This is a genomic window from Fulvivirga sp. M361, assembly GCF_007097395.1.
GTDB lineage: Bacteria > Bacteroidota > Bacteroidia > Cytophagales > Cyclobacteriaceae > Fulvivirga.
The window spans coordinates 115344-280812 of record NZ_VKDC01000002.1 but is presented as its reverse complement, the minus strand read 5'-3'; the positions used below and the strand labels follow the sequence as shown (position 1 = coordinate 280812).

150 protein-coding genes, 1 tRNA gene and 1 other RNA gene (1 of these 152 running past the window's edge) are annotated in these 165469 nt (G+C 39.9%); 81 read left to right on the top strand and 71 right to left on the bottom strand.

Annotated elements, in window-relative coordinates; all coding sequences use genetic code 11:
- The coding region (locus FNH22_RS02560; protein WP_221420202.1) for a transposase at positions 1-592 on the top strand (592 nt) is incomplete at its 5' end.
- Positions 593-887: 295 nt separating this feature from the next.
- Here FNH22_RS02560 and trxA read toward each other — a convergent pair.
- The 4 genes from trxA to FNH22_RS02540 form a co-directional block, all read right to left on the bottom strand.
- Positions 888-1211, bottom strand: a complete 324-nt coding sequence (gene trxA, locus FNH22_RS02555) for a thioredoxin (RefSeq protein WP_143396740.1) — start codon at positions 1209-1211, stop codon at positions 888-890.
- A gap of 130 nt (positions 1212-1341) precedes the next feature.
- Positions 1342-2001, bottom strand: a complete 660-nt coding sequence (locus tag FNH22_RS02550; protein WP_143396739.1) for a porin family protein — start codon at positions 1999-2001, stop codon at positions 1342-1344.
- A 25-nt stretch (positions 2002-2026) separates the two neighbouring features.
- Positions 2027-3520, bottom strand: a complete 1494-nt coding sequence (locus tag FNH22_RS02545) for a caspase family protein (RefSeq protein ID WP_143396738.1) — start codon at positions 3518-3520, stop codon at positions 2027-2029.
- 182 nt (positions 3521-3702) lie between these two features.
- Positions 3703-4071 (bottom strand): hypothetical protein, encoded by a 369-nt coding sequence (locus tag FNH22_RS02540; protein ID WP_143396737.1) that lies wholly within the window; start codon positions 4069-4071, stop codon positions 3703-3705.
- A 105-nt stretch (positions 4072-4176) separates the two neighbouring features.
- Here FNH22_RS02540 and FNH22_RS02535 point away from each other — a divergent pair, with 105 nt between their 5' ends.
- A complete protein-coding gene (locus FNH22_RS02535) occupies positions 4177-6969 on the top strand; it encodes a glycosyl hydrolase (protein WP_143396736.1) in 2793 nt (930 codons plus the stop codon).
- Positions 6970-6999: 30 nt separating this feature from the next.
- Here the strand turns inward: FNH22_RS02535 and FNH22_RS02530 are convergent, their stop codons facing one another.
- Positions 7000-7584 carry an ACP phosphodiesterase gene (locus tag FNH22_RS02530; protein WP_143396735.1) on the bottom strand — a complete coding sequence of 195 codons (585 nt, stop codon included), beginning with the start codon at positions 7582-7584 and terminating at the stop codon, positions 7000-7002.
- A 218-nt stretch (positions 7585-7802) separates the two neighbouring features.
- On the opposite strand from FNH22_RS02530, the gene FNH22_RS02525 reads away from it, so the two are divergent.
- From FNH22_RS02525 to FNH22_RS02515, 3 genes are all read left to right on the top strand, one after another.
- The gene (locus FNH22_RS02525; protein WP_143396734.1) at positions 7803-8210 is read left to right on the top strand and encodes a TerB family tellurite resistance protein; all 408 of its coding nucleotides are present in this window, start codon (positions 7803-7805) and stop codon (positions 8208-8210) included.
- A 1-nt stretch (position 8211) separates the two neighbouring features.
- Entirely contained in the window at positions 8212-8913 is a 702-nt protein-coding gene (locus FNH22_RS02520) for a bifunctional 2-polyprenyl-6-hydroxyphenol methylase/3-demethylubiquinol 3-O-methyltransferase UbiG (protein WP_221420201.1), read from the top strand.
- Positions 8914-9029: 116 nt separating this feature from the next.
- Positions 9030-10304, top strand: a complete 1275-nt coding sequence (locus tag FNH22_RS02515; RefSeq protein WP_143396732.1) for an amidohydrolase family protein — start codon at positions 9030-9032, stop codon at positions 10302-10304.
- Between the two features lie 152 nt (positions 10305-10456).
- On the opposite strand, the gene FNH22_RS02510 is transcribed toward FNH22_RS02515, so the two are convergent.
- Positions 10457-10990: a DUF4924 family protein gene (locus FNH22_RS02510; RefSeq protein WP_143396731.1), complete on the bottom strand. Its 534-nt coding sequence runs from the start codon at positions 10988-10990 to the stop codon at positions 10457-10459.
- A 219-nt stretch (positions 10991-11209) separates the two neighbouring features.
- Between FNH22_RS02510 and lepA the strand changes: the two genes are divergently transcribed.
- The 7 genes from lepA to FNH22_RS02475 all read left to right on the top strand — a co-directional run bounded on the left by lepA (position 11210) and on the right by FNH22_RS02475 (position 22974).
- The gene (gene lepA / locus FNH22_RS02505; protein ID WP_143396730.1) at positions 11210-12997 is read left to right on the top strand and encodes a translation elongation factor 4; all 1788 of its coding nucleotides are present in this window, start codon (positions 11210-11212) and stop codon (positions 12995-12997) included.
- 100 nt (positions 12998-13097) lie between these two features.
- On the top strand, positions 13098-13964 hold the full coding sequence (locus FNH22_RS02500; RefSeq protein ID WP_143396729.1) for a bifunctional 5,10-methylenetetrahydrofolate dehydrogenase/5,10-methenyltetrahydrofolate cyclohydrolase: 867 nt from the start codon (positions 13098-13100) through the stop codon (positions 13962-13964).
- 122 nt (positions 13965-14086) lie between these two features.
- The gene (locus FNH22_RS02495; RefSeq protein ID WP_143396728.1) at positions 14087-16000 is read left to right on the top strand and encodes an OmpA family protein; all 1914 of its coding nucleotides are present in this window, start codon (positions 14087-14089) and stop codon (positions 15998-16000) included.
- 158 nt (positions 16001-16158) lie between these two features.
- Positions 16159-19278 carry a SusC/RagA family TonB-linked outer membrane protein gene (locus FNH22_RS02490; protein ID WP_143396727.1) on the top strand — a complete coding sequence of 1040 codons (3120 nt, stop codon included), beginning with the start codon at positions 16159-16161 and terminating at the stop codon, positions 19276-19278.
- 10 nt (positions 19279-19288) lie between these two features.
- Complete coding sequence (locus tag FNH22_RS02485) at positions 19289-20800, top strand: SusD/RagB family nutrient-binding outer membrane lipoprotein (RefSeq protein WP_143396726.1); 1512 nt, start codon at positions 19289-19291, stop codon at positions 20798-20800.
- Positions 20801-20813: 13 nt separating this feature from the next.
- Positions 20814-22064: a hypothetical protein gene (locus FNH22_RS02480; RefSeq protein ID WP_143396725.1), complete on the top strand. Its 1251-nt coding sequence runs from the start codon at positions 20814-20816 to the stop codon at positions 22062-22064.
- Positions 22065-22266: 202 nt separating this feature from the next.
- On the top strand, positions 22267-22974 hold the full coding sequence (locus FNH22_RS02475; protein WP_143396724.1) for a hypothetical protein: 708 nt from the start codon (positions 22267-22269) through the stop codon (positions 22972-22974).
- A gap of 23 nt (positions 22975-22997) precedes the next feature.
- Here FNH22_RS02475 and FNH22_RS02470 read toward each other — a convergent pair whose 3' ends face one another.
- The 4 genes from FNH22_RS02470 to rfaD form a co-directional block, all read right to left on the bottom strand.
- Positions 22998-24683 (bottom strand): hypothetical protein, encoded by a 1686-nt coding sequence (locus FNH22_RS02470; protein ID WP_143396723.1) that lies wholly within the window; start codon positions 24681-24683, stop codon positions 22998-23000.
- A complete protein-coding gene (locus tag FNH22_RS02465) occupies positions 24683-25714 on the bottom strand; it encodes a DUF4249 family protein (protein ID WP_143396722.1) in 1032 nt (343 codons plus the stop codon). The genes FNH22_RS02470 and FNH22_RS02465 overlap by 1 nt, the downstream gene beginning before the upstream one ends.
- Before the next feature lies 1 nt (position 25715).
- On the bottom strand, positions 25716-28334 hold the full coding sequence (locus tag FNH22_RS02460) for a TonB-dependent siderophore receptor (RefSeq protein WP_143396721.1): 2619 nt from the start codon (positions 28332-28334) through the stop codon (positions 25716-25718).
- Positions 28335-28517: 183 nt separating this feature from the next.
- Positions 28518-29474 carry an ADP-glyceromanno-heptose 6-epimerase gene (gene rfaD, locus FNH22_RS02455; RefSeq protein WP_143396720.1) on the bottom strand — a complete coding sequence of 319 codons (957 nt, stop codon included), beginning with the start codon at positions 29472-29474 and terminating at the stop codon, positions 28518-28520.
- A gap of 106 nt (positions 29475-29580) precedes the next feature.
- Between rfaD and FNH22_RS02450 the strand changes: the two genes are divergently transcribed.
- Positions 29581-29997 carry a 6-carboxytetrahydropterin synthase gene (locus FNH22_RS02450; protein ID WP_143396719.1) on the top strand — a complete coding sequence of 139 codons (417 nt, stop codon included), beginning with the start codon at positions 29581-29583 and terminating at the stop codon, positions 29995-29997.
- A gap of 144 nt (positions 29998-30141) precedes the next feature.
- Entirely contained in the window at positions 30142-31236 is a 1095-nt protein-coding gene (lpxB, locus tag FNH22_RS02445) for a lipid-A-disaccharide synthase (protein WP_143396718.1), read from the top strand.
- A 15-nt stretch (positions 31237-31251) separates the two neighbouring features.
- Here lpxB and FNH22_RS02440 read toward each other — a convergent pair whose 3' ends face one another.
- Positions 31252-33321, bottom strand: a complete 2070-nt coding sequence (locus FNH22_RS02440) for a helix-hairpin-helix domain-containing protein (RefSeq protein ID WP_143396717.1) — start codon at positions 33319-33321, stop codon at positions 31252-31254.
- Positions 33318-34055, bottom strand: coding sequence for a hypothetical protein (locus FNH22_RS02435; protein WP_143396716.1), 738 nt, complete (start codon positions 34053-34055; stop codon positions 33318-33320). Before FNH22_RS02435 ends, FNH22_RS02440 begins: the two co-directional genes overlap by 4 nt.
- 150 nt (positions 34056-34205) lie before the next feature.
- Here FNH22_RS02435 and FNH22_RS02430 point away from each other — a divergent pair, with 150 nt between their 5' ends.
- Complete coding sequence (locus tag FNH22_RS02430; protein ID WP_143396715.1) at positions 34206-34823, top strand: toxin-antitoxin system YwqK family antitoxin; 618 nt, start codon at positions 34206-34208, stop codon at positions 34821-34823.
- Positions 34824-34849: 26 nt separating this feature from the next.
- On the opposite strand, the gene FNH22_RS02425 is transcribed toward FNH22_RS02430, so the two are convergent.
- The 6 genes from FNH22_RS02425 to FNH22_RS02400 form a co-directional block, all read right to left on the bottom strand.
- A complete protein-coding gene (locus FNH22_RS02425; RefSeq protein WP_143396714.1) occupies positions 34850-36283 on the bottom strand; it encodes a BamA/TamA family outer membrane protein in 1434 nt (477 codons plus the stop codon).
- A gap of 152 nt (positions 36284-36435) precedes the next feature.
- Entirely contained in the window at positions 36436-37560 is a 1125-nt protein-coding gene (locus FNH22_RS02420; protein WP_255517964.1) for a prolipoprotein diacylglyceryl transferase, read from the bottom strand.
- A gap of 71 nt (positions 37561-37631) precedes the next feature.
- Positions 37632-39512 (bottom strand): NAD(+) synthase, encoded by a 1881-nt coding sequence (gene nadE / locus FNH22_RS02415; RefSeq protein WP_143396712.1) that lies wholly within the window; start codon positions 39510-39512, stop codon positions 37632-37634.
- 24 nt (positions 39513-39536) lie between these two features.
- Positions 39537-40280 carry a ribonuclease III gene (gene rnc, locus FNH22_RS02410; RefSeq protein WP_143396711.1) on the bottom strand — a complete coding sequence of 248 codons (744 nt, stop codon included), beginning with the start codon at positions 40278-40280 and terminating at the stop codon, positions 39537-39539.
- A 4-nt stretch (positions 40281-40284) separates the two neighbouring features.
- On the bottom strand, positions 40285-41538 hold the full coding sequence (gene fabF / locus FNH22_RS02405) for a beta-ketoacyl-ACP synthase II (RefSeq protein ID WP_143396710.1): 1254 nt from the start codon (positions 41536-41538) through the stop codon (positions 40285-40287).
- Between the two features lie 40 nt (positions 41539-41578).
- Positions 41579-41815, bottom strand: coding sequence for an acyl carrier protein (locus tag FNH22_RS02400; protein WP_143396709.1), 237 nt, complete (start codon positions 41813-41815; stop codon positions 41579-41581).
- Positions 41816-41961: 146 nt separating this feature from the next.
- Between FNH22_RS02400 and FNH22_RS02395 the strand changes: the two genes are divergently transcribed.
- Both FNH22_RS02395 and pyk read left to right on the top strand, forming a co-directional pair.
- Positions 41962-42387: an IPExxxVDY family protein gene (locus tag FNH22_RS02395; protein WP_143396708.1), complete on the top strand. Its 426-nt coding sequence runs from the start codon at positions 41962-41964 to the stop codon at positions 42385-42387.
- Positions 42388-42390: 3 nt separating this feature from the next.
- Positions 42391-43821: a pyruvate kinase gene (gene pyk / locus FNH22_RS02390; RefSeq protein WP_143396707.1), complete on the top strand. Its 1431-nt coding sequence runs from the start codon at positions 42391-42393 to the stop codon at positions 43819-43821.
- Between the two features lie 28 nt (positions 43822-43849).
- On the opposite strand, the gene FNH22_RS02385 is transcribed toward pyk, so the two are convergent.
- Genes FNH22_RS02385 through FNH22_RS02365 form a run of 5 tightly spaced genes read right to left on the bottom strand, consistent with a single transcriptional unit; the run spans position 43850 to position 49161 of the window.
- The gene (locus tag FNH22_RS02385; RefSeq protein WP_143396706.1) at positions 43850-45397 is read right to left on the bottom strand and encodes an NFACT RNA binding domain-containing protein; all 1548 of its coding nucleotides are present in this window, start codon (positions 45395-45397) and stop codon (positions 43850-43852) included.
- 2 nt (positions 45398-45399) lie between these two features.
- Entirely contained in the window at positions 45400-46161 is a 762-nt protein-coding gene (locus tag FNH22_RS02380) for an MBL fold metallo-hydrolase (RefSeq protein WP_143396705.1), read from the bottom strand.
- Entirely contained in the window at positions 46158-46433 is a 276-nt protein-coding gene (locus FNH22_RS02375) for a hypothetical protein (RefSeq protein ID WP_143396704.1), read from the bottom strand. Before FNH22_RS02375 ends, FNH22_RS02380 begins: the two co-directional genes overlap by 4 nt.
- 3 nt (positions 46434-46436) lie before the next feature.
- Positions 46437-46805, bottom strand: coding sequence for a response regulator (locus FNH22_RS02370; protein WP_143396703.1), 369 nt, complete (start codon positions 46803-46805; stop codon positions 46437-46439).
- A complete protein-coding gene (locus FNH22_RS02365) occupies positions 46798-49161 on the bottom strand; it encodes a response regulator (RefSeq protein ID WP_143396702.1) in 2364 nt (787 codons plus the stop codon). Before FNH22_RS02365 ends, FNH22_RS02370 begins: the two co-directional genes overlap by 8 nt.
- An 87-nt stretch (positions 49162-49248) precedes the next feature.
- On the opposite strand from FNH22_RS02365, the gene miaA reads away from it, so the two are divergent.
- Positions 49249-50151, top strand: coding sequence for a tRNA (adenosine(37)-N6)-dimethylallyltransferase MiaA (gene miaA / locus FNH22_RS02360; protein WP_143396701.1), 903 nt, complete (start codon positions 49249-49251; stop codon positions 50149-50151).
- A gap of 67 nt (positions 50152-50218) precedes the next feature.
- Positions 50219-50773 (top strand): DUF255 domain-containing protein, encoded by a 555-nt coding sequence (locus tag FNH22_RS02355; RefSeq protein ID WP_143396700.1) that lies wholly within the window; start codon positions 50219-50221, stop codon positions 50771-50773.
- Positions 50774-50785: 12 nt separating this feature from the next.
- Here the strand turns inward: FNH22_RS02355 and FNH22_RS02350 are convergent, their stop codons facing one another.
- Together FNH22_RS02350 and FNH22_RS02345 are read right to left on the bottom strand one after the other, a co-directional pair.
- The gene (locus tag FNH22_RS02350) at positions 50786-51088 is read right to left on the bottom strand and encodes a hypothetical protein (RefSeq protein WP_143396699.1); all 303 of its coding nucleotides are present in this window, start codon (positions 51086-51088) and stop codon (positions 50786-50788) included.
- Positions 51081-51755, bottom strand: coding sequence for an RNA polymerase sigma factor (locus tag FNH22_RS02345; RefSeq protein WP_143396698.1), 675 nt, complete (start codon positions 51753-51755; stop codon positions 51081-51083). The genes FNH22_RS02350 and FNH22_RS02345 overlap by 8 nt, the downstream gene beginning before the upstream one ends.
- 277 nt (positions 51756-52032) lie before the next feature.
- On the opposite strand from FNH22_RS02345, the gene FNH22_RS02340 reads away from it, so the two are divergent.
- On the top strand, positions 52033-52461 hold the full coding sequence (locus tag FNH22_RS02340) for a peptidylprolyl isomerase (RefSeq protein WP_143396697.1): 429 nt from the start codon (positions 52033-52035) through the stop codon (positions 52459-52461).
- Positions 52462-52569: 108 nt separating this feature from the next.
- Here the strand turns inward: FNH22_RS02340 and FNH22_RS32565 are convergent, their stop codons facing one another.
- A complete protein-coding gene (locus FNH22_RS32565) occupies positions 52570-52698 on the bottom strand; it encodes a hypothetical protein (RefSeq protein ID WP_255517963.1) in 129 nt (42 codons plus the stop codon).
- Positions 52699-52878: 180 nt separating this feature from the next.
- Between FNH22_RS32565 and FNH22_RS02335 the strand changes: the two genes are divergently transcribed.
- Entirely contained in the window at positions 52879-53325 is a 447-nt protein-coding gene (locus FNH22_RS02335; protein WP_143396696.1) for a PaaI family thioesterase, read from the top strand.
- A 23-nt stretch (positions 53326-53348) separates the two neighbouring features.
- Here FNH22_RS02335 and FNH22_RS02330 read toward each other — a convergent pair whose 3' ends face one another.
- A complete protein-coding gene (locus FNH22_RS02330) occupies positions 53349-54497 on the bottom strand; it encodes a tetratricopeptide repeat protein (RefSeq protein ID WP_143396695.1) in 1149 nt (382 codons plus the stop codon).
- 145 nt (positions 54498-54642) lie between these two features.
- Between FNH22_RS02330 and FNH22_RS02325 the strand changes: the two genes are divergently transcribed.
- From FNH22_RS02325 to FNH22_RS02305, 5 genes are all read left to right on the top strand, one after another.
- Positions 54643-55128 (top strand): nuclear transport factor 2 family protein, encoded by a 486-nt coding sequence (locus FNH22_RS02325; protein WP_255517962.1) that lies wholly within the window; start codon positions 54643-54645, stop codon positions 55126-55128.
- The gene (locus FNH22_RS02320) at positions 55125-55640 is read left to right on the top strand and encodes a histidine phosphatase family protein (protein WP_143396694.1); all 516 of its coding nucleotides are present in this window, start codon (positions 55125-55127) and stop codon (positions 55638-55640) included. Before FNH22_RS02325 ends, FNH22_RS02320 begins: the two co-directional genes overlap by 4 nt.
- Before the next feature lie 88 nt (positions 55641-55728).
- Positions 55729-56748 carry a ligase-associated DNA damage response exonuclease gene (locus FNH22_RS02315; RefSeq protein ID WP_143396693.1) on the top strand — a complete coding sequence of 340 codons (1020 nt, stop codon included), beginning with the start codon at positions 55729-55731 and terminating at the stop codon, positions 56746-56748.
- On the top strand, positions 56745-58334 hold the full coding sequence (locus FNH22_RS02310) for an ATP-dependent DNA ligase (RefSeq protein ID WP_143396692.1): 1590 nt from the start codon (positions 56745-56747) through the stop codon (positions 58332-58334). The genes FNH22_RS02315 and FNH22_RS02310 overlap by 4 nt, the downstream gene beginning before the upstream one ends.
- A gap of 124 nt (positions 58335-58458) precedes the next feature.
- Positions 58459-59454 (top strand): aldo/keto reductase, encoded by a 996-nt coding sequence (locus tag FNH22_RS02305; protein WP_143396691.1) that lies wholly within the window; start codon positions 58459-58461, stop codon positions 59452-59454.
- A gap of 44 nt (positions 59455-59498) precedes the next feature.
- Here the strand turns inward: FNH22_RS02305 and FNH22_RS02300 are convergent, their stop codons facing one another.
- Positions 59499-60185, bottom strand: a complete 687-nt coding sequence (locus FNH22_RS02300; RefSeq protein WP_143396690.1) for an NUDIX domain-containing protein — start codon at positions 60183-60185, stop codon at positions 59499-59501.
- 489 nt (positions 60186-60674) lie between these two features.
- Here FNH22_RS02300 and FNH22_RS02295 point away from each other — a divergent pair, with 489 nt between their 5' ends.
- The gene (locus tag FNH22_RS02295; protein WP_221420200.1) at positions 60675-63056 is read left to right on the top strand and encodes a glycoside hydrolase family 3 N-terminal domain-containing protein; all 2382 of its coding nucleotides are present in this window, start codon (positions 60675-60677) and stop codon (positions 63054-63056) included.
- A gap of 280 nt (positions 63057-63336) precedes the next feature.
- Here the strand turns inward: FNH22_RS02295 and FNH22_RS02290 are convergent, their stop codons facing one another.
- Complete coding sequence (locus tag FNH22_RS02290) at positions 63337-63780, bottom strand: hypothetical protein (RefSeq protein ID WP_143396689.1); 444 nt, start codon at positions 63778-63780, stop codon at positions 63337-63339.
- Between the two features lie 74 nt (positions 63781-63854).
- On the opposite strand from FNH22_RS02290, the gene FNH22_RS02285 reads away from it, so the two are divergent.
- The 4 genes from FNH22_RS02285 to FNH22_RS02270 all read left to right on the top strand — a co-directional run bounded on the left by FNH22_RS02285 (position 63855) and on the right by FNH22_RS02270 (position 69621).
- Positions 63855-66344, top strand: coding sequence for a ligase-associated DNA damage response DEXH box helicase (locus FNH22_RS02285; protein ID WP_255517961.1), 2490 nt, complete (start codon positions 63855-63857; stop codon positions 66342-66344).
- A 537-nt stretch (positions 66345-66881) separates the two neighbouring features.
- Positions 66882-68057: a carboxypeptidase-like regulatory domain-containing protein gene (locus tag FNH22_RS02280; protein ID WP_143396688.1), complete on the top strand. Its 1176-nt coding sequence runs from the start codon at positions 66882-66884 to the stop codon at positions 68055-68057.
- 123 nt (positions 68058-68180) lie between these two features.
- The gene (locus tag FNH22_RS02275) at positions 68181-68942 is read left to right on the top strand and encodes a cyclase family protein (RefSeq protein ID WP_143396687.1); all 762 of its coding nucleotides are present in this window, start codon (positions 68181-68183) and stop codon (positions 68940-68942) included.
- Positions 68943-68994: 52 nt separating this feature from the next.
- Positions 68995-69621: a hypothetical protein gene (locus tag FNH22_RS02270; RefSeq protein WP_185154049.1), complete on the top strand. Its 627-nt coding sequence runs from the start codon at positions 68995-68997 to the stop codon at positions 69619-69621.
- 638 nt (positions 69622-70259) lie between these two features.
- Here the strand turns inward: FNH22_RS02270 and FNH22_RS02265 are convergent.
- Entirely contained in the window at positions 70260-71306 is a 1047-nt protein-coding gene (locus FNH22_RS02265) for a 3-deoxy-D-arabino-heptulosonate 7-phosphate synthase (protein WP_143396685.1), read from the bottom strand.
- A 114-nt stretch (positions 71307-71420) separates the two neighbouring features.
- On the opposite strand from FNH22_RS02265, the gene pdeM reads away from it, so the two are divergent.
- From pdeM to FNH22_RS02225, 8 genes are all read left to right on the top strand, one after another.
- Positions 71421-72059: a ligase-associated DNA damage response endonuclease PdeM gene (pdeM, locus tag FNH22_RS02260; protein WP_185154048.1), complete on the top strand. Its 639-nt coding sequence runs from the start codon at positions 71421-71423 to the stop codon at positions 72057-72059.
- A 70-nt stretch (positions 72060-72129) separates the two neighbouring features.
- Positions 72130-72648, top strand: a complete 519-nt coding sequence (locus FNH22_RS02255; protein ID WP_143396683.1) for an RNA polymerase sigma factor — start codon at positions 72130-72132, stop codon at positions 72646-72648.
- Positions 72635-73147: a hypothetical protein gene (locus FNH22_RS02250; protein ID WP_143396682.1), complete on the top strand. Its 513-nt coding sequence runs from the start codon at positions 72635-72637 to the stop codon at positions 73145-73147. Before FNH22_RS02255 ends, FNH22_RS02250 begins: the two co-directional genes overlap by 14 nt.
- 21 nt (positions 73148-73168) lie before the next feature.
- Complete coding sequence (locus FNH22_RS02245; RefSeq protein ID WP_143396681.1) at positions 73169-73684, top strand: DUF4252 domain-containing protein; 516 nt, start codon at positions 73169-73171, stop codon at positions 73682-73684.
- Between the two features lie 45 nt (positions 73685-73729).
- A complete protein-coding gene (locus tag FNH22_RS02240; protein ID WP_143396680.1) occupies positions 73730-74242 on the top strand; it encodes a DUF4252 domain-containing protein in 513 nt (170 codons plus the stop codon).
- Positions 74243-74294: 52 nt separating this feature from the next.
- Positions 74295-74771 (top strand): DUF4252 domain-containing protein, encoded by a 477-nt coding sequence (locus FNH22_RS02235; protein ID WP_143396679.1) that lies wholly within the window; start codon positions 74295-74297, stop codon positions 74769-74771.
- Between the two features lie 141 nt (positions 74772-74912).
- Positions 74913-75812 carry an ABC transporter ATP-binding protein gene (locus FNH22_RS02230; protein ID WP_143396678.1) on the top strand — a complete coding sequence of 300 codons (900 nt, stop codon included), beginning with the start codon at positions 74913-74915 and terminating at the stop codon, positions 75810-75812.
- Positions 75805-76605 carry a hypothetical protein gene (locus FNH22_RS02225; RefSeq protein ID WP_143396677.1) on the top strand — a complete coding sequence of 267 codons (801 nt, stop codon included), beginning with the start codon at positions 75805-75807 and terminating at the stop codon, positions 76603-76605. Before FNH22_RS02230 ends, FNH22_RS02225 begins: the two co-directional genes overlap by 8 nt.
- Before the next feature lie 139 nt (positions 76606-76744).
- On the opposite strand, the gene FNH22_RS02220 is transcribed toward FNH22_RS02225, so the two are convergent.
- The 10 genes from FNH22_RS02220 to FNH22_RS02175 form a co-directional block, all read right to left on the bottom strand.
- A complete protein-coding gene (locus FNH22_RS02220) occupies positions 76745-77323 on the bottom strand; it encodes a YceI family protein (RefSeq protein ID WP_143396676.1) in 579 nt (192 codons plus the stop codon).
- 107 nt (positions 77324-77430) lie between these two features.
- On the bottom strand, positions 77431-78717 hold the full coding sequence (argH, locus tag FNH22_RS02215) for an argininosuccinate lyase (RefSeq protein WP_143396675.1): 1287 nt from the start codon (positions 78715-78717) through the stop codon (positions 77431-77433).
- A 61-nt stretch (positions 78718-78778) separates the two neighbouring features.
- The gene (locus FNH22_RS02210) at positions 78779-79840 is read right to left on the bottom strand and encodes a M20 family metallo-hydrolase (protein ID WP_143396674.1); all 1062 of its coding nucleotides are present in this window, start codon (positions 79838-79840) and stop codon (positions 78779-78781) included.
- A 2-nt stretch (positions 79841-79842) separates the two neighbouring features.
- The gene (gene argB / locus FNH22_RS02205; RefSeq protein ID WP_143396673.1) at positions 79843-80616 is read right to left on the bottom strand and encodes an acetylglutamate kinase; all 774 of its coding nucleotides are present in this window, start codon (positions 80614-80616) and stop codon (positions 79843-79845) included.
- The gene (locus FNH22_RS02200) at positions 80609-81547 is read right to left on the bottom strand and encodes an N-acetylornithine carbamoyltransferase (protein ID WP_143396672.1); all 939 of its coding nucleotides are present in this window, start codon (positions 81545-81547) and stop codon (positions 80609-80611) included. The genes argB and FNH22_RS02200 overlap by 8 nt, the downstream gene beginning before the upstream one ends.
- A 10-nt stretch (positions 81548-81557) precedes the next feature.
- Entirely contained in the window at positions 81558-82727 is a 1170-nt protein-coding gene (locus tag FNH22_RS02195; protein WP_143396671.1) for an aspartate aminotransferase family protein, read from the bottom strand.
- Between the two features lie 103 nt (positions 82728-82830).
- Positions 82831-83637: a pyrroline-5-carboxylate reductase gene (gene proC / locus FNH22_RS02190; protein ID WP_143396670.1), complete on the bottom strand. Its 807-nt coding sequence runs from the start codon at positions 83635-83637 to the stop codon at positions 82831-82833.
- A 4-nt stretch (positions 83638-83641) separates the two neighbouring features.
- Positions 83642-84616, bottom strand: a complete 975-nt coding sequence (gene argC, locus FNH22_RS02185; RefSeq protein WP_143396669.1) for an N-acetyl-gamma-glutamyl-phosphate reductase — start codon at positions 84614-84616, stop codon at positions 83642-83644.
- Positions 84613-85821 (bottom strand): argininosuccinate synthase, encoded by a 1209-nt coding sequence (locus FNH22_RS02180; RefSeq protein WP_143396668.1) that lies wholly within the window; start codon positions 85819-85821, stop codon positions 84613-84615. Before FNH22_RS02180 ends, argC begins: the two co-directional genes overlap by 4 nt.
- A gap of 1 nt (position 85822) precedes the next feature.
- A complete protein-coding gene (locus FNH22_RS02175) occupies positions 85823-86476 on the bottom strand; it encodes a GNAT family N-acetyltransferase (RefSeq protein ID WP_143396667.1) in 654 nt (217 codons plus the stop codon).
- 443 nt (positions 86477-86919) lie between these two features.
- Here FNH22_RS02175 and FNH22_RS02170 point away from each other — a divergent pair, with 443 nt between their 5' ends.
- Positions 86920-87402: a tetratricopeptide repeat protein gene (locus FNH22_RS02170; protein ID WP_143396666.1), complete on the top strand. Its 483-nt coding sequence runs from the start codon at positions 86920-86922 to the stop codon at positions 87400-87402.
- Positions 87403-87434: 32 nt separating this feature from the next.
- Here the strand turns inward: FNH22_RS02170 and FNH22_RS02165 are convergent, their stop codons facing one another.
- Both FNH22_RS02165 and FNH22_RS02160 read right to left on the bottom strand, forming a co-directional pair.
- Positions 87435-88523: an alkane 1-monooxygenase gene (locus FNH22_RS02165; protein WP_143396665.1), complete on the bottom strand. Its 1089-nt coding sequence runs from the start codon at positions 88521-88523 to the stop codon at positions 87435-87437.
- A gap of 139 nt (positions 88524-88662) precedes the next feature.
- A complete protein-coding gene (locus FNH22_RS02160; protein WP_185154047.1) occupies positions 88663-89229 on the bottom strand; it encodes a TetR/AcrR family transcriptional regulator in 567 nt (188 codons plus the stop codon).
- An 87-nt stretch (positions 89230-89316) separates the two neighbouring features.
- Here FNH22_RS02160 and FNH22_RS02155 point away from each other — a divergent pair, with 87 nt between their 5' ends.
- Entirely contained in the window at positions 89317-89817 is a 501-nt protein-coding gene (locus tag FNH22_RS02155) for a hypothetical protein (RefSeq protein WP_143396663.1), read from the top strand.
- Positions 89818-89896: 79 nt separating this feature from the next.
- On the opposite strand, the gene FNH22_RS02150 is transcribed toward FNH22_RS02155, so the two are convergent.
- Both FNH22_RS02150 and FNH22_RS31925 read right to left on the bottom strand, forming a co-directional pair.
- Entirely contained in the window at positions 89897-90760 is an 864-nt protein-coding gene (locus FNH22_RS02150) for a DUF4097 family beta strand repeat-containing protein (RefSeq protein ID WP_143396662.1), read from the bottom strand.
- Positions 90761-90777: 17 nt separating this feature from the next.
- Positions 90778-90960, bottom strand: coding sequence for a hypothetical protein (locus tag FNH22_RS31925; protein WP_185154046.1), 183 nt, complete (start codon positions 90958-90960; stop codon positions 90778-90780).
- Between the two features lie 173 nt (positions 90961-91133).
- On the opposite strand from FNH22_RS31925, the gene FNH22_RS02145 reads away from it, so the two are divergent.
- Together FNH22_RS02145 and FNH22_RS02140 are read left to right on the top strand one after the other, a co-directional pair.
- Complete coding sequence (locus FNH22_RS02145) at positions 91134-91808, top strand: TIGR04283 family arsenosugar biosynthesis glycosyltransferase (RefSeq protein WP_143396661.1); 675 nt, start codon at positions 91134-91136, stop codon at positions 91806-91808.
- A 93-nt stretch (positions 91809-91901) separates the two neighbouring features.
- Complete coding sequence (locus FNH22_RS02140) at positions 91902-93191, top strand: glycosyltransferase family 4 protein (RefSeq protein ID WP_143396660.1); 1290 nt, start codon at positions 91902-91904, stop codon at positions 93189-93191.
- Here FNH22_RS02140 and FNH22_RS02135 read toward each other — a convergent pair.
- A complete protein-coding gene (locus FNH22_RS02135; protein WP_143396659.1) occupies positions 93188-94675 on the bottom strand; it encodes a lipopolysaccharide biosynthesis protein in 1488 nt (495 codons plus the stop codon). The two genes, FNH22_RS02140 and FNH22_RS02135, sit on opposite strands and share 4 nt — an antisense overlap.
- Positions 94676-94811: 136 nt before the next feature.
- On the opposite strand from FNH22_RS02135, the gene FNH22_RS02130 reads away from it, so the two are divergent.
- Positions 94812-95750: a glycosyltransferase family 2 protein gene (locus tag FNH22_RS02130; protein WP_143396658.1), complete on the top strand. Its 939-nt coding sequence runs from the start codon at positions 94812-94814 to the stop codon at positions 95748-95750.
- Positions 95751-95757: 7 nt separating this feature from the next.
- Here the strand turns inward: FNH22_RS02130 and FNH22_RS02125 are convergent, their stop codons facing one another.
- The 3 genes from FNH22_RS02125 to ruvC all read right to left on the bottom strand — a co-directional run bounded on the left by FNH22_RS02125 (position 95758) and on the right by ruvC (position 98462).
- Positions 95758-96495, bottom strand: coding sequence for a class I SAM-dependent methyltransferase (locus FNH22_RS02125; RefSeq protein WP_143396657.1), 738 nt, complete (start codon positions 96493-96495; stop codon positions 95758-95760).
- Between the two features lie 20 nt (positions 96496-96515).
- Positions 96516-97730 (bottom strand): glycosyltransferase family 4 protein, encoded by a 1215-nt coding sequence (locus FNH22_RS02120; RefSeq protein ID WP_143396656.1) that lies wholly within the window; start codon positions 97728-97730, stop codon positions 96516-96518.
- A gap of 165 nt (positions 97731-97895) precedes the next feature.
- Complete coding sequence (ruvC, locus tag FNH22_RS02115; RefSeq protein WP_255517960.1) at positions 97896-98462, bottom strand: crossover junction endodeoxyribonuclease RuvC; 567 nt, start codon at positions 98460-98462, stop codon at positions 97896-97898.
- Positions 98463-98480: 18 nt separating this feature from the next.
- Between ruvC and FNH22_RS02110 the strand changes: the two genes are divergently transcribed.
- The 13 genes from FNH22_RS02110 (at position 98481) to FNH22_RS02050 (ending at position 109278) form a co-directional block, all read left to right on the top strand.
- Positions 98481-99419, top strand: a complete 939-nt coding sequence (locus FNH22_RS02110) for a lysylphosphatidylglycerol synthase domain-containing protein (RefSeq protein ID WP_143396654.1) — start codon at positions 98481-98483, stop codon at positions 99417-99419.
- Complete coding sequence (locus FNH22_RS02105) at positions 99416-100531, top strand: glycosyltransferase (RefSeq protein WP_143396653.1); 1116 nt, start codon at positions 99416-99418, stop codon at positions 100529-100531. Before FNH22_RS02110 ends, FNH22_RS02105 begins: the two co-directional genes overlap by 4 nt.
- Positions 100532-100592: 61 nt before the next feature.
- Positions 100593-101807 (top strand): PP2C family protein-serine/threonine phosphatase, encoded by a 1215-nt coding sequence (locus tag FNH22_RS02100; protein WP_143396652.1) that lies wholly within the window; start codon positions 100593-100595, stop codon positions 101805-101807.
- Position 101808: 1 nt separating this feature from the next.
- Complete coding sequence (locus FNH22_RS02095) at positions 101809-102432, top strand: polysaccharide deacetylase family protein (RefSeq protein WP_143396651.1); 624 nt, start codon at positions 101809-101811, stop codon at positions 102430-102432.
- Positions 102429-103511 carry a glycosyltransferase gene (locus tag FNH22_RS02090; protein WP_143396650.1) on the top strand — a complete coding sequence of 361 codons (1083 nt, stop codon included), beginning with the start codon at positions 102429-102431 and terminating at the stop codon, positions 103509-103511. The genes FNH22_RS02095 and FNH22_RS02090 overlap by 4 nt, the downstream gene beginning before the upstream one ends.
- Before the next feature lie 47 nt (positions 103512-103558).
- Entirely contained in the window at positions 103559-104341 is a 783-nt protein-coding gene (locus FNH22_RS02085) for a TatD family hydrolase (RefSeq protein WP_143396649.1), read from the top strand.
- Positions 104331-105401 carry an asparaginase gene (locus FNH22_RS02080; protein WP_143396648.1) on the top strand — a complete coding sequence of 357 codons (1071 nt, stop codon included), beginning with the start codon at positions 104331-104333 and terminating at the stop codon, positions 105399-105401. The genes FNH22_RS02085 and FNH22_RS02080 overlap by 11 nt, the downstream gene beginning before the upstream one ends.
- 83 nt (positions 105402-105484) lie before the next feature.
- A tRNA-Ser gene (locus FNH22_RS02075) sits at positions 105485-105572 on the top strand.
- 96 nt (positions 105573-105668) lie between these two features.
- Positions 105669-106496 (top strand): MotA/TolQ/ExbB proton channel family protein, encoded by an 828-nt coding sequence (locus tag FNH22_RS02070; protein ID WP_143396647.1) that lies wholly within the window; start codon positions 105669-105671, stop codon positions 106494-106496.
- Positions 106497-106514: 18 nt separating this feature from the next.
- Positions 106515-106841 carry a hypothetical protein gene (locus FNH22_RS02065; protein ID WP_143396646.1) on the top strand — a complete coding sequence of 109 codons (327 nt, stop codon included), beginning with the start codon at positions 106515-106517 and terminating at the stop codon, positions 106839-106841.
- Positions 106841-107428: a biopolymer transporter ExbD gene (locus FNH22_RS02060; RefSeq protein WP_143396645.1), complete on the top strand. Its 588-nt coding sequence runs from the start codon at positions 106841-106843 to the stop codon at positions 107426-107428. Before FNH22_RS02065 ends, FNH22_RS02060 begins: the two co-directional genes overlap by 1 nt.
- Position 107429: 1 nt before the next feature.
- The gene (locus tag FNH22_RS02055; RefSeq protein WP_143396644.1) at positions 107430-107891 is read left to right on the top strand and encodes a biopolymer transporter ExbD; all 462 of its coding nucleotides are present in this window, start codon (positions 107430-107432) and stop codon (positions 107889-107891) included.
- 73 nt (positions 107892-107964) lie between these two features.
- On the top strand, positions 107965-109278 hold the full coding sequence (locus tag FNH22_RS02050) for an MFS transporter (RefSeq protein WP_143396643.1): 1314 nt from the start codon (positions 107965-107967) through the stop codon (positions 109276-109278).
- Here the strand turns inward: FNH22_RS02050 and FNH22_RS02045 are convergent.
- Entirely contained in the window at positions 109275-111068 is a 1794-nt protein-coding gene (locus FNH22_RS02045) for an SLC13 family permease (RefSeq protein WP_143396642.1), read from the bottom strand. The genes FNH22_RS02050 and FNH22_RS02045 overlap by 4 nt on opposite strands.
- 102 nt (positions 111069-111170) lie before the next feature.
- On the opposite strand from FNH22_RS02045, the gene FNH22_RS02040 reads away from it, so the two are divergent.
- Complete coding sequence (locus FNH22_RS02040; RefSeq protein ID WP_221420199.1) at positions 111171-111611, top strand: type I restriction enzyme HsdR N-terminal domain-containing protein; 441 nt, start codon at positions 111171-111173, stop codon at positions 111609-111611.
- A 59-nt stretch (positions 111612-111670) separates the two neighbouring features.
- Here the strand turns inward: FNH22_RS02040 and ald are convergent, their stop codons facing one another.
- On the bottom strand, positions 111671-112783 hold the full coding sequence (gene ald, locus FNH22_RS02035; protein WP_143396641.1) for an alanine dehydrogenase: 1113 nt from the start codon (positions 112781-112783) through the stop codon (positions 111671-111673).
- Between the two features lie 304 nt (positions 112784-113087).
- On the opposite strand from ald, the gene FNH22_RS02030 reads away from it, so the two are divergent.
- Positions 113088-115499, top strand: a complete 2412-nt coding sequence (locus FNH22_RS02030; RefSeq protein ID WP_370513159.1) for a thiamine pyrophosphate-dependent enzyme — start codon at positions 113088-113090, stop codon at positions 115497-115499.
- Here the strand turns inward: FNH22_RS02030 and FNH22_RS02025 are convergent.
- Positions 115496-116287, bottom strand: a complete 792-nt coding sequence (locus FNH22_RS02025; RefSeq protein ID WP_143396640.1) for a hypothetical protein — start codon at positions 116285-116287, stop codon at positions 115496-115498. The two genes, FNH22_RS02030 and FNH22_RS02025, sit on opposite strands and share 4 nt — an antisense overlap.
- A 29-nt stretch (positions 116288-116316) precedes the next feature.
- Here FNH22_RS02025 and FNH22_RS02020 point away from each other — a divergent pair, with 29 nt between their 5' ends.
- Positions 116317-117306, top strand: a complete 990-nt coding sequence (locus tag FNH22_RS02020; RefSeq protein WP_185154044.1) for an acyl transferase — start codon at positions 116317-116319, stop codon at positions 117304-117306.
- 218 nt (positions 117307-117524) lie between these two features.
- On the opposite strand, the gene FNH22_RS02015 is transcribed toward FNH22_RS02020, so the two are convergent.
- The 5 genes from FNH22_RS02015 to FNH22_RS01995 form a co-directional block, all read right to left on the bottom strand.
- Entirely contained in the window at positions 117525-118685 is a 1161-nt protein-coding gene (locus FNH22_RS02015; protein WP_143396639.1) for a sigma-54 dependent transcriptional regulator, read from the bottom strand.
- A 68-nt stretch (positions 118686-118753) separates the two neighbouring features.
- Positions 118754-119159, bottom strand: an RNA gene (gene rnpB / locus FNH22_RS02010) — RNase P RNA component class A.
- Between the two features lie 81 nt (positions 119160-119240).
- Positions 119241-119642: a YbjN domain-containing protein gene (locus tag FNH22_RS02005; RefSeq protein WP_143396638.1), complete on the bottom strand. Its 402-nt coding sequence runs from the start codon at positions 119640-119642 to the stop codon at positions 119241-119243.
- Positions 119643-119692: 50 nt separating this feature from the next.
- On the bottom strand, positions 119693-120499 hold the full coding sequence (locus tag FNH22_RS02000; protein ID WP_185154043.1) for a DUF2279 domain-containing protein: 807 nt from the start codon (positions 120497-120499) through the stop codon (positions 119693-119695).
- Between the two features lie 49 nt (positions 120500-120548).
- Positions 120549-125108, bottom strand: coding sequence for a translocation/assembly module TamB domain-containing protein (locus FNH22_RS01995; protein WP_143396636.1), 4560 nt, complete (start codon positions 125106-125108; stop codon positions 120549-120551).
- A gap of 11 nt (positions 125109-125119) precedes the next feature.
- Here FNH22_RS01995 and tsaD point away from each other — a divergent pair, with 11 nt between their 5' ends.
- The 4 genes from tsaD to FNH22_RS01975 all read left to right on the top strand — a co-directional run bounded on the left by tsaD (position 125120) and on the right by FNH22_RS01975 (position 128186).
- On the top strand, positions 125120-126124 hold the full coding sequence (tsaD, locus tag FNH22_RS01990; RefSeq protein ID WP_143396635.1) for a tRNA (adenosine(37)-N6)-threonylcarbamoyltransferase complex transferase subunit TsaD: 1005 nt from the start codon (positions 125120-125122) through the stop codon (positions 126122-126124).
- Positions 126125-126342: 218 nt separating this feature from the next.
- A complete protein-coding gene (gene smpB / locus FNH22_RS01985; protein WP_143396634.1) occupies positions 126343-126810 on the top strand; it encodes an SsrA-binding protein SmpB in 468 nt (155 codons plus the stop codon).
- A gap of 39 nt (positions 126811-126849) precedes the next feature.
- Complete coding sequence (locus FNH22_RS01980; RefSeq protein ID WP_143396633.1) at positions 126850-127635, top strand: C40 family peptidase; 786 nt, start codon at positions 126850-126852, stop codon at positions 127633-127635.
- A gap of 44 nt (positions 127636-127679) precedes the next feature.
- Entirely contained in the window at positions 127680-128186 is a 507-nt protein-coding gene (locus tag FNH22_RS01975; RefSeq protein ID WP_143396632.1) for an HNH endonuclease, read from the top strand.
- Between the two features lie 75 nt (positions 128187-128261).
- Here the strand turns inward: FNH22_RS01975 and FNH22_RS01970 are convergent, their stop codons facing one another.
- Entirely contained in the window at positions 128262-129614 is a 1353-nt protein-coding gene (locus FNH22_RS01970) for a PAS domain-containing sensor histidine kinase (RefSeq protein WP_143396631.1), read from the bottom strand.
- On the bottom strand, positions 129604-130995 hold the full coding sequence (locus FNH22_RS01965; protein WP_143396630.1) for a sigma-54 dependent transcriptional regulator: 1392 nt from the start codon (positions 130993-130995) through the stop codon (positions 129604-129606). Before FNH22_RS01965 ends, FNH22_RS01970 begins: the two co-directional genes overlap by 11 nt.
- Positions 130996-131285: 290 nt before the next feature.
- Between FNH22_RS01965 and FNH22_RS01960 the strand changes: the two genes are divergently transcribed.
- The 5 genes from FNH22_RS01960 to FNH22_RS01940 all read left to right on the top strand — a co-directional run bounded on the left by FNH22_RS01960 (position 131286) and on the right by FNH22_RS01940 (position 139254).
- Complete coding sequence (locus FNH22_RS01960) at positions 131286-132536, top strand: efflux RND transporter periplasmic adaptor subunit (RefSeq protein WP_143396629.1); 1251 nt, start codon at positions 131286-131288, stop codon at positions 132534-132536.
- Between the two features lie 51 nt (positions 132537-132587).
- A complete protein-coding gene (locus FNH22_RS01955; RefSeq protein ID WP_143396628.1) occupies positions 132588-133277 on the top strand; it encodes an ABC transporter ATP-binding protein in 690 nt (229 codons plus the stop codon).
- 161 nt (positions 133278-133438) lie between these two features.
- A complete protein-coding gene (locus tag FNH22_RS01950) occupies positions 133439-135814 on the top strand; it encodes an ABC transporter permease (protein ID WP_143396627.1) in 2376 nt (791 codons plus the stop codon).
- 59 nt (positions 135815-135873) lie between these two features.
- Positions 135874-138279, top strand: a complete 2406-nt coding sequence (locus tag FNH22_RS01945; RefSeq protein WP_143396626.1) for an ABC transporter permease — start codon at positions 135874-135876, stop codon at positions 138277-138279.
- 75 nt (positions 138280-138354) lie between these two features.
- A complete protein-coding gene (locus FNH22_RS01940) occupies positions 138355-139254 on the top strand; it encodes a DMT family transporter (RefSeq protein ID WP_143396625.1) in 900 nt (299 codons plus the stop codon).
- Positions 139255-139263: 9 nt separating this feature from the next.
- Here FNH22_RS01940 and FNH22_RS01935 read toward each other — a convergent pair whose 3' ends face one another.
- From FNH22_RS01935 to FNH22_RS01915, 5 genes are all read right to left on the bottom strand, one after another.
- The gene (locus tag FNH22_RS01935; RefSeq protein WP_143396624.1) at positions 139264-142203 is read right to left on the bottom strand and encodes a leucine--tRNA ligase; all 2940 of its coding nucleotides are present in this window, start codon (positions 142201-142203) and stop codon (positions 139264-139266) included.
- A gap of 191 nt (positions 142204-142394) precedes the next feature.
- Positions 142395-143165, bottom strand: coding sequence for a hypothetical protein (locus FNH22_RS01930; protein WP_143396623.1), 771 nt, complete (start codon positions 143163-143165; stop codon positions 142395-142397).
- 45 nt (positions 143166-143210) lie between these two features.
- Positions 143211-143366, bottom strand: a complete 156-nt coding sequence (locus FNH22_RS01925; protein ID WP_143396622.1) for an Arc family DNA binding domain-containing protein — start codon at positions 143364-143366, stop codon at positions 143211-143213.
- The gene (locus tag FNH22_RS01920; protein WP_143396621.1) at positions 143359-143901 is read right to left on the bottom strand and encodes a hypothetical protein; all 543 of its coding nucleotides are present in this window, start codon (positions 143899-143901) and stop codon (positions 143359-143361) included. Before FNH22_RS01920 ends, FNH22_RS01925 begins: the two co-directional genes overlap by 8 nt.
- A 2-nt stretch (positions 143902-143903) precedes the next feature.
- Positions 143904-144758 (bottom strand): SPFH domain-containing protein, encoded by an 855-nt coding sequence (locus FNH22_RS01915; RefSeq protein ID WP_143396620.1) that lies wholly within the window; start codon positions 144756-144758, stop codon positions 143904-143906.
- 142 nt (positions 144759-144900) lie between these two features.
- On the opposite strand from FNH22_RS01915, the gene FNH22_RS01910 reads away from it, so the two are divergent.
- Entirely contained in the window at positions 144901-145776 is an 876-nt protein-coding gene (locus FNH22_RS01910) for a bestrophin family protein (protein WP_143396619.1), read from the top strand.
- A 203-nt stretch (positions 145777-145979) separates the two neighbouring features.
- Positions 145980-148199, top strand: a complete 2220-nt coding sequence (locus FNH22_RS01905) for an amino acid permease (protein ID WP_143396618.1) — start codon at positions 145980-145982, stop codon at positions 148197-148199.
- A 24-nt stretch (positions 148200-148223) separates the two neighbouring features.
- Here the strand turns inward: FNH22_RS01905 and FNH22_RS01900 are convergent, their stop codons facing one another.
- Positions 148224-148961, bottom strand: a complete 738-nt coding sequence (locus tag FNH22_RS01900; RefSeq protein WP_143396617.1) for a TerC family protein — start codon at positions 148959-148961, stop codon at positions 148224-148226.
- A gap of 68 nt (positions 148962-149029) precedes the next feature.
- A complete protein-coding gene (locus FNH22_RS01895) occupies positions 149030-149764 on the bottom strand; it encodes a class I SAM-dependent methyltransferase (protein WP_143396616.1) in 735 nt (244 codons plus the stop codon).
- Positions 149765-149942: 178 nt separating this feature from the next.
- Here FNH22_RS01895 and FNH22_RS01890 point away from each other — a divergent pair, with 178 nt between their 5' ends.
- From FNH22_RS01890 to FNH22_RS01855, 8 genes are all read left to right on the top strand, one after another.
- Positions 149943-150479 carry a hypothetical protein gene (locus tag FNH22_RS01890; RefSeq protein ID WP_143396615.1) on the top strand — a complete coding sequence of 179 codons (537 nt, stop codon included), beginning with the start codon at positions 149943-149945 and terminating at the stop codon, positions 150477-150479.
- A 35-nt stretch (positions 150480-150514) separates the two neighbouring features.
- Positions 150515-153823, top strand: coding sequence for a SusC/RagA family TonB-linked outer membrane protein (locus FNH22_RS01885; RefSeq protein ID WP_143396614.1), 3309 nt, complete (start codon positions 150515-150517; stop codon positions 153821-153823).
- A gap of 14 nt (positions 153824-153837) precedes the next feature.
- On the top strand, positions 153838-155325 hold the full coding sequence (locus tag FNH22_RS01880; RefSeq protein ID WP_185154042.1) for a RagB/SusD family nutrient uptake outer membrane protein: 1488 nt from the start codon (positions 153838-153840) through the stop codon (positions 155323-155325).
- Positions 155326-155336: 11 nt separating this feature from the next.
- Positions 155337-156206: a substrate import-associated zinc metallohydrolase lipoprotein gene (locus FNH22_RS01875; RefSeq protein ID WP_185154041.1), complete on the top strand. Its 870-nt coding sequence runs from the start codon at positions 155337-155339 to the stop codon at positions 156204-156206.
- Positions 156207-156213: 7 nt separating this feature from the next.
- Entirely contained in the window at positions 156214-157608 is a 1395-nt protein-coding gene (locus FNH22_RS01870) for a DUF4302 domain-containing protein (protein WP_143396611.1), read from the top strand.
- A gap of 128 nt (positions 157609-157736) precedes the next feature.
- Entirely contained in the window at positions 157737-157991 is a 255-nt protein-coding gene (locus tag FNH22_RS01865) for a hypothetical protein (protein ID WP_143396610.1), read from the top strand.
- A 177-nt stretch (positions 157992-158168) separates the two neighbouring features.
- On the top strand, positions 158169-158543 hold the full coding sequence (locus FNH22_RS01860; protein WP_143396609.1) for a response regulator: 375 nt from the start codon (positions 158169-158171) through the stop codon (positions 158541-158543).
- A gap of 142 nt (positions 158544-158685) precedes the next feature.
- The gene (locus tag FNH22_RS01855) at positions 158686-159549 is read left to right on the top strand and encodes a universal stress protein (RefSeq protein WP_143396608.1); all 864 of its coding nucleotides are present in this window, start codon (positions 158686-158688) and stop codon (positions 159547-159549) included.
- Between the two features lie 25 nt (positions 159550-159574).
- Here FNH22_RS01855 and FNH22_RS01850 read toward each other — a convergent pair whose 3' ends face one another.
- On the bottom strand, positions 159575-160249 hold the full coding sequence (locus tag FNH22_RS01850; protein WP_143396607.1) for a porin family protein: 675 nt from the start codon (positions 160247-160249) through the stop codon (positions 159575-159577).
- Between the two features lie 7 nt (positions 160250-160256).
- The gene (locus FNH22_RS01845; protein ID WP_143396606.1) at positions 160257-160712 is read right to left on the bottom strand and encodes an SgcJ/EcaC family oxidoreductase; all 456 of its coding nucleotides are present in this window, start codon (positions 160710-160712) and stop codon (positions 160257-160259) included.
- 126 nt (positions 160713-160838) lie between these two features.
- On the opposite strand from FNH22_RS01845, the gene FNH22_RS01840 reads away from it, so the two are divergent.
- The gene (locus FNH22_RS01840) at positions 160839-161243 is read left to right on the top strand and encodes a TerB family tellurite resistance protein (RefSeq protein WP_185154040.1); all 405 of its coding nucleotides are present in this window, start codon (positions 160839-160841) and stop codon (positions 161241-161243) included.
- Here FNH22_RS01840 and FNH22_RS01835 read toward each other — a convergent pair.
- The 3 genes from FNH22_RS01835 to apaG all read right to left on the bottom strand — a co-directional run bounded on the left by FNH22_RS01835 (position 161234) and on the right by apaG (position 163591).
- On the bottom strand, positions 161234-162313 hold the full coding sequence (locus FNH22_RS01835; RefSeq protein WP_143396604.1) for a hypothetical protein: 1080 nt from the start codon (positions 162311-162313) through the stop codon (positions 161234-161236). The two genes, FNH22_RS01840 and FNH22_RS01835, sit on opposite strands and share 10 nt — an antisense overlap.
- Positions 162314-162425: 112 nt before the next feature.
- Positions 162426-163205 carry an O-methyltransferase gene (locus tag FNH22_RS01830; RefSeq protein WP_143396603.1) on the bottom strand — a complete coding sequence of 260 codons (780 nt, stop codon included), beginning with the start codon at positions 163203-163205 and terminating at the stop codon, positions 162426-162428.
- The gene (gene apaG / locus FNH22_RS01825; protein WP_143396602.1) at positions 163205-163591 is read right to left on the bottom strand and encodes a Co2+/Mg2+ efflux protein ApaG; all 387 of its coding nucleotides are present in this window, start codon (positions 163589-163591) and stop codon (positions 163205-163207) included. Before apaG ends, FNH22_RS01830 begins: the two co-directional genes overlap by 1 nt.
- Before the next feature lie 79 nt (positions 163592-163670).
- On the opposite strand from apaG, the gene FNH22_RS01820 reads away from it, so the two are divergent.
- Positions 163671-164333, top strand: a complete 663-nt coding sequence (locus tag FNH22_RS01820) for a uracil-DNA glycosylase (RefSeq protein WP_143396601.1) — start codon at positions 163671-163673, stop codon at positions 164331-164333.
- A 57-nt stretch (positions 164334-164390) separates the two neighbouring features.
- Here the strand turns inward: FNH22_RS01820 and lepB are convergent, their stop codons facing one another.
- Positions 164391-165469: the 3' portion of a signal peptidase I gene (gene lepB, locus FNH22_RS01815; RefSeq protein WP_143396600.1), read on the bottom strand. Its footprint extends 76 nt past the window's final position; 1079 of the gene's 1155 nt are visible here — the last part of the coding sequence; its start codon lies beyond the right edge, outside the window — the gene reads right to left on this strand; its stop codon occupies positions 164391-164393.

Here is a 165469-nt window from a genome sequence, read left to right as displayed (position 1 = left end):
CCCTAATGTAAAAAGTGCTGTCTGGGGACTTGATAACTGGATAAGTTTGAGCCCAGGGATTGAACTCAACTCCATGATATTTTCCCACGAAAATGGAAAACCAAGAAGATACATTGTCGTCAAAAAGCAGGTGGATATCCGCCCTGACTCAACAGGTAAACAGCTCTTTGAAGAGCTACCCGGTTATCGCTATAGTTGTTATGTGACTAATCTGGACTTGCCCCTTGATCAGATATGGAATATCTATAACACGCGGGCGGATTGTGAGAACAGGATTAAAGAATTGAAAGATGATTTTGGGCTAGATAGTTTTTGCCTGCAGGATTTTTGGGCTACTGAAGCCTCATTCCGATTTATTATGGTAGCCTATAACCTGATGAGTTTATTCAGACATTTTGCCCTTAATCATCATAATAGGGCCACCCTTAGAACTTTAAAATCCTATTGCTTTGCATTAGGAGCTTGGACAGTAAGCCATGCCAATAAAACGGTATTGAAAATCTCTCTAACTGCTAAAAAAAGACCATGGATGAAGGGAATATTTTCTCAAATCAATAACCTAAGCCCTCCTTTCAATTATTCCAATGCATAATCCGGGTTAAATAGATTAATTTTTCCCGATGAACCGGTTGTATATTATAGCCTTGGCCGCTTGAATGCCACGTTGGGCTTGAATGCTTTGGCTTTGGAAAACTTTGAAAAAGCATACGAACTGGACCCTGAAAGTGAGGTTATAGCTAAAAGGCTGAGTGAAATAAAAAGCAGATAACAGAAAACTTCCAATGGTTTCTACAATTACATTGTCAGATCCAAAGGATCATGTGCCAGAAAGCTTTAAATTAAAAAAGGTCCCGGAAGGACCTTTTCATTATTTCAAATCTATGATGTTATGCAAGTTGTGCATCAAGTTTTTGGGATAGCACTCCCTTAGGAACTGCTCCTACCTGCTTATCAACGATCTCACCACCCTTAAATACAAGTAAAGTAGGTATGCTACGGATACCGAATTTAGCTGAAATATTAGGGTTCTCATCCACGTTCACTTTGCCGATAACGGCTTTTCCATCATAATCTCCTGCTAACTCTTCAACTACCGGCCCGATCATTTTACATGGTCCACACCATTCAGCCCAAAAGTCTACAAGCACGGGCTTTTCGCTATTTACGAGTTCTTCGAAGTTAGCGTCTGTAATTTCAATTACTTTATTCATTACTTTACGGTTTTATTATTTCTTTAACTATCCTTACTAAGTTAGAATACAAATATAGACGAATTTGGTTCGTTTTAAGGTTACTAAAAGCCATAATAAATGTCAATCGTCCCATAGATGACAGTTATTGCTATTTAGCAAAGACGGGAAGTGCCGTGCTTATTTGGAACAGACTGAGGGTTCCCTCCAGACCGTCATTTGTCTCTGTGTACTCATCTGTATAAATGCTTGATAAGCTGGCAGAATAGCGCAGGTTAAAGCTCAGCCCTGACGGTAACTCATATCCGGCACCTATAGCAAACTTCAGATCTACTCCTTTAACAGATTCATCAAAATCAACGGAAATAGATTCCCTTGCATCTTCACCTTTTCGTGTGGTAGTAAAGCGTGCTGCTAATAGGAAGTTAAATGTTGGCCCTGCCTCTAAGGTCAACCCGGAGGAATGATTATACTTAAAGAGTACAGGCAGTGATAAAAAGCTATATTTATCTTTTAATTCAAGGTCTAAATCTTCTGTATTATCGATGATCTGGCCAATGGTTTCTCCAGTCAATTTTCCACCTTCTCCGGAATACATTAATTCAGCACGCAAATTCATGCTTTCCTGGAAGGTGTATTCAAAAAAACCACCCAAATGAAAGCTGGCCAATGGAGTTATATCAAGGTCCGGATCAGGATCAAAAGATACAGTGGATATATTAAACCCGCCTTTAACTCCGAATTTTATTTGTGAGAAAGCTAAAGAGCTTATACACAGTAGTATTACAAGTAATGGTAAAGTTTTTTTCATGGTTTTAGTTTATAATAGGTGTATCTCAGTTAGGCTGCTGGTAGAAGTAGAAGTCTTTCACAAGTGAAGAGGTTTCCCAGGGGATCTGTTGATTGTTGGATTTTTTCATAACACTTACTCTCACTTGCTTAAACAGGTCTTCCAGTTTCAGGTCGGGTTTGTAGATATAGTTGAGTATTTCCTGCGTATAGAGTCCGTTTTTACCTGTTCCGTCGGAAGCTGTTCTGCCCGGGGCTGTGGCAAAGGCTACAATGGTACCGGGAGGAGCGTCTGTGCCGGTCAGGCCAGCTGAACTATCACTTTCTTTCACCCTTAATCCTTCGAAAGGCGTACTTCTGCAAGCATCCAGGATCACTATGTTCGTTTCTACGTCCATCAGTTCCATCTTGGATAAGATACTCCCGGTGTCCACACAGGAAGAAGTGATGTCATTCTCATTGGAGAGATTTGCATCTACAGGTACCAGGTAGTTTCTGCCGGAATGTTGTACACCATGGCCAGCATAAAATACAACCCCTGTTTTATACTTGTCAAGCTTCAAAAGATAATTTCCAATCACCCGTTTCATCTCATCGGATTCAAGATTATCGTACTTCATCACTTCGAAACCCAGTTTTCTCATGGCCAGACGCATGTCATAAGCATCATTTTTTGGATTAGATAAGTTATCGGTATGTAAATAATTGCTATTACCGATAATCAATGCCAGACCACGATACTTTAATTCTTCAGGCTCTTCATAGTAAACTGTCCGTGTGAAAAAGGACATACCGAATTCATCAGATAACTTCACTTTGATTTTATTTGCGCCCGGCTTTAATGTAAGAGTGGATATGTAAGTGTATGAACACTTTCTATCGTGAGTAATTATATCCTCCAGTTCTTCATAAGACGTGCTGTTTACATCTACTTTAAGAGACATTTTTTTAGCGTCAGATGTCAGACACAGTTGCAATGAGAACGTATTTACATCCGTTTTGAAATTGGCTTTAGCAGGACTTATCCATCCCAAACTGGGTTTATTACCCTCTATTTCTTCAATTTTTTCTAAGCCGATGCTGAAGACATCTTCATTAACCACCGCTGACATTTCAGGGTTCTCGTCAATAAGTTTGACCTTTTTCCGGTGGAACAATGCCGGGTTTTCAAACTGTTGCTTTCCTTCTGACTCTGGTAATTGCACAAAAGATAGTTTAGAGCCAAACCCGTCACCATAGCCGGCTTTTATATAATATTTTTGTCCCTTTAAGACACCAAAACTTACTTTTTTCGAAGTAAATACAGAAGCTTTAAGCTTGAGTTCGATCGCTCCTTCATTAAATACACGATAAATGAGTTTAGAGCCATTTGAGAGATGTCCGAATGTTTTGTCGTTAGCCTGGGCCTGGAAGATAACTGCCCCGCCCTGGAACTGCTTAGGTCTGAAAATATGAATTTCAGCGTATTCTGTCTCTGTACCGGAGTCTGTCCAGCCGGTAAATAAGAAAAAGCAAAGCGCCAAAAATGTCTTCGATGTCATTACTCCTCAATAAACTATGAAAGTACATATAAAAGACTTAATGGCAAAGAGTTAGAGTGTTATGCTAATATGAATTCATCCCTTAGTGACCTTATGTACAGTACACACGACCTGGTACATATTTTATATGATTTGCAAAGGAGGTGCAATAATATTTAGCATTTAGAGTTTTATGAAAATAGTCAGTCCTCAGGGTAAGGAATGTATACAAAATTTGTAAAGTCATCATCAACCACAAAGAGGCAACAGAATTCATCCGGATCCTTGTAACTGCTTTTAAAATCTTCTTCCATATCTTCGCCCACAATCTCTCGCTGTACAAATTCATCCAGGAAAGAAGCATGGTAATTCCAATGGGTGGCCAGTTCCATTTTACCTACCAGTAACTGACCTATCGGTAAGTCGATTTTAGAAACAGCAAAGATTGGAAAATCAGAAAACCCTCTTTTTCTTATTTGATAAGAAGCTTCTTTCAACGTATCAGCTACTACAACGAAATCTTCAGAAATAGAGCCTAAATATTTTCCGTTTAACTCCGGGTCATTGTTCATAGAAAGATCACATTTACCATCTGTACAAAACTAACAACTTTTGAAGATCAAGTACTTTGAGACGCACACGAATATTCATTAGCTTCGTTTAAACCTAATAAAAAAATGAACGTGATAAGACTTACCCTTACCTTCCTTACCGTATGTTCCTTAACGTTGGCTCAAACGCCTGGTGAGACACTTGAGAAAGGCTATACGAGTCGCTCAGTACTTAAGGAAAACTCCTTGCTAAAAAACTACCCGGTAAGGAATATAGGCCCTGTAGTACAGGGAGGAAGAGTGGCAGATATAGATGTAAATCCAGGTGATGTCAATGAATACCTTGTGGCCTTTGCCTCGGGTGGTATTTTCAAAACTACCAATAACGGGATCACGTTCGACCCCATTTTTGATGAAATAGGGGCATTGGGGATAGGAGATATTGCTGTGGCTCCGACAGATTATAACGTTATCTATGTGGGTACCGGTGAAAAAAATAGCAGTCGGTCCAGCTATGCCGGTACAGGTGTCTATAAATCTGTAGATGGCGGTGGTACATGGGAGCATCTCGGCCTGAAAGACAGCCAGCATATATCCAGGATTATTGTGCATCCTGAAAATCCGGAAGTAGTATGGGTAGCTTCTTTAGGGAGCTTGTACAGTCACAATGAGATGCGTGGAGTGTTCAAAAGTACAGATGGTGGGAAAACCTGGAGCAAAACACTTTATGTGAATGATAGCACGGGTATTGTTGACCTTGTTATCAACCCTGAAAACCCTAAGCAGTTATGGGCGGCTTCCTGGGAAAGAACACGTAAAGGATGGAATTTTAAAGGTAATGGTATGGGCTCTGCCATTTACAGGTCAGATGATGGGGGTGCTTCCTGGTATAAGACGGTCGACGGATTTCCTTCAGGGGAACAGGTAGGCAGGATCGGGCTGGCCGTGACGCCGTCATCGCCAAATGTGGTTTATGCTTTTTTAGACAATCAGGCAGAAAAAGAGGTGCCGGTAAAAGAAGAAGAGAAAGCCACGCTCAAAGCCGTTGATTTTACTGATATGACAATGACCGATCTTTTAGCGCTGGATAATGAAACCCTGAATACATTTTTGAAAGAAAACGGATATCCAAAAAAGTATACAGCAGAAATTGTCAAAGCAGACATAAAAAAAGGTAAATACAAGCCAGCTGATATCGCTAATTATCGAGGTGACGCCAATGCAAACCTGGTGAATACCTCTGTAATAGGAGCCGAGCTTTATCGCTCAGATGATGGCGGCATTACCTGGAAGAAAATGAATAGTTATGACCTGGATGGTGTGTATTTTACCTACGGATATTACTTTGGAGAAGTACGTGTGGCACCGGATAACCCCAACCAGATCTACGTTTTTGGGGTGCCATTACTCAAATCAAATGATGGTGGAGTTACCTATGACCGAATCGATTCGTTGGGTAATGTGCATGCAGATCATCAGGCCTTATGGATAAACCCAAAAAACGCACAGCATCTCAGGTTAGGAAATGATGGCGGACTATATGAAAGCTATGACGGGGGAGCCTATTGGCATCATATCAATAATATGTCAGTGGGTCAGTTCTATACAGTGAACATAGATTTTGAATCGCCTTATAATGTATATGGAGGCCTGCAGGATAACGGTTCTTTAGTAGGTTCCTCACAATCCGTTCCCAACCGTACGATCCACTGGCAGCGGATATTTGGTGGAGATGGTATGTTTGTAGCGCCTGACCCCCGAGATGCCAATCTGGTGTACACCGGATTTCAGTTTGGAAATTACTATAGAAAAGATCTTAGGAAAAATGATGCAGTAAGAATAACGCCAATGCATGACATAGGTGAGTCCAAATTACGCTTTAACTGGCGTACTCCTATGAAATTGAGTGAGCATAATCCTGATATTGTTTATATGGGTGCTCAGAAAATGTTCCGGAGTTTTGATCAGGGAAATTCGTGGAAACCGATAAGTCCTGACCTTACCAAAAACCTTCCGCAAGGAAATGTACCTTATTCTACTATTAGCGCATTTTCAGAGTCTCCGCTGAAATTTGAAATAATATACGCAGGTACTGACGATGGTAACGTACAAGTAACGACCAGCGGCGGAAGTAGTTGGCAACTGGTCAACAAAGGATTACCGGAAGGTAAATGGGTGAGTAGTATTCAGGCTTCTCCGCATGATCCAGCCCACGTTTTTGTAAGTCTCAATGGCTACCGAGAAGATGATTTTAATACGTATATTTTTATGAGCCAGGATTATGGAGCTACCTGGCAATCCTTAAAAGGAAACCTGCCTGAGGTTGTGGTCAATGACCTGGTGCAAGATCCGGTGAATCCGGATCTGCTCTACCTGGGTACCGACCATGGTACATATGTTAGCCTGGATAAAGGAAGCAAGTGGCATGTTCTCAGTGCCATTCCCAATGTGGCTTCTTACGATCTTATAGTTCATCCAAGAGAGAACGAGCTGGTAATTGCTACTCATGGCCGAAGCATGTATGTTACCGATGTAAAACCTTTACAACATCTGGCAGGTGGATCCATAGCTTTGAAAGCCTTTGCTCCAACAGACATTACCCATTCAAAAAAGTGGGGAGAAAAAAAGTATCCATACTTACCGGCATCAGTACCTGCAGTAGAAGTACAGTACTTTGTAAGTCAGCCAGGTGATATTAATGTGACGGTGACGGATGGGAACGGAAATGAGGTAAAAGCGTGGACCGAAAATGCTATAATCGGGTTCAATAAGACCGTATGGGATGTTAAAGTGAAGCAGCAGCCTAAAAAGAAGAAAAAGGGTATTCCTGTGACGTATGAGTATGCTTCTGAAGGTAAGTATACCTTGCAACTGTCACAAAACAATACTACTGATCGTGTAGAATTTGAGGTGAAGTAGAAGAGGTATGGGTTTATCACGTTGATCTATCTAATGATCAGACAGCCAGTTTGTGGCAAAGTCTTTTACTTCAGGAAGGAAGGTTTTAAACTCTTCCTCGTATAAGAGATAATCCCTTGCCAGGTCTTCAACAGCCTCTTCCATATTAGATTTAAAGCGGGTCCTTCTTGACATGCCCATAAGTGCTTGATGTATTCCCTCAATAGTGGCATATTGCAATAACCAATTGTCCCGTTTCATGTACTTCAGCACCAGCTTCATTTTTTCAGGGAGTATATTATCATGATATTCCAGGGTATCGTATACATGATGCGTAAAGTGTTCCAGCTCTTCTGTATGATAATTACTCCAGTGGATAGCAAGAAAATGATCATAAAAAATATCTACGATTACTCCGGAATAATGCCTGTAAGTTACACTTAGCCGGCGTTTACTTTGGCGAACAACCGGATGCTGATCTGTATATGAATCAATAGAACGATGTAGTTTCACACCTCGGGCAATGCCCTTATCAAAATTCTCGTAGCTTCGTCCTTTAACGAAATCACCGATAAAGTTACCGACTAACAGCTTTGTATTATCACCGGACAAATATGCATGTGCTAAAAAATTCATCCCTGGTTAAATCCGGTGGTTTTCATGGATATGTAATATTTAGTCTGATCTATCGGTATGTTATGCAGTATAGGTTTTTAGGCGTAGAAGATCAAATGCAGAAAAAAAAATAGCTTGGAATATTACGTTTTTCCAAGATAGAAACCTGACCATTAGGCAATAATGAAATTGACATTTTTAAAAAATCCTATCTTTAATCCTTCTTTAAAAAAATAACAATGGCAGATAACCCACACTTAAATATTCTGGTCCAACTGGCTAAAATTGATGGCGAAACAGATGGCTCTGAATTGGAGTTGATACGCGAAATAGGTGCATCACAAAATGTTTCTGACAAGGATATAGAAAAGATCATAGACAATACAGAAGCTGCAGATACCATTCCTTCCCTTGAACATCTTTCAAGAGAACAGAAAGTGGACTTAATGGCGAACCTTGTTCATGTTATGAAAATAGATGGCCGAATAGATAAGGAAGAAATGAAGTTTTCTCTACGTGTATTGAAAAAATTAGGCTACGATGAAGATGCCCTGTTTGAGCTGGTCTCTACCACTTACGTAGACTCTAAAGAGGGCATAGATATCTCAACGATAAGATTTAGGGCGGCTAACTTTCTCAGCGCTTAAGTTGAAAGACTTCGATGTTTATGGACATGCTCTGATGGATTACTTCATCGGTAATCCGGACACTTTTCTCACACTTCACAATTCTTATGGTGCACCTGAGCAAATGCCGGTGAGCGTTTTTTTTAGAGAGGAAGAGGATTTGACCCCTTTGGAGAAGAGAGCGTTAAATTGTTGCAAGGGTAAGGTGTTAGATATTGGCGCTGGAGTTGGACCCATTACCAGAATACTTCAGCGAACCCATTACGCGGTAGCATTAGAGCTTTCTGAAGATGCCTGCCGGATTGCTAGTTTCCTCGGTGTTAAAAATATTGTTCATGGGGATATCAGGACATATGATGAGGATCGTTTTGATACTTTGCTTATGCTAATGAATGGGATAGGCCTGGCCGGAAAAGTGTCGGAATTGGAAGGTTTTTTTAACCTGTTAAAAAAGCGCCTTAATCCGGGAGGAAGAATTGTCTTGGATTCCAGTGACTTAAGTTACTTATATGCTGAACTTAAATCAAACAGCTCCTTGGGAGAGATCAGTTACCAATATGAGTACCAGGGTCGTAAAAGTCCATGGTTTAATTGGCTTTATGTAGATCAGCTCACACTCCAAAAATATGCTTCCAGAGCAGGTTTTGAAACCAAAATCATTTACGAAGATGAAAATGATCAATACCTGGCAATACTTGAGGCCATAGAACCTGCCAGCATCTAAACCAGCAAATAATAGAGATCGAAGTGATTAAAATAACCCGTCCATTCCGGTAATCACATTTCTGTACCTATTTTATTACTCAATTTGTAATTTCAGGCATACCTAAACATAATCGTATGAAAAATTACTTTTTACTATTTTTTGTGCTTTGCACATTCACACTACATGCCCAGCGGAGTTTGATCCATTGCGGTTCTTTAATAGATGGGGTAAGCAATAGAGCCAAAAGCAACGTCACTGTAATTGTAGAACAAGATAAGATCGTTTCCATCGATAATGGGTTTACCCAACCAAAAGGGGATGATGTGGTGATAGACCTGAAAGGCCATACAGTGCTTCCCGGCTTAATGGATATGCACATTCACATAGAAGGTGAATCCAATCCAAAAGCCTATCTGGACAGGTTCACTAAAAATAAAGCGGATGTTGCCTATGATGCAGCTGTTTATGCTGAAAAAACATTAATGGCAGGTTTTACAACTGTTCGTGATCTTGGAGGAAGTGGTGTGAATATTTCAATACGTAAAGCCATCAAAGCTGGTAAAGTCAAGGGACCAAGGGTATTTACCGCTGGTAAATCTATTGCCACTACCGGAGGGCATGCTGACCCCACCAATGGTTACCGTGAAGACCTTATGGGAGATCCCGGGCCAAAGGAGGGAGTAATTAATGGTCCGTATGAAGCTCGCAAAGCGGTACGTCAACGTTACAAAGATGGTTCAGATGTAATCAAGATCACCGCTACAGGTGGGGTGCTTAGCGTTGCAAAAGATGGATCAGGGCCTCAATTTACCATGGATGAACTTAAAGCGATTGTAGAAACAGCCAACCAATACGGAATGACGACAGCTGCACATGCACATGGGGCTGAAGGAATGAAAAGAGCAGTAGAGGCAGGTATTACTTCCATAGAGCACGGTACGCTTATGACCCCTGAAATTATTGAATTAATGAAGAAGAAAGGTACGTATTACGTTCCTACCATAACGGCCGGCAAATCGGTAGAGGCTAACGCCAAAATTGAAGGGTACTACCCTGCTGTAATCGTTCCTAAAGCTTTGGCCATAGGACCTCAAATTCAACAGACTTTTGCCGCCGCCTATAAAGCAGGGGTGAAAATAGCGTTTGGAACTGATGCAGGGGTGTTTGATCATGGAGAGAATGCCCGTGAGTTCCAGTATATGGTAGAGGTAGGTATGAAGCCTATGGAGGCGATCATGTCAGCTACTATAAACAGTGCAACAATGTTGGGTATTGAAAAGACACTCGGCTCGATAGAGACTGGAAAACTGGCTGACATTGTAGCCGTACCTGGTGACCCACTAAAAGATATGACACTTATGCAAAAGATCTCTTTTGTGATGAAAGAGGGGAAAATTTATAAGAAATAATAGATATTGACTACCTGTATTTTTCACTTTACCAGAGAATTATACGGGTAGTTTTAGAGGTGTCTTCGTGTCATGATACCTTAGCGGTTCGATCCTTTCAGGCTTTAGGAACACCTCCTGATTTCACCCATAGAGTCTGGTGATACATGCAATTAATTTGGTTTCATAAAACTATGTTGTTTGTGCTTGTAACTCAGATAGGAGAGTACGTCACCGAAATGATTGGCTTTATTTAATAAATCCTTATCTACAGGCTTACCATTCAGACGCAGTAACAGCAACCCATAAATGCCATTAAGACATACCTGGATGTCAGAAAGAATACCACCTTCTGATTTATGTTCCATGATCAGTTTTTGTGATTTGTTCCAAACCTTCATAAAACCTTCATCGCCTTCATCCACTAATTTATTTTTCAGGTGTTCCAGTTCGTCTACATATACCTGTACTTCCTCGAGATGACCATATCTCTCAATTTTTTGTGCCTGCATTTTAAGTAAAAGATCGGTATACCATAGCATGACGTCTTTCTTTTCCCGGTCAGATACAGGAAGGTGCTTCACAACATGTTCTGTAATGAGGTTCATATCAAAATTATAAGCACGTATCAGATCTTCCGCCTGATACATATATATAATATATTCGGAAATATTTTCCTGCTTCTTCTTTTCCGCTTTATGGGTCATACCATTCTGATTTTACCGATTACTATTGTTCGGGATGTGGGCCTTCTAAGACGCTGCGGGCTTATTTCAGGATAAACCGGTGTCCCTTCCATGACCAAAGGTATTACGAAACATTATAAGGTTAAAGTCAAATTGTAAATGAGGTTACGCTAGTACTGATTTATTATCTACTTTTGCACTTTGGAATTCAAAAAAGGGATTTCTTAAGCAGAACATTAGATGGAGAAAATAAGGAATTTTTGCATTATCGCCCATATTGATCACGGAAAGAGTACGTTGGCGGATCGATTACTTCAATCGACGGGTACTGTTATGGAACGTGACATGCAGGAGCAGTTGCTGGACGATATGGATATTGAGCGTGAACGGGGGATCACAATTAAAAGTCATGCCATTCAGATGAATTATTCATTAGAAGGTACTGAGTATGTTCTCAACCTGATAGACACTCCGGGACACGTTGATTTTTCTTATGAAGTTTCTCGCTCTATAGCGGCCTGTGAAGGTGCATTATTGATCGTAGACGCTGCACAGGGTATTGAGGCACAGACTATCTCGAATTTATACCTGGCGCTGGAACATGACCTGGAAATCATACCCGTACTTAACAAGATTGACCTTCCAAGCGCCATGCCCGAAGTAGTATCTGATCAGGTCGTGGAATTGATCGGATGCGATCCTGAAGATATCATCAAGGCCAGCGCTAAAGAAGGCATAGGAATCGACGATATATTAAGAGCTATCGTTCATAGAGTGCCGGCGCCTAAGGGTGACCCGTCAGAGCCTTTGCAAGCCATGATCTTTGATTCGGTTTTTAATTCTTTTAGAGGTATAGAAGTTTATTTCAGAGTTTTTAACGGGGAAATAAAGAAGGGTGACAAAGTTAAATTTGTCAATACGGGGAAAACCTATGATGCGGATGAAATTGGTGTGCTGAAGCTAAAGCAGCAGCCTGAGCAGAAAATCAGCGCAGGCAATGTTGGTTATCTTATCTCCGGTATCAAAGTAGCAAAGGAAGTAAAAGTGGGAGATACCATCACCCATATGGATCATCCCTGTGCAGACGCAGTACAAGGTTTTGAAAATGTTAAACCAATGGTTTTTGCAGGTATTTATCCTGTGGATACTAGTGAATTTGAAGAACTACGCGCCTCTATTGAAAAACTACAACTTAATGATGCGTCTCTGGTATGGGAACCGGAAACTTCAGCGGCCCTCGGTTTTGGTTTCCGCTGCGGCTTTTTGGGAATGTTGCATATGGAAATCGTACAGGAGAGGTTAGAGCGCGAGTTTGATATGACAGTGATTACCACCGTACCGTCCGTTCAGTTCCATGCCGTAAAAACCGATGGTGACATTATGTATATCAATGCACCTTCTGAAATGCCTGAACCCAACACCATATCACATATTGAAGAGCCGTTCATAAGAGCCCAGATCATTACCAAAGCCGAATACATTGGTAATATTATCAGCCTTTGTATGGATAAGCGCGGTATCATCAAGAACCAGGTCTATTTGACATCAGATCGGGTAGAGTTATCTTTTGAATTACCACTTTCTGAAATTGTTTTTGACTTTTTTGATAAACTGAAAACTTTGTCTCGTGGTTATGCTTCTCTTGATTATGAACTGATAGGATTTAGGAAATCCACCATGGTTAAACTTGATATCGTGCTGAATGGAGAACGTGTAGATGCGTTAAGCGCTATTGTACATCGTGATAAGGCTTATGAATGGGGTAAAAGACTGTGTGAAAAACTGAAAGAACTGTTACCTCGCCAAATGTTTGAAATAGCCGTACAAGCGTCTATAGGGACTAAAATTATTGCAAGGGAAACGGTAAGAGCCATGCGCAAGAATGTATTGGCAAAATGTTACGGCGGAGATATTACCCGAAAAAGAAAGCTTCTGGAAAAACAGAAAAAAGGAAAGAAGAGAATGCGTCAGGTCGGCAATGTGGAAATACCCCAGGAAGCCTTTATGGCTGTACTAAAACTAGATTAATGGCTGAATGGTCAACCTGAGAATTACGAAAGACTAACAACTCCGTACTCAAGACTAGAGACTAACGACTCCATACTAAAGACTAACCACTACAAAAAAAATGACTACTATACTTGACGGTAAAAAAATAGCTAACGAGATACAATCGGAAATTGCTAAAGAGGTAGAAGAGATCAAGCAAGATGGAAAAAAGATACCTCATCTTGCGGCGATATTGGTGGGAGATAACGGAGCCAGCCAAACCTATGTTAATAACAAGATAAAGGCCTGTAAAAAAGTGGGCTTTGAATATACATTACTGCAATATCCTGAGTCTATCAGGGAAGAAAAACTACTGGCCAATGTAGATAGAATTAATGAAGATGAAGATATAGACGGCCTTATTGTGCAGTTACCATTGCCCGATCATATTTCCGGTGTAAAAGTTACAGAGCATATCTCTTCGGCTAAAGACGTGGATGGGTTTACCAATGTTAACTATGGACGTATCACTTCTAAAAAGCCAGGTCTTATGCCAGCTACTCCTTTCGGTATTCAGGAGTTACTGAATCGATATGAAATTGACATTAAAGGAAAGCATTGTGTAATAGTGGGTAACAGTCGTAATGTGGGGGCCCCTATGAGCACTATAATGTCATATCACGAAAATGCTACGGTCACCGTTTGTCATATTCATACCCAGGACCTGGCGTTATTCACACGGCAGGCTGACATACTTATTGTAGCGACAGGTCAGCCAGGCCTTATTACTGCGGATATGGTAAAGGAAGGCGTGGTAGTAGTAGATGTTGGGATCACTCGTATTCCGGCTGATAATCCGAGAGGTTATATGTTGAAAGGAGATGTTGAGTTTGAAACAGTGAAATTCAAGGCATCTTATATAACACCAGTGCCAGGTGGTGTAGGCCCTATGACCATAGCTTCTTTACTTCTCAATACCTTAAAAGCGACCAGGGCACGTCATTAGTTAAAATGGTGTCGTTGGGAAATATCCTTTTCCATTACTAAGTTTAATGGATAACCATTATTATCTGAAAGCTCATACCAGGACGGTCATATCTAGTGGTATGACGAGTAGGGAATGACACCATGAGATTATTAATCGTTATTCTATTTTGTCTGGGCTCATTACATGTTTCAGCGCAGCGGACGCTGAGCACAAAATCAAAAAAAGCAGCTGAACTATACTATCAGGCTGATAATTTTCGCGTTAGGGGGCAGTATGTTGCAGCGCTCGACCTTTTGCAGCAAGCCGTTAAAAAAGATAAAGATTTTTACGAGGCTTATTTTAGAATAGCCGTTATCAAAAAAGCCAAAGGTGATCTGGAAGAGGCTGAACGCCTGTTAAAAAAAGTTATAGAACTTAATTCCGGCAATAATGCTGCGAGCTTCTTTGAGCTGGGTGAATTATATCTACAGAAAAATGACTTTAAAGAGTCTTTACTTTTTATAGACAAGTTTTTGGCGTCGGGCTCACGTAACCGACAACGTCTGGACGAAGCCAATCGCATAAAAAGCAACGCCGAATACGGAATTGAAAACAGTGATATAGCTGCGCAATACAATCCGAGGCCTTTGAGTGACACAGTAAATAGTTTCCCAATGCAGTATTTTCCTGTGGTGTCTGTAGATCAAAAGTCATTGATCTTTACCCGTCGTTTGGGAACAACTCTAGAACATGATGAAGATCTGGTCATATCAACGCGCACGGAAAATGGGGCCTGGGGTCAACCTTTATCCATTTCCGATAATATTAATTCCGGATTCAATGAAGGGACCTGTACTATTTCCGGTGACGGTCGAACTTTGATATTTACCTCTTGCAATGGTCGTAACGGTTATGGAAGCTGCGATTTATACATCAGCTATAAAACCGGAGATAGATGGTCAGAACCTAAGAACCTTGGTGCGAATATCAACGCACAGTCTTGGGAATCACAACCTTCTCTGTCAGCGGATGGCAGAACATTGTATTATATTTCAAATCGCCGGGGCGGGGTAGGCCGAAGAGATATATGGATGAGTACGTTGGATGAAAACGATGTTTGGAGTAAGCCAACCAATTTAGGGCCAAAAGTGAATACGATCTATGACGAAGTATCCCCTTTTATACATCCTAATAATAGTACACTCTATTTTGCGTCTAATGGGCGTGAGGGTTTTGGTGGTTTTGACATTTACTACAGTGAAAGAGAAGGTGAGCATTGGGGAGATCCGGCCAATTTGGGTTACCCCATTAATACAGGGGAAGACCAGGTCTCACTTTTCATTACCTCGGACGGGGAAAAAGGGTATTATTCTCATGAGGATAACAACGACCCAGGCCGAAAAGGTAGACTGTACGAATTTGATGTGCCTGCTCAGGCTAAAGTGAAATATAGTACGTCATATGTTTTCGGTAGGGTTTTTATTGAAGGAACGGATACACCATTAAAAGCGAGCGTGGAACTGTTTGATCTGAGTAAGAATGAGCGGGTTTCACTGGTTTCTTCAGACTCATTGAATGGGAAATACCTTATTGTACTCAAGGAAGGTGCACAGTATGCCCTTTATGTAAATAAAAAGGGCTATTTATTTAAAAGTCTGACATTCAACTATGAAAATACTGACCTCGATCCGGTGGAAAGGGATATTTTTCTGTCACCCATAGAAGAAGGAGCCAGTGCTGTGTTGGAAAATATCTTTTTTGACATTGCCAAATCAGAACTTAGGAAAGAATCACAAACCGAGTTAGATAAAGTAGTACGTTTTCTGAAAGCAAATCCTGACGCTAAAATAGAGATATCCGGACACACAGATAATACCGGAGAAAAGGGCTATAACTATAATCTATCATTGAAAAGGGCTAAATCTGTATATGACTATTTGTTAAGAGAAGGAGTTTTAGTTCAAAGAGTCCAATACAAAGGCTACGGGTCTGATCGCCCGTTAAAATCTAACGATACCGCAACAAATCGTCAATTCAATCGGCGTATCGAGTTTGAGATCATCTCGGACAATTAATCCCCCAAATTGGGTTAATTAACCTCCGAATTATTTCATTCGACGATTTTTTTTACCACTATATGGGGTAATTTTATTGCCTGATTTATAACGTATTCCAATTTTCTCATTAAGTTTGAGAACTTAGTAAACCTAATTTTTAACCTAAACAAAACAGTATGAAGAAGTATTTACTACTTAATTTCATGTTGTTGCTCACAGTCGTGTCTGGCGATTTGTGGGCTCAACAACGTACCATATCTGGTAAGATCACCTCTATTGAGGATGGTTCTACTCTACCAGGAGTGAATGTGGTGCTTAAAGGGACTACTGCAGGTACAGTTTCCGATATTGACGGTAATTACAGCTTGTCGGTTCCTACTGGTGAAGGGACACTTGTTTTTTCCTTTATCGGACTTCAAACCGAACAAGTAGAAATCGGGGAAAGATCAGTGATCGACGTTCAGATGAGCGCTGATGTTAAGCAGCTTTCTGAAGTAGTTGTTACCGCAGCTAACATTGAAAGACAAGCCAAATCACTTGGATATTCCGTTACGTCAATAGATTCCGAAGAATTACTCAAAGCCAGGGAATCGAATGTTGTTAACTCTTTACAAGGTAAGATAGCAGGTGTGAATATTGTAAGTTCAGGGGGATCTATCGGAGGATCTTCAAGAGTCCTGATAAGGGGTGCAGCGGCATTGAGCTCAGATATTCAACCCTTATTTGTGGTAGATGGTATACCCATTAACAATACCAATGAACAGTCTATTCCGGGTGATGGTGGTGATCAGAGATTTGCCAATGATTTTGATTATGGTAATACTGCTCAGGATATAAATCCGGATGATGTAGAAACAGTAACGGTGTTGAAGGGTGCTACAGCTGCTGCTTTATACGGTCAACGTGCCAGAAATGGTGCCATTCTAATAACCACTAAGAAAGGTAAAAACACAAAAGGAAAAACAAGTGTTACCGTTAATTCCAGTATCAGATTTGATAATGTTTTAAGGGCACCTGATTTACAGAGTGAATATGGACCAGGTACTCAGGGAGAAGTTCGTGAAAATACAAGGTTTTCTTTCGGCCCAAGGATATCAGGTCAGGAGTTGCCAGAAGGAAATTGGCTAGGTCTTCCCGGGCCTTTAACGGCTTATGAGGATAATTTTACTGATTTCTTTGAGACAGGTCAGACATTGATCAACAGTGTTGCTGTATCTAACGGAAATGAAAAGACAAATTTCAGATTGGGATACACCAGCTTATTGCAGAAAGGTATTGTGCCCGAAACGGAATTGACCCGAAATAGTATCTCTTTGAATGCCGGTACTGTTCTGGACAATAAAATATCAGCTAGCATAGGTGTACAATATACTAAAACGGACAACGACGGTCGTCCAAGAGTTGGTTTTAATGATGCTATTGGTGATGCTATTTATAATTTGCCAATTACCTATAACATCAATGACATGAAGGAATTCAAAGATGAGTTTGGGGTCCAAAGATCATTGAACGATCAGGTAAATAATCCTTATTGGACATTGAATGAAAGTGTATTCGAATTGGATAGAGATAGATTGATCAGTAATGTTACCGTACAATACGATCCGCTGTCATTTCTCAACATAACAGGTAGGATAGGCTATGATTTCAGTTCAGAGACAAGATTTTCACCCACCGCGAAAGGAACCGTTAATGCAGAAGATGGGGCCTTTTTTATTGACGAATTGAATCAAAAGCAGTTTAACTCTGATCTGATCGTTACATTCAGCCAAAGCCTGGCAGAAAGTTTGGGCGTGAAAGTTATTGCAGGATGGAATGTGAATCAAAGAGATCTTTTTCAATTCACGCAAAGGAGTGTACAGCTGGCGGCTGCCGGCGTATTCAGGCCTGCTAATGCACAGCAAAATATAACTGATATATTTGAAAGTACCCGAAGATTGATGGGAGCTTTTTTTGATGTTGGGTTTGAATATAATGATTATCTTTTCTTAAACGTTACAGGTAGAAATGACTGGTCATCTACTTTGCCACGTGATGAACGTTCTTTCTTTTATCCTTCTGTAAGTTCAAGTTTTGTGTTCTCCGAGGCATTCAATTTGCCATCGGAAATTATTTCTTTCGGTAAGTTAAGAGCAAGCTGGGCACAGGTAGGTAGTGACGAGGAGCCTTACCGACTCGATTTCCTTTACGAGCCTAAGACTTCAGTATTTTTTGTACTGTCAGGAACTGCCGGATTAGCATTCCCTTTTGGAGGTCAGCTAGGTTTCGAGCAACCTACTACTATACCTCCACAAAACCTGAAACCTGAGATACAGACCAGTTTTGAGTTTGGTGCTGAGTTACAGTTTTTGGATGGTCGTATCGGGTTAGATGTTGGGTATTTTGATATTAAGACAGAAGATCAGATCATATCCCTTAGCCAATCTCCTTCGTCTGGTTTTAATGCAAGAAGAATCAACATTGGTGCTACTAAGAACACAGGATGGGAGGTGTTATTAACGGCCACTCCATTGTCATTGGATAACTTCCAGTGGGATGTAAGCGCTAATTACACCAGGATCAGACAAGAAGTAATTTCATTGGCACCAGGTGTGGAAGAATTTAACTTAACCGGTGGTATTAATGGGCTACAAGTGAAAGGACGACCAGGAGAAGCTTTCGGACTATTCGGTACCGGATTTGCCAGAGATTCAACAACAGGACAATTCTTATTGGATGCTCAAGGTCTGAGAATACAAGAAGAGAATGTTCGTTTAGGAGATATTTATCCGGATTTCACTTTAGGTATATCAAACACTTTTACTTATAAGGGAGTTAGCTTAAGCTTCTTATTAGATTACAGAAACGGTGGCGTACTATATTCGGAAACGGTGGCTGATCTAAGACTTCTTGGTTTGGCGGAAGAAACTTTAAACCGTGATCAATTAATTGTTGATAAAGGGCTAATAGAAGGAGAAGGGGGTGCCCTTGTACCCAATACTATAGGTGTCGATCCGGAAGAATGGTGGGCCAACCAGGATAACATAGAAGAAGCAAATACCTTTGAGAATACATGGTTGAAACTAAGAGAGGCAAGAATATCTTACAGACTTCCCAGGTCGATTGTAGAAAAGACCCCATTCGGAGGTATAAATGTAGCAGCTGAAGGTAGAAACTTATGGTTGATTTATTCAAAAGTACCTCACATAGACCCTGAACAAAATGTATTTGGGGCTACCGATGCCGGAGCGGGTATTGAAGCTGGTGGTTTACCATCTACAAGAAGCTATGGTTTTAACATTTCATTGACTTTTTAAATACATAGTGATGAAAAACATATATTATTATTTTATAGCCTTGACAAGCACGATTGTTTTTTCCGCTTGCGAGGACAATTTTCTTGATGTTAATGATAGCCCTAATGCAGGGGTAGTGGCTGATGCCAACGTTCTGTTTACAGGAGCTATTGTTGAACAGATAAATAACAGAACGCAATACTTACAGCAATATGGTAACTATTATACCCAACATTACTACAGTGGTAATGATAGTGGTTTCCTTACTGACTGGGAGAGATATCGACAGGGCGGAGTGCTTCTGAGCATTTGGTCTGGTAACTTTTGGAATAGTTATACCAATATTACCTCACTTAAATTAGCTGAAGACGAAGCTTTGGCGACAGGCTTTTTAAATACTGCAGCTCAGGCTAAAATTCTTCAGGCAGAGATTTACTTAGAATTAAGTTTATTGCATGAGAGGATTCCATTTACTGAATCCAATACGATTGGTATAAACAATCCTAATTTTGATGATCAGGAGGATGTATTCAATGGTGTTATTGACATACTGGACTCGGCGGCAAGCATCATAGATGTTACTACCGGAGGACAGGTGCAGGGAGGTGACTTGTTGTATTCAGGCAATATGACAGCATGGCTAAAGTTTGCTAATTCTCTTAAATTCAAGGTTCTGATGTTGAAGGCTAATGCTGATCCGGGAGCAGCAGCTGAAATAGCAAGTTTCATGGCCACCGACCCCAGGATGTTCGAGAATAATGGGGATGATGCCAAGGTTGATTTTCTGAGAGAAGTAGGTAACCAAAATCCGGGATGGAGACTTTTTGACGCCTTTGGCGCCTGGAATTTCCAGGATGAAACCGGCGATGAGACAGAGAAAGATGGTAAGGGTTTTGCGATGTATTTAAGCCCTATTTCTAAAAGTATCTTTGAAAACTATACATCTATAGATCCTAGATTGAACTTATTGTTCAGGCAACAACGAGATACACTGGAATACCTCACAATTGACTTGAATGAAAATTCTGATGATGATGTAGCCTATATTGATGAGAACATTTACCAGGAGATCTATCCGGATTATTTCATGACCTATAGTGATGTGCAGCTTCTAAAAGCGGAGGCTATTATTAAAAATTACATACCGGGAACACCAGAAGAAGCTCAAACAGCTTACGAAAATGGTGCTAAGGCCAGTATTGAGCGATACAATGCTCTAGGTAGAATTCGTAACGCTGATCAAGCTGCCATAGATGCTTATATGGCTGCTCTGCCTATGCTGTCTGCCCCAACGACTACGACGAATGCAACAACAGCGCTGGAACATATTTATTTACAGCAATATGCAGATAGTTATTTGCGTGGGTTACATGCGTGGACGAACTGGAGACGTACCGATTATCCTGTTTTGGAGGCCCACGAGGAGGGCTCAGTAGGAGGAATCATAAAAAGATGGCCTTACGATACGGATGAACCTGCAATTAACGTGAATTTCCCACCAAGTGTTCCGGGATTAGGAGAAGCTATGTGGTTTGAAAACTAAGATCAAAGAAATTATGAAATATTTATATTTAGTTTTAATAGTTGCTCTTATTGCTACCTCTTGTGATGAAGAAGATGAGCGACTTGATTTTCTGGATGATTCCGCCAACAGAATTGACCAGTATTATGCATGGGAAGAGGCTGACGCCGCTGAGGTTACGGAAGGTGGATCCACCACTATCACACTTGAAAATATCTGGACGTTATCTACTGAGGATGTTCAGGTTGAAATAGGTATTAGTGGTACGGCTGCCGGAGATGTTGGTAATGGTATTACCATTACTAACAAGTCAGTTGTTGAAGGATTCACTTTTAATGATATCACTATTTCCGGTAATACTATATCTGTGGTTATCAACAATAATGATACCCTTCCATCTATCGATTTGGAATTAGAGATTGCCGTGGCTAATAATGCTACTACGGATACTGATCAAAATTTGATATTCACAATAAATAGTGTTACCAGAGGAGGACAGGCGCTTGGAGTAGGAGATAATGATGGAGAGCTGATCACTAAAACCGTGAATATCGTTGATAATCCTTTGGAGGTAAGCTTATCGCCTGGGAATGTGTCAAGCATGGAAAATTCTAAAGATTCTACGACTGTAAGCCTTTCATTAAACTACGCTACTTCAGAAGATGTTACCTTAACCCTGGGTACATTTGGGAATTTAGTTGAGACGACTGATTTTGTATTTGAGGACTTCAATACTACAATGGTAATTTCGGCGGGAAGAACAGATACGACTTTCAAAATCATCAACAGGGACGATCTGATGGTTAAGGCTGGTACAGACTCTTTAGGTGTGTTCATATCTAATGCTACAATAGGAGGCTCTTTAAGTCTCACTAAAAGTGGGATGGATAGTCTTGTATATTTTCAGACAGATGATATTAAGACAATGAAATTGTCGGGGACCGAAAGTGATACTTTGCAACTCGGTGCCATTTCAGATGCGGGAGTAAAGATTTTCAGAGTCAATTTGGATAATGTTTCTACTGAGATGGTTGAAATAGATTATGATATTAACCCTACTAACGGTGTTGAAGGAGATGATTATACCGATTTGTCTGGTGGTACACTTGTATTTAATCCGGGGCAAACCGTGGCGGAAATAGCCGTTCAGGTGTTGGCGGATGCATTCGAAAATGTGAATGATGTTACGCTTGAAATTGCTTTGGATCATACATCGTTAAATACCGGCGATGGTGAAGTCAAAGTAGAAGCGGGACAAAAAACATACATCAAAGTCAATAACTGATATAATTTCAGGTAGCAGTTTAAAAAACCTGGCATATTACTTTGTGCCGGGTTTTTTTCTTTATAAGCTAAAACCTTGCTATGGCTAAATGAAAAGGGTTTGGGTATAGCGGAATCCTTTTTCCAAGTGTCAATTCTCATTGTAATTGTGATAACCCTGCTTTGTATATTAAATTTTTGAAATAGGATAACTCATTAACCTCATGTTGAGATCTTTAATAACCGTAATGTTATCAATGCTGGTGGCAGCGCTGTCTGCCCAGGATTGTAAAGTGCAAATGCCAGAATTACAAGGGGAATACTCAGGAAATTGTAAAAAGGGTTTAGCGCATGGTCAGGGTAAGGTAAAAGGTGACAAGGTCACTTATGAAGGAAATTTTAAAAAGGGGTACCCTCAAGGCAAAGGAGTAATACAATATCTTGAGGATGACCGTGTTTTTAAAGGTCAGTTTAAGGAGGGGAGAATATATGGTTTTGGACAGGTATTTCAATCGGATAGCCTTGTAAAGGAGGGGTATTGGAAAGGTGATCTAATGAATTATAGATATCTGGGAATAGAAGAAGCCGATTTGAAGGGGTATAAGATTTTGCAAGAAGATAATCTTGGCCAGGCTAAGTTGAAGATATCACGATCTGATAATAATTCTGAACTGATAACCATACGACTCAATGACTTGAAAAACAGATCTATTGCAGATATAAGTGTTGAAGAACGAAATAACGGGCAAATTGCAAAGTCTACCTTCACCAATAGCCGGTCTTTTGTAGAGATTAATGCAATAGAATTCCCATTTATTATTACTATCAGGTACACCGTGTCATCAGGACAAAGCAATAATTTTACAGTACCCGTGATATTAAGATTGGAAATTTTCGAATCTGGTGATTGGTTGATCAATATTACCCATTAGGCCGGTATTTGTATAAATGTACTTTATTGTTGTTGAGGAAGTGCGATCTGCTCTTCATGAAAAACAAAGTTGCCTTTATTATCATATCCACGGATAGACATTATCGGCTGAAAATAATAGTCAGGTATCTTAATATTGAGTGTAAGTTCAGTCTTTTCCCAACCAGTACTGACATGTGGGTTCCAATAGATAACAGGTTGTAGAAAACTGATTTGATCATTTGTATTATCAGGCAGCCATTTCGAAGAAAACCCATTTAAATAGACTTTCTTAATATTTCCGAGAGAACTTTCGTCTACGCCACTTTTAGTAAAGAAGGATAGTACCCCATATCGTGCGGCATTGCCGATATTGGCAAGTGTTCTTACCTTATTAAGTATCTCTACTTTATACAATGATTTTGGGTTTAACGCCAGCACTGAACTCGTATGAACGGGGATGCCATCCAACAGTATCAAAGGAACCCCTTCAAAATTCTTTTTAAGTTCAATGGAGAACATTTGCAGTTGGCCTGATTTTGTAATGCTCACCTTTGGAATTAACTTATCAATGACATCTATCATGTTATCTTGAAGTATGTAATCATCAAAAAAAAGTTCTTTGTCGAATTGACCATATAGCTTATTTTTTTCGTGGGCCCTCTTCACCGTTGTAAGTGATTTATGTTCATCTGGTATAGCATTCTTACTACGAAAATGTGTTGCGAGCCTTCTTCTTTGAATGGAGGATGAAAACTGGTCTTTTATTTCCTGTAGTTTTAATTCAACTTTAGGCACGGGAAAAGGTAGGTTTCCTATGTCTAATACCAATTGGTATTGCATTGTATCACTCATTTGTGAGTGATATGTAAAATAGCCCTTGTGTACACCTTCGAAGTTTAGACCGCTTAACGTGAATTTTCCATTGATATCGGTTTTAGAATAAAATATACCCGAGGATATTTCAGGAACGGTAAGGATCACATCGCAATAACTACAGGTTGTTTGATTTCTACTTTTTACATGTCCTTCAATTTTAAACGTATTGGCAGAAGATTTATCAGCGCTCTCCTTTTCTGAAATAGGGTAGGGTTTTGAATAACTGCTATTATAATGGGTGTAGGAGCCATTGAAATTAAGATCCTCAATACACTGAGCCTGGTCCTTTAATCCGATGGATAGATCAAGTTTATCGATTCCAGGATTTGTACATTTTAATTTAAGGCTTACCATGCGCTCAGATGATACTTGTTCTTCTGATAAAGTCAAACTTAAATTTCCAGATATTCTTTTGCTGAACGGTGATTCAACAGCTATTTCAAGTAAACTGTCCTTATGGATCAGATCAATTTCACTTGAAAAAACGGGTAAGTCCATGGCACCGATGAGCCTGTTGCCTTTGTGAGTATATGCTATTATTTTGTAGACATTTTCATCTGAATTTTTAGGTATTCGTAATGTGAAAGGTGTTAGATGCTGTTTAGTCTTGAGCATAACCTCAGTCAAAGCTGTACCATCTGTTTTATAAATGCCCAGAACAATCACCGAATTTAATGAGTGACACCCGTTAGTATATAGTGTGCCGTTTATTGTTTCATTTGACAATGCATAATTCCTGTCTAAATGTATATAAGCGCATTGTTCATATGCAAGTGAGTGAGTAGCATTGATCAAAACTATTGCAGAGATTAAAAAACCCTTTATTACAGTATCGTAAAGTTTTATGCTCATTATTCAAATTGTGGTGGTATTTCCAGGGTGGAGTTAGGCCAGGCCTCTGTACAGGTAAATTGAACTTCTGGTATAGCAGTGTTAAACCCTGCGCTTACACCTCTATTGAAGAATATGGATCCTTTACTAACCCCGGAAGCGCTAAAGTGGCCCTTTACAGGTATGTTGGTCTCTAAATCAACTATATTTAAGTCAGCCAGGTCACTAATCTGAGGGTCAAAAATACTACCTTTTATGCCTTGTTGATCCACAAGAGATTGCCAGAAGTTGAACCCGGCTTTATTCAGTGAGTAAACAGTAACTTCCATAAAGTAGAAGCTATTAAAATCATAAATTTGGTTACCTACTTCGATCGTGGTAGTGTTGTTAACGGTATTTCTACTGCTCCCAATCCGTATGTTTTGATCGATTGGTTTTCTGAAAGACCAACAAAACTCAACACAAAACTCTCCTGTCAAACATTGGAATGGAGGCGGGTTCTGAATATCTCCGGCAACTTGCGCTATGCCAAGGGTGCTGGTTCTAAAGAAAAATGGCTCATCTTGTTGATCAGATGAAACTGTTGCGAAAAATCGATGGTTCCCTTGCACTTGTTCAGTCCCCTCGATAAGTGTGGGTTCAAATTCCACTAGTACAGAATCTACGATAAGAGGTTTTTGTAATTTTTCAGCAGTAGACTCAAAGATTCTGTCATCAGCAAGAACGATTCGTAAAGTATATTCCATTCCAACAGTACCGGCAAATAGTTCTTGTTCAGGTTTGTAAACGCCCTCTTGTTTTTCGCAAAATGGTGTGATTATGCCATTATTATCGGTCACGGTAATGACGGCTCCTGAGCTAAGGGAGTTGTTAGTTGAATTACTCCCAAGACTAGCTGTCGTGGAGACTCTTACAAAGCTACTTCCCGGTTCATTGGTGATTAATCCTTCGATGACAGGCTGAGGCTTTATTTCATTGTCTTCAATTGGAAAATTATCAATACAACCAAAAGAAAGTAGTAAAAGTATGAATAGTAACTTTCTGAATGTCATTTCATTTATTGAGGGTTAAGTTAAATGTAAGGGAAGGAAAAGGAGCGCCTAAAACTGAAAGTTGTTTAGCTTGTCCATCGTTATTGTCTACAAAAACGGAAAAAACATTTTTCCTTCCATACAAATTGTAGACAGAAAATGTCCAGCTGGTATCAAATCTTCTATTTTTCTTATGTGATCCTTCTAATGTGATGGACATATCAAGCCGATGAAAATCAGGTACCCTGAAATTATTTCTTGATATATCGGAAAACACCCTGACCCCATTTACTATTAATGTACTCTGAGGCAGTGTGACAGGCCTTCCTGAACTGTAAGTAAAAGAGGTTGAGAAACGCCATAACCTTCCTAATTTCCAATTACCTACAATATTGAGATTGTGCGGCTTGTCAAAATTAGCAGGAAGGCGTTCTCCGTTATTCAATTGATCATCGGCTACGTTGCTCCTAAATCGTGATCGGGCCCTGGACCATGTATAACCGATTCGTCCGGTGAATTTTCCACGGGTTTTACGGATGAGTGCTTCAAGGCCATAAGCAGTTGCTTCACCCTGTAACGTTTGAAAGGGGAGTTCTTCATTTAGCAAAATACGTGCTCCATTTTTGAAATCAACGGTGTTTTCTATTTCCTTGTAAAAGGCTTCAAAAGACGTTTCATAGTCATTGGATTTTGAGTTTTTGAAATATCCCAATGAGATTTGATCAGACACACCAGATTCCAGGTTAGGAGAAGAGGGTCGCCAGAGATCGGTAGGCAGGGAAGCTACCGTATTAGACATTAAATGTATGTATTGAGCTGTTCTGCTATAAGATGCCTTAATAGAGGAACTGCTGTTGAGCCTATAACTTATAGCCAGTCGGGGTTCAGGGTTAGTATTTAGTAATTTTACTTCCCCGCTTTGCAATAACGTACTGTCTGTTATTGATTCACGAGATCTCGTTTCATTAGCGGCAAATTCATAAAACTTATCCTCACCAATGTTAAAGAAGGAAGACAATCTAAGGCCTAATTGTACTCCAAAGCGCTCTGATATATTAAATTCATCATTGATGAAAATGGAAAGGTCTATTGCCTTTTGATCTGGTAGTTCTTGAAAAATTGTTTCAGAATTCTGACTACGAGGTTCTATTTTTCCGGTCCTGAAATTGTAATGATTAATTTCAATACCCGCTTTATAGTTATGCTTGTTAAGCAAATAATTAAAGGTGCCTTTAAAGGCTATTTGATCAATGCCATTGGAAAATTCAGATTCCTGATTGAATGTTGCATCATCAATGTCGGCATCATACTTTGTGTAAGAAGTGATAAAATTAAGTTTTAAGTCCTCGTTAACAGGCTTCTCATAGCTAATACTTCCTAATAGGTTAGAGTAACTTAAAAGAGTGTCCTGAGTGATGTTAAATTCGTCAAAACTATAGTATCCGTTGAGTGTGATGATCGAGCCATCTTTAAACTCGTGATCATACTTCAGGTTAGCGTCAAAGTAATTCGCACTACTGTTTTTAATACTACTTTCGTCAGGAAATGATGATAAAACATAAGTGGGATAAGCTGCCCTGGCAGCCAGTATCAACCCGGCCTTTTTGTTTTTTATAGGCATGTCTAGAAAAACCCTACTGGAAACAGGGCCAATGCCTGCATTAAAGCCTAACTTCTCTTTGTTAGGTACTTTTTGGTTTACTTCTAATACCGATGAAATCCGTCCCCCTTTATCAGCAGGTATTAATCCTTTGTAAAGCGTAAAATCCTTAATGAGATCGGGGTTGAAGATGGAGAAAAAACCTAATAAGTGTGAACTGTTATATAATGGAGCTCCATCCATAAGGATTAGATTTTGATCTATTGACCCTCCGCGCACATTAAAACCAGATGCCCCTTCGCCAACTGTACTTACTCCGGGAAGAGTGATGACGGCCCTGGAGATATCTAATTCTCCTAGGAAAGTTGGAATACTCTTTAATGTATTTAGATCAAATTCAAAAGATCCCGGTCTCAGGCTAATCAGGTTAACTTCCGGGCTTTTACTGGTAATTACAACTTCTTCCAGTTCAACTGTTTTTTCAAATAGCTCAATTTCCAGATTCACATCGTCATATAAGGATAATTCAAAGTTATTTTCGTAGGTGCCTAAGCCTATTACTTTTATATTGTAAATGCCCTCGTCCAACTGACATTCAAAGTATCCCGAAGAATTGGTGTTTAAGATTACATTAGCCGGATCAATGAATATCGTGCCTGCATTAATTTTATCTCCCTTTATTGCATCCTTTAACTGACCGGAAAAACGGTATTGGACAGGCTTACGATCGGTTGAGGCTGCTTTTTCTTTTACAGACTCATTTGACATTAACACTATCACATATGAATTGTAAAAAAAATAGTCGATCTTGAAATCTGTCTGCAGTGAATGTAACAACTCATTTACACTGAAGCTAAGTGCCTTATCAGGAAGCTTGATGTTTTCTGCTGTAAGGCTATCTGCCAGAAGTTTTATGGAATATTTACTTTGAACATGTTTTTTTAAAATCTCATAATTGACGCCATCATCATTCTGAGCGTATGAGACGAATGGAACAGATAAGATTAAAATGAAGAAGGTTAAAGAAATACGTTTGACCACAAAATCCAGTTAAGCTACTAAAATTAACTACTGAAGGTTAATTGAAGTAATTAATAACGTGAAAATTAAGTCTTTTTTTTAACGTATTTTACGGTATTGATTATGTGGTAAATAGTATTTATTTTCCACAGGACTTCTTTAATCCCTTTTAAAGAAAAAGCTTAATAATCCGTTTCCATCTTGCTAAAATTTAATGAGGTGGTCTGTTACATATTCCTCCACTCCATCTTCCAAAGAATAAAACTTATCAGTGTATCCCACTGACCGTAACTTATCCATGTTAGCCTCGGTAAAATATTGGTACTTATCACGGATATCTTCCGGTGTATCTATAAATGAGATGTTTTCCTTCTTATCCATGGCTTTGAATACTGCCCGGGTAAGGTCCAAGAAAGTCCGGGCCTTTCCACTTCCTAAATTGTAGATGCCGGAGTTTTTTCTGTGATGCATCAACCAGTAACATACGTTTACCACATCTTTCACATATACAAAGTCCCGCATTTGTTCACCGTCTTTATATTCCGGATTGTGTGAACGAAACAGCTTCATGCCATCCGAATTTTTTATCTGGTTATAAGCATGCCAGATCACTGATGCCATACGTCCTTTATGATACTCATTAGGCCCGTAAACGTTGAAAAATTTGAGTCCGGCCCAGTAAAATGGTTTTTCTTCCTGCTCCAATGCCCATACATCAAAATCTTGTTTTGACTGACCATAAGGGTTCAATGGCTTCAGTTGAGAAATAGTGGCTTCATTGTCGTCATACCCATATTCTCCCAGTCCGTACGTTGCCGCAGAAGAGGCATATACTAATGGTATCTGATAGCTACAACACCTTTTCCAGATCTGCTTTGTGTACGTTGTATTCATGCGGTTGAGCAGGCCTACATCAAAAAGGCTGGTATCTGTTTTGGCACCTATATGAAAGATAAATTCAACTTCTTCGTAGTTATTGTCCAGCCATTCCATGAAACCGTCCCGGTCTATTTTATGGAGCAGGTTTAATCCTTCAAGGTTTTTATTCTTAAGAGGATTATCAAAATTATCAACGGCGACGATGTAGTTGAAATTTTGATCGTTTAGTTTCTTGATTAATTGACTGCCAATAAAACCTACAGCACCTGTTACTACGATCATATGATATGCGTTTTGGGCAAAGTAACTTAATGATTTCAGGAATAGGAAACATAGGTTCTGAAATCTTTCTTATTGACTATCTTTGCGGCAAATACGGTCAGAATATATGGTTTTCGTAAGCAGACACGAACATTTTAACGCAGCCCATAAGCTTTATAACCCCAAATGGTCACCCGAAAAAAACGAAGAAGTTTTTGGGCCATGTGCCAATGCCAACTGGCATGGACATAACTTTGAGTTGATTGTAACCGTAAAAGGCGAACCTGATCCGGATACGGGTTTTGTAGTGGATTTAAAGAAATTGAGTCGACTGATCCGTAGAGAAATTACAGAAAAGCTTGATCATAAGAACCTTAACCTGGATGTGCCATTCATGAAGGATAAAATGGCCAGTACGGAGAACCTGGTCATAGAGATATGGAAAATACTGGTGACTACACTTAGTACAATATCTGATAGAGCACAATTACACTGTGTCAAATTGTATGAAACACCAAGAAATTTTGTGGAATACTACGGATGATGTCAGATACGACATACGACCTGGAAAGATCTGGTCACAATTAGCAAGTTTGAATAACTAAAACTTTCAGCTATCCATTTTATTCTATTTATAGGCCTTAACTTGAGTTTTATACATTCTCAATTAAAATTAATTAATAGCTAGATGAGATATTATCTGATAGCCGGAGAGCGGTCCGGTGATTTACACGGAGGAAACTTGGTAAGATCGCTAAAAAAGAAAGATCCGGAGGCAGAATTTCGTGGGTTTGGTGGAGATGCGATGGAATCTGAAGGTATGCACCTGTCCGTGCACTATAGAGATCTTGCGTTTATGGGATTTTGGGAAGTATTCAAAAACCTTGGAACAATATCCGGTTACCTCAAAAGATGTAGGGCTGACATCGTCCAGTTTCAGCCTGACGTTGTCATCCTGATTGATTATGCCGGGTTTAATTTAAAAATTGCCGGGTTTTGTAAAAAACAAAATATAAGAGTGTTCTATTATATATCTCCCAAAGTATGGGCCTGGAATACCAAACGTGCGCTTAAGCTTAAGAGACTTGTGGATAGGATGTTTGTTATTCTTCCCTTTGAGAAGGAATTCTATAAAAACTATGGATGGGAAGTAGATTACGTCGGTAATCCGGTGCTGGATGCCCTCAAAAATCATGTATCTCAAAGAGCTGATTTTGACGAGCAAAAAACAGTGGCGCTATTACCGGGGAGCAGGAAACAGGAATTGGAATATGCTGTTCCTTTATTTGTAGGGCTGGCGGATCGTTTTCCAGGTTACGAATTTGTCGTGGCAGCTGTTGATAATATTGAAAAAAGCTTGTATGCTTCGTTAGATGAGAAGCAAAATGTAACCCTCTTATATGGAGAAACTTACGATCTTTTGGCCAGGGCTAAAGCGGCTGTAGTTACTTCAGGCACAGCGGCACTTGAAACAGCCTTGTGGAAAACACCGCAAGTGGTAACTTACCGCACTAGTAAGGTCACTTATTGGATTGCTAAAAGCCTCATCAAAGTAGATTACATTTCATTGGTAAACCTGATTGCCGGTAAAATGGTAGTAAAGGAGCTTATTCAGGAAGATTTTAACCTTGAAAAGCTGTCAGAAGAGCTGATGTTATTGATGGATGACGAGGGTTACAGAGCTCGTATGCTAAGGGAATATGATGATATTTATAATCTTTTAGACCAGGGTTCTGCCAGTGAAAATGCTGCTGATAAAATGGTCAATTACCTCAATTTGTAAAGAACCTCTTGAATATCAAAAACGCAGCCTGGTTTGTAACCTGATCACCGTTCTTTTACTTCCATTAATTTCTTCCAGTCCTGAACCTATCGTTTTAGCATTTCTAAAATGTGTACGGCTATATTTTAACCAAAAGTCAACATTCCGGCTCAGCTTGTATTGTAACATAAAGTAATTGCGTATGCCTTTGCCGTTAAGAGCTGGAATGGAAAAAAGATACAGCACATCTCGCTCAAAGGCATATTGACGGTTATCAAAATCATCAGTTTCAAACAATGCCATTCGCCCACTGATACGCCAGTTTTTAACGTTAGCATTTACGTCTTGTATCAGTACAAATCCTTGTGTTGACGGATTTGACAAAGTGAAGGAACTCCATTGTATTCTGGATTTGAATGAAAAATGGTTAGATACTTTATGTTCCAGGTTGACCAGGTAATTGTCCTTTACACCTTGAACAGTTACAGGGATGTTCCCTGTAAGGTCTTCATTAGTAGCATTACGCGCTTTTGACTGTCTTCTGTATTGAAAATAGAACCGCGTGTGTTTTCTAATGCTGTAATTGAGTCGCAACAGGTATTCATGGCCCTGTGAAGGAGCGAGGGCAGAGGACCTGATCCAATCAAAGGTAAAGGAATCAAAATAAGCAGATAGACTTATATGCTCGTCATGAGTGTATTTAATCCCCCAGTACCATCCACGTTCGTTGTTATTTCTGTTCAGCTCTCCAAAACCGTTTCCATAAAAAGAATGGAAGGCTTTACTGTAATTTCTAAATAGGAGTGCACTCTCCACCTTCTTACTTAATGGAGCAAGGAGGCCGGTTACTATGCCATGACCACCAGATGCAGAACGGGCTATTTCTCCAAAGAAAGTGTAGTTGTCCACGGCATAATTGAAAAACGTGCCATAGACCATGTTATCCTTTCCTGCGAATTCATTTTGGCTAATTAGTGTAGTGTTTCTGATCATAGGAATGGAATATCTGGTGAACAAGTAATTAGCCCCAAGCATCAACCTGTTCTTTTGGTATGTGACACTAACTCCTGCGTTTTGTTCCATTAGTTGGTCCTTGGCACTTATCTCAGAAGTCGTTCTATGGAAACCGGACGTACGAATTGTGCTTACAAATTCAGCAGAGACTTCATCGGTTTGGATCACAGCATCCTGGTTTATCCGGGAATAGAGCGTGGTCATGGTTACATTATTAGAGACCTTGGCTGTGATGGCGGCACCTCTGAAAAAATGAGATTCTTGTAGTGCAGTATATGGACGAATACCTGAATTTACCCGTCTTGTGGTGGTAATGGTTTCTGCCCCCTTGCCGATGTTAAATCCGGAGCCAAAAATAAGCCCTTGTCCGGATTGCAATTGAAAATCACCCAGAATGACATTTTTCAACTTGCCACGGTTTTTTAATTGCAAATGAAAACTGTAAAAATCATTGCCATATCGTTTTGTTTTAGGGTCCAGGATCAGTTGCTCCCCGGCATCTTTTTCTGTGGTAAGGCCCAGGCTGAAATCATTGGTGTGACTCACTCTAAAGCGTGCATACCATTGATCAGGGGAACCTTTGTATCTGGTCGTAGAACTGCTATCGATGGGTGAAAAACCTCGTTTTTCTTCCAGTGTTCGTTCATATCGTAATAAGAGATAGTTATTTTCTTCTTTTAATACCCTTTGCAGGAAAGGGTGAGCACCCTTTGTAAGCCCTGATGATACTATATGTGTGAAATGAAGCAGGCGCTTAGCGGTCGAAACATTAAATGAAGGTATGGCTTGTAGTTCGTAAATAGATAATAATGGGCCATACCTGGTACGGTAGTCTTCGAATTCAAGGATTTGCTTTTCTGATAAAATATAGAGAGACCGAAGCTCTTCAAGGGTAGCAGTATTGAGGTCAAGAGGGTTTGCATAGCTTGATAAAAGTGCTTCATACATCTCTGTGTAATTGATGTCCTCATCTTGTATTGCAAATATCTCTCCGATAACTTGCTCAATATCCATAGTTTCATGCTCATGACGTTGACCATATGCGGATTGTATACTTGCCAATAACCAAATGAAAACAAATAGCCTTTTCATTTGGCAATATGATAAGATAAAGATGCCTGATGTGCTGAACCCAATACCTGGTGCAATGTAACAGCATAATCGATATTGATCCTCCAGGTTTTAAAACCCATGCCAAAATGATTGGTAAAAGGGGCTGTTTGTATACCGGTACGAGCGGAAAATTTAGGAAGAAAAGTATATTCAAGTCCTGACTTGAATCTAGTGTCAAAATCAATATCTTTTTCAGCTTCCAGGCTTAAAATAAGTTTTTCTGATGGCTGATAGGCAATACCGGCGTTGAATAAAGTTGGTATACGCTCATCCTGAAAGTCGGACAGGCGGGCCTGGTTGATGTTCCTTATAAATGCCCCAAAAGTCAGTTCTTCAGACAGCTCGGCCAAACCTCCAAAATCGATAGCGACTGCCCCGCGACTGTCCAACCCCTTGATCTGATACTGTCGATAGTTTATTCTTACCCCAAGACTGGCAATACCAAATGTGTTACCATATCCTGTCGATAAGCTTTGTTCATTATAAAGGTCATCGCCAAATTTAAATACACTGATAGAGCCTGTTCCAAAACCTATAGAGGACAATACACCAGCGCCAAAGTTATTTAACCCGACCCCTGAGAAATGTCTTTCAATAGAAAATAGTGAGGTAGTTCCTTTTTGTAATCCAATAGCGCCCGGGTTGTTAAATACTGACCATGCATCATCTAAAGTGGTGAATGCATTCCCCAAACCTGAAGCACGGGCACCCAAGGCTACTGCACCATTTTGAGCACGGGCATTAGTAAAAGCTAACGTGATTACTAAAAGCGAGAGTGATGTTAAATATTTCGTTTTAGAGTAAATTTGATTAACAGCGAATATATGTATGAACTTTAATTAATAATATAAAAAATCATACAAATGATAAAGTATTATTATATTCATCTCATTATCAATTTATTACCAATAATAGCAATATCTCAACATAGGCAGTACTATCCCAATGGTTCATTAAAGGCAGTAGGCGAACTTTTGATGGGTAAGAAGGAAGGAGAATGGCATTTTTTTTATCCTGACGGTCAATTGAGCAGTACGGAACAGTATCATAATGATCAACTTAACGGACGAGCCCACTATTTTGATAGTAACGGGAATAAGATCGCTCATGAATATTGGAAAGATGGAATACTTTCAGATAGTTCGTATTACTACCATGCCAATGGTCAGGTTGAAAAAGAAGGGAAATTTGCTGAGGGTCTATATAGTGGAGTGTGGGAGTTTTATCATGAAAATGGACAGCTCAAAAGACAAGTGCTCTATGTCAATGGGTTACCCGAGGGGCCCTGGACCTACTACAATGATAATGGGGTGGTCATTCAGCAAGGCCAGTATTCAAAAGGTAAAGAAAGTGGAGAATGGAAATTTTTTACGGATGATGGGAAGTTGGAGTATATAGGAAACTATAAAGACGGAGAAAGGGTAGGGACCTGGTATTCTGTTAACAAAAAGGGCAAGAAAAAAATAGTCAAACTGGATTAGTCAACTCTGTTTCCAGGGACATTTTATCAAAACTCTTTTTTAAGATGAAAAAATAACCCTGCTTCCCTCTCCCGATTTACGGAATACTCGAAACGAAATACAGAGTCATAATAGGTTACGAAGTCAATACCCAGCCCTGTGCCAAATAAAAAGCGATTTGCCAGCCGTTCACTCTGCTCGTAATCAGGGTAGTTTTCGGCATAACCGGCGTCAAAATAAGACTTGATATAAACATCTAAAGGAAATTCCCTGAATTGTTCAATAGGAATTATACCAATACGTTTTTTAAAAGATAATATCTTTTTCTTAAACGTAGTACGATTCAAATAATAATTGCGCCCCTCAATCAGAAAAAGTTCGTAACCTCTTATGAAGTCCTTCCTGAAACCGAGTGCTGAGATATTAGCATAAGGCTGGTTCTCCGGTGTACTTATGAAAACAGAAGAATAGTTGGCAAAATAGAAATTCTTTCCCACGTCATAGAACCTGGATAGTGAAACATTAAATTCAGTTTGATCAATATCATTGAAAAAACCTAAACCTAATTTAGAAGCCTGAAAATCAAAACGATACCCTTTTAAGGGATAAGGAGAAAAATCTCTTCTATCAATGATCATAGAATACTTTATTCGGAAATACGTTTGATCGACTCTGCCGTTACCGTAATATTCAGGATTTAGCGCGGCAATCGTATCACTAATGCTATTGTGATTATAAGCCACTTCTACATTGTGGGTAGTATAAAATGATTTGCGAAAACGGTACCCAATCCCAAAGTTACGCCGTATTCTTAGTAATTCTTCCGCATCGAAAAACGTTTGTAGATGGTCTAATGTGTTGATGCCTATGTTTTTGTTTTCCGAGTAATCGAAAGCAAATGAAAGGCCATGTTTTTGAGATTTGTCAATTTGAGGGATACGATAAGCCAGTCTGAAATTTTGAGTGAAACCAAATTGTGCTACAAGTCGCAAGGATTCGTTTCGTCCTCTAAAATTATTTTTGGTGAGTTTTACTCCAAAGTTTGTCCTGCCAAGGTTACCATCCCTGTTTTGCCACCAATCGTTAAAGTTTCTGTCCACCAGATCGAATATGGGCGCTGGAAATGTATACCACCTTTCTTTTACCCTAACCACAATATCTACCTTATTTGGGGACAGGTCTAGTGTGGAAATTTCTACTGAATTAAATAGCCTGAGATTTTGAATTTTGTACTTCTCTTTTTCAAGGATTTCCCGTAAATCCTGGTAGTCATAAAATGAGCCTATTTGAACATCCATTTCACGGAGAATGATCCTATTTTTAGTCACTTTATTTCCGATAATAAAGATGTTATCAATCTCCACGTAGCGTGTGGCCGAAGTATCAGAGTTTATGAGTAAATAACTCGTGTTAAGGGATTTATCCACTGAGTCTGGTGGGGAAGTCTGGGCCAATAAAAAGGAAAATAATAGAGCGAACATCTTCTTACCTACACCATACGATATGTTTTCCTTTGATAAGCGGAACGTTAATGTTAAGCATAAAAAATAGCTAATTCAATAGGTTGTAAGTTCTATTGTGTAAAGCCACTAACAACGGCCCGCGGTAAACTAACAGATAAACTTCGACAGAGTTATTTTTTGAGCCTGAGTGCTCTTACCAGGATAAACAGGCCACCCAGAATCAAAGGAATACTCAATAATTGACCCATGTTAAAAGCCATAGTGTCTTCAAAGGATACCTGGTTTTCCTTAAACAATTCATGCACAAAGCGTAAACCAAATAACAGGATAAGGAAGATACCCAGGAGTAAGCCATCCGGAGTTTTTATTCTCATTTTATTCCAGATCAGGAATAGGAGAATGAAGATCATCAATGATGTGGAGGCTTCATAGAGTTGTGTAGGGTGACGTGAAATGCCATAAGCACTTACTGCAGCATTAAAAGAGCCATCCGTATTCTTATTAAGTGTGTATTCCAGCTTATGGTCGGTGATTAATATATGATTATTCAGGTAAGGGTAATCAAATAGAATATTGGTAAACCTTCCTTCAAGATATTTTTTCAATGATCCTTCGGTAAGGATCTCAGGCTGATTTTTAAAGGCAATCTCTAAAGTCAGTGGTACATACCCTTCCTTATTTTCTATTTCTTTTTGGGCATGCTCAGCACTGATCTTTTCTATGGGACTTGAATCTTTTAAAAAAGTATCATGTAGGTTTTTAGAAAATACTACACCATAACCTGACCCGGTGGGGACACCGTAAATCTCAGAGTTCATGAAGTTACCCATCCTTATCAAACAACCAGTCAGCGCTACTACAATAACGATACGGTCCACTACCTGGAGCCAATTCTGATTAGGTCTGCTGACTTTTTTAAACTGGAATTTCCAGCTGATATCATATTTAGTGTAGAGCCATAGCGCCAGGAGTATGCCAAATGCTGCCCCGTGACTGGCCAGCCCTCCTTCCCATATTTTTAAAATATCAATGGGGTTAGCTAAGTATTTATCAGGCTCGTAGAAGAATACATGCCCTAAGCGGGCTCCTAGAATGGTGGCAATCACCATAAAAATAGTCAGTGTTTCCACATCTTTTTCAGGCTTGCTTTCATTCCGATAGATGTAGAACATGATCTGCTGACTGATGAGGAACCCCAGTGCAAACAATAAACCGTACCATCTGACAGGTCTCCCACTGATAAAAGGCAGCCATTCGGGGAAAACAAAAATTTCCGGGTCTGCACCCCAGATCATGAAGCTTAGAAAAAACATCGCACAAACTTAAATAAATTACTCATACACTGGACAGTAATTGTTGTCAAATACTACCTTTTTTTGAGAAGTTCTAACTCCTCACTGAAGGCGCTGGACAGAATAGGGAACCTACACCAGGTACGTGGGTCTACATTAAAGTCATCCAGGTGAAAAGCCGGCGCAATCCGTTCTCTTTTCCATTGGTTTTGGGCCCACAATCTAAAAAACTTGGTGATATGGTTTTTAAGCAGTTCCTTAGACTCTAACCCCCTTTGATATAAAATGTCAAAAACCTCAAGAGGTGATTTGTGGTCCCGGATGGCGAGTTTTTCAATTTCTACGATTACAGCATAAGGCATCAGATCATCTTCATCGGTTTGTGTGGAAGTCAGAGGGCGTAACTCAGCGCTGGGCTTTAGGTTATTCACATTATTTAGAGAAGAATATCCAAGACTTTCCTCAGCCCATTTTAACCACTGGATTATAAAACTTTTGTCTACTGCGGCTATTGGTGCAATACTTCCACTAGTATCACCATCCATAGTAGTATATCCCAAATCACCTTCACTTCGGTTAGAAGTAGTTAATAACAAAGCCCCTTTTATATTAGCCAGCATCCAAATAATGGGTGAACGACTCCTGGCTTGAATATTTTGTAAGGCAAGATCATCACTCAGCCAGTCCAGTTTACGTTCTAGAACGTTTTCTATTTTGTTTGAATAGGATTGTACCTCATCGTCTATTTTCCAGGAATAGAAAGTGGCGCCAATATCGTCAGCCAGGCATGCTGCAGAATTAAAGGTGGCTTCTGACGAGTTTTTAGTACCCTGATAAGCACATGTGAGCAACTGAGCAACGATTGCCTTGATAACGGCCATATTCTGCCCATGCCCTTTAAATTTACCCACTGCCTTAACACCTAACCTGTCTATGAATTTGTCAACCCCTAATTCGTTCACCCCACGCTTGACCATTTCAGAGACCAAAATAGCTATACTGGAAGAGTCAGCCCCCCCACTCAGTGAAAGTACAAAGCCGTTGGTTTTACTCTTTCTTAAGTAATCAAACAGGGCGAGTGCACCGGCCTGGGTGAATTCATGATTTTTATCTCTAACAAATGATGCAGGGGCGGGGTATTCTTCCGCTACATTAGAAAAGTCAATGTCTGTGTGGACCAGGTCGACTCCCTGGAAAGATAACCATTCATTGCGTTGGATCAGTTTTCCATACCTGGCTATAAGCACTTCACCATCATATATCATTCTCCCCGCCTCATTGCCAAGCAGGTTTGCGTAGAGGTAGGTACAGTTAAAGTTTTCAGAACTCTTAATGATCAATTCCTCTCTGTCTTCGGTTTTTCCAAACGCAAAATGACTGGCGCTGGGATTGATGATGAGCTCCACGCCTTTTTCGTAAAGCCGGCAGGCAGGGCGATCCTGTCGCCATGCATCTTCACATATCTCAAAACCTATCTTTATGCCCTTGTGCTTAAACAAGATATCTCCGATAGGATATTCAATCCCATTCAATTTTATATTACTCGCCTTATCTACCGGCCAGGGGGTAAACCATCGTGGTTCATAATGCACACCATCATTTGCCAAGTTCTGCTTGGCATAAATCCCGACGATCTGTTTACCTGATACCAATGCAGAACAGTTGAAAGACTGCCCGTCATGTTTTAGAGGGAGTCCGATAACCACAGTTATGGTATCGCACCATTGAGCTACCTCTAATAAAAGCTGTTCCGATTTTTGGTAGACCCAATCACTAAGAAAAATATCTTCACATCCATATCCGGTAATACATAATTCAGGAAGACACAGAATATCTACGTGGTTTTCCACCGCGGTCTCGATGGCCTGATGAATATTATGGAGGTTGTTTTGCCAGTCTAGTGGTGTTTGGTTTAGTGCAGCCCCTGCAATTCTAAGTTTTCCGGCAGCGTCCATATTTTAAAATGAAGATTAACATCGTTAAGATAAATTCAATAGCTGGAAGGTTTTCTGAGCGGCGTCTTGTTCCGCCTTTTTTTTATTAAAGCCGTATCCGGTTCCCTTAGGTTCGTCATCAATGTACACAAGTGCTGTAAATTCCTTATAGTGCTTTTGATTTTTTACTTCTATAATGTCAAACTTTATGTCTTTGTTTTCCTTTTGTGCCCATTCAATGATCCGGCTTTTATAGTTTGTAATGGAATGGACGATCTCATCGAGGTCAAAATAGGGGATTAGTAGTTTATTCCATATGAAGCGTTTGCAGAATTTATAGCCTTTATCCAGGTATACGGCACCTACTATGGCTTCAAGTGTATCGCCATAAAGAGATTTATGGGAAAGCTTGCCTTTACTGGCCTGGTCATACTCGATAACACTTTCCAGCCCAAGTCTTTTACCCAGATTATTCAATGATTCACGATTCACTAACCGTGACCGTATTTCAGTCAGAAAACCTTCATCCTTATAAGGGAATTTTTTGAATAAATAGTCAGCCACTACGGCACCCAGTATGGCATCTCCCAGGTATTCCAGTCGTTCGTTGGATTCTTTTATCCCATTACTATTTTTGACAGCGATGGAAGCGTGTCTTATAGCCAGTCTGTACAGTGATAGATTAGTAGGGGTAGCACCGACCACGGTTTGGATGGCAGTAATTAACCTTTTGTCTTTTTCAGGACTTGCGTGGAATAGGTTTAGGAGGCGCTTTGCCGCACTATACACCAGGTTATTCGTCTAGTTTCCTAAATATAATCGACGTATTATGACCACCAAAACCAAACGTATTACTCAATGCAACTTTCAAATCCTTTTCCTGGGATTTATTGAATGTTAAATTCAATTTGTTGTCTAACTGATCGTCATCTGTAAAGTGATTGATAGTAGGGGGTACAGTGTTATGCTCAAGTGCTAATATAGAGGCTACTGCTTCGATAGCTCCGGCCGCACCAAGTAAGTGCCCGGTCATAGATTTTGTAGAACTAATATTGAGATTATAAGCATGCTCCCCGAATACTCTTTTTATGGCCAGTGTCTCACTCATATCGCCTAGTGGTGTAGACGTACCATGTACATTAATGTAATTAACTTGATCAGGAGATATGTTAGCATCATTAAGTGCATTGAGCATCACGTTAGTAGCGCCTAAGCCTTCCGGGTGAGGTGCAGTAATATGGTGTGCATCGGCTGACATACCGCCACCAATGAGTTCGGCGTAGATTTTTGCTCCTCTTGCTTTGGCATGTTCGTATTCTTCCAGAATCAAAGCTGCGGCGCCTTCTCCCAATACGAATCCGTCCCGATCTTTATCAAAAGGTCTGGACGCTGTTTCTGGCGAATCATTACGTTCCGAAAGCGCTTTCATCGAATTAAAACCACCTATACCGGCCTCTGTGACGGCCGCTTCACTACCACCGGCTATGGCAACGTCCATATGGCCGAGACGGATATAATTCAGTGCGTCTATAATCGCATTGGTAGCAGAAGCACAGGCAGAAACTGTAACGAAGTTGGGTCCTCTGAAACCATATTTAATAGAAATATGACCTGCAGAAATATCTGCGATCATCTTCGGAATGAAGAAAGGGCTAAACCTTGGAGTATTATCATTTTGAGAATAGCTCCTTACTTCATCCTGGAAAGTCTTTAATCCTCCTATTCCCGAACCCCATATGACTCCGGCTTTGTCAAGGTTAATGGTGTCCAACTTTAAATTGGAGTCATCCATGGCCTCTTGTGATACTACCAAGGCGTACTGCGAAAAAGGATCCATTTTTCTGGCCTCTTTGCGATCGAAGTGATCTTCAGCGCTAAAGTTTTTAACTTCACAGGCAAATTGAGTCCTGAATTTCTCCGGATCAAAACGTGTGATACGTGCAGCACCACTAACTCCATGTTTAAGCCCCTGCCAGTATTCGACAGAAGTATTGCCAATGGGTGTTAGTGCGCCTAAACCAGTAACTACTACTCTTTTAAGAGTCATAAAAGAATTTTGGAATGTGGGGGGTGTGAATATTATTAAATTACTTTACGTTTTCTTCAAGATAAGAGATTGCCTGTCCTACGGTAGCAATGTTTTCAGCTTGATCGTCGGGAATAGAAATGTTGAATTCTTTTTCGAATTCCATTATTAATTCAACAGTATCTAATGAGTCAGCCCCCAAATCGTTAGTGAAGCTTGCTTCAGGGGTAACCTCAGATTCCTCAACACCCAGCTTATCGATAATAATAGATTTAACTTTTTGCGCTATTTCAGACATGTTTAATATGATTTAGTTAAAATATCTGCAAAGAAATACATTCTAAGCCTTAATGCCAAACAATTTATACAAAGTTATCGACTGTATTATTTACCCTATTTCTAGTGAAAAATAATGGAAATTAGCCACTACTTTTGCAAAATACCATGGCGCAAAAAAGAACAAAACTAGTCGTAGACTTTGATTATGATTTCATATTATTTGGTATCAGTTCATCTGTTAAATTTTATAAACTAGCCTGGGCCATTAACAATCAACTGGATCTTCATCTGGTACGTGACGCAGATCATATTATTGAGGATAAAACTGCCTGCGAGCAGCCTTTTGGTATGTATACCTTCAGACGCGAATCAGAGGGATATAAGTTATATAAAAACAGAAGCTTGAGTGGGGAAAATGTTTACTTGCTACCGGAATTTATTCATTTTGACTACTTGCTTAAAACAGAAGTTTCTTTGCAATCGTTTTCAGCACAAGAAATGATAAAAGAATTAAAGGAAATTAAATGGATTGAATATATTGCCGACCTTCAAGTGAACACCTTGAAGTCACGAGACAATTTTTTAAGTTAGAGTATGAGTCAAAAGATACATTTTAATAAGACCAAGATCATAGCCACCGTAGGGCCGGCTTCCAATAATAAAGAGACACTGAGAGAACTAATGTTAACCGGTGTTGACATCTTCAGATTGAATTTTTCACATGGTACGCATGAGGATCATTCAAAGGTTATTCAATTCGTAAGAGAGCTGAATGAGGAACTGGCTACCCATGTTAGCCTTTTACAAGATCTGCAAGGACCTAAGATCAGACTTGGTGAGGTGGAAAAAGGTGCCAGGATAAAGAAAGGTGATAAATTCATTATTTCAATCAAAGACATGATAGGGAATAGTGAGATGGCCAGTACCGTGTATACTAATTTGCCTAAAGATGTATCCCCGGGTGATATGATCCTGATCGATGATGGTAAGATCGAGCTAAAAGTAAAGAGCATAGAGGGAGATCAGGTGGTTACTGAGGTCATTTATGGTGGAAAACTTAAGTCCAGGAAAGGAATTAACCTGCCTTTCACTAAAGTTTCTGCGCCCTGCCTTACTGAGAAGGATCTGAAAGACCTTGAATTTGGTCTTAAGAACGATTTGGATTGGATAGCGCTATCGTTTGTACGTGAAGCAGCTGATATTAGAGAGCTTAGGTCTATTATAGAAAAAGAAAATAAATCTACGCGAATAGTTGCCAAGATAGAAAAACCCGAAGCCATTAAAAATATAGATGAGATCATTAGTGCTACTGATGCAGTAATGGTGGCCCGAGGTGATTTAGGGGTTGAGATCTTTATGGAGGAGGTGCCTATGGCACAAAAAATGATTGTAAATAAGTGCAATAGAGCAGCAAAACCAGTGATCATAGCTACCCAAATGATGGAAAGCATGATAGAAAATCCAAGACCTACGCGTGCAGAAACCAATGATGTCGCGAATGCCGTGATGGACGGTGCCGATACGTTGATGCTGTCAGCAGAAACTGCTGCAGGTATGTACCCAATAGAAGTGGTGAAAAGTATGGTCAACACAGTGAGTTGTGTGGAGCGGCAGGCTGATGTTTACTTTAAACATGACCTTCCTGACCAGGAAGATCCCCTTTTCTTAAATAGTACGCTCATATTAAATTCCTGCCGTTTGGCAAAAGCTTCAAAAGCTACGGCTATTGTTGGTATGACCCAATCGGGATATACTGCATTTAAACTGGCTGCTCATAGGCCGAAAGCGAATATATTCATTTTCACAAGCAATAAGCCATTATTGAATATTATCAACCTGGTATGGGGGGTAAGAGGCTTCTATTATGATAAAGAAGTTTCTACGGATGATACGTTTGCCGATATTGAAGAAATATTAAAGAGTAAAGAACATATTGGTAAAGGGGATGTATTTATTACTACTGCCAGCATGCCGATAGATGAAAGAGGCAGAACAAATACCATCAAACTAAATGTGGTAAACTAAGCATTCAGTAAATGCTATAGTTCAAATGCTAACTATGATCTGGCCTGGGGGGTACAAGCATTACCTTTTCTCTGTCTACCACGACAGCTCCGGGCGGGTCACCTTTTCTCTTTCTAATATACTTTCTGGGAGTGTAGATCACAGGGCATAGTGTATCGTTTTTTCTTTTAGAATAATAAGCGGCAAGTTCTGCCGCATGCTCTATCACGAAATCCGGAATAATTTTCCCTTGCTGATTTTTGATCAGTACATGTGACCCGCTTACATCCTTGGCATGTAGCCATAGATCTTCCTTATGAGCGTGGCCCTTGATCATTTCATCATTGTTTCGTGCATTTTTTCCAATACGGATCTCATAGCCACCGAAATGATGTACACGGTAGGGTTTAGTCTTTTCTTGCTTAAGCTTAGTCTCTCTCTTTGGAGTCAAAGCCCTTAACTCTTTTAAACTTTCCGTATTTTCAATGGCCTGTTTCCGGCCAAGGAGTTTACTAAGAAATAGTTTCTTTTGAGTTATATTCTGAGTTAGTATGCTTATTTCCCGGGACTGATTTTTTGATTTTCTATAGTAGATTTCTGCGTTTTTCTGGGCTGATAGATCACGTTTTAGTTTTATGGTGACAGGGGTATTGTCCTTGTAAAAATTAGGAAGAGTCACGGTTTTTATGGAAGGCTTAATGTTATGTAAGTGAGCCATTAAAATGTCACCTAATTGTGAGTAGTTAGTTTCGTGATTAATTTGATCAAGCTTTACTGATGTATTTTTAATATACCCTTTTACCTTTTTGATATCTTGTGTTAGCCGGGTTAACACCGAACGTTTTTCTGTGTTAAATGCGTCTGTCGTAATTCTGCTAAGGAAAAAAGTGTTGAGTGCTGCCAGAGGGCTTTGAAACTCTTCCAATACGTCTCCTGTTTTTAAAAGGCTAAGGTGACGTTGTTCATTCCATTTTACCATAAAAATTTTTTTGTTGTCAAGTAACTGCAACAACTTCTTAACAGCTTCCCATTGCTCATCAATATCAAGTGTATTAAAGCCCATTCCTTCTAAATGGGCGATAGGTATAGGCCCGAAAGTAGGAAACAGCGCCTTCAGGTTTCTATCAGAGGATAAAAAGGCTGCCTTTGACTGGTCTATCGTACGATTAAGCTGACCAGGCTGTATTTTGAAATCATTTTCAAGGCTATTCTTAAAAACTTCTATCACCTCATTGTTTGAGAATAGAATGATATTTGAACGATTCCCATGCATCTTAAAAATTAAGCAAGCCTCATTTTGAAAATGAATTGAAAAACATCGTTCATTTAAGTAGATTTTGACTTCACAGACTGTTTCATTGATGGCAGGTGTAAATAGGTCTACGCTGTTTTTTCGTGCACGACGGAATTCTTCAGGGAATGAAAGGCAGCAGAAAGAGGGATTGAGATAAGCCTTGATCAGAAACGTCGGATCTTGTCCGAACGCAAGGATCAACTCATTTTTATTTTGAGAAAAGCATGCAGTTAAAGTGGTCCCGATGAGTTTTTCACCAAGTGCAGGAACCAGGTATTTTAAAAAATGATAATTATTATGCACGCTTAAATGCTGATCTTAAGGCCGTCATGAGCCAGGGCAACATTATCAGGTAATTCTGCTTCTATTGTTTTATGCTTACCCATCTTATGACTTATGTGTGTAAAATAAGTACGTTCTGCGTCCATTTCACGAGCTAACTCGAGTGCTTCCTCTAAGTTGTAATGCGAGATATGATTGTCCCGTTGCAATGCATTTATAACAAGTACTTTGCTGCCCTTGATTTTGTTTTTTTCTTCTTCACTGATGTAGTTGGCGTCTGTAATGTATGTAAAATCTTCTACACGATAACCAAATACAGGTAATTTATAGTGTAGCACTTCTATGGGCATAAATGTTATTCCATTAACTTCAAAAGAACCGCCATCAATTTCATGTGTTTGAATTTGTGGAACCCCAGGGTATTTGATCTCTTCAAAAGCATAACTGAACTCTCTCTTGAGTTGGTTCAAGACCTTTTTTCGTGCATATATAGGCATATCCCTTTTTTGTCGGAAATTAAATGCTCGCACATCATCTAATCCGGCAGTATGGTCTTTATGTTCATGGGTAAAAATGACTGCATCCAGGTGCTTAACCTTTTCCCGGAGAACTTGCTGTCTAAAGTCTGGCCCCGTATCTATAACAAAACTCTTTTGATCGACTTCCAGATGCACGGAAGTGCGTAACCTTTTATCTCTGAAATCTAAGGAATTACATACTACACAGTCGCAGGCTATTACAGGCACTCCTTGTGATGTGCCGGTGCCTAAAAATGTGACTTTCAAAGCTCTAACTCTGTTTGGGCCAGTTCAAAATAGAGCTTTCGATTTTTTTCACTTAACTGCTCACTGTCCAGGTCTACTGATTTTATGATGTCCAGTAAACAATTAATTTTGCCATCTACGGCGAAAAATTTATTGACTATAATGATTTTGGTATCTCGCAGGACACACCACCCTGATTGAAAATTGCCACGTTCGTATCTAAGCATATAATCAGATTCTGCAATCAGATCTTCCAGTTTATTCAGAAAATGCTTTGAATACTTAATTAACATGGATCAGACATATTTTTTTACAGCATTAACGAGCGCATCGTAATCAAGCGGCTTGATTAAATACTCGTTTATACCTGCATCTTCGAAGTCTTCTTTGCGGTAGTTTTTGTAATTACCTGATATCGCTATGATGGGTACTTCCGCTTTTTTCTTGTCATTGAGATCACGTATCTCCTTGGCAAGTTCCATTCCATTTGCACCAGGTAGTATGATATCGAGTATGATTACGTCATAATCATTTACTCTAACTTCTTCTAAGACAGTCTTTCCCGACTTTATACCCTTAATATAAAAGCCTTGTCCTTGAAATATTTTTTTAGATAGCGTTTGTATTACGGGGCTGTCATCTGCAAGTAGGATCCTCTTAGCCATTAATTGAGATTTTAGTTTTACCAGCGTTTATTTCTTTCTTGAAGTCCTCAAATAACATTTGGAGGTTTTCAATTTCACCTTCAAAAATATGATATTTTTTTGTTTTTACGCCATTTTCTAAGATCTCGGCGCTGGCTGAGATCTTTTCCAGGCCCAGCGTGCCTGCATTACCTTTTAGTGTGTGAAAGATAACAGCTATTTCTTTAAGCTTTTTAAGCTTGAAAAATTGTTTTGATGATTTCAACTGATCGGTAAACTCTTGTTCAAACTCCTTTAGTGCCTCATCTACCATTTCCTGGCCACCATACTTGGCCAGTGTAGCGAGTGTAGAATAATTGACCGTAAGGAGGTCGTTTCCACGGTTATCTTTGTCATCATGGCTTTCCAAAATAATGCCCTCAGTCCATCTTTTTACTTTTTTTAATAACTTGGACGGATTGATGGGTTTAGACAAATAGTCATCCATGCCAGCCTCCAGGAACTCATTGCTGTCTTCCTTTGTGGAGTAGGCAGTCATGGCTATGATGGGAGTTTTTTTGTTTTTGCTGGTTTGTCGAATTTTAAGCGTAGTAGCTACACCATCCATATCAGGCATTTGAATATCCATAACGATCAGGTCAAAAACCGTTTTCTTACATTTTTTTAAGGCTTCAAAACCACTGCCGGCGGTATTTGTTACCCCTCCCGACTTTTTCAATAGTTCAGCGGCTAATTGGAGATTGATAGCATTATCATCAACAATGAGAATGCGTGGTGAATTAGTAAGTAAAACCAGGTCTTGATTTTTTTCTTTAGAGCCTTTTTTGCGATGTCGACTGGCTGATGTATTAAAGGTGAACCAAAAACTACTCCCCTTCCCCAGCTGAGATTCTACCCCAATGTCACCTTTGAAAAGACGGGTCAGGCGTTTTGACAAATATAGGCCGAGACCAGTGCCTTTGTAAGATTTACTGTTTGAACTGTCCAGTTGGGTGAAGCTTTTGAACAGCCGCCTCCTGTCTTTCGAAGAAATACCTATACCAGTATCCGACACTATTCCTTTGAATAAATACTTTTTGTCATCAATGTTTTCTTCTAATTGAAGAATGACATTGATCTCCCCGCCTTTTAATGTGAATTTGATCGCGTTTGAGATGAGATTGGAAAAAATCTGGAGTAATTTGGTTTCATCTGAAAAGATTATTTCGGGTACTCCCGGTTTTATATCAAAACTTATTTTAAGGCCATTTTTTTCCGCCTGACCAAAATAGAGAAGTGATATTTTCTCCATAAAGTCATGAACGTTAAAATTAGCATGTTTAGGTACCATTTTACCTGCTTCTATTTTGGAAATATCCAGCAAATCATTTAATACCTCCATCAAAATATCGGCAGAGCCTTTCAAAGCTTTTAAGTGCTGTTGTTGCTTTGGTTTGAGCTCACTTTTGTTAAGCAGGTGCAGCATACCCATAATGCCATTAAGGGGTGTGCGTATTTCATGACTCATATTGGCAAGAAAACGCTCCTTTACCTTGAGCGACCGTTCGGCTACTTCTTTAGAATATTGAAGCTGTTCATGAGCCCTCTTCAGGTTTGTTATATCCCTGGCTACCCCTTCAATGTACGATGGCTTTTGATTCTCAAACACAATTCTAAGGTTGCAGATACAAGGGATCTTCTTTCCTGACTCATGTACAAGATCAAACTCTATGTTCCTTATGCTTTTCTTTTGTATTAATTGTTTTAATAAAGATTTGGTCTTACGTGAGTAGATATAATAATCCCGGCTATCTTTTCCGATAATAGATTCTTCGGTGAAACCTGTGATTTCCTTCACACTGGGACTTAACATCATTATTTTTCCTTTGAAATCGCATCGAAAATAAAGGTCCTGGAAAGACTCGAAAATGGTTCTGAATTTCTCCTCATTTTTAACGATATCGATGCGTGTCTGCATTTTTTCAGTGATATCATAAGCCAGTCCCGATACCGCTATGATTTCACCCGTTTCGTTGTAAGTTGGGTTCAGGAATACGGATTTCCATATTTCTCCGGGCTCATAGTCAAGACGTATTTCAAAGTTAAGAGACTCACCTTTCATAGCGACTTCATACTTTTCTTGCCAAAATGAATTGACCAAGACGCTTTTCAGTTTATCTCCCTCTTGAAAAGAGATCTGTGCCATTTCATCCGCGCTCAGGAGTTCATTAAAGTAGTTTTGATTGAAATTAATAAGTTTGAAATTGCTGTTTATGGCCCATATACTCAAATTGCCACCCTCTAGCATGGCATTCGTAAATGTATTCTTACTTCTTTCTGCCAGAAGCTCCTTCTTGAGTTGCTCAATTTGTTCGATATAATATGATTCGGAAATCATTACTTGTGAAAATAACAAATATTAAACAACCGACATTCTTCGTCATGAGGTTGTTTAACTTACTAAATACTTCCTAATTTTGGTCTGATGAAGAAATATTTGCTGACAGTTGTTGGCCCCACTGCAGTAGGTAAGACCAAGCTGGCCATAGCGTTAGCCCACCATTTTCGCTCTGAGATAATATCTGCTGATTCCAGGCAGTTGTATAAGGAAATGGAAATAGGAACAGCTAAACCTACAGCTGAAGAATTAGCCTGTGTTAAGCATTATTTCATTAATTCGCATTCTATTTTTACCAATGTATCTGCCGGAAAGTATGAAAAAGAAGTGCTGGCACTTACTGAACGTCTATTTTTAAACAATAATTACCTGATAATGGCCGGAGGGTCAGGGCTGTATGTTGATGCCGTGGCCAAAGGGTTTGCTGAGATACCACATATTGAACCTGCCGTCCGGGAAAGATTAAATGAAAGTTTAGAAGAAGAGGGACTGGAAAAATTGGTAGAACAGCTCATGAACACCGACCCTGTTTATGCAGTAGAGGTAGATAAAAACAACCCACAAAGAGTTATCAGGGCTTTAGAAGTATTTATAGGTACAGGTGTGCCTTATTCTCAATGGCGAAAGCCACCCGTCAGTGACCGGAAGTTTGAAGTGATAAAAGTAGGTCTTGAATTGCCCAGAGATCAGTTATACGAAAGGATCAATGATCGAATGGACAATATGATCGAGGAGGGCCTTTTTGAAGAGGCAAAATCGTTATATCGATACCGTCATATTAATGCATTACAGACAGTGGGTTATAAAGAGATATTTGATTACATGTCCGGACGTTATGACAAAGAGGAGTGTATCCGGTTACTCAAACGTAACTCACGACGCTATGCTAAACGTCAACTGACCTGGTTTAAAAAAGACACCAATACCCGATGGTTTTCTCCGGAGAATATACCTGGCATTCTTGATTATGTCAAACAAATGACCAACTGATTCATTTCTGGCATTAATATTGAAATTATCATATCTTAGATAGTTTATTGGCGTATATACACTAATTATGAACAGAAGAAAGTTAATTGTTACGGGGCTGTCAGGTGTACTCATAGCAGTAGTAGTGTTAAGCTCGGCTTTTGATATCAGGGAAGAGGAAGGATCGGCCGTGAATTGGTTGACTTTTGAAGAGGCCCTCGAAAAATCGAAAACACAAAAGAAAAAAATATTTATTGACGTGTATACGGACTGGTGTGGGTGGTGTAAGGTGATGGATAAGAATACGTTCGGCCATCCCGAAATAGCCCAATACCTCAATGAAAATTTTTATCCTGTCAAGTTGGATGGAGAGCAAAAAGAAGACATAGTTTTTAGAGATCGGACATTCAAATTTGTGCCCTCAGGTCGTAAAGGATATCATGAACTGGCAGCAGCATTGCTGAACAATAAATTAAGCTATCCGACTGTCGTATTCTTAGATGAAGACTTTAATATGATCCAACCTTTGCCCGGATATCAAAAACCGGATCAATTCGAGAAAATCGTAAAGTTCATCGGAGGTAATTACTTTAAAAACACGTCCTGGAAAGATTGGGAACAAGGATTTCAATCCGAACTTTGATTAACTTATCTCTTAACCCAATAAATCCGTCAACTCCAGATCTATTGCTGATCGGTCCATTTCCTCTATTTGGTCTTCTTGTTTAGAATTTCCCTGTTTTTTGGTAATATCTTCCACAAATAATAACAAGAGTAACAGTATGACAATGATTACAATGTAAACGAGTTTTCTTCTGTCATTGTAGAGCATCTCCCTTATGCCCCTTGTACTATAGTACTTCTGAAACTTTGCCATCAGGCCATCAAAGTCACGATAACGATGAACAGTCTCCAATGGCGGGATTGGAGCATTTATTTTTACTTTGATCTTAGTCATGGTATCGGATTTCCTTTGAGATAGACTTGAGTTTTTTAATCACCCGATATGTTTTGATTTTAGCATTCACTTCAGATAAACCCGTTAGGTAACCGATTTCTTTAAAAGACCGATCTTCAAAAAAACGCAGTTCTATAAGTTGTATTTCATTTTCATTAAGCTGTTCAATAAGAACGGGTATTAATACATAAGGGTCCAGCTCGGGCTTTTCATATTCTATTTCCGAGATCAAAACATTAATATGATCGTCCGTAATACTCACGGTACGTGCCATTTTAGTTTGTTCTCTAAAAAACATATTCATCTCATTAATGGCTATTCGATACAACCAAGCTGAAAAGGGTACCCCCTGGTACTTATACCTTTTAATGTTTTTCAGGCTTTTCAGGAATACCTTGGAAGTGAGGTCTGCGGTTAAGTCCAGGTGATCCACCCGCTTATTGATAAACAAGAACAATGTGTCATGATACTTTCGGTACAGCGGAGCAAAGTATTCCGGGTGCTGCTGGGCCTTTTTGACAATTTCATATTCTTCAAGTATCTCTTTTTCCTTTTTATGATAGGTAACGGAAGCTACACTAAACAGATAAAATACATTGAAAGACGAATAGAAGACAGACCAATACCGATTGATCGTAGAGGATATAGAGGCATCAACCCCGGGCATGTACAGCATATGCTTTAATTTACAATCATTTTTGTTACAACGAAACATCCGGTCGGATTGTCTTCGGGCAACCGACCGGATGTTAACCGCCTTTTCACAATGTCTCTGCTAACCGCCATTAACAGATCCGTCATTGTTATTGGAAATGAAGTACACACATAATGCAGGTATGGTAGTTAAGGTACACGTTAACGGTAAATTTTTTCTTGAAACGCTAATGACTACCTTTGCGCTCCTTGAAAATCAAGGTTATTAAATTGAATTAAAATAATATACGATGTCTCAGGCGAAAAAAGGAGATAAAGTTAAAGTACACTACACAGGTAAATTACACGATGGGACCGTTTTTGATTCCTCCGTGAGTAGAGAACCGCTGGAATTTGAGATTGGAGCGGGAATGATGATAGCGGGATTCGATGCAGCAGTGAATGGTATGTTGATAGGAGATAAAAAAGTGGTGGATATCCCCGCAAAAGAGGCGTATGGTGAGAAAAGCGAGGATATGATTGTTACCGTACCAAAGTCACAACTTCCAGCTGACCTTGAGCCGGAGGTAGGGCAACAATTGGGAATGCAACAGCCTGATGGACAATCAATTCCGGTCATAGTTGCCAAGGTAGCCGAAAGCGAGATAGAATTAGATGCGAATCACCCTTTGTCCGGTAAGGATCTGATCTTTGAAATAGAACTGTTAGAAATTGCTTGATTACGCAAATCAATAATTTTTGCTATTTCAACTCATTAGCAATATAAGTATTAAAATAAATAAAGGCTGTTGGTTAACCAACAGCCTTTATTTATTTTAAAAAGAAACTCAGTCTTCGGCTGTATCTTCTTTTTTTGTTTTTTGAAAGTCAAGCAAACCTACCGCAGCGCCAAAACCAATCAGGCATGCTACAATGGTTATGAAAAGACTGGCTCCATCGCCGATATATTGCTCCATGTTATTTTTATCTAGGTTTTACTGATCTACACATTCAAAACTATAGCATAAAACTGAATTCTTAAACACTATTTTTATTTTTAAGCGTTAAGACCTTCGGGAAATGGTTTAGTAGGGATCCGTTTTGATGCTGGTATTGGGGGCAAAAAATAGAACTAATTTCAATAGAACTGTACGGTCATGGATATAACTTATGAAGAACATTACCAGAAGCTGGAATGGATGTATGTACATGCAGCTCCCATTAATAAAATCTACCAACCTACGATTAATATTGCTAAAGGATCATGTGAAATAAAAATGGCGTGTAACCGGGAATTATTTCATTCAGCGGGTGCACTTCATGGCTCGGTGTATTTTAAGATGCTTGATGACGCTGCTTTTTTTGCTGCCAGTTCTCTGGAAACAGGTGTATTCCTACTTACCAGCACATTTAATATCCATTTTTTAAGACCCGTGTTATATGGAGAGTTGCTGGCAAAAGCCAGTGTAATATCTTATACAAAGCAACAAATAGTGGCAGAAGCCATTTTGATCAATTTAGAAACTAACAAAGAAGTAGCCAGAGGTACCGGTAATTTTTTAAAAAGTCCAATGCCTTTAGATGAAAGTGTTGGTTATAAATGAGCTGGACAATGAGGCATTGCATCTTAAGCTATTTTAGCCCTTTTCAACTTAAAAAGGATAAACCCGATGGCAACAAGAATGATCGTGCCCATGATGCCAAGTAAAATCACAATCCTGTTATTTTCAAGTTTAAGATCTGTAATTTCTTTAGTGCGTTTTAGTATCTCCAGTTCTTTTTCTTTCTGCTGAAACTCAAAAGCCATTTCCAGCCTTGCCAGCTTACGACTGCTTTCCTCATTGTAGACATAATCCTTTACTTTGTCATACAGAAGCCTTGCCTCATAAGCTTCCTTGTATTTTTTCTTGTTGAAGGCTATGGTGGACAGACCAAGGTATATTTGCTTTAATATTGGGTTTTCCTTTAGGTCTGTCGCAATTTGTATGGCTTGATTGAAATGACTCTCGGCCCTGTCGTAGTCATTCAGTTCAAGGTAAGCTGACCCAATGTTAGCCATGGCATAAGCACGACCTCTAAAGTCATTACTTGCTTCTGCAATCTCCTTAGACTTTTCATAGTAGTTAAGTGCTTGCGGGTAATCGCCCTCATGAAAATAAATGTTACCAAGGTTGTTAATGGGGTCGAAGTTCAGTAAGTCACCCGTTTCTTCCGCAAGTGCTATGGATTTATTATAATACTCCATGGCTTTCTTTTTTTCTCCCATATCGCTGTAAGCATTACCAATATTGTTCAAGGCCCCAATGATCTGCTTACGTCGGCCTAATTTTTCAAAGGTCTCATAGGATTCAATAAAGTAGATGAGTGCCTTATCATAAGTTTCTTTAAGCGAGTATACTGTTCCTATATTGTTCATAGTAGAAGCCAATAGCATTCGGTCTTCAAGCTCAGCGCTAATACGTATAGACTCGATATAGTAATCCAGCGCCTTATCGTATACACCTTGATTTTTATAGACTATGCCTATATTATTGAGTGCGGCGGCCCTGCCTTTTGGGTAGTTTATTACCGATGCGAGATCCAGCGCGTCTTTCGAATAGGACAAGGCCTTCGTTGGACTTTCCTGGACATAACCAATATAAATTTTATTCAGAATATCCACCCGGTCCTTACCCTTGGCGGACGACAACCTGTTTTCCAGGCTATCAATATTTTGAAAAGTAAAACCATTAAAGGTTATCAGACAAAGAAAAAGCCATAGATATTTAATAAACATAGAATTAGGTAATTTGGCTCAAAGTTACTATTATATTCGTTAGAGTTAAATTCCCAAAACTTAAGATTTTTCAGGGTAAGGCTAATGCCGCTTGTATAAATTGTATTCAAGAGAAGGAAGTATCCCCATAAATTACAAGAAAACAATGATGCGTACGATTGTATTTGCCATTTTTCAGCTGCTTGCTACAGCGGTGTGTGCTCAAAAACCACCTCAGGAAGAGGTGAAAGCCGTAGTACTGTCCTTGTTTGAAGGGATGCGTTTAGGTGACAGCGCTATGGTTCACAGCACATTTATGGAGACAGCCCAAATGTATACGATCCTTCGTAATAAAGAAGGACAGCCCATTTTACGTAAGGGTTCATTGCAAAAATTCCTAAATGCTGTAGGAAGCACTCATGATCAGGTATGGAATGAGCCTATATGGGATATAGAGGTTAAAATCGACCAGGACTTTGCTCAACTTTGGGCGTCATATGCGTTTTACGCAGGGAATACTTTCAGTCACTGTGGTGTAGATGCATTTCACCTTTTCAGAACAGAGGAAGGTTGGAAGATCTTCCAGATTACAGATACAAGGAAAAAAGAAGGCTGTAAGATACCCGGGGAAATAAAAGATAAATTCCAATGAAATTGAGATATCTGCTGTTCGTTTGCAGTCTGTTTGTTTTTGTATCCTTAACTTGTGTTCATGGACAAACTACTGTTATACTTTTAAGACATGCTGAAAAAGACCTGGAAAGTGGCAGTGATCCGGGTTTATCAGAGAAAGGACGGCAGCGAGCTAAAGAGCTGGTAAGGGTTTTAGAGAATGTGAAAATCGATGCTATCTATTCCACACCCTTCAATAGAACAAAAGAAACTGTAGCCCCACTGGCTGAAAACCAGGAACTGGATATAGAAGAATATAATCCATTCAAACTGGAAGAGATAACAGCGATGTTAATGAAGTCTGAAAATAAGACCTTTGTATTTTCAGGTCATTCCAATACCACTCCGATATTTGTTAACCTCTTACTGGGATCACAGGAATATAAACAGTTGAATGAGGCTGACTACGACAACCTCTACATTGTCACGATCAATAAAAAAGGAAAGTCTAAAGTGTTGGAGTTGGCTTATGGTGAAGTATCTGCCTTTTAAGTAAGAGATAAAGATTTTCCTGAATAGCTTTATAAGTTAACGTATAGTAGACTAACATTTATAAGAGATCAGCGTTCTGTAAAAAGATATGCTTCTTGAGTTCACCGATCGTGGGATATACTGCCCACAAGCAGCTATTTTTATTGATCCATGGAAACCCGTTGATAAGGCTTTGATCACGCATGGTCATGCGGACCATAGTAGATGGGGGCATAAGCATTATTTATGTACTGCTGCTGCTGCACCCGTTATCAAATATCGGCTTGGAAAGGTAAACCTTCAAACTACAGGTTTTGGCGAGATACATACGATCAATGGAGTCAAAATTTCCTTTCATCCGGCGGGACATATTGTTGGCTCCGCCCAAATTCGATTAGAGTATAAAGGAGAGGTTTGGGTAGTCTCTGGAGACTACAAACTGGAAGAAGACGGCCTTACGGAAACTTTTGAATCTATCAAATGTCATACATTCATTACTGAATCTACTTTTGGGTTGCCTATCTATGAGTGGAGGCCACAGATTGAGGTTTTTCAGGAGATCAATAACTGGTGGAGACAGAATCAGGCATTACGAAAGACTACCATTCTTACCGGTTATGCGTTAGGAAAAGCACAGCGGATTATTCAAAATCTGGATGATAGCATTGGGAAAATATATACGCACGGGGCCATAGAAAATGTAAATGAAATACTTAGACAGCAGAACATTCTGCTGAAAGATACTATTAGGGTTACAGCTGAAATCCCTAAAGAGGAGTACATTGGAAATATTGTGATTGCTACTCCCTCGGCAGTAGGCTCGTCCTGGATAAAAAAATTCAGTCCCTACTCTATAGGTTCAGCTTCCGGATGGATGAACCTTAGAGGAGCCAGAAGGCGACGCTCGGTAGATCGTGGTTTTGTACTGTCAGATCATGCAGATTGGAAAGGGCTAAATACAGCTATAGATCTGTGTGAAGCAGAACAAGTTTATGTTACACATGGATATACATCTATTTTTAGTAAATGGCTTAATGAAAGAGGAGTTAGTGCGGGTATTGTAGAAACACAGTTTGAAGGAGAATTGGCGGAGATAGGTGAGAGTACCGAGAAAGAGGAAGAAGTATGAAACGGTTTGCGGCACTTTTTACACAACTTGATCAAACCACCAAAACACTGGTAAAAGTAGAGTCTTTGGCATCCTATTTTAGTGAAGTAGATGATCAGGACAAATTATGGACCATCGCTATTCTATCTCATAGGCGGCCAAAAAGACCTGTCAATAGCACTATGATCAAACAATGGGCCGCGGAACTTAGTGGAGTGCCCTTCTGGCTTTTTGAAGAATCTTATCATGTAGTAGGTGATTTAGCTGAAACTATTGCATTGATCTTACCTGAGCCTTCTTCACAGTCTGAAGAAGGTCTTTCTTATTGGATCTGGTTTATAAAATCAATGACTCAAGATGGAGAAGAAGAGAAGAAAGCAAAGATGAAACAAGCCTGGTCTTGTTTATCGGCGGTAGAGCGATTTGTATTTAACAAGCTACTCACGGGTGGTTTCCGAATGGGGGTGTCGCAAAAATTAATGACGCGTGCATTGGCCAAAAGTACGGGTCTTGACGAAAATGTATTAGCGCATAGGTTGATGGGCAATTGGACCCCGGATACCACCACCTTTGCTGACCTCATTCTTTCAGAAGACCCTAAAGAAGACGATTCCAGGCCATATCCTTTTTACCTGGCCTATGCCCTGGAGGATGCCCCGGGTTCGCTGGGAAATCATTCAGATTGGTTGGCAGAACGAAAATGGGATGGTATTAGGGGACAGATAATCATTAGAAATGATGAACTATACGTCTGGTCGAGAGGAGAAGAACTAGTTACTGATAAATATCCTGAATACCATGAATTCAAAAGTATTCTGCCGCATGGAACAGTAATAGATGGAGAGATATTACCCTTTAAAGAAGGCAAACCGTTGCCATTTGCTCAGTTACAAACACGTATTGGGCGTAAAAATCTCACAAAAGGCATTTTAGAAAAATCTCCGGTTATTTTTAAAGCGTATGATCTGCTGGAATGGGAAGCTAAAGACACACGCGAATGGCCACTGAAAAAGAGAAGAGAACGCTTGGCATCCATCGTAAAGGAGTTTTCAAGTGAGTCACTAAAAATATCTGATGAAGTAGTATTTTCTTCGTGGCACGAGTTAGGCATAGAACAGGAAAGATCAAGAGAGTATTATAGTGAGGGCATTATGCTAAAACGTCTGGACTCAACGTATAGAAGTGGCAGAAAAAAAGGCGATTGGTGGAAATGGAAAGTAGAGCCACTGACCATTGATGCTGTAATGATCTATGCTATGAGAGGGCATGGACGCCGGGCAAATTTATATACAGACTACACGTTTGCCGTCTGGGATGGTGATCAGCTAGTACCTTTTACTAAAGCTTATTCTGGGCTGACGGATGCTGAAATCCATGAAGTAGACCGGTATGTAAAGAAAAATACCATTGAAAGATTTGGGCCTGTACGCAGTGTGACCCCGGAACTTGTATTTGAAATAGCCTTTGAAGGGATCAATAAATCTACCCGGCACAAGTCAGGTGTAGCGTTGCGTTTTCCCCGAATAAAAAGATGGCGAAAAGATAAGCCAAAAGAAGAAGCCAATACTATTGCCGATCTGTTATCTCTATTGGATATTTACGGCTAGAAAAACATAAGCAATTAACCACTACAAATTACCAAAGACTTAAGACTCAGGACTGAGGACTCACAACTTAAGACAAAGAACTGAAGACTCAAGACTAATAACTAAAAAACTAACCACTAAAACAATGGAATACCAACGATTAGGAAAATCAGGCTTACAGGTAAGCAGGCTCTCATTTGGCTCATGGCTTACATTCGGCAAGCAAGTGGGGGATACCACTGCTGAAGATTTAATGAAAACCGCCTATGATGGAGGGGTCAACTTTTTTGATAACGCGGAAGCTTATGCCGGTGGTAAATCAGAAGAAGTGATGGGAGAGGTACTCAAAAAAATGGGATGGCAGAGAGATAGCTACATCGTAAGCAGCAAGGTGTTTTTCGGTGCTGACGGAGGAAGCGGTAGCCTGATGCCTACACAAAAGGGACTGAACCGTAAGCACGTTGTAGAAGCATGTGATCAGGCTTTAAAACGCCTTCAAATGGATTACCTGGACCTTTATTTTTGCCACAGACCAGACAAAAATACTCCCATTGAAGAAACGGTATGGACAATGCATAACCTTATTCAGCAAGGGAAAATACTCTATTGGGGTACCAGTGAGTGGAGTGCACAGGAAATTATGGAAGCACATAGGATAGCGGAAAGGTATAACTTAATAGGGCCTACTATGGAGCAGCCACAATATAATATGTTGGTAAGAGAAAAAGTGGAAGTGGAATACGATCAGATCTACAAAACGGTAGGCCTGGGTACTACTATATGGTCACCTTTAGCTTCAGGAGTGCTTACTGGAAAGTATAACGACGGGTTTCCGGAAGATACACGATTAGGAATAGAGGGAATGGAATGGCTAAAAGACAGGACCTTAGCCGAACAGAATTTAAGCCGGGTGCGTAAGGTTTCCGAGTTTGCCAGGGAACTGGAAGTAAGCATGCCATTATTGGCCATAGCCTGGTGCTTGAAGAATGACAACGTAAGCACTGTAATTTTAGGCGCTTCTAAAACTTCACAGCTAGAGGAAAATCTGAAAGCCTTTGACATTCTGGATAAACTGACCGATGAGAGTATGACTAAGATCGATGAGATTTTAGAAAATAAACCAGTCTTTCCTCCATTCTAGTAACTAAAATAGTTAATGAGCTTTTCATAGATAGTTATGAAAAGTCAGAGATCAAACATGAACCCTTTTCCTTTGAGTTCATTGTAGATTTTTTTATCGAATTTATACAAGTTGGCGGCGCGGTGTGCGACGCCTTCTTGTTTTTCCGGCAATTTGATCAACAGGTTCATCTTCAATAGTTTTTTTCGAAAGTTCCTCACATCGAATTCAATTCCCAGAACAGCTTCATACAGCCGCTGGATTAACGTTAAGGTAAATTTCTCCGGAAGAAGCTCAAAGCCTATGGGCTCATACCTTACCTTTTTTCTAAGTATGTTAAGTGCGTATAAGTAGATCTCATTGTGGTCAAAGCTTAATACCGGTATTTGAGCAATATCAAACCATTGGGCAGCTTTTGCACCTACTCCGGGCACAATGTTGTAGTTGCCAGGATTGATCAAGGCATAAAAGCCTATAGTGATCACACGCTTTTGAGGATAACGGTTTACAGCGCCGAAGGCATTGATCTGTTGCATGTAAATGTTATTTACTCCTGTTACTTCTTTTAGTATTCGTGAAGCCGAACGATCCAGGTCTTCATCAATTTTGATGAAACCACCGGGTAATGCCCACTGATCCATTTCTGGTTCAATTGCCCGTTGATAGAGCAATATTTTTAGTTGATGATCTTCAAACCCGAAGATTACGCAATCAATTGAAAGCTCTTGTAGCTTGTTGCTTTCCTCTGCCATGAACTCAATTTTTAAGCGGTCGATTCAAGGACGCAAATTATATCATAAACATGCAAATCCACTCACAGAATTAATTTTCTGTCAGGTTACTTACCTAATCAGCAGTTAAATTATAAATTAGTTATTGTATATAATACAGTAAGAAGGGTTTTTATTATGAACAGGCCTTATAATCCGATGATGATAGAAGAAGCCTTACGGACCTTTTGAAGGAAATGTCAGTGGAAGCAGAGAATGTCCCTGGATACTTATTTAGGAAATACCCATGGAGATTACCAATTAATCTGGATCAAATTTATAATTTTCTGCAATATTTTGTTCTGTATGCAGACTTGCTTTAATCGGTTTTGATATGGTGTTGATGGTAAGTTGTTTAAATAATCAATAAGCGTTATAAACTCTCTTCAGGCCAAAGTAAATTTAAATATGGGAACAAATTTAATTAAAATACTTATTGTAAATTTTACAATAAGTTATAAATTAGTAATTATGAAAATCAACAACATAAAAAAACTATTCTTCCAACGCGGCTTTTGTCTCCTTGTGGGCTTGATAGCCTTGGGCTGTACTTCAGAAAATTTGAATTCAGGCATGCCCGTTTATAAGGACAAGTCTGCTGAAGTTTCTGCAAGAGTAGACAACCTGCTTTCTTTAATGACTATTGAAGAAAAAGTAGCGCAAATGGAATGTGCCTGGAATACCAAAACGCTTTTGCTTGATGAGAATTTTGATTTTGATGCTACAGCTACCAAGGAAAATTTTCCGCATGGCCTCGGTCAGGTAGGACGACCAAGTGATGTTAACGGTGGGTTAATGCCATGGGAAACGGCCAGGCTTACGAACAGCGTTCAGAAGTATTTTATAGAAGAAACCCGTTTGGGTATTCCTGTTGTTTTTCATGAAGAGTGTTTACATGGTCAGGCTGGTAAAGAAGCTACTAGTTTTTCCCAGCCTATAGGATTGGCTGCTACGTTTGATACGGACCTGGTGGAACGTTTATACACGATGGTGGCACTTGAAACCCGATCTTTAGGTGCGCATCAGGCGCTTACCCCGGTGGTAGATGTAGCAAGAGAACCACGTTGGGGAAGGGTAGAAGAAACGTATGGAGAAGATCCTCACCTGGCTGCTCAGATTGGTATTGCCGCTGTTAAGGGGTTTCAAGGTGATGGCAGCTTTAAAGATAAAACACGGTTAGTCGCCACTTTAAAGCACCTGGCCGGACACGGACAACCGGAATCAGGAATGAACATTAGCCCTGCCAACTATTCAGAGCGTGTTATCAGAGAAATATTTCTACATCCTTTTAAAGAAATTATCAAGAACACCGGTGCCCTCAGTTTGATGGCGTCGTACAATGAAATTGACGGGGTACCAAGCCATGCCAACCAATGGTTGCTCAGAGATGTGTTAAGAGAAGAATGGGGTTTTCAAGGCTATGTAGTATCAGATTACTATGCGCTGAGAGAGCTCAATGACCGTGAAGGCTTATTTGGACACGGAGTGGCAAAAGATACGGACGCAGCTGCCAAGCTGGCTGTAGCGGCAGGTATAAATATTGAGTTGCCAGAACGTGATGTATATCATGAAAGCCTTTTAAAACTCATCAAAGCAGGTGAGATTGAAGAAAGTGCCATAGATAAGTTAGTCGGACCCATGTTAGCCGTGAAATTCAAATTAGGGTTGTTCGATGATCCTTATGTAGATCCTGAAGAGGCCAGAATAACAGTTGGCAATGAAGCACACCGTGTATTAGCCCTGGAAGCCGCCCGTAAGACGATTACATTACTTCAAAACAAAGATAATACTGCTCCCGTCAATAAAAGTGACATCGGTACTATAGCAGTGATCGGACCAAATGCTAAAAGAACCTTGTTAGGAGGATACAGCGGTGAGCCCAAATACAATGTCAACGTGTTGGAAGGCATCCGGCAAAAGGTAGGAGAAAGTGTGGAGGTGCTTTATGCAGAAGGCTGCAAGATCACTACTACTTCAGGCTGGACTAAGGACACAGTAGAGCTTGAGAATCCTGAAGTGGACAGGCAACGTATTCGTGAAGCCGTAAAAGTTGCGCGACAGGCGGATGTAGTAATACTGGCTATTGGAGGGAACGAGCAAACTTCCAGGGAGGCCTGGTCCGCAACACATATGGGGGATCGTACGGACTTGCAAATGGTAGGCCTCCAAGATGAATTGATCGATGCATTAGCTGCAACGGGCAAGCCTATAGTCGCATTTGTATTCAATGGCAGACCTCTGGCATTTACTAACCTGATCAGTAAAGTGCCAACAGTTTTTGAATGCTGGTACCTTGGCCAGGAAACAGGTGGAGCGGTAGCAGATGTCTTATTTGGGGATTATAACCCAGGTGGAAAATTGCCCATATCTATCCCCAGATCAGTAGGTCATATCCCTGCTTACTATAATTACAAACCATCTGCGCGAAGAGGATACCTCTTTGATCATGCGAGCGCCTTGTATCCGTTTGGCTTTGGTTTAAGTTATACTACCTTTAAAATAGCTGACCCTGTTCTTTCTTCGTTAACTATCGCTATGAATGGGCAGGCTAAAGTGAGTGTAGCCGTTACAAATACCGGTGATCTGGCAGGAGATGAGGTGGTACAACTGTACATCCGTGATCAGTTCAGTTCTGTCACTCGACCGGTAAAAGAGTTAAAAGGATTTAAACGAATTCATTTAGCGCCTGGAGAAACTCAAACGATAGAATTTGATGTATCATTTGATCAATTGGCCTTCTATGATATTAATATGAACTATGTAGTAGAACCAGGATCGTTTGATCTGCTGGTGGGTAATTCATCAAAGAATGAAGACCTGAAAAAAGTAGTGTTGACCGTCGAGGAACCATAGAAATAATCTAAAACTTAAGTGCCTGTTGAACCTTACCCTTACAGATACACCGATACCTATTTCTATTTAAGAGAGCATTTGGTTGCAGCAGGACTGCTTAAGTCTATAGATTAATTTTAAGGGGCTGGCGATCTTTAGAATTACTCTTTTATAACAGCCTTTGGATTCTTATTTGGCTGACTATCAGTCTAAGGATCAAGAGCATTGGCTTTTCGTCCTAATGTCAGTTTTGAAAATGCAAAATTCTGAGAAACTTTTATTCAAGCATTTCCACACACTACTATCTCTTAAAAATAAACCGGGTAATAAATAGTCCCTTCCCATCAGTTCCTCCGGCATCGCTTTCTACTCCACTGGTAACAAAAGCCAGTTCCCATCCGGCCTCAGTCATCTCAGTGAGTTTGGAAGCGATCATAGCGTCATTAGAGGCGATATTTCGAAAATTGATACCTGTTGCGCTGAAGAAATTCAGCATTTTGGTTTCTTCAAGATTGTTGATTTTTAAGTCTTTTCTGCTTACCTGACCCTGGTTTGTATCTGTGCCCGTCTCACGTTGTGTAGTGAACCTCTCTAAATTGACATCTTCTTTGTTACTGATCATACGAGACCGGCCAATACCCATTGGTACGATCGACTCTACCGTAGTAACCACTGCATATTCCTGTGCCTGAGCAGTAAAAAAAATAGACAAACCTAAAAGTGAAGTTAAGATGAATTTTTTCATAGTATGATTTTTAAGTGTTTCAATTATTCTTTGACCCATTAACAAATACCTTACCAATGTTTTAATCTGTTTCCATGAATCTCTATTTTAGGATAATGGATAATGAGCTGTTGCAGAAAGGGTTTAAATGGTTTGAAAGCAGAGGCTGGGCACCCTTTGAATTTCAGCAATTAGCCTGGAAAAGTTATTTGGAAGGAAAGCACGGATTGGTCAATGCACCTACGGGCAGTGGTAAAACCTATTCTCTGGTGGTGCCTATTTTACTAGAACATCTGAGAATTTCCGGAGGAAAGCCCTCCGGAGTGACTGGAAAACGACCATCTAATGGCATACAGGCCATTTGGATCACGCCCATTCGTGCACTCGCAAAAGAAATCTCTAACTCGGCTGAAAAAGCTGTCGACGGCCTTGGGATACCCTGGCGCATAGGTGTAAGGACAGGAGATACCTCGCCTAAGGATCGTGAGAAAATGAAACGCACTCCTCCGGAATTTCTTGTGACTACCCCCGAAAGTTTACATCTCATGCTTGCCCGGAAAGGGTATGCCAGGTTTTTCAAAGACCTGAAAGTAGTAGTCTGTGATGAATGGCACGAATTGATTGGTTCAAAACGAGGGGTTCAAATGGAACTGGCATTATCCCGTTTAAAAACCACCAGTCCGGACCTCAAAGTGTGGGGAATATCCGCTACTATTGGCAATATGCAGGATGCATTGGATGCTCTGCTGGGTAATTCTAAAGTAGGTGGGCAGTATGAAATAGTGACTTCTGACATAAAAAAAGACATTGAAGTAGAATCTGTACTTCCCGATACAGTTGAAAAATTGCCATGGGCAGGGCATTTGGGTATTAATCTGATTGATAAAGTCATTCCAATTATCAAAAAGAGTAAGAGTACCCTGATCTTTACCAATACCCGGTCTTTTGCCGAAATATGGTACCAGAAACTGTTAGATAGGGCACCGGAACTGGCCGGTATTATGGCGATGCATCATGGGTCCATAAGCCGTGAGTTACGTGACTGGGTAGAAAATGGTCTTCACCACGAGCACCTCAAGGCGGTGGTTTGTACCTCCAGTTTAGACCTTGGAGTAGATTTCAGGCCGGTTGAAACCATTATCCAGGTAGGCAGTCCCAAAGGAGTGGCCCGTTTCATGCAGCGAGCAGGTAGGAGTGGGCATCAACCCGGCGCCTTAAGCAAGATCTATTTTGTTCCTACTCATTCACTGGAGCTAGTTGAAGCCTCCGCCTTACGTGAAGCAATAGCCGCTGGTATTGTGGAAGACCGTATTCCTTATATCCGTTCATTTGATGTACTTATCCAGTACCTTATCACGCTGGCTGTGTCCGATGGGTTTAAACCTGATGATATCTTTTCGGAAGTCACAGGTACTTTTGCGTATAGTTCGGTTTCAATTGAAGAATGGCAATGGCTCATGCAATTCATTACTACGGGAGGAACAGCACTTTCTGCTTACGATGAATACCAAAAAGTAGAAATAGAAGATGGTGTATACAAAGTCACCAATCGACGTATTGCGTTACGGCATCGTCTGTCCATTGGAACCATAGTGAGTGATGCGGCGCTGAAAGTGAAGTATGTGAGTGGCAAATACCTGGGTACTATTGAAGAATACTTTATCTCCAGGCTTAACCCAGGCGATGTTTTCTGGTTTGCCGGACGTAACCTGGAGCTGATCCGTATCAAAGACATGGAAGTGCAGGTACGTAACAGTAAGAAAAGGGCAAAAGCCGTGCCTTCCTGGCAGGGTGGAAGGATGCCCCTTTCCTCACAAATGTCTGTAGTACTGCGAAAAAAACTGCATGAAATTACCCTGGATGAAGAGGAGAAAGACATAGAATTGGCTTTTCTCCAACCACTGATCGACTTGCAGAAAGAACGCTCTTACCTGCCAAATAAACACGAATTCCTGATCGAATATTTCAGTAGCAAAGAAGGGTACCATGTGGTGATGTACCCTTTTGAAGGGCGACAGGTGCACGAAGGTATGGGGGCATTGCTGGCATTGAGAATTGCCCGAATAAAGCCGATTACCTTCAGTATAGCTATGAATGACTACGGTTTTGAATTGCTTTCTGATCAGGAAATACCCATCTACGAGGCTATAGAAACAGACGTGTTGAGCAGTGAAGATCTATGGCAAGACATCCAGGCCGGTATTAATTCGGTAGAAATGGCGCGTAGGCGTTTCAGAGATATTGCTTCTATTTCCGGCCTGGTATTTAAGGGATACCCGGGACATCAAATAAAAGACCGTCATATACAGTCGTCCTCCCAGTTGTTTTTCAACGTTTTCAACGATTATGATAACAACAATCTACTACTAACCCAGGCATACGAAGAGGTAATGGACTTCCAGTTGGAAGAAGCCCGTATGCGTAAAGCCCTGGAGCGTATTAACCAGCAAAAGATCATCATCACAGCACCGGACAAGCCTACTCCGTTCGCCTTTCCGATTATGGTGGACCGCCTTTCCCGGGATAAATTGACTTCTGAGAAATTGGAGGATAGGGTGAAAAGAATGCAGCTACAGTTTGAATAGCCAATTTCACCTTTTTCAATTACTTACTTTTGATCTAGATAGAAATTACATTGACAGACAACTATTGAGGTGATATGAAAAACCTGTAACCCTGACATGAAGTCGGTTTATAAGTTGAATTTGCTGTAACGTTAAAAAATGAAATGGATACGATACTCAAGTTAAAGTCAGATGCTTTGTTTGAGTAGGAAGTTTACTGCTCTTGCCTGTCATACGTAGGCAAAACACAGTTAGAGCCCTTTTATCTTAGGTTTATGCAGCCATTCATATTCATAGGTCCGGGATATAGGTCAATGATTCTATACTGGTTCTCCTGGTCTGATATGTAAGCATAAAAAGAGAACGTTAGCCTCTGTAATGAATTTTAAGCCAGTGTCTGAGGTACTTTGAAAGTCCTGCTGGCAGGCAAGCCACACAGAAGGGTAACAGTAACTCAACAAACCAGGGGATGGTAAGATGGATACTTCAATAAATACAGTATCTTTTCCTTAAAACTTCTATATTTAGTTTTGATAATGACGTGTAAAACACGTCTTGTTGAACAAGAGATACACCGTGCTGAGATACCCTCTATTTCTTAAATGTACATGGTTGGTGATCTGTTTGATCACAATGTTTGCAGGAAATGCTCAGGATGCCCATACAACTATTTCCGGACGAATAGTAGATGCCGAAACTAAGGACCCCCTCCCTCTGTCTTCTATTTATATAAAAGGAAGGTGGATAGGAACTACTTCTAACAAAGATGGTTCATTTGTATTTCACATTCCGTCTGACTTGACGGCCTATCCGGTAGTGATCTCGATGATAGGATATAAGAGTATTGAGAGGCTTCCCAATAAATTTAAGAAGGGAGCAATTGTTCGTCTGGCGCCAAGTACCTTGCAGCTGAGTGAAGTAGTGGTAACTTCAGACAAACCTTATATTATTGAGGGATTTATCAGGGACCTTCAAAGTGAAGATGGGACGCATGTAGAAATGTTGGAGTATGCCACAAGGTTCTACTACCAGAACTTTCGGGTAGCGCCACAAGTGGAATTGAGGGAAGTGAGAAGGAGTTTTATTGCTAAAAAACATCCCTGGAATGATTTGTGGGAAAGAAAAAACTCTTTTTGGGATTTGTTGGAAGAAGATTTTATCAGACATGACATAGGCGCCATTTTGGGGAAGAAAAAATGGAAATATGAAATAAAAGACGTGCTATCTTTTAATGATCGTGTGGTATATAAAATTGCTGCCAGAGATGCACCTTTTCAAAGGGCGGTATTGTACATTGACGCAGAAACGTTTGCTTTCGTCCGTATCGAGCTGACAAGGCAAATGAGCCATGGTGAATATTATAAACGTGGATTAAAGAACGGGCAACAGGAGATTGACTATAGTATAATTTATGAATACCAGAAGTACAATGGAAGGATGTATTTAAAATATCAAAAAGAAGAGGATACTTATATTGTGTTTGAAGATTCAGCATCAGACAGTGTACTCTTTACTAAAGATCCCAGAAAAGAGCTTTTTATCAATAAGCTGATCATTGAAAATGTGGATGATTATCCTTTTACCAAAAACCTGCTAATTAACCGTAGCATAGAATCTCAGGCCAAGCCATATAATGCTGAATTCTGGAAGTATTATAATGTACCTGTTGAAACTGCGGAAGAAAGTGAAATTGCTGAAAAGCTTAGAAAGGCGCAGTTAAATATTCAACGTTAAGTATTGCTATAAACTTATTCACTCAAAGGAGGATCTAATATGCTCATACTTATTGACTGCCTTAAATAACGGCTGTTAGAGACCTACCCGGGAGTACATTTATAACTAAAATAAAAAAGCAAAATGAAGGTAGTAGATCTGTCCAAGCCAATTCAATATAATAAAACAGATCCATGGTTTATGCGGGTAAAAATTAAGCATAAACCACATAGAAAAGCCAGGTGGTTGATACGTGTTTTAGGCTTGCCTTTCAGGTTGTTTCCAAAAGATTTTATTGGGTGGGCGGATGATACAATTGAAAAGATGGGTGTTCATGCTACCACACATATTGATGCACCCTGGCATTATTCTCCAACCACCAATGGGCAGAAATCCAAAACCATAGATGAAATACCTTTAGAGTGGTGCTTTGGAGAAGGGTTAGTCATCGATATGAAACATAAGGCTGACTTTGACCCTATCACTGTCAGTGATATAAAAGGTTTTTTAGAGCATAATGGACTGGTTATTAAAGCCGGGATGATCGTAATGATCAGAACAGGTCGTGATAAGTTTAATGGTACAAAGGACTTTCATAAAATAGGAACAGGTATGAGCGCTGAAGCCACAGAATGGCTCATTGACCAGGGAATAAAAGTAATGGGCATCGATTCATGGGGATGGGACTTGCCGTTGCCTTACATGCTAAAAAAGGCAAAAGAAACGGAAGATCCGGAATTATTCTGGGAAGCACATTTGGTGGGAAAAAGGAAAGAGTATTGCCACATGGAGCAATTGGTAAATCTGGATGAACTTCCTTTTAATGGTTTTAAAGTTGCGGTATTTCCACTCAAGATTGTTGGAGCTTCGGCGGCGCCTGCCAGAGTAGTAGCCTTATTTGACTAGATAAATACAATTTTCCACTAAAAAAAACACCTTAAAACAAACGACCATGAGTATGAATATTATGCTAACCACATTTCTGATAATATTGGCTTCGATAGTCGCATCTTGCGGGCAAGGAGGGCAAAGCGCGCAAATTGACGAGGGTCAAGTGGAAGGAGCCGTTTATAGCAGTGAGGAAATAGGCTGGACAATGGAGATTCCAAAGGGATGGGATGTAATTGCTAAAGATAAACTCGAAGCAATTACTGAAAGAGGTATGGACGCTGTAGAGGAAGCCATGGATGAAGAGTTTGACTACAGTGGCCTGAAATATTTAATAAGCTTTCAAAAAAATCAATTCAACATTTTCCAGTCCACATCCGAACCATTTAAGCTGGAATATGAAGGAGAATGGGAAGACAACAATGCGGCACTAAAAGAGATCATTTATGCGACATTTGTGGATCAGGGCATTTCGGCTGATTCAACCTCCACTACAGTTGAAATCATTGACGGACTGGAGTTTCAGACATATTCTTTCACTATATACGGTCCAAATGGTGACGTGATCTTGAATCAAATAATGTATAGCAGATTCATTAACGGTTTCGATTTTGGCGTTAACCTCAATTATAACAATGAAAAGGACAAGGAAGAAATGATGGCAGTGTGGAAGAATTCGAAATTTAAGAAGCAATAAGAATAAACCAGCCACTATCACTTTTGAGTACTTAAACAGCTTGTTCTCATCAAAACATCTATAAGATACCATGTTGTTAGGGTATTACCAGGGGATGAACTTTGAAATAGACGTTAGCAGAAACATCATTGAGCAATTTGCAGATTAACTGAAAGAAGATATCACTTCAAGTGCAGTGACTTTTGACTCTGGATTTGGTACGGGTACTATTTCCGCTACCCGCTTTCCGGATGGAACATATCTATTCCAGTATAATTTAAGAAATACTATAGTGAATAACTCCTTTGACCTCAAAGATAGTCAGTGGTTATAACTTAACGTGAACCTTTCGCCGATGACAGTGGAAAAGGTGGTAAATGGACAGGGGTAGTTCATATTAAAATTATTTACCCTCTGGTATGTAGCTGTGTACCCCAAATACAAAAGTTCAGACTGCAAGTCCGGTGGAACAGAGTTTTCAGTTTCCGGAAAGAAAGCCAGAATGCTGCTGGAATATAAGAATGCCATCAATTTTAAAGAAGCGTGGAAGAATTGAAGAAAAAGGGTAATTCAAAACCGTTTTGAATAATGGCCACTGAAATAAAATCTTTTTACTTCATTAAAACCTTTCGAATAAGATGTTTAAGGTAATTTATGTCCTAACCCATTACCTTCTCTCCCCTGGCAATATTCCAGATAGTAGTAGCATCCTTTATTAATTGGGTCAATACCTCAGGAGTAACGGCCTGCTTAGGGTCATCGCCAATGCCATACTTAGGATCAATATGACTTTCAATGATCAGTCCGTCAGCGCCATAGGCAATGGCTGCCAGTGCTGCTCCGGGTACGTATTTAGCCCTGCCTACCGAGTGAGACGGATCTACTACCACCGGCGCCCAGGTTTTTTCTTTTAACAACGGTGTAATGCTTTCATCCGGGTTATTCCTATATCCTTCCATTTGAGGTATGGTACCTCTTGGGCATAGCATCACATTAGGATTACCACCGGCTACAATATATTCCGAAGCAGCAATGAGTTCGTTTACCGGGCCCATAGCGCGCGTCCTTTTTAGCAATACAGCCATGTTTGAATTGGCTGTTTTTTCGCCTATCTTTTTTAGCAATGAGTAGTTCAATGCATTACGCGTACCAATTTGTAAGACATCTACCTCCGCTTCCAGAGCAATGTCAAGCTGATATTCATCCATTACCTCCGTGTCAATAGGCAATCCGGTTTGCTCACGAGCTTCTACCAGTACTTTTATCGAACTATCATCTCCCTGAAACGCATAAGGCATAGTACGTGGCTTCCATACACCACCACGTAAGGCTTTGGCTCCCGCTTCTTTCATAGCATGCGCTGTCTCAATAAAGTAGTTGGGATTATCAGGGTCAATAGTACACTGGCCCCCAATAATAAAAGGTGATTCACCTACTATATGCCCGCCAATAACAATCTTGTGGTTTGCCAACTCGGAATGGATGTCCATTAATTTATAAGGCGAGTCAATGGCGTCAAAACGATCGATATAATCCAGTCCGAGAATTCGGTTGATCATAATTGGTTCTCTTTCCTCTCCCAGGAGCGCATAGATCGTTCTATGATGACCTTCTATGGTCTGTATTTTACAGCTATATTCATTGGCAATATCCGTTACCTCTTTTAGCTGTTCTTTCGTTAATTTTGATTCCTTTGGAATGATCATAATCCGTGCCTTAAAAAATGAAGGCGTAAAGCTATAGCTTACAAGTGAGATTCAAACAAAAAACTTTATTTTTTGATGATAAAGGCTGTTTTGCCTAACTAATGTTCGGTCATATTGGAAGTAAAAATTAAGCACCATAATTTCAAATTACTGGAAGAGAAATGCCTGCTATGGCTTGACCGGGAAGCGCTTCTTATTGCTGACCTTCACCTTGGCAAGGTCAATCACTTTCGAAAGTCCGGTATACCGGTACCCAATAAGCCCAATGATGAGAATATTGAGAGACTAATCATGCTACTGCAAACGGTCCGGCCTAAACGGGTCCTTTTTATGGGTGACCTTTTTCATAGTCATTATAATACGGAGTGGGAGATTTTCGGTGAGGTGCTCAAATATTTCCCGGAAACTCAATTTGAATTGATAGTGGGTAATCATGATATACTAAGTAATTATCAATATACTAAAAATAAACTCGTACTTCATGATAAGCCTCTGATAGAAAATGGTCTGATCTTATCTCACGAACCTTTGGACACCCTGGCTGATGATCAATATAATATTGCGGGTCATATTCATCCGGGAGTACGGCTTAAAGGGAAGGGACGGCAACATCTCACATTACCATGTTTTTATTTTGGCAAGCAGCAGGCATTACTCCCCGCCTTTGGTCAGTTTACCGGTATTGCCAAAATCAAACCGCAAAAGGGAGATAAGGTAATAGTTATTGTAGATGGCAGGCTGATGGAAGTCTGAGTATCGAGTTTTTGAGTTTTTTTAAAGCCTGTTGTAACATCTTTAATAAAGGGTCGTCTACCAGTTGAATATGAGTTTGAAAGCCTTTAAAACCCAGGTACTACCCGTTAAGGACAAGCTGTATCGCTTTGCTCTGAGAATGGTACGGAGTGAGGTGGAAGCCGAAGATATTGTGCAGGAGGTACTGATCAGGGTTTGGAATAAAAAGGAAGACATGGCTCGACTTGAAAATGTAGAAGCCTGGTGTATGCGAATTACAAAAAACCTTAGCCTGGATAGATTAAAATCTTCTTATGTGAAACGTACAGATCAGCTGGCTGACGGTTTTGATGCCAGCATAGAAAATGAGGTGACGCCTTATCGGTCGACAGAAATGAAAGATACAATGAAGCGTGTGGATAAACTTATCGCCTCTTTACCTGAGAAACAGCGACAAGTGATACAGCTGCGGGATATGGAAGGATATAGTTATAAGGAAATATGTGACATCATGGAGATAGACATGAATCAGGTGAAGGTGAATCTTTTCAGAGCGCGGAAAACCATTAAAGAGAATCTCGTAACGATCAATGCTTATGGACTTGGATAGAATAGAACGATTGTTAGAAAAATACTGGGAATGTGAGACTTCGTTGGAAGAGGAAAAAGAACTTAGGGTCTTTTTCAATCGACCGGATATTCCCGTGAAATGGAAGAAGATATCACCATTGTTTGAATATTATGAAGAGGAACTTCAATCCAATACGCTGGGCAGTGCATTTGACGAAAGAGTATTGACCAGGTTAGCCCCAATGCCTGCCGAGCAAAAAGGCAAAGTCAGAAAACTCTTTTATGACCTGGCTCGTGTGGCTGCCGTAGGCCTGATAGTAATAACAGCTACCTATTTTATTCGTGAGCAGTATATGGAGCATAAAGATGATCCTTACATGGTGGATACTTTTGAAGATCCCAGGGAGGCTTTTGAAGAGACAAAGAAAGCACTTCGGATGATCTCGAAGAATTTCAATAAAGGACGCAAAGAAGCGAAGAAGATCGGAGTGTTCAACAATGCTCGTGAGAAGATAAAAAATGGTGATAACAAATTGTAAGACATTATAAACAGGATAAAGATGAAAAAGATATTGATAACAACGATGGTATTGATGGTAGCCTTTGCTTCGAAGGGGCAAGACGCTGTCAGCCGATTTTTTGATAAATACGCGAATGACGAAAGTTTTACTAACGTCAACATTACCTCGCGCATGTTCGGGCTTTTTACAGACCTGGAACTAGAGGACAAAGAAGATCAGGAGGTCCTTGATGCCATAGGTAAGTTGAAAGGGCTTAAAATTTTAGCTAAAGAAGACATAAATAACGGTAAGCAACTCTATAAAGAGGCCTTTGGCCTGGTTCCCTCACGTGAATATGATGAATTGATGTCTGTAAGAGACAAAGACAAGGACATGAAGTTTCTCATTAAAGAGAAGAATGGAAAAGTAGACGAATTATTAATGATCATGGGTGGAGACCATGAGTTCTTTATCCTTACCATATTTGGTGAAATTGACTTAAAACAGGTGGCTAAAATCTCTCGTGCGATGGATATTGATGGATTAGAACAACTGGAGAAACTGGATGGTAATTAGTATTTGGAAAGTAAAAAATTTAACAACACTCAAAATAGATATAAGATGAAAAAGTTAATGATGACAATGACAGTACTTGCAGTAGCGGCTGGTCTTACTTTTGGTCAAAGTAAGACGGTGGCGGACTTTCAACGGAAGTATCAGAATGATCGTGATGCTACAATGGTGCACCTTAATGGAGGGTTATTTAAACTCCTTGCCAGTATAGCTACCTTTGACTTAGGCGATGAAGATGAAGATGCTGAAGTAGTAGCCCGAATTAGCAATGGTATCAAATCCATGGACATCCTTTCCATCCCCTTATTTGAGTCAGGTCTTATGCCCGAGGGATTTGAAGAATTACGTCAAAATCTTCTAAAAGAGAAATATGAAGAATTAATGGAGGTGCGCGATGGAAGAAATAATGTTTCTTTTTTATCTCAGGGTACGGACAGCGAGGTCAAGAATATGGTGGTACTGGTAAGAGAAGATGACAAGGCAGTAGTAATGAATGTCAATGGAACACTGGATATGAGAGACCTGGCCTATCTTGCCAGGCACAGCCAAAAGTTTAATTAAGGAGTATTGTAATGGGAGTAGCAGGGTGTTAGCCTATGCTGCTTCATTTTTTATGAAAAAGATAGTTATAGTTTTTTCACTGGTTTTGCCATCACTTGTACATGCTCAGAGTGAAACCACGAAACGATTTCAGGAAAAGCATGATGGAGCGTTTACATTGTTTTTTTACAATAATACACTCAAAATGCTGAATATGGAGGAGAACGCCGAATTTGAAGCCTTGATCAAGGACATAGATAAAATGAAGTTCATCCGGGTAGATAAAAAAGAACGGAATATGGATAAGGCTGCTTTTAATAGCCTTGTAGAGCAATATCATGACGAGGAATTTGAAGATCTGATGACGATGCGACAGGAAGGGATGGATATTCATGTATACATAAAGGAAAGCAGTGGTGTTACTAAGGGATTAGTATTTATTATGGATGATGATGAAAGCCTTTCCATTCTTGATGTTAAAGGCGCTGTGCCACTAAACAAGGTAGCTAACTTACTGTCTGCGCTTAAACCTACCCTTGGAGATCACTAATGTCCTGATCAGACCACTCATTATGCTACTCACCCTTTTACCGGGAAAAGGATGCCTATGATCATGTGTTTTCGTTCAACATAGTGATTTTATGATCACCTTTTTTTAAATTAAACCGCATGTTGTACTAAACATCCTAATTTGGAAACCGTATTAAGTATTCAAAATCTCACCAAACGCTATGGCCGCCTGACCGCGGTGAATAATCTCACACTGAACGTTGAAAAAGGCAGTGTTTTTGGCATTTTAGGCCCAAATGGCAGTGGTAAAACTACTACACTGGGTATTCTCCTGGACGTTATTAACAAGACCAGTGGAGATTTTACCTGGTTTGGCGCACCACCCACTAAGGCGGTACGTAAGCGGATAGGTGCTATTTTGGAGACACCTATTTTTTACCCGTACCTTTCTGCAGCCAAGAACCTGGAAATTGTCGCTGAGATCAAAGACGCCCCTAAGGCTAATATAGACCCGGTACTGGAAAAAGTAGAGCTTCTGGATCGTAGGAATGATAAATTTCGTACGTATTCTTTGGGGATGAAACAGCGCTTATCCATAGCTTCGGCCTTGATATGTGATCCGGAAGTAATGATATTAGATGAGCCCACCAACGGTTTAGATCCTCAAGGTATTGCCGAAATACGTACACTTATCCAGCAAATTGCCTCAGAGGGGAAGACCATCATTTTGGCTAGTCACTTACTGGATGAAGTGCAAAAAGTATGTTCGCACTTTTGTGTTTTGAAAAAAGGAACCCTATTGCATTCCGGCTCGGTCGATGAGATAGGAAAAGGACCTGTGACAGTGGAGGTAGATGCAGTCGGAGAACAGATAGAATCAGTCTTAAAAAGCTGGGATAAAGCTATAGATGTGAAACTGGAAGACGGCTATTACCAGGTGAAGCTGACAGACGGGTGTACAGCACAAGATCTTAATGTCCACCTTTTTGATCAGGGACTTATCGCTACACATTTACTAACACAAAAGAAAAGCCTTGAAAAGCAGTTCCTTGAACTATTAGCTGAATCTGAAAATGCTTAAACTATTACGTATTGACTTGCTCAAACTCGCCAACTACAAAGCGTTTTGGGTATTAAACGGACTTTATGCACTGCTAATTGTTGGTATCCCGGCGGGTGTCATAGAATTTCTTAAATGGTTAAAATCAGCAGGGGCGGAATTTGATGGGTTTGACCCCATGAAAATCCCAATACTTCATTTTCCTGATATATGGCAGAATATCACGTATGTCTACACATTCCTCAAAGTATTTCTTGCCATTATCATAGTTATATCCATTTCCAATGAATTCACTTATAAAACCGTTCGTCAGAATATCATTGATGGTATGAGCCGCCTGGATTTCCTTAAATCCAAGCTACTGACCATATTGATGGTTTCGATGGGCTCTGCAGTATTGGTGTTTTTGACAGGACTGATCACGGGAGCTCTCTATACTCCGGATATGGCTTTTGCAGACATGTTCTCTGAAATTGAGTTCGTATTTGCCTATTTTCTGGATCTGTTCGCCTTTTTGACATTTTCCTTTTTATTGACAGTAATATTAAAACGCTCAGCACTCACAGTATTTATACTACTTATTTATCGCCCGGTGGAATGGATCATTATCATTAACCTCCCCACGGCTATTGAAGGAATTGGACAGTATTTTCCGCTTCAAGCCATGAGTAACATGATAGAAGTACCTTTTCCAAAGTATATTTTCCAGGAGATTAATGACGATGTAAACACTACAATGGTAGGAGTCGTAATAGCCTGGATTTGCTTATTTGTTTATGCTATTTATGCGAAATTGAAATCAAGTGATCTGTGATGGGGTACAAGGTGTTGAATTTTTATCAACCTCTGCGGGCATATTTGGCTCATTCAGAAGTATTAAACCCTTTTCAATTCAATTAAAACGGCCCTCACTTTAAAGGCCGTTTTACTATTTCCCAGAATCTGAATTTTTACTATTTCTTAGCCACAATCTTTACCTGCATACGGAATTCATTGGAAAGAATAGCATTTTCTACCTTCCATCCATACATTACTTTAAAATCAGTACGGTCTACTTTTATATCAGCCACTGCTACTACTTTGTCTGAGGAAGACTCTTGTATCGTAGTTTGAAATTCTACCTCTTTAGTGATCCCACGAATGGTCAGATCGCCTGTTGATTTCCCTGATGCATCACTTTTGTTAATTACCAACTTAGCCTCCGGAAATTTTTTCACGGCAAAGAAATCATTGGATTTTAAATGACTAACCAACTTGGTATTCTCTTTTTCCTTTTCTACATCTTTATTACTGATACTATTCATATCAATAATGAATTGGCCCGAGGTGATGATGCCATCAGTTACGTTTAACGTGCCAGACTTTAATTGAACATAACCCCAGTGTTCGTAAGATTTAGCCAGGTGATAACCTGTCCATTTCAATTCGCTTTCAGTATGATTCACAGTAAACGTATCTTTTGAGGCTTCAAAAGCTGAAAAGACCATAAATAGCACAGCGACGAAGCCGAATATTACAAGTTGTTTTGTCATAATGCGAGTGGTTTTAAATTAATGTTGTAACATCTAATGACGCAATTTAAAAAATAACGTTGCATTCAAAGGTAATATGTCGTTATATGGACACACTTCTAATTATATCAATTCTTCAAAGCAGCTTCCATTTTAGTGTTGATCTGTTCATTTCCTAAGTTGCCCACGCTACCTGTATGTGTGTGATGGATAGACCTGGAAGGCATGTAGCTTCCTTCTTCTATTTGTCTGCCTACTTCTTTATATGCATCTCTGAAGGAAAGTCCCTGTTGTACTAAAGCATTCACCACTTCTACGGAAAAGATGTAATCGTATTTAGGGTCATTGATTATTTCTTCTTTGATGATGATGTGCTCTATCATGTATTCTGTCATAAACAGGCAGGACTTAAGTGTTTCAATAGCCGGGAGTAGGCTTTCCTTTAGTAGCTGAAAATCACGATGGTATCCGCTCGGTAAATTATTTGTGACCGAGATCAATTCTGTCGGAAGGGCTTGTATTTTATTGCATTTGGCCCTTATTAACTCCATGACGTCAGGGTTTTTTTTATGCGGCATAATGCTCGACCCTGTGGTAAGCTGGTCAGGGAAAGTTACAAACCCAAAATTTTGACTCATGTATAAGCATACATCCATTGCCAGCCTGGACAATGTACCAGCTATCCCTGTCATGGCAAAGCTCACTGATTTTTCAAGCTTACCTCTGCTCATTTGTGCAGCCACGGCATTATACTTCATTTCACTAAATTGTAGCAATTCGGTAGTCTGTTCGCGGTCAATAGGAAATGAACTACCATAACCTGCTGCTGAGCCTAAAGGATTTTGATCTGCCACCTGATAGGCAGCGTTCAAAAAGTACACATCATCCACCAATGATTCCGCATAAGCTCCAAACCACATTCCAAAAGAGGAGGGCATGGCAGCTTGTAAATGAGTATAACCTGGAATGAGTACATCATTATATTGCTCACTGGCCTGGATCAATCGGTCAAAAAGGGCCTTAACCAGTGTTTTGATTTCCTTGATTTCTTCTTTAATGAACAGATGTAAATCCACAAGCACCTGATCATTACGAGAGCGTGCAGTATGGATTTTTTTTCCGGTATCCCCGAGTTTTTCTGTTAACACATATTCCACTTTAGAGTGGACGTCTTCAAAAGATTCTTCAATGGTGAATTTGCCATTTTCTATTTCCTTGAGAATGATGTTTAATTCTCTTTCTATTTCAGGTAGCTCATTTTTGTCCATTAAACCTACCGAAGTAAGCATCTGAGCGTGAGCCAGCGAGCCCAATACATCAAATTTTGCCAGCTGTAGGTCCAGCACTCGATCATTACCAACGGTGAATTGTTCTACTATCTTTTCTGTACTTATTCCTTTATCCCAGAGTTTCATATTGTTTTTTTAGGTAATCTTGAGTCATTAGTCTTAAGACTTACGACTCAAGACTAATGACTCAAAATCCACTTTCCTTATTTAGGGCTTCTATTATTTCAATGTATAGCTTGATTCCTTCCCGAACTTCATTAAGGTAAATATATTCATCTGCGGTGTGTGACCTGGCAGAGTCACCCGGGCCTATTTTGACGCTGGGGAAGGGCATCAGCGCCTGGTCTGACAGGGTGGGGGAACCAAATTTTTCAAGGTTAAGTTTTTTAGCCACGTTGTGAATGGGATGGTCAGTGGCTATTCCGGAAGGTTGTAACCGGATAGAGCGAGGTTTTACATCACATGCCACATGGTCTTCAATGATCTCTATGGTCTCTTCCAGGCTGTAGGCTTCAGTTACCCGAACATCCACTACAAAGCTGCATTGATCAGGTACTACGTTATGCTGGCTTCCTGCGGCTACCTGTGTGACACTCATGTGCATTTCACCCAGCGTTCCGGAGACCTTGTCAAACTCATAAGTTTCAAACCACTTTATATCCTCAATCGCTTTGTAAATAGCGTTCTCACCTTCGTTCCTGGCGGCGTGTCCTGCTTTTCCCTGTGCGACACAATCAAGTACTAACAACCCTTTTTCAGCTACGGCAAGTTTCATTTGCGTTGGTTCACCTACTAATGCAAAATCGATTTTACCCATATCAGGAATAATACTTTCTATTCCGTTTTTTCCTGAGATCTCTTCCTCGGCAGTTCCAGCAAAAATCAGGTTCAACCCCAGGTCTTTACGTTCTGTAAAGTGTAGAAAAGTAGCGAGCAGTGATACCAAAGCACCTCCGGCATCATTACTCCCTAACCCAAATAGATGGTCATCTACCACTTCTGGTTGAAAGGGGTCTTTCGTATATCCTTGATTTGGTTTTACTGTGTCATGATGGGAGTTAAGAAGTATGGTAGGCTTTGTGGCATCAAAATATTTGTTGAAGGCCCATACATTATTTCCGGAACGCTTTACTTTAGCGTGGTGTGCTTCAAGAAATTCGGCCAGCAAGTCGGCTGTTTTTTCTTCTTCTCTGGAAAAAGAAGGGATTTCGATCAATTGTTTTAACAGGTCAATAGCTTCTTCCTCCATACTTACATGACTAAAGTAGTTCCCACATCCGAATTCAAGTTGCTTGCTTCTTTGATACTCACCTGGATTCCCTTTTGCACCACGCTAAATGCATTGTCTAGTTTCGGGATCATGCCATCCAGGATAATACCGTCATCCTTTAACTGTTGGTAGTGTAGGTAGTTCAGCTCTCTGATGAGTGAGTTGTCATCTTCCATGTCCAGTAATACTCCTTTTTTTTCAAAGCAATAGATAAGTGAAACGTTGTATCTCGTAACTAAGCTGGCAGAAATACCAGCGGCCAATGTGTCTGCATTGGTATTTAGCATACTGCCTTTCCCGTCATGTGTCAGGGCACAGAAGACAGGGGTTATGTTGTTTTTTAAAAGATTCTCAATAAAAGGAGCGTTGATGTCTTCTACAGAAAAATCACCTACATATCCGTAGTCAATCGTTTTATTTATGCGTTTTTGTGCGGGTATTACATTACCATCAGCACCTGTCAGTCCCAGGCTATTAAGGCCTAATGCCTGTAATTTTGCTACAATCGTTTTGTTGGCCAGTCCACCATATACCATGGTAACAACTTCCAGTGTTTGGGCATCCGTTATTCTCCTTCCATCAATAAGTTTTGGTGTAATACCTAAGCGTTTGGAGACCTCTGATGCTTTTTTCCCTCCTCCATGGACCAATAACTTTTTGCCTTCCAACTGAATAAATTCTTTCAATACACTATCCAGCTTTTCTGCATCGTCGATTACCTGACCACCAATTTTTACTACTGTTAGCTTATCCATGATGTTCCAAGATGTTTTTTAATACTGCCTGAGCAGCGCATTCCCTGTTTTTAGCTTGTTGATAAACAATAGATTGATCAATCACTCCATCTGTGGCCACTACATTTCGCCTTATGGGTAGACAGTGCATGAATTTACCTTGATTTGTTAGTGCCATTTTTTCTTCTGTAATAGTCCAATCTTCTTTTACAGGCAATTGTTTCCCATATTGCTGATAACCGGACCAATTCTTAGCATAGATGAAATCGGCCTTTTCGAAGGCCCTTTGTTGGTGGTAGGTTATCTCGATTCCTTCCATAAATGACTCAGCCAGTTCATACCCTTCAGGGCATGTCATTACTATTTCAGCGTCTGTTTTCTTGATCCATTGTAAGAAAGAGTTAGCTACTGCCTGTGGAAGGATTTTTGGATGTGGCGCCCAAGAAAGTACCACTTTAGGCTTTTTGATGTGATGTTCTTCAATAGTTACCATGTCGGCCAGCGATTGCAGCGGATGCAACGTTGCTGATTCCAGGCTGATCACAGGTACTTCCGAATGTTCAACAAATTGTCTGAGTACTTTTTCAGAGTAATCTTCTTCCCGGTTATAAAGCCCGGGAAATGTCCTTACTCCCAATACGTGGACATAACTACTGATCACTTTTACCGCATCTTTGATATGCTCCTGACCTTCTCCGTCCATTATAGTGCCATCTTCGAACTCAATTTTCCAGCCGTCTTGCGAGACATTCATCACAATGACATTCATGCCCAGGCTGTAAGCTGCCTTTTGGGTGCTGAGACGTGTTCTGAGACTAGGGTTAAAAAAAACAAGGCCTAATGTTTTGTGATGACCTATTTTACTTTGATTTGGGTCAGCCTTGAGTTGGAGAGCTTCTTCTACCAGCAACGGAATGCTTTCCACGTCATCGGCGGATGTGAATTTTTGCATGGGCAACGAATTAATGCTGAACCGGCTCCGGTTCTTTTGGTTTGTTAATATCTTGAATAACTTCTTTTAAACATTGAATAAAATAATCTGCTTCGTCCTTTGTAAGTGTCAAAGGTGGGAGCAACCTTAATACGCTAGGGTTGGCAGCAACACCAGTCAGTATATGGTGTTCAAATATCAGTTTTTTCCTGAGTTCTGCAATAGGTTGGTCAAACTCCAGGCCAATCATCAGCCCTTTGCCACGGACTTCCTTAATGGCTTCTATTTTTTGCAAAGCCTCCATGAAGTAGTTCCCTAACTCAGCTGTATTTTTGATCAGACCTTCTTTTTCTATAATCTCCAGTACGGCCAACCCTGCTGCTGCTGCAAGATGGTTGCCACCAAAGGTAGTACCTGACATGCCCCACCAGCCTTCTATGCCGGGTTGTATCAGTACACCACCAATTGGAAACCCATTACCCATTCCTTTTGCCATGGTGATCAGGTCTGGCTTGACTCCTTCTGCGTGTTGATGTGCAAAGAATTTCCCGGACCGGCCATATCCGGACTGAACCTCATCGGCAACTAATAGCGTGTTGTATTTCTCAGTGAGTTTTTTCAGCTCCAGAAGAAATGCCGGATCTGGTACATAAATACCTGCCAAACCTTGTATGCCTTCTATTATTACGGCACAGGTATCACCTTTTTTTAAGGATGATTCAACACCGGCTAAATCCCCAAATTCAAAGTATTCTACTTCATGGACGGCATCTGCAGGTGCCTGGTATTTTGGGCTATCAGTTACTGCTACAGCACGCGAAGTACGGCCGTGAAATCCCCTTTTGAAGGAAATGAACTTACTTTTCCCGGTGTGAAAGGATGCAATTTTAAGCGCGTTTTCCGTGGCTTCAGCTCCTGAATTGCAGAAAAAAAGCTGGTAATTATCGTAGCCGGAAAGTTCACCCAACTTAGCGGCTAGCGCCTGCTGTACTTTGTTAATGACAGAGTTAGAATAAAACCCGATCTGATCAAGCTGGTTTTTGATCCGCTCAACATAATGTGGATGCGTATGCCCTACCGAAATGACAGCGTGGCCACCATACAAGTCCAGGTATTTGTTATGATCGCTGTCGTAAACCCAACAGCCTTGCCCCTTGACTAACTCAATGTCCATTAGGGGATATACGTTGAAGAATTTCATTTTTTTATGTTTAGTTGTTAGTAATGAGTCTTGAGTCGTAAGTCGTAAGTCACTAGTCTTAAGACTCAAGACTTCTTAAGACTCAAGACTTAAAAACTACCATTCACGATTTCATGGCATTTATTCGTTCAAAGGAGGTTACCAGTCCTTTGATGAGGGCTGAGCTAAGTCCGTGATGTTCCATTTCATTTAATCCCGATATAGTGCAGCCCTGGGGAGTGGTTACACGATCTATTTCTTTTTCCGGGTGATTGCCGTTTCCAGCCAGCAAACTGGCTGCGCCCAGACAGGTTTGTACAGCTATTTGTTGGGCATCTTCCGCGTCAAAACCAAGTTGTACTCCGCCTTGTGTTGTCGCACGGATGAAGCGCATCCAGAAGGCTATACCACTTGCACATACCACTGTAGCAGACTGCATGAGTTCTTCATGAATCTCCATGGTCTTACCTACACAATTGAAAATAGAAGTGACCAGATCAAGTTTGGCTTGACCACGAATATTGGTGGCTATACAGGTCATAGATTCCAGTACCGCGATGGCCGTATTGGGCATCGCCCTTACAATAGCACATTCTGTACCTACCTGCACTTGTATTTGTTCAATGGTCACAGCTGTTATTACAGATACCAATGTGTGACGTGATGGATCAATGACTTCTTTTATTTGTTCCAGCAATTCGGGCAGTTGCTTAGGTTGTACGGCCAGTATTATGATGTCAGAAGATTTTGTTGCTTCTACATTATCAGTAGTGATACTTAACCTGGAGTGAGTGATGCCTTCTAAGGACTCCAGGTTTCTTTTAGTTAGAATTACCCGGTTGGATTCTAGTAATCCTCCTTTTTCCAGCCCTTTGTAAATGGCCAGTCCAAGGTTCCCTGCACCAATAATGGCTATGGTTTGATTTTTCATATTTTTAAAAGATCGATGCTTTAAGTTTCAGGCCTAAGTCTTCTTCCAGTCCAAACAGTAGGTTCATATTTTGGATGGCTTGTCCGGATGCTCCTTTCAGCAGGTTATCAATCATGCTGGTGACTAGTGCATAAGGGCCGTGCTTCTCTATATGCAATAAGCATTTGTTTGTATTTACCACCTGCTTTAAATGAATGGGCTGAGTCGAGACATATGTAAAAACGGACTTTTCATAATACTCTTCATAGAGGCTTTTTAACTCGTCAACATTTAATGATATTTTGGTGTAGGCTGTTGCCATTATCCCACGGGTAAAATTGCCACGAACCGGAATGAAATTAATGGATTCATCGAACCAGGGTTGGAGACTCTTGATGCTTTCGGTGATTTCTCCCAAATGTTGATGGTTAAACGCTTTATACACAGAAACGTTATTATTTCTCCAGCTGAAATGCGAAGTAGGACTTAATGACTGACCTGCACCGGTAGATCCCGTGATGGCATTCACATGAACTTCGTGCTCTATTCTTTCAGCGTGTGCCAAAGGAAGTAATGCTAACTGAATGGTGGTAGCAAAACAACCTGGGTTAGCAATATACCGGGCCTTTTTAATTTCTTCTTTCTGTAATTCAGGCAATCCGTAGATGAAGGTTTTGTCCTCAAATACGGCGGCTTTTTTAAGCCTGAAATCATTACTAAGATCAATGATCTTTCCTTTTGCTATAGGGTTTTTTGCCAGGTACTCCTGACTTTTTCCATGCCCCAGGCACAGGAAGGTAACATCAACTTCTGTGTCGTTATTTTTGACAAATGACAGCTGTGTGTTCCCTACCAGATCCTGATGTACTACATGCACAGGCTGACCTGCATGGCTTTGACTTACGATGGCCGTTAACTCTACCTGGGGATGGTGTATGAGCAACCGGATTAACTCTCCGGCCGTATAGCCGGCCCCACCTATAATTGCTGTTCTTATCATCCTTCTTTTAAGATTGAGTTATCATTGATAGCATGATGTATTTTCGTCTGGTTAGCCAGTATTTTTGTAAATCCTTTGACATCATCACCCGTCCAGGCATTATTCATTTCGCCATAGTCACCGAATTTGGAATTCATCAGATCAAATTCCGATGTTACCCCAACTACTTCGAAGCGATAAGGTGCCAACAGGACTTCAACAGTTCCTGTTACATTGGTTTGTGTATCCTCCAGGAATTTCTCTATGTTACGCATCACAGGGTCCAGGTATTGACCTTCGTGCATTAGCATGCCGTACCATTCTGCTAACTGATCTTTCCAGTACTGTTGCCATTTTGTAAGCACATGCTTTTCCAGGGTATGGTGTGCTTTGATTATCACTAGCGGAGCGGATGCTTCAAAGCCTACCCGTCCTTTGATGCCAATAATGGTGTCACCTACATGTATGTCACGGCCTATGGCATATTGATTAGCCATTTCTTCCAGCCGTTGTATGGCCTTTACAGATGCGTATTGTACTCCGTTAATACCCTTTAACTCACCGTTTTCAAAGTATAACTGTATGGATTCCCTACCTTCTTTCTCCAGCGGGCTGGGATAGGCTTCTTCCGGCAGTGTTTTATGTGAGGTGAGTGTTTCCACTCCACCAACACTTGTACCCCAAAGTCCTTTATTAATAGAATACTTAGCTTTTTGCCAGTCCATATCTACACCGTTTTGCTTAAGGTATTCTATTTCTGCTTCACGTGATAGCTGTTGGTCACGTATCGGTGTGATTATCTCTATTTCCGGCGTTAAAATATTAAACACCAAATCAAACCTTACCTGATCATTTCCAGCTCCGGTACTTCCATGCGCTATGTAATCCGCCTGTATTTCCTTTGCGTAATTGGCTATGGCTATGGCTTGAAACACACGTTCAGCGCTTACGGACAGGGGATAAGTGTTGTTTTTTAGAATATTCCCATATACCAGAAAACGTACTGCCTGTTGATAGAAATCTTCTGTTACATCAATGGTCTTATGTCTTTCAATACCCAGTGCTTTGGCCCGTTCTTCCGTATACTGAATTTCGGTCTCATCAAAACCCCCGGTATTTACAAGGGCAGAGTAAACTTCCAGCCCCATTTCTAAACTGAGATATTTTACACAATAGGAAGTATCCAGGCCTCCTGAGAAGGCTAGTACCACTTTTTTCTTGCTCATATTAGAATACTTTTACTTTAAATCCTGATTTCATTTTTCTTTTAGCTTTTAGACTATGTAGCGTTATAAAGCGCTTGAAACGTTCCCAGTTTCGTTCTTTATCTTTGGTTTTACCATTCGTTTTTGTCTTGTCATGTTCATAAAGCATACCTGTACACAGGCAGTGACTTCTGTCCGTACGGGTGAGAATATCAAAGTTCTTACAACTTTGACATCCTGACCAGAAATTTTCGTCAGTGGTCAACTCAGAAAAGGTAACGGGTTTATACCCCAGATCAGAATTAATCTTCATTACAGCCAGACTGGTGGTAATACCAAATATCTTGGCGTCAGGAAATTTTTGTCTGGAAAGGTTAAACACGGCCTTCTTTATTCGCTTGCCCAACCCTGTTCCTCTAAAATCCGGATGTACTATGAGGCCCGAATTGGCTACATATTTATGATGGCTCCATGTTTCGATGTAACAAAACCCAACAGGTACGTTGTTTTTAAGCGCAATAATTGACTTTCCTTCCATCATTTTAGCGCTAATGTATAATGGAGATCTTTTGGCTATCCCAGTCCCCCTTTGAAGGGCTGCCTGCTCCATGAGCTGGCATATATCTTCAGCGAATTGTATGTCTTCCTCGCCTGCAGTTTTAATTTCGACTTCCATTTTCGAAATAGTTAATGTGTGGTAGCTCGTTGAGCTGTAGTATATTTTAGTAAGATGTATTATGATGAGATATGCAGTGGGCGTACCACTGCTGAAATGCTATAACCCCTTTGGGGGCCTGATAGTCCTAACCCTACCACACGGCATCGGAAGAACACCTGAGATTGGTGCTACCGCTGTTAAAAGATATGTGTTAGAACTACCCATTAAGAATACAAAGGAGATTATTTAATTTTTCAAATGCAAGTGTTCGCCAAATTTTTGTGTGATAAGGCCATGTTTAACCGAATGGAAATTTGTAGTTGATACGGATCTGATTTTTTGTATAAACCCCTGTATCTCCAATTCTTAAAATACGTTCAATTTATTTGTAACCATGATATGCTTGAGCAATTAAGTAATAATCATTGGTAGGTTTTGGTAAACGATCGTAATTTTAGTCTATGAGATATATATTGATTTTGCTTGTGATGTTAGGATATACCGGCTATACTCAAAGTGCTAAGGAGCTGGTTGATATTGGTTATAAAAACTATGAACTGGGGGACTATAAAGAAGCTATCACTTATTTTGATAAAGCGATAGAGGTGGATTCAACAGACCCTGAAACATATTACTTATTGGGGGTTTGTAAATCTCAATCGGGTCTGAATAAGGAAGCGATAGCGGACTATGACAAAGCTTTATTATTAGATCCGAAATATGCTGAGGTGCATTATGAAAAAGGCTATGCGTTATTTTTGCTAGGGGAGATGGAGGCGGCAATTACATCATTTGATACTGCTGTTGAGCTTAAGTCAGACTATGCTGAAGCATTTTTCAACCGAGGAAGCATCAAGTGCATTTTGGGTGATAAGGAGGGGGCCAGGGAAGACTGGAACCAGGCCAAGTCACTTGGGGCAGAAATTCCAAATCAAGATTGTTGATAGACCTAAACAGATGTCCTTCAATAGTAAGATTACGTTGAAGTGAGATTGTTTTGTGTCCATATTTCTAATCGTTTATCCATGACGTTAAACCATAGAGGAGGCACCAGGCACAGTATGATCATAGCTGAATAGCCAGTAGGTAGCTGGGGGCTTTCGTCATAATGCTGCAGTACCTGATATCTTTTTATGGCATTGGCGTGATGATCGGAATGGCGTTGTAACTGAAATAAAAAGAAGTTACTTACTACCTGGCTGGCGTTCCACGAATGTATGGGTTTTACTTTTTCGTAGCCTCCGGGTTGTATTTCCTTTCTTAAAATACCATAATGTTCTATGTAATTTACTTGTTCCAACAATGTAAAGGCTAACAAGCTTTGTACAAAGAAGAATGTAGGTACCTGCCATACAAACTGGCCCATATAGAGACTTGCACCTAAGGTAAGAGTGGAGCAAAAAATAACCGGAAGAACAGTAAAGATTATCATTTCGTTTTTCATGCTGATCACAGGGAGTTTCTTCCTTCTGAGACGTTGGTTTTCTAGTTTCCAGGCATGCAGGTAACCGTAAAAGACGGACCGTACCCAGAAGGCATAAAAGGTTTCACCTCTTTTAGCGGTAGCTGGATCCTCAGGGGTAGCCACGTGTACATGATGGCCCCGGTTATGTTCAATGTAAAAATGCATGTAGCATACCATCATGAGCAATGTTTTACTGTAAAGCCTCTCTAACCGTGATTTCTTATGGCCTAACTCATGTGCTACGGTAATTCCCACGCCACCTGTTACCAGGGCAAAGGATACCGTAAATCCCAACCATTCCCACCAATAATGTAATACTCCGATAGTTACAACATACACTCCCCAAAGCACAAATGCCAATTGAAAATAAACCCAGCAATATAAAACAAAGCTGTAGAAGAAGTCTTGAGATACTAACCTTACCTTATCGTTAGGAATATTCTCAATGTCTTTGCCAAATACAATATCCAATAAGGGGATTACGAAAAATGTGAGTGATACAGTTAAGTAGTTCCAGGCACTGCCAAGATAATATCCTGCAATAACTGCTATCGGAATTAAAAACGCTGTAAAGAAACCAATCTTCTTACCCCAATTCATCCTTCGCTTTTGAATGAATTTACGGTTTTCTAACCAGATTTCTGCATTGATGATCCAGGATTTAATCACCTGTATACTTTATAAATTGCTGGTACTTATTCGTGTAGTAGTGGATTGTGGAGGCTCTGAATCTGAGAAATCACTTTGATCTCAGACCATCAATAAGCATATCAGCTAATTGATCTCCTAGTTCGGAGGGGTTTATGATTCCTGAAGGGTCGTACCAGTGAGGCATCCAGTTTAACGAAGAGAACAAGGTCATTACAGCCAGCTTAGTATCCATTTTTCTGAATTCACCAGACATTATACCGCCGTCAATGATCTTTTTAAAACGGTTGATATAGTTGATTCTGAGCAAAAGAAAGTCTCTCAGGTGCGGTTGGCTTAAATGACGATGCTCATTCATGAAAACTGCTGATGCCGTTAGGTCTTTGGCCATTACTTTTATATGGCCACGTATACCCAAACGGAGTTTATGAGAAAAGCTTATGTCTGCATCCTCTACTTCATTAATGGATTGGCGAAATAAAGCGGCCATACCAAAACACAAATGCTGTAAGATCTCTTCTTTTGATTTTATATGAGAATAGAGCGAAGCAGCTTCTATCCCCAGTGCATTAGCCAGGTCTCTCATGGAGGTGGCTGAATACCCGTGTTCACGAAAAAGCTCCGCAGCTTTTCTGATCACTTGTTCTTTTCGGCTCATGGGTTCCACGGTCGGCATGGTGCAAAAATAGCGATAATTGTTTTTGAAAGAAGTAAATAGTTAGTTTTGGGAAGTTCAAAAGATTCTATGAAGTTCAGTAGTCCCGAGATATTTCATCAACGCATTAGTCTTTTTTTTCATTTAATGATAGCATTACCGCTGATTATTTTTGTCTACCTTTTTCTGGAAATGAAGCATAATGATCTTTCACCGGTAATAACTACGAGTGTATTGGAGCATGCGGTAAATGTAGGATTTACCTTAATATCCGGTTTCATTACGGTGTTTGCCTATGTCACTTACTCTCGAACATTACTTAGCACCCGAATGTTGGAAGGATTAAGCAATAAACTGGAACGATACTTCGGTTTATTTTTAAAGCTCTATACAATGGTTGGATTTGCCTCAGCATTGGTAGTGTTGGGATTGTTCCTTACCACCTCACCTATATTTATCGTGGATTATGTGCTCTTACTTTTCATACTATCCCTGCATAGACCCACACCCAAAAAGTATGTCAATGATTTACGATTAGAGGGCAAAGAAAGGAAAATCATTCTTTCTAAAGGGGAATTTACTTCTAACTAAAAGTGATGACACGATTACTTTGGCGCCGGTCACAACGTAGGTTTAAGATAGATCAGGATATCAATTAATGAGGTATTGCTTAAATCTCCGAAGCTTCACTCAATCTTACCCGACCATCATCTGCTCTTATTTTTACCTTAGCAGATCCGTCACCTAATTTCAGGCGGGTTTCATCTTCTTCTTCTACCAATACCTCAAATCCTCTTGTGAAAGATACTCTGGCATCGTCGTGACGGATATCAAAATCACCGGCTCCAGCAGTAATGTTTAGAGTTATAGTAGCATCATTTGCATCAAAAAAGTATTCTCCGTGTTTAGCCAGTGCAGTTTCGATTTCCATTGTACCATCGTCTATGCGTGCGTCAATTTCATCAAAATCACCTCTATCAATGTATACATTACCATCATCTGTTTTCACCACAAGTTTTCCTGACCCTCTATCCATCTTGACATCACCATCATCAAAAGAAAAATAAAAATCTTTTCCATCACAACCGCTGAGTTCGGCGTCACCATCGTCTACTCTCATAACAATATCACCGTCTACGTTTCGGATCATGTAATCGTCATCATCTCCCTTCAGATCAAGTCCAATACTGGAGGGTACTTCTATATCTATTGTATATATTTCACTGATATAGCCCATTACAGATATATTCGCACGGCTTCTTTCCTGGATGATAAGATCGTCGTTCCTGGAGAATACTTCTACACTAAAATCCTCTGAGCCGAATGTTAATCTTTTGGCTGTTACTTTGTGATGAATATTGACATGTACGTCTTTTCGGTTCGATCCAATGATCGTAATGTCAGCATCATCACTGGACATTTCAATTTTGCCTTCAAGAGCTATTTTGTATGTTTTATCGAGGTTAAATTCCTTGTTTTGAGCAAATGAGATTAAAGCTACAAACACAAATTGGAAGAGTAGTGTTACTTTCATGACGGGATCAGTTATGGTTAGAGTATTACGTTTTTCAGCTTTGTGATGGAAAAGTTCTTTAAAGGTGTCGTAGTAATACCAGTTTTATCGGTACTGCTCTCTACGGAAGAGGCCATTACCCTGGAACTAATGATGATAATGATCGCCACTATAAATCCCAGTGCTAGTATTACGTTTTTACGGTTAAAGAATCTTACCATTATTAATGATCCCTAATCAATTTCAGTACCATAATGCAAAATGTTGAAAAAAGGTACATTTTTGATGTTAATTGATCGAATGTGTACGCTATTATTGTCCGTTACTGAACATATAAGTCACATTCATATATAAGACCCTATAAAGACCCGGGAGGTTGCCGTAAGTTTAAAAAATGATGAGAAAAATTTCTGTCATTATACCGGCGCTCAACGAAGAAAAGATACTTGACTCATTGTTGAAGCAATTGTGTTCGTCATCTGCTTATATTGAGGTCATAGTTGTAGATGGCGGTAGTAAGGATGGCACAAGGGATATAGTCAAGAATTACCCGAAAGTAAATTTGATAACCAGCGATAAGGGACGTGCAATACAAATGAATAAAGGGGCTAAATTTGCTACTGGTGAAATATTGTGGTTTCTTCATGCTGACAGTATTGTGATAACGCAAGCAGGTCAGTTGATAGATGAAGAGCTGGAAAACCATACGGTGGCAGGTAGCTTTTATCTGAAATTCAATAAAAATAACTTTTGGTTAAACCTGTATTCATGGATGAGCAGGGCCAATTGCACCATTTTTACCTATGGCGATCAGGGTATTTTTTTGCATAAACATGTTTTTGATGCTTTAGGTGGCTTTAAAGACATACCCATTATGGAAGACCTTGATTTGGTGAGAAGATTAAAACGAATAGGATATTTTAGTAAACTGCCCTATCCTGTAGTAACTTCAGCTCGTCGGTTTGAACGAAATGGTATGGTATATCAGGAAATAAAAAATCTTTTTTTGGTAATGGGTTATTACCTGGGGCTTTCTCCAAATTTTCTTGCCAGATTTTATAAATACTAGGACACATTGGTATATAAATGATTTTCAAAGGACCTACTGTAATAATATGCTATTTCTATGGTAATGACTGGTATGATCAACACATAAAGAAAAGTGCGTAAGGTATTAATCATAACTTATTATTGGCCTCCAAGTGGTGGCAGTGGGGTACAGCGATGGCTGAAATTTACTAAACATCTGCCCGATTTTGGGTGGTCACCTATTATTTTCACCCCTGAGAATCCCTCATTTGAAGTAAAGGACCAAAGCTTGCTAAAGGATATTTCAACTGAGGTGGAGGTGATTAAGTTACCCATTTGGGAGCCTCTCCACCTGGTAAGTAAAATAAAGGGAAAGGGTAAACAACAAAGTGATCTGGTGAAAAAGGATGGCAAGAGTTTAATGGATAAGCTAATGCTTTGGACACGTGGTAACCTTTTTATTCCTGATCCCCGAAAATACTGGGTCCGACCAGCTGTAGAGATGCTTAAAGATATCATTGTATCCAACAGTGTCGATGTAATCATCACAACAGGGCCACCTCATAGTATGCACCTGATAGGTTTAAGGCTGAAACGGGAACTTGGCGTTAAATGGCTGGCCGATTTTCGTGATCCCTGGACACGATGGGACCTGTTAGACACTTTCTACCTAACCAGATGGGCCCTTAAGCGACATCGGAACCTGGAAAGAAAAGTACTGAAAAACGCAGATAGCCTGATCACAGTAAGTAATCATTATGGTAAAGATTTTGAGCAACTCAGCGAGCGGGATGTAGCAGTAATTACCAATGGCTATGAAAAAGAGGACTTTGAGAGCTATAAGGACATTAAACCTGAAAAGGACTTTGTAATACGGCATGTCGGTCTTGTTGATGAACTTAGAGACCCTTCTCCATTTCTGGAAGCCTTTCATGAGTTACTCCTTGAAAGTGAAGAATGGCGTGATGTGAGAATAGAGTTCATTGGAAATGTGAATCAGGCATTCAAGACCATGGTGGCTGATAACCCACATCTTCGGCAGCAGGTTTCATTTAAACCTTATGTGCCACATAAAGAAGTTTTGATGCTTTACAAAAAATCATCTGTATTGCTCTTGGTTTTAGCACATTCCCAAAATGCTCAGGGTAATATTCCTGGTAAACTGTTTGAATACCTGGCGGCTGAGCGCCCCATTTTAGGCATTGGTGATCCTATGGGAGATTCGGCCAGTATTATTGCAGGTTCTAATGCCGGTAAAGTATGTGACCCAACAGATAAGGAGAGCATGAAGGAAGCATTGACCCTGCTTTTTCAACGCAGTGGTGTAGGGTTCGATCTGTCTGACATTGAACGTTACTCAAGGCGAAAGCTTACCGAACAACTGGCGACTAAACTAAATGATTTGATAGAGCCCGAGTGTTAATGTTTAAATGTTTTTTTGGTTACCCAACCGATTGTCATCAGTACAAGTGAGTTAAAGTCAGAGGAGACTTTCATGTAATATACCAATCCCGTGAATAATGTTATAATACAACTGCTCTTAACACCCACATCCACAAATACATTCCCTGTACTGGGAATATAAAAAGGGATAAAATAGCATATTGGATAAATAGTTAGTGCTTTAAAGTAATTGGCATTAAAGGGAGTGAGTTTAAGTTTTTGTCTGATAATAAAGTATTTTCCAATATTAAATGCTACAATGGAAATGGCAGTTGCCAGTGCAGCCCCTTCAACACCTAATAAGGGAATAAAGTACATATTGGTAGCAACAGTAGTTATTAATAACATTAGGGATAACATCGTATCGTATTTAAAATACTTGCTGTTGAGGATAACAGCACTGTTTACGCCAAATGCACTATCCAGTATTTTTGTTAAACCCAAAAGTATGAATACATAAAAACTGTCCTGGTAATTAGGTGGCAAAAACTGCATGAGTGAGTTATAATTGACTGCAATAAGTATAAATATGAGTGCACCGAATAGCAGTTGATTTAAGGCAGTCTTTTTATAAATGTCATTCAATACATTAAAATCTCGTTTTTTAAAGGCTTCTGCTACTAAAACCATTGTAGTTCTGGCGATGGATTGAGAAGGAACCAGGATTACAGAACTCATATTGAAAGCGATGGAATAGATAGCTACAGCTTGTAATCCTACATATTTGCCAACCATTAAAATATCCAGTCGGTTGATCAGGAAAAATGATATGCCACTTAATACCGTGAACAGTCCAAAAGAACTCATTTTTTTTAGTTCTCTAAGTTTTTCTTTTGAGAAGCTTAATGTGATGTTAAACACACCAAGGTAGTTGATGTATAAAAATGCTGCTATTGCCACAAAAGCCTGGCATAGCACATATAAGTTTATAAAGGTAGTTGTATCCACCAGGTCATAATGATATAATAAAATGACACTGAGCCAGAGTACACGTAATAAAATGAAATTCAGGAACGCTGATACTGAGTTTTTAAAAATTACTCTTAAGTAAGCATCAAAGAGATTATAAAATACAAGTGATAGTAAAAAGGGAATCAACAGGTAAAAATAGTCTGTGAACATAGCAGACTTCTCTTCATATGCTTCAATCAATGTATCTTGGAATACCATTACCAGTAAGGTGGCAATTATTAACCCTGTTACAGAAATTATCAAACCGATGGATAATGTTGTATTCTTGGCATCATCTTTCAGGTACGGATGAAAACGCATTATGATATTTCCTGATCCTAATTGAGCTACCTGTGCTATAACAGCGGATGCTGAGGCGAGTATTCGTGTAAGGCCAAACTCTTCCTCAGTAAGTACATTGGGGAATATCAGGATAATATTGACATAGCCCAAAACTATCCCGGTATATAATATGATAGAATATTTCAGGCTACTTTTCGCTACTATTCCCACAGATGTGATTGACTAGAAAAATACTTAGCAGAAGGTGTGAACTTCGCTTTTGATTGTACTATTTTGATCTTTCGTTTAAAGATAGATTAATTTTCATTTACACCAATCCAGATTGGATGGTCAGTATAGATTGCGCGTGAACGACTTAGACACTTCTGCCTTGAAAGTATTTAGTATTGTGGTGGTATATAACGGCATGAAGTGGCTGAATAAATGTCTGGAGAGTCTTGAAAAGAGTGATTACCCAACTTCAATTATCGTAGTGGACAACGCGTCATCTGATGGCTCTCAGGACTTTATCCGAAATAATTTTCCCAACGTTACGTTGATAACTTCACCGGATAACCTGGGTTTTGGTAGAGCAAACAATTTGGGTATTGATCGTGCATTAAAGGCTGGGGCTGATTATTATTTTCTGCTTAACCAGGATGCCTTTATCTCGCCTGATGTAATCTATAAGTTGATTGACGTACACTTACGACATGATTCTTTTGGCATTTTAAGTCCAATGCACTTCGCTGGTGATGAAATTCAACTGGATTATGGTTTTGACGCCTTGCTGAAGAAATTCCTTTCTAAAGACTACCAAAAAATAAGGAGAGACTGTGAATGTAAGTTGTACAGTATTGAATTTGTTAATGCCGCCTGCTGGCTTTTATCAGTACATTGTATCCATAAAAACGGAGGTTTTAACCCGATTTTTAGTCATTACGGAGAAGATAATGAATATACGTCAAGAGCCCATTTCAAAAAGCTAGGTGTGGGGATTGTCTCAAATACCCGGATAATTCACGACAGACCACAAGCCAAATACTTAGGATCATTCAAAAAAATGACAGATTACGAGAAAATCGCTTTTATGAAGATGGCGACGGATTTAAGAGACTCCTCATTGGTCATTACTATTAAAACAGTATGGCGCCTTATTAGAGAGCTTGCCTATAATCTACTGCATTTCAAGCTCATTCGATCACTAGCTGTTTTATCAGGATATATACAATTTGCTGGAAAAATACCAAGCATTATGAAACATAGGAAGCTGGCCGGTAAATCGGGTTCCTTTCTTAAAGCCTAGGTTGTTTTCAGGTATTGGTCTGGTTGTTGCCTTTGAAACTTTCAATTAATTTATGCACGTAGGTGGGCTCTTTTAAACCGATCATATCAACATCATCTATCATATCATCATAGTCAATATTATCTATGGAATTAAATAGTGTCTCGTCAATATCAAATTTTTTAGGCAGATCCTGTTTTCTTCTGACAATACCCAATCCGAAATCTGTATTGATAACATAGGCTTCCAATTCATCAGGGTGAGATTTTCTTAAATAAACTATGGTTTTCCACACATCACCACACCATTGTCCGGTCCAACCCTCTACATCCATTGCCTGTGCGGCGTCCATAGAAGCTGCAGGTGTGGCGACCGCTTTATTTTGCGGGAAGCAGTCATGTAATATTATAATTCCTGAGTTATTGACGTAATTTAATGTATTCAATGTGTCTTTTAGTGAAGCTTCAAAAGTATGTAAACCGTCAATAAGCGCTATATCCAGTTTAGGAATCTCTGCCAGTAAAGCTTTTCTTTTTTCAAAGAAGTCATCACTGGTTTCTTCAAAGTATTTACTAAATAGGTTGTAGGGATTCCTTATTAACCACTTAATTTTGTTTTTAAACGGAATAATAAACTTTGGATCTACGGCGATCTTAATTTTACATCGGACAGGCAAGAAAGACTTGCCTGACTGTGAACCAATTTCAAGGTAAGACGTGAGTTTTCCCTTCCTTATCAGCTCACGTATGAGTTCAATTCTATTCATTTCTTCTATTATCAAATAGTCTAATTCAGGCTCTGGTATAAACTCACCAGTTGCCTGGAGGTGCGTTCCCAGTTCAAGTCACCTTTTACAGTCGCATTGAATCCATTTTGCCCTAATTCTTCGCGAAGATTCTTATTCCTGTACAAAGTTTCAAGTTTGTCAGCAAGATCGTTCTTATCTCCGGCATGGAATATTAAGCCACTGTTGGCCAATTCCACTACACGTTTAATGGAAGAACTTGAGCTAACCACCAATGGTTTACCTGCCATCATTCCCTGGAATAGTTTGTGCGGGATAGTATTATCAGTATGGCCATTACTATGATGAGGAATAACATTCACTGAAGCCATTTTCATGAAAGAGAAGAAGCTGGAGAAAGGTTGATAACCGAGTAGGAAAGCCCTCTTTTCTAAACCATATTTTTTGATTAGATCATGAAGGTGCTCCATGACATTATGGCTTCCTGAGCCAGCTATATATAAATAGATATCATCATGACTTTTGAGTTTGCCCATGGCTTCAACCAATGTATCCACTCCTCTGTGTGGCCCCACACCCCCTGTGTAAGTAATAATAAAACTATTTCTATGTTCGCCATATATGCCTTTGTCCAATACTTGTTCAATAAATGAATATTCTTCTGAATTGGTGATGACGGAAATCTTGCCTGCATCAATATTATGTGATGCAATGATCCGGTCCTTCATTTCATCCACGACGCATATGAGCTGATCACAGTGCTGAACAGCATATTTTTCAAATCTAAACCAGCGATCGTAATTTAAAAACCATTTGTTTTTAAGACGTGCAATTGGATTTTTTTTCCACTTATGCCACACTCTTAAAGCTTCGGGATAGTTTTCATGGAGATCAAGGATCACTTTAATGTCATGCTTTGCTTTTAACTTTATGGCTGTACCTGCTAGTGGGAGGTCATGAACATGTACCAGCCTGATGTCATGTTGCTGAAGTATTTCAGAAGCTGCTACTTTGAATTTAGGGTGGTTGAAACTCATGGCATTGACCACATCCCAAAAGGCATGAAAGTAGTCATTCGTTCCTACATTTATTCGATGTATTTGTATGCCGTTTTTTTGCTCAAATTTGAGTTCATTAGTTCTGCAAAAGCACAGGAGGTGAACTTCAAAACCACTTTGTATTAAAGATTTTGCTTCTTTACTCACCCTGATATCGTCAGGGTAGTAACTTTCCAGAAGCATCAATATTTTATTCATTGGAACAGTACACTAAATGTATGAATTGGTGAATGAGGTTGTTGCGGAGGCATATGATCGTAGTCTCTTCAAACGACTGCAAAGTAAAGGTATTTTGGCTTCTAAGAGTAATAATTTTTAGCTGGCAATTAAATAATATGAATATCAAGAAGTGTCTTTTCTGATTCACCCGATCCTCTTAGGATTCTCACTTACAAAAGCCTTCCAGCTTTTTACTGAAGCTTTGGCAGTACCTTTCTGAAAGTGGTGGCAGACGGCAACAGCCAGAGCATCCGTAGCATCCAGAAGCTTAGGGGTCTCTTTAAACTTCAGCAAAGTCATAAGCATGGCGGCCACCTGTTCTTTGGAAGCATTTCCATTACTGGTCACCGATTGCTTTACTTTCTTTGGAGCATACTCGGTAATAGGGACTTCTCTTGATAACGCGGCTGCCATTGCTACGCCCTGTGCCCGTCCCAGTTTTAGCATAGATTGTACGTTCTTTCCATAAAAAGGAGCTTCCAGGGCAACTTCGTCCGGATGATAGTCATCAATAAGGCTGGTGATACGTTCGAAAATCTTTTTAAGCTTCAGTTCATGACCTGTATATTTACTTAAGTGTATCACACCAAATTGAAGTAATCTTAATTGCTGACCAATTACACAAATTAACCCATAGCCCATGACACTGGTGCCGGGGTCCAGCCCTAAAATAATCTGCTCTCTTTGCTTATTTTTATCTATTTTGCTCACTTTTTGCAAGATACGTAAATGAGAGTCAAATCGGGAAGCCTGGACATCGCAATCAAAGCTGTTATTCTCATCAGCGTACTGGTGTTTATATACTTTAAACTTGGAGACCATCAACAGTCTTTGTACGATCTGGGGACTTTGCTAAAAGAGGTCCTAAACCGGGAGTATAAACTTTTATTAGTAGTAATTGTGATGATGCCCGTTAACTGGGCTTTCGAGGCTGTGAAGTGGAAGATGCTCGCCAGAAGCATTAGTCATCTTTCATTCTTTCAGGCATATAAAGGAGTGCTTACGGGTTTAGGCCTGGGTTTTATTACACCTCATGGCCTGGGGGATTACCTGGGACGTATCGGCCAATTAGAAGAAAAAAACAGAACACATTTGATAGGAGCAGTCCTTGTCAGTCGATTAAGTCAGATGGTCGTTACCGGTGTAGCAGGATTGTGGGGAGTATATGTATTATTTGGAATAAGAATGATACTGATAGTTTCAGGGGTTGGCATCGTTGCGGTGGTCGCCTTATTTTGCATTCGCAAGCTTGGGCCATTCGTAAGCCTCCGTTTATTTAAGATAGAAAAATTGAAACCCTACCTTGATGTGATGATAAAATACAACAGGTTAGACCTCTTAAAAGCGTTGGGGTATTCATTACTCAGGTATACAGTTTTTTCATTGCAGTTTCTTTTCATGCTGGAAATGTTCTTACCAAAGGTTTCATTGTCGTTAAAATTTGCAGGTATTAGTTGGATCTTCCTTTCCAAATCCGTTTTACCCACTTTTAATTTCCTGAGTGACCTGGGAGTCAGAGAGGCTTCGGCTATCTTTTTTTTTGAAAAGTACAAGGTGGCCGTTGAGCCTGTCATAGCGGCTAGTTTAATGTTGTGGCTCACTAATATACTGTTGCCGACACTGCTGAGCTCACCTTATATTTTTAACCTTAAGTTAAGTATTAAATGATCTGGGTGTTGGCAGGTGTACTGATTGTTTACCTGATATGGATGCTGAGAGTATTATGGGCCTGGTATAGCCTTATGCGTAGTGTTAAAAATGATATAGATACAGATCCTGCCGTCAATCATTTTTATTCAATAGTTATACCATTTCGCAATGAAGAACATAATTTGCGGGCGTTATTAGCATCAATTGAAGCAAATGATTTTCCAAAAGAATGTTATGAGGTTATACTTGTGGATGATCATTCAGAGGATGCATCAAATGCTGTAATTGAGTTATATCTTAAAAGCAGCGATGCAAACCTCAGAATTTTTTCGACTGATGATAAAAAAGGAAAAAAAAATGCGCTGAACCGGGGAATAGCCGAAGCTAATGGGAAAGTGATCATCACCACAGATGCAGATTGCGAGGTAGCACAGCACTGGTTGTCATCTATTGCTTATTATTTTGAACATCGTCAGGCGTCTGTTGTCAGTGGTGCCGTGACTTTTCATGGAGAATCATCTGTTTTTCAGCGCATGCAAGTACAGGAATTTGCAACTTTAGTAGGCGTAGGAGCTGCCAGTATATACCTTGGAAAACCTGGGATGTGCAACGGCGCTAATCTGGCATTCACAAAAAGTGCATTTCACGAAGTGGGAGGCTATTCTGACAATGATCACCTGGCCAGTGGTGATGATGAATTCCTTCTACATAAAATTGCTAAGCAACACCCGGATGGGATCTATTTCAATACGCAGGGTCAGTCATTCGTTTCTACAAGAGCTTTGTCATCATTAAAGGCATTTATTCAGCAAAGAAGGCGATGGGCGAGTAAGTGGCGATACTATGATGATCTGAGAAATTCTCTTCTTGCTGCCTTTATTGGTGTAGTGAATATAGCTGTGATCTTATCTTTATTACTTATCTCTTTTCAAGGATATGGGTTGATCCCCATTCTTTTATTAAAAGCATTTATGGAGTGGATTTTCATTGCCAGAGTTTTGAGGTTTACAAATAAAAAGAGCACGTTTATTTCTTTTGTACTCTTATATATTTTATATCCTTTTTACGTCGTTTACTTCGCGGTAGTATCTAATTTTGGTGGATATTCCTGGAAGGGCAGGAGGTATTAGTGATTTATTGATTCTTTGATTATCTTGACGCTCGCGATTTTAGCCGCCAAGCCTAAGTGACATGGAGACGCTTTCTTTACAAAATAAATACCATCTCAAAGAGCTGGAGCTCAATGCATTGCTGGAAATTACACAGTCAATCAATAATAATTTACCGGAGCGTTCTCTCTATAAAATCTACAATTTTACCTTAAGGGCCAACCTTAATATAAAAAAGTTGGCCCTATATGTATTGGATGAAGACTGGGGTTGTAAGGTCAACTATGGTACTCAAATGGATTGTTTTGCAGTGCCATTAGATATGGAATTTGCCCGACTAAAGGAAGTAACACCCATCGTAGAGCGGGACGATGTCTTTGGAGAATTTGACTACGTTATTCCCGTATCACACAAGTCGGAAATCCTTGCCCTTGTTTTTGTAGGTGATATCGAAGCAGAGAGCGAAGAGATTAAGAAGAGTAGTACGAGGTTTATCCAGGCCCTGAGTAATATTATTATAGTAGCCATTGAAAATAAAAAACTTGCCCGGCAGCAGTTGGCACAAGAGGCCCTTAGGAAAGAGTTGGAAATTGCCAGTGATGTACAGCAATTTCTTTTCCCGGATAAGTTGCCCTACGGTCAACATTTAAAAGTAGAAGCCAGTTACTTGCCGCATGATAGGGTAGGAGGAGACTACTATGACTATATTCCGATCAATAAGAAGCAGTTTTTGATCTGTATTGCAGATGTTTCTGGTAAAGGAATACCAGCAGCTTTGATGATGTCTAACTTCCAGGCTTCACTGAGAACTTTGGTAAGACAAACGCCTAATCTGAAAGAGATTATTGAAGAGCTAAACTATCATGTACTTGAGAATGCCAAAGGAGAAAAGTTCATTACCTTCTTTGCAGCCATATACGATCATGAACTGAAAACGCTTGTTTATGTTAACTCTGGCCATAATCCACCCCTGCTACTTAGTGATGGAAAGGTAACATTACTGGAAGAAGGGTCCACTGTTTTAGGAGCTTTGCATCCTTTGCCATTTATCAATGAGGGGTTTATCACTGACCTGAGCGAGTTTCTGTTGTTCAGCTATACGGACGGAGTAACAGAAACTGAAAATGAAGTGGATGAAGAGTTCGGTACAGAACGTTTAATTACTTACTTTGAGTCAAATGGTAAAGCAGATCTAAAAACAATCCATCAGGATATCATTATTCAATTAGACAATTTTAAAGGACGTAAGGGGTATAGAGATGACATTACTATGTTGTCTTGTAAAGTAGAGTTATAATATGCCACTTCATAAAACTCCACGTTTCCTTCGTGCCCTATATCCTGGGCTCACCTGGCATAAAAGAACGGATAAAAAAGAAGTGTTCCTGACCTTCGATGATGGTCCTATCCCTGAATTAACCCCATTTGTTTTAGATACACTGAATAAATATGATGTAAAGGCTACTTTTTTTTGCGTTGGTGATAACTTAAGAAAACATGGAGATATTGCGCAACGAGCAGTGGAAGAAGGGCACATTCTGGCAAATCATACGTACAATCACTTAAACGGATGGAAGACCAATAATCTACATTATGCGAGCAACATTGAAGAATGTGCGACTTATCTCAAACCTTTCAGTTCAAATAAAATGCTTTTCAGGCCCCCTTATGGTATGATCAAACGAAGTCAGATCAAAGAGATTTGTCAAAATTATGAGATAGTGATGTGGGATGTCCTTACCTGGGACTTTAGTTCAAAAATGACCCCTGAGATCTGCCTGAAAAATTCCCTAAAAGCTACTTCTGATGGATCTATAATATTGTTTCATGATAATGTCAAGGCTGAGAAAAACCTGAATTATACACTGCCAAGGTACATTGATGAACTACTTTCACAGGGCTTTTTATTTAATACTCTATGACCCTTTATTGGATAGTGTTAAGTATCGTTGGCTTGGTAACGGTAGCTGATCTTATATTACTTTTAGCCCTGTTCTTCAATTTTAAAAACTATCCGGTTAAGTCATCCGAATATCCTTCGGTATCTGTTTTGGTAGCAGCCAGAAATGAGGAAAAGAATATTGAGCGTTGTGTTCGATCTCTTATAGAACTTGATTACCCCAGTGACCAATTGGAGATTTTAATAGGAGATGATCAATCTACTGATATGACATGGGAAATCCTTCGCAAACTTTGTGAAGAAGAGGACCATGTAAATATTTACCAGGTCAATAGACAGCTGGGAATTGCACAAGGTAAACCTAATGTACTGGCTCACCTTGCTAAAAAGGCGAAAGGTGATATTTATTTTATTACGGATGCTGACTGTGCTGTTCATAAAAACTGGATACAAGCCTTATTAGGTGCTCGGAAAGAAAATGTAGGGATAGTTATCGGTACAACTTCTGTCGAATCGTCCTGGCAAAATATGCATTGGCTGTTAGCACTTGGTATGGTAAAAAGTGTAACCGATTTAGGTATGCCCCTTACAGCAATGGGTAATAATATGTATGTTACAAAGGAAGCTTATGACGCGGTAGGTGGCTATGAGTCTATCCCTTTTTCCGTCACGGAGGATTATGAATTATTCAGGCAGGTAGCGGCCAGAGGATTTGTGCTACATCATGTGGTCACCCCCGCAGCCCTGGCAATTTCCAGACCAGCTCGCACGTTGCGTCAATTATTACATCAAAGAAAAAGATGGATGAAAGGGGCAGTACAGTTACCGATATCAACATTATTACTACTGTTTGTGCAGGCTCTTTATTATCCTGCTCTTCTGATATTATTTTTTATTAACTGGAGGTATGCTTTACCTGTTTTTATTTTGAAGTCACTATTGCAGTCATTATTCTTATTAATAATGGTGAGGAAACTATCTTCCACTCTTAATTGGCTCCATCTTATATTCTTTGATATCTATTTAGGGCTGATTTCGTCACTGTCTTCTATATTTTATATTCTTCCTGTTAAAATCCAATGGAAAGGAAGGAAATATTAATTTTGCCGGAATTGTGACTTTTTGTAAATGCAACTATTATTGACTTGATGAATGCGCTAGTAGACACCCACGCTCATATTTACCTTGATGCTTTTAGTAAAGATATCCACGAGGTAATGGAGCGAGCGGAGGAAGCTCGGATAGAGAAGATATACATGCCCAATATTGATCATTCTACAATTGATAATATGATGGAGTTGGAGACCAGGTATGATCAGTGTATTGCTATGATGGGGCTTCATCCTTGTTCGGTGGATAAGAAATTTGAAAAGGAGCTCTACCTCGTGGAAGAATGGCTTACGAAAAGAAAATTTGTAGCGATTGGTGAAATAGGGACAGATCTGCATTGGGACAAAACCTTTTGGGCACAACAGCAGGAAGCATTTTCTATTCAGCTTAACTGGGCTAAAGAATACAATATACCTGTTGTTATTCACTGTAGAGAATCTATTGAAGAAACCATTGAACTTGTAGCCCGACACGCTGATGACACACTTACAGGTATCTTTCATTGTTACACGGGTGATGTGATACAAGCCAATAAGATCATTGAATTAGGCTTTTACCTGGGTATTGGCGGAGTAAGCACCTTCAAGAATGGCGGGTTAGACAAAGTGCTGCCTGAAATAGACCTGGAGCATATTGTGCTTGAAACGGACAGCCCTTACCTGGCGCCTGTTCCCCATAGAGGTAAAAGAAATGAGCCTTCGTATGTGTCATTTGTGGCTGAAAGGGTCGCTACCATAAAACAATGCTCTTTAGAAGAAGTAGCTAATAAAACTACCGGTAATGCTTTTCAACTATTTAAAGTAGATGCGCATGCGATATAATAGAATTAATATCATTACTTCAGCGCCAAAACCCCCTGAGGCATCGATATTGATCATTTATACGGGAGGTACATTGGGCATGATACATGATGCTCAGGGGGCACTTAAGCCCTTTGATTTTTCTTCAATTTTAGACCATGTGCCTTCACTGCGACAACTGGAACTCAACCTGACGGTAATCTCTTTTGAAGTCCCTATTGACAGTTCAGATATTTCTCCGACGGAGTGGGTCCAGATTGGAAAGCTAATCTATTCGGAGTATGATAATTTCGATGGATTTGTGGTTTTACATGGCACGGATACCATGGCTTACTCGGCTTCGGCTTTAAGTTTTATGCTGGAGAATTTATCTAAACCTGTCATATTTACCGGTGCCCAGCTTCCCATTTCTTCTTTTAGGTCCGATGCGAGGGAAAACGTTATAACGGCAATTGAAATTGCAGCGGCCAAAGAGAATGGAGCTGCCATTGTACCTGAAGTGTGTATCTTTTTTGACTATAAACTATTCCGTGGTAACCGATCTAAAAAAGTGGAAAGCTTATACTTTGACGCATTCGAGTCAGAGAATTATGCAGCTTTAGCCGAGTCTGGTGTGGTAATCAACTATAATCGGTCAGCCATTTTGAAAAGTAATAAAAAGCACGATCTCATATTACATGATCGTTTTGACAATAATGTAGCTATACTGAAACTGTACCCGGGTATGACCAAGTCATATGTTACCTCTGTTTTGGGCTGTGACGGATTAAGGGGAGTTGTGTTAGAAACGTTTGGTGCAGGGAATGCTCCTACCGCAAACTGGTTGATTGAGTTGATTGAAGAGGCTATAAAAAAAGGGATAACTGTGGTAAATATATCCCAATGCCCGGGGGGGACGGTGATGCAGGGAAGATATGAAACGAGCAAACGACTAAAAGAAATTGGAGTGGTAGGCGGTATGGACATGACGCTTGAAGCCGCTATTACCAAGCTGATGATTATACTGGGAGATGAAAAAGATATGACAGAAATCAGTTTGAAAATAAATGCCTCAAAATGTGGGGAATTAAGCCTTAATTAGGCCTATTTAAATCTATTGTATGCTTGCATAAAGTGTTTTTTATTGATTTATTTGTGATTCTCGTGAGCGGAAGGCTTGCATTTGGAGAGGTGACCGAGTGGTTGAAGGTGCTCGCCTGGAAAGTGAGTGTGCCCCAAAAGGGTACCGGGGGTTCGAATCCCTCCCTCTCCGCAGAAATTTAGAACTTTATAATTAACTTTAAACAATAATCACTTAATCGTCTAACAACTTCCTCTTGCATAGAGGAAGTAACTTAAAACTTGAATTATGAAAAAACTATTTGCATTATTGGCCCTTGCTGGAATTTTAACGCTTGGCTACAATACTCAAGCCCAAGAGGAGTCGGCAGATACAACCGGAACTGAAGTTGATTCAACTGCCACAGAAGAAGCAGCTGTTGAAGAGACGCCGATTGAAGAGCCTGCACAAGAAGAGTCAATTGTTGATGAAGAAGTTCAAGAGTCTTTTCACCAAATAATCAAAGATAAATTCATTGAAGGAGATTGGCAGTTTATGACGCCTGTACTTCTTTGTTTAATTATTGGTCTGGCTATTTCTATTGAAAGAATCATTACATTGAATCTTGCAACTACAAATACAGACAAATTATTAGCTACGGTAGAAGATGCATTGGCTAATGGAGGTGTTGAAGCTGCAAAAGAAGTAACCAGAGGTACCCGAGGGCCTGTAGCATCGATTTTTACACAAGGATTAATGCGTATGTCAGAGGGTATTGAGATGGTTGAAAAATCTATTATCGCCTACGGATCAGTAGAAATGGGAAGACTGGAAAGAGGACTGGTTTGGGTATCATTATTTATAGCACTTGCCCCAATGCTTGGTTTCATGGGTACTGTAATTGGTATGATCGGTGCATTTGATGCTATCGAGGCAGCAGGTGATATTTCGCCTCAAATTGTGGCGAACGGTATTAAAGTAGCCCTACTTACCACAGTGGCAGGTCTTATTGTTGGTATTATTCTGCAAGTATTCTACAATTACCTGGTATCAAAAATTGATTCACTTGTAAATCAAATGGAAGATGCATCTATTACTTTAGTTGACCTTTTGGTAAAGCACAAATTGTCTAAATAAACACCTAAGCCTTATCATATGGAAAATTTTGTAGACATTGGACTTTGGGTAGCTTATATTCTTGTTTTTATAGCTATCGTGTCCGCAGTTGTTTTGCCTATAGTTAATTCACTTGGTGATCCAAAGTCATTGGTTAAGCCGTTATTAGCTATTGTAGGTATTGGTGTTTTGTTCCTGATCTCATGGTCAATGGCTGGAGATGCAGTTAATGCAAGAGCTGTAGTGGCTGGCGTTAGCGGTAGTGTAAGCAAAGCAGTGGGAGGTGCATTAATTACAATGTATATACTGTTTATAGCAGCACTTGTAGGTATTGTGTTCACAGAAATTAATAAAGCATTTAAATAATGGCTCGAAATAAAGGAAGGAGTAACCCAGAGATAAATTCAAGTTCGATGGCAGATATTGCCTTCCTGCTCTTGATTTTCTTTTTGGTGACTACCACAATAGCAAATGACAGAGGTTTAAGTCTTCAGTTGCCACCAAACCCTGAAGATATCGAAAATATAGATATCAAGATACCAGAGCGAAATCTGTTCAAGATACAGGTTAACTCAGCGGATAAGCTTTTGGTAGAAGGTGACCCGTTGGAAAATGTATCGGAAATAAGGGGTATGATCAAAGAGTTCGTTATGAATAACGGACGAGATCCGGAATCTTCGGATACACCGAAGGAAGCAATTGTTTCTTTGAAAACTGATCGAGGCACTTCACAAGAGAAATTCATTGAAGTACTAGATCAGATTCAGGGTGCTTATTATGATATGTATGCGGAAAGAATAGGAGTTACGAATAAAAGATGGCGTGATATAGCATCCGACCTCACCGACCCTGACAATAAAAGACTTTATGATGAAGGGCGTGGGTTGAAAGATGGCTCATTAGAGTTTCCTATGAACCTTTCCATTGCAGAACCCACTAAAATAGGAGGTTGATATGTCAAAATTTAAGAAAAAAGCGAATACAAAACAGGATATACCTACCTCGGCGCTTCCTGATATTATCTTTATGCTACTGTTTTTCTTTATGGTGACGACAGTATTACGTGAGGTAACCATTAATGTAAAACAGAGAATTCCGGATGCAACCCAGTTGAGGAAGCTTCAAAGAAAATCGCTGGTAAGCTACCTGTACATAGGTGAGCCTAAAAAGACCGACCAGTGGGGAAGTGAGCCACGTGTTCAGGCTAATGATGTTTTCATTGAGCCTAAAGATGTTATTCTATGGGTGACGGCAGAAAAAGATAAATTAAATGAAGTAGAAAGAGATCAGATCACAATCGCAATGAAAGTAGATAGAGAAGCGAAACGTGGTTTGGTAGCAGATTGTGAACTCGAATTGAGGAAAGCAAATGCTCGTAAGCTCCTTTACACCACTATACAGGAGTTAGACGAATAACCTGTAGTTTAAAACGTTATAATTTAAAGTTAAAGGGTATCTGGTCATCAGGTCCCTTTTTTTGTTTTATACAATGGAACTCAATAATAAAAAAATCATCAATGCCTGGTGCATGTTTGACTGGGCGAATTCTGTATACTCATTAGTTATAACTTCTGCGATTTTCCCGATCTACTACACTACTGTGACCACCGGAAAAGACGGAAACGACATTGTTGACTTTTTTGGTTTTCAGGTAGTTAATACCGTGCTGTATTCCTATTCGCTTTCTTTTTCTTTCTTGTTTGTTGCAGCCATATTACCCCTTTTATCCGGTATAGCAGACTACAGTGGGAAGAAAAAACTCTTTCTGAAGGTATTCATGTATCTGGGAGCTTCTTCATGTATAGGACTTTTCTTTTTTACTGGTGAAAACGTTGAATGGGCCATTATATGTTCTATCATAGCAAGTGTGGGCTTTAGTGGTGGGCTTGTTTTTTATGATGCCTTTTTACCTGAAATAGCTTCTAAAGACCGATTAGATAATGTAAGTGCCAGGGGTTACTCTTTTGGATATATCGGAAGTGTCATACTTATGATCATTAACCTGATAATGATTGAAAAATATGATTGGTTTGGATTACTGGACGCAGGAGTAGCCACCCGGCTTGCTTTTTTGACAGTAGGCTTCTGGTGGATGGCTTTTTCGCAGATCACTTTCATTCGATTGAAGGATAAGGCGCCAGCGAATGTGCAACAAGGTAATTTGCTCACTAACGGGTATAAGGAGATTTTAAAGGTTTGGAAAACTGTAAAAGCATTGAAAGTGGTAAAGCTGTTTTTGATGGCTTTTTTCTTTTATAACATGGGTGTTCAGACGGTCATTTATCTTGCTGCTTCTTTTGGTTCCAAAGAACTGAAAATGGAGAGTGCCTCACTGATTTTAACTATTCTCATCATCCAACTGGTTGCTATTGCAGGGGCTTATTTGTTTTCTTATGTTTCAGCCCGAAGGGGAAATAGCTATTCATTGATCCTGATGGTGTTGATTTGGATGTTAACGTGTGTTGGGGCCTACTTCATTACGACTGAAATGCAGTTTTTTATGTTAGCAGTGGTAGTAGGTGCTGTTATGGGAGGAATTCAATCGCTTTCCAGGGCGACTTTTGCCAAGCTTATTCCACCGGATGATCAGGATCATGCTTCTTATTTCAGTTTTTATGATGTTACTTATAACCTATCGATCGTAATAGGAACGTTCTCTTATGGATTCATCGAGCAGATTACAAATAGTATGAGGAATAGTGTTTTGGTGCTGATTATTTTTTTCGTAATAGGATTGGTATTCCTGATCAGCGCTAAGATTCCCTTTCACAAAACACCGAAAACAAATCAACCTACTTCTTAGGCCAGTAATAAATCCCGGTAAAGAAAGACGATAATACTTAATGAAACGGCCAGGTATATTACTGTCACCGGTAAACCTATTTTTAGAAAATCTTTGAAGTTATATCCACCTGGGCCATATACGATGAGATTAGTTTGATACCCTATAGGCGTCAGAAATGCTGCTGAAGCAGCAAAGGCTATCCCCAGATAAAAAGGATCTCCAGGTATGGCTAGTTTCATTGCTGTAGCCAGTGCCAGTGGAAAAGCGATTGCTACAGCTCCTATATTTGTAATAAGTGAGGTAAACAATGTGGTAATTATCATCAAACCAGCCAATACGGCCACTTTTCCATGGTCAGCCAGCAATTCTAATAAGGCAGAAGCCACTAACTTCCCGGCCCCGGTATTTATCATAGCCTCTCCAATAGATATGGATAAAACAAGAATGACAACAAGATTAATATCTAAATCACGCTTAACGTTTTTTAGTGTTACTAATTTGAATGAAACTGCTATGGCCAAAAGAATAAGCAGAGAAACGAAAAGATTGAAAATTTGGCTCACCAATAGTATTACAGCAGCTGCTAATAATGCTAATAACTTATGTTTATTCTTCTTGTTCGGTTGTATTTCTTTTTCATCTCCGGCAATTATGTACAGATCTTTATACAGATCAACTCTATTTAAAAACTGATCTCCGGTATATAGTAGCAACACATCTCCGGCTTTAAGTGCGATCCTGCCAATTTTGCCGCTGAGTTTTTCGCCATTTCTATGAATAGCTACTACAGCCGCATCATAACGCCCCCGGAAATTAGATTCTTTAATTGTTTTACCAAGTAAACTTGAATTGGCACTTACCACGGTTTCTACTACTTTGAGCTTACCTGTGATAGAAGGGGTGAGTTTTGGGGGTAATTCAATGCCAATATTTGCCAGGGTAAGATCTATGATATTGTCGGTATTACCGGCAAAGATCAAAATGTCGTCTTTTTGTATAATTTCTGAAGGAGTTACAGGAGAAATAATATTTTCCTGCCTGACAATTTCTACAAGGTAAACACCGCTTAAATTTCTTAACTCACCTTCTATGATGTTTTTTCCTATTAAGGGAGAGTTTTTACTAAGGCGTTTTTCAATCAGGTATTCTCTCTTATTAAGTTCAAATCGTTCTATTATATCTCTTTTACTTGGTAGTAGCAGGTTACTGAATAATGCCAAAAATGTGATACATATAATGGCGACTATTGTTCCGGTTATTAAAAGTTCTAAAGGCTTTATTTCACTCAGGTTGTTTTCTATGAGGAATCCATTCAAGATCAAGGTGGTAGATGTTCCTATCATCGTGATCATACCTCCTAAAATGGTTGAATAAGATAGTGGTATGAGTAATTTAGAAGGTGAAATATTGTTTTTTCGGCCCCAGTTAAATACATATGGAGTCATAATGATGACAACAGGGGTATTGTTTGTAAAAGAAGATAATAATGCGACTTTACCCATCATTGAGAGTAAAAAAGCTTTATAACCCTTGGCTTGTCCAAAAAAACGATCTAGAAATATTTCTATATTGAAGTTTTCCCTGATTCCTGCGGTGATTAGAATAAGCAGTACAACACTTGCTATGGCCTCATTGGAAAAACCTTCCAATACATCGCTAGGAGATATCAGTCCCAATACTAATAATGTAATAGAAGCAAATAAAAAGGCAATAGTAGGTTTTAACCATTGCTTGTAAATAGTAATAAATAGCAATGCTATAATGCCTAGAACAATATGAGGCTGAATATGTACAGGTATTAAGGGCATATGTTTTTAAAATGCAATAGATTCCTTGGGTAGGTTCACAATAATGCTTATCCGCGCACCATTATTTCCTTTCAATAATTAGATATCTTAGTTTTGTTTGACATGATCCAATTGAACCTGCCTCAAATCGCTTGCAATATCAGAAAAAATGATGGAAAACCGGAGATTTTCGATGCAGTAAGAAAGAAGTATGTAGCCTTAACCCCAGAAGAATGGGTCAGACAGCATTTCATCCATTACCTTGTGAATCAATTGGAGTATCCTAAATCATTGCTATCTGTAGAGACGGGTATGAAGTATCATACACTTAGTAAGAGGACAGATATTCTGGTTTACAATAGGGACATGAGCCCACTATTGCTGACAGAATGCAAATCCTTCAAGGTTAGAATTACACAATCCAGTCTAAACCAGGTGGCAGTTTATAACCGAATGATTAAAGCACCTTATATGGTGTTAACCAATGGCTTAAAACATTACTGCTGCCATTTGACAGAGAAAAACTATGAATTCATAGAAGAAATACCCCCTTTTCCTTTGTAGAATTTAACTTTACCATTTCATCTGTCAAATGCAAGGGGAGTTATCCTCAAGTTTAAGCGCTACAAAAATGATTCTACAGGGGTATATGGTAGATCAAATGCTTCAGATACAGCTTCATAAACAATTTCACCATGGATAATATTCAGTCCGAGTTTCAATTCTTCGTTTTGCTTACAAGCCTCTTTCCATCCCTTATTGGCTAATGCTATGGCATATGGGAGTGTTGCATTAGTGAGTGCAAGTGTCGAAGTATAAGGAACGGCCCCTGGCATATTCGCTACACAATAGTGAAGAATTTCATCAATGATGTAAGTAGGGTCCTGATGAGTAGTGGGTTTACATGTTTCAATACAGCCACCCTGGTCCACGGCAACATCTACCAGCACGGTGCCCGGACGCATATCTTTAAGCATATCCCTTGTAATCAAATGAGGTGCTTTGGCTCCGGGTATGAGAACGGCCCCAACAATAAGGTCGTGAGATGAGATGAGTTCCCGAATATTATATTCATTGGACATGAACGTATTTACATTTGCCGGCATCACATCATCAAGATAGCGAAGCCTGTTTAAATTCAGGTCCATTATGGTTACGTCAGCCCCCATGCCTGCTGCCATTTTTGCGGCGTTAGTGCCCACTACACCCCCACCTAATATAAGTACCTTTGCAGGTCGTACTCCCGGAACACCTCCGAGTAGAATTCCTCGTCCTTTTAAAGGTTTTTCTAAGTATTTGGCGCCTTCTTGAATGGACATTCTACCGGCTACCTCTGACATAGGTATCAGAAGAGGTAAGCTTTTGTCCGACTTTTCCACTGTCTCATAGGCCAGGCATACACTTTTACTGGCCATCATGGCTTTTGTTAACGGCTCATAGGAAGCAAAATGGAAATAAGTAAAAACAAGTTGACCTTCTTTAATGAGTTGATATTCTGGTTCTATTGGTTCCTTTACCTTCAAAATCATTTCAGCTATTTCATAGGTAGCTTCAATGTTAGGTAGTATTTGAGCACCAGCTGCTTCGTAATCTTCATCTACAAAGCCACTGCCAGTTCCAGCGTCAGATTGAATGTAAACGGTATGACCCCTTTTGATCAATTCTTTAGCTCCGGCAGGCGTTAACGCCACTCTGTTTTCGTTGTTTTTAATTTCTTTTGGAACACCAATTATCATGACTTTCTGAATTTTAAGGTGAGCAAATATAGCAAGTAGGAATACATTTTTGAGGTGAATAGCCTTTAATTTCTGACTGGTCAAACTGCAACTTTTTTAATAACCAAAGAATATTTGGCGCCCAATATGCAATCGTTTGTATTATCTTTTTCAATTTCTTTATGAGTGGTTTTTTATTTAAAATTTCTGATTTTTTCAAAATATTCACTTTTATGCTTAAATAGTGTCTAATTTGAATCCACCTTCATTTTCAGTATTTTTGCAATCCTGCAAGGGGCCATAAAGCTAAAAGATCTTAAACATTCTGGACGTGAGTACTACTACTAAGACTGCAAAGAAGACAAAGAGAATAACTGAGATACTTTCTGACTATCGTTTAGCCTGCGAAAGTAGGGAAGCAAGTTTATTAGGTAGAAAAGAGGTATTCATGGGAAAGGCCAAGTTTGGCATTTTTGGTGATGGAAAAGAAATTCCTCAGATCGCTATGGCTAAGGCTTTTAAAAAAGGAGATTTTCGGTCCGGTTACTACAGGGATCAGACATTTATGTTTGCCATTGGCGAACTTACTCTCCAGGAATACTTCGCACAACTTTATGCCCATACAGATGAGAAGGCCGACCCTGCGTCAGCCGGTAGGTTGATGAACGGTCACTTTGCTACCAGAATGCTGGATGATTCAGGTCAGCTTAAAGAACTTTCAAACATTTATAATAGTAGTGCCGATATCTCTCCTACAGCAGGGCAAATGCCACGTTTGGTAGGTTTAGGTTACGCTTCTAAACTCTTTAGAAATAACCTGGACCTTCATGTTTACAAGCATTTATCTGATAAAGGCAATGAAGTAACCTTTGGAACTATAGGCAATGCTTCCACTTCAGAAGGACTGTTTTATGAAGCTATTAATGCTATAGGAGTTTTACAAGTTCCCGTTGTTATGTCGGTTTGGGATGATGATTATGGTATATCTGTGCCTCAGAAGTACCATACCACCAAAAGTAGCATATCAAAGGTGTTGAGTGGCTTCCAACGAAATAGTGAAGAAGAAGGTTTTGAAATATACACGGTTAAGGCCTGGGATTATCCGGCCCTTATTAAAGTTTACAATGAAGCAGCAGAGGTGTCCCGAAAAGGACATGTGCCTACATTTATTCATGTAGAAGAGGTCACACAGCCGCAAGGTCATTCAACTTCGGGCTCTCATGAGCGATACAAATCCAAAGAACGCCTGGAGTGGGAAGTGGAACATGATTGTATTAAGAAGTTCAAAGAATGGATCGTTCTTTCAGGTTTTGTGGAAACAGAAGAGCTTGAAGAAATAGAAAAAGAAGCTAAAGCAGAAGCAAAAGATGCGAAAAACAGGGCATGGAAAGCTTTTAATGATTCAATCAGGGGAGATGAAGAACAAGTGCATGCCTTTTTGAATGAAGTAGTAAAAGATAGTATACATTCCCGGGAGGTTGCATTGATCAAAAGGGAGTTAGAAACTACTATTAACCCGATTAGGCTTGATGGTATCAAGGCGATAAAGAGATCACTGAGAGTGATCCGCAATGAATCACTACCAATCAAACAGAAAATGGTAGAATGGTTGAGCAAGTCAAACGAAGAAAATCTGCGTCGTTACAGCTCTCATTTGTATAGTGAATCGGATAGTTCTGCTCTTAATGTGCCGGAAATTAAACCTTTGTATAAAGATGGAACAAGCTTGATTGATGGTAGAGAAGTTCTTCAGGCTTGTTTTGACAAGGCCCTTGAGAGAGACCCATTGGTCCATGCCATTGGCGAAGACGTAGGAAAAATTGGTGATGTAAATCAGGCATTTGCCGGTATGCAAAAAAAATATGGAGAGCTGCGTGTAACTGATACAGGTATAAGAGAAGTCACCATCATAGGGCAGGGGATAGGAACCGCACTTCGTGGCATGAGGCCTATCACTGAGATACAGTACCTTGACTATCTTATATACGCATTACAGACACTTTCTGATGACCTGGCCACACTTCAGTATCGTACGAAAGGAGGGCAGAAAGCGCCGTTGATCATTAGAACCAGAGGCCACCGCTTAGAAGGTGTATGGCATTCAGGTTCTCCTATGGGCATGATTTTGAACAGCCTGAGAGGGATTTACGTGTTGGTCCCGCGAAATATGACTCAGGCAGCGGGGTTCTATAACACAATGTTACAATCAGATGATACAGCTTTGATCGTTGAATGTTTGAATGGATACAGGTTGAAGGAAAAGATGCCTGAAAATATTGGCGAATTTACTGTTCCGTTAGGAAAGCCTGATATACTAAAAGAAGGGAATGATGTAACGATAGTCACCTATGGCTCCATGTGCCGCGTTGTGATGGAATCAGCCAAGGAACTTGAGAAGGTTGGTATTAGCTGTGAAGTAATCGACGTACAAACCTTGTTACCTTTTGATATTGATCATTCCATTGTAGAATCTGTTAAGAAGACCAATCGCATTGTATTTGCTGATGAAGATGTTCCGGGTGGGGCTTCTGCGTTCATGATGCAAAATGTACTGGAGATACAAAACGCCTACAGATTTCTTGATTCAAAGCCAATGACTATAACAGCCAAAGAACATAGACCTGCTTATGCTTCTGACGGAGATTATTTTTCCAAACCGAATGTTGAAGAAATATTCGATAGGATCTACGAGATGATGTCAGAGGTAGAACCTGAAACTTATCCTAATTTATATTAGTTAGCTGTTATTTCATCCAATGTGAAAAGGGGGGTATCTATCGTATTACTTCTGTTTCCTTCTCTATCAAACATAGTCACCTTAAGCTTGATTAGTCCATCGCCAAGATAATTAGTGAAAGGTACCAACTGAACCATCCTTCTTGTAATGGTCCCCTCTAATGGAGCAGGACGATCAAGTGCTTCCGGATCCAACACCCTAAACCTACCGCTATAGTCAGTATTACACACTCCGGGGTTAATGGTACGCCAATCAAATTCTTCTGTGGCTTCATCGATCTCACCATCATTATTAAAATCGACAAAGAATTTGATGATAATGTTATTATGTCGCTCGTTCGGTTGGAAATACACTATCGTATCTAGTGCCTGCCCATTTACTTCTATCTGAGGGTTTTCATCCCAAAACAGACATGGGAAGCTACTGTTTGTATAAGATGGCAGCGTATCTATTACAGCCGTGTCAGCTAAAATGAGGAGGTCATCAAGGGTTTCATTTTGAAAATCGAATATCCGACCAGTCTTATTGCTAAAGTAGTTTTTCTGGTTAAATGGGGGAGCCTGTTCATCCGTATCAATACCCAGATCACCATTACCATCTTCAAAATCAATAAGTAATAAAAGACTATCAGGTAATCCGGCACCTACCCTCGGTTTGTAGATAATGCTATTGAAAGTAATCCTTGGTTCCCTGGCAAACTCCGGATCATCAAAACAAGATGAAAGCAGAGTACCAACCGTTATGCATACTATTGCTAATGTGATTATCTTCGACAGGTACTTGAACATATTTCTGAACCAAATATAAAGTATAACGATTGTTCTCTTTTAAAAGTTTTAAGCAAAAATTATTCCGTATTTCATTGGATACTTTTGATGCATTAGCACTGGAAGTATTTCAGTACCAGTATGCAAATAACGCGATCTATAGATCTTTTATTGAGCATATTGGCATTAATCCGATAAATGTAACGATGCTGACCCAAATTCCCTTTATGCCCATCTCTTTTTTTAAAAGACATGCCATTCAGACAGGAAGTTGGAAACCGGAAAAAATATATGAAAGCAGTGGAACAACAGGAACAACCACCAGCCGTCATTTAGTACGGGACAATCAATTCTATTTAGAGCTCACGGAACGTATATTTAGGCTTTTTTATGGTAGCCTGGACCAGTATCACTTTCTTTTTTTACTACCGTCATACCTGGAACGTGGGACTTCATCACTGATCACTATGGCAAACCATTTTGTTCAACGAAGTGATTCAGAGCATTCGGGGTTTTATCTTCATAATTATGATGAACTAATAAACAAAATAGAATTTTTGAAGCAGAGCTCGAGCAAGAAAATATTTTTATGGGGAGTAACATATGCTTTACTGGATGTTGCAGAACAATATTCTCCCGACCTTTCAACGGTAATTGTTTTAGAAACAGGAGGCATGAAAGGCAGGAGAAAAGAACTCACCCGTGGTGAACTTCATGAAAAACTTAAAAAAAAATTTAATGTGACAGAAATCCATTCTGAGTATGGTATGACAGAGCTTATGTCACAGGCATATTCTAAAGGGGATGGTAAATTTTTTACTCCTCCATGGATGAAGATTATACTAAGAGATGCACATGATCCGTTTGATTTACAAGAGATTAATAAAAGCGGAGGGATTAATGTCATTGATTTAGGGAACGTTTTTTCCTGTGCTTTCATTGAAACACAGGACCTGGGTTTGTCTGATCAACAAGGTATAATGGAGATACATGGGAGGTTTGATAACTCAGATATTAGAGGTTGTAATCTATTAGTTTAACCTCATTTATGGTTTTATTTAATTGTTTTTTATAAATTGGATGTTTGAAATGAATTTTTAGCGGATATGAAATTTAGATTGGTTCTATTCTTTTTGATATTGTTTGGCATCACTTCATGCGCACAATACACTTGCCCTACCTATTCTAAAGGGGATGTAGACAGTGAAAATAAACAGGAGATAAAAAAGGAAAACGTCTGACTTTGTAAAGTCGGATATCAATTGATATCAGTATTTTTCCTCACATCATTTTCAGTAATCTTACCTGAACTCATAATGATCAGACGTTCTACCACATTGCGTAGTTCCCTGATGTTTCCGGTCCAATCGTGCTTTTGAAGAAGTCGAACAGCTGTATCTTCTATCTCTACCGGTTTGGCACCATATTCCATAGCTATGTCGGCCAAAAATTTATCTACCAACAAAGGAATGTCTTCATTCCGCTCTCTTAACGGTGGTACTTTGATCAATATCACACTTAACCGGTGATATAAATCTTCCCGAAACTTATTCTCTTCTATAGCTTTTTTAAGATTTTTATTGGTAGCAGCCACTACCCTCACGTTTACTTTAATGTCCTTATCACCACCTACACGTGTGATACGGTTTTCCTGTAGCGCCCGGAGAACTTTCGCCTGAGCAGAGAGGCTCATATCACCTATCTCATCCAGGAATAGAGTTCCTTCGTTAGCCTGTTCAAATTTACCTATCCGTTGTTTTATTGCGGACGTAAATGAGCCCTTCTCATGACCAAAAAGCTCACTTTCGATCAATTCAGAAGGTATAGCAGCGCAATTCACCTCTATCATGGGTCCTTTACACCGGTTGCTTTTTTCGTGCAACCATCTGGCTACCAATTCTTTTCCTGTGCCATTTTCACCAATAATCAGAACTCGGGCATCAGTAGGGGCTACTTTTTCAATGGTGTCTTTTACGTCACATATGGAGGTTGATTCACCTACGATGTCATATGCCTTTGAAACCTTTTTTTTGAGCACCCTGGTTTCGGTCACTAAACTTCCCTTATCCATTGCATTTCTGAGTGTTACAAGTAAGCGGTTAAGGTCAGGTGGTTTTTGGATAAAATCATAAGCTCCTTTTTTTGTAGCTTCCACAGCTGTTTCGATAGTACCATGAGCGCTTATCATGATAAACTGTGTTTCAATACCTTGCTCTATCCCTTTTTCCAATACTTCCAAGCCGTCCATCTTAGGCATTTTAATATCGCAAAGGGCTACATCAAACTTTTCTTTCGTAAGCATTTTAAGGCCCTCTTCTCCATTTTTGGCTTCGCTCACGTCATATTTTTCATATTCCAGTATCTCTTTGAGCGTATCTCGAATGCTTTGCTCATCGTCGATGATCAAGATTTTTGGCATAGGTGGTTTGTTAAGTTAGTGTAATAACAAAAAATCCGTAAGCTATACTTTAGCTAACGGATCAAATTAAAAAAAGTAAGCCGATAAGCCGGGTCCTGTACACTGATGTTTATCAATGTTCTTATCATTTATCTGGTCCTTATGTTACCATAAGGATCAATCAACCTACCCATCGCGCTACTTTTAGAAAGTTCAGACGAGCAGCCTTTTAAATGCGCGACTTATTTGGTCTTTCAACTCGTAAGGTTTACCATGCCCCCGATGTCACCATCAGAGCGGTGAGCTCTTACCCCACCTTTTCACCTTTTCCTCTATGCTGCGAACCAACACTGAGGTAGTTTATTTTCTGTGGCACTGTCTGTTCCTGTAGTTATTAAAACAACAGGACCTTCCTGTTAGGAAGTACGATGCTCTGTGTTGCCCGGACTTTCCTCTCAACTAACACAATAGCCGAGCGATAAGATGGCTTACGACTTAAAGTTAAGGCTTAATTTGAAATGAGCGCAATGTAGAAGAAAACAAAATACTGTTTATGCCAGGAATTTTCTATTCGGACTAGTGTACGTCTGCTCCGGTAAGTTTGAACTCATATTCATCTGCTACATTAGCTACTTCCTGAATAATCTCTTTTATGACCTCTTCAGTAACAGTCTCAACGAAACTGGAAGCTTCTATGTTGATGAAATTATCCATAATAACAAATTTTGCATGGTTAAGGTTGGCATTTTCTTCCAACAACATTTTGAGGTCTATATCTGAATTAAATTCACATATTTTAGAGGTGAATTCAATGGCTAAGCGATCCTGGTAACGCTTACCGTTCTTTAATTTACCGAGAACTGTCTGAAAGCGTTCATCTACCAAGGGAACGATGATAATAGATGTTGAACTGTCGTATTCGGAATAAGTACCCCCGATTTCTTCCGCGTAGCTCTTCATTAAAGAATTTAAGTCCATGGTTAAGTATTATTTATGATTGAATAAGTAATATATATAAAATACTTTTACTAGTAAATAAAATGTGCTTTTAATTCTTTATCAGAGAGTTCCAAGGTCGGTCCGGGTATTCTTACCATATTAATAAAGTATAAGATTGTGTTGATGATTTTTGATTTGGAATGATATTCATTTAGGTCAATATCTATCCCTATGAAATAGTGTCTTCGAGGGTTAAAACCATTTTGTTTGTTTTGTTGATCGTTAGCAAACACCATACCGCTGGCGCCATAGCCAAAAGACAGATTGATCCATTTGGGTATTTTTGCGTTGAACCTGGATAGGTCAAATGAAAGCCAGTATTCCTGGGCATTATAATCTTTAAGTAATTCTTCTCCCAGGTTACTTCCCAGTAATTCTGGCCTTAGCGCTGCATAGTTTGACCTTCGGAAATAATATTTTGGATGTATGCGTGTCTCATTCCAAATTCTATATTGAGCAAAGAATAGTGCTCCTCCCAGTGTATTAGCTGCTATGTCACCGATAGATGCTCCAAATCCACTTGAAAACCCGTCAAACACCTCAATAGGTGTAAGTGCCAGAAAACTGGATATAGTTCCCCAAAAAATAGCTTTTCGTTCAGGCAATCCGGACCATTTCAGCAGTTTGAAACTCGACTTACTAATATGAAAAGCACTGTAAAAATGCCCTGCCTTATCTATTTGTTTCCATTCCTTGTTGTCATTAAAAAACCGAAACGACTGCCGTTCAAAGTCCGAATACCACAAGCTGCCCAGTCCTACCATGGAGGTGGCATATACAGCTCCACTGGTTATTAATAATGGCTTGAGACGTTTTTGCTGCAAGCTGTCATTCATGGGAGCTTGTCCATAAGCCAACACTGGAATGCATAAGATGATATATGCCCTAATTAAGTTCTTTTTGAACACTATCCTCATTATTGGCAGATGTTTCAGGCGTTGGGTATGCTGATTTTTTTGCTTTTTTTCGACTTTTTTGAAAGAGCTCTTTCAATTCGTCAAAACTCTGGGTGTGAATAAGACTAAAACCCGTGGTGATCGTGTTTTGTGTATCTTCTGTGGGGTTAATAGGGTTGTAGTTTGTACGATTGTACATTTTTACTTTGAATTTGCCGTCATCTGTTAATAAGTACTCTAAGGTCCAATCGCCGGCAATACTGTTGACATCTGCTTTATTTTGTTGGTTGGTAAACCCGCCGTCTCTTGTTATTCTTAACCTACCATCTAAAAGTGTATAGGACAGGCGCAACTGGAATGTGTTGAACTCATCATTGTCCATGGCTCCCAGGTCAAGATCTATCTCCAGGTTTTCGTCCACCTGGGTTACCCAATAGCTAAGCTGGTTGGATAGTAATTCACTCACGCTGCGTGATATTGAACCACCGGTATTAAAGGATTGTAGTGGACTAAATCTCCTTAATATGATCAAACTGAATACCTGCCTTTTTAACTCTTGCTCATCAATACTGTTTTTAAAAGCCAAAAACTGAAATTCCAGGTCTACGCTTTCGGTACTGGTCACTTCATCTTCGGATGTTATCTGTACTTGCAGGTTTCTGGGTAATTCTTCGGTAACGATGTCAAAAACTACTTCCGGAGACAGCAGGCGCCCTTCAATGTCCAATAATACCTTTACAGGATAATTTCTTCGTAGTTCTGTACTACCGCTATAGTCCAGTCCCGTATTTGATTCCAGGACAGGAAGAAACGAGGCCACCTGGTTATATGAGGCGTTTATATCAAGTATACCTTCATAAGGATCTCCATACCAGGAGATCTTGCTGTTAGGAAGCATTTCAAACTCTTTATTAATGATATTATACAAAGTGAAGTTATATCCGCCCTCTTCAATAACATAATCGCCAAACATGTTGAATTCCCCTTTGGTATCAATTTGCAGTTTAAGGTCTCCATTTCCTCTGCCTCGAATGATATCACCCGCTTTAATATCAAAAATTATTTCGCAATAAGCGTCGCGCGTTATTTTCAGGTCAAAGTCAAGATTAAGCCCACGCAGATTCGTTTTACTCTTCAGTAAATCCGTGAAAGTGGTCGAGTCTTTCAGATCAACGAAATTGATAAATTCTTCCTTTTCAATGTTACCGGAATTACCTATCGGAATAAATATCTTAGTTCCTTTGTCAGTTTGTGCATCGGCGGTGATAGACATATTACTGACTGGCCCATAAAATTTAATATTTCCGGTCGCGATACCTGTGCCATAGAAAAGACTATTGTCTTTACTTGTGGTATTTAATACCATAAACTCTCTGATTGACCCATTGAGATTGATAAAGAATTCTTTGAAATTCTGATGACTCAGAAACCCGTCAATGTTACCAAGGTTGCTGGCCTCATCTGCCACACTGACATTTTTAAAGCCAATTTTATTTTTATCCATGTAAAATCCACCATAAAAGCTGTAATCTGTGTTCAGATAATTGACATGCATACCTCCATTTCGTATGGTTCCTTTGCCTGCTATCTGTGGTTTGCCCGGGGTGCCATTTACTTGTAAAGAACCTCTGGCTGTACCTTTAATATCTGTGAAATAACTGCTAAAAAAGGGCTCCAGAAATTTAAGCTCCGTATCATTAAGTGTTACTGAAAGATCAAGACCATTGTCCAGGTTTGGGGTGTAGAAACCTTCTATATCGAAAACCCTTTTTTCAAACCGGTCTATAAAAACACTCACATCGAAGCGTTTTTGTTGATTATCCCAAATGTTTTTTCCATATATATCTCCCACTATAAAATTATCAATGGCAAACTGTGAAATAGAAAGCTCACTATTGACCTGCAGATTATTATAAGCATCAGATATAGTGGTATATCCATTAATTCGTCCAGCCAATTGTTTGTTTAAAATACTGTTCACATTATCTATTTCCAGGCTGTCGATCTGAAAAGTGAGTGTTTCTCGAGGGTCTTCTGATAAACTGCCATTGATAGAAACACGTTGCTGTTCATGATAAACAGACATGTTGGAAAAGCTTATATCTCTGCCTTGTATGGTGATCAGATTATTTTCTTCAAAAGCCCATTTATCCGTTAGTATTTGTAAGTCAGAAGGGTCGAAATTTATCTCTGTATGATTTGGGAGAAAGTTGATGGCTCCGGTAAGTTGAGCATAATTAGGATACTTGATTTGTGTGAGGTCAAACTCAAAGTCAATGTGATTATTGCTCCAAATGCCCTCAAAGAAAAGGTCTTTTGTATTTACCCTGGAAATTTCCTGAAATTCTGAGGTGACATACGTTAATGCTAAAACATTGGTGCTATCGGCAATTTTTGAGATATTCAACTGGATCTCATCATTGATAAAGGTATCGCCTTTGTAAATCAAGGTATCTATGTTGCTTTGGATATTTAAAATGGATGTGTAACCTCCTGTTATGTTTCCCTCTATCTTGGTGAAGGGAGAAAGATGCAGGTCAGGCACAAATACTGACGCGATCGGATCAATATCTTTTATGTTTAAGGAATAGTTCATACTATAATCTTTATAATCTAATTCTTTGTTAGTATAGTAGTTCCTTAGCTTTTGTTCGTCGTTTTCAAGGTTAAGTTTATACTCATAAATCAGTCTGCCCAGCTCTTTATAAACAGTAGTGAATTCAAACTCACCATCTATTTTTGCTGCAAATAAACTTGTATTGATGAATATATTACGTAACGTTTCATCTTTATCGGATATGATGGATAAGGAATCAATATGCAGTACTTCTTGCTTTCTGCGTATTGTAGTGTTGATAAAATTAGCAGATCCCAGAATTTCATCCACTTTAAGCCCTCGTGCCTTTACGTCCAGGTCGCTCTGAATAAAAATGTCTTCCGTTGTCAGATTAAGCGGCCTGAGTAATGCTGTATCCAGTTGTACATTCAAATTAAAAAAGTCAGCTCCCCCGCGTATATCTATGGAGCCATTCATATCCATTTTCAGATTCGTATCATTAATACTTAAAAACCCTTGAAAAAACTCTTTGGTAAATCGTGCATCTGTAGTTATATCCTCGTAGTTATAGTTATTTAATCCAATACTGTCAATCCTGCCTTTTAGCTCAAAATCAGCTTGTTCCAGCGTAAACCCCGTGCCTTGTATAGCACCGTTAAGCGTCACTTTTTGAAAGATCTCATTATCGGTGTATCCTCCTATGTCGAAATCTATCATTTCCAGTGCGCCTTTGTAATAAGATTTGCTGATATCTTCATCCAGTTTCAAATTAATATCTGAGTTGATCCGACCATATTTGGTATAGAAATCACCGTTAGCGACAAAATCATTCACAAAGCCTACAAATTCTGCATTAAAACCTACATTTTCTAAAGGGGCCAGTCGGTTATAGGTTTTAGGCTTGATATATTTTTTCAGGTCATTTATTGTTACATATGAATCTGACAGATCAAAATCTATAGAGGTCTCATCTATGTTTGGGAGCCCTACCATACGTACTTTGCCACGGACCATTGAGCCACTTCCGAATTTTAGGTCCATGTCCGATATCAGAAAGGAATTGACTCTTCCACTGAAATTTCCGGTTATATCATAATATTCGTCAAGACCCTTGAAAGATGGAATGAATTCCGTCAATTCATTGCTGTGAAGCAAAGTCTTATCAAAATGTGCATTTATTCGTACCCTTGAATTGAAGCTTTTCACGTCAGCCAGCTTATTGTATTGGAATACAACGGAGTCTTTGATGCGACTCTTACCTATAATAAGGTCCAGTTCATTGAACTTCATGGCTTTAGCACAAAGGAAAAAGGACGTTTCCATTTTGTCAATGCGTAAACTGGATACACTGTCTTTCCCTTGTAAAGACCGTACATCCAATGCAAGTGTATCAGCAACGATGAACAGGTTTCCAAAATCACCATTAATATCATACACTGTGAAATGAGAATAGTCAAATCCTGTTTTTACAGAGTCACGAAAGGGATCGTTATATTTGAATTTAGTGTTGCTTAATTTAACATGGTCAATGGTGAAAGATGCTGAAGGCTTGTTCTTCTGCTTCTTGCCTCTTAACTTTCTTATGAATTCATCAATGTTGAGTGCATAAGCAGAATCGTTGACAGCGATCTTTTCCAGGTATATGTAGGCATGATTTAAATAAATATCATCTAACCCCTTATCAGCTTCTTCAAAGAATGTCATCAATTGATAATTGACCTGTACGGACTGTGCATTAAGCATAGTATTTCCCTGGGGGTCTATAATAGTAAGTCCTTGAATAGCTATTTGGTCAAACCAATCGATATTAATATGGCTTATGGATACTTCGTAGCCTGTAAGTCTTTCCAGGCGTCCCGAAAAGTGATTAACGAGTTTAGTTTGGAAGTACGGGATCTGTATTACCCCGGCCAGTATCACCAGTGATAAGAAAATCACGAAGAGTGTCCAAAGTATTGTTTTGACAATACGTTTTTTAATAACTTGCGCCAAAATTTTCAAGAATGGGTCCCACTATACTCGCTATTGAGTCATCTTGCGATGAAACGTCTGCTGCTGTTATCAAGAACGGCAAAGTACTTAATAATATAATAGCAACGCAATCAGTACACGAAAATTATGGTGGTGTGGTTCCTGAACTTGCTTCCAGGGCACATCAACAGAATATAGTACCTGTGGTGGATGAGGCGCTTAAAACGGCTGATATTCGTAAAGAGCAGCTAGATGCTATTGCGTTTACGAAAGGACCAGGTCTGCTTGGAGCTTTATTGGTAGGTTCCTCATTTGCGAAATCAATGGCCCTGGCGCTGGATATTCCACTCATAGAGGTGAACCACATGCAGGCGCACATTCTTGCACATTTTATAGATGATCCGAAGCCAGCTTTTCCATTTCTATGCCTTACCGTAAGTGGAGGGCATACTCAAATTGTACTGGTCAAAGATTATCTGAATATGAAAATTGTGGGGGAAACCCGTGATGACGCTGTAGGAGAGGCCTTTGATAAATCAGCCAAGCTTATGGGATTACCTTATCCCGGAGGACCATTAATAGATCGCTACGCTAAAGAAGGCGATCCGACGAGGTTTCATTTTCCTGACAGTGATATTGATGGACTGGATTTCTCATTTAGTGGGATAAAAACAGCTTTTCTCTATTTTCTCAGGGCCGAGAAGCGGAAAGACCCCGAGTTTGTTGAGAAAAACCTTTCTGACATTTGCGCTAGTTTACAGTTCAGTCTTATAAGAACACTTCTTATGAAGCTTGAAAAAGCCAGTACGATGTATGGTATTCAGGAGATAGCCGTGGCCGGAGGCGTATCTGCGAACTCAGAGCTGAGGAATACGCTGGAAACCGTGGCTAAAGAAAAAAAATGGAATGTATATGTGCCACAGATTCAATATTGCACGGATAATGCGGGTATGATTGCCATAGCTTCACACTATAAGTTTTTAAGCAAAGAGTTTTCATCTCTCTACACCAGCCCGGAAGCTCGTATGAAGATTTAACTCCGTCAGAAAACGATCAAATTCAAGAATAATGGATGCTTATCATACTAATCCATGTCGTATCAGGTTTATAGAAATGTCAAACGTCTGTTCTATGAGATTGGCTTAGCTATAAAAGCGTTGTTTTTTAAGCGCATTTTTAATTATAAATACGCTATAAACAAAAGATGATAAAGTAAGCCCGGTCACTTTGAGTTTTTTTCTACCTTTGAAAAGTCATGGCAAAAGAAAAGACAAGATTTTCTAATAATATCAATATTAGGAATAGGAAAGCGAGCTTTGAATATGAGTTTATCGACACCTATGAAACCGGTATTGTTTTGAAAGGGACGGAGATTAAATCCATTCGTGAAGCAAAAGTTAGTCTTCAGGAAGGATATTGCTATTTTAGAAAGAGTGAGTTATTCGTCAAAGGGATCAACATTGCCCCCTATGAGCAGGGCTCATTTTATAATCATGAACCAACACGGGAGCGAAAGTTACTTTTACACCGTCAGGAGCTATCTAAATTGGAAACCAAGAGCCAGGAGAAAGGGTTGACAATTATACCTATAAGGCTTTTTATCAATAGTAAAGGGTTTGCTAAAGTCGTCATTGCTCTTGCTAAGGGTAAAAAACTTCACGACAAACGTGATAGTCTGAGAGAGAAGGATCAGAAGAGAGAAATAGAAAGACATAGATTCTAGTTGAATTAAGTAATACCTAATAAAGATTATATATCTATAATGGCAATAGCATTTGGCATCTGCAGATTGAGTATCGCACCAGTGAGGGAAGCAGCCAATGACAGAAGTGAGATGGTTACACAATTATTGTTTGGTGACCATTACACTGTATTGGAATCAAGTGAAAACAACAAATGGCTTAAGGTAAAAATTGAGTACGATGGATATGAAGGCTGGATAGATGCACTCCAGCATCACGAAATACCACAGGAGTATTTTCGTCAGGTGAATAGTTCGGATTATAAAGTATCTCTGGACCTTACGTCAAGTATCTTATACAGGAAATACCCCATTAACATTTTGATAGGTAGTATACTTCCGATAGCTACTACGGAACTTTTTAAAATGGAGGAGCAACTGGCTTTTAATGGAGAAGCTAAAGGGCTAAGCTTGAAAAGAGAGTTTGACTTTTTGAAAAGTATTGCATTAAAATACCTCAATGCTCCGTACTTGTGGGGAGGTCGTACACCTTTTGGTATTGACTGTTCAGGGTTCACCCAGATTGTTTTTAGGATTTGTGGATATGGTCTGCCGAGAGATGCATCTTATCAATCTGTCGAAGGCGTGTCGGTTAATTTTGAGGATAGAAGTGCCGGCGATCTGGCCTTTTTTAATAATGACGAAGGAGATATTGTTCATGTTGGAATTATTCTTAACAAGGAAGAAATTATACATGCTTCCGGGAAAGTACGCATTGACAAACTGGATGAAGAAGGTATATTGAATGTTACTTCAAGCCTTCGCAGCCATTATTTGCATTCTATCAGGCGCATTCTAAAAAAATAATTAGCACGTTTTGTATCGTTTCATGTTCCGGTTATCTTAAAGGGATGAAGCGAAAGGTACTTGTACTAAATCAGGACTATAGCCCTATTTCGGTGTGTACAGTGCAGCGTGCCTTCTTACTTACTTTTTTGAGAAAAACAGAGATGGTAGCACCTGCTAATGGCTATAGGCTACGTTCTGTTTCGCAAAGCTTTCCTATGCCGGCGGTTATCCGGCTTACAAAGTATGTGAATGTACCTTATAAAGGTGTGGCGCTTAGTCGTCAAAATATTTTTAAGCGAGACCAATTCGAGTGTCAGTACTGTGGGACAAGATCAGAATTGACACTGGACCATGTAGTGCCGCGTTCTAAGGGAGGAAAGTCATCATGGGATAATCTGGTAACAGCCTGTAGACGATGCAATACACATAAAGGAGACGACTCTCCTGAAATGGCAGGAATTAGCCTTAGATGCAGGCCATTCAAACCGTCATACGTTTTGTTTTTGCGGGATTTTTCCGGTTTTCATTGTGAAGAATGGATGCCTTATTTAGATAAAAGGAAGGGATAATTCTCCGTATTTTCTTTAAGGAATTGAGGCAGTTTAGGCTTGGAAAGGAATGTTAATGCATGATCCGGGTTTCGATCAAAAAGTCATTGTGAAAACGGTGAATTCACCGGATTCTGATTCTACGGTAAGTGTGCCGTTGTGTAATTGCATAATCTGTCGGGATAAGCTGAGTCCTATCCCTGAGCCCTTACTTTTGGTAGAATAGAATGGAATAAATATCTGATCCAGGGCTTCGCGGATAATGCCCTTGCCATTATCTCTTACTTTGATCTGCGGATTATCGAGGCGATCTACATCTGCCGTAAGATTGATCTCAGGGGCTGGGTGATCAGGTTCAAAAGCTTCTACCGCATTTTTTACCAGGTTGATCAAAACCTGCTCTATAAGCTCTTCGTCTACATTTACCATTAAGCTTTCAGGCTTTACATTAATAGAGATCGTTACGTTAGATTTTCTAAGCTCCACTTTCATCAATCTCATGGTGTATTCCAAAAGTTGTTTGACAGCAACTTTGCCAATCTTAGGAAGTGGAATGGAAGTGTAATCTCGGTAGGCGTCAATAAACCTTATGAGCCCCTGGCTACGTCCTTCTATTGTGCCTAACCCCTCTTGCAGGTCTTCCACGGCTTCTTCAGGCAATTCGTATTGACCTTGTTTCTCAGTTAGATCTTCTATCAGGATGTCTTTCATTGTAGAAGTTAAAGAGGCAATAGGAGTAATGGAATTCATGATTTCATGACGCAATACCCGGGTCAGATTTTGCCAGGCTTCCAATTCTTTCTTTTGCAGCTCCGGTTGAATATTTTGAAGGGCTACGAGCTTTATTTGCGTTCCTCGTAAAATGATATCTGTGGCGTGTACAGAAAGTTGTATATCTCCTTCAATGCGGTGCAAGGTACTTTTGCCAGTTGGGAGGTCAAACAGCACTTTGTACAGGCGGGATTGACTTTCAATCAGTTCATCAATGTTGCGGAGCGTATCTACTTTTAAGAACCGCTTAGCCGTGGCATTAATGAGTTGTACCTGCCCCTCTGTGTCATAGGAGATTAATCCGGTACTTACGTGTTCTACAATTGTATTAAGATACTGTAAATGTTCTTCTTTTTCTGACCGGGCCTTCCTAAAAGCTTCTAATACTTCATTAAAGGCAATATTGAGGTCTTTGAAACTTGATCCCAGCTGATTGTCGGCGGAAAAACCACTGATAAAATCAGAATATTTAATCGATTCCAGGAATAGTGTAAGCTTACGATTGGTCCTGGCAATAAAACGATAAAGTTCCAGCAGTTGAGATATGGATACTAGACCGAACAACACCGTAGTGACGATCATATTGGGATCATTGATACTCCATGCAACCCCTGCCATGGTCACACCCACCAGAACTACCCTGATGGCCACCTTAAACCTAAAGTCTTTAAAGCCCATATTTCTCTAACCTGCGGTACAAAGATGACCGGGTTAGCCCTAATTCGGAAGCAGCCTGGGTAATATTACCATTATATTTTTTTAGCACTTTTCGGATCAATATTTTTTCAACATCTTCTAATTTAAATTGATCCAGCATTACATTATCTCCATCCAGTTGTTGTTGAGGCTGACTGGTGAAGTTAAAATCTTCTGGCTGCAACACCTGGGAATTACCCATGATCACCGCCCTTTCCAATGCATGTTGGAGCTCCCGAATATTACCGGGCCAGTTATGTTTTTGCATTCTGGTCAGAGAGGCATCACTGATCTTGCTAATGTTCTTATCATATTTCTCTGAATAGTGTTTTAAAAAATGCTCGGCGAGAACAGGGATATCTTCAAGGCGGTCTCGAAGGGGGGGTAACTCCACTTCTATGGTATTGATCCTATACAGTAGATCCTGGCGAAATTTGTTTTCTTTTACCATATCATATAATGGCATGTTTGTAGCACAAACAAGCCTGATATCAATTTCTACCTCCTTATTGGCGCCTACGCGACTTACTTTCCTGTTTTGGAGTGCAGTGAGCAATTTGGCCTGCAAGGGTAGAGAAAGGTTACCAATTTCATCCAGGAAGAGTGTGCCTTTGTTGGCTATTTCAAACCGGCCCGGACGGTCTTCTTTTGCATCTGTAAATGCTCCTTTTTTATGCCCGAATAGTTCGCTTTCAAAAAGGGTTTCGCTGACTGAACCCAGGTCAACATTTACAAAAACCTGGCCTTTTCTGGGCGAATTATTATGGATGGCCCGGGCTATTAACTCTTTACCGGTGCCGTTCTCTCCTAATATGAGCACATTAGCGTCTGTGGCGGCTACACGGTCTATTGTTTCAAATACCTTTCTTATAGAGGCGCTTTGTCCTATAATATCACCATATCGGTCGTTAATTTTTAGGTTGATAGCCTCCTGCTTTGTTTTGAGATCTTCTACTTCTAATCGGGTTTCCCGCAGCCGCATGGCTGAAAATAAGGTGGCCAGCAGTTTCTCGTTTTCCCATGGTTTTAACACAAAATCCGTAGCTCCCGCTTTAATTGCTTTGACAGCCATTTGAACATCACCGTAAGCGGTTATTAAGACTACTACGGAACTGGGATCTATTTCCAGTATCTTTTCCAACCAGTAGTAGCCTTCTTTTCCACTGCTAACGTCTTTGGTAAAATTCATGTCAAGGAGTATGACATCGTACGATTCATTGTTGAGAAGCGTAGGAATAGTTTCAGGATTGGTTTCCAGGTCTACCTGTTGGAAATGCCGTTTGAGGAAGATCTTAGCGGCCTTCAATAAGTCTTCATTATCATCCACAATGAGTATTTTACCCGATTTACCTTTTTCTGTCATACGTTTAATTTCTTATAAAAGAGCATTTGCAAAGTTGATACCGATTTTAAGTAAAGTACTGATTAACTGTAATTTGGGCACTTTTGGCCTGGATAAAGGTGCTAAGTGTTTTAAAGAATACGTAAATGAACAGTATAATGTTCGGTAGCGGACGATCTCGTTCATTCATGAACGCTGGCGGACTGCTGTTTAGACATCAGAGGCATTTTAAACAGTATTCTGCCATTTGGCACACTTGTTGGCAAGTGCTATGTAAACAATCTATGAATAGCTTTAAATAGCACTTCCACATGGACAAAAAGATAAAGAAGAAGAAATGGACTGTAAAACGGATAGGAGCCATCCTGGGTGGAACCCTTCTGGTCGTCTTTGTTGGTTATCAATTACTTTTTGCAGATCGAAGAAGTAAGTTGAATGTAGAAAAGGAAAAGATAACCATAGCTACCGTAAAGAGAGGTGCATTTCTTGAATTTATTCCTCAAACAGGTACCGTAGAGCCGAGTGTAACCTTTTATCTGGACGCTATTGAAGGGGGTACCATAAAAAAAGTGCATGCTGAGAGTGGAGCTATGCTGAAAAAAGGCGATTTTATCATAGAATTGTCTAACTTGAACAGGGAATTGAGTGTACTCAGTCAAGAAGCAAGTTTAAATGAAAGTATTAATCAGATCAGGCGAACCAAGCTGCAACTGGAGCAGAATGATCTTCAGCAACAGCAAACATTGGCATTGATCGACAACCAACTGGAAAAACTGGAACCACAGTATAAGAGACAAAAAATGCTTTACGAAAAAGACTTGATCTCTAAGCAGGATTTTGAACAGACCAAAGCTGATTATGAATACAATGTAAAACGTAAAAAGATTACCTACACCAGTTATAAAAATGATTCTATGAGTAGGGTCCGGCAACTGGTTCAATTCAATAAATCTGAACAGAGGATGACCGAAAGTTTGGCGGGCGTGGGCCAGATATTGGATAACCTTGACATTCGTTCCCCCATAGAAGGGCAGCTGACTACTCCTCAACTTGTGGAAGGGCAGTCTGTAAATCCCGGGCAACGACTGGGACAAGTGGATAAAGTGGGTAGTTATAAAGTACGGGTGCCCATAGATGAACTCTATTTACCTAAGATCTTCAAAGGCCTGTCAGCGACCACACGATTTGATAATAAGCAATACGAGCTTACGATCACCTACATTTATCCTAACATAATCAATGGTCGTTTTGAGGTGGATATGGAGTTTGTTGCCGAGACACCCAAAGGGATAAGAAGGGGTCAATCATTGCGAATGCGTATAGAACTTGGCCAGCCGTCAGAAGAACTTTTGCTGCCTGTAGGAGGATTTTACAAAGATACTGGTGGCAACTGGGTGTTTGTTGTAAATGAAGATGGGACACGGGCGGAAAAACGGAACATTCGATTAGGAAGAAAGAATACAGAACACTTTGAAGTAGAAGAGGGGCTTGAACCGGGTGATAGAGTGATCACCTCTTCCTATGATAATTTTGGTGATAATGAAGTACTAATACTCAAATAAATAATAAATAAATTCATCCCATAGCTTTTGGGCATATCTAAATCACAACTCATGATAAAAATTAAAAACTTACAAAAAGTGTACACTACGGATGAAGTAGAAACCACTGCCTTAAATAGCATCAATATCGAAATCAAAGAAGGCGAGTTTGTCGCTATTATGGGACCTTCCGGATGTGGTAAATCTACTTTATTGAATATTCTGGGACTTTTAGACAACCCATCGGATGGTGAATATCATTTCGGTGAGCATGAAGTGTCCAATTATTCTGAAAGGCAAAGGGCTCAATTAAGGAAAGGTTCTATTGGATTCGTATTCCAAAGTTTTAACCTGATTGACGAATTAACTGTATTTGAAAATGTAGAACTGCCTTTGTTATACCTGAAAGTACCTTCTGCAGAAAGAAAACAACGCGTAGAAGAGGTACTGGAGCGCATGAATATCATGCACAGAAGAAATCACTTTCCCCAGCAACTATCCGGTGGACAGCAGCAGAGGGTAGCCATAGCCCGTGCCATTGTAGCCAAGCCAAAAGTAATTCTTGCAGATGAGCCTACAGGTAACCTGGATTCTGCAAACGGTGAAGAAGTCATGAAACTATTGGCGGAGTTAAATGAAGAAGGGACTACCATTATAATGGTGACCCACTCTCCTTACGATGCTAATTATGCACATAGGATCATCAATTTATTTGATGGTAAGGTGGTTACAGAGAATATTAAGGAACAATTCCATATTTAATAAAACGGAAAACCACTCCCTGGTCAAGAGTGGTTTTTTTTAAACCAGATACTAGGTAATACCTAGTACTGAGCAAAAATCGTTTGCCTTCTGTGCAACTTCCCCCGGGTTTTTGTAGTCAATATAGCATTACCAAGATAAAAAACTCAAACAACGCTAATATGCTTAAGAACTACCTTAAAATTACACTCCGCAGTTTGTGGAAGAGTAAGCTCTTTGTCTTGATCAATATTCTGGGGATGGGCGTAGCCGTCAGTTGCTGTATTGTAGCCTATCTCAATTATGATTTCAATGTAAATTTTGATAACACACAAAACCATGAAGGCCTGTACCGTGTAGACATAGTACGCACTATGCAGGGGCAGGAAAGGCTTTTTGGAATGTCTCCCATGCCTCTGGGTGCTATCATGCAGCAGAACTTTGGTGAAGTAGAAGCCACCGTGCGCTATGTGCCGAGTGGGGGGAATTTTAAAGTTCAGGATGAGCTTTATTCTGAAAACTTCACTTTTGTTGATCCTGACTTTTTTGAAGTATTCAATTTTGAATTTGTCGCCGGAACTAAATCTGCTCTTAAGGATAAAGCCAGTGTAGTCATCAGCCAGCAGCTTGCCATCAAATACTTTGGTCAGGATGAAGCCATAGGGAAGACGCTTACTCATATGACTGACAACGGCCCTAAGAATTACATGGTAGCCGGCATATTTCAGGACATGCCGCTAAATTCCAGTTTTAGCAATGTGAAAACAGTTACGAATATCAATAATTTCTTCGACCTGTCTGAAGGAAATGAGCAGGAGGATTGGAGCAAATGGAGCACGCTATTTATTAAGGTAGATAATGTCAGTCGTATAAAACCAATTGAACAGAGACTTTTAGATTATGTAGAGATCCAGAATAAGGCGCGCCTGGACTTTAAAATTGAACGTTATGAACTGGAACCCTTTGAGGGGATGGCGCATAGAGCCGGCAATGAAGAAGTTTGGGGGCATTGGTTACAGCAGTCTATTCCACCGCCAGCCGTAGTTGTGCCTACCATAATGGCAGTACTGATATTATTGATCGCTTGTTTCAATTTTACAAATACTTCCATAGCCATTTCCAGTCGCAGACTGAAAGAGATAGGTATAAGAAAAGTGATGGGAGGAATGCGAGGACAACTGGTTGCGCAGTTTTTGTTAGAGAATGTACTATTATGCTTTATGGGTATGTTAGTTGGAGTAGCCTTTTCGTTTTTTCTTGTTCCTGCCTACAGTGAAATGTGGCCCTTCCTCGAACTAAAACTTGATTTTTATCAAAATGCCGCGTTCTTTTTGTTTATGCTTGGCATGTTGTTATTCACAGGTTTGCTGGCAGGAAGTTATCCTGCATTTTACATTACCAGTTTTGCTCCGGCAGGTATATTGAAAGGTATACAGAAATTGGGAGAGTCCGGGAAACTGGCTCCTGTGCTGTTGACTACACAATTCAGCATCTCGCTTATCGCGATCATTTTGGGTGTGGCCTTCTATCAAAATGCCATTTATCAGGATGAAATGGATTATGGCTTTGATAATAAAGGGGTCATCACGTTACATATGGGGAATGAAGATGAATACCAGGTCTTTAAAAATCAAATTAGAAATGATCCCAGGATACTGTCTTTAGCAGGTTCAGAGCATCAGTTGGAACGATCTTACAGGAACGATCCAATAAAAAATGCCGACAAGGAATTTGATGTGGATATTTTTCATGTAGGTGAAAATTTTATTGAAACACTAAATTTTACCGTTTTGGAAGGAAGGTCTTTTATTAAGGACTCTGAAACGGATTATAAAGAATCCGTTCTGGTATCCGAAGAGATGGTAAAGACTTTCGGTTGGAAGGAACCTATAGGTCAGAAACTTACCTGGACAGATACAGCACAGTTTTATGTCATAGGTGTGGTGAAAAATGCATTTGTAGAAGGACTTTGGTCGCAGCTGGACCCAATGATGTTACGCTATGTTCCCAAAAAGGACTATGAGTTCCTTACAGTAAAAACTACTCAGGCAGATATGATCGCTGTGAACAATTATCTCAAAGAGGAATGGAAGAAATTGTATCCGGATAAAATGTATACCGGTGAATTTATGGATGAAGAAATGAGTGATTCAATGCAGGTAAACACGAATGTGATCCAGATGTTTACTTTTTTAGGGGCCGTAGCTACGTTCTTATCTACCATTGGACTTTTTAGCCTGGTATCATTGAGTATTGTTAAACGAATGAAAGAAATAGGTGTCCGGAAAGTGTTGGGCGCCTCTATTCCTAATATCATGCTCATTTTAAATAAGCGGTTCTCTATTATACTGTTTATTGCCGTGGTTTTTGGTTCTGTAATTAGCTTTTATATGGTCAACATGTTTATGGATATGATCTGGAAATATCATATTATACCTGGAGTAGCTACTTTCGGCATTTCAGCGTTGATCCTGATTGTAGCAGCTTTATTCACCACAGGTTTTAAGATCTATGGAGCTGCCTCAATGAATCCTGTTAATACTTTGAGAACAGAGTGACTTTGATCCTAAGTTTTCAAAAAGGATTTAATGATTAACATTCAACCCACAAAAAGATCATGATCAAAAATTATTTTAAGGTAGCCTTACGAAACATTGGCAGACATAAATTTTTCTCCATCATTAATATAGCAGGACTCACTATGGGTATTGCTGCCTGCTTATTTGTGGTCATGTACATATATGACGAATTGAATTATGATCATATCCATGAAAAAGGAGAGAGGATGTACCGAGTCGGTTTGCATGGTAAGCTAGCGGGGCAGGAGATATTTACTACCACCACTTGTAACCCTATGTCACGCGCTTTGGTAGAGGAGATTCCTGAAGTAGAAGAAGCAGTACGGGTCAATAATATGGGAGAATGGATATTCAGGTATGAAGACATGGCATTTAATGAAGAGGGGATCGTGGCTTCTGATTCTAATTTTTTCAACTTTTTCAGTTTTAAACTCCTGGCGGGGGACCCCCAAACGGCACTTAAAGCTCCAAACAGTATTGTAATAAATGAAGAGCTGGCTCAGAAATATTTTGGTACAGAGCCGGCGCTTGATAAGACCTTATCTATTGGTAATAGCAAATTGGAGTATCTGGTGACCGGGGTTATGGAAAAAGTACCCGGTAATTCTCATATAAAGTTTAACGCTATTCTATCGTCCAGCAGTTTTAAGTGGATGAATCGACCCAATTGGTTGGGTAATAGCCTTTGGACATATTATGTCTTGAAAGAAGGAGCAGACGCTGCCACGGTGGATAAAAAGCTTGAACCTATTGTGGAAATAAACGTAGCTCCCGTATTGAAAGAGTTTATGGGAAAGACTTTGGAGGAATTCAGAGCAGAAGGAGGCATCTATGAGTACTTCAGCATGCCGATGTATGACATTCATTTAAAATCAGATTTACAAGACGAACCGGAACCCCCTGGTGATATGGATTACGTAGTGATCCTCGCAGTGATCGGCACTTTTATTATTCTCATTGCCTGTATCAATTTCATGAATCTTACCACGGCCAAATCAGCTGGCCGTGCCAAAGAAGTAGGTTTGCGTAAAACGTTAGGTTCATTGAGGCAGACATTAATAATACAATTCCTAACGGAATCAATGATATATGCAATTAGCGCTTCCATCCTGGCACTTGTGGTGGTCTATGTGTTTTTACCTTCATTTAATATACTCTCAGGTAAAGAGCTGGTTATTGAGACATTGGCTGAACCTTTTATTTTAACCGTATTTATCTTACTTACCCTGTTTGTTGGTCTGCTGGCCGGGAGTTACCCTGCATTTTATCTTACTTCTTTTAAGATCACGGAGGTGCTGAAGGGGAAGGTGAGGGCAGGTATGAAAAGCGGAGGGATCAGAAGTTTTCTGGTTACATTTCAATTTTGGATCTCTATTGTGCTTATGATCTGCACTGCCATCGTGTTTCAGCAGTTGAATTATGTTCAGAATAAACATTTAGGAATAGATAAGGAACATGTGCTATTGATTGAAGACGCTGACAGACTTGAAAATGATAAAATTGCTTTTAAAAACCAGTTAGAATCAAATAACGCTATTATAGGTACCAGTTATTCCAACAATATGGTCCCTGGTGTGAATAACACCACGATATTTCGTGCAGTAGGTAGTGATGCAGATCACATTATGTCTACTTATTTGGCTGACTACGATCATCTTGATGCACTGGGGTTTGAACTGACAGAAGGTCGGTTTTTTTCCAAGGACTTTCCTGCTGATTCGGGTGCTGTCCTGGTGAATGAAGCAGCCGTAAGAGAGTTGGGTTGGGACAATGCATTGGAGGAGAAGTTGATATACTTTGATGGTGACGACCCAAAATCCATGGAGGTCATTGGAGTGATGAAGGATTTCAATTTTGAAAGCCTCAAGATAAAAGTGAGACCCTTGGTTTTGAGATTAACGAATACCAGCAACATTCTCTATGTTCGATTTTCCGGTGAAAACCCTGAAAAAGTCATTCAATATATTGAACAAGAATGGAAAGGGCTGGCGCCTGGAGAGCCGCTGCAATACTCGTTCCTGGATGAAGACTTTGATGCATTATTCCGCGCAGAACAACGTTTAAGTACAGTGTTTACTGTATTCACAGGCATTGCTATTTTTATTGCATGCTTAGGTTTGTTTGGATTAGCGGCATTTACCTCTGAACAACGCACTAAAGAGATAGGTGTTCGCAAGGTGATGGGGGCCAGTGTTTGGAGTATTACAGCATTAATGTCCAGAGATTTTGCCAAACTGGTCATTCTTGCCTTCATTCTTGCCATCTACCCGGCTTATTATTTCATGGATAATTGGCTGGAAGGCTTTGCTAATCGTATTGATCTAAGTGCATGGGTGTTTATCATAGCAGGAGGTTTATCTATCATTATTGCCTGGTGTACGGTTAGTTTTCAATCGTTAAAAGCTGCGCGGGCCAATCCTGTAAATTCTTTGAAATATGAATGAAAACCTTAGTGAGTGAAAGGATATCATAATCCGTAGGGCACCTTCAGAAACTAAATACTACTTTTGCCGCCTTATATGAATAAGCGGAACCCTTTTTACATTGCCTTGATCGTGGCAGTTCTGGGTGTAGTACTCTTCTCGGCAAAGGCCGTGCTGGTGAAACTGGCTTATCAGTATGATGTGGAGGCCATTCCACTGTTGCTTTTTCGGATGGCGTTTTCCTTACCGGTGTATGCGGTTGTAGCGTTGATTTCCCGGCCAAAGAAACCGCAGGCTATTAGACTTAAAGACTATTTCTGGATTTTTATATTTGGTTTTATTGGCTATTACCTTGCCAGCCTGTTCGACTTTATAGGATTACAGTACATCAAAGCGAGTTTAGAACGGATCATCCTTTTCGCTTACCCAACACTGGTGGTATTCATTTCCTGGCTTTTTTTGAAAGAACGGCCCGCCAAGGTGCAACTTGTCGCCATTGTCATTTCTTATGTTGGGATCCTGATTACTTTCTATGACGAATTAGATGTACAGGGGCAGGGCTCAGGGGTGATTTTTGGTGGAATTATGGTGCTCTTAAGCGCTATCACCTACGCCTCTTACCTGGTGGGAAGCGGATGGCTCATTCCTAAATTTGGTGCTACAACCTTCACGTCATATGCTATGATCATTTCCTGTTTGTGTGTTATGGTACATTATGGCCTCTTCATAAGGTCCGATCTGTTTCACTATCCAAAGGAAGTCTATTGGCTTGGGTTTGCCATGGCTATGTTATCAACGGTCATACCTTCCTACATGGTTTCTTTTGCAATAAAACATATGGGAGCTGCCAGCTTTTCAATTGTTGGTAGCCTGGGGCCCTTTTCCACCATAGTATTAGCCAATATTTTCCTGGAAGAACAAATGACGATACTCCAACTGGCCGGTGCTGTAGTAGTAATTGTGGGGGTAATGATCGTTTCTAAAGCTAAAAAATAGTTGTAGTTTTTACACTACGACATTCACGATCTTTTTTGGGACCACTATTACTTTTTTCGGCGTTTTCCCATCCAGCCACTTCATTATAGCTTCTGAAGCTAACACCTGTTTTTCAATGTCCTCTTTGGGCATATCCAGTGGAAAACTCATTTTTGCACGCATTTTACCATTAACGGATACCGGGTACTCATGCTCGCTTTCTATCAAATAGGCTTCGTTGTACTCCGGGAAGGTAGCCTTGGTGATGCTCTCTACATGCCCCAGTTTATGCCATAACTCTTCACAGATGTGAGGGGCATACGGAGAGATAGCAACTACCAAATCAGATAGTACCCTGCCTTTGTTACACTTTAAAGCTGTAAGCTCGTTTACACAGATCATAAACTCACTTACCGAAGTATTAAAAGAGTAGTTCTCAATATCTTCCTGGGCCTTTTTAATGGTTTTATGCAACACCTTTAATTCTTCTTTGCCCGGTTCAGCATCGGTGACGATGAAATTATTGTCATTATCATGAAACAGGTTCCATAGTTTTCGGAGAAACTTAAAGACACCGTCTATGCCATTGGTATTCCAGGGTTTAAACTGCTCCAAAGGCCCGAGGAACATTTCATAAAGCCGTAGCGTATCAGCACCATACCGTTCTACAATATCATCCGGATTAACTACATTATGGTATCTTTTTGACATCTTTTCAACCTCAGCGCCACATTGATATTTTTTGTCAGCGTCAGGTATGATAATGGCTTCGTTCAGCTCCGGTCGCCAACTTTTGAACCCGTCGATATCGAGTATGTCATTACGTACCAACGAGATGTCCACATGCATCGGAGAGAACTGCTGTTTCGTCAGATCAGTCAGTGCCCAGGAGGTACTGTTTGCTTTATTAAAGCTTTCTAACGCTTCGTTGATCAACCGTTCTATGATTTCCTGTTCTGCTTTGGTAAGGTTGGACTTTTCGATTTTATCAATAATACCTTTTGAAAGGAATATCTGGGGTGATTTGGTTTTTTCATTCTCTGAACCAGCTGACATGATCATGCGATACACAAAGCTCGACCGCCCCTGGATCATTCCCTGGTTGATCAGTTTTTTGAAAGGCTCTGCGTGGCTGACCCATCCTCTGTCATATAAAAACAGATTCCAGAATCGTGAATATAGCAAGTGTCCGGTGGCGTGTTCAGTTCCTCCCAGATACAGGTCTACCTGCCCCCAATAATCGCTTATTGCTTTCTTTGTAAATTCACCCTTATTTTCAGGGTCCATGTACCGCAAAAAGTACCAGCTGGATGCGGCCCAGCCTGGCATAGTGGTCAACTCCAGGGGGTGTCCTTTGTACGTCCAGTCTTTGGCACGTCCTAAAGGGGGTTCACCGGTTTCCGTAGGTTTGTATTGATCAATTGCCGGTAATTCCAGTGGCAGGTCTTTTTCTTCTATTAAATAAGGTAGGTCATTTTTAAAATAAGCTGGCACAGGTTCTCCCCAGTATCGCTGGCGGCTGAATACGGCATCACGCATCCGAAAATTTACTTTCGCCTTGCCAAAGCCTTGCTCTTCGGCATGCTTAATTGCTTTCTGCAATGCGTCTTTGGAATGTATACCATCTAAAATGCCAGAATTGATCATGACCCCATGCTTTTTTTCCGTAGGGTCTTCCAGGTCTTGTGTCCCATCAATGACCAACTCAACCGGTAGATCGAAATGCTTTGCAAATCGAAAGTCACGTTCATCAGAAGAGGGTACGGCCATTACTACTCCTGTGCCATAACCCGCCAGTACATAATCTGCTACCCATAAAGGAATGGGTTGATTATTAAAAGGGTTAATGACATATGACCCTGTGAAAACACCTGAAACAGATTTCACATCCGTTTGTCTTTCACGCTCTGAGCGGTTTTTTGCTGCTGTAGTGTATTGTTCTACTTCGTTCTTGCGGTCAGGCGTAGTAAGCTGGTCAATCCATTCATGTTCGGGAGCAATGACCAGGAAGGTCACTCCATAAATGGTATCGGGTCTTGTAGTAAAAGCAGTTAACGTAAGATCAGATTGCGGACCATTTGTAGAGGGAGTTGTCCGGAACTGGAGTTCACAACCGTATGACTTACCTATCCAGTTGGTCTGCATGTCTTTCATGGACTCTGACCAGTCGAGCGTTTCCAGGTTATGTAACAAACGATCTGCATACGCAGTGATGCGCATCATCCACTGCTTCATTTTTTTACGCTCAACAGGGTGTCCGCCACGTTCTGATACGCCGTCTTTTACTTCGTCATTAGCAAGTACGGTACCTAATATCGGGCACCAGTTCACTACGGCCTCAGATGGAAAGGTAAGTCGGTAATGCAATAGTAAACGAAGCTGCTCTTCCTCATCGCTGTTGTTCCATTCTTCAGCAGAAAAAGTTGGTGTGTCATCATCGCACTCTGCATTTAAAGCGCCATTTCCACTTGTTTTAAGTAGTGCGATCAGGGTTTCGATAGGTTCAGCCTTATCGGTGTCTTTATTGTACCAGCTATTAAAAAGCTGCATAAAGATCCACTGTGTCCATCGGTAATAATCGGACTGATGTGTTTGTACTTCACGGTCCCAGTCAAATGAAAACCCGATATTTTTAAGTTGTTCCTTATATCGCTTTATGTTTTGTTCAGTGGTTATGGCCGGGTGTTGGCCTGTTTGAATAGCGTATTGCTCAGCGGGGAGACCAAACGAGTCAAATCCCATAGGGTGAAGTACATTGAAACCTTTCAGGGTTTTGTATCGGGATACGATATCCGAAGCAATATATCCAAGTGGATGGCCTACATGGAGCCCTGCTCCGGAAGGGTAAGGAAACATGTCCAGGGCATAGAATTTAGGCTTTTCAGAGGTGTTTTCTGATTTGTATACCTGGTTATCCGCCCAGAAATGTTGCCACTTTTTTTCAATTTCCCGAAAGTTATATTCCGCCATAAATGTCAGTATTGTGCCTATCAAGCTTAATTAAATGGCTGCAAAAATAGTAATTTGAATTGATTGGTTTCGGACTTGCCAATAAGTTATGGACGACTTTTTTAGTCTGACAAAATTACACTGAACAAAGAGATAAATGGTCTTGCTCAAACTATGGCAAGTGGTGATCAAACTATGGAAACCTATGGCGCTTATTTTAAGTACTCCAATAACGTATCAATATCAGCCTGTATACCAGTGTAACGGGCGGTTTCTTCTTTCAAAGCTCCTTTGAGATAGCCCGGCACTTTATCACCGTTTTCGATTTTTTCGGTAATGTCTTCCAGTAGTGTGCTGAGCTCATCTGATGCACCGGCTGCCTGAAGCTTTTCAGTAATAGAATAGATCAATGTCAGCTCTTTTGTTTGTTTCACCGGTTTCTTTTTTTTCTTTTTATCGTCTACGATCACATGTGGACTGGTGCCCAGGCAGTCATTATAAGCTGTAACAAGTTCCTCTATATTGGAAGCCTTGTATGTTCTATCCATGACTTTTGATTCTACTGTAGGGCAATCCTCTAAAAAGGAAGAGACTACCTTTTTAAAGGTTAGGTTAGGTACTTCTATCCCTTCATTGGTATTTTTATGTAAATACCTTGGGCCAAAATCGTAGCTATTGCCTGCCCGAAAAGCATACAGTCCCAGGTAGCCACTTTGTATCTCCTGCATTATTCTGTACTTATTCTGCATTTTGATGGTCTTATAGGTCACTCCCTTTTTAACAAAACCAAGAAATTGATGCGCTTTATACCTGTTTTTTTTGCCATCTTTTTTGAAGATGATCTCCTCAAAGTAGTCATTGGGCAGAAGTATATCGATTTTACCGGTTAAAGAATCTCCCGAAGCCTTTATAAGTAGATCGGACTGTGCCTGAGATAAGAATGGTAAAAGAAGCAACAAGAATAAGGTCTTACCTGATTTCATAAGTACATGTGTTTCATACAAAAATAAAAGAAAATTACACAGTCACTAGCCCTTCCTGGTCCTACCCGCCTCTCTTAGGGCCTTAGCTATGATCCATTCCAGTTGCCCGTTGGTACTGCGAAATTCATCTGCGGCCCACTTTTCTACGGCTTTTAGCGTTTCCGGATCCAGACGTAACACGAAAGGCTTCTTTTTAGCCATATTCTTCTTCTTTATGTCCGACCATGAATTTTTGAGTAGCCTTTTTCAGCGCTTCCGGCTTTTGAGTGCCAAGTAATAGTTTAGTGTCATCCTTAAAAATGATCTGAAGCCCCATGTTGCCTTGTACGTTCAGGGCCCCATTATCTTTTCTCATGAATACCCTGTAACCCCAGCCGCCATATTCATTGATTGCAGCGTATTTTCTTATGTAAACTTTTTTCAACTGATCTTTTGATATCCTGTTCCAGCTTCTGATGTAAGGGAAATAACGATAGTGAATATAATTTCGATCTATTTTTATTTCCAATTTGGCTAATATGATCATTACATTGCATACTACTAACGTGATGATTGCAAGTAAAAAAACAATTATCAAGGTGCTGTCACTTGTAGGTTTAGTGCCCCATGGTTCTCCCAGGTAAAATTGGGTATAAAAAGCATGTGTGAAGAGTCCGAGGATCAGCGCATTGACCCCCATCATCAAAGCCCATAACCACCATTGCTTAAATCGTTGCTCTTCTTGAAAATAACTCATAATTAGTGATTCAAAGTTCCGGAATTAACAACAGGTGTTATGTCTTTATCCGCACATAATACCACCATCAAGTTACTGACCATCGCTGCCTTCCGGTCTTCATCCAGTTCAATTACCTCTCGTTTTGACAAGTCTTCCAGCGCCATTTCCACCATGCTTACTGCACCTTCTACTATTTTATGTCGTGCAGCAACGATGGCAGAAGCCTGTTGTCTTCTCAACATGGCACCGGCTATTTCTGACGCATAGGCCAGGTAGCCTATCCTTGCTTCAATAACATTGATACCTGCTATCTCCAGTCGTTGTCCAAGGGTTTCTTCCAATGCATGATTTACTTCGTCCAGCCCGGAGCGGAGTGTTATCTCTGCCTCATCGTCTTCAAAATTGTCATAAGGATAACGTCCGGCTAGTTTTCGTACAGCCGCGTCACTTTGTATCCTTACAAAATTTTCATAATCATCTACATCAAAAGCGGCTTTGTAGGTATTTTCTACCTTCCAAACCAGGATAACACCTATCAGAATAGGGTTACCTACTTTATCGTTTACTTTGATACGTTCACTATCAAAGTTTCTGGCCCTCAGAGAGATAGGCTTCTTTGTGTATAATGGATTTACCCAGAAAAACCCATTCTTTTTTACCGTACCCTTATAATTTCCGAAAAGTACCAGTACCCTTGATCCGTTGGGGTTTACAAAGAAGAAGCCAGGTAGTAGCAAGAGTGTACCAATGATCCCGATAATGAAGACCGGATTTCGAAAGGCAGATAACATAAAAATACTTCCGCATAAAATGATAAACACTACCAATACCATAATGTAGCCGGAAATGGGGTTGTTTTCTTGTTCTTTATTCATAATAGTGATATTAAAATGATATCAAAAATATATTAATATAAATAACAACGGACGGGTAAACCAGAAGGTTACATGATTTTTAATAGACTGGTTTTTTAAAAGGACTCTTTGTATTTTGCCGCGCTTAAAGCATACTTTTATTATGGTTCGTTATAATCCTAAGACCTGGTTTTCATTGATCTTTCACGCGTACAGCCGTCAGGTTATGCGTACGTTAATGCCTGCATTACTTTTTATGGCGATATACACCGGTGCATTGGCGTATCTGGACCTGGATTATTTCAAGTGGAATTTCAAAAGTACCACCGCTGTACATTCACTACTGGGCATTGTACTTGGTTTGTTCCTGGTATTTCGGGTAAATTCTGCCTATGACCGGTGGTGGGAAGGGCGTAAATTTTGGGGAAGCCTGGTCAATAATACGCGTAACCTGGCCTTAAAGCTGGGCGGCTTTTTACCTGAAGATGACAGGGAAAATCGCAGCTACTTTGCTCAGATGATCCCAAATTTCGTTGCAGCATTAAAGGAACATTTGAGAAAAGGCGTAGATATGAACGACCTGGACCTTATAGAAGAAGAAGATTTTCTTAAACGGTTAAAGGGTAAAGAACATATTCCCAACATTATCACGTTAATGCTTTACAAAAAAGTAAATGAACTGTATAAAAAAAAGATCATCACCGGAGACCATTTTTTTGTCCTGGACAAAGAAATAAAAAGCTTTTCTGACATCATGGGGGGGTGTGAAAGAATAAAAAATACTCCCATTCCTTACTCTTACAGCATGTATGTTAAGAAATTTATTTTCACGTATACCATTACATTACCTTTTGCATTCATTCATGAATTTCACTATTGGACTGTCCCAATCGTTTTGTTGATCTTTTATGTTTTGATCAGTGTGGAAATTATTGCTGAAGAAATTGAAGACCCTTTTGGTAAAGACGTGAACGACCTGCCCACGGATGATCTCACCGAAAAGATCAAAAAAAATGTTAGAGAGATTTTAATTGACTAAGGAAGGTTCGTTAGAAATGCCTGGCCGATAATAAAATAAAGGATAACTGCTATCTACATAACAAGATCTACTCTTATGCCATCTTGGTATTTTTGATATAATTCCATGATGTGTTTCACGTTTTATGGGTATTGAAATTCTAAAAGATAAACTTTTATGGCTATAAGCGTCTCCATATATTGGTCATACTATTTTCATGATGCATGAACATTAAAGAAAGTAAAGCCAATTTTGGTACTGCGCCTGTATTCTTTACAGCTATATCTACTATCCTAGGGGCGGTTATGTTCCTTCGGTTTGGATATGCTGTCGGTAATGTTGGGTTCATAGGCACTTTAGGTATCGTCTTGTTTGGTCACCTGGTGACCATTCCTACCGCTATGGCCATTGCTGAAATAGCGACAAATCAGAAAGTAGAAGGGGGTGGCGAATATTATATCATATCCAGGTCTTTCGGAATAAACGTAGGGGCGGCTATAGGTTTCGCTTTATATCTGTCTCAGGCCATTAGTGTGGCTTTTTATATTATCGCTTTTGCCGAGGCCTTTGACCCTGTATTGGTTTGGATTGGCGATTTCTGGAAGGTTGACTACATTGAAAAGCGCCTGATCAGTTTGCCGGCAGTGATCATTTTGAGCATTGTCATGATAAAAAAGGGAGCGAACCTGGGAATGAAGGCGCTCTATGTAGTGGTAGCTATTTTGATTTTGTCTCTCATCTTCTTTTTTATGGGTACTACGGACTATCAACAAAACCTTCAGAAATTAGATTGGAGTAATACCATTGTTGACTCGGATAATTTTTTCCTTGTATTTGCGATTGTTTTCCCTGCCTTCACCGGAATGACAGCAGGCGTAGGGCTTTCAGGGGACTTGAAAGACCCAAAAAAGTCAATACCGGTAGGGACACTGGCAGCCACAGTCATTGGTATGATTATTTATGTATGTATAGCTTATAAAATGGCCATATCGGTCAGCCCGGAGGATTTAAATGCTGATCAACTCATTATGTCGAAAGTGGCCATTTGGGGGCCGATTATTCCGATCGGTCTTGCATGTGCTACTATATCTTCGGCATTAGGTAGTATTATGGTGGCGCCCCGAACATTGCAGGCATTGGCTGGTGACCGTGTTTTTCCCATTCCTTTGATCAACCGATGGTTGTCAAAGGGTAAGCCGGTAACGAATGAACCTATTAATGCCACTATCATAACTAGCGCACTGGCCATATTTTTTGTGGCCATTGGAGATGTCAACGCTGTAGCTGAGATCATATCCATGTTTTTTATGATCACATACGGGTCGTTATGCTTGATTTCCTTTCTTCAGCATTTCGCTGCAGACCCATCCTACCGGCCTTCCTTTAAGTCTAAATGGTATATTTCATTACTTGGTGCCATCTTATGTATTTACCTGATGTTCCAAATGAACGCCCCCTATGCATTGGTATCCATTCTATTCATGACATCGGTTTACTTTTTTGTGACCTATACCAGTAAGAGTAAAGAGGGGCTTGCAAAAATATTTCAGGGAGTTATCTTTCAGCTTAGTCGCAGGCTTCAGGTATTTCTTCAAAAAGCTGAAAAAGGGGAAGATAATTGGAGACCTTCGGTCATATGTATTTCACCCGACTTTTTTCATCGACCTACCGCATTTCAGTTGATGCGCTGGCTGTCGCATCGTTATGGCTTCGGTACGTATTTACATTATATAAACGGATATCTTTCCAAGGACTCACATAAGAAAGCACAAGAAGAATTACAGCGATTGTTAAAAGTGAGTGGTGCCAGTAAGAGTAATGTTTTTATTGACACCTTGATTTCACCATCCTTCACCAGTGCGGTGGCACAAGCAATGCAGTTACCAAGTGTTTCAGGTAAAGATATTAACATGATCCTTTTTGAGTTTTCAAAGCATGAACCGGATAACCTGACCGATATCATGGAGAATTTCACATTGGTGAAGTCTGCTGAGTTTGACATATGTATTTTAGCCTCTTCTGACAAAGAGTATGGTTTTAGCCAGAGCATTCATATTTGGCTTACCCCCAATGATTTGAAAAACAGCAGCTTGATGATCTTGCTGGGATACATCATTATGGGACATCGCGACTGGAAGCATGCAGAGATAAAAATATTCGCGGTAGTAAGGAAAAATGAGATCTCAGAGCAGGAGCAGAAGCTTCTTGCCTTAATAAAAGCGGGCCGTCTTCCCATATCCCCTAAAAACATAGCGATCATCAAACATAATGAAGATGTTTCCACGAAAGATATTATTAACGGCCGGTCCAAAGATGCGGACCTTACTATTGTAGGATTTAGAGCAGAAGCAGTAAAGCAGCTAGGTACTGAGCTTTTTGCCGGTTATGAAGAAATAGGTAATGTTCTCTTCGTAAATGCTACAAAAGTAAAAGAGATCAACTGATACAGGCAGGTGTCAAATTATCCGCTACTCGATCCTTTTTCTCAGTTTGACAGGTGCATTTTTCTTTTTTCGGATTTTCATATTGAGTACTTCTACGATCAGGGAAAAGAAAACAGCAAAGTAAATATACCCCTTTGGTACATGGTGGTGCAGGGCTTCAATCCCTAACATAAATCCGATTAATATGAGAAATGACAGGGCTAACACTTCCAAAGAAGGGTGCTTACTGATGAAATCAGCGATGTTTTTGGCAAACACTATCATAATGCCAATTGAGATGATCACAGCAATGATCATCAGAATGAGTTGATCTGTGAGACCTATGGCAGTCAGAATAGAATCAAAGGAAAAAATGAGATCCAGTAAAATGATCTGTACTATTACTGTGAAAAGTGAGCTGGCTTTAACTTCTGATTGTTTTTCAGGTGTACCCTCCATCTTATGGTGTACTTCCATCGTGCTTTTAAAGATCAGGAATAAGCCGCCGGCTAACAGTATCAGGTCGCGCCCGCTCAACTCAGTATCGAAGATGCTAAAGAGCGGCTGGGTAAAGCCTATGATCCAAGTAATGCCTAACAAAAGGGCTACGCGAAAAACAAGCGCTAGTGTTAAACCAATATTACGGGCTTTAGGCTGTTCGGATTCGGGTAATTTATTGGATACAATGGATATGAATATGATATTATCAATTCCGAGGACAATCTCCAGAAAGGTAAGCGTTAATAGGGCGATCCATGATTCGGCGTGAGCAAATATTTCCATAATATCCAAATATAGCGTTAGTTCCAGATTCTGCACCTAAGAGGAGCTTCTTTCTTGGATTCAAGGTGTTAAGTACTCACTATACCTGCGAATAGAAAGATAGGAAAGGTCACATTTTTTGGTGTATTCCAGTCAGGTTTCAAAGGCGCAAGGTAATTTGAAACGGGACTAGTACCATTTCGCTTTATGTAATGCTGTACGGCAGACCAGGAGTTAAGGTATCCTGCTAACTGTTCAAAATCCCACTGTGTTTGATATTCGAACCTGTCTTCCACCATTTGATCCAGGTCCAGATGGATGCCGGCATATTTACTTCTCCATATTTCTCTTTCCGGGTCCCAGTAATCACCTATTACCTGATCATGAAAATGCATTACCGCCTTATCTATGTCCGGAGATATAATCGGTAAATGATACAACCAATAAGCCACTACACACCCCGGTTTAGCCACACGCTTAATTTCTTTGGAAAACTTGTCCTGGTCAAACCAATGGGCTGCCTGTGCCACAGTGATCAGGTCGATGGAACGGTCGGCCAGGCCAGACTTTTCAGCAGAAGCCACAGTGTATTCAATGTTTTCTTTCAACGGGGCCTGGTCTAATTGCGCTTGAGATATATCAGTAGCATATACTTGGGAGAAGTATTGGGCCAGTTCAACGGCCACCTGTCCGTTTCCCGTACCGCAGTCCCAGGCGGAATGAGGGTTTTTAACCCTGCTTAAAAGATGTTGATATAACGGTGCAGGATAATGTGGCCGGAATTTGGCGTAGGTATGGGCTTGCTTTGAAAAGTTATCTTTCATATGGCTTATAGCGTAATATGGGGTGTGTTTAAAAAAGTAATGATCCTATTTTATGGTAGTACAGCGACAATTTACCTGATAATCCATTTTTACAAACCTTTGTGATTAACAAATAGCCAAAATTATTGTATCTTAATTAATTAAACTGCTTGAACATTTAAATGTAAACTAGTTGAATATGAAAAGAAATGTACTAAATACTTTTTTGGTTGTCTTAGCCTTAACTTTTACTGCTTGCGGAGATGATGATGAGGCGGCTCCTAGTCATGAGGTTGGAAAATGGGATTTGAAGAGTTATGCACTTATTAATGTTCCCAGTGAGTATGCAAGTAATGAAGGCCTAGCCATTGGATTGAACCAGATTAACCTGGGTATTACAGATTACGATTTAGAATTAAATTCAAATGGGTCATTTGACAGATCTATTACGTTTATTGGTAGACTTCCGCAAGATGACTTAGGCACCTGGGTTTTAGAAGATGATGAACTTACACTGGATTCAGATGAGTCTTCTGATAATGAAGAATTTACAGTAGAGAAAAATCAAAGTGATGACCTTTGGCTCAGTGTTTCAAGTAGTATTTCTTTGAGAAAGGATGCTATAAATGATACGTTGACAGCAGCATACTTTAATTCGCTTACAGCACAGGAGCAGCAAGCTCTATCTGATCAAGTTAGCCTTGACTTAGTTTTCGTATTTGGTAGGGATGAATAAGACGCTGTATTAGAGCTAGGTGAGGTGTGAGATTAATGAAAAAAAAGCTTATATTCTTCATATCACTTTTTAGTGTTTTTTCGACTTTTGCTCAAAATAAGAATGCTTTAAAGGGATTAATTAAAGATACTCAAGGCAATCCACTCGTTGGTGTATCAGTTCTGATTGATGGCACCACCAACGGCACCATATCCGATGTTGAGGGCCAGTTCAACCTGGAAGTTGAACAGGGAACCGTTTTGGTTTTCAGCATGATCAGTATGCAAACCAAACGTGTGACCGTCGGCAATCAAACCAACATATCGGTGGTGTTGGAAGATGAAGCTGCCATATTGAATGAAGTGGTGGTCACTGGTTTTCAGGAGTTAGACAGAAAGCTGTTTACCGGGGCTTCGGAAAGTGTAAAGATGTCTGAGATCCAGGCCAATGGTATGTCCGATATTAGCCGTATGCTGGAAGGACAGGTAGCAGGCGTGAACGTAGATAATGTATCCGGTACTTTTGGTACTACTCCTAAAATACGTATCAGGGGTAATGCTTCCATTAATGGCAATAACCAGCCTTTGTTTGTGGTAGATGGAGTGATCCTGGAGGACCTGCAAAATGTAAATACCGAAGATTTCATTTCAGGCAATGCCAATACATTAATAAGTTCTTCTATTGCCAACCTGAACCCAAGCGACATCGAGTCTTTCGAGATACTCAAGGATGCTTCTGCCACAGCCATTTACGGTGCCAGGGCGGCTAATGGAGTGATCGTTGTCACCACCAAAAGAGGACAAAGTGGTGCACTTCAAGTGAATTATTCAGGAAATTTTTCCATGAAACTCCGGCCTACTTACAATCAGTTTGACCTTTTAAACTCTGCGGAAGAATTATCAGTATACAGGGAGCTGGAGGATAAAGGTCTTATAGACATTAGTACTTCCGTGCGTGCACAAACATTTGGTGCACTGGGTAAGATGTTTTCGCTCATTGCCAATCATGAATTGGAATGGGGTGTTGGAGGTGGGCTTAATGAAGAGTTTCTTAACCAGTATGAAAATGCCAACACGGATTGGTTCGATGTGCTTTTCAGAGATTACGGCATCCAGCAGCAACATTCTCTCAGCTTCACATCAGGTACCGAAAAATCCAATAACTACTATTCACTAAGTTATCTGAATGACCAGGGACAGACCATAGCCGATAATGTACAGCGTATCACAGGAACAGCCCGTAATACGTATTTTATATCGGATAAATTCTCTTTTGGGTTAAAACTTACCGCCAGCTACAGGGACCAACGTGTTCCCGGAACACGAAACAGGCAGCTGGACCCTATTACAGGTCAGTTTAACAGGGATTTTGATATTAACCCACTGAGTTATTCCCTAAATACTGCCAGGTCCATTCGTCCTGTTGATGAAAATGGCGATCGTGAATTCTTTCGTCGGAATTTTGCGCCTTTTAATGTGCTGGATGAACTGAACCTGAACTTTATTGACATTAACGTAGTGGACGTTTCCGCCCAGACGGATTTTGAGATCAATCCATTGAAAAATTTATCCATTAAAGGGGTATTTCAGGCCAGGTACGCTACTACTGAGCGTGATCATGTGGTTCATGAGAATTCAAACCAGGCAGAAGCTTACCGGGCTAATCAAACCCAGTTTATCCAGGATGCCAATAACCTTCTTTTCAGAGATCCTGATAACCCGGGACTGAATCCAATAGTGGTGTTACCTCAGGGAGGATTCAACTACCTGGATATAAGTGAACTGCTAAACTATTTTACCCGCATTAGTGTGGAATGGTCTAAAACGTTCAATTCAGATCATGAAATAAATGTGCTGGCCGGTCAGGAACTTCGTTTTACTGATCGTACCTCTACCAGCTCTACAGGTATTGGAGTCGTTTATGGTAGTGGAGGTATTGTGGTGACTGATCCTAACATTATTGAATTCTTTAATCTCCAAAACATCGACTACTTTACACGGGATGAAGGCCGGGACCGGTTTTTTGGATTGTTTTTAAACGGAGGGTATTCGTATAAGTCACGTTACGTGGGAAATTTTACCGTACGATACGATGGGTCTAACCAGTTGGGAGCCAGCACCGATGCGCGTTATCTTCCTACCTGGAACGTGAGTGGGGCCTGGAATGCTCACAACGAATCGTTTATGCAAGGGTATTCTTTTATAGACAACCTTAAGTTAAGGGCCACTTACGGGGTTTCCGGTAACCTTCCCCCAAATGCCAGCGCACTACTGAACCTTCGGGCTGACGTAACAGTACGACCTACTGACGTGGAGCCGTTTTTAAATATTGAAGACCTTACCAATACTGAGCTTACCTGGGAAAAACTCAATGAATTTAACGTAGGGTTGGATGTGGGTTTATTTAACTCTCGTGTGAATGCATCTCTCAATTACTATCAAAGACAGGCCTTTGATCTTATAGGGGTAGTCCAAACCAGTGGAGTAGGGGGACAAGGGTTAAAGCTGGGGAACTTTGCCGATATGGAATCATTCGGCTATGAATTATCATTGACTACGTTGAATTATCGTACGAATAACTTCAGTTGGAGTACAAACTTCAATTTTGGGTATACCAAGGACGAAGTCACTAAGCTTGATTTCGGCCCCAGAATAGTTGACGCTATCGGTCAGAACGGAGCAGCTGTATTGGGTGGGCCCAGAAGAGGCCTTTATTCCACCCAATTTGCCGGATTGAACGGACAAGGCATTCCTACCTTTATTGACGGGAATGGAGAGACAGTCTTTCAATATGATCTGCAAAACAGGCAAGATTTGCAGGAAACATTGTTGTTTGAAGGTTCTGCCGAACCCAGGGGAGCCGGAGGCTTTACCAATACGTTCACCTACAAAGGGATAACCCTGAGCGTATTGCTATCTTACAAGTTTGATTATAAGATACGATTAAATGACGCATTTTTCCCTACCTATACTGATTTTGATGCACTTCCCGGTGATCTGGTAAATAGATGGGCGGTACCTGGTGATGAGAACCTTACGGATATACCTGTTATCCTGGACAGGGGTGTATCACAGACGAATGGTGATGTAGTGCTGGCTTATCAGCTCTATAATAAAAGTACGGTAAGAGTGGCAGATGGAAATTACCTGAGATTAAAAACAGTACGATTGTCTTACCAGCTGCCATCACGTATAATGAGCCGCCTTGGCCTGAACAATGGCTCAGTATCGGTAGAGGGACAGAACCTTGCCCTGCTATATTCTGACGATGTATTAAACGGGCAGGATCCTGAATTTTTCAGTTCCGGAGGCGTGGCGCTTCCACAACCAAGATTGATCACTTTTTCTTTGAATTTGGGATTATGATGAAGCAGTTTAACATGAGATCTGGCCACATATGCACGTTCATCCTCAGCTTTGGAGTTCTCTTGACTTCCTGCTCTGATTTTCTGGACGAGACACCTGACAACAGAGTAGACCTGGATAACCTGGAAAAAGCCAGCCAACTATTGACCAATGCCTATTCAACGGCAAGTTATGCCTTTACTGATTGGATGTCTGATAATGTAGGATGGACCAGGGGTACTAACCTAAGACCGAGCCACCTGGAAATGTATGCCTGGGAAGATGTTACCACAGGACCTACGGAATTTGACACACCAGATTTTTATTGGTTTAACACGTATAATGCCATTGCTCATGCCAATGAAGTACTGGCCATATTGGATGAATTACCGGCAAATACGGATGAAGAAAAAGAGCGTAAAGATGCGATAGAGTCTGAAGCGCTTTTGACCCGGGCATATGGACATTTTATGCTGGTTAATCTGTTTGCAGAACATACCAGCAACGGTACTGAATCGGAACCCGGGATACCTTATGTTAAAACCCCCGAGACTACATTTATCGGGACATACGAGCGAGAATCTATCCGAAGAGTTTACAGAGAAATAGAAGATGATCTTTTGGATGGACTGGAACTAGTGAATGATAACTTTTTTTCCAACTCAGGAAAATATCATTTTAACCGTAATGCAGCCTTGGCTTTTGCCTCTCGCTTTTATCTTTTTCGTGGCGACTTCGTAAGGTGCCTGGATTACAGTAATCGACTATTAGGAACAGATCCTTCGTCTTTCATTAAGGACCTGACATCAACCGAATTCCGCAATGCCAGTTCATCTATACAAGCTTATCCTCAATTGTATACTTCTCCTGATCTACCTTCTAATTTACTGTTAATGCGTAAGGAATCGCTGGTGCAGCGTACGGATTTCTCTTTTGGCCCTAATGAGAGTTTTTATGGAAGCCTTTTTGGAACACAACCCTTTCCCGAGACTACCGATGAACGTGAAAACCCGGCCTTCGTAAAAGGAGATAATGCGCTTTTCCCTGTTCGATATCAAAGTTTATTTGAGAGAAATAGCCTGAACTCGAACGTTGGTACACCTTATCATATTGCTGTGGCATTCACAGGAGAAGAAGTTTTGCTGAATAAAATAGAGAGCAATATTGCATTGAATAACCTTAACGAGGCAATAGTAGATTTACAACTATTTGTTGAAAGACGGTATAGCGGAGCAGCACCTGTTGTAACGCTTGAAAGACTAAGATCCTTTTTTGGAGAGGATGGCAATCCCTCTTTTACAGATCAACTGGTTTTGCTGAATTACATTCTTTTAGAAAGGAGAAAGGAATTTATTGCCCAGGGGTTGAGATGGTTTGATATTAAACGATACGGCTTTGCCGTTTCCCATACCTTGCAGGATGAGATATCGACAATCAGATTAAGTGCAGATGACCCTCGCAAAGTTTTACAAATACCTCAATCTGCTGTAGATGTGGGTGGACTAGAACCAAATCCAAGGTAAATGTTATGAAAATGATTAAAAGCATAGAAGCACTGTTGGCCGTAATTGCCATTGCATTTTCGTTTTCGGGCTGCTATCCTGATGAAGGATTGGACACTCCCGTAAAAGATGATGAGATCGTCCTTAAGACAGAATTGGACAGATATATACAAACCAATTTTACGGACAGGTATGGTATGGCCATACGCTATAAGTTTGAAGACCGTTTTGTATCACCGGGTGAACAGGCTGTTCCACCGCGATTAGACGTAGTACGTCCCATGTTAGATTTCATAGATGAATTTTGGATTGACCCATACCTGGAGGTGGAAAATGGGCAAGTGTTCTTTGAGAATCATGTACCCGCTGAAATCGTATTTTTAGGTGGATTTATTTTTAATGATGATGGTACCGTTACTCTTGGTACTGCCGATGCAGGAGCTCAAATCACTTTCACCAATGTAAATGCTATTGACCCGGACAGTGCCGAGTGGCGTGATTTGCAGTTACAGACAGTTTATCATGAATTTGCTCACACAGTGCATCAAAGGTATAAACTGCCCCCTTCTTTCGAAACGTTCTCTCCCGGTGGCTACACGAGCGCGGGTTCATGGTTTAATCTTACAGATGAGGAAGCCTTACAAAGAGGTTTTGTATCTCCATATGCTACCAGCTCACCTAATGAAGATTTTGCCGAAACAGTGGCGTTCTTTTTGTTTGACCCGGAATTTGCTGAAAAATTTACTGAAAACGAAGAAGATTGTACTACGGCTGAGTGTGAAGCGCGCAACGAGGGAAGGGAAAGAATACGTCAAAAAATTGCTTCGATCAGTGACCATTATATACGGGTAACGGAAGTGGATCTGGAAGCCTTGAGAGCGGCAGTCCAGGCTAAATTGTAAACATGCTATGCGAATATTTTCTTTATTAGCGGTCTTTCTGTGCTTCGTTGCTATCTCTTGTGAGGACAGTGATGCAGACTTGCCATCTTTTGATGATAGGGTATCGGAAGCGATAAAAAACCTGACAGGCGAGCTGACAGCGCCGGCTAATGGGTGGAGACTGGACTATCAGCCTACCCCTAATACAGGGTTCTATTATATTTTAATGGATTTCAATGAAGATGGACAAGTGACGATAAAATCAGACCTCGCAGAGAGTAATGGTGATTTCTTTGAACAGACGATACCCTATCGGATTGATAATGCGCTTAGCCTGGAGCTGATTTTGGAATCCTATGGTTTTTTCCACTACCTCTTTGAGCAAAATCAATCCACGTTTGGCGCTGAATTTGAATTCATTTTCAATGGTAAAAGTGGAGACAACCTTATCTTCGACAGTAAATCAGATATCTCTAACAGAACGCGGCTGGTATTCATGCCGGCTGAACCCAATGCCGAGAGTTTGCTTTCCAGAGAAGTTTCTGAAAACCTGAATGCTTTTGATGAGATAGCACCCCAAATTTTTGGCGGAGAGCCCATCATTCAGCAGATAATACTGGAAGAGGATGGTATATCTATTTTCTGGGCAATGGATGTATTCAGCCGTACGATACAAGTTGACCTTGCAGGGGTAGGTACTACCGTAAATGAAATAATCAATAATACTGATAATGTAGCTATTGGTCAAACCACGAGCTACATATTATTGGATGATAAAGTGGTTTTGACAGACCCTTTTACATTTACTCTTCGAGGTAGCCAGTTTACTGTCAATGAACTCTCACTGACAGATTTCACCATGGATGGCCCTTCGTTATGTGACCTGAACGCCATAAATACACCAGTATATAAGGGTGAGATCACAAATGTAAGCCCTGTGACGGTTTTTAGAAGCCAATATGATAGTAAAGGCATGGACTTTAAACCTATGACAGAAAACCCATATAGTGTTAATGTCATTTTCGTTTTTGATCAAGATGCCAGGTCTCTGGCTCAACAAGGTTCAATTGCTGATAAGTTTCCTGACGCTTCTGGGTTTGTGTTTAACTATGGATTTGACTCAGAGGATCAACCTGCATTTGCAGCAGGACTCATCATTACCGACGAACAAAATAATAGCAAGACGTATTTACGGGAATTTGAAATGACGGAGACTATTGCTAATACTGTGCAAGTGACTTTTACAGATGATTTTTATTATTCTGAGACCCCTGAAGCCGAAGCTGAGCAAAATTTACGGGAAATAACGGATGAAATTTTCGGTAATGGTAAAATGTATATCTATGATCTTGAAACAGATAACAATACCGTTTTCAGACTCTTTAATCCATGTAATAGGTATGAGCTGTTTCTTGTACAATAGTATGGGGTTATTCATACCTTGAGTAACCTGTCATTGGGAAAATCTATGGTTTGATAAGTAGATATAATGGCACAGGATGTGCGATTTATTGAATAGCTTACCATCTTTGAGGCTTCAAACAAATTACCATGAGATTACCACTGATCAAGCACATTACCGACTTCGTAGATAAGAATGATGAGGACTGGGTTCATGAAACAGTTGAATTACTGGAATATATCGCAGAAGCACCTGGAATAAAGGATGAAGAACTAGAGGTAATTGGAGAATTACTTTCTAATCTCTACGGATCACTCGAAGTACACGAGAGTGTGAAAAACGGCGTGCCTAAAAAGGAAGCTTTAAACACGTTTATGAGTCGTGTAATGGGGTCGATAAACTAAAATGAATAGGCTTTTGCTTATTCATACCACTTTGGTTAAGAATCTGATATTCTGATATTTGACCTTTATCGACATGATATAGCTATTAGCCGAGGATAGTTGGTCATTAGTCCAAGGTTTCCAAATTTTGATATCGAAAGTCTTAATTTAGGTTTAACTGTGATAAATCTCTGTGATATGATTAGACCTAAATGTATATTGCTTATAGAAGACAATGAGATTGATGCGTTTATAGCCAATACAATTTTGGCTAAACACTTTAATAATTGTGAAATTGTTAGAGTAGCCAATGGCCTGGAAGCCATGAGATTTTTAGAAGTGAGTAATCCTGATTTGATCATTCTTGATTTAAATATGCCTCTGATGAATGGTAAGGAATTTTTGGAAAGATCGCTTCAAATACGTCATATACTCGACATACAGGTTGCTGTTCTATCCTCCTCCAATGATTTGACTGATAAGGAGACATGTCAAAAATTAGATGCTGCCAGGTATTTTCAAAAACCTATGACCAATTCAATGGGAGCACAGTTGAGTAAACTTATTAAATGATTTTCATTTAGGCTTTTTCTTAAACGGAGCATGAAGTGACCTCTTCTCGTTTCCTCACTACCAGGTGCGGAAATATATTTGCTTTTTGTTGTTAAAAAATATCGTTAGTTTCAGATACTGAAACGATTAAAATAAAAGAAAAATGAAAAAGATATTGGTTCCTACAGATTTTTCTGATCTATCTGAAATGACTTTAAAGTATGCAGTAAAAATAGCCGATAAAATAAATGCCGAAATCTATTTAGTTCACTTTATGGACCATCCGTTAGGAAGAAGGTTTTCAACAAGTAGTTATGGTGATGAAAGTCACCAGGGAGAAGAGCAGCTTTTTACCATTCAACTGGTCCGCAAATATCATACAACATTAGGAGGTCTGGCGTCTAGCTATAGCCATGCCAAGGGTGAAATCCATTATGAGGTGTTTAACCAGGATTTTGATGGCGGTGTTGAAACATATGTAGAAGAAAAACAGATTGATCTTATCATTATGGGAACCACCGGTGAGGAAACGTTAGAAGAGTTTTTTACCGGAAATCATACTGAGCAGGTTATAGAAAGGGTGTCGTGTCCGATTATTTCTATAAAAGAGAATCCGCATAATATAAATTCAGATTTGATTGTACTTGGTATTGATCTCAAAAAAGATGAAAATGATAATTATGCTAAGGCAGTTGCTTACCTGAATGACTTATCTTCAGGGCTTGGCACTACTATAGAAGTAGTTCATGTAGCAGACGCCGGAATTGGTGATCATTCGGTGTTAGAGGCTGAAGTGAAAAAGATGGCTGATAATTACGGACTGCTGAACTATAATATTTCGGTGACAGAAAATAATGATAAGGAAAGAGGATTAATGGCTTTTGCACTTGCTAAAGGAGCAGGCTTACTGGCAGTACTTACTCATTCTGAAGGAGGTTTTTTTAGAGTATTTTCTCATAGCACATCGGAAGAACTTACCAAGGAATCAGATATACCGGTACTAACCATTAATCTCCATAACGTTTAAGAGTTATACTTGGTATTATTTACTGCTATCCCCCATCTCCGGCCAGAGGTAGCCTGTAAGAAACATGTATCACCAATGCTCGGTTTTTTGCTTCGCTATCTATTAAAGCATTTTGAGAGTTGTCAATTATTTTATTCAGGCCTGTGTGCCAGCTAATACCTATAGCTACGGATTGGATCAAAAAACTACCACCTATTACAGTACCAAAATCAAATAGATTAAAATCATCTCTATTTAATTCATTAAAAGAATTGAAAAAGTCGCCTTGTCGGCTGGAGGAGACCCCTGCCAGGTAGGAGAAATATGGTCCTGCAAAAAAATGAAAGAAAGGGACTGGCTTTACATTAAAGGTTAAAGGCATACGAATGTAATTTGCATTTAATTCTAATATCACTTTTGTATTCGCCCGGGGGAAAGTGCGTTCCAGTTGTGTCCCTTGTGCGGCATAAAATATACCTGTTTCCAGAGAGGTGATTTGAGTGATTTCTTTTTGGACAAACAGGCCTATGTAATAGCCTTTCCGATTAACTTCTTCAAATTGACTTGTGCTATTTACATTTGAAAATAAAGGCCCTCCCTTTATACCAAACTCCCAGGATTGACTGTATAGGATACTACTGGAAATAACATTGATTGCCAGAGCTGCTATGATGATTCGGAGAATAACAGGAGAGACGGAGATCGTCACATACTTTAGCATATGGGTATTACACCTGATCACGGTAATTCACAGCTTCAATTTTATTGTTAATCATTAAATTGGTTTCCTTTCCAGGAACAATATCAGTATTATGTGCTGCCAGGCATATCCATTTACTTTTTTTTCTCTTCACCACAAACGTGAATAAATTAAAACGTACACCCACATGCCTGGTGCTCTCTATTGAGTTTTGTCCCGCCAACTTCATTTTCGCGTGTACTATTGCCACATCATCTGATACGCGCCTGACCTTGGTCCGTATCAGTGAAAGGTGAGAATCAGGAAATATAGTTTTTAATCCATACGCATGGGCTTTACGGATGTCACCCCTGTTATTCCACCATAACCCTACTACATTAATGAAGTCAGCATTCTCAATAAACAATGAAGCAATACCATTTGCATCTCGCTTATTCCAAAAATCAATAAACATTTCGGGGAGGCCTTCAGGTTTCCCAATCATAGATATCTGTTATTCTTTAATGCAATGTAAGAATTTGTTACATTTAAGTTTTGTAGAATTGTGTATAAATAAGGGTTTACTCCCGCCTGTTTATTACGGTATTTGATGGCTTTTAAAGTCGTTATGATGGATGAGCATAAAATTTTGGCCAGGTTGTTTTATTTATTGATCCAGGCTGATGGTAAGGTAGATCATAGAGAGTTAGCGATGGGTAATACCATGTTGATACATGAAAAGCTTGACCAGTCGAAGTTCGAAGCTTTTATGGCTCGAATGGAAGACTGTCCAAAACATCAATTGATTAAAGAATGTATTAATGAATTGAAAATGCTGGATACAACAAAGCAGATTCAATATATGGCATGGATGTGTTTAATTGCCAATGCAGACGGTTTTATGGACGCAAGAGAATGGGCACTTATCTTTCAAATATATCATAAAGGCTTGAACCTTGATAAGAAGGCGATTATGAAAAGGCAGCTTGAGATCAAGACGGCTTTAGGTAAAACCAAGGCCAATGATCAACTTTGAATGAGTGTATGAAAATCAATTGCTGCTTTTTCTAAATGCTCTAACCTTTCCTGAAACACTTTTTCATGTGCCGGGCCTGTGATCTGATAAATCTCCGGCGGATAATGCATGAAAGCTTGTTCAATAAATTGCATATCTAATTGGTCCCGAATTATATTGACTTGTTGAATGAACAATTCCTTCGGTACATTAGCAAGTAATTTTTTATCCAGTGTAATGGAATTACGGATCAATTCTTCAACTTTCATCGGTCCACTGTCAAAAGATTGGAACTTATTGTTTGCCAGCATAACAAGCTTACTGACCAGCCCATCTCGATACATGCATAGGGCCATATCTCTGTCTATAGGTATAGGACGTACCACTTTTTGAGTGCCGGATGGATATATACCCCATTTCCATTGTTTTTCATGCCGGTCCCAATCGCTGACTACAAAGTCAAACAGTCGGCATTTTATATACATGGCTGTATCCAGGTATACCTCCTTGTTTTGTAATGCAGCCAGCATCGGTTCTGTTTTTATTAGTCGCTTGGGGTAGTCAAATTCAGAGTGATCTATCCAGCTTTTACCTATTTCTTCTTCTAAAAGGACAGTTTGTCCGGCAAATACCTGTGTGACGCTGTCCTTTTTTTCAGTATATGGTATTACATAGATAGTAGGGTTAGGATGAAGAATTCCCAAGCGGTTCATAAACTGGTTTAAAACAACAGTGGCATAAGGGTTTATAGCTGAGGCCTGATCCCTTAAAAAAGGGCGTAAAAAAGATTTTTTTAATAAATTTGGAAGAATTTTGGCATTGTCCTTATCTACGGATCTGAAGGTATAATGCATTCCATTTTTGTTTTCAACTTCTAAACTTGTTGTTTGTTGTCCTCCTCCTGATTTAATGAACTGCATTGTATCCAGCCCCCAGTAGACCGGAAGTTTTGTTTTGGTACTCCATAGTCGTCGATGATGGGTGCCTAGTATTAGGTGAGCGATTGGACCTGCTGTATAAAATTCGGATGCCGCGATAATAATTGAGTCAGGATAGTCAAGGCCATCAAATAATTTCTTCGCCCGGATCATCTTTTTTTCTATGTTGAAAGACGCTTGTTCACATGGGTTATAAATATTTGGAAGTCCAAAAAACAAAAAAATGAGCAATGCAAATGGTATCAGTATCCGAAAAAATAACTTTCTATAATTCAAGGACATAGTGTTGCTTACTCAAGTCAGGATTAATAAAAACTATTCCGATTTGATAAAGATCAATAGTAAGTGTCACCTGATAGTGATTTTTAATCCATATCCAGGCTTTTTCCATTTCAGGAGTTAAATGAATGTCATCAAAAACAAAACAGGTAGTGTTATGACTTTTTCGCAGGCAAAGATCATAGTACTTTAAGGTAGCATTATACCGGTGGTTTGCATCGAAATAAACAAAATCTAACTTATCTGACTGTTCCAAAAAGTGAGGTAGTGTATCATCAATATTCCCTTCTATTACCTGAACATTTTCCCGTTGATCTTCCAAAAGTTCGTTGGCAATATTGGCCAGTGAACCAGACCCTTCAAATGTGGTTACCGTACAGTTACGGTATAAAGAGAGGTAAAGAGCGTTTATTCCTAGTGAAGTTCCCAGTTCTAATACGTTTGTACATTTCATATAACGTATCATTTGTTCCATTATTACACTGTACTTCCTCTTGGTGATGCCATGCGAGGCGATGTCTGTTATCCGCCGTCGCGAATTTGAATTCTTCTGAGAACCTGAGCCAAAATCCTCAACGTCTATGGAATGCTCACTAGCTTTGAATTTTTCCCGAATTTTCTCTATGGAAGCGTATTGTGACGTATTTTTATTATTGACTAATATGTTCTTGTAAAGTTCATAGATAAATGGTGCCTGAAGTGAATGAATATTTATTGCATCTAGCCAGTAGCTAATGTAACTCGTTATTCGATAAAACTTTGACACTAGTTTAACTTAAAGGGAACGATCATCGTGAATTCAGGAATGGTCACTTCAAAGCTTTTTCCATCTACAATTCTTTCCATAAGATAGGTGCCCCACATCTTACCAATTCCCGACTTCAGGTTACAACCCGAAACATATTGATGGAACTGACCTGGTTCCAATACGGGTTGCTGACCGACAACTCCTTCTCCCTCTACTTCTCTGGGCAATAGTGCAGCGTCATGTACGTGCCAATGTCTGCGAAGTAATTGAATCGTATTTTCACTCTGATTCTCAATAGTGATACGATAAGTGAAAACATAGTGATATTGACTAGGACTGGAATATGAAGGTTGATATTCCGTCTCTACCGTTACCTTGACACCTTTAGTTTTTTCAGTTACCACTATAGTTTAAATATACTTGTAAAACGAATAAAAAAAATAGTTGTTTACTTTTAATGTTAAGAAATTATTTGGACATACAATGGAAGTTAAGATAGCTCAAAGTTGGAAAAACCAACTTAATCACGAATTCAATAAGCCATATTTTGAGAATTTAGTTCATTTTGTAAAACAAGAATATCAAAACCATACAGTCTATCCACCAGGAAAAGAGATGTTTAGTGCATTTGACCGGTGTGACTTTGAGGATGTTAAAGTGGTAATTATCGGACAAGACCCCTATCATGGACCAGGACAAGCCAATGGTCTGTGCTTTTCTGTTCGTGATGGTATTAGAAAACCACCCTCATTATTAAACATCTTTAAGGAACTCAAAGATGATCTCGGTAAAGAAATACCGGAATCAGGCAATCTGGAGCGGTGGGCAGATCAGGGAGTATTACTGCTGAATGCAACACTGACAGTTAGGGCAAATAGTGCAGGGTCTCATCAAAATAAAGGATGGGAACAGTTCACTGACAGAACAATAGAGATAATTTCTGAAAAAAAAGATGGGATAATCTTTATTTTGTGGGGAGCATATGCTCAGAAAAAAGGACATGTTATTGACAGTAGCAGGCATTTTGTTATTCAATCCGCTCATCCTTCGCCTTTTGCTGCAGACAGAGGGTTTTTTGGTAGCAAACCCTTCAGTAGAGCAAATGAGTATTTATCGAATGCCGGCAAAGAGCCTATAAATTGGTAACTAAAGTTTCATTGTGCTACACATCATTAAAACTTTTGATGTGTAGCACAGCCATTGTTACTCTATAAGGTTAAAAAACCTGCTCCATCTGACTTTACTTAAGAAACTTTTGTTTGAATCCAGGGAAAGCCAAATGAAGAAACCCTTACCCACCACATGATCTTCCGGGACAAACCCCCAATAGCGGGAGTCTAATGAATTATGACGGTTATCACCCATCATAAAATAATAGTTTTGATTAAAAGTATATTCGGTTACTTCCTTCTTATCAATATATAATTTGTCATCCCTGATTTCAGCATTCTTGTTGTGATCGTACAGGGTAATGACTTTTCCATAAGTCAGCAGATTTTCCCTGTTAATTGGGATTTTCATACCTTCAGCAGGTATTGTAACAGGACCATACCAATCTGCATTCCAGGGAAACAATTCTTCGTCATTTGGAAAAATATTGGATTCCCACTTACCTTTATCATAAGACTTAAAAAGACTTACCTCCTGTACAAATGGGAGTTCTTCCAGTTTCTGCTTTTCATTTTCAGTGAGATAAGACAGTTGAAGAGCACTGTTCTCCTCGACTTTCATAACAATAGGTTGATCAATTCCCAGGTTTTCCACCACACGTTCACTTAGCGCCGTTTTTGAGCGGATGGTATAAGAGAATTGCATTCCGTCAGGGTTTTCAGAAGGTTGGCCATTGATCATCACCTGACGGTCTTCTATTTTCAACACATCACCGGGTGCACCTACACATCTTTTGATGTAATTAGTTTTTAAATCCACCGGGTAGTCGATCCATTTATTTTTATCGTATTGTTCAAAATTGTTTTCAGCAATTCCAGGTACGTTAAAAACAACTACATCATTACGTTTCACACTTGTAAAACCAGGTAATCTGTATTGGGGTAGTTCAATCCAATCCAGGTAAGAAGGGATTTCAGTAAGCCATATCTTCTGATGGGTGAGGGGTAGCTGTAATGGTGTTTTTGGTGTACGCGTTCCATAATGGAATTTGCTTACAAAAAGGAAATCACCCACTAAAAGTGATTTTTCCATCGATGGGGTAGGGATCATAAAGGCTTCCATGATCAACCACCTTATCAATGTCGCGGCCACTACAGCAAATACGATAGCGT

Coding starts and splice junctions, on each gene's coding strand:
- trxA (WP_143396740.1), bottom strand. CDS start 1,211: ATGAATAAAGTAATTGAAATTACAGACGCTAACTTCGAAGAACTCGTA.
- FNH22_RS02550 (WP_143396739.1), bottom strand. CDS start 2,001: ATGAAAAAAACTTTACCATTACTTGTAATACTACTGTGTATAAGCTCT.
- FNH22_RS02545 (WP_143396738.1), bottom strand. CDS start 3,520: ATGACATCGAAGACATTTTTGGCGCTTTGCTTTTTCTTATTTACCGGC.
- FNH22_RS02540 (WP_143396737.1), bottom strand. CDS start 4,071: ATGAACAATGACCCGGAGTTAAACGGAAAATATTTAGGCTCTATTTCT.
- FNH22_RS02535 (WP_143396736.1), top strand. CDS start 4,177: ATGAACGTGATAAGACTTACCCTTACCTTCCTTACCGTATGTTCCTTA.
- FNH22_RS02530 (WP_143396735.1), bottom strand. CDS start 7,584: ATGAATTTTTTAGCACATGCATATTTGTCCGGTGATAATACAAAGCTG.
- FNH22_RS02525 (WP_143396734.1), top strand. CDS start 7,803: ATGGCAGATAACCCACACTTAAATATTCTGGTCCAACTGGCTAAAATT.
- FNH22_RS02515 (WP_143396732.1), top strand. CDS start 9,030: ATGAAAAATTACTTTTTACTATTTTTTGTGCTTTGCACATTCACACTA.
- FNH22_RS02510 (WP_143396731.1), bottom strand. CDS start 10,990: ATGACCCATAAAGCGGAAAAGAAGAAGCAGGAAAATATTTCCGAATAT.
- lepA (WP_143396730.1), top strand. CDS start 11,210: ATGGAGAAAATAAGGAATTTTTGCATTATCGCCCATATTGATCACGGA.
- FNH22_RS02500 (WP_143396729.1), top strand. CDS start 13,098: ATGACTACTATACTTGACGGTAAAAAAATAGCTAACGAGATACAATCG.
- FNH22_RS02495 (WP_143396728.1), top strand. CDS start 14,087: ATGAGATTATTAATCGTTATTCTATTTTGTCTGGGCTCATTACATGTT.
- FNH22_RS02490 (WP_143396727.1), top strand. CDS start 16,159: ATGAAGAAGTATTTACTACTTAATTTCATGTTGTTGCTCACAGTCGTG.
- FNH22_RS02485 (WP_143396726.1), top strand. CDS start 19,289: ATGAAAAACATATATTATTATTTTATAGCCTTGACAAGCACGATTGTT.
- FNH22_RS02480 (WP_143396725.1), top strand. CDS start 20,814: ATGAAATATTTATATTTAGTTTTAATAGTTGCTCTTATTGCTACCTCT.
- FNH22_RS02475 (WP_143396724.1), top strand. CDS start 22,267: ATGTTGAGATCTTTAATAACCGTAATGTTATCAATGCTGGTGGCAGCG.
- FNH22_RS02470 (WP_143396723.1), bottom strand. CDS start 24,683: ATGAGCATAAAACTTTACGATACTGTAATAAAGGGTTTTTTAATCTCT.
- FNH22_RS02465 (WP_143396722.1), bottom strand. CDS start 25,714: ATGACATTCAGAAAGTTACTATTCATACTTTTACTACTTTCTTTTGGT.
- rfaD (WP_143396720.1), bottom strand. CDS start 29,474: ATGATCGTAGTAACAGGTGCTGTAGGTTTTATTGGCAGTCAATTAATC.
- FNH22_RS02450 (WP_143396719.1), top strand. CDS start 29,581: ATGGTTTTCGTAAGCAGACACGAACATTTTAACGCAGCCCATAAGCTT.
- lpxB (WP_143396718.1), top strand. CDS start 30,142: ATGAGATATTATCTGATAGCCGGAGAGCGGTCCGGTGATTTACACGGA.
- FNH22_RS02440 (WP_143396717.1), bottom strand. CDS start 33,321: ATGAAAAGGCTATTTGTTTTCATTTGGTTATTGGCAAGTATACAATCC.
- FNH22_RS02430 (WP_143396715.1), top strand. CDS start 34,206: ATGATAAAGTATTATTATATTCATCTCATTATCAATTTATTACCAATA.
- FNH22_RS02425 (WP_143396714.1), bottom strand. CDS start 36,283: ATGTTCGCTCTATTATTTTCCTTTTTATTGGCCCAGACTTCCCCACCA.
- FNH22_RS02420 (WP_255517964.1), bottom strand. CDS start 37,560: ATGATCTGGGGTGCAGACCCGGAAATTTTTGTTTTCCCCGAATGGCTG.
- nadE (WP_143396712.1), bottom strand. CDS start 39,512: ATGGACGCTGCCGGAAAACTTAGAATTGCAGGGGCTGCACTAAACCAA.
- fabF (WP_143396710.1), bottom strand. CDS start 41,538: ATGACTCTTAAAAGAGTAGTAGTTACTGGTTTAGGCGCACTAACACCC.
- FNH22_RS02400 (WP_143396709.1), bottom strand. CDS start 41,815: ATGTCTGAAATAGCGCAAAAAGTTAAATCTATTATTATCGATAAGCTG.
- FNH22_RS02395 (WP_143396708.1), top strand. CDS start 41,962: ATGGCGCAAAAAAGAACAAAACTAGTCGTAGACTTTGATTATGATTTC.
- pyk (WP_143396707.1), top strand. CDS start 42,391: ATGAGTCAAAAGATACATTTTAATAAGACCAAGATCATAGCCACCGTA.
- FNH22_RS02375 (WP_143396704.1), bottom strand. CDS start 46,433: ATGTTAATTAAGTATTCAAAGCATTTTCTGAATAAACTGGAAGATCTG.
- FNH22_RS02370 (WP_143396703.1), bottom strand. CDS start 46,805: ATGGCTAAGAGGATCCTACTTGCAGATGACAGCCCCGTAATACAAACG.
- FNH22_RS02365 (WP_143396702.1), bottom strand. CDS start 49,161: ATGATTTCCGAATCATATTATATCGAACAAATTGAGCAACTCAAGAAG.
- miaA (WP_143396701.1), top strand. CDS start 49,249: ATGAAGAAATATTTGCTGACAGTTGTTGGCCCCACTGCAGTAGGTAAG.
- FNH22_RS02355 (WP_143396700.1), top strand. CDS start 50,219: ATGAACAGAAGAAAGTTAATTGTTACGGGGCTGTCAGGTGTACTCATA.
- FNH22_RS02350 (WP_143396699.1), bottom strand. CDS start 51,088: ATGACTAAGATCAAAGTAAAAATAAATGCTCCAATCCCGCCATTGGAG.
- FNH22_RS02345 (WP_143396698.1), bottom strand. CDS start 51,755: ATGCCCGGGGTTGATGCCTCTATATCCTCTACGATCAATCGGTATTGG.
- FNH22_RS02340 (WP_143396697.1), top strand. CDS start 52,033: ATGTCTCAGGCGAAAAAAGGAGATAAAGTTAAAGTACACTACACAGGT.
- FNH22_RS32565 (WP_255517963.1), bottom strand. CDS start 52,698: ATGGAGCAATATATCGGCGATGGAGCCAGTCTTTTCATAACCATTGTA.
- FNH22_RS02335 (WP_143396696.1), top strand. CDS start 52,879: ATGGATATAACTTATGAAGAACATTACCAGAAGCTGGAATGGATGTAT.
- FNH22_RS02330 (WP_143396695.1), bottom strand. CDS start 54,497: ATGTTTATTAAATATCTATGGCTTTTTCTTTGTCTGATAACCTTTAAT.
- FNH22_RS02325 (WP_255517962.1), top strand. CDS start 54,643: ATGATGCGTACGATTGTATTTGCCATTTTTCAGCTGCTTGCTACAGCG.
- FNH22_RS02320 (WP_143396694.1), top strand. CDS start 55,125: ATGAAATTGAGATATCTGCTGTTCGTTTGCAGTCTGTTTGTTTTTGTA.
- FNH22_RS02315 (WP_143396693.1), top strand. CDS start 55,729: ATGCTTCTTGAGTTCACCGATCGTGGGATATACTGCCCACAAGCAGCT.
- FNH22_RS02310 (WP_143396692.1), top strand. CDS start 56,745: ATGAAACGGTTTGCGGCACTTTTTACACAACTTGATCAAACCACCAAA.
- FNH22_RS02305 (WP_143396691.1), top strand. CDS start 58,459: ATGGAATACCAACGATTAGGAAAATCAGGCTTACAGGTAAGCAGGCTC.
- FNH22_RS02300 (WP_143396690.1), bottom strand. CDS start 60,185: ATGGCAGAGGAAAGCAACAAGCTACAAGAGCTTTCAATTGATTGCGTA.
- FNH22_RS02295 (WP_221420200.1), top strand. CDS start 60,675: ATGAAAATCAACAACATAAAAAAACTATTCTTCCAACGCGGCTTTTGT.
- FNH22_RS02290 (WP_143396689.1), bottom strand. CDS start 63,780: ATGAAAAAATTCATCTTAACTTCACTTTTAGGTTTGTCTATTTTTTTT.
- FNH22_RS02285 (WP_255517961.1), top strand. CDS start 63,855: ATGAATCTCTATTTTAGGATAATGGATAATGAGCTGTTGCAGAAAGGG.
- FNH22_RS02275 (WP_143396687.1), top strand. CDS start 68,181: ATGAAGGTAGTAGATCTGTCCAAGCCAATTCAATATAATAAAACAGAT.
- FNH22_RS02270 (WP_185154049.1), top strand. CDS start 68,995: ATGAATATTATGCTAACCACATTTCTGATAATATTGGCTTCGATAGTC.
- FNH22_RS02265 (WP_143396685.1), bottom strand. CDS start 71,306: ATGATCATTCCAAAGGAATCAAAATTAACGAAAGAACAGCTAAAAGAG.
- FNH22_RS02255 (WP_143396683.1), top strand. CDS start 72,130: ATGAGTTTGAAAGCCTTTAAAACCCAGGTACTACCCGTTAAGGACAAG.
- FNH22_RS02250 (WP_143396682.1), top strand. CDS start 72,635: ATGGACTTGGATAGAATAGAACGATTGTTAGAAAAATACTGGGAATGT.
- FNH22_RS02245 (WP_143396681.1), top strand. CDS start 73,169: ATGAAAAAGATATTGATAACAACGATGGTATTGATGGTAGCCTTTGCT.
- FNH22_RS02240 (WP_143396680.1), top strand. CDS start 73,730: ATGAAAAAGTTAATGATGACAATGACAGTACTTGCAGTAGCGGCTGGT.
- FNH22_RS02235 (WP_143396679.1), top strand. CDS start 74,295: ATGAAAAAGATAGTTATAGTTTTTTCACTGGTTTTGCCATCACTTGTA.
- FNH22_RS02225 (WP_143396677.1), top strand. CDS start 75,805: ATGCTTAAACTATTACGTATTGACTTGCTCAAACTCGCCAACTACAAA.
- FNH22_RS02220 (WP_143396676.1), bottom strand. CDS start 77,323: ATGACAAAACAACTTGTAATATTCGGCTTCGTCGCTGTGCTATTTATG.
- argH (WP_143396675.1), bottom strand. CDS start 78,717: ATGAAACTCTGGGATAAAGGAATAAGTACAGAAAAGATAGTAGAACAA.
- FNH22_RS02210 (WP_143396674.1), bottom strand. CDS start 79,840: ATGGAGGAAGAAGCTATTGACCTGTTAAAACAATTGATCGAAATCCCT.
- argB (WP_143396673.1), bottom strand. CDS start 80,616: ATGGATAAGCTAACAGTAGTAAAAATTGGTGGTCAGGTAATCGACGAT.
- FNH22_RS02200 (WP_143396672.1), bottom strand. CDS start 81,547: ATGCAAAAATTCACATCCGCCGATGACGTGGAAAGCATTCCGTTGCTG.
- FNH22_RS02195 (WP_143396671.1), bottom strand. CDS start 82,727: ATGAAATTCTTCAACGTATATCCCCTAATGGACATTGAGTTAGTCAAG.
- proC (WP_143396670.1), bottom strand. CDS start 83,637: ATGAAAAATCAAACCATAGCCATTATTGGTGCAGGGAACCTTGGACTG.
- argC (WP_143396669.1), bottom strand. CDS start 84,616: ATGATAAGAACAGCAATTATAGGTGGGGCCGGCTATACGGCCGGAGAG.
- FNH22_RS02180 (WP_143396668.1), bottom strand. CDS start 85,821: ATGAGCAAGAAAAAAGTGGTACTAGCCTTCTCAGGAGGCCTGGATACT.
- FNH22_RS02175 (WP_143396667.1), bottom strand. CDS start 86,476: ATGGAAGTCGAAATTAAAACTGCAGGCGAGGAAGACATACAATTCGCT.
- FNH22_RS02170 (WP_143396666.1), top strand. CDS start 86,920: ATGAGATATATATTGATTTTGCTTGTGATGTTAGGATATACCGGCTAT.
- FNH22_RS02165 (WP_143396665.1), bottom strand. CDS start 88,523: ATGAATTGGGGTAAGAAGATTGGTTTCTTTACAGCGTTTTTAATTCCG.
- FNH22_RS02160 (WP_185154047.1), bottom strand. CDS start 89,229: ATGAGCCGAAAAGAACAAGTGATCAGAAAAGCTGCGGAGCTTTTTCGT.
- FNH22_RS02155 (WP_143396663.1), top strand. CDS start 89,317: ATGAAGTTCAGTAGTCCCGAGATATTTCATCAACGCATTAGTCTTTTT.
- FNH22_RS02150 (WP_143396662.1), bottom strand. CDS start 90,760: ATGAAAGTAACACTACTCTTCCAATTTGTGTTTGTAGCTTTAATCTCA.
- FNH22_RS31925 (WP_185154046.1), bottom strand. CDS start 90,960: ATGGTAAGATTCTTTAACCGTAAAAACGTAATACTAGCACTGGGATTT.
- FNH22_RS02145 (WP_143396661.1), top strand. CDS start 91,134: ATGATGAGAAAAATTTCTGTCATTATACCGGCGCTCAACGAAGAAAAG.
- FNH22_RS02125 (WP_143396657.1), bottom strand. CDS start 96,495: ATGAATAGAATTGAACTCATACGTGAGCTGATAAGGAAGGGAAAACTC.
- FNH22_RS02120 (WP_143396656.1), bottom strand. CDS start 97,730: ATGAATAAAATATTGATGCTTCTGGAAAGTTACTACCCTGACGATATC.
- FNH22_RS02110 (WP_143396654.1), top strand. CDS start 98,481: ATGAGAGTCAAATCGGGAAGCCTGGACATCGCAATCAAAGCTGTTATT.
- FNH22_RS02105 (WP_143396653.1), top strand. CDS start 99,416: ATGATCTGGGTGTTGGCAGGTGTACTGATTGTTTACCTGATATGGATG.
- FNH22_RS02100 (WP_143396652.1), top strand. CDS start 100,593: ATGGAGACGCTTTCTTTACAAAATAAATACCATCTCAAAGAGCTGGAG.
- FNH22_RS02095 (WP_143396651.1), top strand. CDS start 101,809: ATGCCACTTCATAAAACTCCACGTTTCCTTCGTGCCCTATATCCTGGG.
- FNH22_RS02090 (WP_143396650.1), top strand. CDS start 102,429: ATGACCCTTTATTGGATAGTGTTAAGTATCGTTGGCTTGGTAACGGTA.
- FNH22_RS02085 (WP_143396649.1), top strand. CDS start 103,559: ATGAATGCGCTAGTAGACACCCACGCTCATATTTACCTTGATGCTTTT.
- FNH22_RS02080 (WP_143396648.1), top strand. CDS start 104,331: ATGCGATATAATAGAATTAATATCATTACTTCAGCGCCAAAACCCCCT.
- FNH22_RS02070 (WP_143396647.1), top strand. CDS start 105,669: ATGAAAAAACTATTTGCATTATTGGCCCTTGCTGGAATTTTAACGCTT.
- FNH22_RS02065 (WP_143396646.1), top strand. CDS start 106,515: ATGGAAAATTTTGTAGACATTGGACTTTGGGTAGCTTATATTCTTGTT.
- FNH22_RS02060 (WP_143396645.1), top strand. CDS start 106,841: ATGGCTCGAAATAAAGGAAGGAGTAACCCAGAGATAAATTCAAGTTCG.
- FNH22_RS02055 (WP_143396644.1), top strand. CDS start 107,430: ATGTCAAAATTTAAGAAAAAAGCGAATACAAAACAGGATATACCTACC.
- FNH22_RS02050 (WP_143396643.1), top strand. CDS start 107,965: ATGGAACTCAATAATAAAAAAATCATCAATGCCTGGTGCATGTTTGAC.
- FNH22_RS02045 (WP_143396642.1), bottom strand. CDS start 111,068: ATGCCCTTAATACCTGTACATATTCAGCCTCATATTGTTCTAGGCATT.
- FNH22_RS02040 (WP_221420199.1), top strand. CDS start 111,171: ATGATCCAATTGAACCTGCCTCAAATCGCTTGCAATATCAGAAAAAAT.
- ald (WP_143396641.1), bottom strand. CDS start 112,783: ATGATAATTGGTGTTCCAAAAGAAATTAAAAACAACGAAAACAGAGTG.
- FNH22_RS02025 (WP_143396640.1), bottom strand. CDS start 116,287: ATGTTCAAGTACCTGTCGAAGATAATCACATTAGCAATAGTATGCATA.
- FNH22_RS02015 (WP_143396639.1), bottom strand. CDS start 118,685: ATGCCAAAAATCTTGATCATCGACGATGAGCAAAGCATTCGAGATACG.
- FNH22_RS02005 (WP_143396638.1), bottom strand. CDS start 119,642: ATGGACTTAAATTCTTTAATGAAGAGCTACGCGGAAGAAATCGGGGGT.
- FNH22_RS02000 (WP_185154043.1), bottom strand. CDS start 120,499: ATGAATGACAGCTTGCAGCAAAAACGTCTCAAGCCATTATTAATAACC.
- tsaD (WP_143396635.1), top strand. CDS start 125,120: ATGGGTCCCACTATACTCGCTATTGAGTCATCTTGCGATGAAACGTCT.
- smpB (WP_143396634.1), top strand. CDS start 126,343: ATGGCAAAAGAAAAGACAAGATTTTCTAATAATATCAATATTAGGAAT.
- FNH22_RS01980 (WP_143396633.1), top strand. CDS start 126,850: ATGGCAATAGCATTTGGCATCTGCAGATTGAGTATCGCACCAGTGAGG.
- FNH22_RS01975 (WP_143396632.1), top strand. CDS start 127,680: ATGAAGCGAAAGGTACTTGTACTAAATCAGGACTATAGCCCTATTTCG.
- FNH22_RS01970 (WP_143396631.1), bottom strand. CDS start 129,614: ATGGGCTTTAAAGACTTTAGGTTTAAGGTGGCCATCAGGGTAGTTCTG.
- FNH22_RS01965 (WP_143396630.1), bottom strand. CDS start 130,995: ATGACAGAAAAAGGTAAATCGGGTAAAATACTCATTGTGGATGATAAT.
- FNH22_RS01960 (WP_143396629.1), top strand. CDS start 131,286: ATGGACAAAAAGATAAAGAAGAAGAAATGGACTGTAAAACGGATAGGA.
- FNH22_RS01955 (WP_143396628.1), top strand. CDS start 132,588: ATGATAAAAATTAAAAACTTACAAAAAGTGTACACTACGGATGAAGTA.
- FNH22_RS01950 (WP_143396627.1), top strand. CDS start 133,439: ATGCTTAAGAACTACCTTAAAATTACACTCCGCAGTTTGTGGAAGAGT.
- FNH22_RS01945 (WP_143396626.1), top strand. CDS start 135,874: ATGATCAAAAATTATTTTAAGGTAGCCTTACGAAACATTGGCAGACAT.
- FNH22_RS01940 (WP_143396625.1), top strand. CDS start 138,355: ATGAATAAGCGGAACCCTTTTTACATTGCCTTGATCGTGGCAGTTCTG.
- FNH22_RS01935 (WP_143396624.1), bottom strand. CDS start 142,203: ATGGCGGAATATAACTTTCGGGAAATTGAAAAAAAGTGGCAACATTTC.
- FNH22_RS01930 (WP_143396623.1), bottom strand. CDS start 143,165: ATGAAATCAGGTAAGACCTTATTCTTGTTGCTTCTTTTACCATTCTTA.
- FNH22_RS01925 (WP_143396622.1), bottom strand. CDS start 143,366: ATGGCTAAAAAGAAGCCTTTCGTGTTACGTCTGGATCCGGAAACGCTA.
- FNH22_RS01920 (WP_143396621.1), bottom strand. CDS start 143,901: ATGAGTTATTTTCAAGAAGAGCAACGATTTAAGCAATGGTGGTTATGG.
- FNH22_RS01915 (WP_143396620.1), bottom strand. CDS start 144,758: ATGAATAAAGAACAAGAAAACAACCCCATTTCCGGCTACATTATGGTA.
- FNH22_RS01910 (WP_143396619.1), top strand. CDS start 144,901: ATGGTTCGTTATAATCCTAAGACCTGGTTTTCATTGATCTTTCACGCG.
- FNH22_RS01905 (WP_143396618.1), top strand. CDS start 145,980: ATGAACATTAAAGAAAGTAAAGCCAATTTTGGTACTGCGCCTGTATTC.
- FNH22_RS01900 (WP_143396617.1), bottom strand. CDS start 148,961: ATGGAAATATTTGCTCACGCCGAATCATGGATCGCCCTATTAACGCTT.
- FNH22_RS01895 (WP_143396616.1), bottom strand. CDS start 149,764: ATGAAAGATAACTTTTCAAAGCAAGCCCATACCTACGCCAAATTCCGG.
- FNH22_RS01890 (WP_143396615.1), top strand. CDS start 149,943: ATGAAAAGAAATGTACTAAATACTTTTTTGGTTGTCTTAGCCTTAACT.
- FNH22_RS01885 (WP_143396614.1), top strand. CDS start 150,515: ATGAAAAAAAAGCTTATATTCTTCATATCACTTTTTAGTGTTTTTTCG.
- FNH22_RS01880 (WP_185154042.1), top strand. CDS start 153,838: ATGAGATCTGGCCACATATGCACGTTCATCCTCAGCTTTGGAGTTCTC.
- FNH22_RS01875 (WP_185154041.1), top strand. CDS start 155,337: ATGATTAAAAGCATAGAAGCACTGTTGGCCGTAATTGCCATTGCATTT.
- FNH22_RS01870 (WP_143396611.1), top strand. CDS start 156,214: ATGCGAATATTTTCTTTATTAGCGGTCTTTCTGTGCTTCGTTGCTATC.
- FNH22_RS01865 (WP_143396610.1), top strand. CDS start 157,737: ATGAGATTACCACTGATCAAGCACATTACCGACTTCGTAGATAAGAAT.
- FNH22_RS01860 (WP_143396609.1), top strand. CDS start 158,169: ATGATTAGACCTAAATGTATATTGCTTATAGAAGACAATGAGATTGAT.
- FNH22_RS01855 (WP_143396608.1), top strand. CDS start 158,686: ATGAAAAAGATATTGGTTCCTACAGATTTTTCTGATCTATCTGAAATG.
- FNH22_RS01850 (WP_143396607.1), bottom strand. CDS start 160,249: ATGCTAAAGTATGTGACGATCTCCGTCTCTCCTGTTATTCTCCGAATC.
- FNH22_RS01845 (WP_143396606.1), bottom strand. CDS start 160,712: ATGATTGGGAAACCTGAAGGCCTCCCCGAAATGTTTATTGATTTTTGG.
- FNH22_RS01840 (WP_185154040.1), top strand. CDS start 160,839: ATGGATGAGCATAAAATTTTGGCCAGGTTGTTTTATTTATTGATCCAG.
- FNH22_RS01835 (WP_143396604.1), bottom strand. CDS start 162,313: ATGATCCGGGCGAAGAAATTATTTGATGGCCTTGACTATCCTGACTCA.
- FNH22_RS01820 (WP_143396601.1), top strand. CDS start 163,671: ATGGAAGTTAAGATAGCTCAAAGTTGGAAAAACCAACTTAATCACGAA.